Below are 230,686 nucleotides of genomic sequence, written 5' to 3'. Positions count from 1 at the left end.
CCACACGAATCAGTTCATCTCGATCTGCCTCACCGAATTTAGACGCTAACAATACGAACGCTGGTCGAATCCGTTTTCCACCAGCCTTCAACAATTGTTTTCCGGCCGCATCGATCGTTGGTTCCTCAGAGGCGATATGACTGATCAGAAAACGATCGACTAAATTAACTTCCTTCGTGACATCACGGTATATGGAATGCAGTGACATCTCACCACTTCTTCCCAAGGTGCATTGCAGCAGCCCCACCCGCGAATGCCTTGACTTCCACTTGCATGAAGCCTGCCTGTTCGAAGAGTTGTTTCAGTTCGACGCGGTCGAGGAACACTTCCGTCGATTCTTGTAGCCAGTTGTATTGATCGTATGATTTCGCAAGCAATCGCCCGACCTGAGGCATGATTTTCCCGAAGTACAATGAATATGCTTCGCGGAAAAGTGGCGCAGTCGGTTGACTCGTCTCGAGACAGACGACCGTTCCACCTGGTTTTAAGACACGATGCATCTCTTTGATGACTTGTAGATAATCAGGTACGTTGCGTAGACCAAAACCGATCGTCACATAATCGAACGAGTTATCACCGAACGGTAGATCCATCGCATTTCCGTGAATCAATTCGATGTTTTTCATATCGAGCGCTTCTACCTTCTCGACGCCGACTCTCAGCATGTTTTCTGAAAAATCAAGTCCTTTGATGACCCCTGTCGGACCGGCTGCTTTCGCCAGTTGAATCGTCCAGTCCGCTGTCCCACAGCAAAGATCGAGACATTTAGCGCCTGGGAAGACTTGCATCCGGCGCATCGTCTCGCGTCTCCATAGTTTATGCAGTCGGAAGCTGATGACTGAATTCATTTGATCATAGTTCGTTGATATCGATTGAAACACTTCATATACTTTTTTTTCTTTATCTTTTGCCTGCACACCGCTCACCCTTTCCAAGATCTTATGCTACCGCCATCTGCTCGAGATGCGATAACAGTAATTTCTGTGCGACCAGATCCAATTGTTCTGCCTGTTGTTGAATGATCTGTCGCCCCTGTCGTGTCAGCCATTCTCGTTTCGTGATTGCCGCGAGTCCTTGCATTAATCCGAACTCTGCTGTTAACCATAAGAGAACCCGTTCTTCCGTCGATGCATAATTCATTTCGTGAAGAGCACACTTTGCCTCGTTGACCCGTTGAATTGTCCGTCCGAGTGAAACGAGAACCTCTTTTGGTAACCCAGCTAGCTGTTCGAAAAAGTAGCTCGAGAATAAATCCCCCGCTAATACAAGCAACTGTCGCTCCTTCGAACCGCGTAGCGTTTCATTGACACGCTCATGCAGACGTAGCGCTACTTGTGCGAAATGTATCGCTTTGACGAGTGCTTCCGTATCCAGCGTGTCATGTTGAGCGACATCAATCAACCAACTGATCTGTTCACGATCGATGGAAGGGAAATCCACATGTCGAGCCAATCGTGTCGTTTGTTTAGTGGTGAGTGCAGTGATGATTTCATCCACGCGCAGCTCATGTTGTTCCATGCTTTTACCCCCCGATCTCCAGTGCCATCTCGTTGATGGACGTTCTTCTTTTTTAATATACCATAATCGGCGGGCTTTCACGCTTCTGAATGTCCACAAAAAAGCCGCCCGAGAAAATCTCGGGCGACTATGTAGCCGGATTACTTCACAGCATCTTTCAATGCTTTACCTGGTTTGAAGGCAGGTACTTTGCTTGCTGGAATCTCGATATCTTCTTTTGTACGTGGGTTGCGACCTTTACGGGCTGCACGCTCACGGACTTCGAAGTTACCAAATCCAATCAATTGGACTTTCTCTCCAGACTGAAGTGTCTCAGTGATCGATTCGAATGTTGATTCAACAACTTTCGTCACGTCTTTTTTTGTAAGACCTGATTTTTCGACGACTGCTTGAATGAGTTCAGTTTTGTTCATTACTTTCACCCCCTCCCAATCACTTCTTCGAGGGTAATCATACCCCATAAACGTTGCTATTACAACATTTTCGTGTAAATAACGTTCAATTTTCAGATTCTTCGCTCGATTCCTCTGAAAACACAGGTTCGCCTTTTTCGTTTATCGTGTAGCTTTGAGAATAGGCAGGAACAAAAGGTTGATCTTCATAGAGCAAATACCGAATATCCTGACCGACTTTCGGCTTTTTCTTCGCAGTTTGAACAGCTTTCTTCAACTCAGGTAAATAGTTGATGAAGAGGCGTCCTTGACCATCGACATAGATCGACAACTTTTCATCTGAATACGGACTTGGGACGGTCGGTTCTTTTTTGATGAATAGTTTTTTATAGTCAAGCGTAAACTGGTTTTTTCCGAACGATCCTTTAAACGGATACTTTTCGTTCTTCTTCCGATACGCATCGATCCGGACTTGGAGCTTCTGTAACTCTTCTGCAACAAGTAAGTCCATCAACTTAACAGTCGGTTTCGTATCGACATCAACTAACAAGTAGATGAATGTTCCGCCACCTTCAAAACTGTTTGATGGTGGATCACTCATATAACGCGGAATGAGCCGCCCTAATTCGATTTGATAACGCTCCATGAGCGGAGTATCTGCTTCCATCGTCTTGATTGGCAAAACACCCGTGTCTTTTTGATACGCATCGACAGCATCCTGTACGGTACGTAACTGTTGCGGATACGGTACGCGGTTCGACGGTTTCTGACTGTCTGGAAACAGACAACCCGATAACAACGTCACCGGAATGAGCATGAGGATGACGAACCACTTCTTCATGCGCTTGGTCCCGCCATGACGATGAACACCATGATGATCGACGCAACGATGAAACATACGAATGCCAAAGTCGATACGAGAACCTGCCATATCCCTTTCAACTTCGTCCGACTGACTGTGACCAGCAAGACACTGATCGCAAAGAGTCCAATGCCAGCGAACGAGATCCACATTTTTATTAATCCTGGACTCAAGGTTTCCACCCCACTCCGTTAATCTTTCGTCGTGAAGAGATGCTCGATCTCATTTTTCTGTGGTCGTTGCATCAACTTTTTGACTTCTTCTTCCGGTGTATGACCGTCAAAGAGAACATGGTAGAGGGCAGAAGTGATTGGGAGTTCACACTGTTTCGTCTCCGCCAAATCATATGCCGCTTGGGTTGCACGAACACCTTCGACGACCATTCCCATGTTTTCTAGCACCGTCTCTAACTTTTCACCGCGACCGATGGCATTCCCCGCACGCCAATTTCGACTATGAACCGATGTACAAGTAACAATCAAGTCACCCATTCCCGTCAATCCAGTGAACGTCATTGGGTTAGCTCCAAGCATCGTACCGAGACGGGCGATTTCAACCATTCCACGCGTAATCAATGCTGCTTTGGCATTGTCCCCGTAACCGAGACCATCCGTCATACCTGCGGCAAGCGCAATGATATTTTTGAGCGCCCCACCAAGTTCAGCTCCAATGATATCCGCATTTAGATAGACGCGGAAGTTTTCATTCGTAAACAGCTCCTGTACACGACCAGCCTCTTCTAAATCATCCGATGCAATGGTCACTGTCGTTGGTTTACGTAACGCGACCTCTTCGGCATGCGAAGGACCCGTCAAGACACAAACCGCCTTGCGTTTCGCAGGATCGACCTCTTCTTCGATTAATTCTGACAACCGAAGATGGGTCTTTGGCTCGATTCCTTTTGATGCATGAATCAGAACGACTGGTTCCGTCAACAAGTCATTCAATTGTCGGGAAACCGAACGAATCGCAGAGGACGGTGTGACAATCAAGATATGTGTTGCACCTTCAACCGCCACTTTAAGATCCGTCGTCGCCTTCAATGATTGTGGTAACATAACCCCCGGCAAAAATTGCGCATTTTCATGATGTTCATTGATGCGGTCGACGTTTGTTTGTTCACGACCGTAAAGCATGACTTCCTGATCATTATCGGCTAGAACGAGCGAGAGCGCTGTTCCCCAGCTTCCCGCTCCGATGACAGCGATTTTGGTCATACTGACTCACCTCATTATTGTTTTTGACGAGCTAAAATCCGGATTGGTGTACCTGTAAAATCAAATGCTTCCCGAATCCGATTCTCAAGATATCGTTTATAAGAGAAGTGCAGCAATTCTGGATCATTGACGAACAAGACGAACGTTGGCGGACGTGACGCGACTTGAGTCGCATAGTTGATCCGAAGACGAACCCCTTTATCCGTCGGCGCCGGGTTCATCGCAACAGCGTCAACGATGACATCGTTCAAGACGCTTGTCTGAATCCGTTGCGCATGACTGTGCGCTGCTTGTTGAATGACTGGTAACAACGTCTGCAAACGACGTTTTGTTTTCGCTGAGACGAAGACGATTGGTGCGTAGTCAAGGAAACGGAATTCTTCCCGAATCTCTTCTTGCATCTTTTTCATCGTCTTATCATCTTTTTCGACAGCATCCCATTTATTGACGACAATGATGACCGCGCGACCTGCTTCGTGCGCATATCCCGCCACTTTTTTATCTTGCTCGATGATGCCTTCTTCGCCATCAAGCACGACACAGACGACGTCTGCCCGTTCGATTGCTTTTTGAGCACGCATGACGCTGAAACGTTCTGTTGATTCATAGACTTTCCCGCGTTTTCGCATCCCTGCCGTATCGATGATGACGTATTCTTGCTCATCTCGCGTAAACGGTGTATCGATTGCATCGCGTGTCGTACCGGCGATGTTTGAAACGATGACGCGTTCTTCACCGAGAATCGAGTTCGTCATACTTGATTTCCCGACGTTCGGACGACCAATCAAGGCAAACTTGATCGTGCTTTCGTCATATTCTAATTCTTCTTTATCTGGTGCGAGTTCAAGGACACGGTCGAGTAAGTCACCTAGACCAAGACCATGCGTACCAGAAATCGGGAACAAGTCTCCGAATCCAAGGGAGTAAAATTCATACATTAAATCACGCATTTCAAAGTTATCGACTTTGTTGACAGCTACGACGACTGGTTTGTTCGAACGGAACAACATGTTCGCGACTTCCTCATCCGCTGCTGTGATTCCTTCGCGTCCGTTCACCATGAAAATGATGACATCCGCTTCATCAATGGCGAGTTCCGCCTGATGACGCATCATTTGAAGTAGGGGCTCATCCCCGACTTCGATTCCACCTGTATCAATCAAATGAAAATGACGATTCAGCCATTCTCCAGTTCCGTAAATACGGTCGCGGGTAACGCCTGGCTTGTCTTCTACGATTGAAACCCGATCTCCAATCACCCGGTTAAAAATCGTCGACTTTCCGATATTTGGGCGACCTACGATCGCCACGACTGGAATTGCCATCCCAACACCTTCTTTCTCTTCTCTCGCTTCATAGCCGTTCTATTGTATCAAATCAAACTGTCATATACCATAACAAACCGCATATAAAAAGCGGACACGCTTGTGTCCGCTTTGTGTCATTGCTTATTCTTTCTGATCAGAATCGTCCTCAGTCAAGTCAGCGACCGAGAATCCTTCTGATTGATTCGTATAATCCGAGTAATCGTCAGCGGATGATTCTTCCTCTTCAAGAACACGTGTTGATAGCGAAATCTTATGCTCGTCAAGACGCACTTCTAGTACTTTCGCCTCGATTTCCTGTCCTTCTTCGAGTACTTCCGAAGGTGAACCGATATGACGGTTCGCGATTTGCGAAATGTGCAAAAGTCCTTCTACTTGCGGCGCAAGTTCGATGAAGGCCCCGAACTGGACGAGACGACGCACACGTCCTTTGACGATATCGCCAGCTTCGATCTTCCCTTCCATCTGTTGCCATGGACCAGGTTGTGTTTCCTTGATCGATAACTTGACTTTTTCCGTATCACGGTCGACACCAAGTACTTTGACTTCGACTTTTTGACCTTCCGTGACGATATCCGAAGGACGTTCGACACGGTGGTGTGCCATCTCCGAGATATGAACGAGACCGTCGACGCCACCGATATCAACGAAAGCACCAAAGTCCGTTAAACGTTGGACTGTACCTTCGAGGATTTGACCTACTTCTAAATTTTCGAGTGTCTCTTTTTTCTTCGCGTTCAATTCGCCTTCAACGACAGCTTTGTGCGAGAGAATGACACGGTTCTTCTCTTGATCGAGTTCAACGACCTTGACTTCGATCGAACGACCGATGTAATCCGAGAAATCCTCGACATAATGCCGTTCGACGAGTGACGCCGGAATGAATCCGCGGACACCGATATCAACGACGAGTCCACCTTTGACGATGTCCTTGACGACAACTTCAAAGATCTCACCTGATTTATACTTTTCTTCTACTTGCTCCCACGCTTTGAGCGCGTCGATTTCTCGTTTCGAGACGACGACCTCTTCATCCGTGATTTTCTTGACCTTCACTTGTAGTTCATCTCCGACGTTCAGCACGCCACGAATATCATCGAGATGAAGACTCGATACTTCGCTGATCGGTAAGATGGCTTCTGTTTTATATCCGATATCAATGAGTGCTTGCTTGTCTTCAATTTTCACGACCATTCCGGTAACTACCTGGTCCCGATGAATTTCAAAATCAGGCATATCTTTCATTTCTTCGACCATTCCAAAACAACCTCCTCACGATGAGTACAAGAAACGCCTGACACATGTCAATGCGTTTATCCTGCTTCTAACTTCTTACAATTCTGACTATTTGTCAAGGTATTAAGCGTGATTGAAGTAGACGGATTTGATTTCGTCCATGATTCGGTCAGAAATCGCTTTCGCTGCCCCCCGCTGGTCACGTAAATCCGAAATATCAACCGGTTTTCCGACCGCGACGTGCATCCGTTTGAACGGACGATAAGATCCGATGATGGCAATCGGTAAAATCTGAGCATTCGATCGTAACGCAAAGAACCCAACTCCTGGTTGTGCTGCTGTAAATTCACCTGGTGCGGAACGTGTTCCTTCTGGGAAAATACCGACCGTCTCATCTGAATTCAATAGTTCAATCGTCCGTTTTAAAGCTTGACGATCTCCTTGACCGCGACCGACAGGATATGTTCCTGCTGCAATCATTAATTGTTTCAAGGCAGGAACTTTGAACAGTTCTTCTTTTGCCATGTAACGAACCGCACGTTTTGGCGGAATCGCGCTGACGAGGAAAACCGGGTCCCAGTTCGAGCTGTGATTGGCACAGACGAGTAAGGAACCGTCTTTCGGAATATTTTCTTGCCCTGTCACTTTCAATCGGAAGACAGTTTTCGCAATGACCCAGACGACAAACCGCGCAATCCGGTAAACGGTATCTTGACGTTTCATTTTAGGACACCCTCTGCTAGTTCCATCAAGCGGACAACGACTTCATCGATCGTCATCTCTGTCGTATCGAGATATAGCGCATCGTCAGCTTGACGCAATGGCGAGACTTCACGCTCACTGTCGCGCTTATCGCGTAGTGCGATCTCTTCTTGAAGAACCGTGATGTCACTGTCCATCCCACGCGCGATGTTTTCGCGGTGTCTTCGAGCAGCACGTTCTTCCACAGTTGCCGTCAAAAAGACTTTTAATTCTGCATCCGGCAATACGACTGTGCCGATATCACGCCCATCCATGACGATCCCACCGCGTTCAGCTAATTTCCGCTGTGCTGTGACGAGTGCAGCCCGGACTTCTTTTTGACGAGCGACGAACGAGACATTATTCGTGATTTCGATGGAACGAATCGCATCCGTCACTTCGCGATCACCAATAAAGACACGTTGCCCGTTTTCACCTGGTGTTAAACGAATATCAAGCGATTTCATTAATTCTCCGAGCACTTCACCATCGTTGAGGTCAAGCGATTGTTCAAGTGCTGCCAGCGTCACAGCTCGGTACATGGCTCCTGTATCGATGTATACATAGTCAAGGCGCGCTGCCAATTGTTTTGCGATCGTACTTTTCCCAGCACCCGCTGGTCCATCTAAAGCAATTTGAATCTTTTTCATCATCCATCCTGTCCTTCCATCTTCCCTATGATTAATAGGGATTCATTCTTCCGAACGTTATCATAGCAAAAAAATGCGGTCAGGTGAATGGATTCATGCCCCTTCTTGAACTTTTCATTTGCATTTGATAACAGTGACGCAATACAAGCTCACGACTTCGGTCGGGAATCATCGTAAATTGGAAAGCTAATTCGTATCGTTCTTCGCGCCGATCAATTCGGACGAGTTCAGCGACGACGTCTAGTGTACTTGATACACCCTCACCAGTAGGCAAAATGAATGTCATTTCCACCTCTTCCTCTTTTTGAACCGGTAATTGATCCGACAAGATCATCATCCCTCCAGCCGATAGATCGAGCGTCACAGTCGTAAACGGCTCGAAATGTGTTTTATGAGGGTGTACAGCGACATCGAGTATTTGCGGTACTCGGACGAACTGACGTCGTTGGATGCGTTCGATTTGATCATCCTTCGGTCGTTTCAAAGCATATCGTTGACCGCGAAGTGGATCATTTTGTCGTTCAACGACGACCGTATCAAATCCAAATAATTTGCCCTTCTCCTTAAAGAAATAAAAGGACACTTCTTCTTGCTCTGACAAGATGAATGTCTTCAGTGTCGCGACCTCACTCGGTGCTTCAATCCAAATCAATCGATTCGTCACGGCCGTCACCTTTGAGCGACCTTGTCGATCCTCACTATTCGAAAGCATTACCAAATCCCCAATTTCCATCATACTACTTCGCTCCTACTCTCTATTCGATGCCATCTGAATGTTGTTTTTTCGTTTGAATCGCCGATTTAAACGATTGGCACCTCGTACTTGAAATAATCCAATCGTCCATAGGATGACCATGAAGACGATTGGCAAAAAAGATATACCACCATTTTCCAATATTAACAAATTAAATAAGATATGCGCAAATACCGGAAGCGCAATCGAGAGGGACAACCAGCGATAAGGATGAGGCGAGAATTTCGCCATGCCCATGAAGAATCCCATGATGACCGCAAACAAAGCATGACCAGATACTGGTAAGAGTGCACGGAACAGCATATGTTCGACTGTTCCATTCACCATCAGATATAAAATATTCTCAAGCGTTGCGAACCCAAGTGAACAGGCTACCGCGTAGATGATCCCGTCGTAATAATCATTAAACCGTTGATGGATATAGACCGTATAAAAGACGACAAACCATTTGGCGAATTCTTCCGTGATAGCTGTTCGAATCAACTGTACCTCTTCACGCCCACCAAACTCTGTCTGGACGATATAGTCGATGAACATCAAGGGAAAGACAAGTAAAATACCGAAAATGAAACTTCGAAGAATATAGCCGACTGGCTCCGATTCATGTTCGTGACGTAGATAAAAATAAGTTAGGAGTGCGATGCCTGGGGCAACTCCGGAGAAAACGATTTGAACCACGCTTCCTCTCCCCCTTTCTTCCTCATTTATAAGAATAAAGGTTTCTTGGAAAAAAGAAAACGTCCTCGTTGTTTCAGGAGGGAAAAAGGTTACAATATGGGAGAACGAATTGAATCCGCTATAGAAAGTAGGTGAAGGTCTTCTGTCTGTAGACAAGGACCCTTTAGCATGAAATCATTATTACTCATTCATACGGGTGGAACGATTGCCATGGCACAGGATCATTCTGGTCATGTCTTACCAAATGATATCAATCCACTCGACGCTTCACTCCCGCGAGCAACAGATATCGCCAACATCACGACGCGTCACTTTGCCAATTTGCCTTCTCCTCATATGACACCTGACATCATGTTGCGTCTAGCCCATTTCATCGAGAGTGAGCTAACAAAGGAACATTACGATGGCGTCGTCATCACCCACGGAACGGACACACTGGAAGAGACGGCTTATTTTTTGCATTTGACGCTTGGTGCACCCGTTCCAATTGTTTTGACAGGAGCCATGCGTTCTTCTAATGAGGTCGGATCCGATGGTGAGTTTAATCTGATTACGGCACTTCGTGTCGCTGTCAGTGAAGCTGCGCGCGGAAAAGGTGTCCTCGTCGTCTTCAATGGGGAAATTCATTCGGCATTCAACGTCACAAAAACGCATACGTCATCCGTCGATACGTTCAAATCCGTTCATTTCGGAAATCTTGGGATGGTAACGAAGGATCATGTCTACTTATTCAATACACCGCTTTTAAAACAAACACATATGGTGACTTCGCTCTCAAAACGGGTCGCCGTTCTCAAAGTCTCTGCCGGTATGGAACCCGACTTATTACTTGCTGTGAAACAGCTCGGTTATGATGGACTCGTCCTTGAAGTCCTTGGTCAAGGAAACGTACCACCGAGTATCGTGGATGCCATCGCTGAATTGATTACCGTCATGCCGATCGTCATCGTCAGTCGCTGTTTCAACGGAATCGTTCAAGACGTCTACGGATATACGGGTGGAGGACAACAATTAAAAGAACTCGGCGTCATTTTCTCGAATGGACTGAATTCACAAAAAGCGCGGCTTAAACTGATGGTCGAACTCGAAATCAATGCCTCACAACTAGAACTCGAAGAATCATTTCGCGTTGAATAAATGAAAAAAACCTCTTGATTCGGAAATTTATTTTCCAAATCAAGAGGTTTTGTTTAGGCTTGTATCGATGCACCACGTAACCGTTCAACGAGATGGTTTGCAATGTTCGCACCGTGAAAACGTCCATTTTCAATGAATATTTTATTGGCGTCATATCCTGCTGCCACGACACCTGCGATATAGATGCCCGGGACATTCGATTCCATCGTCTCTTCGTCATGACTCGGAATACCGGTCTCGCGATCAATCGTGATGCCTGTGTCAGCGAACAAACCGACGTCTGGCGTGTATCCGGTCATCGCAAATACAAAATCAGCACGGACGGTTCGTTTGTCTCCATCTATTTGATAAACGACCTCTTGTTCCGTGATTTCTTCGATCGTCGCCTCAAAAATCATCTTGACCTTTTCCGAACGAACGAGAGATTCGAAGTTCGGCAACACCCATGGTTTGATGGATGGACTATACTCCGGTCCACGGTAAAGGACGGTCACACGTGCTCCCGCTTTTTCAAGTTCAATCGCTGCATCAACGCTCGAATTTTTCCCACCGATGACGACGACATCTTGATCAAAATACGGATGTCCTTCCGTAAAGTAGTGCGAGACATGAGGTAATTCCTCTCCAGGAACATCCATTCGGTTCGGTAAACCATAATAACCTGTCGCAAGCACGACGGAACGAGCTTCTCGGCTTCTTTTTTCCCCGGAACGCTCCGAGTGGATGATAAAATGATCCGCTTGACGTTCAATCCGCTCGACCGTCTCAAACGGACGAATCGTCAATTGTTTTCGTTTGACGACTTCTCGATAATAGACGAGCGCGTCGAGACGTCGTGGCTTTAATTCTTTATTGATGAACGGTATACCACCAATTTCTAACTTCTCACTACTTGAAAAGAACGTTTGATGCGTCGGATAACGATAAATCGCTTCGACGATATTTCCCTTTTCGAGCACTTCGACGTCTAGTCCCCGATCTTGCATTTCGATCGCTGCCGATAACCCACATGGGCCTGCACCGATTACGATACAATCTAACATTCGAATATCTCCTCTTCCGGTTGCTTTTTTTATATCTTAGCAAATCTCTACCATAGACGAAAGAAATTGCAATGCAAAACGCCCGCTCTTCGCAAAGAAGAAGCGGACGTTCATTATCATATTAGACCCAACCACGGAAACGAGATGCTTCCGCCATCTTCCGGACACCGACCATATAAGCGGCAAGTCGCATGTCGACATTACGCGTCTGCGCTGTCTGATAGACTTGGTTGAACGAGTTCACGAGTACTTTTTCAAGTTTCTCGTGTACTTCCTCTTCCGTCCAGTAATACCCTTGGTTGTTTTGGACCCATTCGAAGTAAGAAACCGTTACGCCACCACTCGAAGCAAGAACATCCGGAACGATCAGGATGTCACGTTCAGCGAGAATTTTCGTCGCCTCGTTCGTCGTCGGACCGTTAGCCGCTTCAACGACGATCGCTGCTTTGATATCGTGCGCATTGTCTTCTGTGATTTGATTCTCGATTGCTGCCGGAACAAGAATATCACATTCAAGTTCAAGCAATTCTTTATTCGAGATCGTATTTTTGAACAATGTCGTCACGGTACCGAACGAGTCACGACGGTCGAGTAGGTATGGAATATCGAGACCGTTTGGATCATGGAGTGCCCCGTACGCATCGCTGATCGCGATGACTTTTGCACCTAAATCATACATGAATTTCGATAAGAAACTTCCGGCGTTGCCGAATCCTTGAACGACGACACGTGCGCCTTCGAGCGAGATACCCTTTTTAGCAGCCGCTTCCCGAATCATGATTGCGACACCTTTCGCCGTCGCTGTCTCACGACCGTGTGAACCACCGAGGACGAGCGGTTTCCCTGTAATGAAACCAGGTGAGTTGAATTCATCGATTCGACTGTATTCGTCCATCATCCATGCCATGATTTGCGAGTTCGTGAAGACGTCAGGTGCTGGAATATCCTTCGTCGGTCCAACGATTTGACTAATGGCACGGACATATCCACGGCTGAGACGTTCGATTTCACGGAAGCTCATCTCACGTGGATCACAGATGATTCCGCCTTTACCGCCGCCGTATGGTAAGTCAACGATACCAGCTTTCAGACTCATCCAGACGGATAATGCTTTGACTTCGACTTCCGTCACGTTTGGGTGGAAACGAATTCCACCTTTCGTCGGTCCAACGGCATCGTTATGTTGCGCACGATATCCTGTGAAGATTTTCGTCGAACCATCATCCATCCGTACCGGAATCCGGACTGTCAACATCCGGAGTGGTTCTTTAAGTAATTCGTACATCTCGTCTGGATAACCAAGTTTCCCTAGTGCCTCCTTGACGATTTCTTGTGTTGCTTCCAGTACGTTCTTGCGGTGATTCGCATGTTGTTGGTCAGTGATCATTCCAACGTTCCTCCCCATAAGTGGCATCCCCTATGCCGTTTCCTTGTTCGGATAAAGTATACTCTTTTCTCGAACGTAATGAAAGGGGTTACGCCTATATTTGTAAGCGCTTTCTCACTTCTTTTCCTAGGATATCATTGATTTGGTTGTTTTGTTTGACGATGTCGTTCGATCGCCAGTTCCATGAAATATTCGACCAATTCCGGATATTCAATTCCCACTGCTCGTGCACCGTCCGGGAATAAACTGGTCGAAGTCATACCAGGAAGTGTATTCGTCTCCAAGATGACTGGATTTCCGGATTCCGGCACAAGGAAATCAGATCGCGAGTATCCTGCACAGCCAAGTACTTGATGCGCTTTAACAGCCCATTCTTGAAGTTTTTCTGTCGTTGCTTCATCCAGTTCAGCAGGACAAATATGCTCCGAACCTCCGATGGCATATTTGGATTCATAGTCATAAAAAGCGTTCTTCGGAATGATCTCGATGACCGGCAGTGCTTTTTCTGCACCTTTATGTCCGACGACTGGAACTGTCACTTCACGCCCTTTAATAAACTGTTCGACAAGAACTGCATCGTCTGCTTCAAAGGCTTTCGCGATTCCTTCACGTAACATCGTCTCGTCTTGAGCAATCGTCAATCCGTTTGATGAGCCTTCTTGTGCTGGTTTGACGACACAAGGAAATTGACCATTCCACTCTGCGATTTTTGCTTCGATATCATCTCCACGCTCTAACAGCACATCACGAGCGATCGTAATGCCTGCTTTATCAAAGTGAACTTTCGAACGTGCCTTATCCATCGCTAGCGCTGACGCTAACACACCTGAACCTGTATATGGAATGTCTGCCAGTTCAAGCAATGCTTGTACGCGTCCATCTTCACCAATTTTCCCGTGAAGAGCGATGACAGCCACATCTACATCCAGCTGGAAGAGTTCATGCGCTTGATCAGGGTGGAAATCAACAGCCGTGACCTCATGCCCTTTACTGTTTAATGCTTCCATGATCGACTTTCCACTGTTTAATGAAACCTCCCGTTCTCCTGAAGTCCCACCGTATAATACTGCCACTTTCATCCTACTTCACTCCTTCTTCTTACGTTCAATGATTATCATACCATCCTTCTGACGATGAAAAAATACAAAATGGTGCCACTTCCAGCAGAAGACAAAAAGGTGCGGCATCCCCCCTATGAGGGAATGGCGCACCTGATGTTTTACATATTAAACTGTTCAGCTATCGTTGCGACGGCATGTTCCGCCTGAATCGTTTTCCCATACTCCGCCATGACGAGTGGACTTTTCGGGCTCGGTTCACCGTATTCAGATAAAATCGTCGTCACCGTTCGCTCGAGCGCCTCGTTCATTCGTTCTTGGAAATAGAGATAATAGCTTCCCTCGAAGAAGTAGAGGCTACCCCCTGTCTCTGTACGAGGCATATGCCGCAATAATCCATGACTCGCTTGAATGACGTCTTCTAGCGAGTGTAGAGCATATAAGACGTGATGGACGATATCGACTGTCATGCGGATTTCGACTTGATCGAACTCCTCGTTCATCTCTTCTGGCAAATCTCCTTCACGACGTACATCAACGAGCATCCCGTCATTCGGGAAGAATGTGACGAAAAATTCGAGTGTTCCTGCTGCCTGAAAACCATAATTCGATTCGGCTTCTTCTAATAAGTTGCGCAATAAAGCTTGTCCCTTCCCGACAGCCAACGTTTCTGGTCGGACGTCGTGAAGCGATAACTCTTGCTTTGTGATGAAGACACGAAGGTGTCCTTGTTTCATTTGTTCAAACCTCATAATAGACTCCTCCAGTCAAAACCGGAAACACAGATGTCTCCGTTCGTTATGAACCATACTATACACCAGTTGTCGGAGTGAGTCGACTTAACCAACTTTTCCAAGATTGATCGTCTGCACCAAGTAAATGTGGACCATATCGTTCCGGGAGCTGATCGACCGCATAACCACCAAGACCAATCTCAAGATCCGGAAAATCAGACATCAAACGTGCTAACGCTTCATCAAGTAACGGTAAATGATCCGATAACGTGCAGGAAAGAATAACGGCTTTCGGTTGCAGCTGATGCGTAACCGTCACCAAGTCCTGAACCGGTATACCGGAACCGAGGAAAATGACATCAAATCCAGATTGTCGTAAATAAAGTGTAAAGAAAAGTAGTCCGAGTTCGTGTTCTTCTTCCGGCGCACAAACACAGACGATTCGTGGTAAGAACGGATTGATCGGCATCTGTAACGACAATGTCGAAAGACGAGCTCTCAGAAATGCCGTCGCAAAATGCTCATGCGCAATCGTAATCTCACCCGACTCCCACTTCACTCCAATCTCATGCAAAAGTGGACCGACGATGTCCTGAATGACTTTATCGAAGCTAAACATCGAAAATGCTTTATTCATAATATCATGCGCGTGACGTTCTTCGAAGTTCGTCAATGCCCGGAATAATTGATCTCGCAGTTCGACTCCGTAATCGTGCGGTACTTCAGCCCGATTGACCGGCATTTCATACAACTGGATTGCTTTAGAGACAGACAATCCCTCTTTTTGTTTATCGACGATCCAGCGTAATTTCGCGACGTCGTTATCACTATAAATGCGATGTCCGGATTCACTTCGATCCGGATCGAGCACCTGATATCTCCGCTCCCAAGCACGAATGGTCGTCGGGTTGAGTCCCACTAACGCAGCGACTGCTTTGATATTATATTTCCCACGATCCATGCATCGTGCCTCCTTCCCCTTCCTTTCTAGTATACGCTGAAAGGAAAAAAATCTCCGTTCACAATGTGCCCTTACATCATGAAACCAATGGAGACGAAGGCGATGATGATCGTGATCATGAGCACCGTCAGCGTGATGGCTAACGGATTTTTTCGAAATGGTTGTTTTAATCGCTCGTTTCGAACGTGTTCGATACGCGAAGAACGCGGTGGCAGTGACTGCCCCTCTTCGTTCTGATCCAACCGTCGCTGATCTTGTTTACTCAATGTTCATCACCTTTTCTTGAAAAATATAAGGATATTGTCTAGTTTACACCGAATCTGGTGATGAAAAAAAGACTTGTTCTAAACGCAATTTCCAATCTACCGGTTGATGCGTCCTTCTCTGCACTGGATTTTCCCACTCAATCGTTCCACATATATCACAACAACGTGGTTGTACGATTACCTGCTCATCAAAATGATGCAACAACATCGAACGGCGACATTCGTTCCGGTGAACGTAGTCCATCATCTGGTTGATCTCTTGTCGTTTTAATTGTTTACGTTCCGTTTGCCACTGGATGATGCGTTCCTTCGACCACCCATTTTCGAGTTGTGATTTGAGTAACCGGTATGCCGGGTCTTCCGGGTTAAAACGAAAACGACTTTCCATCTTGGCATAGGATTCGCCTTGATTCATCCCTTGTTGCAATTGATCGATCCACAAGACGGGTGCATATTGCGTGTCGATCAAGTACGTCTGTAATTGTTCATCTTGAGCAGCGTAGAGTAAGATTGCGGTCGCCTCTTTACCGTCACGTCCGGCACGTCCGACTTCCTGCATATAGGCTTCGATCGTCGCAGGCATCGTATAATGAATGACCGTACGCACGTTGCCTTTATCGACACCCATTCCGAACGCACTCGTACACACGAGACAATCAATCTCATCATGAAGAAACTGTTGTTGGACAAGCTGGCGATCTTCTATCGTCAACCCAGCATGATAATAGGTCGCGCCGTCAATGATTCCAGCAATTCGTTCCGCTTCTTTACGGGTTGTCGTATAGATGACGCATGGGCGAACGATGCGTTCCATCCACCGATCAACTGCCGCATCTTTTTCTTCTCGATCAACGCGATCGACAACATATTGGATTTCTGGTCGGTTGACAGAACGACGGATGATTTGTGGTTCGCGCATACGCAGTTGTGTTCGAATATCTTGCTCAACAGCACGCGTCGCTGTTGCCGTTAAGGCGAGACATGGTGGAAGGCCTAGTTCTTGTCGAATGTGACCAAGTCTTGCGTACTCCGGTCGAAATTCGTGTCCCCATTGGGAGATACAATGCGCCTCATCAACGACGAAGAGAGCAATATTGACCTGTTTTAGCCGAGCCCGAATCTGTGGTAGCGCGAGTTGTTCCGGCGATAAGTAAAGATATCGTAGATGTTCGAGTACAGATAAGATCTGCTCCTTCTCTTCTCGTGTCTCGACTGATGTTAATTTAGCGACAGATCGCTCTCCTCTGCGCTTGATTTGCATGACCTGATCTTCAATCAACGAGAGTAACGGAGACAAAATCAACGTCAGTCCTTCATTTTGTACATAAGACGGAAATTGATAACAGACAGATTTTCCTCCGCCTGTCGGCAAAATCGCTAATGTATCTGTTCCGTCTAGGATGGAATCGATGATTTGGCGTTGTCCAGGTCGAAATGCTTCGTATCCAAAATGACGATGCAATAACGCTTCCATTAAATTCCCTCCCATTTACTACGTGCTAATACCAATCGAATTTGAAAATAAGATATATCGGATTGCATCTCGTTCTTGATTCGCTTCAGCGCGTAAGTTCCGAGTCGCTGTGCAATCTGTTGTACCTCTTCTTGCTGAGATGGCGTGACAAAATGATTCAGCGGAAAAGAAGGAGCATACATCGCGATCTCAACAAGATGATCTTCCATCGTACTATTTTTTAGCCGCCTTCGAATCGCAACCTCTTCAACGGTTAATCCCTGTTGCAACAACTCCCATGTCGTTTGAGCAGACTGCGTCATTTTTGATGTGTGTAGATCCATTCCTATTTGCTTGAGGAGTGGTGAGTTTTCCAAGTCATCGATGCACTTTCGCCAAGCGATCGTAAATTCGTATTGGACAGTCTCCACATCCGTTTTCATCATTTGGGCTAATTGCGGATAAGACCATCCTGCTTGCACGCCAGACAAGCGATAACTAATCAATGTCGCATCGCGTTCTGACAAGTGCTCAAGGAGAAATATCAACTCTTGGTGCATATCATGTAACCATTCTGCTCGATTCGAGATGGTCGGAAGAACACTTTTTACCCATTCACGGATGATGGTTTCCTGTTGCACAGGAATAAACGGCTGTTTCGCTTCCAAACAAACCATCGTTTGAACCAAAAGGCTGAGTCGTTTCCACATCATCTCAGCATAACCACGAAGTTCACCACCTAGTTGATCAATGATCGCACGATCCGTTTGCTCTACTAGTCGCGCGCCTTCGTACGTCAGTCGCAGTGTCTCTTGCCGCTCAATCCAATTCTTCTGCGCAAGTTCAGCCAAGATTGTTTCGAATCGCTGTTTACTGACTAATACAGTACCGAATACCGACTCTAAATCATAAAAATGAGCATCTTGCAGAGAAGTCGCTGATTTCTTTCCTTGAAAAACATGATAAAGACTGCGGTCAGATCGTTCATTTCGAAGGCGCTGGATCGATTCCAGAAAAATACGCTCGAGTAAAGAAACTTCCATATGTCACGCTCCCTCCTGTTGTATGTCGTTTCCAAATCAAAGATGATATGCTATTCCTGTTTCATCGTTACGTTTTAGAGAGGCCGTTTGCGGGCATGTGATGATATATACATTTTCTGCTGTCACTTGTGCTTCGTCATTGAAATGCAACGATGAGTCCGATACAATGACATATAGATGAGAACAGCGTGTTTCAATAATGTTTTCGTATAGAGAGGAGACCGTTCAATGGCTAAATTTACGATTGTCGACAAAGATACTTGCATCGCTTGTGGTGCTTGTGGAGCAGCGGCACCAGATATCTATGATTATGATGATGAGGGTTTGGCGTATGTCATTCTTGATGATAACAATGGTACTGCCGAAATTCCAGAAGCATTATTCGACGATATGATTGATGCATTCGAAGGTTGCCCGACGGATTCAATCAAAGTAGCAGATGAATCGTTCGAAGGCGATGCGTTAAAATTCGAATAAGTGAATAAAAAAAGATGTTTCCTCGCGAAGCATCTTTTTTATTGGACTTTTTCTCATTCAATCTATCGATCATCTAAAAAAAACGGATGTCACCAATTGGCAACATCCGGTCTATGATTAGTAAAAATTTAGCGTTTACCTTTGATATACGGTACACCGACAGCTTTTGGTGCATCCGCACGACCAACGACACCAGCAAGTGCTAAGATCGTCAATAAATACGGCGCAATCAACAGATACACTTGTGGAATTTGATCGAGTAACGGCAATTGCTGACCGATGATCGAAATCGCTTGAGCGAACCCGAAGAAGAGGGCTGCCCCCATGGCACCGAGTGGGTTCCATTTTCCGAAGATCATCGCCGCAATCGCGAGGAAGCCTTGACCGAGAATCGTCGTCACACTGAAGTTCAATGAAATCGACGTCGCGTAGACAGCACCAGCAAGACCGCCGAAACCACCAGAGATCATAACGCCGATGAAACGCATCTTCGTGACGTTGATTCCCATTGTGTCCGCTGCCATCGGGTGTTCCCCGACAGAACGTAAACGAAGACCAAATGGTGTCTTGAAGATGATGTACCATGCGACGAACGCGAGAACGATCGCGATATACGATGTGTAGTAGACGTTCGCGAAGAACATCTTCAAGACTGGAATATCAGACAAGAATGGTACATTTTCTTTCGAAATCCGGTTTGGAATCGAATCTGTCTGTCCTTTACTGTAAAGTGCACGGACAAGGAAGATCGCAAGACCAACCGCAAGCAAGTTGATCGCTACTCCAAGAACCGTTTGGTCTGCTCGGAATAGGATTGCTGGAATCGCAAGGAACAGTGAGAAGACCGCTCCGACGACGATCGCGATGAGCATCGCAAGCCAAGGACTCGCAGCACCTAAGCCCATTTTCGATAAAGTCAATGCCGTGACGACACCTGTGAAGGCACCCATGACCATTAATCCTTCTAACGCGATGTTGACGACGCCAGAACGCTCACTGAAAATGCCGCCAAGTGCTGCAATGATTAACGGAGCCGAATAGGCGAGTGCGATTGGCACGATGATATAAAGTACTTCAAGAAAGCCCATTATTGACCGGCTCCTTTCGCTTTTTTAGATTCTTTCTTAACCGTGAACTTCTCGATGACGAGACGAATCGCGTAACCCGAAGCCACGAAGATGATGATGAATGCGATGATGATTTTGATCAGTTCCGGTGGAATACCAATCTGTTGCATCGACAGACCACCGATATTGAGTCCTGCAAACAGTAACGCTGCGAGAACGACACCGATCGGGTTATTCGCACCTAACAAGGCAACCGCGATTCCGTCGAATCCAACACCTGTGAAGGACGCGTTCAATGTCATGTTTTGGAACGTCCCAAGACCTTCCATCGCTCCAGCGAGACCTGCGAACACACCCGAGATGACGAACGATAAGATGATGTTTCGGTTAACGCCCATCCCTGCATACTCTGCAGCATTTTTATTGAATCCAACTGCTCGGAGTTCATAACCAAGCGTTGTTTTCCACAAAATAAACCAGAAGACGAGGGCAGCGATGACTGCGATGAAAATCCCGTTATGCAATCGTGAAAAATCCGTCATCTCTTGTAAGAACGGTGAAGCAAGGGATGCTGATTCCTTGACTGACTCCGTCCGCTCGTTCGTAATACCGATGACATGACGTAAAATATCATTCGTCACATACAATGCGATATAGTTCATCATGATTGACGTGATGACTTCATGCACATGAAACTTCGCTTTTAAGATACCAGGAATCGATGCCCAAAGTGCACCTGCTAAACCTGCTCCAATTAGAGCAAGCGGTAAATGAATCGCCATCGGTAGATCAAACTCAATCCCGATCCAAACTGCGACCATCCACCCGACGAGAACTTGCCCTTCGACCCCGATGTTAAAGAGTCCAGTTCGGAAAGCAAACGCGACAGCAAGACCGGCAAAGATCAACGGAGCTGCTGCTCGCAATGTTTCACCGATGCTGTATGGTTCGCCAAAAATACCATAGAATAACTGATCAAAACCGGCAATCGGATCGTACCCGCCGATGACCATGACGATCGCCCCGACGACCATTCCAAGGATGATGGAAAGAATCGGAATGAGGATGCCGTAAAAACGCTCTAACTTCATGAATGACCTACCTCCTCTTTCTTACCGCCGGCCATCAAGAAGCCAAGCTCGATCTCATTCGTTTCTTTTGGATCCAAGAAGGCAACTGTTTTTCCTTCATAAAGAACGGCAATCCGATCTGATACTTGAAGAATTTCTTCGAGTTCGAATGAAATCAACAAGACAGCGCGACCTTTTTCGCGTTCAAGAACCAACTGTTCATGAATGAACTCGATTGCTCCGACATCAAGACCACGTGTCGGCTGTGCTGCAATCAATAGGTCTGGTGAACGATCGACTTCACGCGCAATGATCGCTTTTTGCTGGTTACCACCTGACAAGGCACGAGCAAACGTCTCTGGACTTGGAGTTCGGACGTCGAACTTCTCGATGAGCGTTTTTGCTTTTTCCATGACTTGTTTATAGTTCATGATGCCTGCTTTTGAATACGGTTGTTTGTAATACGTTTGTAAGACCATGTTATGTCCGATTGAATAATCGAGGACAAGTCCATGTTTATGACGGTCTTGCGGAATGTGACCGACACCTGATTCCGTCACTTTACGTGGCTTCAAGTTTTTGATCGATTTATTGTTGAGGAAGATTTCTCCACTATCCGCTTTACGGAGACCAGTGATGGCTTCAATCAATTCCGTTTGCCCGTTCCCGTCGATTCCGGCAATTCCGACGATCTCTCCGGCACGAATGTCGAGATTTAATCCATCGACGGCTTTGATGCCGCGACTGTCCTTGACGACTAGATCCTTGATGTCGAGAACGAGTTCTTGTGGAGTTGCCTTGGAATACTCCGCATTAAAGTTGACTTCACGACCTACCATCATTTCAGCAAGACGTGACTGTGTCATCGTCTCATCGATATCGACTGTACCGATATATTTACCACGGCGAATCGTCGTACAGCGATCAGCTACTTCCATGATTTCTTTTAGTTTATGCGTGATGAGGATGATTGACTTTCCTTCAGCGATCAAGCGATTCATGATCTGAATCAGTTCCTTGATCTCTTGCGGTGTCAAGACAGCAGATGGTTCATCAAAGATCAAAATGTCTGCACCACGGTACAACGTCTTCAAGATTTCAACACGTTGCTGCATTCCGACTGAGATATCCTCGATTTTTGCATCAGGATCAACAGCAAGACCATACTGTTCAGAAATCTGGCGTACCTTCTCACGTGCAGTTTCACGGTCAATCTTAATTCCGGCACGTGGCTCTGCACCTAAAATGATGTTTTCAGTAACAGTGAAATTTTGAACGAGCATGAAGTGTTGGTGCACCATCCCGATTCCAAGATCGTTCGCGACGTTCGGACTCGTAATATTGACTTTTTCACCACGTACACGAATTTCTCCAGCCTCAGGCTGATACAAACCAAATAAGACGTTCATCAGCGTCGATTTTCCGGCACCGTTTTCACCAAGTAAAGCGTGAATCTCACCTTTCCGAAGCTGGAGCGTGATATTATCATTTGCGACGAAACTGCCAAACTCTTTTCTAATGTTCAGCATCTCAATGACGTATTCCAAGAAAATCCACTCCCATGTTTAGTTTAAAAGGGGGAGCCGCAATGCTAGCGACCCCCGCTTTCATTATTATTTCAGTGACGCTTCGTATTCTTTGTACTCGTCGTCTGTCGCTGGGACTTTAACGTCGCCATCGATGATTTGTTTTTTGTACTCTTCGACTTTATCGAGCGCTTCTTTCGAAACGTTGTCTTTCGAAGGTGCGATATCAACACCGCCGTCTTTTAGACCGAACTCAACGACTTTACCTGCTGGGAAGTTGCCGTCTTTCGTATCTTTTGCGACCTGTTCAACAGCTGTATCAACACGTTTGACCATTGACGTCAATGTGACGTTCTCTGGCATACCTTCCTCGACTTGGTCACGGTCTACACCGATGACCCAAACATCTTCACCGTTTTTCTTACGGTTTTTCGCTTCTGTGAATACCCCTTGTCCTGTACCACCAGCTGCGTGATAGATGACGTCGACTTTTTTACCATACATACCTGAAGCGATTGCTTGTCCTTTTTCAGCAGCGTTGAAGTCTTCTGCATATTGAACTTCGATGTCAGCGTCTGGGTTAACTGCTTTAACACCTGCTTTGAATCCACTTTCGAACTTCTTGATCAAGTCAGAGTTAACGCCGCCGACGAATCCGACTTTATCTGATTTCGTCGTCAAACCAGCAACAACACCAACGAGGAACGATCCTTCGTTTTCTTTGAAGACGATTGACGCGACGTTAGGCTTGTCAACGACCATATCGACGAGTGCAAAGTTGCTCTTTTTGAACTGATCCGCTACTTTACCGATATCTTCACCCATCAAGAATCCGATACCGAGGATCAAGTCATATTTAGCACGAGCTAATTGCTGAAGGTTTGGTTGATAATCCGATTGTTTTGCAGATTGAAGATATTTGTAGCCAGTACCTTCTTTTAAGTCGTTTTCTTTTCCGAACTTTTGGATACCTTCCCAAGCAGATTGGTTGAATGATTTATCATCAACACCGCCTGTATCAGTAACCATACCTACTTTAAAGCCTTCTGATTTGCTACCGCTACCTGAATCTTTCGAATCGTCGTTGCCACCACATGCTGCAAGGACCGAACTCATTGCTAAACCTGTTGCTGCTAATGCGAGAAGTGACTTCTTTTTCATCTGGAAAAATCCCCTTTCGAATATGGTCATACAAAGTTCAAGACTACGTCTAGCACCCGAGGCTGGCGATGAGGAGCGTTACGTAGGTTTTGACGGAAAGCGCTTTCAGTATTCATCCTAAAACAATGGCTCACACACGTTTACGGATGACGTGGAAATCAAACTTATCTGCTCGGAAATAGTTCGCTGAAAAAAGAACGGAACGGTCGAGCTCATCATAATGCGTTTGACGCAATGCGAGCAAAGGTTGGTCCGTATGTAATTGTTCAGCGATTTTCGGATCAATGCGTGGCTCGATGTGCGTCACAGCATGTGTGACACGTCGTCCGAGTTCTTTTTCTAGAGCATCAAACAATGATGTCGAAGAGGTGAACTGCTCTTCATTTTTAATATAATGGCTAGGAATCTTATCGACGCAATAGACGACAGGAACATCTCCTGCGAGTCGGATTCGTTCGATTCGATAAACCAATTCATCCGGACCAAGTTGAAAACGTTCTCGGTCGCGCTCAGTCGGTTGGACCATCTCGGATGATAACACTTCTGATGTCGGAACCATACCTGCGCGCGCAATCATTTCTGTTACGCTGTACAATTCTTCGATTCCAGAAGTAAACGGTGGTCTTGCATTGATAAACGTACCGACACCGTGTTTACGGATGACGATGTTCTCATCTTCAAGAATTCGTAATGCCTCTCGAAGAGTAGCTCGACTGACGCCAAGTTGCTTTGAAAGTTCAAACTCTGAAGGGAGCTTCTCGCCTTCCTTATAAACGCCGTCATCGATGTCAGACTTGATCTTTTCAATCACACGTAAATAAAGCAAACGATGATCTAATTTAATCGACATGACGCATCTCCATCCTCTATCTAGTTGTTACCAGTGCTCAGACTTCTGACGTATGAGAACTCCAGCCAAGATAAGTATATGACGCCCAACACAATCCTGCAATCATTTTGTAACAGGTTAGAAGTCTGACTTCTGGCGCTTTTGTAACCCTTTTCATAACGCAATCAATAATGGAAGAAAATAGGGCATTCTACCTAAGAATGCCCCTTCTTTTTTCAACGCTTATTGCTCAGGTACTTCGATTTTCCCAGAAACGACATCTGCTTTTGCTTTCTCAAGCGCAGTCAACGTCTTCTTCGAAATCTTTTCAGATGGTACGATATCAACGCCGTCTTCTTTCAGACCATAACGAATCGTTTTGCCACCCTCGAGTTTACCGTCCTTCGCTGCGTTTGCTGTATCTTCGACTGCACGGTCGACACGTTTGATAACAGAAGTCATCGTAACATCTTCCGGCATACCCTCTTCTTTTTGGTCTCGGTCGACACCGATGACTGAGACATTTTCACCGTTTTTCTTACGGTTCTTCGCCTCTGTGAAGACACCATTTCCTGTACCACCTGCTGCTGGGAAGATGATATCTGCTCCTTTACCATACATTCCAGCTGCGATCGCTTGACCTTTTTCTGGAGCTGCGAAGTCTTCCGCATATTGGACATCGATTTTAATCTTCGGATTGACGGATTTAGCTCCGGCTTCGAAACCAGCGCGGAAACGCTCGATGACGTCCATCTTCATCCCACCAACGAAACCGATATGATCTTTTTTCGTCTCCATTGCAGCAACGATCCCTGCAAGATATGCTCCTTCATTTTCCTTGAATGTGATCGACGTGACGTTCTTTCCTTCAACGACGTTATCGATGATTGCGAATTGTGTGTCTTTGAATTGATCAGCAACTGTTTTGATATCCTCATTGAACGTGTTCCCGATTCCGAAAACTAAATCTTCTCCCCCACGAGCAAGACGCGATAGATTCGGTTGATAATCTTGTTGCGATTTAGATTGTAGATAAGAGAACCCTTCATTCTTTTGAAGTTTGTTGTCTTTACCGTACGCTTGCAGACCTTCCCAAGCGGATTGGTTGAACGATTTATCATCGATACCACCCTTATCGGCTACCATCGCAACAGAGAATTGATCTTTTTGATCGGCTTTCTCACCTGAACCACCACAAGCAACAAGACCAACCGTCGCTACTGACATCATCGATACGATTACCTGTTTCTTCTTCATTTCATCCATCTCCTCTGCAATTATGAGAGCGCTTTCATTATCTATTTGTGAAAAAGCCGCTCCCAGCCCTCGTGTTGAAGGTCGGTCACTCATATGACTGAGTATGCCAAAAACACTACTGAAAATCAACAGACGTCTGACAACTATTTTCATGAAAGCGATTTTATTTTTGATGCATTTATGAATTTTTCCAGTCATTTCTATTTATACAAAATCATCATGTCTTTTTTTCATATGTCTTTTCTTTTTTTGAGATACCGGGTCTTCTCTATACATTTTTCTAGAAAAGAAAAGGAAGCCCCGGAATATTCCACGACTTCCTTTCTACTCGATTAACGTCCCATGACGCGACGTGGTTTAGATCCTTCAGATGGACCAATTAGACCGTTTTCTTCTAACGCATCAATAAGACGGGCAGCTCGGTTGTAACCGATGCGGTACTTTCGTTGAATCATCGACGTTGATGCTGTCTCTTGTGTCAGAATGAACTGGACGACCTCATCGTAAAGTGGATCGTCGACCTCTGTTTCGCCCTCTGGTACATCTTTTGGAATCATCGCTTCAACATACTGTGCCTTTTGCTGACTGATGACATGATTGACGACCTTCTCGACTTCTTCGTCCGATAAAAAGGCTCCTTGTACGCGGACCGGTTTGTTCATGCCGTTACCAAGTAACAACATATCTCCTCGTCCGAGCAATTTATCAGCGCCTCCCGTATCAAGAATCGTCCGCGAGTCAGTCGCACTCGATACACTGAATGCGATCCGCGACGGGATATTCGCCTTGATGACACCGGTGATGATGTCAACACTCGGACGCTGCGTCGCAATGACCATATGAATTCCTGCTGCTCGCGCCATTTGTGCAAGTCGCATGATCGCATCTTCGACTTCGTTTGACGCGACCATCATCAAGTCAGCTAACTCATCGACGATGACGACGATGTACGGTAATCGTTGATGCACTTTCTCCTCTGCGTTCATCTTATCAATCAGTGCATTGTAGCCTTCGATGTTGCGCGCTCCGTTTTGACTGAAGATCTCATAACGGCGTTCCATTTCCGAGACGACCTGTTTTAATGCCTGTGCCGCTTTTTTAGGATCGGTGACGACGGGCGCTAAGAGGTGCGGAATGCCGTTGTAGACATTCAATTCGACCATTTTCGGGTCAATCATCATCAAGCGGACTTCATCCGGTCGTGCCCGCATCAATATCGAGACAATCATCCCATTAATACAGACCGATTTACCGGAACCCGTCGAACCGGCAACTAAGACGTGTGGCATCTTATTCAACTTCGCTGTCACCGTCTCACCAGAAATGCTTCGTCCGAGTGCGACGAGCAAACGATCGCTATCAGATTGGACGCTCTCCGCTCCTAGTACTTCTCGAAGTGATACCATGGCGACTTCACGGTTCGGCACCTCGATTCCAACAGCCGCTTTACCCGGAATCGGTGCTTCGATCCGGATATCTTTTGCGGCTAACGCTAGCGCTAAGTCATCGGCGAGTCCCGTGATTCGACTAAGCTTGATTCCTTGTTTTGGTTCAATCTCGTACTTCGTGACACTAGGTCCGAGATGAATCTTTAAAACTTTTGCTCCGATCCCGAACGACTTTAAGGTCGCAATCAATTTCGTCGCATTGTCCTTCAATCGTTTGTTCTCACCGGACAAGTCTTTTGATGTTGGTTCTGCTAACAAATCAAGCGACGGCAATTGATAACCGTCGGGTGTCTCTGTCATCGTCAACGGTCCTTGTGTCTCCGCTGCTTGCGGTTCAACGTGATCCGTGAAACCGATGATCGGAACGTCTAGAATGTTGACGGAAGGATCTTCTGCTTCTTGTTCCGTTTCGATCGGTTCCTCGACAGTTGCTGGTCGCAACGTCTTCGGTTTTTTCTCACGAACCGGTTTCGCTTTCAACTCTTTTTCGACACGAGGACGTGATGTCCGTTCACGATTGCGAAATTCTTCGATACGTTCTCGAAGCCCAAGCCACAGCTCACCATAAAATGAGGGGCGTAGGATATGAACGGCTGTTCCGATAAAGAACAGACCAATCAAGAAGGCACCCGCGCTCGAAATATAATATGCTGCGTTTTGATAGAGCCATCCGTTTAAGATACCGCGAGGTGCACCGAGTATTAAATCGATCCAGACGACTGCGCCGATCAATAGCATCGACCATGCCCATTTCTGAGCACGTGACGCATTCGATAGTAATAAGAGCAGTACGGCACCAATTCCTCCGTATAATAAGGAACCGAACTGACCGATTAAGTGCTCTCCTCCATCAGCTAGCGTCAGTCCGACTTTACCAAACTCTCCGAAAGCGAGAACAAAGGCAAGCAGTGAGACGATCGCGATGATGGTCGCGTATGTACGATACGCAATCGGCTGACGTTGTTTCTTCGCTGCCGGTCGTTTCCGTGGCGGCGTTTTTTTTCGTACGGGTTTTCGTTTCGTCGTCGCCATACGTCATCCCTCCTGATAAAAAAGCGGCTCAGTGGACCAGGTATTGGTCAATCTGAGCCGCTCGTTTGTTAAATCTCCATGATGATCGGAAGAATCATCGGGCGGCGTTTCGTCTGTTCATAGAGATAAGCACTCAGTTTATCTCGAATCAACGACTTCATCTCCGTCCAATCCAATTCTCCATTTAATTTACCTTGTAGTTGTTTCGCAACGATTCGGTTCGCTTCGTTAATCATATCTTCTGATTCACGCATGTAGACGAATCCGCGAGAGATGATTTCCGGTCCTGAGACGATCGTCTTGTTTTTCCGACTGATCGTAATGACACAAAGGACGACACCGTCTTGCGATAACAAGCGACGATCACGAAGAACGATGTTTCCAACATCACCCACACCGATTCCGTCGATCAAGACGTTCCCAGCGTTCACTTTGCGTGACATCCGTGCTTTACGCTTCTCGAACTCAACGACATCTCCATTCTCGATGATGAAGATGTTGTTCGCATTGACGCCAACCGTCTGTGCGAGACGACTGTGTGCCTTTTGCATCCGGAATTCTCCGTGAATCGGTAGGAAGAATTTCGGTTTGATCAAGTTGAGCATCAGCTTCAGATCTTCCGCATGACCGTGACCGGACACGTGTACTTTCCGTTGGTTGTAAATGACATTCGCACCAGCACGGAACAAGAGATCGATCGTTTTCGAAACCGATTTTTCGTTACCCGGAATCGGCGAAGCCGCAACGACAACCGTATCGTTCAAGCGAATATTGACTTGCTTATGTGCATTACGCGCCATTCGTGTCAAGGCTGCCATCGGCTCACCTTGCGATCCTGTCGTCAAGATGACGACTTGGTTATCGTCGAGGCGGTTGATGTCAGATAGATCAATCAATGTTTTCTGTTTGAAGCGTAAGTAATTCAAACGCTGTGCCACTTCGACGTTATTGACCATGCTACGACCAACGACCGCTACTTTTCGATTGTTCGCTTCTGCTGCTGCAAATACTTGTTGTAGACGATGGATGTTTGAAGCGAATGAAGCAACGATGACACGACCTGGTGCCTCATAGATGACGTCGTTCAGTTCAGAACCGACGATTGATTCTGATCCAGACATCCCTGGTCGCTCTGCATTCGTTGAGTCAGACAGTAAACAAAGTACTCCCCGTTGACCAATTGCTGCAATTTTCCCGAAGTCTGCCTGTTTTCCATCGACCGGTGTGTAATCGAACTTGAAATCCCCCGTATGGACGATGGCACCTTGAGACGTTTGAATACAAACCCCGACTGCATCCGGAATCGAATGGTTGACCCGGAAGAACGTAATGAAATGACCTGCAACGGTTAATTTCGTCTTGGCATCAATTGGACGAAGATCTGCCTTTTTCAATAAACCGGCTTCTTTTAACTTGTGTTCAATCAAACCGAGCGTCAAACGTGTTCCGTAAACCGGTACCTTCAAGTCACGCAAGACGTAACTGAGTGCCCCGATATGGTCCTCGTGACCATGGGTAATGAAAATCCCCTGAATCCGCTCTTTGTTTTCTTTTAAATAACTGATGTCTGGAATTACTTTATCAATTCCAAGCATCTCGTCTCCTGGGAACATTAACCCGGCATCGATGACGAAGATGTCCTCGTCGAGTTCGACGACGTACATGTTCTTCCCGATCTCACCGGCGCCACCAAGAGCAAAGACGCTTACTTTTTCCGTCTTCTTCTTTGACACGACATGACCTCCTATAATTCATATTCACTTTTCGTGAGCCGTCCACTTATCACTATCACTATTCTAGCCGAATTTTCACAATCTGCCAACAATCGGACTAGGAAATCTAAAAAAAACGTCATTCCTGCCACATTACTCCAGGAATGACGTTGATCACGTATTCAACAAGTCTTCGACTTCTTCCGTTCGTTTTGCTTTTTCCGAACGGCTTGGACGTTCACCAGCCTTCAGTTCGTCGAGCGAATACCCGAACGTCATCTCAAAATGAGGATAGTCGACGAATCGTTTCCAATCCCCTCCCCATTCGAAACCGAGTGCTTTTCCGATATCAGCGACTTCACGCCAATCACTTTTTCCAGACCGATTCCCATCATACTCAAGATCATACGAAATCTGTCCATTTACGAGCTGAACGAAATCGACAGCGAGTCCATAATTGTGCATCGATTCACCACCACGAGCATTCGTGACGACTTCACCTGCCTTAGAACGTCCTTGTTCATATAGCGCATTCTGTTGCTGAATCGAGCGGTATCCTTGCGTAATCTTGATATCGATATTGTAGCAAGAATGCGCCACACGGATCAGGTCCTTTGCCCCTGCCTCGACAGCTGGGTGGAGACGCTTCAGGTTTGGCTCACTTGCATTGATTAAGCGATTTTCTCCCGCTACGTCTCGTGGACAACTATCAATCCCGAGCTCCGGTTGATCCATTAAAATCGTCGGCATCCGGTTCATGGATGCCGCAAGAAACAATCCAATCGCAAACATCGTCAATAAAAATACGATCCAACCGAAGATTGTTCCCCGTTTCATCAGCGGCGAAGCTTCTTCCGAAGTTTTTGTAGAATCGGTAAACCAGTCTCAAGCAACAGATAGAGCGGACGATTGAGTACATAATCAAACTCACCGATTTTTTCAATCATCCGGCTACCCCACCCAGATTTAAAGGCATAGAGTCCCGCGTAATGATCATCCGGATCGGTCGAACCACTGACTCCACCGAAGTCATATGAGAGCGCACCATGTTCTTTCGCATATTGCATCATCGTCCATTGCATCAAGTGGTTCGGCATGAATTCCCGGTACTCGTTTGATGAAGCGCCATATAAGTAATACGAGCGGCGACCAGCAAGCGTCAAAAGACCACCAGACAGGATGACACCGTTTGGATGTTTGGCAGCAATCGTCATCAGTTCCGTTTTCGACTTCTCTGCTTTTTCGATTTGTGCTGTCGTCTGCTCCAAGCGATTGTTTAAGCTTTTCAACTTCTTCTCGACCGTCTCTTTCTCAAGCTGACGATGAATCTTCGAGAGTTCCTTATCGGCTTGAAGTAATAAGGCTTCCGTATTCTCAAGAGCACGTACGACATCGAGTTTCGTCAAAAACAAGACCGCATCACCCTTTGGATGGAGATGATCATACAGATTCTCGAAATAATCCAGACCGCGGATCGAGAACCCATCCCGTTCGCCCGTCTCGACCATTAGCTTCGCAAATGTCTTAAGCCCTTCACGATCCGCTTGTTCGCATACGATCCCTTTGCGTTCAGCAAGGCGGACGTTATAGCGGAACTTCGAATGGAAACCGTCAAAGATCTCTTTTTCTGTTCCTTCAAGACTCGTCTCCATCGTAAAGCGTGGTTGCGCGTAGTCAAAACCGCCACCAAATCCGTTATGTTTGAAGCCAAGTCCTTGCATCTCCTGCAACAGACCAGGATATTCTTCCCGCTCGACGTTTGGATCAAATTTAATCGCAATTGCCTTCTGTTGTTTTGCGACACGAATCGCTTCGTCACGAAGGGCGCGAAGTGCGTCCGTATCTGTATAATCGACGACGAAACCGCGCGGTGCATAACAAAGCGTGAACGGTAGCTTCGGTACTTTCTTGAACAAAAGAAGACCAACTCCGGCAATCTCACCGGAAGCCGTTCCGACCGCGATACGTTCATGTGTCCATCCTGTCGCGCTTTTGACTTCTCCCCATGCTGGAAGCTGGAGTAAGTCGCCTTTGGGATGTGTTTTTACGAATGTTTCAAATTGATCTATGGTTACAACGATTGGTTGATAAGTCACTTCTGTTCCTCCATTTGCCGTATCATCTCTTTGACGATGATTTCCTCATCGAGCGGGAATTTCTCATCCCCAATGATTTGATATTTTTCATGGCCCTTACCGGCTAAGATGACGATATTATCTGGTCGTGCGAGACGTGCTGCGTAACGTACGGCCTCTTCCCGATCACCGATTTCAACGAACTGATCGTGTGTCATCCCTTTGGCGATGCCGGATGTGATTGAATCATACGCTTCATATCGTGGATCATCCGTCGTGATGACGACGGTTCCTGCGTACGTCGAAGCGAGTTCACCCATCTTCGGTCGTTTCGTAACATCGCGGTTTCCACCTGTCCCGATTAGGAAGACGATCTTTTCCTTCGGTACGTCAACGAGTGCTTTCAGACACTGTTCGATACCGTCAGGCGTATGCGCATAGTCGACATAGACGTTATATCCTTCAATCGGCAAGCGTTGCATCCGACCTTTTGCCGGACGGATTGCTGAAATCGCGCCTGCGATCGTCGCTAGCTCATATCCGCAAGATAAGAGGATCCCTGTCGCAAGCAACAGATTGTAGACGTTGAAGCGACCGATGAAATTCGCCGTGACATCGACTTGTTTTTCCTTGTACAGCATCGTGAACGTCGTTTGTTGAAGCGACTGTTCAATCGCCGTTGCTCGGAGGTCAGCTGCGTTGTCAATGCCGTATGTCATGACACGAGCACCTGTCATCATCTCATACAGCTCACTCGTCGGATCATCCGCATTCAAGATCGCAACTTTCTCTGTCGACAGCCGTTGACCGAGTTGTGCGAACAACAATCCTTTGGCACGCGCATAGTTTTCAAATGTTTTGTGGAAATCAAGGTGATCATGCGTCAGATTTGTGAATCCCGCAACGTCGTAATCGACACCCGTTACCCGACCAAGCTCTAATCCATGTGAAGAAACTTCCATGATGACATCTTGGACATCTTCTTCATGCATCTGATGCAGAAATGCTTGTAACTCGGAGCTTTGTGGTGTTGTATTGCGACTTGGCACGACGCGGTCACCAATCTTGACTTCAACCGTACCGATGATACCCGTCTTCCGACCAAGGTGCGCTAATATATCACGGACGATCGTCGTCGTCGTCGTTTTCCCATTCGTTCCCGTAATACCAATCATCCGCATCTTTTCAGAAGGATAATCATAGAATTTGCCAGCCAACTCGGCAATGGCACGTGATGTACTACGAACAAGAATGACAGGAATCGACACGTCGACCGGTTGTTCCGCGACGATTGCGACCGCTCCTTGTGCTTCCGCCTGTTTAGCATAGTCGTGTCCATCAACAGTATATCCTTTGATGGCGACGAACAATGTTCCCGGTTTAACATCCCGTGAATCGGTCGTGATGGACGTAACGTCCACCTCTACCATTCGTTCGATTTTTTGCGTCTGTATGACTTGAATCAATTCAGCTAAATTCAACGGTATTCCTTCTTTCTCGACATCGTCATTTCATATGTTTCATCTATTCCGTTCTGCTATCATGCTTCCTCTTCTTCGTCTGCCGGAAGAATATAGGCCTTTGCCGGTTCCTCCGAAAAGATGTGCTCAATCAGCTCTTCGATGTCCGATGGACGAATCCGTTCGACATCCGCTAACACTTCTTCAAGTGATGGATGGCGATGCAGATGCAACTCATTTCGGGCGTTTCGATTCATATGGCTCGATGTGCCTTCGTTCCCGAGAATCAAAGAACCTTTCAGCTGTTCAATCCCATCTTCGAGTTCCTTCGTCGACAATCCATCTCGCTTTAAGCGATCGATTTCAGCAGCGAGGACCTGTTCGACCTCTTCAACCGATTCCGGTGACGTGCCGACATAGATCGTGAACGTTCCATGATCGTCAAACGTCGTGTAATAGGAGAAGACTGAATAAGCAAGACCGCGTTCCTCTCGAATCGATTGGAACAAGCGACTCGACATCGTCGCACCGAATGCATTATTGAGTAAGGCGAGGGCAGGCAAACGTGGGTCAGCAGAAGGAATCGCACGGAAATTATAACAAATATGAGCCTGCTCCGTATCCTTTTCCTTACGAATCACACCATTTTGTAACCTTGGCTCTATCGTCTCGCGTGTCTTCGATCGTGATTCGAGGATCGACATCCGCTCTTGAATCTGCGCAATCAACGCGTCTGAGACGTTTCCAGCAACGGAAATGACGATTTGATCCGGAGCATACGCTTCTTCGAGATATCGCCCGATCATCGCACGATCAATCCGAAGCACACTCTCTTCCGTTCCAAGAATCGGTCGAGCCATGACATCCTCTCCGTAAGCTGCAACAGCTAATAACTCATGGACGAGATCATCCGGTGTGTCATCGTACATTTTAATCTCTTCAATGACGACCTTTTTCTCTTTTTCCAGTTCATCCGCGTCAAACGTCGATTCGAGGAACATGTCAGCCAATACGTGAAAGGCTTCGCCTGCATGTTCATCTAATGTCTTGACGTAATAACACGTTTGATCCTTACTCGTGAACGCATTAATATTTCCACCAAGTCGGTCAAAGTAAACCGCAATCTCTTTTGCCGTATGGCGTTTTGTTCCTTTAAACATCATATGCTCGATGAGATGACTGATCCCATGCTCCTCGATCTGTTCCGTCCGGCTTCCTGCTTGAATGAAGATTCCGGTCGCGACGCTGCGTGCTTCCGGCATTCGTTCAACGATCAGTCGAACTCCGTTTTCTAATTGTATCCGTTCGATCATAGTAATTCCTCCAAATATAGGAAACAAGGTGGCTCTCGTTGCATTCTCTGCACCGTCGAGCCACCTTGGATTCATTAGTTACGACGTGGTGGACGTTGTCCGTCACGTGGTGGGCGTGAACCCTGATCCCGGCGTGGCGGGCGGTTCTCACGCTCTGTCTTTTTCTTTTCTTCGTATGCGGCACGATCTTCTTCGCTTAAGCCTTCGACGAGCAGGACTTTGTGCGAAGCGTTGACGCGTCCCTTGTCATCGATTTCTGTGACACGGACTTTTAGCTTATCTCCAAGTTTGACGACATCTTCCGTTTGACCGACACGGTTAAGTGCGAGTTCCGAAATGTGGACGAGTGCGTCTTTTCCTTTGAACAATTCGACGAATGCACCGAATTTCTCAACACGACGGACTGTTCCGTCGAACTCTTCGCCGACGACGACTTCACGGACGATATCTTCGACCAATTGACGGGCACGATCAATGCCAGCTTGATCCGTCGAAGCGATGAAGACGGTTCCGTCTTGATCGATGTCGATCTTAACGCCTGTCTCATCGATGATACCGTTGATGACTTTACCACCAGGTCCGATGACATCACGGATTTTATCTGGATTGATTTTAAGTGTGACGATTTTTGGTGCGTATTGTGACAATTCGACACGTGGTTCAGCGATGACCGTTTGCATGTGCTCAAGAATGTGCAAACGACCAAGACGTGCTTGTTCGAGTGCTTCTTCTAGGATTTGACGCGTGATTCCGCCAATTTTCATATCCATTTGTAGAGCTGTTACACCTTCGTGAGTTCCAGCGACTTTAAAGTCCATATCGCCGAGATGATCTTCCATCCCTTGGATATCTGTCAAGATCGAGTAATTTTCACCTTCCATGATCAAGCCCATCGCGATACCAGCGACAGGTGCTTTGAGTGGAACACCCGCATCCATCATGGCAAGGATCGAACCACAGATTGAAGCCTGTGATGAAGAACCGTTCGATTCAAGCACTTCTGACACGAGACGGATCGTGTACGGGAAATCAACTTCATTCGGAAGAACTGGTAAGAGTGCGCGTTCTCCGAGTGCCCCGTGACCAATTTCACGACGACCTGGTGCGCGCATCGGACGTGCTTCCCCGACTGAGAATGGCGGGAAGTTGTAGTGGTGCATGAAGCGTTTCTCTTCCTTCAGACCAAGACCATCGATGATTTGAGCGTCCCCTGCAACACCGAGTGTCGCGACAGACAAGACTTGTGTCTGACCGCGTGTGAACAAACCTGAACCGTGTGCACGTGGCAAGAGACCGACTTCTGAATCGAGTGGACGGATCTCAGCAAGACCACGACCATCTGGACGGACTTTGTCTTCTGTGATGAGACGACGGACTTCGTCTTTGACGAACTTGTTGAGCACGCCTGATACTTCTGCCAGTTGTTCTGCTGTGACTGACTCGTCAGCAGCATACAATTCGATGTATTTTGCGATGACTTCGTTGATGGCAACGTCACGCGCTTGTTTTTCTTCGACTTGAACCGCTTGTGTGACTTCTGCCAATGCTTCTGCTTTCAGGCGATTGACGATTGTCTCATCGAAGCTTGATACCGTATATTCGAACTTCTCTTTACCGACTTGTGCGACGATTTCTTCTTGGAACGCGATCATTTCCTTGATGACATCGTGTCCAAGTAAGATCGCTTCAAGCATTGCTTGTTCCGATACTTCCTTCGCACCTGCTTCAACCATGTTGACGGCATGTTTCGTTCCGGCAACTTGAAGGTCGATGTCGCTAACTTCCATTTGCGCTGAAGTCGGGTTCACGACAAATTCTCCGTCGACGCGACCGATCGTCACGCCTGCGATTGGACCATCGAACGGAATATCCGAGATCGAAAGCGCAATCGAAGCCCCGATCATCGCAGCGACTTCTGGTGAATTGTCAGCATCTGACGAAAGAACCGTCGTCGCCACTTGTACGTCGTGACGGAAACCATCCGGGAATAATGGACGGATTGGACGGTCGATTAGACGCGAAGTCAAGATCGCACTCTCTCCAGGACGTCCTTCACGTTTAAGGAATCCACCTGGGATTTTCCCTGCCGCATATAATTTTTCTTCATAGTTCACTGTTAATGGGAAGAAATCTAAGTCCTTCGGTTGTTTTGATGCAACGACCGTAGCAAGAACGGCTGTATCGCCGTAACGAATCAATGCTGCTCCGTTCGCTTGTTTTGCTAATTGACCGATTTCAATCGTTAATGGACGTCCACCGAGTTCGGTCGAAAACGTCTGTTTTGTTTGTGACATGCACAAATCTCCTCTCACTGCTATCCGTTTTTTCATTCAAATCTAATTATGTAGGTTCTTGCGCAAAAAGTCCATGAATCGGCAAAAAAAAGAAACAGGAGACGATGCTCCTGCTTCCCTACCTCGTTCTCGTCGGGATTAGCGACGGAGACCAAGACGCTCGATCAACGAACGGTAACGTGCAACATCCTTGTTACGAAGGTATGTGAGCAAGTTACGGCGACGACCGACCATTTTCAAGAGACCACGACGTGAGTGGTGATCCTTTTTGTGTGTACGTAAGTGATCGTTCAAAGTTGTGATCTGTTCAGTTAAAACAGCAACTTGTACTTCCGGCGAACCAGTATCGCCTTGTTTCGTAGCATATGCTTCGATGATTTCGTTTTTACGTTCTTTTGTGAGTGCCATTGTCACTCCACCTCCATCTTATAAATGACCGTATTCCCGAGCATCGGATGGTGAGACCAGATGCCAAGTGAATCGGCTGTACGTGATCGTACTGACCTATCATAACGAACCCTGTCCGTACTGTCAAACGCTTAATCGTGTATTTGCCTCTTCACGGTCCCGTGCCAATTGTTCTTTCAATTGATCGATACCATTGAAGGCTTTTTCATCGCGTAAGTAAGCGATCCATTCAAGCGTCAATTCTTGACCATAAAGATCCTCATCAAAGTCAAGAAGATGTGTCTCAATACTGACGTCTCCCGTCTCATAAAACGTCGGGCGTCTGCCGACGTTCGTCATCGCTTTGAATCGACGACCGTCCGCTAAGCGAACGAATGTCGCATACACACCAAGTTTCGGTATGACGTAGGCGAATTCTGGGCGCATGTTGGCTGTCGGGAAGCCAATTTGTCGACCGCGTGCGTCACCGTGAATGATTGTACCTTTGATTTGGTAGGGTTCACCAAGCAAACGTGCAGCCGGTTCGACTTCTCCTGCAGCAAGTAAACGACGAATCCGGGTTGAGCTGATTTTTTCTGCTTCTTCTTGGAACTCTGCTACAACGGTGTGTGTGAACGTGCCCCGACTATGAAAATCAAGCGTCGTCATTTTGCCAGCTCCGAAGCGACCGTAGGAATAATCAAATCCAGCGACGACATGCTCTGCTCCAGACGCAATCAGATATTCATCGACGAAAGCTTGCGGTGACAATTCCGAGAAAGGAATCGTGAACTCAATTACATAAACACGATCGACACCAAGGCGTTCGATTTTCTCTAATTTACGTTCAAGCGGCGTGATGTAGCGAACCGGTTCATCCCCTTTACCAAGTACTTGTTTCGGATGTGGATCAAAGGTCATGACAGCCAAAGGCAGGCGACGAGCCTCCGCTTCTTTCCGTGCTGCTGCGATGACTTGCTGATGTCCGAGATGTACACCGTCAAAAAAGCCAAGTGCGATGACAGCAGGGGCTTTTTGAGGCTGTTCCGGATATGTCAAATGTATGATGTCCATGATGCTCTCTCCGATCTTAATCGATTTGTAGCATGACCTCGACGCGTGCTACCTGTTCTTCTGGAAGACGTCGATATAGTGCTAAAGGTACGTCCTCTTCATTATAGACAGTAAACAGCTCGAATTCGACTGGAATGCTTGTCAGCTTTGCTCCGTTCAAGACACGCTGCGCTGTTGCTGCATCGACCGTCAATCGTGGCCATTTTTGGATGACGTGTTCGATCGGTAGGACGTGTTGCATCCGTTCTTCGACTGTCTCGTATGATTCGAGCGTCTCGAGTGTGACGGTGTCCGTCTCAGCAATCGCACCAGAACCTGTCCGACGTAAGTCGCTCATGTGTGCGGCATAACCGAGGCGTTCTCCGATTTCGACTGCTAGCGTCCGGATATACGTCCCTTTTCCACAGGCGATATCGAGGCGGAAGCGACAAAGACCATCTTCGAACACAAGGTCCGATGTCCGTTCCAATCGATCGATACGGACAATCCGTGTCGGTCGCTCGACTTCAATGCCTTTTCGTGCATATTCGTATAGTTTCTTCCCGTTCACTTTGACTGCTGAATAATACGGTGGCGTCTGCTCGATCTCCCCTGTCAATGCGCTCAGAATATCAGCGATTGCCTCTTCAGTAATACTTCCGGGCTCGACCGGTGTTTCACGAACCGTCTCCCCGTGTGCATCTTCCGTCGTCGTTGCGAAGCCGATCGTCACTTCCGCCGCGTAACGTTTTCCTTCATCCGTGATAAACCGGGCAAGCTTCGTCGCTCGACCGAGACAGATCGGTAAGACACCTGTTACTTCCGGGTCAAGTGTCCCTGTATGTCCGACTTTTTTCGTCTGAAACAAGCGACGTAGACGAAAGACACAGTCATGACTGGTCATTCCGGCTGGTTTATCTAGTGGTAATACTCCGATGGGTTCCACGTGATGTCCTCCTTGAAAAAAAGGCAACCACACGCGTGGTTGCCTTAGGTGTTAATCTTTGTTCAAATTCCGAAGCAACTCATCAATGCGTGATCCGTATTCGACAGAAGAATCGACCTCGAACAACAGTTCAGGTGTTTTCCGTAGACGAATCCGCGATCCGATTTCCTTACGCATGAAGCCTTTTGATTTTTCAAGACCGATGCGCGCATCCTCACGTGCTTTTTCGTCACCGAGGACCGAATAGAAGATCGTAGCTTGTTGCAAGTCTCCTGTCACTTCGACACCTGTGACGGTAATCGGCTTGACGCGTGGATCCTTGACATCTTTGATGAGCAGTTGCGTAATTTCCTTACGCACCTGTTCGGCGACACGATTCGAGCGTAAACTCATGTTTGTTCCCTCCAGTTCGGAAGAATGGATTCCGTTCTGTTACTTCCGTTTGACTTCTTCCATAATGAACGCTTCGATGACATCATCAACTTTCACATCATCATAACGTTCGATCTTAATACCACACTCGTAACCAGCAGCGACTTCTTTGACATCATCTTTGAAGCGGCGAAGTGTATCGAGTTTTCCTTCGTAGATGACGATACTATCACGAACGACACGGACACCTGCATCACGCGTTAACTTACCTTCCGTGACATATCCACCTGCGATCGTACCGACTTTCGATACTTTAATGACATCGCGGACTTCAGCTTGACCGATGATTTTCTCGACGAACTCAGGATCAAGGAGACCTTTCATCGCTTGCTCGATTTCTTCAATCGCATTGTAGATGATCCGGTGAAGACGAATTTCGACTTTCTCCTGATCTGCCATTGATTTCGCGTTACCATCCGGACGAACGTTGAATCCGATGATGATCGCATTTGCTGCTGAGGCGAGGATAACGTCACCTTCTGTGATCGCACCAACACCTGAGTGTACGATGTTAATTTTAACACCTTCGACATCAATTTTCTTCAATGAACCGGCTAAGGCTTCAACTGAACCTTGAACGTCACCTTTGATGATGATGTTGAGGTCCTTAACTTCGCCTTCTTTGATGCGGTCGAAGAGATCTTCTAAGCTAACTTTCGCTGAATCGCGACGTTGTGCTTCGATTTCACGTTGGTAACGTGCTTCACCGATTTGACGTGCTTTTTTCTCATCTTCGAATGCGAAGAATTGATCGCCCGCTTTCGGAACATCGTTTAAACCTGTGATTTCGATTGGCGTCGATGGTCCGACTTCTTTGACACGACGACCGATATCGTTGACCATTGCCCGGATACGACCGAACGTGTGACCGACGACGATCGGGTCACCGACACGAAGTGTTCCGTGTTGAACGAGAAGTGTAGCGACTGGACCGCGTCCTTTATCGAGTTTCGCCTCGATGACTGTTCCGCGACCGTTCATATCTGGTGTTGATTTGTATTCTTGAACTTCTGAAACGAGAAGGATCATCTCGAGCAATTCGTCGATGCCGTCTCCTTTAAGAGCTGAAACCGGTACGAAGATCGTATCCCCGCCCCAGTCTTCTGCAACGAGTTCAAACTCTGTCAATTCTTGTTTGACACGGTCAGGGTTTGCACCCTCTTTATCCATCTTGTTGACCGCGACGATGATTGGAACGCCAGCTGCTTTCGCGTGGCTGATCGCTTCTTCCGTCTGCGGCATGACACCGTCATCGGCTGCAACGACGATGATCGCGATATCCGTGACATCTGCTCCACGTGCACGCATCGTCGTGAACGCCGCGTGACCTGGTGTATCGAGGAACGTGATCTTCTTGCCGTCGATCTCAACTTGGTAAGCACCGATGTGCTGCGTGATCCCGCCGGCTTCGCCTGCAGTGACCTTCGTATTACGGATCGAGTCGAGCAATGTCGTTTTACCGTGGTCGACGTGTCCCATGATCGTAACGACCGGTGGACGCTCAGACAATTCGTACTTGTCAAGGTTCAATTCATATTGATCAAAGTCCGTCTCATCGACTTGGACTGTCTTTTCGACTTCAAAACCAAACTCTGTCGCGAGCAGTTCGACTGTCTCGTCATCAAGATCTTGGTTGATTGTCGCCATGACACCGAGACCCATCAATTTCATGATCAATTCATTTGGTTTTTTCGCCATTTTTTCAGCGAGTTCACCGACTGTCAAGTTATCAGAGTATTGAACGACGTTTGCCATCGCCTCTTCTTGCGCCCGGCGAGCTGCTTTCCGTTGACTCGACTTCGAGTTCGGATCCGCTACTTCGAGTTTACGCGGTTCTGCTTTCTTTTGGTTCGGACGACGTTTGCCGCCACGGTTGTTACGGTTGCCGAATTCTGGGCGTCCGCCTTTGCTGTTACGTGATTGGTTACCTGCTGGTTTGTTTGTACTTCCTGGTCGGTTCGGTTTATTATCTGATTTCACTTGTTTTGGAGCCTCCGTCTTTTGAGCCCGATATTTTTCGGGATTAAATACTTGATCGAGTTGCTGTACTGTCTGTTCATCTAATACTGCCATATGATTCTTGACTGGTTTCTCCAGCTTTTCGAGCTGGGTGATGACCTGCTTACTTGTTACGTTTTGTTCCTTGGCGAATTCGTATACACGTTTACCCAAAGGATCCACCTCCAATTAGTCGTTCGAGAGGAGTTCAGTTAGCTTTTTCGCAAATCCGGCTTCATTGACTGACACGACAACACGCGCATCCTTTCCTAATGCTTGACCGAGAATCGTCCGGTCGGCGACTTCTAGGTAAGGAACCTGATAACTCGTACATTTATCTGTGACTTTCTTACGCGTGGCAGCCCCCGCATCTGCTGCTAAGAGAACAAGCTTCGCTTGTCCTCCTCGTACTTCTTTCAGTACGAGTTCTTCTCCCGTCGTCACTTTTCTAGCTCGATTCGCGAGACCGAGAAGGGATTCCCATTTACTCATTTGTACCTCCCGCGATTTCAAGCAATTCATCGTATAAGGCATCTGTCGTCTTGACCTTCAAATGATGATCAAGCGTCCGTTTTTTCTTCGCCGTCGCAATGACTGCCGCATCTTTCGATAAATAGGCACCCCGCCCATTCATCTTACCATTTAAATCGATGACGACCTCTTGTTCAGGTGTTCGGACGACACGAATTAATTCTTTTTTCGGCTTCATTTCTTGTGTGATGACACACTTGCGTAATGGTACCTTTTTTTGCACGAATTATTCCTCGCCTTCGACTTGGACCGCTTCTACTGCCGGCTCTTCCGTCGCGAAGACATCTTCGAGATCCATCGCTTCCGCTTCAGACTCGCTCTTGATGTCGATTTTCCATCCTGTCAACTTCGCTGCGAGACGGGCGTTTTGACCACGTTTCCCGATTGCAAGTGACAATTGGAAATCCGGAACGACGACAATCGTCGCTTTCGCTGGTTCGTTGACGTAGACCGCAACGACTTGAGCTGGGCTGAGTGCATTCGCAACATATTCTTTCGGATCATCCGAGTAACGGACGATATCGATTTTTTCCCCGTTCAAATCATTGACGATGCGTTGAACACGTGCCCCTTTTTGCCCGACACATGCACCGACTGGATCGATGTCGTCCGCTGCGACCGCGATTTTCGAACGGTCGCCCGCTTCACGCGCCACAGACTTAACTTCGACTTCGCCACTTGAAATCTCTGGTACTTCGATTTCGAAGAGACGTTTTAAGAGACCTGGATGTGTCCGTGATACGAGAATCGATGCCCCTGATCCTTTGACCATCGGATCAACCTTCGTGACGTACACCTTGATGCGATCACGAATCCCGAAACGCTCGTTCGGCATTTGCTCGTGTGTCGTCAAGACAGCTTCGATACCTTCTAGGTTGACGTACAAGTTGCGTGCATCTTGACGCTCAACGATACCTGTCATGATCTCATCTTCACGATCCGCGAAGTGATTGTAGATGCGTTCACGTTCTGCTTCACGCATTTTTTGTGTGACGATCTGCTTCGCCGTTTGTGCCGCAACACGACCGAAGTCGCCTGGCGTCACTTCGACTTTATGGAAATCGCCGAGTTCATATGTCGGATCGATCTCGTGCGCTTCTTCAAGCGAAAGTTGCTCTTCTGGTTGTGTCAATCGTTCGACGACTTCCTTGAGCGCGAAGACACGGATGTCTCCTGTCTGCTGGTCGAATTCGACCTTTACAGCCTCCGATTCTTTTCCGAAGTTGCGTCGGTACGCTGAAATCAATGCCTGTTCGAGCGCATCGATGATGATGTTCTTGTCAATTTCCTTCTCTTTCGCGATTTGATTGATCGCCTCGAGTAACTGTGGTCCCATCGTTCTCTTCCTTTCCGTCAGAACATTACCGCAAGTCGCGCAAGTGAAATCTTGTCGACCGGTATCTCAATTTTCAATTTTCTTGTTTTGACACGCACTTCGATTTCAAGCATCTCAGGTGTGTACGCGAGCAACGTTCCTTCAAATTCAACCGCATTCTTTACTGGATCGTGCGTTTTGATATACACATGTTTCCCAATCGCCTTTTCGAAGTCCTCGTCTTTCTTCAGTGGACGTTCCGCTCCTGGACTAGCGACGTCGAGGTAATACGGCTCGTCGATCGGATCATTGTCATTCAATGCTTCCGATAACTGTTCATTGATTTTGACGCAGTCTTCAAGATCCACGCCACCCTCTTTGTCGATGGAGACACGTAGGAACCAATCCGCCCCTTCTTTGACGAATTCAACGTCGACTAGCTCCATCCCCTCTCGTTCGACGATTGGTTTTGCGAGCGCTTCGACCTTTTCCGTTACGTTCGTCATCTTCATCCTCCTTCAAAAAACAAACAAGAAAGGAGCAGGTCCCCCTACTCCTTCCAAGTCGTAGTATAAAAAACATTTCCTCACTCAATATAGCATAGGAAAGCGCTCAAAGCAAGTGTTCCTAAGGGCTTACAAGTCGAACAAGGATAGCTGATTCTCGTCCGGTAACCCTTCGAGACAGCCTAGGTTATCGAGCGTCTCGATGATCGTTTTCGATAACTTGGCACGTTTTTGGAGGTCTTCCTTCGAGAGGAATTCGCCACCTTTACGTGCTTCGACGATCTGCTTCGCTGCATTCGTCCCGAGACCTGTCACGGCATTAAACGGTGGTAACAACGTATCCCCGTCAATGAGGAATTCCGTTGCACTTGAGCGGTAGAGATCGACCTTTTGGAACGTAAAGCCCCGTTCGATCATCTCAAGCGCGATTTCAAGAACCGTGTACAATCCCTTGTCCTTCGCAGTTGCCTCGAATCCTTTATCCTTGATGTCTTGCAAGACTTTCCGGACGGCTGCAGAGCCTTTATTCATCGCACCGATATCAAAGTCACCCGCACGTACCGTAAAGTACGAAGCGTAGTAATACATTGGATGATGGACTTTATAGTAGGCGATCCGAACAGCCATTAAGACATAGGCAGCAGCATGGGCTTTCGGGAACATGTACTTGATTTTCTTACAAGAATCGATATACCAGAGCGGCACATCGTTCTCGATCATCGCCTCTTCCATGTCAATCGAGAGTCCTTTCCCTTTTCGGACCGACTCCATGATTTTAAAAGCAAGTGACGGTTCAAGACCGGCATAGATCAAGTAGACCATGATGTCATCTCGACAACCGATGACGTCTTTTAATTCACATGTTCCGTTGTAGATCAATTCGCTGGCGTTTCCGAGCCAGACATCCGTTCCGTGCGAGAGTCCTGAAATCTGGACGAGCTCCGAGAACGTCGTCGGTTTCGTCTCTTCTAACATTTGGCGGACGAACTTTGTTCCAAACTCGGGAATACCGAGCGTTCCCGTTTTTGAATCGATTTGCTCCGGCGTCACGCCGATCGATTCCGTCGAACTGAAAATTTTCATGACTTCCGGGTCATCGACCGGAATCGTCTTCGGATCTCGTCCTGATAAATCCTGTAGCATCCGAATCATGGTCGGGTCATCGTGACCGAGGATATCGAGTTTGAGTAAGTTATCGTGAATCGAGTGGAAGTCAAAGTGTGTCGTCTTCCATTCAGAACCCATATCATCTGCCGGATATTGAATCGGACTAATATCATAAATATCCATATAGTCCGGTACGACGATGATCCCACCTGGGTGTTGCCCAGTCGTTCGTTTGACGCCGGTGACACCACTGACGAGACGATCGACTTCCGCATTCCGATACGTCAGCTCATTCTCCGACTGATACCCTTTGACATAGCCATACGCCGTCTTCTCGGCAATCGTTCCGATTGTTCCGGCACGGTAGACGTAATCGTCACCGAACAAGACTTTCGTATAGGCGTGTGCTTGCGGTTGGTATTCTCCACTAAAGTTCAAATCGATATCTGGTACTTTATCCCCTTTAAATCCAAGGAACGTTTCAAACGGAATATCATGACCGTCTTTAAATAACGGGATATCACATTTCGAACAGGATTTATCCGGTAAATCGAATCCCGAACCGACAGAACCGTCATCGAAGAACTCCGATTCCTTACAATTCGGACAGACATAGTGTGGCGGCAAGGGATTGACTTCGGTGATTTCGGTCATCGTCGCAACGAGACTTGATCCGACCGACCCCCGTGAACCGACCAAATAGCCGTCGTCGAGTGATTTTTTAACGAGTTTATGGGAAATCAAATAGATGACGGCGAATCCGTGACCGATGATTGACTTCAACTCTTTTTCGAGTCGTGCTTCGACGATTTCCGGTAACGTATCGCCGTAAATCCGGTGCGCCATATCGTACGACAAGTTCCGAACTTCTTCATCCGCCCCTTCGATCTTTGGTGTATAGAGATCTTTTGGAATGATGTCGATGTTCTCGAACTGTTTCGCGACGGCTTGACTGTTCGTGATGACGAGACGTTCCGATACATCTGGCCCGAGGAACTTGAAGTCATCCATCATTTCCTTCGTCGTCCGGAAGTGTGCCGGTGGCAGTTGTTTTCGCATGTTCAGCATGTTCGCTCCACCTTGCGTCCGGATCAAAATCTCCCGGTACGTGGCGTCATGTTGATCGAGGTAATGCACGTTCCCTGTCGCAACTGGTAAGATATCATGTTCTTCCGCGACACGGATGATTTTTTTGATCAGTTCGCGCAGTTCGAGTTCATTCTGAACGATTTCCCGCTCGATCAAATGACCATACATCGCGGGTGGCTGAATCTCGATGAAATCATAGAACTGCATCACTTTCGCTAAATCTTCGTCTGACTTGTTCAAAGCGGCATCAAACACTTCGCCATTATCGCAAGCTGATCCGATGATCAAACCATCCCGGTGCGCGACGAGTTGCGAGCGCGGTGTGCGGACGACACGGTGCACGTGTTTCGTATGAGCAATCGAAATCAATTGGTACAAATTCTTCAAGCCCGTCCGGTTCTTCGCATAGACCGTCGCGTGGTATGGTCGTGCCCGCGAGATATCTTTCCCCATCTCCCGGTTGAGTGAGGCGTGTGTCTTCATGTCGAACATCTCATCTGCCATTTGAAGCAACTTGACCATCAAATATCCCGTCGCTTCCGCGTCATAGATGGCGCGGTGATGTTGCGTCAATTCGATATCAAATCGTTTCGCGAGTGTGTTCAATCGGTGATTTTTTAGCGTCGGCATCAAGACACGGGCTAGCTCAAGTGTATCAATGACCGGCAAGACCGATTCATCGTGTCCACCAGACCGGAGTGTCGCATTCAAGAATCCGATATCAAACGAAGCATTATGGGCAACGAGAATCGAGTCGCCGACCCAGTCCATGAACTCCTTGACGACTTGTTCCGGGTCTGGTTTTCCGCGGACCATATCATCGGTGATCCCTGTCAAATCAATCGTCGTCGCCGACAACAGGTGCTTCGGATCCGCGAATGCTTCGAACTTATCGATGATATCACCGTCGTGGATCTTGACGGCTGCGAGTTCAATGATTTTGTTGTACATCGCCGATAAACCAGTCGTCTCGACGTCAAAGACGACGAATGTCGCGTCATCTAAGTTACGTTCCACCGGATGATAGGCGACTTGCACCCCGTCATCGACGACGTTCGCTTCGATTCCGTACAATACTTTGATATCGTTTTTCTTTCCGGCATAGTAGGCATCCGGGAAACTTTGGGCACCAGCGTGATCCGTGATCGCAACAGCAGGATGACCCCATTTTGCTGCGCGTTCGACGTATTTCGTCACGTTCATGACAGCGTCCATCTGACTCATTTGCGAGTGCGCATGTAACTCGACACGCTTCTCGCCTGCCCAAGGGTCAGCCGGTGCTTCCATCTTCACTTCTGAAAGTTGGGCAATCATCATACAGAGATCGCGTAGGAATGTATCGAACTCAACGCGACCTGCCGCCTGAATCCACATCCCTTTTTTGATGGCTGAGAGAATCTTGACGTCTGTTTCGTCACGCGCAAACATCTTGACGACGAGGGAGTCCGTATAGTCCGTCATCTTGAACGTAAAGATCGTCTTTCCGCTTCGCAGTTCACGACTTTCAGCTGAGAAAACGAGACCACGAATCGCGATCCGTCGTTCCTCGTCTTGGATCGTCTTGATTGGGACAATCTCATCTTGAATCGGTTTCCCAATCCGGATCTCAACCGGTCCTTCATCGTCATCTCGCGATTGTTCCCGTTTGAATTGCAACTCGAGCATTCGTTTTGCTTCTTCCATGTCTTCCTGTTTCACCTGATTGCGCAACGCTTCTTGTTTCGATTCGTTGATTTGAACAATCGGTTCACAGTTGAATTTCGGGAATCCATAAGCACTATAGAGTAACTGTAACTCACCACATAAGCTGCTTTTTAAGAAGCCTGCTTCCGGTTCACTTCGGACCGGAATGAATAATTTCTGTTCTTTGAACTCTGGTAAGACACGCCCGAGTTGTGTCCGCATCGCGGATGAGACATCCGCGAGATCTTGTACGACATATGGCCAGTAATCATGATACATGCGTTCGTCTGGTCGACTATCCGCATGTAGAATGATTTTGACTTCGGCGAATTGCTGATACCGGCTTGTCAATCGACTCGTAAAGAGTTGATAAACGTTTTGGGGTAAAACATGTGGCAAGCGGATCTCAAATGTCCAGGTTGCTTTTGCTTTATTAACGCGAAGCTTCTCAAGGACTGCTTCGTTAAAGTATTCTTCAATGATACCGTTCGGTAATTCCAAGTCACTCAGCAACAGTGACATGCGTTGTTGTGTATCCACTCGCAATTGTGCTGTCTGATCGCTTCACACCGTGACAGCAACTCCTCCTCCTCTTGCGGATTGCCCAAGGGGCGAATGGGTGTGAGACAAGAAAACAGTCACTTTATGAAAAGTGACCGTCTCCATACTTTATTCTAAACCTTCATAGAGTGAACGAACAGCCTCAACGACTTGTTCTTGTCCAATTTCTTCTGCATCGCCACCACGACGGGCTTTTAATTCGACGATTCCTTCTGCCGCTTTTTTCCCGACGTTCAAACGAACCGGTAGACCGATCAAATCAGCATCGGCGAACTTGACGCCTGCTCGTTCTTTCCGGTCGTCAAGTAAGACGCTGAATCCTGCAGCTGTCAACTCACGATATAGCGTCTCTCCGAGTTCAAGCTGTTCCGCATTTTTACCATTGACGACGATCAAATGGACATCGTATGGTGCGATCGCTTTTGGCCAAATGATTCCTCGCTCATCATAATGCTGTTCGACGACTGCCGACAATGTCCGCGAGACACCGATGCCGTAACAACCCATGATGAGTGGTTGCGCTTTACCGCCTTCATCGAGGAACGTCGCTCCCATTCCTTCAGAGTAACGTGTGCCGAGTTTGAAGACTTGACCGACTTCGATACCACGTGCGAATTTGACGTTGCCGTTGCCGTCTGGTGACGCGTCACCTTCTTCAACGAAACGTAAATCCGTATAGTCGGCTTCGAAATCACGGCTTGGGTCGACATGGATATAATGCGTTTCCGCTTTGTTCGCACCACAAACAGCGTTCGTCAAGGCACGGATTGCGTAATCGGCGACGATCTTCATGTCTGCTCCGATCGGTCCGAGTGTTCCAGGCGTTGAGTGAAGCGCTGCTTCAATCTCTTCGTCGCTCGCCATCGTGATGTCGAGAGCACCCAGGTAGTTTTTCAACTTGATGTCGTTGACTTCGTGATCGCCCCGGACAAGTGCCATGACAAGCCCTTGTTCCGTTTTGAAGATGACAGTCTTAATCGATTCGTTAGCTGGTAAGTTCAGATGTGCGCTGACCGCTTCGATCGTCTTCGCATCTGCCGTATGCACTTCTTCAAGCGCTTCTGGTGCTTTGTCTTGCTTCGGATAGGCATCGATTGACTCTGCCATCTCTAAGTTCGCTGCATAATCCGACTGGTCTGAATAGACGATTGTATCTTCACCAATTGCTGCTAACGCATGGAACTCATGTGTTCCACTACCACCAATCGCACCTGAGTCCGCGACGACTGGACGGAACTCAAGACCAACACGTGTGAAAATCCGCGAATACGTATCAAACATGTTTTGATACTCTTCGTCTAAGCTCTCTTGTGACGAATGGAACGAGTAGGCATCTTTCATGATGAACTCACGACCGCGTAATAAACCAAAACGTGGACGACGTTCGTCACGGTACTTCATTTGAATCTGGAAGAGATTGACCGGTAACTTTTTATACGAGTTCAATTCATCACGAACGATCGAAGTGATCAGTTCCTCGTGCGTCGCTCCGAGCGCGAACCGGCGATCATGACGATCCGTTAAACGCATCAATTCAGGTCCATAAATATCCCAGCGCCCTGTTTCTTCCCATAGTTCAGCTGGTTGAATCGCTGGCATCAGCAATTCTTGCGCACCCGCTGCTTCTAATTCCTCGCGGATGATTGTCTCGATGTTTGCGAGAACTCGTTTTGCGAGTGGGAGATACGAATAGATCCCAGCGGCATTTTGACGCATGAATCCTGCACGAAGCAAGAGTTGGTGACTGATGGCTTCTGCATCAGATGGTACTTCACGCAACGTTGGCATGAATAGTTTTGATTGTTTCATAATGAGTCACGAACTCCTTTGACTGAGTGATTAATTAAAAGAATTTTTGAATGTCGTTCCAAGTGACGACGAGCATGAGTAGCATTAAAAGCGCAAAACCGACGAAGTGAACCAATCCTTCTTTTTGAGGGTCGACCGGTTTACCGCGTAAGGCTTCAAGGAAGAGGAACAGCAGTCGCCCTCCGTCAAGTGCCGGAAGTGGCAATAAGTTGAAGACTGCTAAGTTAACGGACAACAATGCTGTCCATGTCAATAGCATCGAGAACCCGCTATCTGCGACCTGATCGGTCATCTTGACGATCCCGACTGGTCCTGATAACTGATCGACGCCAACGACACCTGTCACGAGATCTCCAACCGCTCCAACGATGAGGGTCGACATCCGCCATGTTTCTGAAACGCCGGTTTGTAGTGCTGTTCCGAATGATTTTTCTGTCTCATTCGTAACACCGATGATGCCGACCTTCTGTTCTCCTTGCTGTTGCACTTTTGGCGTGATTTCAGTTGTCGTCTCTTTCCCATCACGCTCATATTTTACTTCTGTCGCTTTTCCAGCACGGTCTTGGAATCCAGCACGTAAATCAGTCCATTTGGCTGTATCCTGTCCGTTGACCGAGACAATCCGGTCACCTTCAACAAGTCCTGCTTGATCGGCAGGTGAACCTTTTTGTACTGTTCCGATGACGCTTTCTCCCGTTGGAGAGCCATTATATAAGGCAAGACCGAATAAAATGACAAACGCGAGGACAAAGTTCATGAACGGTCCTGCAGCGATCGCAAGGACGCGTTTCCATACGGATTTCGAACCGAATGTGCGGTCATACGGCGCAATTTGTGTCCGTGTCTGACCTTCGACGAGAAATGCTGTCGGTGAAACCGGATAGCGAACCGATGTCTCGTCTTGTAATCCAACGAGTTCGAGTTGACGCAACAAGTCAATCCGCTCGACAGTAACGACTTGATCGACTTGTGGCTGATCCGCATCGAAATAAATCGTCTCGATGACGCCGTCCTTTAACTGTAATCCAACAGTTTGACCTGATTTGATCTCAACGAGTTCCGGCTCTTCACCCGCCATCTTGACGTAACCGCCAATCGGCAACAGACGAACCGTATACAACGTCTCATTCTTAAACACTGAAAAGATCTTCGGTCCAAATCCAATCGCGAATTCCCGACAGAGAATACCTGCCCGCTTCGCCATTACGAGATGACCCCATTCATGGACGGCGACGAGTACACCGAACATCAGCACGATTGAAATAAAGGTCGTCATTACTTATCCCATCCTTAGTTAGCGAATGTAAGAGACGATACGAACTCACGTGCCCATCGATCAGCTTCAAGGATTTGATCCAAGGAAGGCTCGGCGATAAGCTCATGAGCTTGAAGCGCCGCCTCGACGCTCGCTTCGATTTCTAAAAAGCGAATGTCCCCTTTTAAGAAACGGTCCACCGCTTGTTCGTTCGCAGCATTGAGTACTGATGGCATCGATCCACCGGCTTGACCCGCTTCAAAAGCAAGTCGTAACAAGGGATAACGATCAAATGATGCATCAGCAAAGTGTAAGCGTCCGATTTCCTTTAAGTTTAACCGTTCTCCCCCTTGGATTTCAAGGCGGGACGGATATGTAAGAGCGTACTGAATCGGTTCTCGCATGTCAGGCATACCAAGCTGAGCCATGACAGCTCCATCGTTGAATTCGACCATCGAGTGAATGATGGATTCACGATGAATGACGACATCGATGTCCGCATAGTCGACATCAAATAACCAGTGCGCTTCAATGACTTCGAATCCTTTGTTCATCATCGTTGCGGAATCAATCGTGATTTTTGCTCCCATCGACCAGTTCGGATGCGCGAGTGCTTGTTCGACCGTCACGTCTGCCAGTTCTTCACGTGATTGATCACGGAAGCTTCCGCCTGACGCCGTCAAGATGATTTGACGCACATCTTCTCGCCGCTCACCGTTCAAGCATTGGAAAATCGCCGCATGCTCACTATCGACGGGTAAAATCGTCACGTTTTTTTCACGCGCGAGCTTCATGACGAGATGACCTGCCGTAACGAGTGTCTCCTTATTCGCAAGACCAATCGTCTTACCTGCCTCAATCGCGGCAAGCGTTGGACGTAAGCCAACAGCTCCTACGACCGCTGTAATGACCGTATCAACATCAGGATGCGTCACGATATCAAGCAATCCTTCTTCACCGATGACGATTGTTGGCTGATAAGTCAACTGTTGCTCGAGTTCTTGACGTGTTGTCTCATCTTGGACTCCGACAAGCATCGGTTGCAAACGATTCAACCACGGTACGGCGACCGTCGTGTTGCGTCCAAATGCAAAACTCGTCAATTCAAAAAGGTCTGGATTAGCCGCAATGACATCGAGCGTCTGCGTACCAATCGATCCTGTTCCACCGATGATACTGATTTTCTTCATAATGAAGCGCCTCCTCAAGCAAAGATATCGAGTACGACGAGGACCGTAAAGACGATCATCATGCTGTCGAATCGATCTAGAATACCACCATGACCCGGTAGTAACGTTCCAGAATCCTTCACACCATAATAGCGTTTGTAAGCGGACTGGACCAAGTCACCAAGTTGCCCAACGACGGCAACGATGATGGCAAGGACAATGACTTTTCCAAAACCGACTGTCGGTTCGATACTTTCAAACACGACACCGAGTAAGATGGCAAGTAACACGCCACCGACTGCCCCTTCAATCGTCTTATTCGGACTGATTGACGGCCACAGTTTATTCTTACCAAATCGTTTCCCGACGAAGTACGCCCCTGAATCCGTAAACCAGATCAAGAGAATGATCAACAGCGACCACGTTAATCCGTGTTCGAGTAAGCGGATGTAGGCGAACGATGCAAAACCGACACCGACATAGATGGCAGTCAGCAGTAAAAAGGCGACATCATCGAACGTAAAGACATTTTTCGAAAACACGTTCCAAAAGAGACCGATCAATAAAATGATCATTGCCCAAGCGATTGGTGAAAGTCCGATTGGGAGTGTCCGATCGACTGCCTCTTCATAGATACCGACGAATGGTAATAATGTGCCGATCCCGAATAAAATCCGTGGAATGCGCGAGCCGCTCCATTGTCGCATCCGGACGAGCTCGGTATAACCGAGAATCGTTAGTATTGCCATAAACGCTAAAAAGGGAAGTCCACCGATGTACAAAAGCGCCAAAAAGATGGCGCCCGCCCATATCCCTGTGATAATCCGAGTTTTCATAAGCTAGTCCTCATTTAATCAGACGCCGCCAAATCGGCGTGTCCGTTGATTGTAATCTTCAATTGCTGCCAAGAAAGCATCCCGACGAAACTCTGGCCACAAGACATCTGTAAAATAAAACTCTGCGTACGCCGCTTGCCAAAGTAAGAAGTTCGATAACCGTTGTTCGCCACTCGTTCGAATCACGAAATCGACATCGGTTACGGATCCTGTCATTAGCTCGCGCTCGATCGTCTCCGGTGTAATCGCATCCGGTGACAATGTTCCTGCCTGAACCTGTGCGCCTAGTTTTTGCATGACCTGCACGAGCTCATCGCGTCCTCCATAATTCAGAGCGAAAATCAGACGAAGTCCTGTATTGTGTTGCGTATCCAGTTTCGCTTGTTCCACTGCCTCACGTGTGAAATGAGGGAGGCGTGACACTTCTCCTGCTACCTCGACTTTGACATTTTGTGCGTCTAACTCTTTTAAATCCGACTCTAGAAATTGTGCCGGCAGTTTCATGAGAAAACTCACTTCTTCTTCCGGACGCGTCCAATTCTCCGTCGAGAAGGCGTATAATGTCAGACTCTTTACGCCGAGTTCATTTGCAACCCGAACAACCTCACGAATCGATTTCATGCCTTCGCGATGTCCCATGATACGTGGAAGTCCACGTTTTTGTGCCCATCTACCGTTACCATCCATGATGATGGCGACGTGTTCAGGCACCCGATCATAGGTTTCGGTTTCTTTCGTCTGATTCAACCATTGAAACATCCGCACTTCCTCCTCTCTCAATTATGAAGAAAGGGACTCTTCGTGTGACAAAGAGTCCCCCCCATGACGATCCGTCGCGTCATACTTCCATGATTTCTTGTTCTTTTTCCGTTGCTGTCTGATCAAGTTGTTTAACGAACTTGTCTGTCAACGTCTGAACATCTTCTGTGTATCCACGCAAATCATCTTCTGTCAATGCACCATCTTTTTCTTGTTTCTTTAACTGCTCGTTCGTATCACGACGAATGTTACGGAGGGCAACCTTACCTTCTTCCGTATACTTCTTGACGAGTTTGACGAGTTCCTTCCGGCGCTCTTCCGTTAGTGGTGGAATCGCAAGACGGATGACTGTACCATCAGATGATGGTGCAAGACCAAGATCAGCACGTTGAATTGCTTTTTCAATCTCGCTGACCATTGATTTATCCCATGGAGTGATCAAGATCAGACGTGCTTCTGGTGTGTTGACGTTCGCTACTTGATTAAGCGGTGTCGGTGAACCGTAGTATTCGACTTGAACGGGATCTAAAATCGCAACGTTCGCACGACCTGCGCGGAGTGTCGCAAGTTCTTTCTTAAGTGAAAGATGTGCTTTTTCCATCCGTTCTTCGGCTTGTTTTAAGATTTCTTTTGACATGTTATTTCCCCCTTACGATTGTCCCGATTTCGTCACCGATGACGACACGTTTGATGTTACCTTCTTCCATCAACGAGAAGACGATGAGCGGGATGTCATTGTCCATACAAAGTGATGTTGCTGTAGAATCCATAACTTGAAGTCCATCCTTTAAGACATCCAAGTAAGAGAGCGTTTCGAATTTCTTCGCTTCTGGATCAACATTCGGGTCAGCTGAGTACACACCATCGACGTTGTTTTTCGCCATCAAGATGACCTCTGCTTCAATTTCAGCTGCACGAAGAGCAGCTGTCGTATCTGTCGAGAAGTACGGGTTCCCTGTACCTGCTGCAAAGATGACGACGCGTCCTTTTTCGAGGTGACGCATCGCACGGCGGCGAATGTACGGTTCTGCTACTTGGCGCATCTCGATTGATGTTTGAACACGTGTTTCAACACCTACATCTTCTAAGCTGTCTTGAAGCGCAAGCGAGTTCATGACTGTCGCTAACATCCCCATATAATCGGCGTTGGCCCGGTCCATCCCAAGTTCTGCACCTGTTTTGCCACGCCAAATGTTTCCAGCTCCGACGACGACCGCTACTTCAACGTTCAATTCAACTAATTCGCGAATCTGTTCCGAGATAGATTTGACGATGACAGGATTGATCCCAAACCCTTGATCTCCTGCGAGCGCTTCTCCGCTCAATTTTAACACAATCCGGTTATATTTCGGTTGCATGACTATGTCCCCCTTGCTAAATTCCGTAAAAAAGGAACACGAACCACTTCCACACGAAAGTGGATTGAAGCATACGTGTTCCTTCTCTTGTCATCAGGATGATCCCGATTCTTATTTTTTAAGTTGGTTCATAACTTCTTCAGCGAAGTTCTCTTCGCGTTTTTCCATACCTTCTCCAACTTCGAAGCGTACGAATGACACGACTTTACCGCCTTTAGATTCTACATATTTACCAACTTTGAAGTCTGGGTCCTTGACGAACGTTTGATCGACGAGGCAGATTTCCTCGAAGAACTTGTTCATACGACCAACGATCATTTTTTCAACGATGTTAGCTGGTTTTCCTTCGTTCAACGCTTGCTCAGTGAGGACTTTTTCTTCACGTGCTTTTTCTTCTTCTGTGACAGAAGTACGGTCAACGTAAAGTGGACGTGCTGCTGCGATGTGCATTGCAACATCTTTTGCAACTGTTTCATCTGTCGTACCTTCGATAACGACGACTGAACCGATGCGTCCACCCATGTGGAGGTAAGAACCGAAGACTGCATCATCTGCTTTTGTGAAGAGCGCTACGCGACGGAGTGAGATTTTCTCTCCGATTGTTGAAGCTTCTTCTGAGATGTATGTGTCGATTGTTTTACCCGCTTCGTATTCAGAAGCAAGAGCAGCTTCTGCTGTCTCAGAACCGTTACGGAGAACAGCGTCTGCGATGTTTTGAACGAGTGTTTGGAAACGTTCGTTTTTCGCAACGAAGTCTGTTTCTGAGTTGATTTCGACGAGTGCCGCTTTGTTGCCGTCAACTGCAACTGCAGTCAATCCTTCAGCTGCAATACGATCGCCTTTTGCTGCTGCTTTAGCGATCCCTTTTTCACGCAAGAAATCTACTGCTGCGTTCATGTCACCGTCAGTTTCAACGAGTGCTTTTTTGCAGTCGAGCATACCTGCACCTGTTTTTTCACGAAGTTCTTTAACCATTGCTGCTGTAATAGCCATTCGATATTCCTCCTTATAACATCCTTAGTTTCAAAAAAAAGGTGATAAAAGGTCGATTCCCTTTATCACCTGGCATCACGAATTACTCAGCGTCTGCTACTACTTCTTCAGTAGTTTCAGGTGCTACGTTATCTTCGCCTTGTTTAACTTCGAGGATTGCGTCAGCCATTTTACCAGTGAGCAATTTGACTGCACGGATCGCATCGTCGTTCGCTGGGATGACGTAGTCGATTTCGTCTGGATCACAGTTAGTATCAACAATCGCAACGATTGGGATGTTGAGTTTGTGTGCTTCTGCAATCGCGATACGCTCTTTGCGTGGGTCAACGATGAAGAGTGCATCCGGAACGCCTGGCATATCTTTGATACCGCCGAGGAATTTCTCAAGACGAGTCATTTCTTTTTTAAGAATGATGACTTCTTTTTTAGGAAGAACTTCGAATGTACCGTTCTCTTCCATTTTTTCGAGTTGTTTCAAACGGTTGATACGTTTTTTGATTGTAGAGAAGTTCGTGAGAGTTCCACCCAACCAACGTTCGTTGATGAAGTATTGACCTGCACGGATCGCTTCTTCTTTCACAGTGTCTTGAGCTTGTTTTTTCGTACCAACGAAAAGAACGTTTCCGCCTTCAGACGCTACTTCACGGATGAAGTTGTATGCTTCGTCTACTTTTTTGACCGTTTTTTGAAGGTCGATGATGTAGATTCCGTTCCGTTCTGTGAAGATGTATTTTGCCATTTTTGGGTTCCAACGGCGTGTTTGGTGACCGAAGTGTACACCAGCTTCTAACAATTGTTTCATCGAGATTACTGCCATGATGAATTCCTCCTTTTGGGTTTTGGATGTCCTCCGCGATGATCGTCTGTCCAGCTAACCTATTAAAGGCACCGCAGCTGGCGATACATGCGTGCGTAATTAACACCGTAGACTAATATAGCATAAAGATTACCGAGGGGCAACCTTCGTTTGATGAGAAAGTTTAGCAATCAAAGCAACCTCGCCCGTCCCGCGATTCAAAGACCGCGCAAGCGTCTCAAGATCCGCTCCTTCTCGGAGCGCCTGCTTGACATCCGTTAACGGTGGTTCTTTTGAAATGGATTGTTCGATTTCGACGGTTTCCGATTTTTCGTATGTAGCCGCCTTCACCATCTGTGGAGACGCGTCCGGTACTTGTCCAACCTGTTCGTTCGCTTTAATTACGGATGTCTCCGTCATGGCGTTGACGTTCTCCATGAAATGAAGCAACACTTGTTCCGTCTCATTCTTTTCATGTTCCAACCGGATAATCCGGTCTTTAAGCGCTGCCTGCTGGCGAAACAACACCAGCAGCGCATAACAGACTAGAGCAGCTAATAAAATATAAACGACAGTCATAATTCTTCCTTTCACATGGCGACACGATCTGCTAAGTAGGCACTTCCGAGCGCATTCTTCAACTTCCGAAGCGATTTTGAATGGATTTGTGAAATACGGGAAGTCGAGAGCCCGAGGACTTCTCCAATTTCAGTAAGAGTCAATTCTTCATAATAGAACAACGAGACGACAAGTTGTTCTTTTTCGGATAACCCTTCGACTTCCTCTGCCAGTTTAGCGATCAACTCACGCATTAATAACATATCTTCCGGTGTAGCAGTATCTGGATCTAAATAGGAGACGGTCATCGCCTTCCCCTCATCCTGTAGCGTGACTGCTTCATCGATCGATAATACATTCGCAAAATAGCTTTCTGCTAAAGCACCCTTGACCTCGTCCGGTGTCATGTCGACGATGGAAGAGACTTCGTCTAACGTCGGCGTCCGTTGCAAAGATTGTTCAAGGATCTCAACGGCTGCCTCGACCCGTTTTGCTTTTTCCCGTAAGGAACGTGGTAACCAATCGATTTTACGAAGCCCATCTAAAATAGCTCCTCGAATCCGAAAGGCGGCATACGTGTCGAATTTATTATTATGATTTTGATCGAATTTTTGAAGCGCATCGTACAATCCCATCATCCCTAAACTTTTCAACTCGTCTCGATCGACACTTTTAGGCAACGTCGCACTCAAACGCTGAACATGGTATTGAACAAGTGGTTCATAATTGTGAAGTAACAGGTCTGCCACCGCAATATCGCGTGTGGTCAGCCATCGATCCCAAAGTTGTTGTAATTCCTCACGCATGACCATTCCTCCTCTAGATTTCCAGCGTCCCGACATTCACCGTCCGGATGACGAGACGCCCTGATTGTGAGTGGAACTCGATCGTTCGTCCATTCGTGCCGCCAACATCTTCGGCAACGAGTGGAATTTTTACTTGTTGAAGCATCGCTTTGACCGCAGCGATGTTTCGCTCACCAATCCGCATTGATTCATGTTCATACTTAAATTGAAACATCTGAGCCCCACCCGCAATCTTCGCGCGTAATCGGATGGCTCCACTTGCTCGTAATTCGCGGGCTACCTCTAGAATTGCCGTATCCGCGAACTTTCCGACTTCAAGCTCCCGATTCCGACTGATCGCTGAATCAGGCAACATGACATGCGCCATACTCGATAACCCTCGTTCCTGGTCATAGATGACGACGCCTACACACGATCCAAGACCCGCCGTCCGTAAAATGACGGGGCGTTTACTGATGGCGTACTCCGCAATCCCAATCCGTACGATTTCATCCATTCAAGTCCACACCCAATCGTTCGAAGACCGTCTGAAAGGCGTTAGCTTCAGGCAACAAAAGTAAATGTCCAGTCAAATCGTTTCCTGCACTAGACAAATGCGTGTCGATATAGACAGCCATATTGCCTGGGGTCGTTGATTCAAGTAAGGCTACTTCAAGTAACGCACCAACCATATCAAACGCTGATGCAGGAACACTGACATGTAACGATAAATCAAGCCAATCGGAGATAGCCCGAGCATATGCTCCTATTAAAATATTCCCAATTTCTTCCCAAGCAGAAACCCCCATTTCGTGGGAATCGGAAAAAAAGTGGAATTCCGTCTGCATCAATTGGCTCACAAGCTTCTCTGCATCACGAAGTGGCATCAAAAAAAGTAACGTTGCTTGAATATCGCCAGAAAAACGTAACAATGCACCAGCGGTATACGTTTCCGCCCCTCCACTTCGCTCGATGATCGTCGTGAAATCCTCAAGTTCAGCGGAAGGTACTTCGATCTCAATCGGTTGTCCAAGTAAGGTCGAAAGTGCTGTCGCTGCGTGACCAGCTCCAATGTTGCCGACTTCCCGTAAAATGTCCCGTTCGTTCGGATTAAGCATGAACGATGTCCTCAAATAAGCGATTCGGTTCAATCAACGAAAACAATTGCTGATCGCCTTTTGCGACTGCAGTCAAATACGAGGCATCCTCCTGCTTTTGTTCACTGAGCGGTTCAATCCGAACATCCGTTGATTCGACGACTTCGTTTGCCCGGTCGACGATGAATCCAGCGTCCCCATGCTCCAAAGTGGCGATGATGATGCGTGTTTCTTCCGTTTCTTCCATTAATTCGAATCCAAGACGGGCACGCAGGTCAATCACGGGGGTGACGACACCTCGCAAATTGATGACTCCTTTGACATAGGATGCAGCGTTCGGAATCCGTGTGATCGGGATGAGCCGTTCGATTGAACGAACAGACTGTACATCAATACCGTATGCATTATCTTCTAATTGAAAAACAACCCATTTTTGTTCCATCTTCGTTCCCCTCACTTCCGTAATAGTGCATTGCTGTCAATGATCAATGCGACTTGTCCGTCTCCAAGAATCGTCGCGCCAGAAATGGCACGGATGCCTTCTAGATAACTACCGAGTGGCTTCATGACGATTTCCTGTTGACCGATCAATTCGGATACGATCAATCCTGCTAATTTTTCGCCACTCCGGACGACGACGACCGAATAGGCTTCTGCCTCATGTTGTGGCAATCCGTAAACTTCATTCAGCGAAATAAGTGGAACCAATTGTCCACGGAAATCAAATACTTTTTCCCGGTGCGCTTGCAGGATCGCCGATTTACGTAAAGATGTCGTCTCGATGATGGCAGTCAGTGGAATTGCATACGTTTCTTGTCCGAGCTCAACGAGCATGGCTGAGATGATCGAGAGCGTCAATGGTAAACTGATACGGAAAATCGTTCCTTCTCCGCGGCGTGTCTCAACGAACACTTCTCCACCCAATGATTCGATCTTCGATTTGACGACGTCGAGACCAACACCACGACCAGACAAGTCCGTGACTTCTTCTGCCGTCGAGAAACCAGGTGCGAATAACAGCATCGAAGCCTCTTCGATCGTTAATTGCATCGCTTCTTCTTCTGTGATCAATCCTTTTTCAATCGCAATCCGTGTGACACGTTCGTGATTGATACCTGCTCCATCATCTTCAATCTCAATGAAGACTCGGTTTCCTGAATGGTAGGCACGAAGCGAAAGATTTCCTTCGACCGGCTTATTCGCTAAAATCCGTTCCGCCTTGTTTTCAATTCCATGATCGATCGCATTACGGATTAAGTGGACAAGTGGATCACCAATCTCATCGATGACTGTGCGATCAAGTTCCGTCTCAGCACCCGTAATGTGTAGTTTGATATGTTTTCCGACATCCTTCGAAACGGAACGCACCATTCGTGGGAATCGATTGAATACTTGTTCGATCGGCATCATTCGTAACGTTAAAACGAGTGATTGCAATTCGTTCGTGCCCCGTTTGATCCGTTCGACCGTATCTGTCAATTCCGGCGAGCTGACTTCTGCTGCAATACGCTCCAAACGTCCGCGGTCGATGATGAACTCTTCGAACAGATTCATCAAACGATCAATCCGCTCGAGATTGACACGAATCGTTTTCGAAGCGACAGGCACAGATAGATCTGTCTGTTCTGGTGATTCCGGTGAAGCTGTTGGTGCAGGTGCTGATGTCGCAACCGGCACTTCCTGTGGAAGGGTGGATGTCGCCACCTCTGCTTCTGGTGTTGCTTCGAACACGTCCATCGTTACTATTGCGACTTCAGAAACCGAGGCAACCGCCTCTTGAATGACCGATTGCTCTTGTTGCGTCACGAATAAAACAGAGAATGACGTCTCAAAATGTTCTTGCTCCAGTTCATCAGATGTCGGATTCGACAAAATGACATCTCCGAGCTGTTGTAAACGATCAAAGACCATGTAAACACGTGCCGCTTTTAAGATGACGTCTGCTGAAAGTTCGACTTGGACGATATAGGCTTGATAACCGGACGCAATCGATTGTTTGACGACCGCTTCCGAATAGACATCACATTCGAATGTTGATGGTGCAGTTGATGGCGTAACCGAAATGATCTCTTCTTGTTCGGGACGAATGAACTGCTGTAATCGTCTCACTGTTTCCGTAACGTCAAGTTTCCCTTTTCCACCGCGACTGATGTCTTCTACCATCGTTTCCAGTTGCTCAGCAGCAACGAATAGGACATCGATCAACTCAGCTGTAGCGGGTTGTTTCTTTGATCTGACTAAATCAAGGGCGCTTTCCATCTCATGCGTCAAATCAGCGATCGCATCATATCCCATCGTTCCTGCCATCCCTTTTAGCGTATGGGCAGACCGGAAAATTTGATCGATGACCGCTTCATCGTCTAATCGTTCTTCAAAAACCAATAAGCTTGTGTTAATAGCTTGTAAATGCTCCATCGACTCATCGAGGAACAACCCCACATATTCATTTAAGTCCATGACTGATACCCTCCTTTAATCTTAACGGACATGATCTTTTCGTTTTTTCAGACGATGTAACAATCGATCTAAAAACTTCCGTTCCTTGACTTGTACACCTGTTAGAGACGTCGTGATATGATCGAGTCTCCAACTGACGTCACTCGTTCGATCCATCAAGTAAAATGGCATCTGTGCCTTGACTGCTTTGACGACTGCCGGATCTTCCGGCAAAAAACCGGTAAAGCGCAGTGGTTTTTGTAAAAATTGTTGGCTGACGAGCGCCAGTCGATCAAACGTTTCAAGTGCTTCTCCACCATTCGTCGCCCGATTGACGACTACGGAAATCGGAAGATCCGTCGCATGATGGTGTGCCAGTTTGACGAACGCATAACCGTCCATGATTGAAGTCGGCTCTGGCGTGACGATCAACCAGGCTTCGTCTGCACTACTGATAAAATCAAACGTCTGATGGTTGGCGCCGGCTCCTAAATCGAGCAACACAAAATCATACTCATAGAAAAATTGGAATTCCCGCAGTAGGAACACGACATCCTCCTTCGTCAGATTCGTCAGTTCCGCAAATCCACTCCCGCCATGAATGAAATGAAGGGATGGAGACTGTTCAACGATTGCGTGCTGGAGTGATTCTCGTCGTTTGACGCATTCCATCAAGGATGACTTCGATGATTTACCGAATAGAATACCAATGTTCGCCATCCCGATATCAAGATCAATCAAGAGTACTCGTTTTTCTTGTAACGATAATGCCACGCCAAGATTCACCGCGACATTCGTTTTTCCGACGCCACCTTTTCCACTCACGATGGCAATCGTCTTCGTTTCCTTGACGGTCACTTTTGATCGTAAGACACGTGCTTGATCTTCTCGCATCATCTCATCCCTCTCTCGACGATCATTCGGGATAACTCATCCGCCGTAGCGAACGTGATGTCTTCTGGCACTTCTTGACCCGTTGTCACGCAATAGATTGGTAACTCCGTCTCTGTCATAAGCCCAAACATCGACCACAGTTCACTTGTTTCATCTGCTTTTGAAAAAACGATCCCTGATAAGGGAATCTTGCTGAAACGATCGTGGATTTGTAATAAATCTCGGTATTTTGATGTCAAACTAAGAACTAAAAACACATCCGTATCCTCAAAGTCATGACGACTTCGCAATTGCTCTACATACGCCTCATCAAGGAAATTCCGTCCCGCTGTATCGACAAGTACGATATCGCATGAGGTTAGCGCCTGCTTCGCTCGTTCGAAATCTTCCAAATCATACGCGACATGAATCGGAATACCTAATATGTCAGCATATGTTTTTAGTTGCTCAATCGCCGAAATTCGGTATGTATCGGTTGTGATGAGACCGACTCGTTGATTTTTAATGAGCGTATGATGTGCAGCGAGTTTAGCGATGGTCGTCGTCTTTCCGACACCAGTCGGTCCTGTCAGCATGACATAACGTGCAGTCGATGTTGTTATACGTAATGCCGTTTTTACTTCTTCAGTTAAAAGATCCGTTAATTCCGTTTGCTGCGTTTGATAGTACGCAGTCAGTAATCGCTCATGCAATCGTTCAGACACCTGCTGTAACGCTGGTTCTGCCAACAGCGGCGCATAATGTCGCAATTCTTTCGGCAATGGTCGTTCGCCGACCGTAACGATCGTCGGACGCATTGGGATCGGTTGGATGGTTTCCACAATGTCCTTCCGACTCGTTGCTTGCTTCGAAACGATCGGTTCGTTCGACACATGTTCATCCACCGATGCAACCAGTTCCACTTTTTTCTTCGCAAATAAGCCAAAGAATCCGCCCACTTTAATATGGCGAGTATTTAATATGATGGCATCGTTACCGAGTTCGCGTTTGATGCGTTCCATGGCTTCGCTAACGGAATCCGCCGTGACTTTTTTGACTATCATCGCTTAAATCACCCCAATACTCTTAACTTCAATCGTCGGCATTAATTCGTTATAAGACAATATCGGAATATCTGGAAAATACCGTTCTGTCAATTGACGGACGAACATCCGGATACTTGGAGAAGTCAGGATGATCGGATGCGCCCCGTACCGTTCGAATTCCGTTGCTCGCTCCTGTAACGTCTCGATGAAACGTGTCGCCTTTTCGGGATCAAGCGCTAAATAATTTCCGAACTCCGTCTTTTGGATGGCCGACTGGATATCCAGTTCCATCTCACTTGAGACCGTCACGACATGTAAGACATCTCCTTGCATGACTTGTTCCGTAATTTGACGCGATAAGGATTGACGGACATATTCAGCAAGCAGTTCGCTGTCTTTCGTCACAGCTGCATAGTCCGCGAGCGTTTCAAAAATCAATGGTAGATTTCGAATCGAGACTTTTTCTTTTAATAATTGAACGAATACTTTTTGAAGTTCCCCGATTGATAACAGTTGTGGTGTTACTTCCTCGACCAAAATCGGATGGGATTCCTTCAAATGATCAACCAACTGTTTCGTCTCTTCTCGACCGAGTAACTCAGCTGCATGTTTCTTCAAGAGCTCCGTTAAATGTGTCGCAACGACGGATGGTGGATCAACGACCGTATAGCCTGACATCTCTGCTCGGCTCCGTGTCTGTTCATCAATCCAGAGTGCCGGCATACCGAATGCTGGTTCAACCGTCTCGATGCCTCGAATTTCTGGATCATCAACCCCTGGGCTCATCGCTAAATAATGATCAAGCAATAGCTCACCACTTGCCATCTCACTTCCGCGAATCTTGATTCGATACTGGTTCGGTGATAACTGCAGGTGATCACGAATCCGAACAGTCGGTAGAACGAATCCAAGTTCGAGTGCTAGCTGCCGACGAATCATGACGACACGATCGAGTAAATCGCCACCTTGCGCTTCATCAGCGAGTGGAATCAAACCGTAACCGAATTCAAATTCAATCGTATCGACATTCAGTAAGGAAATGACCGATTCACTCGAACGCAAGTTTTCGCTCGGCGCTTCCTCAACCGCGACCTCTTCTTGCATCGTCTTCGTCGTCTGCTTCATTCGCCAAGCGAAGAAGCCAAATAACGCTGCAATCGGCATCGTGACGTAATCGGGAATCGCTGTGAATAGTCCGAGTAAGAAGATTGCTCCAGCTGCGATTCCGACAAGTAATGGTGTGCGTGTTAATTGACCGATGACATCTTCACCAAGATTTCCGTCGGATGTCGAGCGCGTGACGATGATTCCGGTCGCAACCGAAATCAACAGTGCTGGAATCTGACTGACGAGACCGTCCCCAACTGTTAACAACGTATACAATTTGACTGACTCCGCCATCGGTAAGCCTTGCTGAACGACACCGATGATCATTCCAAAGATCAAGTTAATGATGACAATGATGATACCAGCGATCGCATCTCCTTTAACGAACTTCGAGGCCCCGTCCATCGCCCCATAAAAGTCTGCTTCCGATTGAATTTTTTGGCGGCGGGTCCGGGCTTGCACTTCGTCAATCATGCCGGAGTTCAAGTCGGCATCGATTGCCATCTGTTTTCCGGGCATCGCATCAAGCGTAAAACGTGCCGACACTTCCGAAACTCGTTCCGAACCTTTCGTGATGACGAGGAACTGGATCAAGACGAGAATCAAGAAGACAACGAATCCGACGAGCGCATTTCCGCCGACGACGAAGTCACCGAATGCTTCAATGACTTCGCCACCATTTCCGTTTGATAGGATCGCCCGTGTCGTCGAGACGTTAAGTGCCAGACGAAACAAGGTGACGATCAATAACAACGTCGGAAATACAGAAAACTCAAGTGCCTCTTTGGCATTCATCGCAACGAGTAATACCATCAAAGCAATTAAGATATTGATGATGATTAAAAAATCGAGCATGATAGCGGGCAGTGGAATGACGAGCATGAAGACGATCATGATGACGCCTAGCAGAACCGTTAAATCTCGTGTTGATATACTCATGATGCTTCATCCTTTCATTTTGCTTGTTTCAGTTGATAGACAAAGGCGAGTGTTTCAGCGAGCGCCTGATAGAACGTTTCATCCACTGCCATACCAATCTCTGTTTGAGCAAACAACGCCCGCGCCAGCGGACGATTTTCAACAATCGGGACATCAGCTGCTGTCGCCTTCTCCCGAATCCGGAACGCGACAGCATCTACGCCTTTTGCAACGACGATCGGTGCCATATGTTTTCCGTCATCGTATTGAATCGCTACCGCATAATGGGTCGGGTTCGTGATGACGACGTCGGCATTCGGTATTTCTTGCATCATCCGCCGCATCGCCATCTCCCGTTGTTGTTGTTTAATCTTTCCTTTGATTTGAGGGTCACCTTCCGTGTTCTTATGCTCATCCTTTAAATCCTGTTTACTCATTCGAATCGACTTTTCAAAATCAAATTTTTGATATGCGAAGTCCAGAATGGCTAACGCGATCAAGGCGATACTGACCGACAAACCGAGCAAAAATGTTAAATGACCAATGATAGCTAACGCATCGCCGATTGGTTCCGAGGTCAGCCTCGAAATCTCGACTTTGTTGTTCCACAGAACCGTGCCACTCGTGACACCGATGACGAGCAGTTTAAAAACGGATTTCAAAAACTCGACGAGTGCTTTAACGCTAACGATCCGTTTGACGCCTTGAAGCGGATTGATCCGGTCCAGCTTCGGCTGGATCGCCTCACCACTTAAGAGCACACCAATCTGAACGAAGTTTCCAAGGATCCCGATGACGACCGCTGTTAAAAAGAAGGGGGCGACTAAAATCCCCATTTGTATCAGCATTTCGACTAAAATCTGTTCAATTCGTCCCTCTTCGACGGCTTGCAGAACTTGACTTGCACTGAGACCATCTTGTAGGACGAGTACGAATCGCCGTCCTAGAAATGGACCGAAAAAATAGAGAACAAGAAACATCGCGAATAACATAAAACTGCTCGTTAAATCTGCTGATTTTGCGACCTGTCCCTTTTTACGCGAGTCATCCCGCTTTCGAGGTGTCGCTTTTTCCGTCTTCTCACCAGCGAAGTACTGAAGATCAAGGCGTAATCGATATGAATGCATGTCCTTAACCTCCTAGTAATCGAATGGCGTCTGCAAGTACATCTTGCAACAATGGAACGAATCGACCGATTCCTGTGATCGTCGCTCCTGCTAATAAAAACAGAATCGCGTATCCCATTAACAGTTTGACGGAAAAACCAATCGCAAAAATGTTGAACTGGGGTGCCGTTTTCGCTAAGAAACCAAGTGCGAGATCCACTAAAAAGAGTGAAACAACAAGTGGCATCGCCATTTGTAAGGCAGTCAACATCGCAAGTCCGACGACACGGATGACCAAACTCATTCCTGCGTCGCCTGATACCGCAATCAGACTGCCTGGCGGAAAGATCTGAAAGCTCGTATAGATGCCGTCCAGTAAAATGAGATGCATATCAGAAGCGAGCAGGACGAGTAACGTCAGCATGTAATAAAATCGTCCGACGATTGGTGACTGTCCGCCAAACATCGGATCATAAGCGGAAGCCATCGCAAGACCCATCTGTAAATCAATGATCGAACCCGCAATTTGTGGGGCGTATAATAAAAAACTGGCAAGTAAGCCAAGAGCTAGACCCACTAAGACTTCCGTTCCCATCCGAAAGAAAAAATCGAAGTCTTCTACACGAACGTCCGTCTCCACGGCGTAACTCGCAAAGTAAGCAAGTCCCGCAGCAAGCGCTAATTTATGTTGCGCTGGTAATTGTCTTGATGAAAACAAAGGCGCCGCAACGAGAAAACCGACGATCCGTCCAAAGACGAGCAGAAAAACACTCAGGAAAGAAAGTAGTGTCATTTTCGGGAAACCTCAGCGATTTGTTTGAATAGATCAATCGTAAAGCTCTGTAACTCCTGCATGATCCAAGGTCCAAAGAAGACGAGTGCTAAAAACACGGCAACGATCTTTGGAACAAACGATAACGTCTGTTCCTGAATCTGCGTCGTCGCCTGCAAAATACTGACGAGCAGACCGACGACGAGCGAGACGAGTAACAAGGGGGCCGATACTTTGAGTAATGTCCAGACAGCGGAGCTTGCCAACTGAATAATCATTTCTTGAGTCATCTTTTCTCCCCCTAACGCATACTGACGAGCAGTGATTCAACGATCAGGTGCCAGCCGTCAACTAGAATAAATAACAATAACTTAAACGGTAACGCAATCATGACCGGCGGTAACATCATCATCCCCATCGACATCAAAACACTCGAGACGACCATGTCGATGACAAGGAAAGGTATGAAAATCATGAAACCGATTTGAAAGGCCGTCTTCAGTTCACTAATCGCATATGCTGGAACGAGTGCGACGAGTGGAATATCTTCAATCTTTTCCGGTTTTTCATAATTACCGTATTTTAAGAATAGTTCTAAATCATTCGTTCGCGTGTGCTTCGACATGAAGCGTTTCATCGTATCTCCTGCTTTATCAAACGCTTCATCTTGACTAATTTTATCAGCCATATATGGTTTTAAAGCCGTTGTGTTTAATTCAGATAAAACGGGCGACATGACGAAAAGCGTAATGAACAGCGCCAGTCCGACGAGTAGCTGGTTCGGCGGCGTCTGTTGTGTTCCGAGAGCCGAACGGACGAACGACAACACGACGACGACACGCGTGAAACAAGTCATTAAAATTAGTAACGAGGGCGCCAGTGATAACAACGTCAGTAATACGAGCAGTTTAATCGATGTTGCTGTTCCTGACGGAGTATCGAGTGAGATCAGGTTTTCAATCGTATTCATGAGCGCCCTCGATTCTTCTGCAGTTGCTCGAGTTGTTGTTTGAACGTCTCAAGAAATGGTGAAGGTGCTGATTTCGAAGATGCCTCTTCAAGATCCGTCGGTTCGTATCCCTCTAAATCGTCCAGCGTGTCTAAGAGTTGCACGTTCTCACCAACACCGACGACATAAATCTTATCCTGCACTTTCACTAACTGAACCGATCGATCCTTACCAAGTGGTACACCGCCTAGATGGGTCAATCGTCCGGAATGTCTGACGCCTCGCGTCCGCTCGTGAATAAAACGTGTCACGAGGATGAATCCGCCGATCAAGACGACGAGAACGACGACTCCTTTAAAGATGGTCAATGCCATGGAAGGACTCTCATCGACTTGCTGAGTCGTCGGTGCATCGTTCTTGGTTGGATTTAATTTTTCTTCGACCGTTTCAGCCTGTACAGGAAGTGTCAGCAGAAACAGAAGACAAATCAGCAAAGTCACTTTTTTCATGACGAGACAGTTTTCGAGACCGCTTCAAGCACACGATCCGCTTGGAACGGTTTGACGATGAAATCTTTTGCACCTGCTTGAATCGCGTCGATGACCATCGACTGTTGCCCCATCGCTGAACACATGATGACTTTAGCGGCAGGATTGAATGCTTTGATTTCTTTAAGCGCAGAGATTCCGTCCATCTCAGGCATCGTAATGTCTAGCGTGACGAGGTCCGGTGTCAATTCCTTATACTTCGTGACCGCTTCGCGTCCGTTTTCTGCTTCACCGACGACATCATAGCCGTTCTTCGATAGGATTTCCTTGATCATCATCCGCATGAAAGCGGCGTCGTCTACGATTAATACTTTTGCACTCATATTAGTTCCTCCTTAGAACATCCGAAGACGTTCTTTTGTATTTACGATTTCCGTAATGCGTACACCGAAGTTCTCTTCGATGACGACCACTTCACCCGTTGCGATCAATGTATTGTTGACAAGAACGTCAACTGGTTCCCCTGCCAGTTTATCTAGCTCGATGACAGAACCTTGTGTTAATTCCAATATGTCACGAACGGAGCGGCGTGTCCGTCCTAACTCAACCGTGACGTTCAACGGAACATCATATAACATTCCGATATTTCCTGGCGTGCCCTCTACTTCCATCTCACCTAACTGACTAAATTGAACCGGACTGACACCGACTGGCGTTGCTTTCGGTTCAGGTGGTGGGACGACCGTTCGTTGTTCCATCGCTGGTGCCGGTGTCGGTTGCGCTTGTGGTTGTGGTTGTTCTGGTTGCGCTTGTGCCGTTGCTTGTGGTGCAGGTTCTGCTTGTTGGGTCGTACTCGCGCTAAAGAGTTTTTGAATCAATTGTTTCGAGAAATCCAGTGGTGCTAATTGAACGATTTTTGAATCGATCATCGTGCCAATCTTCAAATCAAACTCGATGATGACCATGTTCTCCCAAAGAGAAAAGCTATCGACGATGCTCTTATCTTGTGAAAAATCAAAAATTTCAACAGCAGGTGGTGAGATATCGATTCGCATGGAGAACACTGTCGACATCGATGTCGCAGCAGCTCCCATCATCTGATTCATCGCTTCCTGTACAGCAGATAGAGCAATCGGATCCATCTCAAGCGATTCATCAATGACACCATCGCCTCCCATCATCAGGTTCGCGATGACAGAAGCATCTCGCTGTGTCAGGATCAGGACATTTTCTCCTTTAAATCCTTCTGTATAACCGACACGCAACGCGACGTGCGGAATCGGATAACGACTTCGTAATTCTTCCATCGAAATCATCCGAACATGTGGTGTCGTGATTTCTACTTTTTGATTCAACAATGCCGATAAGGCCGTTGCTGAATTCCCAAGTGAGATGTTTCCGACTTCCCCTAGCGCATCGATTTCCATATCATCTAATATTTCCTCTGCGTCCGAATCTTGCGGTTCATCGTTTGATGGCGTTCCGCGTAACAACGCATCGATTTCATCTTGCGAAAGCATATCGCTCATGTTATTCCTCCTCAATTCGTTGTAAGACTTGCAAAGCGAGGTGTTTCCCGTTTAGTCCCGGTCGGGCTTTGAACATCTTCCGGTCATCGACGAATACATCGACGGCATCCGAGGCTCGCGTCTTCAGGGATAAACAATCGCCTACTTCGAGGTGTAACAATTCACCAAACGATAGCTCTGTTTGGCCGAGCACTGCTTTTAAATCGACGACGGAACTCATCAACTGCGTTTGCATGTGTTCAGACTCTTGATTATCTGCTGTCGTTCGCTTTTCTTGTTGCATCCAATAATGACTTGATAATTTCGGAAGAACGGATTCAAGGGTCACGAACGGCAAACAGACATTTAACGTACCGCTCACTTCTCCAACCGTTACGTAAATCGAAACGAGGATGACCGTCTCATTCGGAGAAACGAGCTGTAGAAACTGCGGATTGATTTCTAAATCGTCGTACTCCGCCTCGACTTCCGTCACCGACTCCCAAGCGGCGCCATATTGGACGAAGGCACGTTTAAACAATTGTGTCAGAATACGCGTCTCGATTTCCGTCAAATTTTCAATCTTGTTCATCCCTTCACCCGGTCCTCCAAGTAATCGATCGAGCATCGCATAAGCAATGTTCGGATTGACTTCGAACAAGACTTTTCCATCAAGCGGATGAAGGTTCACTAGATTGATCAAAGTCATGTTCGGAATGGAATGAATGAATTCATCGTACGGGAGTTGCTCGACTGTATTGACCGTGAACTGGACGTACGTCCGAAGTTGTGCAGAAAAATGCGTCGTCAACACTCGGGCGAACTGTTCATGGATACGCGTCAAATTCCGTAATTGATCTTTTGAGAAGCGGAGCGCTCGTTTAAAGTCATAGACTTTGACACGGCGATGCTCCTCTTGGCTTCGGATTTCCTCGACTTCCATATCTCCGCTTGAAATGGCTGATAGCAAGGCATCGATTTCATGTTGGGATAATACTTCGCTCATGCTGCCACCTCACTGGATGATTTTTTTCGTCGTATAGACACGCTGGACATCACCTTCTTGGATGAGCTTCTTGAACTGCATCCGTAACCGTTCTTCGAGCTTTTCCATATCCGCTTTTGAATCTAAGTCCGACTTTTTCATCGCAGATAAATCACCTAAGATGATGTTATTGATTTGAAACTTTCGTAATTCTAAATCATCACGCGTTGCTTGATCGTCTGTAACGATCGTAAATTGGACATTCAAAAAACGTTCATCAGCGATATTCGTCGTCAAGTCGTCTGTCTGAAGACTTCGTGCATCAAGTTCTTCACCCGTCGGCTGTTCGACTTTTGCTTCTGTCGTATCATTAGCTAAAAAGTAATTCATGATCATATAACCTGCCCCAACCATCAGTGCTGCGACAATGATCATGATTAAAGGGATTTTTAGTTTACTCTTCTTCTTTTCCTCGGCCATCTTCGAGCCTCCTTACACTGTTCAAGCCCGCTAATCCGATTTGTTGATAAAAAGCGATTGCGATTGCCTTGACCTCTTCTATTGATTCCTTCACGACATAAATCTGTCCGCCAACGAGTTGAATCGTCGTATCCGGAGTGGAACGGACTGATTCAATCAGAATAGCGTTTAGTACGAGTGGTGCATTACGTAATGTCGTTAGCGTAATCATCGTTTCAGGTTGACCAATTCCTCAAGAACTTGGTCAGAAGTCGTAATGATTCGCGTATTCGCTTGGAAACCACGTTGGGCAATGATCATCTCCGTGAATTCTTCTGATAAATCGACGTTTGACATTTCGAGCGTTCCAGATGTCAATTGACCCATTCCGTTTAAGCTCGGTGTTCCAAGTACTGGCTCACCTGAGTTTTGCGACGCTGCGAACACGTTGACACCTGATTTTTCTAAACCACCTGGGTTAGCAAAGTTCGCGATCGTGATATAACCGACGTTTTGTAATGCTCCTGTCGTATCGACGTAAGTGACGAGACCGTCTTTACCGATTGATAAGTTACGTGCATCCGTTGGTACTTTTAGTTTTTGGAATCCTGCACCACCTGCTTCCGGAAGGGGTACCGGTGGTGTCTCGCCATCTGCAATTGCTTGAGAGTCACTACCAATTAAATAGTTTCCGTCGCCGGTAACTAAGTTTCCATCAAGATCCGTATAGAAGTTACCAGAACGCGTATAACGAATCCCTTCCGCTGTGACGACTTGGAAGAATCCTTCCCCAGAGATCCCGACATCGAGAACGCGACCCGTATTTTGAAGCGCACCTTGGTTATACACATTATCGACTGTTGACATCGATGCTCCAAGACCGACCTGTTTTGGGTTCGTCCCACCGACATTGCCGCCTGCACCGGATGATGAACCGACCGATTGGCTGACGAGATCCTTAAACGTCACCCGTCCTTTTTTATAACCGAACGTGTTGACGTTCGCGATGTTATTCCCGACGACATCCAGTTTCGTCTGGAAGTTCTTAAGCCCACTGATTCCTGAATACATTGAACGTAACATTATTTTTCCTCCTTTGATTGAATCTGCGTCAACTCGTATACACTGATCTGTTTTCCGTTCGATAGTTCGGCCATGATATCCAGCCCATCCCGTTTTACACTAACGACACTGGCTGTCTCTTCGACGGTCGTCGTCTGTTCCGCTCCAGAAGCATCGGTCGTCTTTGACTCTGCTTCATAACTGACGTTCTTACCAATCAGATTGCTGTAGGATAATAACGCCGTCGCATGTTGGTTCAAGACCATCGTGTCCATCGTCTTCCCGATTGCTTGCATCTGTTCAAGTGAAGAAAACTGCGCCATCTGAGCAATGAAATCCTTATCTTCCATCGGTGCCGTCGGGTCCTGATTCGACAGCTGGGCAATCAGAATTTTCATGAACATATCTTTATCCATTGCTTTATTCGTCGGTACTTGTGACTTTTCAGGAAGCTGGTATGAAGTACCCTCTGTTTTGATTGCATCAGTCATCGTCTTCCTCCTCTTCTTCCTCTACTGGAGCGGGTGTTTCTTGATAAGGAGACTCATGCTCCTGCTGATCACGTGTGAAGGACTGTTGAAACTCCCGTGCACTAGATGCGATCATCCCCGTCTCGATCTTCACGACCGGCGTCTGCTGGTGTAAGGCTGTCTGCAATTTTCCGAGTTGTTGCTCAATCGATTGTTTCGCTTGCTCAGTACTTGCAAACAGTTTGACGGTCAATGCCCCCTCCTTACGATCGAGTTGAACGACGACCTCTCCAAGCTGCTCTGGATAAAGACGAATCGACAATCGCGTTGACCCGTCAGCACCTTTTAAGAACGGTGCTTGCTGAAGTGCGGCTTCGATTCGTTGTTGAATCTGTTCTGGTACGGGTAGCGGTACTGGACGAATCGTTTGCAACGGAGTACCTTTGTAAATCGGCATGCTCACTGGAGTCGGCGCGACTTTTCCTTCTGGATCAACGGGCATGGTAGCTTTTCGCATGAGTGAAGCGAATGCCAACGGAAGCGGTGTCTTTCCTTTTGCCTGCTCAGCTACAGCTACAGTGTCCGACTTGAGCGTTTCGACAATAGGACCAGTTTGCGGGAGCGTCTGTTTCACAGGCAACGCGGAAATGTCTCCTTCAATCGTAGGAAGTAATGGTTGTTTTAAGTTGTTCGTATGATGATCTTTCATTTTGATCGTATCGTTCGTTACTGTCTGCAAGACGACTTGCTGAAGCAATGGTGGCAATTGATCGAACTGATTTTTCGCCTGCTCGACATTTCCCTCAAGCAATTGTTTGACGAACGCTAGTAGTTGTTCCATTTTCTTTGGTTCTTGTTTTAACGTCTCTACTTCCGGTTGTTTCAGTAAAGAGAGAAGCTCGTCCGGTTGATCTACGAGTTCTTGTATCCAATCCGGTAATAGTGGTGTCTCCACTTTTGTCTCGAGTGCTGTCAAATCAGCTGAGACCGGTGACGATGACGTTGTTGGTAACTTCGTCAGATAATCCAGTAACGAAGCAAATTGACCACCAACCGTGGTCATCTCTCCTTTTTTCCCTGTTCCAGTATTCAAGTTCGGGGAGGATGATTGTATTACTTCCGTCATGTTCATCTGGCTTCCCTCCTTACTTCGTCGCGAGTAGCTGTGTTAAGGCCGCCGCTTTTTTAGCATCCATCTTGGCAATGATCGCCGCCTGTTGTTCCGCATCGATGTCCTCGATGATCGGTACGACTTCTGTCGGACTAAGTTCGTTTAAGATGAGCGCAGCATCCTTTGGTGCCATTTCAGCATAGACATCTGTCACAGATGCTGCTTTTTTCTTCGTCGTCTTCGTTTGATCCGTCGTCGCGGGCGTGGGTGTTTGTTTTAAACGATCCCGTTCTACAATCAAACGTTCGACTTCCTGTTCTTTCGCTTTTAAAGTATCCGATTGTTCCTTGCTTTGATTGCGTAGTTTCTTGATTTCTTGATTCGCTACTTTCAGACGACGTTCGAGTTCTGCTGACGGATTTGCTTGATTCGTAGTCGTTTTTTCCGTTGCGAACGGTAAGGATAGCAGTGGACGTCCATTCGCATAATTTAATACGAAATAAGCTGTCAGCAAGATTAAAATCAAAGGGATGATCAATAAAGGTAAGATCCATCCTTTTGACGTTTTATTTTCACTCATATCATCCGTCCTCTTCCAAACTGTAACAATGCCAGTTCATCTAATTGATTTTGTTCCGTCAATGCTTCGATTCGTTTTGTTTCAACCGTATGATTCTCCTGCAGACGACTAAACTTCTTCTCCTCAATCAATGCTCGTTCGAGTGCTTCCTGTGCGCGTTCATAGCGATTTTTCGATTGTGTCACGTACAGTTGTTGCCGTTCGATTTCTTGCTTCACGACATCTCGAGCCCGCTCTCGATATTGCGAAGACGTTAATTCGACGATGCCAATCTCATCTTGCGCTTTCAGAAAGGATTCATAACGGACGAGCAGATGGTATAGTTTTTCGACTTCGATCTCATATTGTTTTTTATGAAGGCTCAATTCTTTTGCGACGCGATCTTTCTCTGCTTCAGCCAAAGGAATGATTCGTTCATAAATCGTCTTCATCTTTCGTCCTCCTTACTGAATCGTTGCCATGAGTTGCTGACAAGCTTTCTCGAAGTCACTGTCTTCATGGATTTGTTGTTTTAAAAAACGGATCAGCTCCGGATATTTATCAACGGCACGATCAATTTCTGGGTTCGTCCCTTTTTTGTAGGCGCCGATATTGATTAAGTCTTCCGAATCAAGATACGTCGATAACAGCTGTCGAAATGCGACGGCAGATGTCTTTTGTTCAGCAGTCGTGATTTGATTCATGACACGACTGATGGATCGTAAGACATGAATCGCCGGAAACTGTCCTTTGTTCGCAAGATTACGATCAAGAACGAAATGACCATCTAAGATCCCTCGTACAGCGTCAGCAATCGGTTCATTCATATCGTCTCCATCGACGAGCACAGTATAAAAAGCCGTAATCGAGCCATCTTGCGTTTTTCCGCTACGTTCGAGTAACTGAGGAAGAAGAGCAAAAACGCTTGGTGTATACCCTTTTGACGCAGGCGGTTCACCTGTCGCAAGACCAATTTCTCGTTGTGCCATCGCAAAACGTGTGACAGAGTCCATCATCAAGACCACATTCTTACCTTGATCCCGAAAATGTTCAGCGATGGCTGTTGCCGTATAGGCGCCCTTTAGACGAACAAGTGGCGGTTGATCACTTGTCGCTACGACCAAGATGGAGCGTTTCATTCCTTCTTCACCGAGTTCTGCCTCCACGAATTCCTTGACTTCGCGTCCGCGTTCACCAATCAAGGCAATGACGTTGATGTCTGCTGTCGATCGTTTTGCAATCATACCGAGTAGTGTCGACTTCCCAACTCCTGATCCTGCAAATAAACCAACGCGTTGCCCTTGACCGACTGTTAGTAGCCCATCGATGGCACGGATGCCCGTCGAGAGAACATCACTGATACGAGGTCGCTCCAACGGACTAGGTGGTTTACGAACGATTGATGTCGTACGTAAATTTTCTAATGACTCCCCATCCAGTGGTCTCCCTAGACCATCGAGCACCTTACCGATCAGTTCATCCCCTACAGGGACGTGGAGTGGTTTTCCTGTCGCAAGAACAATCGAGCCTGGAGCAATCGATGTCGTTTCACCATACGGCATAAGTAGGACGTGACCTTCTCTAAAACCGACGACTTCCGCTTCAATCGTCTGCCGTTGTTGAATTTGGATCAAACAACGCTCGCCGATTGCGACAGCCGTTGGTCCACGTGATTCAATCATCAATCCAATCACTTGTACGACCTTTCCGGAATGCTGAACGAGTTCTTCCGGACGAATTTCTCGAACTGCGGCTTGAATCGCATTTACGTTAAACATGATGTAAAACCTCTTTGATTTTGGTTTGTAGGGCTTCAAAGCCACTTGTCAAACCACCTGTGATTGCTCCATTCTCCGAGTCGATTCGATAATCGCGTGCTTTAAGCGCTGGATCAAATCGTAATTGAATCGTCGCATTAGCACCTAGAACACCTTGGAGCTGCTCTTCAAGCAGAACGACCCGTTCAAAATCCGCTGGTGAAGCGTAGATAATGATCTTTTCACGATCTCGGAACTGAATGATCAACTGATGTAATAATTGGTATAATGCCTCTTCTTCTTCATCATGTAACTGCTCTAGAAACTGATGCGTCACTTGGAGTCCAAGCACACACAATTCATGTTCCAATCGCATCAATCGCTCTTGATTTTGCTCTTCAATTCGTGCAGTAAACGTATTTGTCGTTGCGATTTGCTCTTCGAACGTTGCTTGTCCTTCCGCACGTCCTGTTTCAAATCCAGCCTGATGTCCTTCTTCATATCCTCGCTGACGTGCTTCCTCTAATGCCTGAAGACGTTCTTGTTCAAACTCACGCTGACGCTGTTCAAACTCTAGAACCATCACCTGGCGAAGACGTTCTAGTTCAGCTTGACCTTCTGCCATCCGCTCTTCATAGAACGTATCTGGAACGATTGTCGGTTCTTCCTGAGCATTTCGGACTTGAACGAGTGTTCGTTCCTGTCGTTCAATCACAGCTTGTCGTTTGATGACGTTAGACAACAATATCATCTCCTCCACCACGAGCCACGACGATCTCACCCATGTCTTCTAAGCGGCGGATGATTCCGACGATTCGACTTTGTGCTTCTTCGACGTCTCGGAGACGAACAGGACCCATGAATTCCATATCCTCTTTGAACGATTCGACCATCCGTTGTGACATGTTGCGGTAGACCATATCCTTGACGTCGTCTGACGATACTTTGAGTGCCAACAGTAGATCTTCGTTCGATACTTCGCGAATGATGCGCTGAATCGCCCGTGCATCGAGCGTGACGATATCTTCGAAGACGAACATTCGTTTTTTGATCTCTTCTGCGAGTTCCGGATCCTGAATCTCGAGCGTATCGAGAATCGTTCGTTCCGTTGTCCGGTCGACCCCGTTCAATACTTGAACGACCGCCTCGATACCGCCAGACTGCGCAAAATCTTGCATACCTGCTTGTGACAGATTCCGTTCGAGAATTTGCTCTACTTCGCTAATGATCTCCGGGTTCATTCTGTCCATCGTCGCAATCCGTCGTGCTACATCGGATTGTGCTTCTGCCGGTAGCTCCGAGAGAATTTGTCCTGATTTAGCAGGATCAAGATGGGCAAGAACAAGCGCGATTGTTTGCGGATGTTCATTTTGAATGAAGTTCAATAGCTGTTTTGGGTCTGCCTTTCGTGCAAACTCAAACGGTCGGACTTGTAACGTCGATGTCAGGCGATAGATGAGTTCCATCGCCTTTTCTTCACCAAGCGCCTTCTCTAGAACCGATTTAGCAAACCCAATTCCACCTTGAGTGATGTAGTTTTGCGCCATCGCTAGTTCATGAAACTCATCGAGAACGACTAACTTATCTTCTGGATCGACTCGTTTCATACTTGAGATTTGAAGGGTCAACCATTCCATCTCTTCTTCCGATAAATGTTTATATACACTGGCAGCGACTTCAGGACCTAACGAAATCATGAGAATCGCAGCCTTTTCCCGACTGTTCATTTCTAGCTTCTTCATCTCATCAATCCTCCGCTAACCAAGTACGTAATAATTTCGCAAACTCATCCGGATTGGATTCAGCGAGTTTTTCAAGCTGTTTGCGTTTGACTGCACCATCGCTCGTATCTTCTGTTGATAATTCCGGAATTTCCGTCTCAATCGGTGTCCATTCCTCAAGTTCTTCGATTTCATTCGCTCTCCGTCGACGCATGAGGAGGATGACTGCTCCAATGACGAGGATTGCCGCTCCACCAAGGGCGAACCAAACCCACATCGGTGTTGCCGTCGTCGTTTTCGTCGCTGCCGTCGTTTCCGCGAATGGTCGAGACATGACAACGACCTTATTGGCAAGTTCTGCATCCGTCAGCGTTGCTTTCGCATCTGTCTTCGTTAATGATGTCCGGATGATCGAGTACATCATCGTCTGTAAGTCAGTTTGTAGTTGTGGATCGATCTGATTCTGACCTTTTGGTGGCTCGACGATGATTTGAATTCCTAAATCACGAATCTCGTAAGGAGCTCCTGTGATTTGTTTTGTGATTCGATTGACTTCATAGTTGATGATATCGTGTGTTTTCTCACTCGTATCACCCGTCGTTCCAGTACCCGCCGGGAAATTCGTCGTCTCATTTTGCCCCGTACCTGCTGTACCAGCATTTGCAGAGCCTGTGTACGCTTCTGCTACTTTTTCAGCAGACGTGACGATCCCTTCGATTTTATCGGGATCTACTGGCTCAACAAGCTTTTGTTCTTCCTGACGTTTCGTGACATCGACATCTGCCGTAACTGAAACGAGTGCTTTTTGTGGACCGAGAACGACAGATAGCATCTGCTGAATCTGCTTGCGTAAATCGTTTTCCGTCGTTTTCTTCAGCGCCATCGGATCGGTTCCACCCGCCGTTTGCGTAGCAGATCCTGGCTCGTAATACGTAAAATACTGATCCATGATCGTAATGTTTTCTTCTTTAAGGTTTGGAATACTCTTTGCAATCAAATGATACAACCCTTGAACCGTCTGATTGTTAAGATTACTACCCGCGCTAGAAGTCAAGACGACAGAAACCGTTGAAGATTCCTTTTCATCAGATAGAAAAACACTCTTCTCCGGGAGAGTGATCATGACTTTTGCTGACTCGATCCCATTAACTTGTGTGATCAAGTTTTCAAGTTCCGTCTGCATCGTATCGCGTTCGAGAATGTTCATCTCTTTATCCGTCGTTCCGAATCCAGCGTTTTCACTGAAGAAGGAATAGTCGATTTGACCGGATTTTGGTATACCAGCCGTCGCTAATTCGACTTTTAAGTTTTCAACGTTTGCTTCTGGAACAAGTATCGTCACACCATTTGCTTCAGTGACGACTTCCGATGCGATTCCATCTTCATTTAGCTTTTCCGTCACTTGCCCTGCCTCTTGAGGGGATAGCTTCGAATAAAGAGGCGTCATCGTTGGTTTAGATAACCAGATGATCGCAACTATCAACGCCGCTAAAACGACGACGATGATTCCTAAAATCGTCGATTTTTTCGCAAGTGACCATTCTTTCCATGTCGTATTCATAGCTCCTAATCGAGCTTTTAAACGTTCGTTCATTCAACATCTCCCACGCTTTCCTTAACAGTCACAGTTGCATACGCATCATTTCTTGGTATGCTTCGATGCCTTTGTTACGGACTTCAAGGGCGAGTTGCATAGAAAGCGATGCCTCTTCTGTTTTAATCATGATGTTATGTAAATCCGTCGTCTTCCCTGTCGCGAGATCGACACGAGCTTGAGATGAGGCGTGTTGCGTTGCATTCAGTCCGTTCATCGCTTCGCTGAGCACCTCACTAAAATCACTTGGTGTCGTCTTAGCGACTGTCTGCGTGGGTAGTACCATCTGCATGTTTTGAATAGGTTGAATTGCCATCCCGTCATCTCCTCTACTTATTTACCAATCTCCATCGCTTTGACGAGCATCGCTTTTGTCGCGTTCAAAGCCGTTACGTTCGCTTCGTAAGAGCGTGTCGCGCCCATCATGTCGACCATTTCTTTCAATAGATCGACATTAGGCATCTTGACGTACCCGAGTTCATCCGCATCTGGATGCGTCGGATTATATTCTAATTTGAATGGTTCAGGATCCTTCTTCAATTCACTGACCGTGACACCATTGGCGGTCTCTTTCAACACAGCGAGTTTTCTCGCATACGGTTGCCACTGTCCATTGACGAGCTCACCACGTGTCGTTTGAGCATTGGCGATGTTTGCCGAGACTGTATCGAGCCGCAAACGCTGGGCAGTAAGCCCAGACGCAGACGTATGAAATCCGTTGAACATACTCATCGATTACTTTCCTCCTCGGATAACAGACTGAATGCCAGAGAATTTGCGATTCAACTGTTCGACCAACGCCTCGTACTCAATTTGATTGCGTGATAATTCAGACATCTCAAGATCGATATCGACACCATTTCCATCGTTACGCATCGTATTTGGTCGATCGACGATGCTACCAGAAGTTCCGATTGTTGCATGTCGCTTTAAACTCATTTTCATCTCTGAATCGAGCACATCTCCAAACGTGACACGCTTTGCCTTATACCCAGGCGTATCGACATTCGAGATGTTCTTAGCGATGACTTCCTGTGCCATAACCGTTCGATTGACAGCCTGTGTCATTACGTTATAGTCAGACCCTAACCAATTCATCTTCTTTCCTCCACTCATGGAAACTATATTTAAATTCACGACAAAAAGTAAGTCGTTAGTAACATATCTGAAATAATTGAAACAAATAGGTCAATGTTTGAAAAGAAGTTTTTTGAAAAATAGGGTAATGAGATGTTATTAATCTGTTTTTTATTCCCTTTTCTTATAAAAATGATAAATAATACCTAGTCAAACAAAAAAAGACTTAGTGCTTAGCTAGGTCTTCAGTCTGAAGACAAAGCGTAATTTTTCTCTTAACGAGAAGGATTGCGCTTTTTTTGTTCATCTCGAATCGTTTTCCTGGGACAAGCATCGCGTCGCTTCACTTCGTTGCAGGGGCGCTCCTGCTTGTTTTTCCCTAGGAAGCGATTTCGAGTGAACAACACGCTTCTTCCTTCTTTCTTCTGGGTATAAAAAAAGTAAAAACGAAGAAGGAGGAGGACTTCCAATGATGGGTAAGAGAGATCACCATCATCGATCAGAACATGTCACCATCACATTGGAACAACTGGTCCCGCAGGACCATCTTGTGCGCAAAATTGATGCGGTCATCGATGTCGACTTCATCTACCGTGCCGTCGAGAAATTGTATAGCGAAAACACCGGTAGACCAAGCATCGACCCCGTTCTGTTAATTAAAATGGCACTTCTCCAATATGTATTCAGTATTCCTTCCATGCGACGTACTATCAAAGAGATTGAGACTAATGTGGCGTACCGTTGGTTTTTAGGTCTTGGGCTGGATGAAAAGGTACCCCATTTCTCTACGTTTGGGAAGAACTACGTCCGTCGCTTTCAGGGTACGGACGTCTTCGAAAGTATTTTTTATCGCGTGCTCACCCAGGGGGTCGAAGCTGGATTTGTGGACCCTTTGGTCCTGTTCATCGACTCCACCCATATCAAGGCGAACGCAAACAAACGGAAGTACAAGAAGAAGCTCGTTCGACGCGCTGCCCAACAGTACAAAGACGAACTCGATCAAGAAGTCAACGAGGATCGGATCCTCCATGGAAAAAAGCCCTTCACCCCCAAGACGAAGAGTGTTGAAGAACGTCAGATAAAGGAGAGTACGACAGATCCGGAGAGCGGCTATTACGTGAAGGGGGAACGTGAGAAGCAATTCGCTTATTCGTGTCATACCGCCTGTGATCGACATGGTTTTGTCCTAGGGATGATCGTGACACCCGGCAATGTCCACGATAGTGTCGTCTTCCCTTCTCTTCTTCAAACTGTCACGGAACACTTCGGGAAACCATTCGCCGTCGTTGCCGATGCTGCCTATAAGACGATTCCGATTGCTCGCCGTCTTCGCGAACAAGATATTCTAGCAGTCTTCCCTTATACACGCCCCGGAGGGGTAAAAGGGATGTTAAAGAAGAAGGACTTCTTTTATGACGAATACTATGACTGTTATCTTTGTGAGAACAACCAAGTCCTCCGTTACCGGACGACGACACGGGAGGGATACCGGGAGTATGTCTCTGATCCTCGTATTTGCGAGGCATGTCTACTCCTTTCACAGTGTACGAAGAGTCGTGACCATAGAAAAGTCATCCTCCGTCATCTCTGGCAAGAAGCGATGGACGAAGTCGAGCATCTCAGACATACAGATGTGAATCGAGCGTTGTATCGAAAACGTCAGGAAACAATCGAACGTGTCTTCGCAGACGCGAAAGAGAAGCATGGCATGCGTTGGACCCGCTACCGCGGAGTGAAAAAAACGACGCTTCAAGCGATGCTTACTTTCATTGCCCTGAACCTCAAAAAGCTTGCAAATTGGTCTTGGGATTCCTATGGGAATCCACGTGTCTTTAACATTTTGGTGATCAATACATACAACAAACCCTCATTTCGATCACGAAATGAGGGTTTGTCTACAATCTGAAGACCTAGTGCTTAACTAGGTCTTCTCTCTATAAGCAGCAATTCCCTTTTTAGTTCGATTTAATTCGTTCTAATTCATATAGGAAATTATCGTTTAAGATTTTGATGTATGTTCCCTTCATCCCGAGCGAACGTGACTCGATGACTCCTGCACTTTCGAGCTTACGAAGCGCATTGACGATGACGGAACGAGTAATACCGACACGATCCGCAATCTTTGAAGCGACGAGTAACCCTTCATTTCCTTCAAGCTCTTCGAAGATATGCTCAATCGCTTCGAGTTCCGAATAAGACAGTGAATTGATCGCCATCTGAACGACAGCTTTCTTCCGTGCTTTATCTTCCGCCTCATGAGCCTTTTCACGAAGGATCTCCATCCCGACGACTGTCGCACCATACTCTGCCAGCACGAGGTCTTCTTCGTTGAAGTCTTCAACCATACGACCGAGGACAAGCGTACCAAGGCGTTCTCCACCACCGATGATTGGTACGATCGTCGTTTTCGACGTTTCGAACGTGTCACGGTTATCGACCGGGAATGCCGTATGTTCGCTATCGATGGCAATGTTTGCCGTCGTTTCCGTGACGTTAAATAATTTTTTCGTGTAATCTTCCGGGAATTGACGTTCTTCTAAGAAACCACGGACCCGGTCATTTTCGATTTGTTGCTTGATTGCGATACCCAGTAACTTACCGCGCCGACTTACGATGAATGTGTTTGATTCCATGACTTCACTGAGACGGTCAGCCATGACCTTGAAATCAACATGTGTGCTCGCTTCCTGTTGTAACATCGTATTCAGCTTCCGCGTTTTCGCCAATAAATTCATTTTTTCTTCCTCCACTTTATAAGATGAACTGACTTAAGTCACGATCATCTGCTACTTTTCCAACTCGATCCGTCACGTATTGTGGCGTGATCGTCACATCCGTTTCCGGCATATCTGCTGCTTCGAAAGATAATTCCTCGAGCACGCGCTCCATGATCGTATACAAGCGCCGCGCTCCGATATTATCCGTCTCATCGTTCACTTGTGCAGCAATCCGTGCAATTTCACGAATGGCTTCTTCTGTAAAGGTGACATGAACGTGCTCTGCCCCTAGTAATGCTTTATATTGTTTGAGTAATGCTTGATTCGGTTCAGTTAAAATTTTAACAAAGTCATCTTCCGTCAAACTGTCGAGTTCGACACGGATCGGGAAACGACCTTGGAGTTCAGGAATCAGATCAGATGGTTTCGCCATATGGAATGCACCGGCAGCGATAAACAAGATATGATCCGTCTTGACTGGTCCATATTTCGTGACGATCGTCGATCCCTCAACGATCGGCAAAATATCTCGTTGAACACCTTCTCGTGAAACACCTGCTGAATCATGTCCCTTTGTCGCAATCTTATCAATCTCATCAACGAAAATGATACCCATTTGTTCTGCACGGCGGACCGCTTCGTCATGAACTTCATTTAAGTCAAGCAATCGTTCCGCTTCTTCTGCGGTCAAAATCGGACGTGCTTCCTTAACAGTAAGCTGGCGCTTCTTCGTTTTCTTCGGCATGACTTGTCCAAGCATATCCTGAAGATTTGCGAGCCCCTCCATGCCTTGTTGTCCGGAAAATAAATCAACTTGACGTTCTTCAACATCGACCTCGATCATTCGATCTTCGAGTTGACCTGTCAGCAATTGCTGACGGAGTAGCGAACGATCAGCTGTTGCTTCCGATGTATCTGGCTCTTGTTGCTTTTGGTTCCCACCGAACAACATCTCAAACGGATTCGTTCCACCACCGAGACCAGATGACGCTTTTTTGCCAGACAACGCATCAACGATTCGTTCGTTCGCCACTGCCTCCGCCCGATCTTTAAGCGCTTCTTTTTTCTCATCTTTGACAAGACGTAGAGACGCTTCCACAAGATCTCGTACCATCGATTCTACGTCGCGACCGACATATCCTACTTCCGTGAACTTCGTCGCTTCGATTTTGACGAACGGCGCTCGGACGAGTTTCGCGAGACGTCGCGCAATCTCTGTTTTTCCGACACCGGTAGGTCCGATCATCAGGATATTTTTTGGCGTGACTTCATCCCGCATCGATGCATCGAGTAATTGTCGACGGTATCGATTACGTAAAGCGATCGCCACCGCACGTTTAGCATCAGCTTGTCCGATGACATGTTCATTCAACTTCTCGACGATTTGTCTTGGCGTCAATTCATGCATGGTCATTGCCTCCGATCGTTTCTAAGATGATTTGATCGTTCGTAAAGACACAGAGTTCTCCAGCCGTCTCAAGCGCCGCACGAGCGATTTCTTCTGCCGTGAGATGACTTGTGTGTCGAGCTAACGCGCGACCTGCAGCAAGCGCATAATTACCACCTGAACCGATCGCGAGAATGCCGTCATCCGGTTCGATGACTTCTCCGTTTCCGGATACAAGTAACAGATGTGTTCCATCCATGACGAGTAAGAGTGCTTCTAGTTGACGCAACATCTTATCGCCCCGCCATTCCTTCGCCAGTTCAACAGCTGCCCGTTGTAAGTTCCCGTTATACATTTCAAGCTTCGCTTCGAATTTTTCAAAGAGTGTAAACGCGTCCGCGACACTTCCAGCAAATCCGGCAATGACTTTGCCACCATAGAGGCGCCGTACTTTTTTCGCACTTTTCTTCATGATGACCTGGTTTCCGAAAGTCACCTGTCCGTCTCCACTCATCGCGGATTGTCCGTTATGTTGAATCGCAAAAATCGTCGTTGCATGAAACATCAATGTTTCCTCCCTTAGGCACGAGGATGTGCTTGTTGATAAACATGTCGTAATCGTTCCGTTGTTACGTGTGTATACTGACCGGTCGTCGAAAGAGATGCATGTCCAAGTAGCTCCTGGACCGCTCGCAAATCGGCTCCTCTTTCTAGCAGATCCGTCGCGAAACTATGACGAAGCGCATGGGGTGTCACATGTTTCCCAACGAGTTGTTCCCCTTTTTTCATGATTTTCCGAATCGCATCCGTCGTCAATCGACGTCCTGAATGAGACAAGAACAATGCTTGCTCATGACCTGCAACTGGATCTCGTGATGGTAAGTACAGTTCTAATGCATCTTTCGCAAAGGTTCCAATTGGCGCAATGCGCTCTTTCCCACCTTTTCCATACACATGGACGTAGGAATGATCAGTTGCGAGATCACGAAGATCCAGTTGAACGACCTCGCTGACTCGCATACCCGTCGCATATAAAAGTTCCACTAACGCGACATTCCGGTTACCAAGCGTATCACTCGATCGAAACGCATCGAGGAAACGTTCATATTCCGTTGGGACAAGGAATGTCGGAAGTCCTTGTTGTCGTTTTGGTGCTTTTAATCCATCGAATGGATTAGGTTCATCGGTGTCACGTGTCAAAAAACGACCAAATTGTTTGAGGCAGGAAACTTTTTGCGCAATCGTTGCTCGCGCCAGCTCCTGATCGTAAAGAGCATACAAATAACGCCGTGCACTTGCCAATTCAATCGATCGTAACTGATGATCGCGGCAAAAAGCGGCGTATTGTCGAAGTGTTTGATCATAAGAGCGACCTGTATTCGGAGATAATTGACGTTCAATATGAACATACCGCATGAAATCTTCTAGCAGTCGCTCAAAAGCAGTGTCTATCCCCATGAATGCGCCCCCTTCTGACCATTTCATTCTCGAATCGCCCTTAGCATAGCACAGACCAAGTAGTCTGACAATAGACCAAAAACCGAAAAATTAACGAAATTATCACGCTTTTATGACAAATTAAGAAATGGGGAGAAAGAGCGCTAAATCACGCCTTTCTCCCCATCAAAAATCACATATCCGTGAAATCTTTGATCGCTTCAAGTGCTCGCTCTGCGTAGAGCGCATACTTCTCAGGTTTTTTCATCCGAACCGGATGACCGACGAGTGCTGGTACCAATCCGAAGTTGGCATTCATTGGCTGGAAGTTCTTCCCTTCCGTCGTCGTGATATAGTGCGACATCGCACCCATCATCGTTTCCTGCGGGAACGTAACCGGTTCCGCCTCATTGACGAGACGTGCCGCATTGATTCCTGCCGTCAAACCGGACGCTGCTGACTCGACGTACCCTTCGACACCTGTCATTTGACCAGCAAAGAACAAGTCGTCACGTGTACGTGTCTGATACGTTGGTTTCAACAAATTCGGTGAGTTGACGAACGTGTTACGGTGCATGACACCATAACGGACGATTTCTGCATTCTCAAGACCAGGAATCAAGCGAATGATCCGCTTTTGTTCGCCCCATTTCAAATGTGTCTGGAAGCCGACAAGGTTGAACAATGTTCCAGCTGAGTTATCCTGACGCAATTGAACGACAGCATATGGTCGTTTGCCTGTCTTCGGATCTTCAAGTCCAACTGGCTTCATCGGTCCAAACAAGAGTGTTTTCGGTCCGCGTGAAGCGAGAACTTCAAATGGCATACAGCCCTCGAAGTAAATCTCTTTTTCAAATTCCTTCAATGGAACGACTTCCGCATTGATCAGCTCATCATAGAAGAGCTGGAATTCTTCTTCCGTCATTGGACAATTCAAGTAGGCAGCTTCGCCTTTATCATATCGTGATTTCAGGTAAACCTTCTCACGATCGATCGTGTCTCCATCGAGAATCGGTGCCGCTGCATCGAAGAAGTATAGGTAATCTTCACCTGTGAATTGTTTAAGTGATTCCGATAATGCCGCACTCGTCAACGGACCCGTCGCGACGATCGTCGGACCATCTGGAATCGCTTCGATTTCTTCATGATGGACGGTAACGTTCGGGTGGTTTTTCAACGTTTCCGTCACATATCCTGCGAAGTCGTGCCGATCGACAGCAAGTGCTCCACCTGCTGGAACGCTCGCTAAGTCTGCTGCTTTCATGATCAAGGAATCGAGCTGACGCATCTCTTCCTTTAAGACACCAACTGCGTTCGTCAGCTGATTTGCTCGAAGTGAGTTCGAACAGACGAGTTCAGCGAATTGGTCTGTATGGTGCGCGGGTGTCTGTTTGACAGGCCGCATTTCATATAAATCTACTTGTACGCCGCGTTTTGCAAGTTGCCATGCTGCTTCAGAACCTGCAAGTCCCGCGCCGATTACCGTTACACGTTTCAACGGTCATTCCTCCTCTTGCTCCTGATCGATGCGTGTTTCATGATGTCCACAAGATGTACATTCTACTTTCACACCGTTCTTGATTTTCTTTTGTACCATCATACTACTACATACCGGACATGGTTCTTCGACCGGTTTATCCCATGAGACGAACTCACACTCCGGATAGTTCGAACAACCGTAGAACAAACGTCCTTTTTTACTTCGTCGTTCGACGATATCACCTGTTCCACATGTCGGACACTTCACACCAATCTCGACTTGGATTGGTTTCGTGTTACGACACTCTGGGAAATTCGAGCACGCCATGAACTTACCATAACGTCCCATCTTTATGACCATCGGATGACCACAGACTTCACAATCTTCTCCAGCTGGTTCATCTTTGATTTCAATCTTCTCGATCTCTGCTTCCGCTCGTGTCAGACGTTTCGCAAAGGATTTATAGATTGGATCGACGACTTCTGTCCACTGCATGTCGCCTTTTTCGATCGCATCGAGTAAAGCTTCCATGTCAGCCGTGAACTGGACGGTGATGAACTCCTGGAAATAGTCGCTGATCATATCGATGACGAGTTCACCAAGTTCCGTTGGTAAAAACTTTTTCTCCTCGAGTGTCACATAACCCCTTTTTTGGATCGTATCAAGTGTCGGCGCATACGTCGACGGACGACCAATTCCGAGTTCTTCCATCGCCCGGACAAGACGTGCTTCCGTATAACGTGGTGGTGGTTGAGTAAAGTGTTGCTTCGGTTCAATCGCTGATCGTTTCAACTCTTCCCCTTCATCAAGTGGAGGAAGTAATCCTTCCTTGACGTCGGTGACGGCCTCATCATCGGTATCTTCGATGTAAACCTTCATGAAGCCTGGGAATTTAACAGTTGATCCGTTCGCACGGAACATGACATCGTTCGAGACAAGGTCAATTTTGACGGTATCGAGAATTGCTGGCGCCATCTGACTTGCGACGAATCGTTCCCAGATCAGCTTATATAAACGGAATTGGTCACGCGATAGATACGATTTAACGAGTTGTGGTTCACGCATTGTCGAAGTCGGACGAACCGCTTCGTGCGCATCCTGTGAGTTCGCTGATTTCTTTTCTTTACGTTTCTCGCTTGCGATGTATTCTTTTCCGTACGCCTGCTCAATGAACCCGTGTGCTTCGAGGTTCGCCGAATCTGACGTCCGTGTCGAATCGGTACGCATATACGTAATCAAACCGACTGTACCTTCTTTTCCAATTTCGATTCCTTCGTATAGCTGTTGTGCAATCATCATCGTCTTCTTCGCTCGGAAGTTCAGCTTACGTGCTGCTTCCTGTTGCAAAGAACTCGTCGTAAATGGTAACGCTGGATTCCGTTTCCGCTCTTTTTTCGTGACGGAATCAACTGTGAAGTCTTCTGAGAGTTGATTCAAGATTTGATCGACTTCTTCTTGCGAATGAAGTTCACGCTTCTTGCCATCGACTCCGTAGAAGTTCGCTTCGAGCTTTTCACCGTTTGCATCGAGTTCGAGTTTGATCGTCCAGTATTCTTCAGGCATGAACGCGTTGATTTCTTGTTCCCGATCGATGATCATCTTGACGGCAACGGACTGTACGCGTCCCGCAGATAATCCTTTTTTAATCTTCTTCCATAATAACGGACTCATACTGTAACCAACAAGGCGGTCCAAGATACGACGGGCTTGCTGTGCATCGACAAGATCATAATTGAGCTTGCGTGGTCGCTTGAACGAATCCTTGATGGCATCCTTCGTGATTTCGTTGAAGACGACGCGGCATTCCGTTGATTCATCAACGCCTAGTGCTTTAGCTAAATGCCATGCGATCGCTTCCCCTTCACGGTCGGGGTCAGCTGCGAGATAGATTTTTTGTACTTTTTTCGCAGCCGTCTTGAGTTCTTTTAAGACCGGACCTTTACCACGGATCGTGATATATTTCGGTTCATAGTCATGTTCGACGTCGACTCCCATTTGGCTTTTCGGCAAGTCAATGACGTGCCCCATCGACGCTTTCACGGTATAGTTGGATCCGAGATAACGTTTGATGGTTTTTGCCTTAGCGGGTGACTCGACGATTACTAGATATTTTGCCATTGCAATCGCTCCCTATTAGAGGCGTACTCGTATTTTAATCTCACTTATCATAGTAGTCTCGATTCCCATTTGTCAACGTTCAGCCGAATACTTTTTGAAACTTCTTCCGGATTAAGGAGTGGAATCGCTCCTTCTGCGATCAATTGATTCGTTCCGTTAAAGAACGATTCCGTGGGACAACCCGGCAAACAATAGACATCTTTTCCTTGATCAAGCGCGTGACTGGCAGTATTCATCGTACCGCTTCGTTTCGCCGCTTCTACGATGATCAACGAGGGGGACAATCCGGCGATGATGCGATTCCGTTCTAGAAATTGAAATTTTTGAATAGGAGTTCCGGATGGATATTCGGAGAGAAGAAGACCGTTTGAGAGGATCCGTTCAAAAAGAGTAGCATGGGAAGTGGGATATAGACGATCAAGTCCGCCAGCAAGAACCGCAATCGTTGTCTGCTGATGTTTTAAGGATAGACGATGAACGAGGGCATCGATGCCATAGGCACCTCCGGAAACGGTGGCGAGATCTGGGTGAAAGAAAGGTTGCAGGAAACGCATGCGGGAAAGGTGTTGCGGTGAAGGGGTTCGACTACCGATGATACTGACGCGTGGAAGAGTTAGGCGGGACGGGTCACCGCGGTAAAAGAGGGCATAGACAGGTTGAGGGATCGTCAGTAACACAGTCGGAAACAGCGGATCTCCTTTGACTAGAATCGACTCTTCGATCCAATCAAGCTGTAGTGCTTGTTCATACCGTTTTCGAAGACGCGTCGAAACGGGTAATTCATGACTTGGAACGATTCCGAATTGCTCAATCAATTGGACAATCGTGTAGGGTACCTGACACATGGCGAAGCGGACATACAGTTCACGTTTCATGAGATCAGCGCTCCTTATTTAAGCTTCTTATTTATATAGAAGAAAGCCGTCCTGATTTGATCAGGACAGCTTCTTTTTTTGATTTATTTGACTGTGCTGTTCGTCACGCACTCGTCATAGATCCCTGCTTCTTTGATGACACGGATTAACGTCTCACCAATGACAGCTGGTGTTTCTGCCACTTCGATTCCGTTTGCACGGAGTGTCTTGATTTTTTCAGCAGCTGTTCCTTTACCGCCAGAGATGATCGCACCTGCGTGACCCATCCGTTTGCCGGCAGGAGCTGTTTGACCACCAATGAAACCAATGACTGGTTTCGTCATGTTCGCTTTGACCCACTCAGCCGCTTCTTCTTCAGCTGTTCCACCGATTTCCCCTAACATGATGACAGCTTTTGTTTCTGGATCTTCATTGAACGCTTTGAGCGTATCGATGAAGTCCGTTCCATTGACCGGGTCGCCCCCGATACCAACAGCTGTCGATTGACCGATGCCTGCTGTCGTCAATTGATGGACAGCTTCATATGTCAAAGTCCCAGAACGTGAGACGATACCGACATGACCTGGTGTATGGATATATCCTGGCATGATACCAAGCTTCGCGACACCTGGAGTGATGACGCCAGGGCAGTTCGGTCCGATAAGACGAACTGGTTTGCCTTCGAGGTAACGTTTTACTTTGACCATATCAAGAACTGGAATACCTTCCGTGATACAGATGATCAACACGATGTTCGCATCTGCTGCTTCCATGATTGCATCCGCTGCGAATGCTGGTGGAACGTAGATGATTGATGCGTTCGCACCCGTTTTTTCGACCGCTTGTGCGACCGTATCAAAAACAGGAACACCACCGAGTACTTCCGTACCGCCTTTTCCTGGTGTGACACCGCCTACGAGGTTTGTGCCGTAGTCGATCATCTGTTCACCGTGGAACATCCCTTGGTTACCAGTAATCCCTTGAATAATGACTTTCGTCGATTCGTTCACCCAAATACTCATCTTTAGCTCCCCCTTACTTCACGAGCGCAGCGATTTTTTCTGCGCCGTCTGCCATTGATGTAGCTGCTGTAATCGCTAGACCTGAATCTTTGAGAATTTGTTTCCCTGCATCAACGTTCGTCCCTTCAAGACGAACGACGAGTGGCAATTCGAGACCGACTTCTTTTGTCGCCGCAACGATACCTTCTGCGATGACGTCACATTTCATGATTCCACCAAAGATGTTGACGAAAATCCCTTTGACGTTCTCATCTGATAAGATCAGTTTGAATGCTTCTGTAACTTTCTCTTTTGTCGCACCACCACCGACATCGAGGAAGTTTGCAGGATCACCACTGAAGTGTTTGATGATATCCATCGTTGCCATAGCAAGACCCGCACCATTGACGAGGCAACCGATGTTTCCATCGAGCGCGATGTAGTTCAAATCACTTTTCGACGCTTCGACTTCACGTGGATCTTCTTCTGTTTCATCACGTAACGCTACGATATCCGCATGACGATACAACGCGTTTGAATCGAAGTTCAACTTCGCATCTAATGCAAGGACTTCGCCATCCTTCGTCGTAACGAGTGGGTTGATTTCTGCGATCGAACAATCCTTGTCGACGAAGAAGTTGTAGAGTTTCGTGACCATGCCGACGAACTTGTTGACGAGCTTCACTGGAACACCCATTGCGAACGCAAGTTTACGCGCTTGGAATCCTTGAAGACCAACCGCAGGATCAACGACTTCTTTGATGATTTTTTCTGGTGTCGCTTCCGCCACCTCTTCGATGTCCATACCACCTTCGCTTGATCCCATGATGACAACACGTCCTGTCACACGATCAAGTACGATTCCAAGATAGTATTCTTTGTCAATCGCACAACCTTCTTCGACGAGAAGACGTTGAACGACTTTTCCTTCTGGACCTGTTTGGTGCGTGACGAGCGTTTTGCCGAGTAACTCCGTCGCATATTCCTTCACTTCTTCTTGCGATTTCGCAAGCTTGACGCCACCTGCTTTACCGCGTCCCCCCGCGTGAATTTGAGCTTTGACGACTTTAATCGGGCCTGACAATTGTTCTGATGCATCGACCGCCTCTTCGACGGTGAAGGCTGCGATTCCGTTTGGTACGGGTACACCGTACGAACGAAGTAATTCTTTTGCCTGATACTCATGTACATTCATGAAAAAATCCCCCTTAACCCCTTTAGTTTCGGCTCTTTCATTGTAGTTAAAATTGGAAGCGCTGTCTATCGTTATCGACCGAAAGCTTTATTTTTTCAGAATTTCATCTTGATCGAGACGATATAAAAAGGCGAATAACTCAGCGATGACACCATACAGTTCTTCTGGAATCTGTTCCGATACTTGGACAGCGTCTAGTAACGTCATCAACGTTTCGTCCTGTCGAATCGGAATATCATGTTTTAATGCCTCTTCTAAAATCCGTTCCGCGATATGTTCCGATCCCTTAGCGACGACTTTTGGGGCATGCATCTGTTCTTCGTATGATAGAGCTATTACTTTTTTCATATATGAAGATCCACCCTTCCATTACGCGTTGAGATATCATGCGGTACGCGCTCTTTCGTCTGTTCGACCCAATCGAATCGCGTCAATACATAGCCTTGTTCCTCTAGACGAGTCTGGATTTGAGGTGTGTAGGCTTGCATGAACGTATTGACGTGCGCATTCGGATGAAAAACGGAAATCGAAATATTCCGGTCTGCGATCAAGACGTCAACAGCGACCTCACCGAGCGCCGGTAATTGAAGATATAACACGACGCGGGCATGATTTGGATCAAACGTCCGTTCGAACGGTGCTTCCATCATGAGATCGACATCTTCGAAAGGTCCAAATTGAGGTAATTGAAATAAATAGACTCCTTTTCCTGCTTCGTTTGTTGCTTGAACGAGTTGTTGCGCTAAAATCTGATCACTCGTCTTTCGATCAAGCGTTCGACCTGTCTCGTCGCCCTTTGCCAGTTGAACGAGTTCGGTAAGAGCGTGCTTTAGCTGCTTTGCTTCTCCTTCTGTTACCGGTTGACCGATTTGCTTTAGGAGTTCACGTGTTTCCGCAGTCGGTACCGTCTGACGTTGTAAAAAGGAATCGAGTAACTGTGGTAGAGCCGACTTTTGCGGAACAGACTCGGTCGAGATGATTTTTAAGACCGGTTGTCCCTCTGCTGAAACGACTTGAAAGCGATACATGTTCCCTTCTTTTAGTTCAGCCGTTGTCCCAGCCGTCAAGACGCGTTGACCGACTTGGAGTTCCATCAATCCGTCCGGCAACAGTTTCAATACTTTACCGACGATGTTTGCTCCTTCCCGTAACGGCAGGTTCGCATGATCGATGATTTTAAATGGAAGTAAGGCACGATGTTCGATTTGCATGCTCGACCCCTCCTAGAGACGTTCTTTGACAGGACGGAATGTTTTCCGGTGAATCGGTGTGACGCCCAGTGTATCGAGCGCTTGTAAATGTATCGGTGTTCCGTAACCTGCGTGTGTTTCAAATCCGTATCCCGGATACTCGATCGCGTATTGTTCCATCATCGCATCTCGTGTCTCTTTCGCAACGACACTTGCAGCAGCAATTGAGACACTTCGCGCATCTCCTTTGATGAGAGAGAGTTGTGGTATATCGTCGTCGAGTGTCATCGCATCGACGAGTAAGGCATCCGGTTGCAATTGACGTAGAGCATTTTGCATCGCCTGTTTCGATGCTTGATAGATATTGATTTCGTCGATTTCAGCCGGTTCGATGATGCCGATCGCAATCTCTGCGACGTCTTGCAAATGCTTAAGTGCCGCTTGTCGCTGTCCTTTACTCATCTGTTTTGAATCCGTTAGTCCCGGATGATAGAAACCGTCTGGTAAGATGACAGCTGCTGCGACGACAGGACCAGCTAGTGGACCTCGTCCGACTTCGTCCACTCCTGCAATTCGAACGTACCCTTGTTGACGATATTCGTCTTCAAATGCGAGTCGTTCCTTGAAATCGATCCGTTGCTGCTCTTCAAGCGCAAATCGTCGCTCTGTCTGATGAAACAGTGTATGCACCCCTTTTCGCGCATCTGTCGCCAGTTCCTGCTTCAGTTGAATAAATTCTTCTAGTGTTGCTTTTTGCAATCGTTCTTTTAATTCGGCTATTTTCATACATCCTGCTCCTTTGAAAAAAACTTGGACATCAAAGGATGTCCAAGTCCGTTATGCATGCGTTTCCCACTCTTCGACTGTTTCAAGCGTCACCCGACCGAGCTTTTCCGTTCGCAGTTCATGCAGAAGCATTTCGCTCGTCCGTTCGAAATCGACATAACCGCCTGAGACGAAACCACGTTTTTTACCGATTGCTTCGAGTACATCAACCGCTTCTCCCGATACTTCGTCGAGTCGATAACGCTCACGTAACTGCTCCGGATACCGTGTCTTTAGCTCACGAAGGGCAAATAGCGCGATATCGTCGATGTTTAAGATATCATCTTTGATCGCTCCTGTTGCTGCTAGACGATAGCCGACGACTTGATCGTCGAACTTCGGCCAGAGAATTCCTGGTGTATCAAGTAATTCCATCTCACCTGTTTTCATCTTGATCCACTGCTGGCGTTTCGTCACACCTGGACGGTCACCGGTGATGGCGATATTTCGGCCGGCAAGTCGATTGATGAGCGTCGATTTCCCGACGTTTGGAATACCAATGATCAAGGCACGAATCGCACTCGGATTCCGACCTTTCTCCCGCATCCGTGCATGTTTTTCTTTCATTAGTCGTAAAGCGCCTTCATGGATTTGATTCAATCCTTTATTGTGCTTCGCGTCGACCGCGACGACATCGACACCATCTGCTCGTAATGCCTGCATCCATTGTTCCGTCACTCGTTTGTCTGCCATATCCGCTTTGTTGAGGACAATCAATCGCGGCTTACCTGCCGTGATCTGTTCGACCATCGGATTACGGCTCGACATCGGAAGACGTGCGTCGACGAGTTCGATCACCACATCGATCAACTTTAATTTTTCTGTGACTTCCCGACGTGCTTTGGCCATGTGACCGGGGAACCATTGAATCGTCATATCCTTCACCTCGTTCATATATTCCTGGACTTCTTGCTGATCATACGATACATGAAAAAACATCCACTCCCTAGTATACGCAACTTAAGACGAGAAAAGAAGATGAGCTGCTTACTTTTAACGGCAAGCGTCTCATCTTCTTTCGTTTTAATCGACAGAACGTACATCATTGAATGGATAGAAGACGAAGTTCGTCGTTCCGACGATTTGTTCTTCATCCACGAAACCGATATCACGACTATCTTTTGAATTTTGACGGTTGTCTCCCATGACGAATACTTTCCCTTTCGGAACAGTCGTTTCACCTGTTCGCTCTTCAAGCGTGAAGTCTTCCGTCAATGGAACACCACTCATCTGGGCTTTGTATTCTTTCAAATACGGTTCAGCTACTTTCTTATCGTTGACATACAACGTATCGTCTTTGTAATACATCGTATCTCCTGGAACAGCGATGACCCGTTTGATGTAATCTCGAGTTTCCGTTGCATGGAAGACGACGATATCGCCTCTTTCTGGTTCATTAAAATAGTACGGGACCTTATTAACGATCATTCGATCCGCATTGTGTAAGGTTGGCATCATCGATTCCCCATCAACGATGACGGGTACGAACAGGAACGTTCGAATGATGAACGCGATGACGAGCGCTACGACGAGCGCCTTTACCCAACTGAATAACTCCTTCACGAATTCCACTCCCTTGATTAACGCAATTTCTTCCTAAGGACTAGTATACGCATAAACGGCAAAAAAAAGAAGCTTGTCCGGAGACAAGCCACTTTTTCACATGATTAACGACGAATTTCTTTAATACGCGCCGCTTTACCACGAAGGTTACGGAGGTAGTAAAGTTTCGCACGACGGACTTTACCGTAGCGAACGACTTCGATTTGTGCAACACGTGGTGAGTGGAGCGGGAATGCACGCTCAACGCCAACTCCGTAAGAAATTTTACGGACTGTGAATGTTTCACTGATGCCGCCACCGTGACGTTTGATGACTACGCCTTCGAAGAGCTGAATACGCTCACGCGTACCCTCGACGACTTTAACGTGTACACGGACTGTATCCCCAGGACGGAACGCAGGGACGTCTGACTTGATTTGTTCTTGTGTAAGTTCACGGAACAATTGTTGTGTGTTCATGAATGATTTCTCCTTTTTTCACCAATGTTCTTATCTTCATTTGCTTCAAGCATCCGACAGCGGAACATCGTTAATGGGTGGCTTTTGCCACATGTTTTAACTTATCATAGATTCAGTCGTTTGACAATCCTGAAATCGAGTCTAAATAATGCTGATCTTCTTCTGTTAACGGTGCATCAACGAGGAGATCGGGACGACGCTCATATGTCCGTTTTAGCGACTGTTCCCGTCGCCATTTTTCAATCCGGGCATGGTTGCCTGATAACAAGACATCGGGTACGCGGTGCCCTTTATATTCTGCCGGACGTGTATAATGCGGATATTCAAGTAGCCCCGTCGAGAAGGAATCATCTTCGTGACTCGCAGATGCACCGAGGACGTCCGGTAAAAGGCGGACGACAGCATCGATCATCGTCATCGCAGCAAGTTCTCCTCCCGTCAAGACAAAGTCTCCGAGCGAGACCTCATCCGTCACCAACTGATCATGAATTCGCTGATCAAACCCCTCATAGTGACCACATAAGAAGACTAGTTCTTCTTCGTTTGCCCACTCTTCTGCCATCCGTTGCGAAAAACGTTTACCGGTCGGTGTCATGACGATGATCCGTCGTTTTCGTTCCGGCAGGCTCGCCATCGCATCGAAGACGGGTTGAGGTGTCAACAGCATGCCAGCTCCTCCACCATATGGATAATCATCGACCTTACCATGCCGATTCGTTGAAAAGTCCCGGAAATTGATTGTTTCGAGCATGACGCGTTCATCGTCTTGCGCTCGTTTGACGATCGAATGATCGAGCGCTGAAAACATTTCTGGAAACAGCGTCAATACACGGATGTTCATTCTTCGATCAGTCCCGGAAGCGGCGTGATTTGGATGCGTTTCTGTTCGACGTCAACGGAAGCAACGACTTGTTCAATATACGGAATCAAGACATCCTTTTTCCCGTCACGTTTGATCGTCCAGACATCGTTCGCCCCTGTCTCGAGAATATCGGAGACGACACCAATTTTCGTCTCACCGTCGTAGACCGTACAACCGATGATTTCATGATAGTAAAATTCATGCTCGTCTAAGTCCTGCAAGTCTTCTGCGTGGACATAGAGTTTCAATCCTTTATACTTCTCAACGTCATTGATATGATGCATCCCTTTGAACGTCACCATGCTGAATTGTTTATGCTTCCGGTAGCCACTGATCGTCACTGGTGTATACGTGCCTTCAGAGCCGAGAAAGACTTCCTTCCCGACCTTAAAGCGTTCCTCCGGGAAATCCGTGCTCGCGAGTAACTTCAATTCCCCTTTTAGACCGTGCGTATTAGCGATTTTCGCAATTTCCAACCATTCCATTCGTTTCACTTCCTTTCTTAAATTAAAAAAAGGAGGTAAGCTTTCGCTCACCTCCTAATGTCTTACTTCGCGAGTTTCGCGTTGTGGAATTTCTCCATGATACCAGCTTGTGAGAAGAGGTTACGAACTGTGTCCGAAGGTTTAGCACCTTCAGAGAGCCATTTAAGAGCTAGCTCTTCGTTGATTTTAACTTCTGCTTCTGGTTTAGCAACTGGATTGTAGTATCCGATTTGCTCGATGAAACGACCATCACGTGGTGCACGTGAGTCTGCTACTACCACACGGTAGAAAGGTGATTTTTTTGCGCCCATGCGCTTAAGACGAATTTTAACTGCCATTCGTAAGTCCCTCCAAATAATAAATAATTTTTTCGTTTAGTCAAATTGACAACTTCATTAGTATACAACGTTACAGCAAAAGAGAAAAGACTTTTAAAAGAATGGAAGGCCAAAGCCTTTCTTTTTCCCTTTGCCCATCTGTCCGGAAAATTGTTTCATCATTTTCCGCATGTCTTCGAACTGTTTAATGAGGCGGTTGACTTCTTGGATACTGCGTCCGCTACCACGGGCAATCCGCTTCCGACGGCTCGCATTCAAGATTTCAGGTTCAGTCCGCTCTCGTTTCGTCATCGATTGGATGATCGCTTCGACATACACGAGTTGCTTCTCATCGATTTGGGCGTTTTTCAACCCCTTCATCTTCCCTTTACCTGCCCCAGGGATCATTCCCAACAGTTCGTCGAGTGGACCCATCTGTTTCACTTGCTGCAACTGCTCGATGAAATCATCGAATGTAAACGATGCATCGCGCATTTTGCTTTCTAACTCTTTGGCACGCGTAGCGTCCATTTGTGACTCTGCTTTTTCAATCAGTGTCAGCATGTCTCCCATGCCTAGAATCCGAGACGCCATCCGCTCGGGATAGAATGGTTCGATGGCATCGAGCTTCTCTCCAAGACCGACGAACTTAATCGGTGCTCCGGTGACTGCCTTGATGGAGAGTGCTGCACCACCTCGCGTATCTCCGTCGAGCTTCGTCAGAACGACTCCCGTTACGCCAAGCTTCTCGTTGAAGCTCTCTGCGACGTTGACGGCATCCTGACCCGTCATCGAATCGACGACTAGGAAGATTTCATGCGGTTTGGCGATCTCCTTCACATCAACGAGTTCCTGCATCAGTTCCTCATCGACGTGTAAGCGACCTGCCGTATCGATCAACACGATATCGTGATGATGCTCTTTTGCATAATCGAGTGCACCGGTAACGATTTCTTGTGGACTAACCTGATCTCCCATCGAGAAGACCGGTAACTCCAATTGTTTTCCGAGTGTCTCTAATTGTTTGATTGCTGCCGGACGATAAATATCCGCCGCAACAAGCAAAGGACTACGATTATGTTTTTTACGTAAATGATTGGCAAGTTTACCCGTTGTCGTTGTTTTACCTGCCCCTTGCAGACCCGTCATCATGATGACGGTCGGAGGACGGTTCGCAAGCGTCAATGGTGACACTTCTGCACCCATCAGATTCGTCAATTCATCGTGGACGATTTTGACGACTTGTTGTCCTGGCGTCAAAGACGTCATGACATCCTGTCCGACGGCACGTTCCTTTACATCATTTACGAATTGTTTGACGACCTTGAAGTTGACGTCGGCTTCGAGTAGCGCTAAGCGAACTTCGCGCATCATCTCTTTGACGTCTGCTTCAGAAATCTTACCTTTACCTCGCATTTTAGCGAGACTGGCTTGAAGCCGTTCCGATAATCCTTCGAATGCCATTAAGAATGCCTCCTACTCTAATTGCTCCAATGTCTCAATGATCACTAGGGCTTCACCCGGAAGGTCGCATTGCTTCAGCTGATCGAGTAACTGCTTTCGCCGTTCGTGTTTCTTGAACAGCGATAGTCGTTCTTCATACTGCTCGAGCATGGCTTCCGTGCGTTTTATGTTGTCGTAGACTGCTTGTCGGCTGACTTCAAACTCATCGGCGATCTCACCTAAGGAAAAGTCATCTAAGTAATAGAGTGACATGTAATTCCGTTGTTTTGGCGTCAAAAGCTCCTGATAAAAGTCAATCAGATAATTCATCCGGTTCGTTTTATCAAGTGTCATCCGAGCACCTCCGCAATGTTAAGTGAAATTCCTTTACAGATAGTATAGTACAGCCCTCACAGTGTGTTGTCAAGTTTTTTTCTTTACATGAAACGTCGCTTATTCCGCGCTTTCTTCCGTGTCGACGTTTTCTTTTTCTTCAAAGACATCGCCAAACAGGCCATATACGAATTGTTCTGCGTCAAACGGTTGTAAATCATCGATTTTTTCACCGAGACCCACGAACTTCACCGGTAGATTCAGCTCGTTCTTAATCGCAAGAACAATCCCGCCTTTTGCCGTTCCATCAAGCTTCGTTAAAACGATTCCGCTAACGTTCGTCGCTTGTTTGAAGGCTTTTGCCTGCACCATCGCGTTTTGCCCTGTTGTTGCGTCAAGTGCTAGTAACACTTCATGGGGTGCACCTGGAATTTCACGTTCGATGACACGCTTGACCTTTTCAAGTTCGTTCATCAGGTTGACCTTGTTTTGAAGACGTCCTGCCGTATCACAAATCAGGACATCAACCTTACGTGCTTTTGCTGCTTGGACGGCGTCATAAACGACAGCAGCCGGGTCGGACCCTTCGCCTTGGCGGATGACCGGTACACCGGAGCGTTCGCCCCAGACTTGCAATTGATCGATCGCACCCGCCCGGAACGTATCCCCCGCTGCTAACATCACGCTCTTGCCTTCTTGTTTTAATCGGTTCGCAAGTTTCCCGATTGTCGTCGTCTTCCCAACGCCATTGACACCAACGAACAGGATGACATTCAGCTCATGATCGAGATCGAGAGCTGTCTCTTCTTCTTCGACTAACATCTTCGCAACGACTTCAACGAGGACGTCTCGGACTTGTTTTGGATCCTTGACGTTACGTCGTTTGACTTCTGTCTTTAATTCCTCGACCAAATCCATCGTCGTCGTCACACCGACGTCGGCTTGGATCAACACTTCTTCTAACTCTTCGAAGAAGTCTTCATCAACTTCTCGGAAGCGGTAGACGAGATCATTGACGGCACTCGCTAATCCGTCACGTGTCTTCGTCAAGCCTTCCGTGAATTTAGTCGTGACTTCTTGTGTCGAAGTCGTCAAGCGGTCTTTCAGTTTTTTAAAGAAACTCATTGTTTAATCTCCTTTGGTTCTTCACTTAATGTACGCCGTGCCTCTTCTAGTTTAACGGATAACACTTCAGATATCCCGTTTTGCTGCATCGTGACGCCATATAAGACGTCTGCTGCCTCCATCGTCCCTTTACGATGAGTGATGATGACGAACTGTGTCTCGCGTGCTAGCTGATGGACGAACTCGCCGAATCGCGCGACGTTCGCTTCATCGAGCGCTGCCTCGACCTCATCGAGGACACAGAATGGAACGGGACGTGTCTTAAGAATCGCAAATAATAAGGCGATGGCTGTCAAAGCACGCTCTCCACCAGACAAGAGCGACAAATTTTGCAGCTTCTTACCAGGCGGTTTCGCGACAATATCAATTCCACTCGTCAACAGATCAGTCGGGTCAACGAGGACTAGATCGGCTTCACCGCCCCCGAATAGCTCTCGGAATGTTTCCCGGAAGTGTTCACGGACAGCATCATACGTTTGACGGAACAACCGAATGACTTCTCGGTCCATCTCTTCGATGACGCCATAGAGATCCGTTTTAGCAGCGACGAGATCATCCCGTTGCGCTGACAGGAACGTAAACCGTTCATCGACCTCCGCGAATTCCTCAATCGCACCGATATTGACGATGCCGATTTCTTCGAGTTGGCGTTTGAGCAGATGAATTTCCTCTTTCGCCTCATCATACGATAGATCGAGTGGTGCAATCAGTTCGAGCAGTAATCCCATCTCTTCCAGCATTTCTTGTCTTGTCTCAAGACGTGTACTTGTTTTCCCTTGAGAAAGTCGAAGTTGCTCGAGTGTCTGTTTCGTCGTTTGTTGATCGTCCTTTGTCTTCGCTTCGCGGATCCGGATCAAGCGCAAGGATTCTGCTTGTACTTGAATCCGTTGTCCGATCGCGACGAGTTCGGTCTCGACCCGTTGTTGTTCCTGTTCCTGTTCACGCTGTTCCGCATGCAAGGCATCGATTTTCGCTTCGTCGAATCCTTCAAGGACATGACGCAAGTCACGGCGTTTATGACTACGCTCAAGCTTCGCGTGACTGACCTGTTCCGTCAGGCGTTCGATATCTTGCGTGAGTTGCGCTTGTTTCATTTGAATCGTCCGCTCTTCGAGAACTGCTTCTGCTTGTTCCTTCTTCAGTTCGTCCATCGTAACGGCGCCACGGGCTTGCGCATCCTTGAGACGATCTAAGGCTTGTCTGAGCTCTGTTTGACGCTCCGTCCATTTTGCGATTTCGACTTCCGACGTCTCGATGATCCGACGTGCTTCTTGTTCTTGTTCGAGTACACGTGCCATCTGTCGATCTTCAACCGATAATTCAGACGTCATGACAGCAAGATGACGGTTCGCATCTGCTAACGTATCGCGCGATTGTTCGAGTTGTCCTTGTAATGTTTGAATCGTTTCTGTCCGCGTCCGAGCAGTAGCATCAAGCGTCTGAATCGCCGCTCTCAGATCTTCCAAGCGGCGCATCTGCTCCCGAATGACCGCTTGCCCGCGTGTCAGTCCCTCTTTTAACTCGTCGAGCTCACGCGATTGACTGAACAATGGGGTACCCTTCTTCCGACTTCCGCCAGTCATCGTACCGCCAACGTTGACGACGTCTCCTTCGAGCGTGACGAGACGATAGCGATGTCCTGTCGAACGGGCAATTTGGTTCGCCTGTTCAAGTGACTCGACGACGAGTGTCGTACCGAGCAGGTTCATCTTTAATTTCGTCAACGACTCATCCGTCGTCACGAGATCACTTGCGATCCCGACGAATCCAGACATCCCTCCGACTTGTTCTCGCACTGAACGGTTAACTTCACGTGCTTGGAGTGAGGCGAGCGGCATGAACGTCGCTCGACCGGCATTTAATCGTCGGAGTTCCTGAATCAGACGACGTCCAGTCGCATCGGTATCAACAACGATGTTTTGCATCGCCCCACCGAGCGCTGTCTCGATTGCCGCTTCAAACCGCGCCGGAACCGAAATCAACTCTGCGACCGCCCCGTGAATACCTGGGTGATGATCTCGTTGTTTTAAAATCGTCTTAACGGCACCGAAATAACCGCTATAGTCGGCTTTGACAGATTCAAGGAATTCAATCCGGTCTTCCGTCTTATGACGACGTCGCTCTAAATCCGCAACGGACTGTTCGACTTGGCGTAACGCATGTTGTTGTTCATTTCGTGCAACAAGTGCCGTTGTTTCTTCTTCTGTTGCTTGGTCCAACTTCGTCCGGATCGAAGCAACATCCGCTTCTAGTCGAGCGACATCTTCCTCGAGTTGACGACGTGTCGATTGTTTCGTACCGCTATCCGCCGTAAAAGAACGTTGTTGTTCTTCTGCCTGCATGAGATCTTGCTTCGCCCGATTATAAGCATTATTCGTCGCAGCTAATCGACTCGCCACTTCAAAAGCTTCCGAACGTAATGTTTCAGCTTCCTTATCAAAATCACGATCGGTTTGTGTCAGCGCTTGATCGGCTCGTTCTCGCTCAGCCGTGATCCGTTTTGCTTCCTGATCGACTTCTGCTTGGCGTTCCTGTAAAGCGGTCAGTTCGAGTTCCAGTTCCTTGACGCGTTCTTCGACGACGGCAACCTCTTGTTCGAGTCGCTCTTTCGTCTCGGTCCCGTGTTTTTCACGCTCTTTCGCTAGGTTAAGGGCACCTTGGATTTCAACCAGTCGCGTCGAGACATGTCGAAGTTGCTCCTGCAACGCGTTTTCTTGTTGCCGTTCTTCTTCAAGCGCCGATTCTTGATTCTCTCGGGACACGACGGTCTCTTCGTAAGTCGTCTTTTGAGACGCAAGGCGTTCTTCACATTGTGCGATGTCACGCGCCAATGTTTCGAGCTCCGTCTGATACGTCGTGATTTCATGCGCTAAGATACCACGCTCGAGGACATCATGCCGTTCTCGAGCGACGAGATACTCTTTCGCGAGCGCTGCTTGTTCACGTAACGGCTCGATTCGTCCGCCGAGTTCATATAAAATATCATCGACACGCGATAAATTCGCTTCCGTATCACTTAATTTCCGCTCTGCTTGCTTCTTGCGATGACGATACTTCAAGACGCCTGCTGCTTCCTCAATGACAGCACGACGTTCTTCCGGTTTACCGGAGATGACTTGTTCAACTCGCCCTTGTCCGATGATCGCAAAGGCGTCACGTGACAAGCCTGTGTCCATGAACAGATCAAGGACATCCTTCAGACGACATGGTTTTTTATTTAAAAAATAATCGCTGTCTCCATTGCGGCTGACACGACGCGTGACGCTGATTTCCTGATACGGTAACGCCACCGTTCCCGACTCGTTGTCTAAGACGAGCGTCACTTCAGCAAATTGTTTCCGGTGTTCAGACAGACTGCCGGCAAAAATGACGTCTTCCATCTTCGCCCCGCGCAGGGACTTCGCAGATTGTTCTCCGAGCACCCAACGGACAGCGTCCGATATATTTGATTTCCCACTTCCGTTCGGTCCGACGACTGCCGTGACACCCGGAAGAAATTCTAGTTCAGTTCGACTGGCAAATGATTTGAAGCCATTGATTTCAATTCGTTTTAAGTACATCTTGATCACCCGTATGTTTAAATTTCTTTTGAATTTCTTTCAGTTTACCATAGCCGAAACGCTAGCAACATGATAGGTTTTAAGGTAGTATCATGCGAAACAAGAAGAAGAGGAGCGAATAACACGATGACGATTGAACAAATGATTGAAGCAATCTTAGATAAATTGAACATCATCAACAAAGGGGTCATTAAAGCAGACCAGTTTGACGGCTCAAAAAATGAGGACTTAAAAGAGATTTATGAGTTCGTCATGATGCGCGACTCGTTATCACTTGCAGAGGTCGACGCAATCGTCGACGAGCTAAAATCCCTCAAGACCGTCTAATCAAGCGAACTTCACACGATAAAGGCCGATCATCTCTCAAGCGCGTGAGAGATGGTCGGCCTTTTGTTGCTTAAAACTGTTTCTTTAATTCAAGTAAGGCTTGTTTTGCCGCCTGTTGTTCTGCCTCTTTTTTCGATCGCCCTGTCCCAATCCCTTCGAGCTCATCCGCGACTTGGACACGCGAGATGAATTCCCGACTATGCGCTGGACCGCGCTCCTCAATGATTTCATACTCGATGACACCTAAACCGACACGTTGAATCGCTTCCTGTAATTGACTCTTGAAATCCGTCTGCTCTTCAAAGAAGCCTGTCGCCACTTTCGGAAAAACCGCTTCGGCGAGGAATCGTTCGGCTGCTTCGATGCCTTGGTCAAGATACAAGGCGCCAATGAAGGATTCGAAGACATCCGCAAGTAAGGCTGGACGATTCCGACCACCGGTCAGTTCTTCCCCCTTACCTAACAGAATCATATCGGAAAACTGATAGTGATTCGCAAATTGGACGAGTGACGGTTCACAGACGATCGCCGCTCGCAATTTCGTTAATTCCCCCTCGGAACGTTCCGGGTAGTGTTCGAATAGATAGCGTGACACGGTCAACTCTAAGACAGCGTCCCCTAAAAATTCTAGGCGTTCATTATCCCCTTCTGACTCGCGTTGTTCATTGACGAACGAAGAGTGCGTAAAGGCTTGTTTTAATAGCTCGACATTAGAAAACGTGATATTCAGACGCTCTTGTAACGCTTCGAATTTCTGCTCGATTTGAGCGAGCGTCCGAGCATCCTTGCGTCGTTTTACATAGGGTCCTTTTCGGACACGACGTCCTTTTTGATTCGTCATAGTTCCTCCTAAACAGCTAAAGCCCACCGCAAAATGCGGTGGGTCAGCTTCAATGATCAGACTTGTGTTTCGATGTAGTTGACGACATCGCCGACAGTCTTCAAGTTTTCTGCTTGCTCATCTTCGATCGTGATTTCGAACTTGTCTTCTAAGTCCATGACGAGTTCCATGACTTCGAGAGAGTCAGCACCGAGGTCGTCTTTGAACGATTTATCAAGTGTGATTTCACTTTGTTCTTTACCTAATTTTTCTGCGATTGCTTCTTGTACGTCTACTAAGATTTGTTCTTTTGTCATTTTAAAATCCCTCCATGAGTTGAGTATATAAGATGATTGCCGATTTGGCAAAGTACTACCGTTAGTTGTGTTACATCGTCATGCCGCCATCGACGGCAAGAGTTTGTCCTGTGATATATCGCGCTTCATCTGAAGCGATGAAACTGACGAGTGAAGCGATATCGTCCGTTTGACCGAAGCGTTTCAACGGAATTTGCCCGAGTGACAGGTTCCGCTGTTCTTCCGTCAATTCATCCGTCATGTCAGTCTCGATAAAGCCTGGACAGATAGCATTGACTGTGACGCCTTTACTAGCGAGTTCACGTGCGACGGATTTCGTCAGCCCGATCAGACCCGCTTTCGCAGCGACATAGTTCGCTTGCCCTGGATTTCCGGAAATACCGACGACTGATGCGATGTTGATGATACGACCGCTTGTTTTTAACAATGGACGTGTCGCAGCTTGCGTGACAAGAAACGCTCCCTTGAGGTTCGTATCGATGACAGCATCGAAATCCGCTTCCTTCATGCGCATTAGCAAACCATCGCGCGTGATGCCGGCATTATTGACGACACAATCCAGTTGACCGAACGTGTCGATTGTCTGTTTGATCATCTGTTTGACAGCATCTGCTTCAGCGACATTCGCTTGAATCGCGAGTGCCTCTCCGCCTGCTTCCTTGATTTCACGGACAACGGCTTCCGCCTTATCCGTGCTTCCTGCATAGTTGACGACGACACGGAAACCATCTGTTGCCAATCGCTTTGCGATGGCAGCTCCGATGCCGCGTGACGCGCCAGTGACGAGTGCTACTTTACTCAACGAATTCCCTCCGCTTCCAGTTGCTCAAGTGTCGTGATGCTGATGATCTTCGCATCTTTTTTGATTCGTTTCACGAGACCGCTCAATGGAGATGATGGACCAAACTCGATGAATGTATCCGCACCCTCTTCAATCAGACGCTCGACGCATGATTCGAACCGGACCGGTGAATAGAGCTGTTGAACGAGCAAACGAATCAATTCGTCTGGTTGATCGTGGAACGTACTGTCGACGTTCGAGATGAATTTCGTCTTCGCTGCTTCAAACGGTGACGAGACGAGAATGTCTTCGAATCGTGGTGCGAATGGTGTCATGAGTGACGAATGGAACGCACCTGATACATCAAGCGGTAAGACACGTTTTGCTCCGAGCTCTTTTAACTTCGCTGTAGCGGATTCGACCGCTGCAATTTGTCCGGAGATGACGAATTGCCCAGGACAGTTGTAGTTCGCTATCTGGACAATCTCTCCCGTTGCCGCAATCGATTCGACCGCGTGATGGGCTGCCTCGACATCATTCATGCCGATGACTGCCGCCATCGTTCCACCCGTGACTTGATTCATGAGTTTTCCGCGTTCGCGGACGAGATAGACGGCTTCAGACGGTGTGATGACAGAAGCTGCGACGAGCGCGCTATATTCTCCAACACTGTGTCCGAGTACGAAATCAGGTGTGTGTCCTTGTGCTGCGTACTGCTGTGCGAGTAATGCACTATGTGCGACGATGGCTGGTTGAGCGATGTCCGTCGCTTTCAATTCATCCTTCGTTCCTGTCGTCATCAGCGTCGTCAGATCCAGACCAATTCGCGTTCCGAGGTCAGCGAGTGCTTGGCGTGTCTCGTCTTGCGTGATAAGCGTCTGTCCCATTCCAGGCGTCTGTGACCCTTGTCCTGGAAACATCCAAACTGTTTTCCCCATCTCGTCTCACTCCTTCTTAACGTGCTTCTGTTGCCTTCGCTTGAACGATTTTGGCAACGACTTCTTGTTCGACCATCTTTTCCGCTTGAACGAGCGCTCGGCTAAATGCGTAGGCATTACTTGAACCATGCGCCTTGATGACCGGAGCCGCAATGCCGAATAGTCCAGCACCGCCATATTCTTCATAAGCGAGCAACTGCTTCATTTTTTTTAACTTCGGTTTCAGTACGAGAGCGGCGAGCTTTGATGTCCACGAGCTCATGAACTGTTCTTTCATGACACCCATGATCATACTGGCAGCCCCTTCTGTACTCTTAAGTAACGTATTGCCGGCAAAACCTTCCGTGACGATGACATCGACGTCACCGCTCATCGCTTCTCTCGCCTCGACGTTCCCAACGAAATGAATCGGTGCTGTCTCAAGTAGCGGATACGTTTCCTTCGTCAGTGCATTCCCTTTACCGGCTTCTGATCCGATATTCAGGAGTCCGACTTTCGGACGTGTGATGCCGCGAACTTGTTCTGCGTAGACAGACCCCATGATGGCATAATCGAGCAAATGCTCTGCCTTCGCATCCGGATTGGCGCCAACATCTAAGATGACGACACCTTTCCCATTACGTGTCGGGAAAGTCGGGGCCAGTGCAGGACGGTCAACTCCTTCGATTCGACCGATGACGAACAATCCGGCAGTCATGAGCGCTCCCGTGTTTCCTGCTGAAATCAAGGCATCTGCTTCTCCTGATTTCACCAGGTTTGCAGCCACAACGAGTGAGCTATCTTTCTTGCGGCGAATCGCACGTACCGGTTCATCTTCTCCGGTGATGACGGATGCCGCGTGGACGATCGTCACGCGCGGATCCTCGATTGTGTATGAGCGTAATTTCAACTCATCTCCGACTAGTCGGATATCGATGTCTTCGTTTGGACGTTCTGCCAAATAGGCAACGACCCCTTCTACGATGGCACGGGGTGCGTGGTCGCCCCCCATAGCGTCAACTGCTAAAATCATTTCGATTCCTCCTTACTACTTCGATACACCGTGAACTCACCGATGAAGACACATTCTTCACCGACATAACTCTCCACCGTGATGTCAGAACGCCCATCTTGACGATGGGAACTGACGAACGCCTTCGCAACGACGCGTTCTCCGACGTGAACGGAGCGTGTGAACTGGACGTTCGCACGTGTCGTCAACGCGAGTTCATCATCGATGAGTGCAATCGCAAGCGAGTTTGCCTGCGCGAACAAAATATGTCCGCGGGCGATTGCATTCCGACTAAATGCATGTTCCGGCAAAATCTCAAGGATCGAGATGGCAGATGTATCGAGTTTCAGGTCAATCATATCACCAATGACTTCATTTTCAGTCAACGTACGCACATCATCCAGCCGTTCGGTCGCGACGTGTTTAATTCGCTCCCGTAATTCCGGAATCTTTAATTCCATCCGGTCGAGACGAATCGTCTGGATACTGACACGGAATCGTGTCGCCAGCGCTTCATCCGTGATGAACGGATTTTGCTCGATCGTCTGTAATAATTCTTGTTGTCTCTCTTTTTTAGGTACCCGCATGTATGTTCCTCCCACAAGAAGGATGACCACTATTATTACCTGGTACTAACAGTAGTATATATCCCTTGTTGTTCACTTTCAAGTATTATTCGATTCTTTCTCCTTCAAGTAGCCCTTGTCGTTCGATATAGTCACGTAAGACATCATATTCCGGCGCTTGCCAAAAGGCGTCCGATCGCAGTAAGCGGACTGCATCTTGTCGCGCGGTTTCCATGACTTGTATATCGAGCGCAGGATCAGTCAAGACGAATCGCGGTAAACCACTTTGTTCGGTACCAAAGAAATTTCCGGCTCCGCGCAGTTTCAAATCCTTTTCCGCTAGCTTGAAGCCATCGTTCGTCTCCGTCATCGTCTTGATCCGTTCTTTTCCCGTATCGGAAGAGGGATCGGCGATTAGAATACAATAAGACTGGGCGTCACCTCGACCGACGCGTCCTCTTAATTGGTGTAATTGCGCAAGACCGAAGCGTTCTGCATCATGAATGACGATGATCGACGCGTTCGGAACGTTCACGCCGACCTCGACGACAGTCGTTGAAACAAGGATTTGAACGGTATTCTCCTTGAACGCCTGCATGACTTCGTCTTTTTCGGAAGAAGTCAAGCGCCCATGCATCAAACCGACATGATAGGGCTTGAACCGCTCAGTCAATATCGCATGTAATTCAATCGCATTTTGAACTTCGAGTGATTCGGATTCCTCGATCAATGGCGTGATGACGTAGGCTTGTCTTCCTTGCGACAATTCTTTCTCGACGAACCCGAAAACGCGTTCCATCTGTTGTGGTTTCGCCCAGTAGGTCTCGATTTCCTTTCGTCCCGCCGGCATCTCATCGATGATCGAAACATCCATATCTCCAAAGACCGATATCGCAAGCGTACGCGGAATCGGTGTCGCTGTCATATATAATACATCTGCCTGTTCGGCTTTCGCGCGCAATCGTTTCCGTTGTTCGACACCGAAGCGATGTTGTTCATCGGTGATGACGAGGTGTAATGCCTTGAACTGGACGGTATCTTGAATCAGCGCATGTGTTCCGACCAAGACGTCAATCTCTCCAGTTACAAGAGCTTCTAGTAAATGCACCCGTGCTTTCCCTTTAACCGAACTTGTCAGTAGACCGACCCGAATCCCAAGTGGTTCAAGCAATGGGGCGAGCGACGCTGCATGCTGTTCCGCTAAAATTTCGGTCGGCACCATTAAGGCGCCTTGTCTTCCGGCACGAACCGTCGCGAACAAGGCGATGGCAGCGATGACGGTCTTCCCGCTTCCAACGTCCCCTTGCAACAACCGATTCATTCGTTCGCCGCGACTTATGTCGTCTAGGATTTCTTTTGTCACGCGCTGTTGCGCTCCTGTCAGTGGAAACGGTAGACTCTTGATGAAATTCGCTATATCCGCTTCGTGCAGAGGCAAGGCAATCCCTTGACCTTTTCTTCGTCCAAGACGTAATGCCTGTAACTTCAGCTGAAAATAAAGACACTCCTCATAGACATAGCTCCGACGAGCTGCCGTTAACTCTTTTCGATTCGTCGGGAAATGAAGTGCCTTTAGCATCGTCATCCGATCTTGTAACCGGTATGTCTTCCGGATGCTATCCGGTATCCGTTCAGCCAATGCCTCAGTCTCCTTAAACGCCAAGTCGACGACGCGTCGAAACGTCTTCATCCGCATGTCGCCACGTAACGAATAGACCGGTGTCAATTCACCTTCGATTGCTCCGAATTGTAGTTCCGTCGCAGAGATCGTCATTCGGTGCAAATCCCATTTGCCACTGACCGTCACTTCTGCCCCGAGTTGTAGTTGGTCTTTGTAGAATGCTCGGTTGAACATCGTCACCGTCACACTATATCGTTCTTCAACGAGCAGACGGAACGTTAAACGATTCTTTCCTTTACCGTAATAGCGCACAAGTGGTTCAGACTGGACTTGACCCGTGAACTTGACTTTATCCTCATGAATCGCTTCCGTTAGACTTCCCGTCACGAAGTCGTCATAACGAAACGGGACGTGCTCGAGCACGTCCGCAACGGTGAGAATATTCATCTCTTCTAGTTTTTTCGCCAAATCCCGTCCGACACCTTTTAGCGTCTTGACGTCACGTGATGGATTCATTCGATAACTCTCCGAAGATTTTCGCTTCGAGCCAGCGACCCGTCGGTGTATTCGCGAGTCCGCCTTTTGCTGTCTCGCGAAGCGCAGATGGCATCATCTGACCAATCTCATGCATGGCTGAGATGACTTCATCACACGGAATCCGTGACGTGATTCCAGCGAGTGCCATATCGGCAGCGACGACGGCATTCGCCCCACCCATTGCATTTCGTTTGACGCACGGTACTTCGACGAGTCCTGCAACAGGATCACAGACGAGTCCGAGCATGTTCTTCAGCGCGATCGCAAAAGCATGCGCTGACTGATCCGGCGTCCCGCCTGCCATCTCAACGATCGCAGCTGCTGCCATCGCTGTTGCTGAACCAACTTCTGCCTGACAGCCACCAGCTGCTCCGGAAATCGACGCATTATTCGCGACGACGAAGCCGAACGCACCGGATGTGAACAAGAAGCGTAACATCTGCTCACGCGTTGGGTTTAAGCGATCTTTGACCGCAAATAACGTACCTGGCACGACGCCGGCACTCCCTGCCGTTGGTGTCGCACAAATTTTTCCCATCGCAGCATTGACTTCATTCGTTCCGATTGCCTTACTAACGGCGTCCAGTAATAAATCACCGGATAATCCTTTACCTGAAGCACGGTACCGTTGAAGCAAGACAGCATCCCCACCGGTTAGTCCTGTCACCGACTGGACACCATCACCATCAAGTGAACGAGCGACTGCTTCTTCCATGACTTGTAGGTTTCGCTCCATCATCGCGTAAACTTCATCCCGCTCTAAGTGACGAACCGTCATCTCTTGCTCGATCATGACTTCCGAAATCGGAATGTTTCGTTCCGTCGCGATGGCGACGAGTTCTTTTACGGATTTAAACATGTTTTCACTCTCCCATCATGACGGCACGCTCGACTTGAGGTAACCGATCGATTTCTTCCAACACTTCTGCCGTTATCCGGTCATCAATCTCAATTGCCATGAGTGCTTGTTTTCCTTTTTCGTGCCGTGACACTTCCATATGCCCAATGTTGATTTCGTAATCAGCCAAAATGCTCGTCACGGCTGCAATCGCACCAAAGCGGTCATGGTGTAAGACGACGAGTGCCGGTCCCCCACCGGACAAGCGAAGCGGTACACCATTTAGTTCCGTGATCTCAATTGTTCCCCCACCGATTGAAATACCAACCAATTCAAACTCTTCTAATCCATTCGACAAGTGGACACGTGCCGTATTCGGATGATCCGTCAACGCCTCACTCGTCTCGAAATGAATCTTAATCCCTTTCGACTTCGCGATATCGATCGATTGTGGAATCCGGTCGTCGAACGTGTCGTATCCGAGAACCCCGCCAATAATCGCCACATCCGTTCCATGTCCGCGATACGTATCAGCAAATGACCCATAAAACGTGATGTGGATGACAGTAGGTGTTTCCCCGAATAATTTACCCGCCATCAATCCAATCCGTGCAGCTCCCGCTGTATGCGAGCTTGATGGACCAACCATGACTGGTCCGATGATGTCAAAGACGCTACGATATTTCATCTCTTTTCCCCTCTCTATGAAACAAACGAAATCCCACCTCTATTATCGCAGATGGTGGGATTCGTGAAAAGGCTAGTCGCCCTTTTTCAGTATGATGGTTTTATTCGACGCTTAAAATGTACGAATAAAGTGGTTGTTTACCGTCGTGGACTTCCACTTCAGCATCCGGATTAACCGATTCGATGTACGCGACGAGTGCGTCAACTTCTTCTGTTGAGACGCCTTCACCGTAAAGAACCGTGATGATCTCATCATCTTCCGTGACGAGTGTATCGACGAGTTTCTTGACAGCACCAAGACTTGATCCGTCTGTAGCGACGATTTGTTTTTCAGCAATCGCCATATGGTCGTCCTTCTTGATTTCAACACCATCGATGTTCGTATCACGTACAGCATATGTGACTTGACCCGACTTAACAGCTGCAATCGCATCCGCCATATGCGCTTCGTTCTCTTCGACAGTCGCTTCCGGGTTATAAACGATTGTTGCTGCTAAACCTTGTGGGACTGTTTTTGATTTCACGACCGTCACACCACAATTCGCGACAGATGCTGCTTGTTCAGCCGCCATGATGATGTTCGAGTTGTTCGGGTAGACATAAACGTGTTCCGCGTGTGCATCCTCGATCGCCTTAACGATATCTTCCGTTGATGGGTTCATCGTTTGTCCGCCTTCGATGACGACACTGACACCGAGTGATTTAAAGAGTTCACTGATTCCTTCACCCATTGCGACTGTCACGAGGGCTGCTTTCGCTTTTGCCTTCGGTGCAGCAACTGGAGTGACTTGGTTCGCGCCTTCTTCTTCAAGGATCGTCGAGTGTTGTTGACGCATGTTTTCAATCTTAACAGCGACGAGTTCACCGAAACGTTGTCCTTTTGTGATGACTTCTCCTGGTGTTTCGACGTGGACGTGAACTTTAAGGAGTTCTTCATCCGCGACGACAAGCAACGAATCACCGAATTCCGCTAATTCGTTACGGAAGTCTTCTTCGCTGAACGGTGCATTCGCAAGTTTGTCATCCTGGAAACGAACCATGATTTCCGTGCAGTAACCGTAATGGATTTCCTCCGTCGACATGAAGCTTTGAGCCGTTTTATGATGCTCTGCTTCGACGAGTGCTTCCATGACAGGCGCATGCGGCTTGTCGAGTTCTTTTCCTTCGAGCGTTGCGAGGAATCCTTCATAGATACAGACGAGACCTTGACCACCAGAGTCAACGACGCCTACTTCTTTTAATACCGGAAGAAGTTCTGGTGTACCGTCGAGCGATACTTTCGACGCTTCGACGAGTTGACGCATCAACTCTAAGAAATCCGTCGTCGTCTCAGATTGTGCGATAGCAGCGACAGCTGTTTCACGGGCAACCGTCAAGATTGTTCCTTCGACCGGTTTCATGACTGCTTTGTATGCTGTATCGACACCTTTTTGCAACGCATCTGCGAATTCCTTCGTATCAATCGTTGTCTTACCTTCGATTGATTTCGAGAATCCACGGAACAATTGGCTTAAGATGACGCCAGAGTTTCCGCGTGCTCCCATCAATAATCCACGTGCGAAGACGTTCGCGACTTCCGATACAGAATCCGAAGTTGATTTACCTGCTTCTTTTGCACCTGAAGTCATCGTCAAATTCATGTTCGTTCCCGTATCACCATCTGGCACAGGGAAGACGTTCAATGAATCGACGAAATCTGCGTTTTGATAGAGATTCGCCGCGCCATTTTGAATCATCTTGACTAACTGCGCTCCTGTTAAACGATCTACACTCACTAAAGTTTCCTCCTCTATTCCCGCCTTAGACATTCGTCAAGCGGACTCCTTGGACAAAGATGTTCACAGATGTCACGTCAAGACCTAGTGCCTGACTGAGCGTGTATTTCACGCGACTCTGTACGTTATTCGCCACCTCTGAGATTTTCGTTCCATAACTTACGATGATATGCATATCGATATGGACCTGCTCTGAAGCCTGTCGAACGATGACACCGCGTGCAAAGTTCTCGCGTTTTAAGAGTTCTGCAAGACCATCCTTGATTTGAGACTGGGATGCCATACCAACGACACCAAAACATTCCATTGCTGCGCCGCCCGCAAGTTGCGCGACGACATCATTATCTACATCAATCTTTCCATAGGTCGTTTTCATCTCGATCGCCACCTGAGTAGCCCCCTTTGAATATTGTATTCTTCTCATAATTCTACTATAAGGACCTACTATTGAAAAGTCGCCGTACTGACTATACAATGAATAAGTGAAAAATAGTAGCGGTCAAATGAACTTTTACCATCATCCTCATCCATTATTTTAAATTTCGAGGTTGTCTGTCAAGTTTTTTTCTTGTCAGCTACTTTTTTTATGTTGCAACCGCCCTGACACCATGCTAAGATAGCAAAGTGTCTATTAGGACGAACGCAAAACAACATAAAAGGAGGCGGAACGCATGGCACGTAAATGCTACGTTACTGGGAAATCGCCAAAGTCGGGTAACAACCGTTCACACGCATTGAACAAAACAAAACGTACTTGGGGAGTCAACGTACAAAAAGTACGTATCCTCGTCGACGGTAAGCCGAAAAAGGTTTGGGTTTCAGCTCGAGCTCTTAAATCAGGTAAAGTCGAACGCGTATAAGGCGCAACCACCGGATGGGAATCTTCCCTTCCGGTTTTTTTATACCCTCATTTATTTTTCTCATAAACTAATTGTCGCTTTTATTGAAAACGCTTACAATAGGAACGTACTTTATTTTGTCAGAATTGGGGGAAGTCATCATGCAACTCAAGCGAGAGATGACGAGTCGACACCTGTTCATGATCTCACTCGGGGGAATCATCGGGACAGGCTTATTTTTAGGGTCAGGGTTAACGATTTCACAAGCAGGACCTCTCGGGGCGGTCCTCAGTTACATCGTGGGTGGGACCATCATGTATCTGACGATGTTATGTCTAGGGGAATTAGCGGTCTATATGCCGGTCTCGGGGTCCTTCCAGACCTATACGACCCGCTTCATCGGACCAGGAATTGGCTTTGCCGTCGGTTGGATTTATTGGCTCGGCTGGGCCGTGACGGTCGCACTCGAAATCACGGCAGCTGGCAGTTTGATGGACCGCTGGTTTCCGAATGTACCCGTCGTTGTCTGGTGTACCGTCTTTACGGTCTTACTGTTCGGTCTGAATGCCGTCTCAGCCAAAGCATTCGGTGAAGCCGAATTCTGGTTCTCGAGTTTGAAGGTCCTCGCGATCCTTTTCTTCATCATTCTAGGTGGCGCTGCTTGGTTCGGCTGGTTACCGATGGAAGCAGATCGTCCAACCTCGTTATTCGCGAACTTTACGGCAAGCGGTTGGTTTCCAAACGGGATTCTTGGCGTCTTGACGACGATGATTGCTGTCAACTTCGCCTTCCAAGGAACGGAATTGATCGGTGTTGCGGCTGGGGAGTCCGACACGCCAGAAAAATCGATTCCAAAAGCCATCCGGAATACAGTCTGGCGTACGTTCATCTTCTTCGTCTTATCGATTACGATCGTTGGTGCATTAATCCCGTATGAGACGGCTGGAGGAATCAGCAGCCCGTTCATCATGGTCTTTGATGCGATCGGTATCCCGTACGCTGCTGATTTGATGAACATCGTCGTCTTGACAGCGTTATTATCCGTCGGAAACTCCGGATTATATGCGGCGACCCGGATGTTATGGGCGATGGCGCAAGAAGGGATGATTTCAAAGAAATTATCTTACGTCAATGCACGTGGTGTGCCGATGCGCGCTTTACTCTTTACGATGATGTTTGCGATGTTATCGCTCCTGACCGCGTTTTTCGCAGAGGATACCGTCTTTATTTGGCTCTTGTCCTTAGCCGGACTTGGCGCTCAAGTCGGCTGGATTTCCATCTCTGCTTCTCAGCTCGCATTTCGTCGTCAGTTTTTACGAAACGGACACGATTTATCCGAATTAAAATTCAAGACACCACTCTATCCAGTGTTACCGTTGATATCGTTGACGCTAAACGTCGTTGTCCTCGTCAGTCTAGCGTTTCAAGCGGATCAACGAATCGCGCTATACATCGGTGTTCCTTTCTTCCTTGTCATGTGGGGAAGTTATCATCTCTTCGTCAAAGGAAAACATCTATCCGCTCAAAGTGACATCCGTGTCGCCCCTTCTCAACTCGAAGAATAATTTCATATGAAAGAGGCCGCGGAATCATCCACGACCTCTTTCCTATGATTGTTCTATTCCTTAAGCGTCCGCATCATCAATAGTTCTCCTTGATGGAGCTCTACCTTCGCTTCTGACGCACGCCATTCATTACTGACCGTCAAGGAACCTCCGACGGGTACTGGATGGGCATCCAGTGGATATTTGACTCCGGATAAGCTTAAGGTCGACGGCACAAGTGGAATGAAAGAAAGATAATGATAGCTCCTTGCTTCGACTGCATACGTTCCCGCTGCCAAGTATCGCACCTCTTCTCGTTTCGTGACAAGTCGCGCCTCTGGATATTGCTTCAACAAATAGACATTTTGAACAGTCATGTCAAGCCTTCCACCTGTCGCCCCGATAATGATGATCTCTTCATGCTGTTCCCTCTCAGACACTGTACGAAGGGCAAGTTCAAGATCCGTCTCATCTTTCTCAGCCGGATGAACGATTGCCCCTTCAGGTACATAACCAAGTGAATCGAAATCACCGATTGTCATATCACAGGTCAGCCCAAACGATTCGACCGTCTGAACACCACCGTCGACACCGACGATGAAATCACCCGGCTGACAAAACGTCCGTAAATCCGGCACTTCTTCTTGCGGACCGGCACAGACGAGAATCGCCCGCATCTCAGACACCTCGTGCCGAATAACGTAGTAAGCGTGGCGCAGTCGTGAATAGAATTCCTGCTACGATTCCACATAAGATGTAAGAAGGAACCATATACGTTGCGTTATAGACAAAAGAGTATTCCACGACTGGACCTTTTGCATACTTGGCAAAGAAGACGATTCCGCTGATGACATGACAAATATAGCGGAGCCCTGCTCCTAATAACGTCGCAAGGAGAACGAACGCCATTAAGCTTTTCTTTTGTCCATTGCGCGCGGCTTGTCTGACTTGACGTGCGAACAGACCACTTAATCCGACGACACCATACGCAATCGTATAGTCAAGCATCGGTTGAACGATCGTCAAGACTTGTGGAGCGAACATCAATTGAATCGTACCGACAAGCGCTCCCGTGACGACACCCCCGATGACACCGTGGCGAAATGCCATGACGAAGATCGGTAGCATCGCTAAGCTAATGGAGCCTCCTTGTGGCATTTTGAATGGAATCAGTAAATCAAAGACGACTCCGAGACTGGCGAAGATGGCAATTTCCATCATCATTTGTAACCGTTTCATGCTATTTTTCCTCCTTCATTGTACGAGAGGACGCAAAAAGGCAGTACGACGAACGCCGTACTGCCTGCGTGCGCCACATCCCTACGTCCGTTTGAACGGAACAGGTTCGAAGGGTTAAAGTCTAAAAGACTCCTCTCAGCCGCTTTTCAAGCGACACCCCTTGCGGTCATCATATTTCGTTTTCTCGTCTTTATTATACGGCAGCCCCTTGACGAATGCTAGTGATCGCCTTTGCATAATCTGGTGCATTGTAGATTGCTGATCCTGCGACAAGAACGTTCGCACCGTTATCAATACAAAGTTTTGCCGTTTCCGGATTGACGCCACCATCAATCTCGATTTCGAATGTCAGACCACGATCTGCCTTCATTTGCGCAAGTGAAGCGAGTTTCGGCATGACACTCTCGATGAATGCCTGTCCACCAAAGCCCGGATTGACCGTCATCAATAAGACCATGTCGACGTCCTCAAGAACGTGTTCAATCGTTGATAACGGCGTATGCGGATTTAAGACGACCCCTGCCTTTGCGCCCGCTGCTTTGATTTGTTGCAAGACGCGATGGACATGATTCGTTGCTTCGACGTGGAATGTCACGATGTCTGCCCCTGCCTTGACGAAATCTTCGACGAAACGTTCGGGTTGATCAATCATCAAATGGACGTCAAGGACCATATCCGTCTTTTGACGTAAACTGCTAAGCACAGGTAATCCAAATGAGATGTTCGGTACGAACTGACCATCCATGACATCAAAATGGATATAGTCCGCTCCTGCCGCTTCGACTGCTTTAACATCACGCTCGAGATTCGCAAAATCTGCTGATAAGATAGATGGTGCAATTTTAATCATCTTCAATACCTCCGGGCTCGATTCTTGATTTCGTCTATAAACATACCATAGTTCTCATAACGAGAGGACATGATTTCTCGTGCTTCGACAGCTTCTTTGACGGCACAACCGGGTTCATTCAAATGCAAACAACCTCGGTATTTGCAATCATCTTGTACAGCTACGAATTCTGGGAAACTCCATCGTACATCCTCGATTTCCATTTCATACGGAAAATCAAGGTTCGAGAACCCTGGCGTATCGGCGATCAATCCTTCCGCAAGCGGCATCAACGTGACGTGTCGTGTCGTATGGCGGCCACGTCCCAGTGATTTCGAGATCGCACTCGTTTCTAAATCAAGAGAGGGCTCCAGTGCATTGAGCAATGAACTTTTCCCAACACCGGATTGTCCCGCGAGAACGCTCGTTTTTCCAGCAAGTAACGGACGGACTTGCTCAACACCCGTCAATGTCTCACTTGATGTCTCGATGACTGTATATCCAATTTTTCGATAAGCGGCAATGGCGTCTCGGACAGCCGGTCCTTTGACATCGTCCAGCAAATCCATCTTCGTCAACAGGATGACAGGTTGAATTTCCTTCGCTTCGATCAAGACGAGAAATCGGTCGAGCAAGTGCGCTGAAAAATCAGGTTCTGCCGCCGAAACGACCAGCAATGCCTGATCGATATTCGCGACTGGAGGGCGTACTAAAAAGTTGTCCCGCTCCTTCACTTCGAGAATATACCCGGTCTCACTTTCGATATGAAGAACGACCTCGTCTCCGACGACTGGACTGATACCGCGTTTTCGGAAATTCCCTCTTGCTCTTGAACGAACCTCTCCTTCTGGTGTCATGACATCATAAAAGCCGCCCTGCAGACGTATGATCGTTCCTTCTCGATTCTCTTCGATGCGTTGTTCCGTCATCCTATGCACTCCTTTTTCATCACATTCATTGTGCGTCTTTTGCTTGGTTGTACGTGATGGTTTTTGAACGATACACCGTATCGTCTTTATAAATCGTAATTTTTCCTTCTTCTCCCGGATCGATCGTCACCGGTACGTCGAATGTCTCATCTTGATCAATCGATTCCTCGATGACGGTCCGCTTCCCTTTCGCGTCTTCCGTCTCAATCCGGATGACTTGTTTCGGCGGTTCCTCGTCCTCATTCTCGCTGACCGCATCATAGACGACCTTTTCAGGGAACGTTGCCGTCACCGTTTTTTCTTCCTCACCTTTAGAGATGAAGACGGTCACAGAGTCGTTTGGTTCGACTTGTGCTCCTGCTTGTGGGAATTGACGAATGACTTGATCGAGCTTGACGTCACTTGAAAATTCTTGTTCAAACGTGCCGTCGAGACCCATTTCATCGAGATACGCTTTCGCTTCATCACTCGATAAGTTCGTCAAGTCTTTCAATTCAAAGGACGACGTTCCTTCCGAGACAGTGATCGTAATCGTCTGTTCTTTTGCAATCACTTCCGTTCCAGCAGAGATCGATTGCCGGATCACATTACCTCGCTCGATTTCATCCGACTTTTCACGTTCGACCTCGACTTTTGCGAATCCAGCCTCTTTTAATGTGGCAATCGCCTCTTTTTCAGCGTCATCTGTCACATCTGGTACTTCGACCGGCGCACTACCTGTAGAGACGACCAAGTTGACTGTTGAGCCTTTCTTGACTTGTGCGTTTTCACGCGGTGTCTGACTGATGACATCGCCTTCCTCGACTGTATCGCTATTTCGTTCTGTCGTCTCAACAACGAATCCTAGTTTCTCAAGCTTCGTTTCCGCTTCGTCTCCATCCGTCTTGACGACAGATGGTACGGTGACCGTTGGATCTGGCCACATCGCAAACGTCGTAGCCGCTCCACCGAGTAAAACGAGCAATAAGAGAACGATCCACCAGCGTTTTTTCTTTTTCTTTTCCGGTGTTTTCGGTTGAACAGTCGTGACGGCGGGTGATTCTGGTTCCGCTTTTGATTCTTCTGGCACTTGGACGGGTGACAAGACCATCGTCTTTTCCATCTCATCCTCTTCTGCACCTCGAATGCCTTCACTTGCCCGTTCGTCAGACAACGCCGTCACCATATCTGCCTTAAAGGCTGCGACGGACTGTTGGCGGTCATGCGGTGCTTTCGCGAGCGCCTGCATGATACAGTTCTCAAGCGCTTGTGGCACTTTCGGATTCAAGACGGATGGGCGACGCGGTGTATCTTGCAGATGCTTCAGCGCAATCGCGACCGGTGAATCCCCTTCGAACGGTACTTGTCCTGTCACAAGTTCGTATAAGACAGCACCAAGTGAATAGATATCCGACTTCTCATCCGCAAATTTACCTTTTGCTTGTTCCGGTGAAAAGTAATGCACGGACCCAAGAACGGACATCGTATGCGTCAGCGTCGCATTCGACATCGCCACAGCAATTCCGAAATCCGTTACTTTGACGGTACCATCTTCTCGAATCAACATGTTTTGCGGTTTAATATCGCGATGGATAATCCGGTGTGCATGGGCGTGATCGATTGCATCACAAATTTGAGCGATGATATCAACTGCCTGCGGCACAGGTAATGCTTGATTTTCACAAAATGTTTTTAATGTCATACCATCGATATACTCCATGACGATGTAATAGATGGCATCTTCTTCGCCTACATCATAGACGGCAACGATGTTTGGATGATTCAAGCTGGTAGCAGCATGTGCTTCACGTTCGAATCGACGAATGAATTGTTCGTCATGCGAAAATTCAGTTCGTAAAATCTTAATGGCAACATGACGCTTTAAAATCTCATCATAGGCTTGATAGACATTCGCCATCCCGCCACTTCCAACTAGCCGTTCTATGCGGTAGCGGTCATTTAATCGATCTCCGTATCGCATATTCAGACCCTCTTTCTTTCTTTGAACCGGATGGCGGCAATCGTAATGTTATCTGCGCCTCCTCGAGCATTCGCTTCTTTCACCAATCGTCCGACGATCTCATCAAGCGGCTCATCCTGTAAGATGATCTGTTCGATGACATCATCTGGCACTTCATCGGTCAACCCGTCACTACAGACGAGGACGAGGTCATAGTCTGGAGCATCTCTGACTTGAATGTCGACTTCGACCGTTTCGTTCGAGCCGACCGACCGTGTGATGACATTCTTACGTGGATGATTTTCGACTTCCTCATCCGAAAGTTCTCCCATTTGTCGTAACATATTGACGTATGAATGATCATCCGTCAATTGTTTTAACACCGTACCTTCAAGGGCATAGACCCTACTATCTCCAACATGACCGATGACGAGCAAATCCTCGACCCAGCAGACACAGGCAATGGTCGTTCCGACGATCGCAAGTTGCTCTTCTTTTGAAAACTGAAGAATCCGGGCATTCGCCTCGGCTACACGTTGTTCTATCCATTCAGACAATTCCATCGGACGATTTGGCATGAGTAAAAAGGATGCTTCAAATACCTCGCGAACGATCGCACTTGCGATATCGCCAGCAGCATGACCTCCCATACCATCCGCAACGACGGCAAGACCACGTTCGGCGTTCCCGACGAGTAATACCGTATCCTCATTTTTAGTCCTGACTTTCCCAGTAGTCGAAAGGTGAGCTAACTCCATGACAGTCCTCCGTTCGTGTCAATCTTCTCGTTTTTTAAACGCGGCAATATAGAAGCCGTCCGTTCCAACTGTCGTCGGTAACAACTTGAGTTCTGCTCGATCCCCGATCAGATGTCGCACGGATTCTGGCATGCGTGCCGCGAAGGATGTGTCAAAATCGAACCCTTGATCGAGAATGAACGCTGTCTGCTCCTCGTTTTCTGTCGGATCAATCGTACAAGTCGAATAGACGAAGGTTCCACCCTTTTTAACGAGTGGTAAGACAGCTGTCAGAATATCTCGTTGGATTTTCGGCAGTTGCTCGAGCTGTTCCGGACGTTTCGTCCATTTGATATCTGGTTTTCTCCGAATGACACCGAGTCCTGAACAAGGTGCGTCAACAAGAATTCGATCAAAAGATTCTACTTCAAAGCGTTCCCCTGCTTTACGTGCATCTAACGCTTCTGCTTGAACAGTCGTAAGACCTAATCGTGTCGCTTGCTGTTCAATCAGTTTAATCTTATGTGGATGAAGATCAAGTGCCTGTAGTGTACCCGTCGTCAAACCTTCAGCAATGTGCATCGCTTTCCCACCAGGTGCAGCACAGCTGTCGAGTACATGATCAGATGCTTCTGCACCAAGTGCACGAGCGACAAGCATCGAGCTCTCATCCTGCAAAGATAGGTATCCGCGATTGATCAAATCGGTTTTTTGAACGCTTCCTCGTTCGATTTCGAGACCGTCTGGCGCTACCGTAGATGGTTTTGCCGTCACACCTTGGTCGAGTAGAAGCTCGATCGCTTCCTCTCGCGTCGTCTTCGTCCGATTGATACGAACCGTGACCGGTGCAGGCGTGTTATTCAATTGACAGATCTGAAGCGTTTCTTCCGGACCAAACAGTTCAAGCCAGCGTTCGACGAGCCACTGCGGGTGACTCGTTTCGATACTGATCCGTTTTGCAACAGGCTCAATCTCAGCGAAATGAGGCATTCCCGCCCGTAATACATTCCGGAGCACTCCGTTGACGACTTTCGAGACATGGACTTTTCCACGTTTTTTAGCAATCTCAACAGCTTCATGGATGACGGCATGATCCGGTACACGATCAAGATAAAACAACTGATACACACTCATCCGTAACAACGGACGCATGAACGGATCAAGTTTTTTCTGTTTTGCTAAATATGGCTCCAAAATGTAATCAAGCGTCAACTCACGACTGAGCGTTCCGTAGACGAGTTCCGTGAACAAACCGACATCTGACGCTGAGATGGCACGCTTTTCAAGCATCTGGTGAACGGTGATTGTCGAGAAGGCACCACCTTGACCGATTTTCATCAGTGTCGTTACTGCTGCGTCGCGTACATTCATGCGTTCTCACCTACTTGTTGTCCGAGTTCAAGCGATTGACCGATCCCGCGCATGAACGTGGCACCATCCATTCGTTTTTTACCGGACGGTTGTAAGTCGATCAGCTTCAACGCTGTTTCAGAACCCGTTGCGATGACGGGACCATCTGCTTCTAAAGCGATGATTTCACCCGGTCGTCCCGTTCCTTTAACTTTCGTTGCGAAAAAGACTTTTAAACGATCATTTCCAAGCATCGTATACGTACTTGGGAAAGGATTCATTCCTCGGATTTGATCATAGAGTGTCTCACCCGGTAACGTAAAATCAAGCCGTTCCCGTTCCCGTGAGATATTCGGCGCAAACGTCGCTTCTGCCTCGACTTGCGCTTCCGGTGTCAATTTACCTGCTAACAGACGCGGCAACGTTTCAAGCAACAGCCGCGCTCCTGCGTCCGCTAATTTTTCGAACATCGTTCCGACTGTATCGTTCTCTTCGATCGGAACGATGATTTTTGACAACATATCACCGGCGTCAAGTCGATCGACCATATACATGATCGTCACGCCTGTCTCTTTTTCACCATCGATGATTGCTTGATGAATCGGTGCACCGCCACGATATTTCGGTAGGAGTGACGCATGGACGTTGATCGCCCCAAAACGTGGTGCTTCCAAAATCGCCGTCGGTACGATCTGACCGTAAGCTGCCGTGATGATGAGATCCGGTTTTAAGTCGAGAACCTCTTGGTAATCCTCTCGAATCCGTTTCGGTTGCAACACGGGAATACCGTGTTCCATCGCAACGAGTTTAACAGGTGTCGGTTTGACTTCCCGTTTTCGTCCGACCGGCTTATCTGGTTGCGAGACGACACCGACGACGTCATACCCGGCATCGATCACTTCACGTAGCGTTCCTGCCGCAAACTCAGGTGTCCCCATGAAGACGACGCGCGGCTTTTCTTGCTCGACGAGTTTATCCGTGAACAGGACACCGTCTAAATGATCCATCTCGTGCTGGATCGCACGTGCAAAAAAGCCGTTTGCTTTGATTTTGACCGTCCGTCCAAGACGATCTTGCGACTTGACGACGATGCGGTCGAACCGTTCGACCGGTCCGAAAACACCTGGCATGCTGAGACATCCTTCGTCATCAATCTGTGAACCATCGGCTTCGATGATTTCCGGATTGATCAGCTCAATCGGTCCTGTCTCATCATCCGTATGGACGACCGCTACACGGATCGGTTGATTGATTTGCGGTGCCGCTAAGCCGACACCATCATATTCATACATCGTATCGAACATCCGGTCGATCATCTTACCAAGTTTTTTATCGAACTTCGTGACAGGTTCACACACCTGTCGTAATACGTCATTAGGTACTTCTACTACTTTATACATACAGACACCTCACATGAATACAAATGGATTCAAGTCGATCGCGACTTGTGTTTTTGACTTTTGACGACGGGCTAAGATATCACGGAGATGTGTCCGGACATCTTCCTGCCCTTTATGTTTAATTAAGATCTGTTGTCGGTACATATTCTTCAGTCGGGCAAGTGGCGCATCGAACGGTCCATTGACGACTAAGTCCTCGGATTCGAAAGCCCGCAGCTCGGAAGCAATCTGTTGCGCTTCTGCTTGTGCTTCGAGTGGATGTGTCGCTGAGACCGTGATTAAACCAAGGAACCAGAATGGAGGGTGTCCCCCGAGTTTGCGCAACTGCATCTCGCGCTTATAGAACGTTTCGAAATCATGCTGTTTTGCCGTCTGAATGACGTAGTGCTCCGGATTATAGGTCTGGATGATCGACTGCCCGGCGAGTTGCCCCCGCCCGGCACGACCCGACACTTGCGTGATCAACTGGAACGTTCGCTCACTTGCCCGAAAATCCGGAATACCGAGCGTCGCATCGGCAGCGAGCACCCCTACGAGCGTGACATTTGGAAAGTCGAGACCTTTGGCGATCATCTGTGTCCCGAGAAGAATGTTCCCTTCCTTACGCTCGAAGGCATCGAGTAACTTCTCATGTGCACCTTTACGAGACGTCGTATCCTGATCCATCCGGATAATGCGCGCTTCCGGAATCAAATGCGCCAACTCTTCCTCGATCTTTTGCGTCCCCGTTCCGAACTGACGAATCTTCGTAGATTCACAGGACGGACAAGTTTTCGGCATCGCTGCCTCGAATCCACAATAGTGGCACTTCAAGCGATCTTCGTGCTGATGATACGTTAAATTAACGGCACAATGTGGACATTGCAACGTCTCACCGCAATCCCGACATAAGACGAATGTCGTGTACCCACGACGGTTCAAAAGCAAGACCGTCTGTTCGCCGCGCTCGATTCGTTCTTTGATGCCTTCGATGAGTGCAAGACTGAACGGAGTACGATTGCCTCGTTCAAGCTCTTTACGCATATCAACGATGTCGACAGGCGGTAATTCCCCACCGAATCGTTCGCGAAGCGGTAAGTACCGATAAACCCCTTTTTGTGCCCGTGCATACGTCTCAAGTAATGGTGTTGCACTTCCGAGCACGACAGGACAACGGTGATAGGCCGCCCGCCACTTCGCGACATCGCGCGTATGATAGCGCGGATTCTCTTCTTGTTTATAAGTTGTTTCATGTTCTTCATCGAGAATGATGATTCCGATATTCGTCAGCGGCGCAAACACAGCGGACCGTGCACCGACGACGACATCGACCTCGCCTTGTGCGATTTTGCGCCACTCATCATACTTTTCTCCGAGCGATAGACCGCTATGCAAGACAGCGACCCGTTCTCCGAAACGACGTTTGAACCGTTTGACCATCATCGGCGTCAGACTGATTTCAGGGACGAGCAAGATCGCTTGTCTACCGCGTTCGAGTTGTGCATGAATCGATTCAAGATAGACTTCCGTCTTACCACTTCCTGTTACGCCATGTAACAAAAATGTTCCCGTCTCAGCTTCAGCCGTAATCGCCGAGACAGCTTCCTGTTGTTTTTCCGTCAAAGAGGACGGCACAAAGATGTCTTGGACGAGATGTTCGTAAGGATTTCGCCGTACATCAATCGTCTCGACTTCAATGATGCTTTTTTTCTCGAGGGCGTTCAACGTCGCGCTCGTTGCGCCCGTCGCCTGCTTGATTTCACTCCAAAGCGCATTCGGAAATTCTTGGATATACGCATACAGTGCCGCTTGTTGGCTTGCTTGTTTCGTAAAAGTTGCCTGTTCCTCTAGGAGACGAATCCGTTTATCCGTCTTAGACGTCTTTTTCTCGCGAATGACCGGTTGAAGCGTCACGTCAGCGTGTTTCGCCGCTGTTAAGATGATTTGTTGGACTTCTGTTGGTAATTGACTCATTTTCTTACCATGATATGCCCGAAGTGGGCCCGTCTCGACTATGACCAGTTTATCATAACTCACCTTTAAGGCAGCCGGCAGCATCGCAAGCAATGCCGTCGCCTGAAAACACAATGTCGTTTCCGATAGATAAGCCGACAGCTCGAGCAATTCCTGCGTATAAGTCGGAGTCTCATCTAAGACACGAACGATTGATTTGACATTCGTCAGATCAGAGGTAGCTTTCGTTCCGACGACAATTCCAAGCAACGCCCGTGGACCAAATGGTACCTCGACGCGCATCCCGGGAACGATCAGCTCCTGCCAAAGTTCCGGCACGGCATAATCAAACGGACGATCGACGGTTGCTGCTGCGACATCGACGATGACTTCGGCTATCATGCCAATGCCTCCGCAAATTGGCGCATGAGCGATTTAGCGAGCGTCGATTTCAATTGTTGATCGTATCGCGTGACGGAATCATTCTTCCCGAAGACGACAACCTCGTTTTCGTCGCTGACAAATCCGATGTCAGAACGAGAGACATCATTCGCGACGATGAAATCCGCCTTCTTTCGGATGAGTTTCTGTTTCGCGAACGTCTCGACATCCGTCGTCTCCGCTGCAAATCCGACTAATAGCTGGTGTCGTTTCTGCTCACCGAGCGTCTTCAGAATATCCGTCGTCTCCTCGAGTTCAATCCGCAATGGTCCGTGAATTTTCTTTTGCTTCTGATCGTACTGGACAGACGGTCGATAGTCAGCTACGGCAGCGGACATGATGACGATGTCTTGCGTCTCATAGTCACGTAACATGGCTGCAAGCATCTCTTGTCCTGATTCAACAGCAATCGTCGATATGCCGGTCGGTAATCCGATCCGAAGGGGTCCATGGACGAGCGTGACATCTGCTCCTGCGTCTCTCGCTGCTTCCGCAAGTGCAATTCCTGTCTTTCCTGAAGAGTCATTCGTCAAGTAACGGACCGGATCAATCCGTTCAACTGTCGGACCTGCACTGATCAAGACTTTTCGCCCGGCTAAATACTTATCTTCAAAGAACGTTGAGAGTGTTGCGACTAAGTCTTCCGGTTCAGGTAAACGACCTTTCCCGACCCAACCACATGCGAGATTTCCGACTCCCGGTGCAATCACCTGGACACCATCCTGCTTGAGTTGTTCGATATTGCGGACTGTCGCCGGATGTTCGAGCATGTTGACATTCATCGCCGGTGCGACGATGACGGGACACGTTGCCGCGAGGATCGTTGTCGTAATGAAGTCATCTGCGATCCCGTGTGCGAGTTTTGCGATCAAGTTCGCTGTCGCTGGTGCGACGACGATTAAGTCCGCTTCGTCCGCTAAATCGATATGGGCGATCTTTGACGGATCATGCTCGATGAAGACATCATCATAGACCGCTTTTCGCGTCAGTGCTTCAAACGTCGTCTTACCGACGAATTGTTGTGCATTACGCGTCATTGCAACTTGGACGTGTGCCCCTGCTTGAACGAGTTTTGAAGCGAGTGCTGCTGATTTATAGGAAGCGATTCCACCGCCGACACACAGTAGAATGTTTCGGTTGGTTAACATGTAGGTGTCCTCCTTATTGAAAAAAACAGCCACGATGACAAGTGGCTGCTTCAAAATTAGTCTTGCGGTTGGTTCGTGACGGATACTTCTTCGAAATAAAGCTCTTCTAAAGCTTTCCCGACCGGTTTATGCGATTTTGGGTTCGTGACTTTCACGCGTTTCCCGTCTTGGATTTGACGTGCACGCTTTGCGGCAACTGTAACGATCGTATATTTCGACGGTACTTTCTTTTGAAGCTTATCAACTGATGGATATAACATATCACTTAACCTCCATGGCTTTTTTATATAGGGACGCGACACGTTCCCGACTGCAATGTTCCGCTGTGACGATCGCTTGAATTCGATCACAGGCTTTATGAATTTCGTCGTTCGTCACGACATAGTCATACGCATCCATCATCTCGATCTCTTCCTTAGCGACGAGAAGACGTTGCTTGATGACTTCCTCCGATTCCGTTCCACGCCCTACGAGGCGGTTCCGCAATTCTTGGAGGCTTGGAGGTGCAAGGAATAAGAAGACAGCTTCCGGAAAATGTTCTTTGACCTGCATGGCCCCTTGAACTTCGATTTCGAGAATGACGTCTTTTCCTTCATCTAGGATCTGGTTCACCCACTCGACAGGTGTTCCATAATAATTCCCTACGAATTCAGCATATTCCAAGAGTTGATTGTTCGCAATCATCTCTTCGAATTCTTCACGCGATTTAAAGAAATAGTGAACACCATCTACTTCTCCTTCGCGCGGTTGGCGCGTCGTACAGGATACCGAGTAATGCAGATCATTATCCTGATCTTCGCGCAAGGCACGACAGACCGTTCCCTTTCCGACACCACTTGGACCAGATAATACGAGTAATAAGCCACGCTCTTTGAAAATCACTTCAAAACCCCTCCATCTCACAAACTTCACATTGTTTCATATTAGCAGTAGAGACGGGAAGTTCGCAAGTCATCTTTTTTAGCTCGACTGCTTTATCATACCATAACGATGCCATTTCTGTTACCTTTAGAAAGTGAGAACGAAATCAAGAAAGAAGGTAATCGTATGGCTTTTGACGGATTGATGACGACACGTGTCGTCGAAGAACTCCAACCACTCGTCGGAGGACGGATCAACAAGGTATACCAACCTTACACATTGGATTTAGTATTCCAGGTCCGGGCCGAGCGAAAAAACGTACTGTTGCTCGCCTCTGCGAATGCCATGTATGCACGGATGCACATTACATCGGAAACAGTCAGCAACCCGAGTGAACCTCCGCTCTTTTGCATGATGCTACGCAAACATGTCGAAGGTGGATTCATCGAATCAATCGAACAACTCGAACGTGACCGAATCATCGTCTTACGCGTCCGGTCACGGAACGAACTCGGTGATGAGGAAGCGAAAAAAATCTATGTCGAGTTGATGGGACGTCACTCGAACATTATTTTGACCGATGGACAAGATAAGATTCTCGATGCGATCAAACACTTGCCACTCAGTCAAAATACCTTCCGGACGATCATGCCGGGCATGACCTATCAACTTCCACCAGCACAAGATAAAGTTGATCCGCTTACGGGAGATATCGAAAAGGCGCTTCACCGGATTGACTGGAACGCTGGGAAACTCGATCGCCAGTTACTTGGTCTGTTCAGTGGTCTATCCCCGCAAATCGCAAAAGAGATCGTGACACGGGCAGGTCTTGCCAACCGGACAAATCTTGCATCTGCTTTTCAAGATGTCCTGAAGGAACTCGATGGTCCTTATGTGTTGCAACGAATGGAAGGCGGAAAGGAACGCTTCGCCCCCGTCCGCTTAACGGAAGGATCCATCATCGATGAGAAGACGTTCGAGACGAGTGGTCAAGTCCTCGATGCGTTCTTCCATCAAAAGGCGAATCGTGATCGTGTCAAACAACAAGCAGCTGATCTTGAACGGTTCATCAAGAGTGAATATGATAAAAATATTCTAAAACGCTCGAAACTCGAAAAAGATTTAGAAGCGACGCTACGGATGGATGAGTGGAAACATAAAGGGGAATTACTGACGACCTATCTGTATCAGCTCGAACGTGGGATGAAGGAAGCGACAGTCGTCGATTACTATGACCCAGACGGCGCTGAGATCACGATTTCGCTCGACCCTCGCTTTTCACCGAATGAGAACGCGCAACGTTACTACAAACGGTATAACAAATTAAAAACCGCCAAAGTCGAAGTCGCGCGTCAGCTCGAGAAGAACCAAGCTGAGATTGCATATTTTGAAGGTTTGCTTGCACAGCTCGACGTCGCTTCCCCGGAAGACATTCGGGAAATGCGCGAGGAACTCGTCGAAGAAGGTTATCTGCGCGAACGACAAAAGAAGAAAAAGAAACCACAGCTCCCACAACTCGAAGCATACCGTTCTTCGACTGGTCTTCCATTCTTCGTCGGAAAGAACAATAAACAAAATGATTACGCGACGTTCAAGTTCGGTCGACGGTCCGATACGTGGCTACACACGAAGGATATCCCGGGATCGCACGTCATCATTCAAAGTGATGCACCGGACGAGACGACGTTGAAGGAAGCAGCGATCGTCGCGGCTTATTTCTCGAAAGCACGTGAGTCGAGCCAAGTCCCGGTCGACTTCACGGAACTACGTTATGTCAAAAAACCGAGTGGTGCAAAACCCGGATTCGTCATCTATACGGATCAAACGACGCTTTACGTCACACCTGATCCAGATGTCGTCCAATCCTTACGTCAATGACTCTACACAAAAAAGCGCTGTTTTTCCTAAATATTACTTAGGAGAAACAGCGCTTTTTCATCGTTACTTCATTTTTTCTAACTGTTCCCGGTAATCGAGCAAATGCCCATGGATGATATCCTTCGCCTCGCTTAATTCTTGATCGAATGAGAACATCGCCTGTTTTCGTTCGTGGGAGAAGATGACATCGTAATGATGGCTGAGCAAGAAATCAATTTCCTGACCGAGCGTCTTTTCCTGTTCTTCTGTCATCGGGATATCCCGATGACTGGCAATGCTTTCAAGCAAGACGAGCAACTTGTCTTCAAGATCGACAAGCTCCTTCAGTCGAATGAACGCTTCACTTTGACCGCTCGCCACTAGTGGATATTTTTGATCCTCTTGGAGCATCAACATCATTTCCTCATGCTTGAGAATTTGTTTACGGACAGTAAGCAAGCGTCCATCATCTTGCACAAGGCTGCGCCAATCTTCCATCAACTGTTGCGTCGTTTTTTTGACGAGTAACAGTAAGCGGTCTTCATAATGTGGTGGGAAGACGATGTAATTGACAAGGACGGCAGATAATACCCCAACGACAGTCAGCAACGACCGTGATAAGGCATAGTGGACGTAGTCGGCGGTCGGGCTCTCGAACATCAACACAATTGCAAAAGCAGCGAACGTCGACATATCCGTTCGTCCAATCATCGAATTGAGGACGAGCGAGACGACGACGGCGAGTCCGATCGTCAGTGGATTGGCGCCAAGTGTCGCAACGATGGCGAGTCCACACATCAGTCCAAGTACCGTTCCGAAAATCCGATTGAAGACGATTTTGAACGACCGATGAATCGTCGGTTGCATCGCAACGATTGCCGCGACGGCTCCCATGCCTGAATAAATACCGAAGATATACCAAGAGATGCTGAGGGCAAGAGCTACCGCGATGCCGGTCTTGATCGTCCGAAGCCCAATCCGAAACTTTAATTTCACTCGAGCGTCACCTGCCCGACTTCACTATTGACTGTCACTTCCGGTTTTTCTTGTTTCGACAGTTCATAAATCGTCTCATCCTTATTCTTTTGTTTTGTATATCGGTCAGAGGCTTTAACATCGCCTCCCGTGTCAATCGTAATCGTACCGGCTGCTTTGTTTGGTTTTAGCTTTGTCGCGCCGTCAATCGTTGTGACGTCGAGACTCAACTTCGCCATGTAGTCTGATAGAGAGACACTCTCGCCTGTCACCTGCGCATGGACGGCATCCATTTCCTTGACGGTAATCGCACGTGTTGCATTCAGTGTAATCTCATCACCTTTTACTTTATCGAGACTCATCGCTTCTCCGTCCATCTCGATCGTTTTTGCGTAGATGCCCATTCCTTTCAGTGTACCGGCATCGGCATCGACACGGTTCATATAACTTGGTAATCCCACTTGAATCGTGTAGTCTGCTGTTTTTTCGCTCGGACGATTGCCAAGTCGAGACAGCCAACCATCTCGTCCTGTCACCGTCACCGTATTCGTCGATGTACTGATTTTCAGTCGTTTTCCACTCGACGCACTATCGACGAGTTTGATTTGGACGTTTCCGTCTGTGCTTCGAACAAATTGTACCGTTGCGTGCGGTGCCTCGATGGCAAGAGATTTATAACGATTCGTCGTTTTGAATGTTTCGCCGCGCGATAACAATTCCGTTGAGACGAGCAATGTGATCGAATAGATGACAACAAGTCCGAGAATGACACCACCATATAAATAAAGCGGTCGCTTCACTGGTCCTTTTTCTCCAATCCGGTTCAACCGTGCATCCATCTTTTGTTTTTGTTTATTTTTTAAGCGTGTGAACGACGATTGTTTTCGTTTCCGCACACTCCTACTGTTATGCTCTTCCATGTCAGCCCCTCCATCTCATGTCTACCATTATTCCGAATATCTGAATCGGCTGTCAACAGCCCCCTTCTTATCATAGAAGAAGTTCACCGTTTCGCCATCGGGCGGAAGAAGGAAGCGTCATCGGATGAACCACTGACATTCAAGAAGAATAATCGACAAAAAGGAGAGGAACATTGACGTTTCCTCTCCTGTGTTTAAGAACGGATTATAATTCGAGTGACTCGCCGATTGCGAGTGGATGACCAGATTGACCTTGCGCTTCAATCTTTTCACAGAATGCGTTCGCATCTTGTTTGATTAAATCAAATGTATCGTAGTGGATTGGTACGACGGCTTTCGCTTGCAACATATCTGCAGCGATCAACGCATCATCCGGACCCATCGTGAAGTTATCACCAATCGGTAAGAAGGCTAAATCGATTTCATGATGGGCGCCATAAAGGGCTAAATCCCCGAACAGTGCCGTATCGCCTGCATGATAGATTTCTTTGCCTTCGATCGTCAGCAAGAATCCAGCCGGCATCCCCATATACATAATCGTCTGTTTTTCCTCATCGATGATGCTCGACGAGTGGAATGCCTGTGTCATCTTCACTTTACCAAACGGGAATTCAAACTGTCCGCCGAGATTCATCGGATGAACGTTAAGCCCTTTGAAACTCAGATACGTCGCCAGTTCATGAGTAGCAATGATTGTAGCTCCCGTGGCTTTCGCGATTCGCTCTGCATCAAGCATATGATCGGCATGGGCATGGGTTAACAAAATAAAATCTGCCTTGACGTCATCTGGATTCGTCGTCGCTTTTTCATTACCGCTAAAGAATGGATCGATGACGAGATGGTGACCATTCGTTTCAATCGTTACTGTTGACTGTCCATGATAAATTAGCTTCATCTAGTTCACTGCCTCTCGATTAGGATTCGGATAATTGATTCCCTTCCCCCCATGCGCATAAACCTTTCATGGCTGGTTGCAGTGTAAATGCCGCTTCTGTCAATTTGTATTCGACGTGTAAGACGGCTTCATCATACTCAATCCGCTCAATCATTCCGAGACGTTCGAGTTCTTTTAACTGATCAGTCAAGACTTTCCGAGAAATCCCGGGAATGGCACGTTGTAACTCTAAAAAACGTTTCGGACCGTTCTCTAACGTGCAATATAATTGTGGACGCCATTTTCCGCCGATGATGGCGAGCGCCCGATTGACCGGAAATTGTTCTGTCGACATGTTGTTCTCTCCTCCAGAGTAGTTACTTCAAAGTGCGTACTATGCAATCGAGTGTAGCGTAAGTTAGAGTATGCGTAAATCATTTTGCAAAAGGAGTGTTAAGCATGACGTATCCACGTAATTTTTCGCACATCGGTCTTTCTGTACCGAATCTCGACGAAGCCGTCCGTTTTTATCAAGAGGTGATGGGCTGGTATATCATTATGGAACCATCTGATGTCCTCGAAGATGATTCTGCCATCGGTGTCATGTGTACGGATGTCTTTGGTGCAGGATGGAACAAATTCCGGATTGCTCACATGGCGACAGGTGACCGTATCGGAATCGAGTTGTTCGAGTTCCCGAACAATGAACAACCCGAGAACAATTTCGAATTCTGGAAAACAGGGATCTTCCATTATGCGATCCAAGACCCAGACGTCGAAGGACTCGTCGAAAAAATCGTCGCCCACGGCGGCAAACAGCGGATGCCGATCCGCGAATACTACCCTGGAGACAAGCCGTATCGGATGGTCTACTGTGAGGATCCATTCGGTAACCTCGTCGAAATCTACTCTCACTCCTATGAACTCACGTATTCGGAAGGAGCGTATTAAACATGAAAGCATGGTTAAATCACTCAGGTACAGCCATTGATCAATGGACATTCGAAGAGGTCGAAACGCCAACGCCAGGAGAAGGACAAGCTTTGATTCGCGTCAAGACCGTCGCGTTGAATCCCGTCGATTATAAGGCGACCAACAATCCAGCTTGGACGTTCCCGCATATTCCGGGCGTTGACCTAGCCGGTGTCGTCGAACAAATCGGACCAGGCGCAGAAGTAAAAGTCGGGGATCGTGTAGCGATTCATACGAACCTGCAACGCGATGGTGCTTTTGCTGAATATGCGCTCGTCGATACACGTGCCCTCGCGCTGATTCCGGAAGACGTCTCATTCGCTGAAGCCGCTGCGATTCTTTGCGCAGGTATGACAGCTTATGAAGCTATCGTCCAAAAGATGAACACGACAGGAAAAGAGACGATCCTCATTCATGCTGGTGCAGGTGGTGTTGGTGGCATCGGCATTCAACTCGCGAAACGCCTTGGTCTTTCGGTCGCAACGACTGCTTCGACGGAAAACCACGAGTGGGTCAAGCGACTCGGTGCCGATCTTGCCATTGACTACAAAAAAGAAAATGTCACGGATGTCATTCGAGACTGGACGAACGGTCGCGGTGCTGACTTGATTTTCAATACAGTCGGTCGTGACGAAGCAACAGCAGATCTCGGACGTCTTGCTTTCTCGGGGCAGCTCGCCTTCATCGCTGGTGGTCCCGATCAGTCCGTCGTCAAGCCGTTCACGCTCTCCCCTTCGATCCATGAAGTGGCACTCGCGGCTGCTTATGCCAGCGAAGATGACCGTGCGATCCGAAACCTCGGTCATATGGCAAGCGAGTTATTAAAACTCGTCGCAGCGAAAGAACTCGATCCACTCGTTACAGAAGAGATTCCAGCAGCTGACATCGTCAAAGGATTGCAACGTTTATCTGAACGCCACGTCCGTGGTAAAATCATCGCTACATTCAATTGATTTCTCAGTTTGACATGAAACAGCCGATCGTCCTATTTGATAAAAGGATGATCGGCTGTTTTTGTACATATCAATGTCTAGCCATGTCCAATATACAAGCGGCTCGATATTCACCGGTAGCGCTCTTGTTTCTTGATATGTAAGGATCGTCCGACCAACTCGAAACCGACATGCTGATAGATTTTATTCGCTGTCTGGTTCGACCAATCGGTATAGAGCGTCACGACCGGATAAGACTGTAGTAGATGTTCAGATAGTTTGGCGACGAGATAAGAGGCATACCCATTTCCACGCAGTTCTTTTGGTGTATAGACGTAAGAAATCGTAATCCCAGTTTGCGTCGGCCGCGTCGCCGCCGCCATCGCGACAAGCATATCTCCACGAAACAATCCGAACAAGCTTCCTTGGTGGATGTGGCGCGTCATCGACTGATGGAGTTGTGCAAGCTGTCGCTCGGAAGGACGCGGTTCGACTTCATATAAAAATCCGGACGCAAACGCTAAGGCTTGTTGTCTTTCATCGTCCGAAATCGGTCGGAAGACGACGTTTTCCGGAACATCTGGCATCTTGACCTTCGTCAGTGCATACATCCCCTGTTCCATATATACTTCATACATGGAATGTGGAAGTAAAAGCGGTGCTAAGATGACCTGTTCTCCGACGAATCCTGGACTGTCCAGAATTCGCGCAAGCTTTCGGATCCCTTCTTGCGAGAACACATCCCCTGCGACGATGGCTTGCTCGGGTATCGTTTGCAATATGACGAGACGATGATCGCCTTCTTGTGCCGTTGCCATCAAGAGCGGTTCATCCCCACGTTCTAATATGCCAAGAATCAACTGATGGGTATCCGGACGTTCAAGCAAAAACGGGAGGACGACCTTTTTGAACTGTTCATAATCACGATAATGCGTCACCATAGTCGACGACCTCCTTTATTTTTCTAGTGTACCAAATCTCACACGAGAAATCGTAGGTCGTCCGACGGAATCTATCGATTTTAAACGTTCGCTGTAAAACGTTCACTCCAAGCAACTGGATCTTTCGACCAATCCGCCAACTGTTTTTGCTCTTCTATAGTAATATCGCCTTGTTGTTGCGCCGTTTCGAGTAACGCTTCAAACGTCAGTAATGCATCCGCTTCAATTTTTGCGTCGCGGAGATTGTTTGATAAGCGCTCCATCCCGTATGAGAAGATCGCTTGAATGCGAACGACATCTGCCCCTTTCGCTTGCAAGGCTTCCGCTGCCTCGATCGCAGACATCCCTGTCGATAATAAATCTTCGATGACGACGACACGTTGTCCAGGCTGAATGACACCTTCGATTTGATTCCCTTTACCGTGTTTCTTGTTGCCACTACGTACGTAGACCATCGGTAATCCTAATCGTTCCGCGACGAATGCTGCGTGTGGAATACCTGCCGTCGCGGTTCCCGCAATCACATCGACTGCAAGTCGCTTCACTTTCTCTGCGAGTGCATCCGCAATCAACGAACGAACTTCCGGGTACGAGAGCGTCAAACGATTATCACAATAGATTGGTGAACGAAGTCCACTCGCCCATGTGTATGGATCGTTTGGCGATAAGGTGACGGCTTCAATACGGAGTAACGCACTAGCGATTGGATTTACCATGAGAATTGCCCCTTCCATTGTTCAAGTAACATCTGATAGACCTGTTCTGGATGTTCAGCACGTGTAATCGGACGACCGATCACTAAATCCGACGCTCCATTTTGACGAGCGTCAAGAACGGTCGCGACACGCTTTTGATCATCCGCTTGACTGTTCGTCGGACGAATGCCGGGTGTGACGAACCGAAAATCTGCTCGGCAGGCTGTAACTAATTCCGGAAGATCGAGTGCTGAACATACGATACCGTCTAGTCCCGCTGCTTCTGCGAGTTGCGCATACTTACGAACGACTGTTGGCATCGCTCCTTCAATCTTTAAATCGCGTAACATCGCTTCATCCGTCGATGTCAACTGAGTCACGCCAATTAGTTGTGTCTCGGCGTTCGTCTCACGCAGTCCTTCTCGGGCTGCGATCATCATCTCTCTCCCACCGGCAACATGGACGTTCGTCAGTTCGACGCCTAGCTGTCCGATGATACGCATCGTCCGGCGCGCCGTTTCTGGAATGTCGTGGACTTTGACATCGAGGAATACCGCGTGTCCACGCTCGACGAGTTTACGGACGAACGTTCCACCTGCTGCATAAAACAATTCCATCCCGACTTTCACGGCCGGTCGTGTCGTTTCGAACCGTTCGAGAAACGAAAAGACTTCTGCTTCGGTCGGAAAATCAAGCGCGATGTAAAGTTGATTCATATGCTTTCCCCCTGATGTCTAAAATATGATCGATACCCAGTTCGTCCATGCGTTCCGGTAACTGCTGAATCAATTCTTGACAGATATATGGATTGACGAAGTTTGCGGTACCGACGGCAACAGCCGAAGCCCCAGCGTAAATCATTTCCAAGACGTCATCGACCTCCATCACGCCACCCATGCCGATGATTGGGATCGAAACGACTTGCGCGACATCATGAATCATCCGAATCGCGACCGGTTTGATTGATGGACCGGATAATCCACCAATCCGATTGGCAAGGATTGGTTGCCCCGTCCGGACATCGATTCGCATCCCGACGAGTGTATTGATCATCGTCAGTCCGTCTGCGCCTGCTGCTTCGACGGCACGTGCCATCTCGACGATCGAGGTGACGTTCGGTGATAGTTTGACGTAGACCGGTTTAGTCGAGACTCGTTTGACACGTCGGGTCAACTCAGCGGCAAGCGACGGGTCCGTTCCGAATTGAATCCCACCCGATTTGACATTCGGACAGGAAATATTTAATTCCAGTGCATGAATGCCTGGATGCCGACTCATTTTTTCTGCGACGAGCTCATATTCTTCTGGTGTCGAACCCGCGACATTGGCAATAATTGCCGTATCGAACATCTCGAGGAAAGGCAATTTATTCGTTAGGATGCCATCGACACCCGGGTTTTGGAGACCGATCGCATTCAACATCCCCATGCCACTCTCTGCGACACGCGGCGTCGGGTTTCCGTAGCGTTCTTCCCCCGTCGCTGCTTTAATCATGATCGCCCCAAGCTCTGATAAATCATACAACTTCGCATATTCCTCACCGAATCCAAAACATCCGGATGCTGGCATGATCGGATTTTTTAAAGAAAGTCCCGGTAATTCGACACGCAATCGTTCCATCATAATACGACCTCCTCTGCCCGAAAGACCGGACCATCGGAACACGTCTTGACGTACCCGCCCGTCGGTGTTTTACAGACACAGGCAAAACATGCTCCAATGCCGCATCCCATCCGATTTTCAATCGACAGATACTTATGCACGATCGGTTGTTGCTGTAGTGACTTTAACATCGGTTCCGGTCCGCAGGCGAGTAGGACATCGTAGCTTTCCGGACGTAAGGCTGCCGTAACGAACCCTTTCGTACCATGCGTCCCATCGACGGTCGTGACCGTCGTCTTTCCGAGCGCTTGGAATTCCGCTTCGTAAAAAACGCTTGTTGCCGTATCGAATCCTAGAATCGCTTCACATGTCACACCCCGGGCGACGAGTTGGCGCATCGTCTCATATAGCGGTGGCACACCGATTCCTCCACCGACGAGGATGACCCTTTGCTCTCGATCGATTGCATTGATCGGAAACCCGTTTCCGAGCGGACCGAGGGCATCGATCGTATCATCCGGACGCAAGGAAGACAGTTCTGCTGTTCCTTGTCCGATTTCTTTAAAGAGAAACGTGATCAAGTCACGATCGACCCGGGCAATCGAGATCGGTCGGCGTAAGAGTGGACCGACGCGCAGATGCATGAATCGCCCTGGCGCGATGTCCTGAGTTTGCTCGAGGCGACAGACGAGTTCTGTCGCACCTTGAGCTACCGTTCGTCGAGAGACGACCGTCAAGAGTTGCTTCATTGGATCACCACTTTCTTTTCGTGTGTGAAGGCTTGAATCGCACTGGCTTCGAACGAGCGACTTTCGATGACGCGTAGGATTGCTTCCGCCGTATCGAGTGATGTCAGACAGACGACTTGATTCTCGGCTGCTGCCCGGCGAATGATGAAGCCGTCTTTTGTGACTTGTGAGTCCCGACTCATCGTATTGATGACGTATTCGATTTCCCCTTTTTCAATCACGTCGAGCATCGATTCGGAAGACGAGTCGATTTTGCCGACCGTCTGGACCGGTAATCCTTGCGCCGTCAAGTAGGCTGCCGTTCCTTCCGTTGCAAGTAACGTGAATCCCAGTGAGGCAAAGCGTCGTGCGAGATCCGTCATTTCTGCTTTATCTGGATCTGCGACCGTCAAGAGGACACGACCGTGCTCTGGAATCGCCATCCCTGATGCGAGCAACCCTTTATAGAGCGCTTTTTCAAGCGTCCGATCCGTTCCGATGACTTCACCAGTCGATTTCATTTCCGGTCCGAGCGTCGGATCAACTTCTTTAAGCTTCGCAAATGAGAAGACCGGCACTTTAACCGAGACGAGTGGTTCTTCCGGTAGGACACCACTTGTTAACCCATAAGAAGCAAGTGTCTCACCGAGAATGATATCCGTTGCGAGACGCGCGACCGGAAGTCCCGTCACTTTCGAGATGAATGGCACCGTCCGGCTGGCACGCGGATTAACTTCAAGGACATAGAGGGCGCCATCCGCGTAGACGAACTGGATGTTGAGTAAGCCTTTGATGCCGAATGCTTTCGCGATCCGTGTCGTGTAGTCGACGATCCGGTCCTTGATGTTTTGGGAGACACGTTGTGGCGGATAGACACCAATCGAGTCACCCGAGTGAACACCAGCACGTTCGATATGCTCCATGATGCCTGGAATGACGACATCCGTTCCGTCACAGATCGCGTCGACTTCGAGTTCGATTCCTGTCAGGTAGCGGTCGACGAGGACCGGTCGTTCCGGTGAGGCGATGACCGCGTGTTTCATGTAATGTTCGAGTTCTTCTTGAGCATAGACGATTTCCATTGCCCGACCGCCGAGGACATACGATGGACGAACGAGGACTGGGTAACCGAGTGACGCCGCTGCCGTGACCGCTTCTTCGACCGTGACGGCCGTTTGACCTGGAGGCTGTGGAATGTCGAGCGCCGTCAACGCTGCTTCGAACTGCTTCCGGTCCTCAGCTCGGTCAAGATCCTCAAGCGATGTCCCGAGAATCTTTACACCTTCTGCTGCTAATGACTCGGCTAAGTTGATCGCTGTCTGTCCACCGAACTGGACGATAACACCGAGTGGACGTTCATTTCGGATGACTTCCAGTACATCCTCCGTCGTCAATGGTTCAAAGTAAAGACGATCGGAAATCGAGAAGTCGGTCGACACGGTTTCCGGATTGTTGTTGACGATGATTGCTTCGTATCCGGCTTGTCGAATCGCTTGAATCGAATGGACTGTCGCATAATCGAACTCGACTCCTTGACCAATCCGGATCGGACCTGATCCTAAGACGAGAATCGAAGAACGGTTCGTCGCGATCGCTTCATTTTCACGTTCGTATGTTCCGTAGTAGTACGGCGTATCGGACGCGAACTCTGCCGCACACGTATCGACCATCTTATAGACCGGATGAATCGCTTGTGCTTCACGCATCCGGCGAATTTCCGTTTCCGTTTGTCCTGTGATTCGGGCGAGCATCGGGTCACTGAATCCATACCGCTTCACATGCAGGAGCAGTTCAGGTGTCAAACCAGCTGTGACCGATTGCTCAAGCTGCCAAATATGGTGCAACTTTTCAAGGAACAGGCGATCAATCGCCGTCCAGTCATGAATCTGTTCGACGCTATAACCGCGGACGAAGCCCGCGTACAAGGCGAAGAGTCGATCGTCCGTCGCTTGGCGAATCGCTTGTTGTAACGCATCATCTGCCATTTCGATGAAGCGTGGCATATACAGATCCGCTGTACCAATCTCGAGTGAACGAACGGCTTTCAGTAATGCCTCTTCCATCGTCCGTCCCATTGCCATGACCTCACCAGTTGCTTTCATCTGTGTGCCGAGTGTCCGGTCCGCCGTTTCGAATTTATCGAACGGCCAGCGCGGAATCTTGGCGACGACATAATCGAGTGCCGGTTCAAACGAAGCAAAACTTGTCTCGGTGATCGGGTTCTTTAATTCGGATAAGGCATACCCGACGGCAATCTTCGCAGCCAGTTTTGCGATCGGGTAACCCGTCGCTTTTGACGCGAGTGCCGACGAACGAGAGACACGTGGATTGACCTCGATGACATAGTAGTCGAAGCTCGTCGGATCCAGTGCGAACTGGATGTTACATCCACCCTCGATTCCGAGTGCACGAATGATATCGAGCGAGACGTTACGCAACAATTGATAATCGCGATCCGATAACGTTTGCGTCGGAGCGAAGACGATCGAGTCTCCGGTATGAACGCCGACGGGATCGAAGTTTTCCATTGCACAGACGATGATGGCTTGGTTCGTTGCATCGCGCATGACTTCGAACTCGACTTCCTTCATCCCGGCAATTGATTTTTCTAGAAGTACTTGTGTGGCCGGACTTGCCTTGAGTCCCCCTTCGACGATTCGCGTGAACTCTTCTGGTGTGTTGGCGATTCCGCCGCCCGTTCCTCCAAGCGTATACGCCGGACGGATAATGATTGGTAAACCGATCTGTTGCCGGAATTGCTGTGCCTCTTCGAGCGTATGCACGATTTCACTGTCCGGTACACCATGCCCACGTTTAAACATCAGTTGACGGAACAAATCACGATCTTCTGCCTCTTCGATTGCTGACAATTTCGTACCAAGTAACTCGACACCATACTCAGCAAGGACACCGAGACGATCCAGCTCAACAGCCAAGTTCAGACCCGTTTGACCCCCGAGTGTCGCAAGCAAGGCATCAGGACGTTCCTTGCGGATGATCCGCGAGACGAACTCTGCTTGGAGGGGTTCGATGTAGACACGATCAGCGACTGTTGGATCCGTCATGATCGTTGCTGGGTTCGAGTTGACGAGGATGACTTCATATCCTTCTTCCTTCAAGGCTTGACACGCTTGTGTTCCCGCGTAGTCGAATTCAGCTGCTTGTCCGATCACGATTGGACCGGATCCGATAACGAGAATTTTCTGGATATCTTGACGTTTAGGCATGAGAGACCTCCTGTTGTTTCGTGATTTCTTCTAAAAACTGTTGGAATAGACCGTTCGCATCCATTGGACCAGGTGATGCTTCCGGATGGTATTGGACTGAGAAGACCGCTGCTGTCGTATGACGGATTCCTTCGACCGTTCCATCGTTGATCGCAAGATGCGTCACTTCAAGCACGGTATCGCGTAATGACTGTTCGTCGACGGCATACCCGTGGTTTTGCGACGTGATATCGACGCGACCTGTCCGGATATCTTGGACTGGATGATTCGCCCCTCGGTGACCGAATGGGAGCTTGAACGTATCCGCCCCGTGCGCTAGTGCAATCAACTGATGACCGAGACAGATGCCGAAGATGACGACTTTTCCCGTCAATTCTTGAATCATCGGAATCGCCGTTGGGACATCCTTTGGATTCCCTGGTCCGTTCGATAGCATTACACCGTCCGGACGATAGCGTAAGACTTCCGTTGCACTGACGTCGTAGGGCACGACGACGACTTCACAGCCGCGTTTGACGAGTTCGCGGACGATTCCGAGCTTCGCACCGAAATCGACGAGAACGATGCGCGGTCCAGCACCCGGAATGATGTACGCTCGTTCCGTTGAGGCCCGCTTGACTTGATCCGTCTCGATAGGTGCGTTTTGAAGGTGAACCAGTTCTGTTGCTAAATCGAACTCACCGTCAACGAGTCGTCCACGCATGACACCTTTCGAACGGATGTGCCGTGTCAATTGACGCGTATCGATTCCACTTAATCCTGGAATATCAAGATCTTGAAGTGCCGCATCGAGTGACATCTCACTCCGGAAGTTCGACGGTGTCTGACAATGTTCACGTACGATCAATGCTTTAGCGAGTGGACGCGTCGTTTCATAATCTTCTCGGTTAATCCCGTAGTTTCCGATCAACGGATTCGTCAACACGATCATCTGATCGCAGTAAGATGGATCCGATAACATTTCTTGATACCCTGTCATTCCGGTCTGAAAGACGACTTCTCCTGTTGTTGTCGTATCCGAGCCAAACGCTGTTCCTTCAAACGTCATCCCATCCTCTAGTATCAGTGTCCGTTTACGCATGTGCTGTGTCCTCCTTGAATACGATTTCTCCATTGACGAGCGTCATGACCGGGAATCCTTTTAACCGTTCTCCTGCGAACGGTGTGTTCTTACCTTTTGAGCGGAATCGTTCCGGTGATATGGTCCGCTCTGTTTCTAAATCAAGCAGAACCAAATCTGCTTCCGCCCCCACTTCGAGTTTGCCGTAAGGAAGTTCGAAGATCGCTGCTGCCTTGTCTGTCAAATTCCGAATCAGTGTTTCAAGTGTCATCTCACCTTCAACGACGAGTTTTGTATAGAGCAATGGGAAGGCCGTCTCAAACCCTGTGATGCCGAACGGGGCGCGTTCGATACCGAGTGCCTTCTCTTCTGCCGCATGAGGAGCATGATCGGTCGCGATGCAATCAATCGTTCCGTCCGCTAGCCCCTCGAGCAATGCTTGGCGATCCGCTTCACTCCGCAGGGGAGGATTCATTTTAAAGTTCGGATCCTGATTCGGTATGTCTTCATCGATCAACACGAGATGGTGTGGTGTGACTTCTGCCGTCACCCGGATCCCGGCTCGTTTCGCATCACGGATGACACGGACCGATTCTTTCGTCGAAACGTGACAAACATGGTAATGGCAGCCAGTCTCTTCGGCGATCAGGACATCCCGGGCGATGTGGATACTCTCAGCAAGCGATGGAATACCTTGTAGTCCTTCCCGTCGACTATAGTTCCCTTCGTGCACACACCCTGCTTTTAATGAATCATCTTCGCAGTGGGCAACGATCGTTTTCCCGAGCCGTGCCGCTTGTTGCATCGCTGTCCGCATGACTGCTGCCGTCTGGACACCGACACCGTCATCCGTGAACGCAACAGCATCTGTTAGTTGGTCGAACGCGACGAGTTCTTGTCCGAGTTGATTTTTTGAAATCGCCGCGTAAGGCAAAACCCGAACGGACGCCGTTTCTTCAATCTTTTGGAACAAGGCATCGAGTGTTTGGCGATCGTCCGGTACAGGACGCGTGTTCGGCATCGGGCAAATCGTCGTGAATCCTCCCGCTGCAGCTGCTGCCGTTCCCGTTGCTATCGTTTCCTTATGTTCGCCGCCTGGTTCCCGCAGGTGGACATGGATATCGACGAATCCTGGTGAGATGAATAATCCGGATGCATCAATGACCGTTTCTCCAGCTTGTGGTGTTGCTGCTAAATCCGTAATTTTCCCGGCATCGATTCGAATATCCCCCGTCCGAACTTGTCCCGCCTCGAACCATCTCGCATTCTCAATTCGTGTTGTCATCTTCATCGTCTCCTTTGATTGATTTCGTTGAAAAGCACCATTCCAGAATCGCCATGCGGGCAAAGACACCGTTTTTCATCTGTTCAAAGATCCGTGATCGCGGATGTTCGACCAGTTCGTCGGCAATCTCGACTCCCCGATTGACCGGTGCCGGATGAAGCACGATCGCGGAATGCTTCATGCGGTTCATCCGCTCATGCGTTAATCCATACGTCGCGTGATAGACTGCTGGATCAAATCGCGTCGTCCCGTCATGCCGTTCGTGCTGGACACGCAGTAACATCAAGATGTCGCACTGTTCGACGGCTTCATCCATCGGAAGATACGGTATTCCCATCGCAGGGTCGTACCACTCAATAGGTCCTGATCCATAGACGATGGCACCGAGTCGCTTTAAGATGTCCGCGTTCGATCGGGCGACGCGACTATGTTGTAAGTCCCCACAGATGACGACGACTTTTCCTTCGACCGTTCCGTACGTCTCGACCATCGTCATCAGATCGAGTAAGGACTGGGACGGATGTTGACCGCTCCCGTCTCCCGCATTGATGATCGGAATATCGAGCGTTGCTAGTAGTTCTTCGTAATAGCCGGTCGCCCCGTGACGAATGACCAACCCATCTGCGCCGATTGCTTCAAGCGTCTTGCACGTATCGCGTAACGTCTCCCCTTTTTGTACGGAGGAAGTCGCGGTTTCGAACGGTAGTAGATGCATGTTCAGGCGATGCTCTGCCATCTCAAAGGAAGAGCGTGTCCGGGTCGAGTTTTCAAAGAACAGATTGACGAGTGTCTTATCGGAAAAATCTGGTGCTGGCTCGCCCCGTTTAAAAGCGAGACTGCGTTCAATCAAAGAATTGATCTCTGTCGTGGATAAGCTTTCTAAATTGACGAAATGCCGGTTTTTTAGGATCGTCTTCATATCATTCACTCCTTTTCAGGTCATGAAAAGGCGCACCTTCTAAGTGAAGGTGCGCCGAAAGAAGGCAGAGTGATTCCCTGCATCTTTTCATGGCCCTCACTTTATCGTTCTCTCGGAACGTCTTAAAAGTTGTTAGCTACGGATTGAGTTGTAGAGGTTTCCGTTGTTTCTTCGACCTGCTCTGTCGTTTTCGGAAGGACTAGATTCAGGATGATCCCAAGAATCGTCGCCAGTGCCATCCCTTCGAGAGAGAAGTTGCCGATTTTGAGCGCTGCGCCTCCGATACCCGTGACGAGAATGACGGCTGTAATCGTCAAGTTTCGTTTATCGGCAAGATCAATCTTACTTTCCGTCAGCGTCCGGAGACCGTTTGACGCGATGACTCCGAATAAGAGGATACTGATCCCGCCCATGACTGGTGTCGGAATCGTCTTGATGAACCCTTCGACATATCCGAGGAAACCGAAACTGATCGCAAGAACCGCCGCACCACCTAGGACAAAGACACTATAGACGCGAGTGATTGACATGACACCGTTGTTTTCACCGTAGGTCGTAACTGGTGGTCCACCGAGCATCGAAGCGACTGTCTTCGCAATCCCGTCGCCAAGTACGGTCCGGTGCATCCCTGGATCAAGGAGCGTCTCGCGCCCGATGATGCGTGATGTCACTTTTTGTTCGCCGATGTGTTCCGTCAGTGTGACGAGCGTCACGGGAACGATCAGTAGCAAGGCTGCTGTATTCCACGATGGTGTGTAACTCAGGAACGGAATCGTGAAGTCCGGCACGTGGAAGAACGTGGCTTGTTGCAGTGGTGTGAAGTCAATGATTCCGACCGATGCCGCAACGAGATAACCAACTGTGATCCCGAACAGGATCGGAATCGTGCTCCACATTCCTTTTAAGTACGTCATCGCAAGGAGTGTGACACCGAGTGTGACCATCGCGACGAGGAAGTACAGTCCGTTGTACTTACCGTCCGCTCCGTTCATCGCCATGTTGACAGCGGTCGGGGCGAGCGATAAACCGATGACCATGATGACCGGTCCGATGACAACCGGCGGGAGTAAGCGAAGCAACCAAGCAGCTCCCGTGTAGCGGATGAGGAGTGAGACAAGTCCGTAAACGAGTCCAGCGACCATTCCGCCGATTAAGGCATCCTCGACACCCCACCGTTCACTGACGGCAATGATCGGGGCAATGTAGGCAAAACTCGAACCAAGATATGTGGGTACTTTGAAGCGGGTAACGGCGAGGAAAATCAGTGTGCCGACTCCGCTTGCGACGAGCGCGACCGATGTGTTGAGTCCCGTTAAGAGCGGGACGAGCACGGTCGCACCAAACATCGCGAAGACGTGTTGCAGGCTGAGCATCAGCCAGTTTAGAGGGTGAGTAGGTACTTCTTGTACATCAAGTACTGCGGCATGTTTTGCCATATGGATGACTCCCTTTCTGGTCTCTCTGGACCACCTTAAAGGTTTTGAATTTTAGCGTTTAATGAATACTTGATCGGCTTCATCGACTTCAGAAAGCGCGACGACGACTTGTTCCTCACGGGATGTCGGGACGTTCTTACCGATGAAATCTGGTCGAATCGGTAACTCCCGATGTCCGCGGTCGACGAGGACAGCGAGTTGAATCATACTTGGTCTTCCGTGGTCGACGAGCGCGTCCATCGCGGCGCGAACGGTGCGTCCTGTGTAGAGGACATCGTCAACGAGGACGACGATTTTCCCGGTGATGTCTTCCGGTAAATCAGAACCTTTGATTTCTGGTTCTAAACTTCGTTTCGACAAGTCATCCCGGTACATCGAGATGTCGACGACACCGAGTAAGACCGGTTTTCCTTCGATTTGTTCGATTCGCTTCGCAAGGCGACGAGCGAGTGTCTCGCCACGCGTCTTGATTCCGACGATCATCAAATCATGAATCCCTTTGTTTCGTTCGATGATTTCATGGGCGATCCGTGTCAGTGCACGTCCAATCGCGGCTTCATCTAAGATGACGGCTGGTTTCATAGTTTCTCCTTTCATACAAAAGACCTTCTGCGGGAATCCGCAGAAGGTCATCGAAGACAGAATCATGGCATACGTATTGTATGCATGCCTACACACAATCGTGGTAGGTTCTCCCTTTCGCAGCCTCTCCGGACTCGATTAAAGGTGATATTAGTTTGGTAGGATCGTCGCTCGGACGACCGAAGTGTCAGTAGAGGATGTCTCGCATCGCTCTCTAGGTGATACTCTACCGTTTTATTAGAAAAACGTCAAGACTCTAATTCAAGTTTTTTCAATTGACCGATTTCAAATGTCATCTCTTCTGGGAGTGGTGCTTCAAACCGCATCCACTCGCCTGTGCGTGGATGTTCGAAACCGAGAACCGCAGCATGCAAGGCTTGACCGTTCATTTTCATCGTCTTGCGTGGACCATATTTCGGGTCACCTGCAAGCGGGAAACCGATATAACGCATATGGACACGGATTTGGTGTGTCCGTCCTGTTTCAAGTTTACATTCAACGACCGTAAAGCCTTCGTACCGATCAAGCACACGGAAATGGGTTACGGCAGACTTTGAATTCTTATCCGTTACCGTCATCCGTTGACGGTCGTTCTTATCGCGTCCGATTGGCGCTTCGATTGTTCCGAGTTCGTGCGGGATTTCACCGTGTACGAGCGCGATGTAAAGACGTTCTGTCGTCTTCTCTTTTAATTGATGCGCGAGCGATTCATGCGCTAAGTCGTTCTTAGCGACCATCAAGAGACCTGACGTATCCTTATCGATCCGGTGAACGATTCCTGGACGTTTGACGCCATTGATGCCTGAGAGATCTTGACAGTGGTGTAATAAGGCGTTGACGAGCGTTCCTGAGACATGACCTGCCGCCGGGTGAACGACCATCCCTTTTGGTTTGTTGACGACGATGACGTCCGAGTCCTCATAGACGACATCAAGTGGGATGTCTTCCGGTAAGATCTCGAGCTCCACCGCTTCCGGGATATGAACGACAATCGATTCCGTTCCCGATAATTTATAGTTCGGTTTGACAACACGACCATCGACTTCGACACGTCCCGCTTTCAACCATTCCTGTACTTGCGAACGCGACCAATCGTTTTGTTCTGCGAGCCATTTATCAATGCGCCCTGTCGCTCCATCCGCTTGCACGGACCATGTTTCTACTTCATTCATTTATCCATCGTTCCTTTCTTAGTCAACCGTTCTTCGAACATGACGCTGATCAGCATCGCGATGACACCAAACGTCAAACAGACGTCTGCGACATTAAAGATCGGAAAATTATAGCCGAACGGGAAGAAGTGGAAGAAATCAACGACTTCTCCTCGTGCCATTCGATCAATGAAATTTCCGATCGCACCACTGAGCAATAACGCGATGCTCCAAGCAAATACCTTATTTTTCGTGCCTTCCTTGTAGAGGAAGTAAATCAATCCAATGACGACGACGACCGTAACGATGAAGAAAAAGCCGAATTTACCTTCGAGCATTCCCCACGCAGCGCCTCGATTCCGATACGAGTTGAGATAAAAGAAATCCGGAATGACCGTGATCGCTTGACCGATCGTCATGTTTTGAACGACGATCCATTTCGTTAACTGGTCGATTCCAACGAGTAAAGCAGCAATCCCTAAGTAAAGCCACATCCTATTGTCCTCCGCATCCAAAAATAATGAGGGACGTCCTGCGAAGTCGCAGTCGCCCCTCCCTTTGTATCATTATAAAGAATTGACGACTTCAGTACAACGTGGGCAAAGCGTCGGATGAGCCGGATCTTGTCCGAGTTCCGTCGAATAGGTCCAACAACGTTCACATTTTTCACCGTCAGCTTTTTGAACCGTGATGCCGGTCGTCTCATACGTCTTATCCGCTGTTTCCACGAATTCGAGTTGTGAGACTTGGAGTAACTGCTCAAGATGATCGATTGTTCCGAGCAAGGCTTTTGTTTCTTCTTTCGGCGCAAGTAAGAGTTTCGCTTCAAGTGTCTTACCGACGAGTTTCTCAACACGTGCTTCCTCGAGTGCTTTTAAGACATCATCGCGGAACGTCAGGAACGCGTTCCATTTCTCGATGAGGGCAAGTCCTTCTTCTGAGACTTCGACCGTTTCCGGAAGGTCCGTCAAGAAGATACTCTTCGTCTCAACAGCTGGTACGAACTCCCATGCTTCGTCTGCTGTGTGTGGCAGGACAGGTGCCATCAATTGCAACAAGGCGACGACTGTATCATACATGACCGTCTGAACCGCACGACGCGACGTCGCGTCTGCTTTTTCGATATACAGGATATCTTTCGTGTAATCGAGGTAGAACGACGACAAATCAAGGACGCAGAAGTTGTGGAGCAATTGATAGACCGACATGAAGTCGTACGCATCATATGCCGCTTTTACTTTTCCAACAAGTTGGTCCAATTTCGTCCGCATGAAACGGTCTGACTCTGGTAAGTCTTCAAATGCGACACGATGCGCCGCAGGATCGAATTGATCCAAGTTTCCGAGAAGGAAACGAACCGTGTTGCGGATTTTCCGGTATGACTCTGAGACTTGTTTGAAGTTATCCATCGACGCCCGGACATCGGCTTGATAATCAACAGATGCGACCCATAAGCGAAGAATCTCTGCTCCGAATTGTTGCATGACTTGGATCGGTGCGATCGTGTTACCGATCGATTTAGACATCTTACGACCTTGACCATCCAAGACGAATCCGTGACTGACGACCGCTTTATATGGTGCTTTCCCTGTCGTTGCGACAGCTGTCGATAACGAAGAGTTAAACCAACCGCGGTATTGGTCAGATCCTTCAAGATAGAGATCCGCCGGACGCGTCAATTCAGGACGTGTCGCAAGGACACCGGCATGTGATGAACCAGAATCGAACCAGACATCCATGATGTCCGTTTCTTTTTTGAAGATACCGTTCGGGCTTGCTGGATGTGTGAATCCTTCAGGAAGCAAGTCGACTGCTTCGCGCTCATACCAGACGTTTGATCCGTGAGCTGCGAACAGGTTCGCGATATGATCAATCGTTTCCGGTGTGACGATTTCCGTACCGTCTTCAGCGTAGAAGATTGGAAGTGGTACACCCCAAGCGCGTTGACGTGAGATGACCCAGTCGCCGCGGTCTTTAAACATGTTGTGAAGACGTGTTTCGCCCCACTCTGGTACCCACTGGACGCCTTTGATCTCATCAAGGATTTCTGCACGGAAGTCTTTGATTGAAGCGAACCACTGTGGCGTTGCCCGGAAGATGACCGGTTTTTTCGTCCGCCAGTCGTGTGGATACGAGTGTTTGATGAACGATAGTTTTAAGAGAGCGCCTGCTTCTTCGAGGGCGAGACCGATTTCTTTGTTCGCATCCTCATAGAACATACCTTCAAATCCAGGAGCTTCTGCTGTCATGACTCCTTTATCGTCAACTGGGCAAAGGACGTCAAGACCGTACGCTTGACCGATGCGGAAGTCATCTTCCCCGTGACCTGGAGCTGTATGAACGACACCTGTCGCTTCTGCTGTAACGTGATCGCCAAGCATGACGAGTGATTCACGATCGTAAAGCGGATGTTTTGCCTTGATGTACTCGAAGTCCGCACCATTGAAGACACGTCCGACTGTTGCATCTTCCCATCCGAGTGCTTCGATGACTTCAGGAACGAGTGTTTCCGCTACGATATAGCCTTTTCCTTGATATTCGATCCGCGCATACGTCAGTTCCGCACTGACAGAGATTCCAAGGTTCGCTGGAATCGTCCATGGTGTCGTCGTCCAGATGACGAAATGATCCGTCGGCTCTAAGATGTTTTTTCCGTCCATGACTTGGAACGCGACATAGATGGCAGCTGATCGTTTATCTTGATATTCGATTTCTGCTTCAGCTAGTGCCGATTCAGAAGACGGTGACCAATAGACTGGCTTCTTCCCTTTATAGATATAGCCTTTGTTCGCCATATCTCCGAATAAACGAATTTGCGCTGCTTCAAATTCTGGTTGCAGGGTGATATATGGGTTGTCATAGTCACCGAGAACGCCGAGGCGTTTGAATTGCTCGCGTTGGTGATCGACTTGTTCGAGCGCATATTTCGCACATAATTCACGGAATTCCGCGACCGTCATCGATTTACGATCAACGCCGGCTTTTTGAAGTGCTGTTTCGATTGGTAATCCGTGTGTGTCCCAACCTGGTACGTAAGGCGACTGGAAGCCATTCATCGATTTATAACGAACGATAATGTCCTTTAAAACTTTATTCAATCCGTGACCCATGTGGATGTCACCATTCGCATACGGAGGACCATCGTGAAGGATGAACGTTGGCTTCCCAGCATTTTTTTCTTGGACCGCAGCGTAGAGGTTCATCTCTTCCCAACGTGCTTGCATATCTGGTTCACGTTTCGGCAAGTTGCCTCGCATTAAAAACTCCGTTTTCATCATCAATAAGGTTTCTTTGTAATCCATCTGACCATCTCTCACCTTTCGCTTTAAAAGTACAAAAAAAGCCAAGCTCATCCCTGAGATAGGGACGAGCTTGGCTGAACTCGCGGTACCACCCTACTAATCCTGCTCGTCAATTCGACGAAACAAGACCGCTTAAGTACTCGATAACGGGAGTGAGCCGGCATGACTTACTGTTCAGCGAACGTTCAGTCATGCACTCCAAGGGGATACCCCATCTTTTTCGTTGTTCGGGCTTCCACCATTCCCCGATTCGCTGTCAACCGTCCAAGATGCGACGTGTCCTTGTCATTGATTTTTATTTATACGACATCGTCGTCATTATACGCAACTGCTGGAACATCGTCAAGCGCTCCACGAGAAGAGAAATCAAACGCATCCCAGTCATGGCTCGTCAATAATTCCATCTGTGCATCGATCAATACTTTGAATCGATTACGATAGAGTTCGATTTTTTTGCGCATTTGCTCTACTTCGAAGTCTGTCCGTTGTGCCCGGCGTTGCGCCGCATCTTGCAACTGCTCTGCTTCACGTTCTGCTTGCTTTAGGATCAAGCTCGCTTCTTTTGAAGCATTGGCTTTGACTTCTTCAGCCGCTTCCTGTGCGACAATGATCGATTTGTTCAATGTTTCTTCCATCGAACTAAAGTAATCGACGCGTGCTTGCATGTTTTGAATGACTTCCTGTTGTTGACGATTCTCACGCAACAACAATTCAAAATCCTTGATGACTTGATCTAGGAATTCGTTCACTTCATCTTCGTCATAGCCGCGAAACTTTCGTGTGAACTCCTTATTATGAATATCGAGTGGCGTTAATGGCATGATGAATTCCTCCTCCGCATTTATCTTATCCTTTTAAAATACCGTATTGTAGCTTGATCCGGTCACGTTTCGTTGATCCGAGGATTGCAATCAACTTGACACGTCCCGTTCCACGCAAGGAAAGCAAATCGCCTTCTTCTAGCATGAAACTCGAATCATCCACTACTTTATAATTGACCTTACTTTCACCTTGTTTAATGAGCGTCTGTGCTTTTTGACGTGAGAAGCCGAGAATTTCACTCACGACCGTATCGAACCGGAGTGAACTGACGAACCCAAGTGTCTCTTCCCACTCTTGATCCTTCACTTTCAAACGGTCTTCCGCCTCAACACGTGAAAGACGAATCTTCGTCTTCCCTGCTCGTTCGACGTTTGCTTCGATATAGGTCGCGACTTCGTCCGCGACGGCAAATTGTACTTGATCCTGGATGATGACGTCGCCGAATTTGGCTCGTTTCAATCCGACGTTCAATAATGTACCGGTGACTTGACGATGAGAAAGTTCAACGAATTTAGTAGGATAATGAATGCGATAGATGGAGATGTCAAAGTCATCCGCGTTGTATTCATAATAATCTGGTGCGAGGATTGCCCGTTTACGTTCAGCGCCTTCGAAACCGCCCTCAAAAAAGAGGGCGCATTTCGAACCGACGAGTTCTTGTGTGATTTGTTGTTCACGTGGATCTAGGAAATCCGTTAATTTGAACGTATAGGTCGCTTCCACATGATCGATCCAGTTCAAGACTGAATCGACGAATTCCCGCTCGCTTCCACGATAATGATCGTATACGCTCATACTAAAAAGATTGCTCGAATGCCCGATTGAGCCAAGTTCAAGACGAGGAAGGCTACAATCGGCGAGATATCCAGCATGCCCCCGATAGGCGGGATGATACGACGGAAGGGCGCTAGGAATGGCTCGACTAACATTGCGAGCACTTGTCCGAATTTCGAATCACGGGCATTCGGGAACCACGATAGCAGGATATAAACGATCATGACGTAACTGTAATACTGTAATAACGTACTCAATGTACGACCAATTGCGTACATCACTTGAGAATCCATACTTACCACCCCTTATGATTAATATCATCTTCTCCAAGAAGATTCGAGATGCTACCAGCCAACTCGACATTGTTCGGGACACAGAGGAGGGTATTCTGACTGATCGTCGTAATCGTTCCATCGAGAGCGAAGACGACACCAGATAAGAAATTGATCATCTGTCGTGATTGATCTTTTGACATACGCTGCATATTGACGATGACAGCACGGTTCTGACGAAGATGTTCCCCGATTTCCTGGGCTTCGTTGAAGACACGTGGTTCACTCAAAATAACTTGCGATTTCGTTTTTTTCGTCGCATGAAGCGGCACGATATTCGATTGTCTCACGCTGTCCTCCTTTTGAGTAACACTTGGGGTAGATTCCTCGTAATACTCTTCGTACTCTTGCTGTGAAGCACCTCTACCTTTATTTATTGTAGCATCATTTTCATATTCAAGTTCATCTAAATCGTCGCTGTTGCCGAGAAATAGATTTTGCATTTTTGATTTAAAACCCATATCCATTCTCCCTTCTTCTCGTTTAGGTGTGAACGAGCGTCGTCCCGATTCGGACGAACGTCGCCCCTTCTTCGATGGCGATTTCAAAATCAGACGACATTCCCATAGATAACTCCATACATGGAGCATACGACAATTTTTTCGCCTTGACCTCTTCTTGCAATGTTTTTAATGAACGAAATACCTCACGGATACGCGTCGCATCTTCCGTTAACGGTGCCATCGTCATCAGTCCGATGACACGAATCGCTGGATACTGACCGATTTCATGTAAGAACGACGGTACATCCTCAGGTGCAATGCCTTGCTTCGATTCTTCTCCAGAAACGTTGACTTGAATGAAACAATCAATGATTCGGTCCGTTCGTTTATTGATCTCTTCCGCCAAATGAAGACGGTCGAGGGAATGCAACACGTCAATGGCATCGATGATTTGACGAACTTTACGTGTCTGTAACGTACCGATGAAGTGCCACGTACATGCCGTTCGTCCGAGTTCCGCCTGTTTTTCAAGTAGTCCATCCGGACGGTTTTCTCCGAGATGTGTCACGCCTGCCGCTAATAATTCAGAAGCAACTTGACTTGAGACTGATTTCGTCACGCCAATCAACTGTACCTGCTTTTCAGAAGAACTCTTTTCGCTTGCTTGTTCCATTCGTTTCGTAACCTCTTGTACATTATCAAGAATTGACATCCAATGACTCCTTTACGATCAAACTTGCAAAGCGACCACCGTGGTCGCCGTGGCGATAAGAGAAGTAATCTTCCGCCTGACAGTGTGTACATAGACCTGTGTCCAGGACATCACCGACTCCACAACGCTCAGCTAGCGCAGCGTTCGTTTTTTGTAGCGATAACATCGCTTTTCCATCTTCCTTGCGTATGTAAGGAGTCTCATCGAGTTCAAGCGCATCGATTGCATCGATGACGGGTTGATCGACTTCGTAACAACAATCACGGATCGAGGGACCAATGACCATTTGAATCGATGAACGACTCGCACCCGCACGTTCCATTTGCTTGACTGTTTCCTCGACGATATTGCCGACAGTTCCGCGCCAACCGGCGTGCGTATTCGCGATGATTCCTGTCGTCGGATCACAGAAGACAAGCGGAACACAGTCAGCGAAGAGCATCATCAATAAAACATTCGAATCAGTCGTCACCAATCCATCTGTACCCGGAATCGCTGTTTCGTAATCCAAAGCACCGCGCCCAGAGTCAAGTGTCGTCACCTGTTCGACGTGATTTCCGTGAACTTGCTGTGCCCAAATCGAGTTCTCGAGGGATAGATCAAGCTGACGTGCGATGACTTGTCGGTTCTGGATGACACCGTCGCGATCATCGTTGACATGTAATCCTAAATTTCCGTTTTCATGAGGGGCAGCGAACTTCGTCGTAAAGGCGGCACGTACGGTACCTGTCGGTGTATCCCATTTGATCCATTGTCCAAACATGTTCATGCCTCCTTTGATTTTAAAAAAAGAGGCGCCGCTTTCGCGACACCTCATCGTTTAGCAGTCGTGTCACTGGAACATCGATCAACGATTATTCCGGCGAAGGAAAGATGGGATGTCCATCGTTTCTTCGACATCTGGCGCTTTAGCCGGTTCAGGATTCGAGCTGACAGGTTTCTCTTCGACTTGTGGTTTTGACTCCTCTGTTGGTGGTGGAGTCGCTTGTTTTTTCTTTAGAAGATTCTTCATCATCTCTTGTGCCGATGGAATTTCGAAATCGAGTGGTTCGTTTTCGAACTCTGTCGCGATGACTGTAACGATGATTTCATCTTCGAGGTTATCGTTGATGACAGAACCGAAGATCAAGTTGACTTCCTCATCGGCTGCACTCTGAACGATTTGTGCGGCTTCCGTCACTTCGTACAAGCTAAGGTTCGCACTACCCGTGATGTTCATCAGAACACCTTTTGCGCCTTCGATTGATGTCTCAAGCAACGGACTCGAAATCGCTTTTTTCGCTGCTTCCGTCGCACGGTGTTCGCCTGTTGCGACACCTACACCCATCAATGCAGAACCTTTTTCGGTCATGATCGTCTTCACATCGGCGAAGTCGAGGTTGATGAGACCAGGTACGGCGATCAAGTCGGTAATACCTTGTACGCCTTGACGCAAGACGTTATCCGCTTCTTTGAACGCTTCAAGCATTGGTGTGTTCCGATCGACGATTTCAAGCAACTTGTCGTTCGGGATGACGATTAACGTATCGACTTTTTCTTTGAAGTTCTGGACACCTGAAACAGCATGTTGCATCCGTTTGCGTCCTTCAAACATGAATGGTTTTGTAACGACACCGACTGTCAATGCGCCGATCTCTTTTGAAATCTCCGCGATGACAGGAGCAGCTCCCGTACCCGTTCCGCCACCCATTCCCGCTGTGACGAAGACCATGTCAGCGCCAGAAAGGATTTCCGTTAATTGCTCACGGCTCTCTTCCGCCGCTTTTTTACCGATTTCCGGATTGGCACCCGCACCGAGACCGCGTGTCAATTTAGCACCGAGTTGTAGTTTTACGTCAGCTTGTGACATGTTCAATGCCTGCGCATCCGTGTTTACTGCGATGAATTCTACGCCTTGGACACCGTGTTCAATCATTCGGTTGACGGCGTTCGAACCGCCACCACCTACACCGATGACCTTGATTTTTGCTACTTGGTCCATCATTTCATCAAAATGCAACATAAAAAGGGCCCCCTAATATTTTTTACTCATTGGATTTTTTGTAGGCATTAACCAAAGAATTTCTCAAAGAAACTGCTGAATGACTTTTTCTCTTTTGGAGGCTGTTCACGTGTCGACCGTTCTTCTCGAACAGGTGCCGCTTGTTCGTTCATGAGCAGTGCATCCTGTTCACGTCCGTGTGCTACGACTTCCTTCTCTTCCGCCCGATCGAAACCTGATTTCGATACGGCGCTTCGTGAAAGTACATAACGTAACATACCAGCTGCGACCGCATACTTCGGATGACGAATACCAAGACTAGCAGGTTGATAGACATTGACGCTCTGCTTGAAGATTCGTTTCCCGAGCTGGTCGATTCCCGGCAGTGAAGAACTTCCACCACACAAGATTAAACCGCTGTTCATATGAGCGTATCCGGCTTGCGTCATTCGTTTTTGAATCATCTCGAAGATTTCCTCAAGTCGTGCTTCTAACACGAAACCGATTTCTGATTGTGGCTCGAAACGATGTTCCCCGTTGATCGTGACGTAAGAAACTTTCTCTTCCGGATCACCGAGTGCTTCAAGTGCAACACCGTACTCTTCTTTTGCGAGCTTCGCATCTTGATATTTACAATTCATCTTATACGTCAAATCACGTGTCAGATGATCGCCACCGTATGGCAACGTCGTCGAGTAGACGAGATCATTCTTTTCATAGATGGAAAGTGTCGTCGTCTCATGTCCGATGTCGATGATTCCAACACCGAGTTCGAGTTCATCAATCGATGCTGCGATTCTAGATACCGCTAAACTCTCCAGCACATATCCAGCAAGCTCTAAACCAGCCCGTTCAATGGAACGTTTAATGCTATGTAGGATCGTCTTTGCTCCGATGATGAGCTTTCCTGTTACTTCGAGACGATAACCAATCATTCCTCTCGGATCAGTGATTTCTGTCTGCTGATCGACCGTAAACGTCTTCGGCAGGACATCCACGACACTGAGTTCGTTTGGAATTCGCATGACCATCGCAGAATGTAATACATCCTTCACGTCATCATCCGTGATTTCATTGTCCTCACCTTTGATGGACGTCATGCCTTGGCAATCCTTCACTTGAATGTGTTCGCCAGAAATAGCGACATATACTTCACCAATTGGTTCACCAAGTGTCCGTTCCACTTCTGTGACCGCTTGTTTAATGGCATGTACCGTTTGATCGATGTCAACGATGACACCTCGTTTAACACCCGCGGATGGTGCAGAACCTTCAGCAAGAACGTTCAGCGTTCCACCAAGTAGTTCACCGACGATGAGTTTCACCTCCGATGTCCCTATGTCGAGTGCGGCAATCGTACCTTTCGTTTCCATGGGAGTGACACCTCCACTTTCATAATACTAATCCTTTTTATTCCTAATTATATTCTAAGAATAGGACAGGCTTCTTCTCGTTTAAGTCTACACTATATAAATACTTACGAAAAGAAGTTATTGCCCGTCTTAGCGTTCGAATAGATTACGATTTGATGACGATTCGAACAACGGTCGACGAATGAAAACACACGTTTGTTTTTTTGTTCGTTAGCTCATTACGAATCTTCTATTTTTTCCCTTTATATGGTTTGAAATAGATACCGCCATCAATTGTAATTGTTCCCGTCTTTCCTTTCGGTAAGGCAGAAATGACCTTCACGTATTCATTTAAGGAATTTGAAAAGGCAGACGTACTGAGTAATACCGTATTCCCATCCGTCATGAATAACTTCAGACCACCTTTGTCCGTCTTATCGTTTGCGACGATTTCGGAAATCCGGCTGCGTACTTTCGGCTCGATTTTTACGAGTTCCTTCGTCAATCGATTTAATGACTGATCCGTGAATCCTGTCAAGATCGGAGCATCGAACAATTCCTCCTTCGACTTTCCAGGAATGATCGTCCCGTCCGCCAGCACGATCCGGTCTCCCGGTTTATCCTTCGCGTAAGCGATCTCTTTCTCTTCCGTCACCGTCACGCGATATTGATGCAAAAACTGTTTTTGCATCGTCGCTTCTTGAATACCTGGAACCTTCTCGATTCGCTCAAGAACGTCTTCCTCCGATACATTAAAGGCATGAGTTTCCTTCACCTTAATCCCGGATGCTTGCAAGATATCAGCAGATTTCACATTAACGTTACCATCGATATCAAATTGAGCAACCCGAGAATAACTCGATTGTAGATAAAAGACGACACCGACCAATAGACCAATCAGAATCAGGACATAAATGAGTCTTCGGTTGGCTTTTTTGCGACGTTGTTCACGGATATAAGGTATCTTATCTTCGAGACTACGGACGTTCTCGTCCTCTTGTGGTCGTCCGACCGTTCTCCGTTCCCTCACGTCTCATTCCCCCTCTATACGTAACAGTTCATTTCCCTATCGGTCTTTTCCTGCAATAGTTTAGTTTTTTTGTGCCGTCAATCGTAACAATTCATCAACTAAGTCCTGTGAAGCATTCGGCATACCGAGCGCAAGCGCCGCTTCAGACATCATTTGTTGTTGTGCTAATGCTTTTTCACATGCCTCAAACAACCGATCACCCGTCAGTTCCTGTTCACGAATCAATAGACTCGCACCTGTCTCGACGAGCGATGAGGCATTGACCTCTTGATGATTTTCCGTCACGTAAGGACTCGGGATGAGAACACTTGGTAAACCGAGTGTCGTCAGCTCTGCAAGCGTACTTGCTCCTGAACGCGAAATGACGAGTTGACTTGCTTTTAAGATGTTTGGTAAATCATATACGAATGGGCGAAGTTGAATGCGTTCTGGTACGGAACCAACGCGTGACACAATCGTATCGTAATGAATTTGACCCGTAACGAAGAGGAGCGACCATCCTGCTTGTTCGACCTTTGGCATCATATCGACGACTGCTTCGTTGATCGCAGGTGCGCCACGACTACCACCGTAGATGACGATGAGAGGACGTCCTTCCTCAAAACCGAAACGTTGTCGTTCTTCAAGCGGATTGATGTTGAGCTCTGCCACTTCAGAAGCACGCGGATTTCCAATCAAAACCGTCTTCGTCTCATTCTTACCGAAGTGATGTCCAGACCCTTTAAAAGAGAGTGCCACACGATCTACATACCGCGCTAAGAATTTATTCGTGATACCAGGTAGACTGTTTTGTTCATGAACGAGTGTCTTAAAACCCATTTTTGCAGCCGTATACAATACCGGTCCACAAACGAACCCACCTGTACCGACGACGATATCCGGTTGGAACTGACGCAATAGTCGACGAACACGCCGGACGCTCTTGACGAACCGGATACCGGTCTTGAGGTTTTCGAACGACAAGGAACGACGGATACCAGAAATCTCAATCGATTCAAATGGAATTCCCGCGCGACGGACGATATCTGCCTCGAGACCATTTTCTGTTCCGATATAGAGGACCTCACACGGCATGCGTTGTTCGAGCTCCCGAATCATGGCGAGTGCCGGATAGATGTGACCACCTGTACCGCCTCCAGAGACGACGATTTTCATACTGTTGTTCCCCCTACTTCATGTACGGCACGAACGAAATGATCGCCGCGCTCTTCATATGTCTTATACTGATCCCAACTTGCGGATGCTGGTGACAGAAGAATGATGTCGCCGGGTTGTGACACTTCAAACGCGACTTTCACCGCTTCATCCATCGCCTCAACAACGGTCGACGTATAGCCATTTTCTGACGCAAGCGTTCCGAATCGATGACCCGTCTCACCCAGTCCGATGACATGTTTGACGTGCTTCATTGAATCGAGTAACGGTTTCAAATCCGCTCCACGCTCGAGTCCGCCACATAACCAGATGATAGGTGCCGTAAATCCGGACAACGCCGCTTCTGTTGCAACATTATTCGTCGCTTTTGAGTCGTTGTAAACTTTTCGACCAGCAATTTCACCGACGAACTGTGTCCGGTGCTCTACACCACCAAACGTCCGTAGAACGTGTTGAACGTCAGATAATGCTAAGTTAAACGGTTCGACGAGTGTTAAGGCTGCGAGAACGTTCTCGACATTATGCCCACCACCGAGAGCCAGTTCATCAACAGGTAAGATACTCGTCCCATTGATTGTCAACGTATCGTTCATGACTTCTGCGTACGCCGATTGACGACGAGAGAACAAGAGTGGCGTTACTTCAGCAGTCTTTCCGAGTGCATTGACGGACGTATCATCGGCATTCAAGACAAGACGATCCGTTTCTTTCATGTTCTTAAAGATCCGGGCTTTCGCTTCGCCATACGATTCAAAATCACCATGATAATCCAGATGCGCCGGTGATAAATTCAAAAACGCTGCCGTGTATGGTCGGAACTGCTCGATCCCCATCAATTGAAAACTTGATAATTCAATGACGATGATATCGTCCTGTTTCGCCTGACATGCGATTTCAATTGCCGGGAATCCAATGTTTCCTGCCAAATGTACACGCCGCGTACCGGTTTTCAACAATTCATGGACAAGCGTCGTCGTCGTCGTTTTCCCGTTCGATCCTGTGATGGCAATCCACGTCGCATCGGTTGCTTGATATGCCAGCTCTACCTCTGTCCAAACCGGAATATCGCGTCGCAAGGCTTCTTGTAGCAGATCGATGTGATACGGAATCCCTGGATTCTTGACGATCAAATCAATGTCGTCGAGTAGTGTGAGCGGGTGCTCACCGTAGACCGTCTTAACGTCGAGCGAAGCAAGCGTCGCTTGATCACTCTCGGACGGCGTTTTCCCGTCATTGACCGTTACCTCTGCACCAACACTCGCTAAATACCGAGCTGCTGCGATTCCACTTTTCGCCGTTCCGAGAACGAGCACTTTTTGATCATTCCATTGTCGTTGTTCCATTGTTGAATCGCTCACTTTCTCTCTTCTTTTTTATTACACGAATAGATAGGCGATGAATGCCATCAAACAGCTGATTCCTGCGAATGTACCGACGATCCGCCATTCGCTCCAACCGACCATTTCGAAGTGGTGATGAATCGGGCTCATTTTGAAAATCCGTTTTCCTGTCGTCTTAAAGGAAATGACTTGTAGAATGACGGATAATGTCTCGACAACGAACACGATACCGATTAAGACGAGTAGTAATTCCAGTTTTAAGACAATCGATAGACCTGCTAGTGCAGCACCGAGTGCAAGTGAACCTGTATCTCCCATGAAGATCTTCGCTGGGTGCGCATTGAATAACAGGAATCCGATCAATGCACCGACTGCTGAGAAAGCAAAACAAGCAGCGCCTATTTCATCTGCGATAAACCAACTGTATAATCCGAAGAACAAGAATGTTGGAATCGCTGTGAATGATACGAGACCGTCCAATCCATCCGTCAAGTTGACTGCATTTGAGAAGCCAACTAACCAGAACAAGGCAACAAACGGATAGACGATACCGAAATCAAGCTCAAAATCGGTAAATGGAATCGATAGATACGTCGCCTCACTCGTAAATCCACCACTCAACCAGACGAATAACAATCCGACGACGATTTGTCCAATTAATTTTTGTTTCGAATTCAGACCAAGATTACGTTTCTTGACGACTTTGATGTAATCATCAATGAAGCCGATGACACCATAAGCAAGTGTTAAAAACAGTAACGATAATTGTGTCGTCGATAGATCTCCCATGACGACTGCACCGAGAACGCTGACGATCATCGCGACAAGAATGACGATTCCACCCATCGTCGGTGTTCCGGATTTGACCTGATGCCATTGCGGTCCTTCTTCCCGAATTTCCTGACCGAACTTCAATTGGTGTAGAAATGGAATCGCCTTTGGCATGACGAGTAGTACAACAAGAAATGCAAGAATAAGACTGATGAATAATGTGATCATAGCAGACACCCTTTTTTCAAAAATTAGTTTTCGTTCAGATAGGTTAATATCCGTTCAAGCGCCATCCCACGTGACGCTTTCAATAAAACGATTGTTCGTTCTCCGAGCAATGGACGCAATCGTTTTGCAGCATCCTCGACGGTTGTCGCGAATTGGATTTGAACAGACGGGTCGCTGATTCCTTCAGCAATCCACGCGCCTTTCTCCCCTACTAGGATAGCATGCGAGACAGGTAACACAATCCGCTTTCCGACCGAGGCATGTAATAAGCGTTCTTGGTCCCCTAATTCATACATATCGCCGAGGACGAGAACGCGTGTCGTGTACCCTTCCAGCGCAGTGACCGTCTCAATCGCTGCATTCATTGATGTCGGACTCGCGTTATACGCATCATTGATGACCGCAGTCTCTTCAAAGAGTAATCGTTCCATCCGCATCGGTGTCAATTCAACCGCATCGAACCCTTCTTGAATCCGGGCGTCCGTCACGCCAAGTGCACGTGCTGTCGCAATTGCGTATGCTGCATTTCGGACTTGGTGTTTCCCTAGCACTGGTAGGTGAAAAGCGGTGCCATCGTAAGTAAAGGCCGTTCCAAAGAACGTTGCTTCCTTCGTTTCGATCCGGTACGTATTTCCGATTTGATAGCCGATCTTCTCCGCTTCGACTTCTGCGAGAAGTGGTTCGTCACCATCAACGAATAAATGACCACCTGGTTTGAGTCCGGATTGAATCTCAAGCTTCGCTTTGGCGATGCCACTGCGTCCACCGACTTGCTCCGCATGCGATTCGCCGATGTTCGTGACGAGTGCGATATCTGGCTCAGCTAGATTCGATAGGAATTCAATATCGCCAAACCCGTTCATTCCCATCTCAAGCACAGCAACTTCCGTATCAGCTGGCATCATGAGAATCGTTAATGGCATTCCGATATCCGAATTGAAGTTTCCTTGTGTCTTATGTGTCTTAAACGTCGTCTTGAGTACGCTCTCGACCATGTCCTTCGTCGATGTCTTCCCATTTGATCCAGTGATGGCGACGATTTTCGGCGCAATCTGCAGTAAGTATCGTTTTGCGATTTGTTGCAGGGCAACCAATGGTTCATCGACTTCCAAGAAAACGATATCGATGTCTGGTCGATCAATGCCTTTCTTCCATAAGGTGACGATCGCTCCTTGGTTTTTTGCACCTTCAAGGAATCGATGACCATCGACGCGTGCTCCCTGAATCGGAACATAGAGACCGTCTTCCAGTTGTGCGCGTGAATCCGTTGCAAAATGACGAACGATACGATCATCTTTGACATCGAGATGCAACCATTCAGCGAGTTGCGTAATTGTTAACATGATATATACCTCCATTCGATGACAGCAAAAGAGGACGAATGCAAAAGTCAACGAATGACTCCTGTTCGTCCTCGTCTTCCTGTAGAAATCAGGAAACTTGCTCTACCGTTACTCTTTAGGTTCAGCTAGTTCGACCGTCAACTTTCCATTTTCCTTCACTAGTGTACCAGTTCGAGCCGATTGTTTGGTTACAAAACCTTTACCGATGACGTCGAGCTTCAAATCATATAAGCTGACAAGCTTTTTGACATCCCGTTGCGACCAACCGGTCAAATCCGGCATCTTGAACGTATTTGATGTTTTCAGCAAGACACGTTCTCCGCTGACAAATTCCTGTCCACGGGATGGAATCTGTGAAACGACTTCAGCACCATCGCCTAGGATGATCGCAACTGCCTCTTGTTCTTTTGCTAATTCAGTCGCTTGTCGAGCACTCTTCTTGATATAACTTGGCGTGATCTTCGCTTTGACATCCACCGAATCCTTTTGCGTTTCCGGTTGGATACTACGATACTGTAGTGCCGTATTCATGACACTTTTGAACACAGGGCTCATGATGAGCGGACCAGAAACAGATGATTCGTTTTTCGATGGACGATCGACCGCGATGTACATGATCAATTCCGGATCATCTTTGGGGGCCATACCGATGAACGAGTGAATGAATTGTCCTTGAATATACTTTCCATTCTCAGAAATCTGAGCCGTTCCGGTCTTCCCAATGACCCGGTAATCTTTCAACTTATACATTTGACCTGTACCAAGCTTACTATTGACGACACCGTCGAGTGCTTCGCGTGTTGCTTTTGCCGCTTCAGCGGAGATCGGTTTACCGACGACCTCTGTTTTCGCTCGGTATGGTGCCTTATCCGTATGATCCGCTTTTTGGATGATATGCGGTTTGACCATCTCGCCGTCTCCAGCGATCGCTGTCGCTCCTTGAAGCAATTGCATCGGCGTGACCGCAGTCGATTGCCCCCATGAGGTGATGAGCGCATTCAACGGTTTAGACAAGTCAGATTGACTATTTACTTCTCCCGAGATGTCTATACCCGTTCGTTGGTCAAAATGAAACTTCTTAAAGTAATCTTTATACCGTTCAATCCCAAGTTTTTCTGCTGTTAACTTCGAGAACATGACGTTTGAGGAGTGATAGACCCCTTCAATCATCGGGATGGTTCCCCAACCGACATCATTATAATCCTTGATGACCGTTCCTTTGTAGTTATAACTACCCGATTTATACATCTCATTCGGACGGAACACTCCCGCATCAATCGCCGCTGCGAGCGTAAAGATTTTCATCGTCGAACCTGGCTCGAATCGTGACGAGACGGCAAAATTCGTGAAATCTTTCATATCACGTAAATTCGGGTTGAACGATGGGCGATCCGCCATGGCGAGGATTTCACCAGTCTTCGCATCCATGACGATACCTGTCGCATTTTTCGGTTTGTACGTGTTGTACATTTTTTGCATCTCTTTTTCAAGTGACTGTTGGATTCGATGATCGATCGTTAAATAGAGATTCGATCCATCCTTTGGTTCGTTCGAGACACGTGACGCGCCTTGAATCAACGGATTACCGCTACGATCCTTTTCAAAGACACGAGCTCCGTAAGATTCACTTAAAGCATTATCATACTGCTTCTCGATTCCCATCTGACCTTGTAAAGCGACCCGACCATTTTCCTCGGTGATCTTTTGAACGAACCCAAGTGTATCAGACAAGAAGATACCGTTCGGATAGTATCGTTTCGGCTCTTCAATCATCCGGATGCCAGGAAGCTTCAGATTGTCGATTTTCTCTTTTTGATCAAGCGTCAAATCATTTCCTTTTTTTCCGAACTCAATTTGAGAACGGTCTTTGTTTTCAATCAGATAGGTCTCCAGTTCCTTTGTCGTCATCCCAAGAATCGGCGCAAGACCCTCAGCCGTCTTTTTAAAATCGACGATCGTCTCATCTGGATCTTTGACACCACCCAGTCGATAAACGCCAATCAGATGATAGGATGGAATGTTGATCGCAATCGGGGAACCGAGACGGTCGAAAATCTCGCCACGTTCTGCTCCAAGCGTTTCTTGAGACTCCCATCGTTTCTTTTCCGCGTATGCAATCATATCTTCACCGTGGAACTGTTTTGTCGTTGCTAAATACAAAAATCGACCAATGAACACAAAAAAGAGAGTAGCAAATATCACCATGATAAAGGCTACTCTCCAACGGGATTTTTTCAGTGGATTCATTTAGGAATCACCTTGATGTTCCCTTTACGCATATCAAGACCCTGTTCTTTTGCAATCTTATAAATCCGTTCCGGAGAGCTTAAGTTCGTGACCTCTAGTTGTAAACGTTCGTTTTCTTTTTGGAGTGATTGTGTGACTTGGTTCTCTTTCGCTAAATCACGGCTCACATTATACGCTTCGTTATGCGTACTGATCGTCAAACTCCCAAATAACACAAGACCACCAATCATCGCGCTGTATAAGAATTTTTCAAAGGGGTACAAGCGATACTTCGGACGGACGGCGACGCGACGCGCGATATCTTCCGTCTTTCGTGGTTCCTGAACAGGTTGTTGACGAACGGGTTGAACCGTTTGGACCGATTTACGAAGTGGTTCTGCCATTGGAATGCTCCTCTCAAGTTTCTTTCATTTTTTCAGCAACTCGTAATTTTGCCGATCGGGCGCGACGGTTATCATCGAGCTCTTCAACACCAGCCGTAATCGGCTTGCGTGTGACGAGTCGGAGTTCCGGCTCCATTTCGACGGGAATCATCGGTAACCCCGGTGGAAGCTCGGGTAGTGATGATTTTTCTTTGATTGCTTGTTTACACATGCGATCTTCAAGTGAATGGAACGTAATGACACATAGACGTCCACCGACCCGTAATAAATCAATGGCTTGGTGTACTGCACGGTCAAAGACATTCAGTTCATCATTGACGGCGATCCGGATTGCTTGGAATGTCCGTTTCGCAGGGTGACCACCTTTACGTCGTGCTGGTGCCGGAATCGCATCCTTGATCAATTCGACGAGTTCGAACGTCGTCTCGATCGGTCGCTCTTCCCGCGCTTTTTCGATTTTGCGCGCAATCTGTTTCGAGAACTTCTCTTCCCCGTATGTAAAGAAGATACGTACGAGATCATTGTACGGCCACTCATTGACGACTTCGTAGGCAGAAAGTGGAGAAGATTGATCCATGCGCATGTCGAGACGTGCGTCGTGATTGTAACTAAATCCCCGTTCCCCTTCGTCTAATTGTGGTGAAGAGACACCGAGATCGAATAAGATGCCGTCCACTTTCTCGACGCCATGTGCTGCCAACTGCTCTTTTAAATAAGCAAAATTACTCTTTATTAAAGTAAAGCGACCTTCATACGCCGCGAGACGTTCTGCTGCATGAGCGAGGGCGACATCATCTTGATCAAATGCATACAGATGACCTGTCGTCAGTTGCTTGACGATCTCTTCGCTGTGTCCTGCTCCACCTAATGTACAATCGACGTAAATGCCGTCGGGTTTAATCGCGAGTCCTTCGATCGACTCCCATTTCAATACTGTTTCATGCTCAAACATGTCCTGCCTCACCTTTCACTGTCCTTGAAGGACGTTACTCTTTTTCAATGTATCACATTCTCTCGTGAAAACGTTACGAAAATGAGACAGTTTCCTTGATTTATTTAACTTTTGTGTAATTTTCGCTAAAAAACCGAAAAAACCTGCTAGTTTCAGCAGGTTTAGAGGAAAATCTTCAGTTGATCACTCGCATTCGCTTCATAGGCTGTCCTTAAGTCCCGCACAAAATCAGGACCATGATGATTCAACCACGGGAGGACAGAATGCATCCGTTCTTGTGGCGCTCCATCAGGAAGAAGATGGTAAGCCGTCTCTTTATATTGCCGTGTTTGTCGATCAAACTGACGTCGATCTTCTGCTAGCAAACTAGCAATTGCTTGTTCGAGCTGTTTCTTGACCTTCTCACTCTTACTCGACGTCCGCAGTAAATGCTGTTCGAGCGAGAGAAACTCGGAGACGAAACTGTCTTTTAGCATCGCTGCCGTCTGCATACGTCCTGTCATCTTCTCTTCTGAATAGAGCGGAATCGGAACGCCTGAACGGACGATTTCTTCGAGCGATACCTCGAGTTTAGCAAGACGCTTTTCATCGCTATGACGCACGATTACCCCGCCCATGCGGGGAATCAATAGCGGCATCGTCCAATTCAGGTGATGAAAGAGCGGTCGTAAGCGTGTCCAGTATGCTAACTCCCCCGGACCCCCGATATAGGCAAGCGTCGGGAACAGGTAATCCTGCATCAATGGACGTGTGACGACACTGTTTGAGAAACGTTCCGGACTGGCGTACAGCAACGCGAGCAATTCAAGCTCTGTATACTGCTTTCCTTGTTTCGTCTCAAACCCATCTGCTGTCGGATAAAGCAACTGACGACCATGATCATCGACGAAAAGATGCGCCGCTTCCTCGTTCAAGAACGTATCCGGTAACTCTTGCGTCTGTGAAATACCATCCGTCAATGCTCGTCTAAATTCCGCATTGTCTTGAATCAACCGTTCAAAGAACGGAATCTCGAGTTCACGGACAGAATGTGTATCCGCATCAAAGAAGACGACATCATAATCGATCAATTCACCGATCAATTGCGAGAAAAACATCCCATAGGATGTACACGCTTCAACGATTTGCTTCAGACGCGCAATTAATCGTTTCGTATGAACCGTTTCTGGCATTGCTCGGAATGTCTCTTCGATGATTTCAAGAAGTGTTGCTTGATCAAAAGAGAGTCGACTGACCGAGCGGGCAATCGATTCTGTAGGTGCAACAGCGATTTTACGCGTTTGATAATCCGCTGTCGGAACGTAAACATGGTTAATCTCATCAAAATCGTGATCTTCGGTCGCGAGCCAAAAAATCGGAACGACAGGTCGCCCAAGTGTCATCTCCGCCTGCTGCGCGACCTTAAGACAGGTCAACAATTTATAGATCGCATATAATGGTCCGCCAAAGATCCCCGTTTGTTGCCCTGTAATGACAACTTGGGCTTCACCCGTACGAAGCTTCGCGACGCGCTCCCGCAAACGCTCCGTCATGTTCGGATTTTGACGTTCAAGTTCGTCTGTCAGTGCCGCAAGATGCGGATAATGACGATCTTCAAGCAAGCGGCTCCTTGACGTTAAACCACTCTCACCAAGATGGTCGACATATGTTAAGAATTCTTCTCGTGAAGCACGATGCATCAACGAGTTATCATCGTATAAGGCTTCAAATGGTTGTACCTTCAAACAAAATCCCTTCTTTCTTACCTAACTGGTCAGCTGATGAACAGTTGACGAATACCGAGTACGAACAATATGAAATGGACGGGTAATGCCAACAAGATGATGATCCGCCAACTGTGGCGAATCATTTGTCTCAAATCAACATCAAGTTGACGAATTCGTTGCCAGAGCGCATTCAACGCAAATACCAACAACACGACGATGACGATCCACCCTAAGTAATTTGTTCCGGTCAAGGCAATCAATGCAACATGAATCGCATACAGAACGATGAACGTTCCAAAGTCGAGTGCAACTCGAACGGCCTTCCCATGTTTCCGAAATAGAAGTAGAAAGACGAGATACAACGCAATCAGGCTGAATAAAGGAAAAATGATGAAGACTGTCACTGCGGACCCTCCCTCTGTTTGATCTGTTCATAATAAAAAGATAAACGTGGCGTCGCAGTCGTCGCCTGACGTAATGCGTATCCAAGTATCGGTTCTACTTCCGTTCGTCGTCCATACTCAAGATCTCGTAACATGGAAGAACGATTTTTGCTCGTATTCTTCATGATCCGCTCGATCTCGGAATAAGTAATGTCATGGTGCGGGAAAATCGTCCGCATTTCGTCAAATAATTGACGGGCTTCTTCTCGATAAGGCATCTCTAACAAGGATCCATTTTCAACACCGTAATAAGCCGTCACTGGATTGATGACGACGTTGATGAACAGCTTCGTCAATAAAACGGCTTCCATATCTGACTCGAATTCAAAGCACAGTTGCTTGGACGACAAGTTCGCTACCTCTTGATTGCCGTAGCGGATGCGACCTTTTCCAGTATGCTGGACTTCAAACGGTGCAGTACGCATGGCACCATGTTCGACGACACCAAATAAGACATGCGGCAATTGCTCTTTCCATTTCAAATGATCCATTCCATTTTGCAGGAACATGACGGGACACGTCAGCCGTTTGAGGAATGGAATCACACTTTTTATATCATACGACTTTGTCGCGACAAACACCAAGTCTTCTGACTCGAGCCGATCAATCTTCCGGATCCGTACGAGACGACTCGCCTGTCCATCACGAATGATCGGTCGTTCCTCATCTTGTTCCTGTCGCACATAAAGCGTAACTGCATGCTCTTCCGATAAATAAGAGGCAAGCAACAACCCGATGGCACCCGCGCCAATGATTCCAACATTCATCTATTCATGTCCCCTTTCATGAAAAAAGCGACCTTAAAACCGATTTCTCGATTCGAAGGTCGCTTTTATACCGATCAATCAGCTTATTTGCTGACGATTTCTTTACCTTTGTACGAGCCACATGCTTTACAAACGCGGTGTGAAAGTTTCATTTCACCACAGTTTGGGCACTCGACCATACCTGGTACACGGAGTTTGAAATGAGTACGGCGAAGACGTTTGCGTGTTTTCGACGTTCTGCGGAATGGTACTGCCATCGTTGTCCACCTCCTTGAAAAAATACACTCGCCTTTACTTCAGAAATCAGGAATCCTGATCTTTTTTAAAGAACTGAGCGAGACCCGCGAGTCGCGGATCGATTTTTGGTTCGGTTTCCTCTGGATCTTCTTCAGAAAGAATCGTCCAGCCTTCCCCCTCAACCAACTGATTCTCTTCATCATCCCCATGCACTTGCACTGGCACATGAAGTAAAATCAATTCTTGCACGAGCGGTCGAAGATCGACCGTATTCCCGATCGGTACGTTGATGTCATCTGCTTCGTTCGAAACAGCATCGACCTCGAGCAGGAATGGCTCGATGGATTCAATCTCGAATGGATAAGCGACGTCACTTAGCGTCCGGGCATCCGGAAGCGTCATTTCGCCAGTGATCCGAAGATTGAATATTAATTGATTCGATGTAAACGATGCATTTGCACGAACGTGCACAGGTTGCACCGCCCGGATATCCGGATGGAGGGCGACTAGCTCATTGAGCTCGATCGTCTCGTTAACCTGAAGTTGACCCAGATTGCGCAATTTATTCAATTGCATCAGGGACCATTTCATCCGAATCACCTCAATTGCAACAATATGAATTATAGAGAGGACATCTTGTTTTGTCAATGTTTTTTCTTTACACTGAAATCGCTAGAGAACGAACACTTTTGGACGTCTTTATCCATATTACCGCACTTAATTCGGTTTGCAAAGGAGAAAGTTTTCATGAGGATGACAGCTATCATTTCAGAGTACAATCCGTTTCATAACGGACACTATTATCAAGCGACGACAGCACGACGGGAAACGGATGCCGACGTCATCGTCGCCATCATGAGCGGAACGTTCATGCAGCGTGGTGAACCCGCCTTTACAGACAAATGGACACGTGCTCAGGCAGCGGTCGCGAGCGGTGCCATCGATCTCGTTCTTGAACTCCCCTTCTATTTTGCTGTCCAGCGTGCTGATCGTTTTGCACTCGGTGGTGTGACGATTGCCGAGACGATCGGCTGTCAATCGCTTTCGTTCGGAAGCGAGTGTGGAGACATCGAACCTTTTCTGCATGCGGCAGCGGAACAGATCGAAGAGACACTTGCTTACAAGCAAGCGTTACACGATGGATTAGCATCTGGTCTCTCTTCTGCTCACGCCGCTAGTCTAGCATTCAAGAGCGTCTCAGGAACGCTTGATTTGACACAACCGAACAATACGCTTGGCTATTATTACGCTCGCGCCGCAAATACCCTATCGCTTCACACGACGAAACGGATTGGAAGTGGCTACCACGACTTATCAACCGGAGACATCATGAGCGCCACCGCGATACGCGCCCATCATCAGACACACGGTCAGCTGCTCGCACTTCCTGAACAAACCGAAGACGTCTTAGCAAACGCCTCTTTCGCCAACTTTTCGCACTATTATCCGTGGATTCGACAACGTCTACTGACAACCCCAGTACCCGAGTTGATACGAATCGCTGGGATCGACGTTTCGTTAGCGCCACGACTCATCGAAGGGGCGAAACAAGCAACGACGTTCGATACCTTTCTGAATTACGTCAAAACACGCCGTTATACGCGGACGAGCCTGCAACGTGCCTTGATCTATCTGTTGACCTCAACGACAGCAGAGGAGGTCGCACGGATTGATTACGACCATATTGATTTCGTCCGCCCCCTCGCCTTTTCAGAACGAGGACGACAGGCACTCAAAACCATCAAAACGCGGACTACCGTCTTCAGTACCTTCACGAGTCATCCTTGGCTAACGAAAGAAAGCCAAGTGACAGCTGCATACGCATTGCCCTTGGCTCGCTACGACGCGTTGCTCGAACACCGTCGTTTCCCTTATTTTGCTGGAAGTTCTTCTAAATAATCAATCGCATTTTCGACTGTCTTGATCGGAACGAGCTTCATGTTCGTTCCGAGTTTTTTGATGGATGGTTTTGCTTCTTTGTAGTTCTCTCCTGCTGGTACGAACATGATTTCTGCTTCTGCCTCGTCTGCAGCGACCACCTTTTGCCACGCTCCACCAATCGGTCCTACCTTGCCGCCTTCTTCAATCGTTCCTGTGCCGGCGATTTTATGGCCTTTCGCCAAATCTCCCGGCGTCAATTGGTCATAGATTTCAAGGGTGAACATCATCCCAGCAGAAGGTCCTCCGACGTCTTCGACCTGAAACGCAATATCAGGATCCGTCGTCACGTTTGAGATCGGAAGCGGTTCGTAAATGCCGAGCCCGACGCGCTTAACCTCTTTGGATAACTGATCCACTCGAATCGTCGTCTTCTTGTCTTCCGATTTACGCGTGAACTGAATCGGAACAGCTGTTTTTGCTTTTTTTGCTTGAATTGTCTTCATGAAACCTTCGAATGACGTAATCGGTTTTCCGTCAACACTTGTAATGCGATCCCCTGCCTTCAGTTTCCCCTCGGCTGGACCACCGGGAATGACGCCAGAGACGTACACCCCTTCAAAATCGACATCGACCTTTTGATCCGCCAATTCATATGCTTCGATCGTTGCGTTATGTTGCGCTTCTTCCATATACAGCTTCTGACGTGTTTCATACTGTGCGTCCGACTCACCGTCGTACAAATAATCACTTACACTTGATGTTTCGGAGAACGGTAGAAATAAGCTTTCAATGAGAAAGTAAGGCGTGGCCCGACGTTGTGCGATCGTCAGCATCATCAAATCTCCCGGTTCCTTGTCGCCTCCAGATACTTCGATCAAATCTTCTGTCGACGTCGCATCACCTGGATAAGAGATGAAATAAGGAAGTGGTACGAAAAATACGATCAAGGCAGCAACGATAGCTGCTAAGGCGGGTTTCCAAGCTTTCATCCCAGTTCTCCTTTCGTATATTTCTGACGTAGCGCCTCTTCGACGGAAGGCGGTACGAGATCGGCAACGGAAGCACCATATTTGGCAGCCTCCTTAACGATCGAAGAACTCAAGAAGGAATACTGATTATTCGTCATCATGAACAGTGTCTCGATTTGATCGTTCATCTTCTTGTTGATGGAAGCGACTTGCATTTCGTATTCAAAATCCGAAACTGCTCGTAGACCGCGGACAATCGCGGTTGCACCGACTTCCGCCGCATAATCGACAAGTAGACCATTAAAGGAATCCACCTTGATTTGAGGTAGGTGCGACGTCACATCGGCAATCAACTCCATCCGTTCCTGGACAGAAAAGAGTGGTTGCTTCGAAGAATTATTCAGTACGGCAACGATGATCTCATCAAAAATCGGAACGGCACGCTCGATGATGTCTAAATGTCCGTTCGTGATCGGATCAAAGCTACCTGGGCAAATGGCGATTCGTTTCATTCGTGGTCTTCCTCCGCTTCCATGAATTCGTACAATGTGATCGAGATGACAGCAGAATAACGAAGTCGACGCACGACTTCTAGCCGTCCGATCCGGTCCGGTAATTCAACAGCAGAGTCATGTTCACAGACGATGACACCGTTGTCCGTCAGCATATCATGTTGCTCTATGTATGTGACATGTTCCGTCAATCGCTCTTTTGCATAAGGAGGGTCTAAATAAATCAATTTAAACGGCTCTTCAGATGCTAGTTCCGCTAAAGCGACAGCAACGTCTTTTTTCAAAACACGTGCTTGATTTGTATAATGCGTCGTTCGTAAGTTATCTTGGATTGTTTGAATAGCTTTATGGTGTTGGTCGACGAACACTGCCTCATCGCATCCTCTTGACAGAGATTCAATCCCAAGACCACCGCTCCCCGCAAACAGATCCAGTGCCCGTCCTCCATTGAAATAAGGACCGATGACGTTGAATAAAGATTCTTTTACCTTATCCGTAGTCGGTCGTGTCTGATCCCCTGGTACTGCTTTTAATCGTGTACCTTTCCGTTCCCCTGAAATGACTCGCATTTCCTTCATTCCTTTCAACAAAGAAGCGACGAGGATGTCCTCATCGCTCCATGGATTATGCTTCTTCTGGCATTTTACCTTTTTTGTTCGCGAACGTCTCCGTGATGAACGGTCGTTCTGAACGTTTGATCGATTCGACGAACGGGAGAGTCGAAATGACTTCCATCACCTGTTCATGTTGATCTAAATCGACATATAGATGAACGTATCGTTCACGTTTAGACGTAAAGTAGACGTTCCCGTAACGGCGTAATTGACGGGATGCTTTCATCGCATTGACATAGACGATGAGTCCCACTCGTTCCTTGATCACGCCAGCCTACCCCCTTCATCTTCGTTATCCGCTACAGCTACAGCTGCCACCGGTCGAACAACCTCCAGCGCATCCTTGATCGAAGAAAGGATTTCCCGTCGGTACTTTGATTTGCGGTGATACTTCCCCAGCGAGCTTCAGACTGATTTGTCCGAGTAACGTCTCGAGTTGTTTTTCCGCCTTTTTAAACTGCGCGACTTCTTCTTGTAAATCAAGTCGCCGTTTGACTTCATGGACCTTTTTCGTGATCGTCTGATAGTCAGGATGGTACCGTCCGAATCGCTGTACGAGTTCGTAGTCCTCCTTGACTTGATGAAAATCGCGAATGACAGCCTGTGCCTCTACTGACTCTTGCTGTGCTTGTTTCGCACATCTATATGCTTGCCCCGTTTCACTTTGAGCGAGAGATCGAATGAGGTCTTCCGCTGCGTTGATGAGGTCAATCGTCTTATCGGTATATATCACAACGAATCTCCTCCTTAACTTTACCATCTTATCATAACATTTCTCTCCCTCCTAGCCTGTTGAATTGTGTATAATTTGTTCAGAAGGAAGGAATGAACTTTATGCAACTGCTCTCTTTTAATATGTTCCGGACGATTGGAATCAAGACGGAACATGCCAAGTCAGATTATCACTTTGATTCCTTAAAAAAAATCGAACAGGCGGATGTCGTCCTGTTCCCGGAATACTGGCAAATCCACTCGATCATCTACGGAATGAAAAAACCGATTTTCCCGTCGGCTGCTACGTTCCACTTAGGTCATGACAAGATTGAGATGACACGGATTTTTCAAACCGTCATTCCGGATAACATCCCTCGGACCGGCATCTACGGAAAAAATGAATTCACTGTCGAACGTGTCTTACGAGAATTTTCGTTTCCGTTCGTTGCTAAGACAGTCCGTAGCTCAATGGGACAAGGTGTCCATCTCATCAAAAATGAAATGGACTGGAAGAAATACACGGATACACACGAGACGTTCTACATTCAGGAGTACATTCCGAATGAGAAAGACTTACGTGTCGTCGTCGTCGGCGATCAAGTCCTTGCTGCGTACTGGCGCGTCGGTGGTGCTCAGTTCTTAAATAACGTCGCTCAAGGTGGTGTCCTTGATTTTGATGATGTGCCACAAGGAGCAATCGACTTCGTGCTCGCTCTCGCGAAACAGCTCGATATCGATCACGCTGGTTTTGATCTTATCATCCGTGACGGACAGTGGTACGTTCTTGAGTTCAATGTTTTCTTCGGTGGAGAAGGACTCAATCATCTTGGTATCCACGCACCGGATACGATTCTTGAATATGTCGAACGAAAATATGGAAGTTCATGAATTCTTCAAAATGACTTCACATCTTTTACGTCATCGTTTCATTCATTATGGTATGATAGTTTGGAAAGACTAGTATCTACTAGCAAACTGGGGTATAGGGGGATTCAAACATGAAGTTTGAACAATATGGTATCGAAGGCAAGGAACTGAAGTTCGGTCTTCTCGAAACAATCATGGAACATCACCGCTTCGTTCGTGAAGGACAGTGGGATTATGAACGCGCGATGTACGACATGAAGTACGAAAAACAATCAACAGGTGAAGTATTCTACCTGCGTGTTCCTGTCTATGCGATCCAAGGCGAGATTGAAGACCGCCATGCTGTCGTTCGTATGATGACACCACTTCTCGGTAAACATTACTATCCACACGGTGTCGAGTATGATGAGATGTTCCCTCCAGAAATCGTCAAAGACTGCGAACGTCGTTTAGCAGCATTGCTCGAAACACTCGAAAAATAAGATTCACACGTAGAGGTTCCAATTAGGAGCCTCTATTTTTTTGTTTTTCATTCTAAACAAAAAAAGCTAACGACCTCGCATCATCTACGAAGTCATTAGCTGTTCTGCCCATCTGATTGTTATTCCTTAAAGTACACGAAACAGCTATTAACGCGCGACGAATTGTACATAAGATACGACATCGTCTCCGAGCTGAATCCCAAGTTGCTCGCGTACATGAAGATAAAGTGCGTGAAGCGACGTTGCCGGTGCACTGACCTTTACGCTAAATGCAATCTCTTCCCGGTCCATCCGTTTGATCCGGGAGTGATGGATTCCATAATCTTCGATCGCACAAGCAAGTAATTCCTCGATGGCTTGAATAGAGACGGTAATATCTCCTTGCATGTACTCTTCATACGTCATCTACCTTCACTCCTTTGCTAATTGTGTGACCGAAGACATGACCTCTTCTAAGTCGACCGGTTCATCCGGTGTCTTCGCCATAGACGAAATCGCCCGTACTTTGTTCTCACGGTCCAAAATGAACATTTGTGTCCCGTGTGTCACTAAGCCACTCTCGGCCTTTGAGTAATAGAAGTTCAACTGACGAGTCAGACGATCGATGACGACTGGATCTCCCGTCAATACTTTCCAGCCCTTAGCATCTGCTTCAAAGTTCGAAGCATACTTCTTCAAGACTGTTGGTGTATCGACTTTTGGATCAACTGTCACTGCGACGAGTTCGACGTCACTTCCATACAATTCTTCACTCCGAAGCTTCTTCTCAAGCTTACGGTAATCATTTAATGTCAACGGACAGATATCAGGACAGTTCGAGTAGAAGAACGTCAATACTTTGACTTTTCCATCTTCCGAATTGAATGATTTTCCGTCTACAGCATTCGTTAATTCAAATGGCGTCGGTTCAGCGATGACAGGTAACTTTTCTTTCATGAAGAAATAATAATACCCCCCGGCTGCCGCAACTAAGATAAGGACGACGGCAGCGACCGTCAAGTAACTATTCTTTTTCAAGTTGGCTCCCCCTTAATGACTCCAGATCGCCCGGAATACGTTCGTCGTCTCACCTGGATCGTAGACGACATATAATAAGCAATACACGATCACACCGGTAATGGCTGTCAAAAACCAAACGATTGAGGCAACCGGTCCGATTTTACGGTGACGTGCAAAGTTCTTCTTATACGCGTGATAGAGTGCCATCAAACCGAGCACCCCACCAGATGTCGCAAGAAGGATGTGGAAGATCAAGAATCCTGTGTAATAGGCTTTGACGGATTCTGGACCGCCAAAGGCTGTGTTACCAAGCAGAATCGTCCGCAAGGCATACATGATGAAGAATAATAAAGCGAGTGCAGCTGCAATCGTCATCACGGTTTGGTGAGCTTTCATGTTACGACGCGTTTGGGCGATCAAAAACCAGCCAATCGCTACGAAAATCGCACTGATGACAATCAGCGACACACAAATCAACGGCAAATAACTCATGTTCCAACTTCCTCCAATTTAATCCGCTTTTGGTGTGAAGGACATGCCTTCATCCACGGCAGTACTTTTTGAACGGCGCACCCATGTAAAGAAGGTTAATCCGAAAAATAAACCATACACGAGTTCTTGACCGAGCTTCATGAGGACACCACCAAAGCGTTGGTCCTCCAATAAGTCATCTGTCGTTCCGAGCAATCGTTCCAGGTTCAAGCCGCTCAAATCATTGTTCGGCATACAGTAAGCGAGTACTTTCGCGAACGTCGCCGGATCCTGATACGCTTGATACTGAAAACTTTGACTGAAGATCATGAAGGCACAGGCTGGTGTCAACAACACACCATTCGCTACGATGTACACCATCTTCTTTAGGTCAGAAAGGCTGTCCGCCTCATTGACCGGTGCAATGATCGGATACCACATCGTCATACTCAAGAAAATCAATGTTCCGTGGAACAGACGGTGAACGGTATAGTTCGTTAAGACATAATCAAAAATAAATGGCATGTGATAGAACGTAAACAAGGCATTAAAGACGACAAGTGCAATCAGCGGCTTGATGAAGAAGCGAAGAATCCTCCCAAGATACGGTGTATCAAACAAGCGCTTATAAAGCCACTCTGGTATCGCAATCAACAAGAGCGGCGGTGCGACCATATAGACGAATACCATCTGCAGCATGTGTGCTGAGAACGTGATGTGTGCTAGCAGGTCTAACGGACTTCCAAAACCGATGTAAAAAACGATCAATGCCGCGAGCATCGAAAACTTTTGCCCAAGCGTTGTTTCCGGCTCATCCGGACGACGCAACTTTTCTGTCACGACAGCATATAGGATATACAATCCAACGAGTATCAACGCATAATAAGGACTCCATAAGACAGTCCATTCGAATTGCGAAAGTGCTCCCCTTAAATTGCCTAACATATTTTTTCACCCCGTTCCTTTCTCTTACAAACTAAGATTACCGTTCCCCTATTTCATTGTAAAGGTTTCTCATAAAACGATTCCAAAATAAAAGACCATCCTGCTAAACGTTAGCAGAATGGTCACATTTCTTACCAGATCAACAGACGAAGTGTCGCAACGATCGTCAAGGCGACGAAAATGCCAAGACCCATCATGACTTTGATCCATGTGTTGCCTTTGTTGTTCATATGCATGAACATGTAAAGCTGAAGATAAACCTGAACGATTGCCATGATGATCAAGAAACCACCGGCTGCCCAGTGCGGCATGAGATCAGCCATGACAGCACCGAAAGCGATGAGCGTCAAGAAAATCATGAGTGCGAAACTGATAAGTTGCAGTTGTGTCTCACGACCACGTTCTGCTTTCATCTCAAGCTCGATTTGATTGCGCGTAAGTTGCGGTTCGTGTTTTTCCATCTTATTTCACCATCCCCATGAGGTAGACGACTGAGAAGATAAAGACCCAGACGACGTCAATGAAGTGCCAGTAAAGACTTGAAACATAGTACTTCGGCGCATTCACGACCGTGATGCCACGGTTCCAGTTCCGGATGAGCAATGTCGAGATCCAAAGAAGACCGAACAAGACGTGCGCACCGTGGAAACCGACGAGTGTATAGAAGGCAGAACCAAATGCACTCGACGTGAACGTATGACCGATGTGGTAGTAGTGATTGAACTCATAAATCTCACCCGCTAAGAATGCTAGTCCAAGAACAAGTGTGATAATCAACCACATTTTCATCTTCTTGACATCATTACGTTTCATCGCCATCATCGCAAGAACACTTGTTAATGAACTTGTGAGAAGAAGCATCGTCATGATGAAGACGAGACCCATTTCAAAGATATCATAACTGCGTAATCCTTCTTTTGCACCGGAGTTATGAAGTCCGATGTATGTTCCGAAGAGAGAGGCGAACAAAGTCGTCTCTCCTCCAAGGAAGAACCAGAAGGCTACATATTTATTCTTACCCTCAAGTGTTGCTTTTTCAACATGATCCGGAATACCCGTGATCGGGTTATTCGGTACTGAATGATGACCCATCTTACTTCGCCTCCTTTTCTGCTTCAAGGCGTAGATCTTCTTCGACGACTGATTTCGGGATGTAGTATCCTTCATCGTCAATCCAAGAACGGAAGAACATCGCGATCAATGTCATCGCAAGACCAATCAAGGCAACGACGAGACCAACAGTTCCATAGTCTAGGCGAAGAATGAATCCGAGACCTGCAAGGAATAGACCGACTGACATGACGAATGGCAAGATCGTGTTATTCGGCATATGGATATCGCCGACTTCTTCCGATACAGAAACTGTTTTGTTCCCTGCCATTTTTTCGAGCCAATACGTATCCAAACCTTTGACGAGTGGAATTTGAGCGAAGTTATACTCTGGAGTAGGAACTGGAAGTGTCCACTCAAGTGTACGTCCATCTCCCCAAACGTCGCGTTTTACATATTCTTTTGACATCAATGCTGCTGCAATCGAGATGACGAGAACGATTGTCGATACACCCATGAATGCTGCACCGATTGATGAAAGTAAGTTCATTGTTTCCCAGCCTTGGTTTGGCAAGTACGTGAAGACACGACGTGGCATACCTGTAAGACCGAGGATGTGTTGTGGGAAGAACGTCAAGTGGAAGCCGATGAAGAACAACCAGAATTGAATTTTTCCCCAGAACTCGTTGAGCTGTTTCCCGAACATAAGTGGGAACCAGTAGTACAGACCTGCGAAGAGACCGAAGACTACCCCACCAACGATAACGTAGTGGAAGTGAGCGACTACGAAGTAACTGTCATGGTACTGATAATCGGCAGGTGCTACTGAAAGCATGACCCCTGTCATACCACCAACAAGGAATGATGGAATGAACGCGACCGAATAAAGCATCGCGACTGGGAACGTCAACTTACCGCCCCACAGCGTAAAGAGCCAGTTGAAGATCTTGACCCCTGTCGGTACAGCAATCGCCATTGTTGCTACGGCGAAGATCGCGTTTGCAACCGGACCGAGACCAACTGTGAACATGTGGTGGACCCATACCATGAATCCGAGGAAACCGATCAACATTGTCGCAAAGACCATCGTCGTGTAACCGAAGAGACGCTTACGAGCAAATGTAGGAATGATTTCAGAGAAAATACCGAATGCCGGTAAGATCAAGATATAAACTTCTGGGTGACCGAAGATCCAGAAGAGGTGTTCCCAGATGACAATATTCCCGCCCGCTGCCGGGTCAAAGAAGTGCGCTCCGAAGAGTCGCTCGAACGTCAAGAGGAACAATCCAACCGTAAGTGGTGGGAATGCGAAAACGATCAAGGCAGAAGCAACGAATGCTGTCCATGTGAAGAGCGGCATCCGCATCAGTTTCATACCTGGTGCACGCATGTTCAAAATCGTAACGAGGAAGTTAATCCCCCCCATAAGTGTACCGAAACCAGAAATCTGAAGACCTAAAGCGTAGAAATCTACACCAAGAGATTCAGGAACTGTAGAAAGTGGTGCGTACGCTGTCCATCCTGCGTTCGGTGCAGCGCCGAAGAACCAAGAGAGGTTCAGTAAGACTCCACCGAAGAAGAACAACCAAAATCCAAGTGCGTTCAAGAATGGGAACGCAACGTCACGTGCCCCGATTTGAAGCGGTACTGCAGCGTTCATGTATCCGATCAACATCGGCATCGCTGCCAAGAAGATCATCGTCGTACCGTGCATCGTGATCAATTGGTTAAAGAGTTCACCGCTGACGAAATCGTTCATCGGTTTAATCAATTGAAAACGAATCATTAGGGCTTCTACGCCACCGACCAGAAGGAAGAACAATCCAGACATGATGTAGAGAATCCCGATTTTCTTATGGTCGACTGTCGTTAGCCAGTCCATGATGCCGCTTTTTTTCTGCGGCATACCCATAGTATGTGTCCCCACTATGATTCCCCCTTAAAAAATTATTGGAGCTTTTTGTCCAATAGATAATCTGCCAATTCGCTCAATTCTTCATCGCTGATCTGATCTTCAGAGAATCCAGGCATTTTCGTACCTTGTTTCTCTTTTTGAGGATCGCGAATCCATTTTTCGAGGTTCTCTTTATCATGATCGAGGTAACCCGCGATACGTTGACGGTCACCGAAGTTCGTCAAGCTAGGTGCGACTTTTCCGCCACCATGACAGCTGAGACAGTTCTGAGCATAGACTTTCTCGCCAGTCGTCCAGTTCTTTTCATTCTTTTTGTCGAGCTGTTTCGTTTCTGCTTCTTTTGCAGATTTCATGTCTTTCAACCACTGATCGTAGTCATCCTGTTCCATCGCAACGACTTTAAAGTCCATCAATGCGTGGGAAGGACCACACAACTCAGCACATTTACCGTAGTACGTGCCTGCTTCTTTTGCTTGTAACCACATTTCGTTTTCAAGACCTGGGTTCGTATCTGTTTTACCAGAAAGAGCTGGTACCCAGAATGAGTGAATGACGTCTTTAGACGTCAAGTTAACAGCAACACGTTTACCGACTGGGATGACAAGTTCTTGTCCTGTCGAAACACCTTTGTCTGGGTATTCGAACTCCCACCAGTAGAGATTTGCTGTAACGTTGATTTGTTCGTTTTTCTTCGCTTCTTTTGCATCTGCGAGTTCAACCGTTGTTTTGATCGTCGGAATTGCAAGAACGATCAAGAGAAGAATCGGAATGACTGTCCAGATGATTTCAAGCGTATGGTTCCCTTCGACTTGCTTCGGAACCGTGTTATCACCTGATTTACGACGGAATTTCATAAGTACGTAAATATAAATGACGGCTACGATCGCAAGGACGAACAACATGACCCACAAGCTAAGCTTGATGATCTCAAGTTGCATCTCAGCGCCTTCTCCGCGAGGCTGTAGCGCAGACAATTCCGGAATTCCACAACCTGATAACATGAGTGCCATCAAGCCGATTGGAAGAAGCCGGAAGAGCATTTTTACTGATTTTTTCACAACCATCCCCACTTTCTTTGTCCCCAATTTTGTCTTTCGTAATGGTGTACGTGAATTATGTCAAATCGTTTTAGAGAGAAACGAGTACGACCGTCACGATCCAAGCCGTGAAATAAAAGAGTGAGAAGAAGAACATCTTCGACGCCCATTTGATTTCGGCTTGTTCATCTTGGATCTTCAGACCTTTCAGTCCCATATAGAGCCAATATCCACCGAGCAATGCCATGACGATCATGTAGATGATGCCATAGTGTGCTAAGAGGAGTGATGATGGAATGAGTACTGCAATCCACCATACAATTTGTCGTTTCGTGATCGCGAATCCGTTTACGACAGGTAACATCGGGATACCTGCTGCCCGATACTCCTCTGTCCGTCGCATCGCGAGTGCAAGGAAATGTGGTGGTTGCCACACGAACATGATAAGGAATAAAATCCACGCATCAATGTGAAGCGTCGGAGTGACTGCCGCAAATCCAATGATTGGTGGCACAGCTCCTGATATACCACCTACGACTGTATTGATCGTATGCGTCCGCTTTAACCACATCGTATAAATCACGACGTAAACGAATGATCCGATCAATCCGAACACTGCCGCCACATGGTTGACGATCAACAACAATACCGTACCGGTCGCAAGAATACCGAGTCCTAGTGCGAGTATCCGTTGTCCATCCATCTTCCCAGTAACGCTTGGTCTTCCCATCGTCCGTTCCATCTTGTAATCGATGTCCCGGTCAATGTAGTTATTGAGGTAGCAACTTCCGGCAATGACCAATCCACTCCCGAGAAGCGTCCACAGTAACATCCACTTGGTTTGCCATAAATACAACAGGACATCATCCGTTATGTACGATGCCGCTACGACATACCCTGCGAAGACCGTAATCAGATTGGCACGGACAATCCCCATTTTTGCTAGGGTAATATAGTCCTTGAATGTGGGCTGATCTGCTTGCTCAATCGCCATATCCAGTGCCTCTCCAGTAACTTTCGCCATGCTGTTCCCTCCTTTTCACCGTCTGCTTCCGTTTAGCACCTAAGCTTCACGTAATTTCTTCACAGAAATAACACAGACATGCCACGAAACGCCCTTTTCTCTATAAAAGATACCACATATTCAGGACCGTGACGTATGAAAATACTTTCGACATAATGAACAAAATGTGAAATCTATGTGATTTTCATCACAGTTCACCATATTTACCTAATACTAGAATAGCGTTGTTCTAAAAGATTGCAACCCTTTCAGTACTTTTTGTGCGATACTAGTCCTATGGAAATCCATGTATTTCGTATTTTTTTAGAAAGGTGGTGTCCAAATCTTGAATCGAAAGCTTTCGATGTTTTCAGCCTTCGTCACGTTTACGATGATGATCGTCTTGCTGATGGGTGGGACAGTCACAAAAACGGATTCTGGCGATGGTTGTGGAACGGATTGGCCACTCTGTCATGGGGAACTCATTCCGACGAACCCAAGTGTTGAAACGATGATTGAATATAGCCACCGTGCTGTAACTGGAGTCGTTGGACTCTTAATCATCGCCTTATGTCTCTGGACGCTCGTTGCCTTCAAGGATCGACTCGATACGAAGATCTTCGCGTTTCTCGCCTTCATCTTCATGTTGATTCAATCAATCGTCGGCGCTGGTGCTGTCGTTTGGCAACAATCGGACCTCGTCATGGCGTTACATTTCGGTATCTCCTTGATTTCCTTTGCTTCGCTGTTGATTTTGACGTTGTTGATCATGGAGCGTCCGGGTCAGGAATTCAGGGAATCGGTCCCAGCATTCTTGCGGAAACTCTTATACGCTCTACTCATCTATACGCTAATCGTCGTATATACCGGTGCTTACGTACGCCACGTCGGCGCTACATATGCTTGCGTTGGTTGGCCTGTCTGTTCTCAACCGTCAATGACGTTCGAAGCGTGGGTGCAGATGATTCACCGGATCATGGCAGGACTATTGTTCCTGTTCACCTTATTCGTCCATGTCGTTGCGATTCGCTTAAAACACCGGACGACAACGATTGGTATGGCGTTCGCGACGTTCTTCATCTCGTGCCAAGTCGCCACTGGGGCTTGGATCGTTCTTGGTGGACATGCAACGTATGTCCCGTTACTCCATGCTTTCTTGATCACATGTTACTTCGGTGTCTTATCTTACTTGACGTACCATGCATTCCGAACGCGCAAGGCAAACAGTCGTCTTCAATAAGATCGTAAAAAAGGATGTTCCTCGCTTGAGGGACATCCTTTTTTCATTATTTGAATCGAGCAATCGCACGCTTTCGTGCTTCGTCGTGTGCGACGATTGGTTCTGGATAGCCATAATCCTTGCGTTGCTCAGCAGTCGGTTCATGAATATACTGCTTTGATAAATCCTTGATTTCCGTAACATACTTTCGAATGAACTCGCCATCCTTATCGAACTTCTTCGATTGAGTCGTCGGATTGAAGACGCGGAAGTACGGAACGGCATCCGTTCCGACTGATGCTGCCCATTGCCAACCCCCGATGTTTGATGCCGCTTCATAATCAACGAGTTTCTGTTGGAAATACTGTTCGCCTTTCTCCCAATCGACTAACAGGTCTTTTGTCAGGAAAGAAGCGACGATCATCCGTAGACGATTATGCATCCACCCCGTTTGATTCAATTGTCGCATCGCCGCATCAACGATCGGATAGCCCGTCTTGCCCTCACACCACGCTTTGAATCCCTCTTCATCTTTCTCCCATTCGATTTCCCGATATTGCGTATTGACGGCTTGTCGTTTTGATTCCGGGAAATGCATTAAAATCATGTAATAGAATTCACGCCAGATGAGTTCCGTGATGAAGGTCTGTTTTCCTTTTGATTCTTTTGCCTCCTGAACAGCCGCATAGACGGTCCGAATACCGATTTCTCCAGTCCGTAAATAGCGGGAGAGTAAGCTTGTACCGTCAACAGCAGGAAGATCACGGTTCTCTTCGTAACCTTCAAGCGATTGTTCGATGAATTTCTTCAAGCGTTGTTTCGCCTGCTTTTCACCAGGATGGAAGACGGCTTCCGACTCTGCCTTTTTAAAATATGCGTCGATGAAACTATTATCGTGCTGACGCTTTTGATAATGATCCCGTAGCGTTTGCCACTTGACTTCATATGGTGCAGGAATGTCTTTTTTCATGAATGCATTCTTATATGGCGTGAATACTTTATAGAACTTTCCATCTTGCTTTTTAATGTCATGCGGGTGAAGAAGATGTCGGTCTAGTAGTCGCTCCGTCTGACGATCTTTACGCTTTTTAATGATTTTTTCATCTCGCGTCTTAAATGGTTCGACATATTCCGCATTAAATAACAAGATGTCCGCATCATCGGTTGCATCTAAGAACGCCTGTTCATCGCCTTCGATGAAACGGATTGGCATCTCTTTCTCTTTGCAGGCATCAGAAAATGTTTCGAGCGCTTGGAAGAAATATTGTTGCCGTGCTTCATATTCTCCGATGTAATCCGGATTGAGCCAAAAGACGAATTCGACCGTCGCCTTCGGATTTTCTTTTAGTAATTCAACAGCACGTGCCAACATGTGATTATCTTGTAATCGAAAATCACTTCGTACCCAACAAATAATGTTCAATCGTATCCTCTCCCACTACGTATTGAATGAAAAACAGGCAGCCCGCCGAGCGTGCGCCTGTTTTTCGTTGAGACCCTTATACGAATTCAATCAGTAAGTCTTGACTCGCGATTGCTTCGCCTTCCTTGACGTGGACGGCTTTGATTTCACCGTCTTCCGGTGCTTGGATCGTCGTTTCCATCTTCATCGCTTCCGTGACGAGGAGTTGCTCTCCTTTACGGACACGTGTACCCGTCTCGACGAGTACCTTCAGCACGCTACCCGGCATGGATGCACCGATTTGTTTCGCGTTGCTTCGATCTGCTTTCGGACGACTTGATGAACTTTCCTTGATACTGATGTCTTTGACTTCGACTTCACGAGGCACACCGTTCATCTCGTAATAGATCGTCCGCATACCATGGTCGTCTGGCTGACCGATTTGAATCAACTTGAGGTAGAGTGTCTTGCCTCGTTCGATTTCAACCTCGATCGTCTCACCTAAACGCATTCCATGGAAGAATGTATTCGTATCAAGAACAGAAATGTCACCATATCGCGCGACGTACGAACTGTAATCCATGAAGACTTTTGGATAGAGCGCGTAAGCGAGTGCATCAAACTCCGTGACTGGACGTTCAAGTTTTTCGAACAACTCATGTTTGATCGCATCGAAGTTGAGTGGTTCCATCATCTTACCTGGGCGTTCTGTCAGCGGAGCAGCTCCCTTGAGAATAGCCTGTTGAACGTCTTGCGGGAAACCATCTGGTGGTGTTCCGAGCTCCCCTTTCATCAGTTCGACGACTGAATCCGGGAAATCAAGTCCACTTGCGCGGTGCAAGACATCTTCTTCTGTCAGATGATGTTGAACCATGAAGAGTGCCATGTCTCCGACGACTTTCGACGATGGTGTGACCTTGACGATATCGCCAAACAGCATATTGACACGCGCATACATCTCTTTGACTTCAGACCAACGATCCGCAAGTCCAACTGCTTTTGCTTGTTGCTGTAAGTTCGAGTATTGTCCACCTGGCATCTCGTGATCATAGACCGTTGGATTCGGTGCGATCATATCAAGTTCGAATGCTTGGTACAGATGACGCACATCCTGCCAATAATCCGAGACCTGTTCAAACTTCTGTGCTGAGACGAGCGGTTGACGTGGATGACCACTTAAGGCATGAATCAAGCTTCCACCCGCTGGCTGACTCGTCAGTCCTGACATGCTTGATGCTGCAACGTCGACGACGTCGACACCTGCATCAATCGCACGCGCATACGTATAAATCCCGTTCCCGCTCGCATCGTGTGTGTGGAGATGGATCGGTAACGATACCGCATCTTTAAGTGCTGATACGAGCGCATAGGCTGCTTCCGGTTTCAAGAGACCCGCCATATCCTTGATCGCAATGATATGAGCGCCGCTTTCTTCCAGTTGTTTCGCCAGATTGACGTAATACGGCAGGTGGTATTTTGGTCGATTCGCATCGAATAAATCCCCTGTATAACAGACAGCTGCTTCCGCGATTTTACCTGTCGGCAAGACCGCATCGATTGCGAGTTGAATCGACTCCGGGTTGTTCAAGCTATCGAAGATTCGGAAGACGTCGACTCCTGCCTGCGCCGCTTCCTTGACGAACGTGTGAATAACGTTGTCCGGATAGTTTTTGTAACCAACGCCGTTCGCACCACGAAGCAACATTTGAATGAGGACGTTCGGCATCTTTTCACGCAATTTCATCAGACGAACCCATGGATCCTCCGATAAGAATCGGTAGGCGACATCAAACGTTGCGCCTCCCCATGCTTCGACAGAGAACAATTCAGGTAGCAGTTTCGCTTCCGCCTCTGCAATCGCGACGAGATCCTTCGTCCGCATCCGCGTCGCAAGGAGCGACTGATGGGCGTCACGGAATGTCGTATCTGTCAACAAAACGTTTTCCTGAGCTGCCAACCATTTTGCGACGGCTTCTGGACCTTCCGCGTCGAGGATCGCTTTGGCACCTGGTGTATAGTCTATCGGGAGATTTTTTGGAATCCGGACGTCACGCGCAAGCGGCTTGTCCAATTTTCCGATTCCCGGGAATCCATTGACGGAAACCTCTCCGATGTACGTCAATAGTTTCGTTCCCCGGTCTTGGCGTTTCGGGAAGATGAATAATTCTTGTGTATCATCAATGAACGATGTGTTGTAATCCCCGCTGACGAACGCATGGTGTTTCAAGACGTTGCTTAAGAATGGAATATTCGTCTTGATCCCACGGATTCGGAATTCACTTAAGTTTCGACGCATCTTCGCGACAGCTTGATCGTACGTCAAACCGTGCGTCGAGATTTTAACGAGCAGCGAGTCATAATATGGTGAAATTTCTGCTCCGACATAAGCGTTCCCGCCATCAAGACGTACACCAAAACCACCTGGTGAACGATAGGCTTTAATTTTCCCTGTATCTGGCAAGAAGCCATTCTCTGGGTCTTCTGACGTAATTCGGCTTTGGATCGCAAACCCAAGCATCTTAATGTCTTCTTGTTGCGGAATACCAACGAGGTCGCTATGTAACGATTCGCCTTCAGCAACACGAATTTGTGTCTGGACGATATCAACGCCTGTGATCATCTCCGTAATCGTGTGCTCGACTTGGACACGTGGATTGACCTCGATGAAATAAAACGATTCATCTTGTGTCACGAGAAATTCGACCGTACCCGCATTTTCGTATCCGACATGTTTCATCAACGTGACGGCTGCGTCACAAATCTTTTGTCGCCCTTCGTCTGATAGCGTGACACATGGTGCCACTTCGACGACTTTTTGATGACGACGCTGTACGGAACAATCACGTTCAAACAAATGAATGATGTTCCCATGGGCATCACCGATGATTTGAACTTCAATATGTTTTGGTCGTTCGATTAATTTTTCGACGTAAATCTCATCCGAACCGAACGCTTTCAAGGCTTCAGATTTCGCACGTTCAATCATGTCTGGAAGCTCTTCTTCTGTCCGGACGACACGCATACCGCGTCCACCACCGCCAAGCGATGCCTTGACCATGAGTGGATAGCCTGCTTCTTTTGCGAACGCATACGCTTCATCAATGGATGAGATCGGACCATCCGTTCCTGGAATGACAGGAAGACCAGCTTCAATCGCCGTCGTCCGTGCCCGTACTTTATCCCCGAATTTATACAGGTGCTCTTCTTGCGGTCCGATGAAGATGATGCCTTCTTCACGGCAACGTTTGGCTAGCTCAATATTCTCAGAGAGGAATCCATAACCAGGATGGATCGCATCACATTCGGCTTTTTTCGCTGTTGCAATGATATCTTCAATGTCGAGATAGGCTTCGATCGGTTTTTTTCCTTCTCCGATCCGGTACGCTTCATCGGCTTTATAGCGATGAAGAGAACCCATGTCCTCTCGCGAATAAATGGCAACGGTACGAATACCGAGTTCTGTCGCTGCACGGAAAACGCGAATTGCGATTTCCCCGCGGTTTGCTACGAGAATCTTCTGGATTTTAGTCAACTGATGCTCCCCCTTTAGTTAATGAGCTCGTGGCACTCATTGAACGTGCAGTCTGCACTTCTTTATGATACGCCATCCGATATTTGTTTTGCATGGAAATGTTCGCCATCACACCAAGCATCGTACTCATGACAAGTAACGATGATCCACCGTAACTGATGAATGGCAAGGTAACGCCTGTACCTGGAAACAGACCAGACATCGCCGCGATATTGATACACGTCTGGATGAAGATGATACCCGAAATACCGAGCGCGAGCATACTCGAGTACAGTGAGACACACCGATTAGCGATGATTGCCCCTTGAATCATCAAGAAGAACAATAGACCAAGCACGACGAGAACACCCACGAATCCAAGCTCCTCTGAGATGATCGACATGATGTAGTCGGTTTCAGGCTCTGGCAGATAACCATACTTTTGAAAACTATTTCCAAGACCTACTCCGAATAATCCCCCGTGGGCAATTGATATGACGGAGTTGATAAGCTGATATCCCTTACCTTCTGCATCAAGGAAGGGATTCAAACTTGCTTGAATCCGTTGCATCTGATTATCCGAAAAATTATTCCATGCGTACAAGAAGATGATTGGTACGGTGACGACACATAACATGATGTAACCACTCGGTAATCCAACTGCGAATAAAATCATCGCTGTGATGAGTAACAGAATGAACAATCCACCGTCATCCGGTTGCATGCGAATGATGATCGCGTAAGGTGCAAGTAATACAACCATCGGAATCAAGATCCAGTCCGAGAAACTAAGTAAAATTCGTCTTCCTGGAGACGTCGCTGGAATTTGACGATGGATAAAGTGATGGACGATCCCAATCACGCCATCCATTTTCCCTTTGTGCTTTTGATCAAAATAACTCGCAAGTCCGACGACGAGCACAAATTTACAAAGCTCGATTGGTTGAATCAAGAAGATACCGAAGTTCAACCATGCGCGAGCCCCGTTTAGTGGTGCCGAAAACAGCGTCGCCATCAACATCAACCATGTAATCGCGTACAAGAGTAAACGAATCACTGGTCCACGGAACACCTCATGGTTTATTTGCGAAACGAAAAGGAACAATACGATAGCCATCGCATCAAACATCAACTGCTTCTCAAAGAAGGACGTATTCGCATAATCTCCACCGTTCCACACGCTCGCACTATAAACCATGACCGTACTGATCGCCATGAGGATGAGCATCGTAAAGAAGAGACCATAGTCAAAAAATGCTCGTTTTTCTTTAAACTTCGCTAACATATGTACACGTCCTTTTTTCATTTTCTAAAAAAAAATACCCAAACGCCGCATTTCACGTTTGAGTAGAAAATCAGCACGTCTCCGCATCATGTAAATCAGATAATTGCTGTTCAAGTGATTCGAGTAATTGTTTCCCCTCACCCGCATCAATCAGTTCAAGACGTACCGCAAAATCAATCTGACGGGATAATCCGAACATTTGTGTATCCAATACTTCCTCGTAAAGAGGACATTGTGGCATCGTTAAATTCGCAAGCTGGACCTCGATCAACCGGCGGATTTTTTGTGCATCCGCTTCTAGTAGCTCAAGAGCGCGCTGGCGATGAACTGTCTCGATTTCAGTTGACAATCCAATCCCTCCTCATCAAATGACGCGTTCCTGTTATAGCTAAACTTTACCTTACTTTCGCCAACAATTCAACGTTTCGGTATAATGGATTTGTTGGACTTACACATTTAGGGGGTAGAACAAATGATTTTTCCGATTAACGGTAAAGTACGGCATCAGTTAACGATTGATCCGACAGTCTGGATCTTTGATGAACGAAAGGTGGCAATCGAGAAAATCGGGCAACCAGCCGACACAAGTGAACAAGAAGCTTACTACGCGAAAATGGGGGCTGCGTGGGATAAAGGTATCATGGAAGGCAGTCGTACGGATCACAATCGTCCGATGACACGTGCTGAAAAAGAAGCCGCGCTTCAAGGGTCATTCGCGATGGCGCTTGCGCCGTTCATCCGGAATGCTGAACTCTTACCGGATGCGATCGCTATTCGTTTTGAAGGCGAAGAAACGGTTGAACTTCCACTTGAGCAACTCGACGAAGTGTATTTGCAGTTCTCACAAGACGGCAAAGTACTAGCAAATGGACCCGTTCATTTGTTGCACGGACAACGGATCGTCAAATCCGTTCATACGGTTACCGTCATATAAGGAAAACGTGGTGCGCCTGATTAGACGCACCACGTTTTTTCATAGTAAATCGGCTGCGAGGCGCGCCAAGTTCGAGCGCTCCCCTTTGACGAGTTTGACGTGTCCCGTCATCTTCTCATTTTTGAGTCGTTCTACAGCGTAGGATAAACCATTGGAATACTCATCTAGATACGGATGATCAATCTGTTGCGGATCCCCGACTAACACGATTTTCGAGTTTTCACCGACACGTGTCAAAATCGTCTTCACTTCATGTTTCGTCAAATTCTGCGCTTCATCGATGATGATGAATTGCCCCGGCATACTACGTCCCCGGATATACGTTAATGCTTCCAGTTGAATCGTCTTCATTCCAGCGAGAATGTTACCAAGTTCGTCTCCTGATCCCGTATTGAAAAGGTGTTCGAGGTTATCGTAGATGGGTTGCATCCACGGACGAAGCTTCTCTTCCATTTCACCCGGCAAGTAGCCGATATCGTTTCCCATCGGTACGACAGGACGAGCAACGACCAATTTTTTATATTTATGCTCATCTTCTACTTGCAAGAGACCCGCGGCGAGTGCGAGTAACGTTTTCCCGGTACCTGCCTTACCAACGAGTGTTACAAGTGGTACATCGTCACGTAATAACAATTCAAATGCCATTCGTTGTTGGACGTTTCGTGGAATGACGCCCCAGACTTGATCGACATCGATCGAAAGTGCCCGGATAATCGGCAGGTTCTGATCAACGACGGCGATGGCTGAGGCTTTCGACATATTACTTTTTAAGATGACGAACTCATTCGGTTGCACTTTTTCTGGCAAGATATCAACCGAAAGCCGTTTATCTTGATAAAAGGCATCAATATATTCCTGATCGACGGTTACTTCGATGAATCCTGTATAAAGACCGGTCAGATCAGCGATATGATCCGTCATATAATCTTCAGCGACTAATCCATACGCATCCGCTTTGACGCGGACTAAGATATCTTTTGAGACGAGAATGACATCTCGTGGTGTCGCTTCAGTTTGTTGTTCACGGTGAATCGACCACGCCAGTTCAATAATCTTATTATCGTTTGATTCATGCGTAAACGGCGAACCTTCATGAATAGAGTCTCCAATATCGACGCGAAGAATACCGCCGTTTCCGAGTGGCACTCCCGCATGAAGCTGCCCCGTTTCTCGTAATTGGTCTAAGATGCGAGCTGTTTCTCGTGCATTACGTCCAACTTCATCCATGTTGCGTTTTTTTCCATCTAGTTCTTCTAGTACGATCGCTGGTATGACGACGTCGTGCTCCTGGAATTGGAAAAGAGAAAGTGGATCGTGAAGCATGACATTAGTATCAAGTACGTATATTTTTTTCATTCCATCGTTCGCCCCTTTAGAGTCGAGTTTGTGATGAATGTTACGCTTTTAGGATGCGATGAACGAGTTGATCTAACCGTTCGGCTGCCTGTTCATCGTATGTTTTTTCGATAGTCGGTCGTTGTGTGACAGCTGCTCCGTAAAACAAGATGTCACGCACCTCCTCAACGCGTCCCTCATAAAAAGCGAGTGGCAACGGAAGGTCTTCTTGCGGCGTAATCGCCTTGACGTCCGTACACGTTAAGCTGTACGTCGACTGATCAGCAAAAAAGATCAACGTGAAGACCGGATGCTCTCGTAATGTTTTAACGAGATGAGAATCTGCTTCGATTGCAAAACGAACCGTTTGCGAATCCGTCGCATGTACCCAACTGATTGCATGTGTGATGGGCCAATGTTTGGATTGATCATGCGTAATCAAAAAAACGAGTGGTAATTGCGATAATGCTTCTAGTTGACCTGAGTTGAGCTGTTGTTCAACTTTATTTGCCATGACATCACCCCCTCTACGACTTAGTGATGATATTTCGAGATATACTTCTCGTTTCCCTTTTTTACATCTGAATAATCTTCTAATATGATATACTAAGAAAAAAAGGGAGGACCTGACATGCGAGTGAAATGTACGATTTGCGATAAGCGTGAAACGATTGATGATTGGTCCTTCACGGCGAAACGATTACGCAATAAACCTGTTCGTGTCCATATCTGTGATGAGTGTCGATCACGCGTAGAAGAACGGACACTTGAACGCCACGCTTCTGGACAATTCCATTTATACCCGACTTGGGAAACAAAACGAAAACACTGGTAAACAAAAGGTCTGCGGGGAAATTCCCTGACAGACCTTTTATTGTTCATCGATTGATTCGAACGAGTCGATCATCATCTGCCGATGGATTCCCTCTTCCGTCCGTATTATTTGTAATATAGTAAATCGACGTCTCGTCAATCCAGACATCTCGAATCCGACCTTGGTTTTCGACAACCGTCTTGACTTGCTTCGTCTCTAAATCAATCGTTTGTAATCGCTGTCCGACAAGTGTTGCAAAATACAGTGTATTCTCTGCTGTTGCCACTCCACTTGGTGCAACAGATTGTTCTCCTACTTCATACCACGGCGTCACCAGTCCTTCAGCTTGTTCTTTCCCTTCAATCGTCGGCCATCCATAGTTCTTTTGTTCGATTCGGTTGATTTCATCGTGCCCACTTTGTCCATGTTCGCTTGCATACAGTTGATCATCGACGAAAACAAGTCCTTGTGGATTCCGGTGACCGAGACTGTAGACGTATCCTTTTTGATTCCCCTCGAACGGTTTCCCTTCAGATGTGATGCGTAAAATCTTTCCTGCCAACGAATCAATGTCTTGCGCCAGTTCGGGATTCGCTGCGTCTCCTGATGTGACGTAGAGTGCGCCCTCAGGTCCCCACTCCAGCCGTCCCCCGTTATGAATCGTCGCTCCGGGAATATCATCGAGTAAGACACGTTCTTCCGTCCACTGGTCGCCCTCTTCTTTTATCGCGATGACGCGATTCGTCGCTTGTCCTTGTTTGGCGTACGTATGGTAGACGTATGCTGTCTTATTGTCCTTAAAATCAGGATCGAGTACCATCCCAAGCAATCCACCTTCTCCTTCAGCGAGGACATCCTCTTTCAGCTGAAGGCGCATCCGTTCATAATCATCTTGTTCTCCTTTGACAATCGTTCCTTCACGTTCCGTGATGTAAAATACCTCTCCTTCTCGGACGATATTCCACGGAGCGTTTAGCTCTTTAAATACGACGCCTTCTTGCGCTTGAGATGATTGCGTCGCTTCTTGATCACCTGAATCCTGTTGATTGTTTTCTTGTGTCGTCTGATTCGTTTCCTCTGTTGACGATTCTTCTGACGTTTGCGTACAGCCCATCAGAATACCCGTTAACAGTAGGGGTATGACATACCTTATTTTCACTGTTTTCTCCCCCTTTTAGTATCATTGTTCCCGCTCCGCTTTAAATCATGCATCTGAATTGGCTCAAAAAAAAGAACGAACCTCCGAAGAGATTCGTTCTTTTGATTCATGACACGCTTCCGTCAAGAAGCTGTCCGTTCACGTTCACGCTTGACCATCCACATCCGGAAGCGATAAATACCAAGTACGAAGACCATCGCAAGAAGTACTTCAGGAATCGGCCATGTCCAGAAGACAAGCGTCAATGCTGCCGAGAAGACGGCGAGCAAGAGATAGACGATCAGTGATTTCCACCATGCCAGTTCCTTAGCAAATCCTAACTTAAAGACGACAAGCGTCAAAATGACAACGGTAATCATTAAAGGATAAAATCCCGCTTCGATGTTATTCGGATCACTTCCGATACCGAGAAGTTTCGCGATGAACGGAATATCGTATTTCGAGAAATCAGAAGCAACGGCAGCTTGTGCATTCATTGCCAGTCCCCCTATTCGTTCAAGACTCAATCTTTACCTAGACGACGACGTTTTTCTTGCTTTTCACGTTCGTTCTTGTTCAAGACTTGTTTACGGAGACGAACCGATTGTGGTGTGATTTCACAGTACTCATCTTCGTTCAAGAATGTCAACGACTCTTCAAGTGAGAAGACACGTGGACGTTTAAGAACGTTCGTTGAATCTTTTGCAGATGCACGCATGTTCGTTAATTGTTTTGCTTTAACGACGTTGACAGCGAGATCGACATCACGGTTACATTCGCCGATGATCATACCTTCGTATACTTCGATACCAGGCTCGATGAAGATCGTTCCGCGGTCTTCAAGAGCTGAGATCGCGTAAGCAGTTGCTTTACCTGTTTCGATTGAGACCATAACTCCACTGCGACGTCCACCGATATCCGCTTGGATGAACGGACGGTATTCTTCGAATGTGTGGTTCATGATTCCGTATCCGCGTGTAGCAGAAAGGAATTCGTTACGGTAACCGATCAAACCACGTGAAGGAACGATGAATTCCATTTTCGTTTGACCGTTGTCCATTGTTTGCATGTTCGTCAATTCACCTTTACGGAGACCGATCGATTCCATGACAGAACCTGTGTACTCTTCTGGTGTATCGATGACGACGCGTTCGAATGGCTCGACTTTGACGCCTTCTTCTTCTTTGATGATAACTTGCGGTTTTGATACTTGGATTTCGTATCCTTCACGGCGCATGTTTTCGATCAAGATCCCGAGGTGAAGTTCCCCACGACCAGAAACGATCCAGCGGTCCGGTGAGTCCGTGTTTTCGATGCGAAGTGAAACGTCTGTTTCGAGTTCTTTTTCAAGACGCTCTTCGATTTTACGTGAAGTAACGAGATCCCCTTCACGACCAGCGAATGGCGAGTTGTTGACGATGAATGTCATTTGAAGCGTTGGCTCATCGATACGTAATAATGGGAGTGGATCAACGTGTGAAGTCGGGCAAACCGTCTCACCGACGTTGATATCTTCCATACCAGCGATCGCGATCAAATCTCCAGCTTTTGCTGTTTCGATTTCGACACGTTTTAGACCGAAGTAACCGAACAACTTCGTAACACGGAAGTTCTTCGTTGAGCCGTCAAGTTTCGAAAGCGAAACGCTATCGCCAACTTTGATTTCTCCACGGAAGACACGACCGACACCGATCCGTCCGAGGTAGTTATCATAGTCAAGCATCGTCACTTGGAACTGAAGCGGCTCCATTGTGTTATCTACAGGTGCTGGTGTGTGCTCAAGAATCAAATCAAGAACGTTCGTGATTGTATCTTCTTGTTTTTCTAATTCAGGTTCAAATGAACTTGAGCCGTTGACTGCCGATGCATAAACGACTGGGAATTCGAGTTGATCTTCGTCAGCTCCGAGGTCGATCAAGAGATCAACGACTTCGTCGACGACTTCAAGAGGACGGACCATCGGTTTGTCGATTTTGTTGACGACGACGATTGGTTGAAGTCCTTGCTCGAGTGCTTTTTTCAAAACGAAACGTGTTTGTGGCATACAGCCTTCACGTGCATCGACGACGAGGATGACGCCATCAACCATACGCATGATCCGCTCAACTTCTCCACCGAAATCGGCGTGTCCTGGCGTATCAACGATGTTGATGCGTGTGTTCTTGTAGTCAATTGCAGTGTTTTTCGCAAGAATCGTGATTCCACGTTCCCGCTCGATGTCATTTGAGTCCATTGCGCGTTCTTCGACTTGTTCGTTCGTACGGAACGTACCAGACTGTTTTAAAAGCTCATCGACTAATGTTGTTTTACCATGGTCAACGTGAGCGATGATCGCAACGTTGCGTAAATCATTTCGTACTAATGTTGTCATAGGTGTGTACCTCTTTCTATTCATTTAAATAAATCTTATCATACTTTCGGTCAACTTTAAGAGTATAGCACAGGTAGAGTCCTAATTGGCAATGACTAAGATTCGACATCACTCCGAAAGCCTTTTCATTATCCTTCATTCACGCTACACTGTTAACGTACTCACGGGTAGAGGGGGAAAAAACATGCGTCTGCTATTTTTATTACTCGCTATGCTTGCCGTAGGATCCATGGCAGCAATCGGCATCTTCATCGCGGAACAAAACGTTCCGATGACGATTGCTTCTGTCATCTTGATGATTGTTGCGATGGGTGCTGGGTTCGTCTTAAAGGCACGTTTACGAAAACAAGCATGACCGAAAAGGTTCCTTTCGTTTAAAACGAAAGAAACCTTTTTTCAATCTTCTTGTGTTTGTACGAATGTCAAAACATCTTTAACGAACGTCTGGCTCCCTGCTAGCACACTCGTTTGTTCGAGAAATGACATCGATTCACCTGTGATCGTTCCGACACGCCCACCGACCTCTTCAATCAATAACTGACCGGCTGCGTAATCCCAAGGCATATTACGCATCGTGATATACCCATCAACACGTCCTGCAGCTGTCCATGCAAGTTCAAGTGATGCTGCACCGATCGCTCGCACTCCGACGGCATGTCGCACGAGTGGTGCAAGACGATCCGTATTGATCCGACGATTTGGTGTCACCCAGGTCGCATTCATACAGATGATTGCTTCTTTAACACTCCGCTCCTCGATTTGTGGTAATCGTATGCCGTTTTGATAAGCACCATGCCCTTTGATGACATGGAACAACTCGTCAGCCATGACGTCGTAAACGAAACCATAACGTAACTCACCATCTATCATGATCGCGATCGAGATGGCAAACATTCGTTTTTGACGAATGAAGTTCATCGTTCCATCAATCGGATCAACGAACCAGATCGTGCCTTCGAGTGTATCAGGTCGAGCGATTCGTCCCTCTTCCCCATAAATATGATGATTCGGATAGCGATCTAAAATACCTTGAATCAATAAATCCTCGACGGCTTGATCAATCTCCGTCACTAAATCGCTTTTTCCGGTTTTTTGTTCGACGTGATACGAACCATCAATTTTTTCGCGAATGTACTTTCCCGCTCGTTTGATCAAATCTATCGCATCCAACTCAATCTGCATTTGAGTTCACTCCTTCATCGTTGTTTCCAGCTTCTTCTATAGTAACAAAAAAAGAAAACCAGCGAACAGTTCGCTGGTTGAAGAGTTGATATTTTATTATAAGGTAGAGATCGGAACGTTGAAATCAAGCTTCAAGACGTACCATCTCTTGACGATATTTTTCGAGGCGCTCTTTACTTGCGCCAACAGCTTCTGCGTCACTTGCCACCATCGCATCGTGTAATGTAGCAAGCTCATAATCGATTTCGAGACGCAATACAGGAATGCGTTTTTCTGCATCTTTTCTCTTGTATGCTTCTATCACTTGTTTCACAGTAACCACACTCCTTCGCGGGATAAACAGAGGTTTAATTTGTCAGACAATTGCGACTTATTAGTGGATTGAATCTATAATAGTACGATTCAACTTAGATGTAAAGCATCTAATTTTAAAAAATACAGTTTCACATATTTGTAAGGTCAACGTCTTGTATGTATTATATAGCCGCTTCCTTTCCACTTTAAACAAATGTTGATCATTTCCCGCACATTTCCAGTCGGATTAAAAGATAAGACTCCGACGCGTTCGCACAGGAGTCTTATCTTCGTGGTCTAATTATTTCTTCATGCGAACAATTGATTCTTCTTGACGTTTCGCCTGCTGCATCGTCCGATAACTCGAGCAACCTGTCTCTTCCGCATAAAACTGATCCCATTGCTTCTCCTCGGATTTCGAGGTGACGATCTGTTTGAATTCACGATATGCTTCGAGCAACCGCTGTCGTTCAACGCCTGATTCATACGCTTGTTCGACTAAATTAAAGAAGTCGATGACTTTCACGATTTCCTCAGTCGACCAATCGGAATTGAGCGGATAATTCAATGCCATCATTCCCACTTCCTTTCTGCACTTTTCTATTTTACACGGAAAAGAAGCATAAAACAGTTGCAACCGTCCGAAAACTTGTTATAGTTAGCTTGTTTGATTGTATTTTTATTCGGTTTTAAGGGGGGAAATCTGGTGCAAACAAAAAGCTTAACACAGCTCGATACACCTTTATTCGATGCGCTACTCGCGCATGCGAAACGTCAACCAATTCAATTTCATATTCCCGGTCATAAAAATGGTCAAGGAATGGATCCAGCCTTTCGATCGTTCATCGGTCAGAATGCGCTCGATATCGATTTAATCAATATCGCTCCCCTTGATGATCTTCATCATCCAAAGGCAATCATTAAGGAAGCTCATCAATTGGCCGCTCAAGCCTTCCACGCCGACGAAACGTTCTTTTCCGTACAAGGAACTTCAACGGCAATCATGGCAATGATCATGAGTGTCGTCGGACCTGATGATAAAATTCTCGTTCCTCGGAACGTGCATAAATCGGTGATGTCAGCTATCGTTCTTTCTGGTGCGCATCCGATTTTCATTCACCCTGAATTTGATGAGACATTCGGAATCGCGCACGGTATCACACCAAGCGCGGTAGAACGTGCCCTTGCACTTCATCCCGATACAAAAGCAGTTCTCGTCATCAACCCGACCTATTTCGGCGTTGCTGGCGACTTAGAGAGTATCGTCAAGCTTTCCCATAGTAAAGGTATTCCGGTACTCGTCGACGAAGCACACGGCGTTCATATCGCATTCCACGAAGATATGCCATTGTCTGCGATGCAAGCAGGAGCTGATCTTGCCGCAACCAGCGTGCATAAGCTCGGTGGGTCACTCACTGGAAGCTCTGTCCTGAACGTTCGTCGCGGACTTGTTTCTCCAGATAAAGTTCAAGCGGTGCTCTCGATGTTGACGACGACATCGACATCCTACCTATTGCTCGCATCTCTTGACTGTGCACGACGTCACCTTGCGATCAATGGTGAAGCGATGAATCGTCGGGCACTTGAACTTGCGACACGGATGCGTTTTGGATTAGCGAAGCTTCCTTATCTCGCTGTTTTCGGTGAATCCGATCTTCATTCGAGTGCGACGTTTGCCTTTGATCCAACGAAAGTGCTCGTTTCCGTTAAAGGACTTGGTATTTCCGGTCACCTTGTTGAAGAGTTTTTACGTGAAGAACATCGGATTGAAGTTGAACTTTCAGATTTGAACAACATCCTCGTCATCATTACGTCTGGTGACTCGGAAGAGACGATTGATGCCTTTCTACATGCGATGTCATTACTGGTTGCACGTTATCAAAATAATGGAGCTGAAACGACTGATCATTCGATTGTTCTTCCAGACATCCCAGCACTCGCTCTCAGTCCTCGTGATGCATTCTATGAAGAGACAGAGACGATTCCGTTGATTGATGCGGTCGGGCGGATTTCAGCTGAATTCATGATGGTATATCCACCTGGTATCCCAATCTTCATTCCAGGTGAAATGATTACGGCAGACAATCTTGCCTATATCAAAGAAAACATCGAAGCTGGTCTTCCGGTTCAAGGCCTTGAGGACCATTCACTCGAGACAATCAAAGTCATTCAACAATCGAATGCGATTCGGTAAAAACAAGACAAAGCAGTAATCCTTATTCAATGGGGATTACTGCTTTTTTAGTCATTTCATTCTGCGTACTCATCGTTTGGTGAACAAGGAATGAATGCTGCGAGTGCTTCACCAATTACTTCGACATCCTCTCGTTCAATCGCAAATGTACGAACTAAGACATCTCCATTCAACACATCCTGTTGATCGAGTAACGCTGACTGACCACCGGTTAAACTGACGACGAGTACTTTCCCGAAGAATTGTCCCGTACAGACGACAGCAAAATCATAGCGGGCGAGTGCAGTCGTCCAGCCGACAAAACGAACCTTATCCATCTCTGATACGTAATACAGCTCCTCCAAGGTAGTCACGGATTCCATGTGCGTCCACCCTCTCCAATTTTTACTTTTCCTTTTCCTTTTTTGAATCAAGCCCAAACAAAAAACACCTCATTCACGGTCGGCTCCCCGCGAATGAGGTGTTTCAATATTATTTAATGATGTGGATCGGGCTGCCGATTGCAACTTCAGCAGTTTCCATTGCGATTTCACCAAGTGATGGGTGCGCGTGGATTGTGAGTGCGATATCTTCAGCTGTCATACCAGACTCGATTGCGAGTCCCATTTCAGCGATCATATCAGAAGCACCTGTACCAGCGATTTGCGCGCCGATCAAGAGACCATCTGATTTACGAGTGATCATTTTCAAGAAGCCGTCTGGCTCGTTGAGTGCAAGTGCACGACCATTCGCAGCGTAAGGGAATTTAGACGCGATGTAGTCGAGTCCTTCTTCTTTTGCTTGTGCTTCCGTGTAACCGACTGTAGCGAGTTCTGGGTCTGTGAAGACGACCGCTGGAATTGCACTGTAGTCGAGGTATGCAGGGTGTCCTGCAGCTGCTTCAGCAGCGATTTTAGCTTCGAATGAAGCTTTGTGTGCAAGTGGTGGTCCGGGAACGATATCACCGATTGCGTAGATGTTTTCGTTTGAAGTACGGCACTGATCGTCGATTTCGACAAGACCACGGTCGCTGACTTTAACTTCTGCCATTTCAAGACCAAGATCACTAGTGTTCGGACGGCGACCAACAGTAACGAGGACGTAGTCCGCTTCAACTGTTTGTGCTTCACCGTTGACTTCGAATGTTACTTTAACGCCATCTTCCGACTCTTCCACACTTTGAGCAAGTGCTTCGTTGTGGATTGTGATGTTACCTTTTTGTTTGAGCTTTTTCTTAACGACTTGCGTCATAGCAGGCTCGAAACCAGAAAGGATGTCTTTTGTTCCTTCAAGAATGACGACTTCTGTATCGAAGTTCGCATACGCTGTACCAAGCTCCATCCCGATGTATCCGCCACCGATGACGATGAGTTTTTTCGGGATTTCAGGAAGGTTCAATGCGCCTGTTGAAGAAAGAACGCGTTTTGACCATTTGAAAGCTGGAAGTTCGATTGGAGTCGAACCTGTCGCGATGATACATTTCTTGAATTTGTAAGGAGTCGAAGAATCTTCGTTGATGATACGAACTGTATCTTCTGATTGGAAGTAAGCTTCCCCAACGACAGTCTCAACTTTGTTCCCTTTAAGAAGACCACTAACGCCGCCAGTCAATTTGTTGACGACAGATTGTTTCCAAGTTTGAACTTTCGAGAAATCGACAGTTGCATTCTCAGAAGTGATCCCCATATCGCTTGAACCTTTAGCATGCTGGAAGTTGTGTCCTGCAGTGATCAAGGCTTTTGACGGGATACATCCAACGTTTAAGCAGACACCGCCAACGTTTTCACGTTCAACGATTGTTACTTTCATACCGAGTTGCGCGCCGCGGATTGCAGCAACGTAACCACCAGGGCCAGCCCCGATTACGAGTAAATCTGTTTCTTGTGCGAATTCACCTACTACCATTGCTTATCCCTCCATGATGAGAAGTTGTGGGTCGTTCAATAGACGTTTAACTAAGTTAAGCGCGTTTTGTGCAGTTGCACCATCGATGAGACGGTGGTCGAAACTGAATGAAAGTGCAAGAACTGGTGCAGCAACGATTTCGCCGTTTTTAACGACCGCTTTTTCAGCGATACGACCGATACCGAGGATTGCAACTTCTGGGTGGTTGATGACTGGCGTGAACCACTGACCGCCAGCAGAGCCGATGTTAGTGATCGTGATTGATCCACCTTTCATCTCGTCGCCAGAAAGTTTTCCTTCGCGTGCTTTACCAGCAAGGTCGTTGATGTCGTCAGCGAGTGAGAAGATCGATTTACGATCTGCATCTTTAACGACTGGTACGACAAGACCGTTGTCTGTATCTGCAGCGATACCGATGTTGAAGTAGTTTTTGTAGACGATTTCTTCGTTTACATCGTCGATTGATGCGTTGATTGCTGGGTATTTCTTAGCAGCAGCCGTCAATGCTTTTACGACGAACGGAAGGTAAGTCAATTTCGTACCTTGAGCAGCCGCAACTTCTTTGAAGTTTTTACGGAGTGCTACGAGGTTCGTAACATCAACTTCGTCCATGAGTGTTACGTGTGGAGCTGTATGTTTCGAGTTAACCATTGCTTTCGAAATCGCTTTACGGATTCCTTTGATTTTCTCGCGTGTTTCAAGTTCAGGTTGAGCAGCAACGTAAGGCTTAACTTCTGTTTTTGGTGCAGAAGCAGCTGCAGCTGGTGCTTTTTCTTCTGTTGCTGGTGCTTCAGAAGTTTGTCCACCGTTTGCGAATGCATCGATGTCTTCTTTAACAACACGACCGTTGTCGCCAGAACCTTGGACTTCACGGATGTCGACACCTTTTTCACGTGCATATTTACGGACAGATGGCATCGCGATGACGCGTTCTGATTTATGGATTTGAACCTCGTTTGGTTTGTCTTCCACTTTTTGATCCGTATCTTGAACGTCTTTCGCGTTGTCTTCAGCTTTTGGTTGCTCTGCTTCTTCAGAAGGAGCAGAACCTTCGCCTTCGACTTCGAATGTGATGAGGACGTCGCCAACGACAGCTACGACACCTTCGTCAACTTTTACTTCTTTAACAGTACCATCAACTGGTGATGGGATTTCAACGACTGCTTTATCGTTTTGTACTTCAAGAAGAACGTCGTCTTCCTTGACAGTGTCGCCCGCTTTTACGAACCACTTTACGATTTCACCTTCATGAATACCCTCACCGATATCCGGCAATTTGAATTCAAATAAACCCATTTGAATATGCCTCCTTTTAGTTCACTCTTCTAGTCGATTGTTATCTGTAAAAACGGAAGCAAGGAGAGAATGGAACCCTCTCCTTATTTTCCGAAATGCTCTTAGAAATTGTAGACAGTTTTGACTTTCTCAACGATATCTTTGTGGTCTGGGATCCAGACGTCTTCACCTTGTGCGAATGGGAAGATTGTATCTGGTGCAGCAACACGAAGGATCGGTGCTTCAAGGTCAAGGATTGCACGTTCTTGGATTTCAGTAGCAACCATTGCAGCAATACCCGCTTGTTTTTGTGCTTCTTGAACGACGACGACACGGTTTGTTTTCTTGACAGAAGCAAGAATCGTATCGATATCAATCGGGCTGATCGTCATCAAGTCGATGATTTCGACGCTGATGTTTTCTTTTTCGAGCTCTTCAGCTGCTTTAAGTGAAGCGTGTACCATCGCACCGTAAGTGACGATTGTTACATCTGTACCTTCACGTTTTACATCAGCTTTTCCGAGTTCGATCGTGTAATCGCCCTCTGGCACTTCACCGCGGAATGAACGGTAGAGTTTCATGTGCTCGAGGAATACGACTGGGTCATTGTCGCGGATTGACGCGATCAAGAGACCTTTTGCATCGTATGGTGTTGAAGGAATGACAACTTTAAGTCCTGGTGACTGAGCCATGAGTCCTTCGAGGTTATCTGCGTGAAGTTCCGGTGTTTTAACACCGCCACCGAATGGTGAACGGATTGTTACAGGTGCACTGTACGTACCACCTGAACGGTAACGGAGACGCGCAAGTTGTGCTGCGACTGAATCAAATACTTCGAATACGAATCCGAAGAATTGGATTTCCATGATTGGACGGAATCCTGTCAGACTGAATCCGACAGCAAGACCACCAATACCTGATTCCGCAAGTGGTGTATCGAAGACGCGGTCTTCACCGAGCTCATCTTGAAGACCTTCTGTCGCACGGAATACCCCACCGTTTTTACCGACGTCTTCACCGAACAAGAGAACTTGTTCGTCGCGTTTCATCTCGACGCGCATTGCGTCAGTGATCGCTTGGATCATCGTCATTTGTGCCATGGGTTATTTCGACTCCTTTGCTGTATACTCATCAAGCTGCTCTTGCAGGTTTTGTGGAAGCTTTTCAGCCATCACGTTGATGAAATCTGTAACTTTTTGTTTTGGTTCTTTGTCAGCTTGTGCAAGTGCTTCCTTAACGTCAGCTTTTGCTTGCTCGATGACTTCGTTCTCTTTATCTTCGTTCCAAAGACCTTTTGCTTCCATGAAAGCACGGAAACGGACGAGTGGATCTTGTGCTTGGTACTCATCATCCATGTCTTTTGTACGGTAACGTGTTGGATCATCACCAGCGAGTGTGTGTGGTCCGTAACGGTAAGTCAATGTTTCGATCAATGTCGGAACACCGTTAAGTGCTTCAACACGAGCTTGTTTCGTAGCTGCGTATACAGCGAGAACGTCCATACCGTCGACTTGGATACCATTGATCCCAGCAGCGACAGCTTTTTGAGCGATTGTTTTCGCCATAGATTGTTTTTCGACAGGTGTCGAGATTGCGAAACGGTTGTTTTGAACGACGAAGATTGCAGGTGCTTTGAAAGCTCCAGCGAAGTTCATTCCTTCATAGAAGTCCCCTTGTGAAGAACCACCATCACCTGTGTAAGTGATTGCGACTTGTTCTTTACCGCTTTTCTTAAGACCGAGAGCAACACCAGCCGCTTGAACGATCTGCGCACCGATGATGATTTGTGGCATTAAGACGTTAACACCTTCAGGAATCTTACCACCTGTGATGTGACCGCGTGAGAACAAGAATGCTTTGTAAAGTGGGAAGCCATGGAAGACCATTTGTGGAATATCACGGTATCCAGGAAGAATCCAGTCATCTTTATCCAAAGCGAATTGTGTACCGATCATTGACGCTTCTTGTCCAGCTACTGGTGCGTAGAACCCAAGACGTCCTTGACGGTTAAGTGAGATTGCACGTTGGTCCCAGATACGTGTGTATACGAGACGGCGCATTAATTCCGTAAGCTCTTCATCCGAGAGGTCTGGCATAGCGTCTTTATTGACGACTTCACCTTTCTCGTCAAGAATGCGGAACGTTTCAAAGTTTTCTTCCACGTTTTTAAACATGTTTACGTTCATCTTTTCACCTCATCCTTTCACTGCGTTCAGCGAAATATTCCTCTGACTGATTTGCCCACATGACAATAGTGTCCAAAAAACGAAGTCCCGTGTGACTATCCTTTGAACATGTGTCTGTGTACCTATTCAGTTGAGTAAACTGTATTATCATGAATCGACACGTTATAGCGTCTTGTTCATTACGTTACAAGTATAAATCTGTAACACCTTAAAATCAAAGGAAATGTTTTATTTTTTTCGCGTTTCACATTGTGAATTCAATCACAAAACTAGAATATTCCATCTTCTGTATCATTCGATATTTTCCTACTGTGTTAGTTGTCATCATTCCCCACTTTCCTATGCTATACTTTTTGTAGACGAAAGGAGTGTTGTTCATGATCACCATGAATGAAATCGTACGCGAAGACGTTCCTGCTCTTCACGAACGGTCAGTAGAAGTGACCTTCCCTCTCAGCGATGAGGATAAGGAAACGATGCGACTCATGCGCGAGTTCCTCGCCAACAGTCAAGATGATGAAATTGCGAAGAAATACGACTTACGAAGCGGTATTGGACTTGCAGCACCACAAATTGGTGTCAACAAGCGCATGTTCGCGATCCGCTTACCGGATGGTGACGATTTATTGGAATTTGGTATCTATAATCCAAAAATCATCAGTCATTCCGTCGAGCAGACGTATTTAACTGGCGGCGAAGGATGTTTGTCCGTCGACCGTGAAGTCGAAGGACATGTACCGCGCTATATGCGTATTACCCTAACTGGCATCGATCATAACGGAAATCCTATAAAATTACGTTTAAAAGGGATGAAAGCAATCGTCTGCCAACATGAATACGACCATCTAGATGGCGTCATGTTTTACGATCGGATTGATAAAAAAGAACCGTTCAAGGAATACGGTCCTGCTACGTAATACAAAAATCCTCGTTTCCGTTTCGGAGACGAGGATTTTTTTGAATCAGACTTCCATGATGATCGGCATGACCATTGGATGACGTTGTGTTTTTTCTGTTAAATACGGTGTGAGCGTATCGTTGATGACTTGTTTGATGTCCGTCCATTTCGTATTGCGGTTCGCAAGCGATTGATCAAGCGAACGCTTGAGTAGACGTTCAGCATCTTTAATCAAATTACCCGACTCACGCATGTAGACGAAACCACGCGAGATGATGTCCGGTCCAGAGACGAGACGATTCGTCTTCGAGTCAAGCGTCACGACGACGACGACGAGTCCCTCTTCTGAGAGAATACGGCGATCGCGTAAGACAATGTTTCCGATGTCTCCGATTCCTTTTCCATCGACATAAACCGCATTCGCTTGAATCTTCCCAGTGATAGCGGCTGCATTCGCATCTAATGCCAGTACTTCACCGTTATCCATGACGAAACAGTTCTCTTCCGGTACGCCAGCATCCATCGCAAGCGACATATGCTTCTTCAGCATCCGGTATTCCCCGTGAATCGGCATGAAGTATTTCGGATTCAATAGACGTAACATGAGCAACTGCTCTTGTTGACTACCGTGACCTGATGTATGGATATCATTCAGTTTACCGTACATGACATCTGCGCCAGCTTTATACAGCTGATTGATCGTCTTTCCGACAGAAACGACGTTTCCTGGGATTGGTGACGACGAGAAGATGACGAGATCATCCGGAATGATCGAGATTTGACGATGTGTTCCGTTTGCGATACGGCTAAGTGCAGCCATCGGTTCTCCTTGTGAACCGGTACAAAGGATCGTCAACTCATTTGATTTATAACGTTTCATCTCGTTCGGCTCGATGATCGTACCCTTCGGCGCTTTGATGAAATCAAGTTCTTGACCAATCATCATGACCTTGTCCATGCTACGTCCGAAGACGACGATTTTCCGTCCTGCTTCTACAGAAGCATTGACGACTTGTTGCAGACGATAGATGTTCGACGCAAACGTCGCGAAGATGATCCGTCCTTCCGCTTTACGGAAGATGTCTGAGATCGTTTCCCCAACGACACGTTCACTCATCGTAAACCCTTCCACTTCTGCGTTCGTTGAGTCCGATAGAAGACACAATACGCCTTCTTTACCGAGTTCAGCCATTTTCGCTAAATCAGCCGGCTCTCCGACTGGCGTGAAATCGAACTTGAAGTCCCCTGTATGCACGATGTTCCCTTGTGGTGTTTTGACGACGACACCGAACGAATTCGGAATCGAGTGTGTCGTACGGAAGAACGAGATGCTTGTCTTCCGGAACTTGATGACCGAATCTTCATCGATCTCATGCAGTTCCGCGTTGCGAAGCAAACCATGCTCTTCTAACTTCACCTTGATGAGACCCATCGCAATCTTCCCTGCGTAAATCGGTAAGTTCACTTGTTTAAGCAAGAAAGGCAGACCACCAATGTGATCTTCATGACCGTGTGTGATGAAGACGCCTTTGACCTTATCCTTGTTCTTGATCAAGTACGTGTAATCTGGAATGACATAGTCGATTCCAAGTAATTCATCTTCTGGGAACATGACACCCGCGTCAATGACGATGATCTCATCTTGGAATTGAACGACATACGTGTTCTTCCCGATTTCCCCGAGTCCACCGAGTGCGAAAACGGCGGCCTGATGGTTTTTGACGAACTTCATTCGAACGTCGCAACCTTGAAATCAGGATGTTGTTGTTCGTATGTCAAAAATTCTCCGCTGACTTCGCGGATGAACTCGATGTTGATATCTTTGAGGTGGTCAATCGTTGATCGCACGTCACGAATGCTTTCCCCTTCTACATACATTGTTTCTGTCCGTTCACGAACAGGTGCTTCCGAACGAAGCGGTTGGTAAAATACTTTAAAAATCATGCCTAGCAACTCCTTATCAGTACATTGTTTTTTGTCCTTAGTACAGTATACACGATACATGGACTATTTTTCATCCTTATTCGGCATGTTCCCTTCCGGCAACACGCTTTTGGTTATGCTATACTTTCACATGAACAGGTCATTTCGACCAATTAAAAAGAGAAGGTGAAACCATGGCAAATCAGAAAGTCGTCTTTTTCGATATCGACGGAACCTTATTGCATGATGGTCATTTTGTTCCGGAATCAACAAAACAGGCAATTCGTAAGCTTCAAGAAAATGGTGTCTATGTAGCCCTTGCAACTGGACGCGGACCTGCGATGTTGTCTGGAATCCGTGAACTACTCAACATCGATACGATTATCGGCTATAACGGGCAAATCGTCGTTCATCAAAATGAAATCATCTACAAACGTCCACAACCTAAGACGGATTTAACGCATTTAACGCAACAAGCGAAAGAAAACGGGCATACACTCGTTTATCTTGGCGAAACAAAAGGCTTCACGACGAAATCAAATGACACGCATGTCGTAGATTCGCTCGGCGAACTCGACATGCCATTACCGATTCACGATGAAGAAGCTTTCTTATCGCATGATGTTTTCCAAACGCTCGTCTACTGTACGGCCGAAGAAGAAGCGGATTATGTTAAACGGTATGACGCATTCGATTTCATTCGTTGGCACCCACACGCAATGGATGTCATCAATGTCGGTTCCTCGAAAGCAGAAGGGATCAAACAATTCCTGAAATTGACGAATATTCGCCGCGAAGATACCTTTGCATTCGGTGATGCTTTAAACGATTTAGAGATGCTCCGCTACGTCGGAACCGGTATTGCAATGGGCAACGGGCTTCCAGAAACGAAAGCTGCCGCTGACTATGTCACGAAACCCATCCTTGAGGACGGTATCGCACACGGATTAAAAGAATTCCAACTCATTTAATTAAGTAAATGTAAAGCTGAGGCGTGCCTCAGCTTTTTTTAGTTCTTCACTTTATGAATCGCACGCTCTAGACGGTCGAGATCCTCATTTTCACCAATGACGACGAGATAGTCCCCTTTTTCAATCATTTCATCAGCTTGTAGAGAAATCAGAACGTTTTCTCCACGTTTAATGGCGACGACGTTCGCTCCGTATTTGCTTCGTAGATCAAGGTCGATCAATGTTTGTTTTGCCATCCGGTCACTGACTTTAATTTCAACGATCGAAAATTCTTGAGATAAGTCGAGATAGTCAAGAATATTTGAACTCATTAAACCATTTGCAATCCGGACGCCCATATCCCGTTCGGGGTGAACGATGAAGTCTGCTCCGATTTTTCGTAATACCTTTTCGTGGTAATCGTTCGTCGCTTTAACGGTGATCGATTGTACCCCGAGCTCTTTTAAGATCAATGTCGTCAAGATAGATGCTTGAATATTTTCCCCGATGGCAACGATGACATGATCGAAGTTTCGGATTCCTAGACTTTTTAAGACATTCTCATCCGTCGTGTCCGCGATGACGGAATGCGTCGCAATTCCCATGAATTCATTGACGCGCTCCTCGTCGGAGTCAATCGCTAAGACATCGTACCCATTTTTCGATAATTCACGGACAATCGAGCCACCAAAGCGCCCTAGTCCAATTACTGCAAACTCTCCATTCATTTTCACAACTCTCCTTCACAATCGCTCTTCCTTAGTAGTGTACCTGATTCAATTTAAAAATACTATAAACGCCCCTGCGATTCGCAGAGGCGTTTATTCATACATTATTTTGAGGATTTCCCACGTACATAATCGTTATCGAACAAGAAGAGTCGTAAAATCAAGTACAACGCCGGAATCAAGAGTAAGAGTCCGAAGATGAAGACAACGACGAGTGCGGAAGCCATTGTTTCGTTAACGACCGCTTTGTTGATATCGATATATGGATACAAGATATATGGTAAGTGCGTATAACCGTAACCAAACCATGCCACTCCATACTGTAACATGACCGCGACGAAGGCAATTCCGTAATTCTTCTTCATGTAGACGAGTGTCACCGCAACGAGGAAGAAGATGAAACTAGCAGCGAACCACCACCAGTTCCCGTTTAAGATGTTCTCATAGTGCCATGCCGCTTGATTTTTCAATCCAAAGAAGACGAGTGCACAGACAAGAATCGTCGGACCACTCCAGAAGAGTGCCCATTTACGAATTAGCGGAGTAGCCCCTTCATCCTTCGCTTTATCTGCATAGAACAAGAGGAACATCGCACTGATATAGAGGACGGATACGATAGCGAGTGCTACGACCGACCAAGAGTAAAAGTTCGTAAATAATTTTGTTCCTAAAAACTCAACCGTTTCATTCGTTTTACGAATGAAACCACCTTGACTGATCGTCAATGTCGTTGACATCGCCGCCGGAATCAATAGACCAGTTGCTCCATATAAGAATGTATAGAATATGCTGTCGTTTGATCCATAATTGGCAAATGCATAGAAGCTACCACGAATCGCAATCAATACGAGAACGATCGAGGCTGGCACGAGTAGTGCCGTACCGAAATAGTAAGCGGTATCCGGGAAGAACCCGACTAGTCCGACGAAGAAGAATACGAAGAAGACATTCGTTACCTCCCACACTGGTGAGAGATAACGAAGAATCAATCGATTCGTTAAATGATCCCGCTTCGTATATTTTGAATAAAAGGCGTAAAATCCAGCACCGAAGTCAATTGAGGCAACGATGAGATATCCGTACAGGAAAGTCCAGAGGACCGTAATTCCTAGTGTTTGAACGTCCAAATCGTTCCCTCCTTACTTGTTATCATCCACGAACATAGCTTCCCCACGTGCGTGGTGGTTTTCAGCAAGTTCTTGAAGTTCTTTTCCAACCGGGTTTTTCTTGAACATTCGTAATAATACGACTGTACAAATCGTACCGAGCATCAAGTACAAGGCACTGAATAGAATCAACATCGGACCGACGGCAGTTGATGTCGTCGCCGCATCTGCTGTCCGCATGATGCCGTAAAGTGTCCAAGGTTGGCGACCAATTTCAGCATACATCCAACCTGCTTCAATGGAAATCATCGCCAGAGGTCCACCGATGAAGACACCTCTTAAAATCCATTTGTTATAAGGATTTAATTTTTTCAAACGGAATGCCAAGATGAACAAGGCAGAGATGGCAGCCAAATACATACCAATCGAAACCATGATATCGAAGAAATAGTGAACGATCAGCGGTGCTTGATCTTCTTTTGCGAACTCATTTAGACCAATGACTTCTGTATCTGGAGCTCCACCCGCAAGGATCGAGAGTGCATATGGGATTTTGACGGCTCCCTTGATTTCATAACTGCCGTCTTCTTGCTGATCAAGTATCCCACCAAAGATCAATTCTGCTTCACTTGTCGTTTCAAAATGCCATTCAGCAGCTGCAAGTTTTTCTGGCTGATATTTCGCCAAGTATTTCCCTGAGAAGTCCCCGACAAGTGCCGTCGAGAAGGCAAAAATCAATCCAGCCATAACCGTTAAGCGAAGTGCTTTTTTGTGATACGCTGTTTCCGCTGCTGAGAGTGTTTTTTTGCGGAGTAAGTGGAACGCCGCGATTGCCGCCAAGATGAAGGCGACTGTCAAATAAGCCGATACGATGACGTGTGTTGCTTTTGTAGGTGTTGCTGTATTGAACATTGCTTTTAATGGTTCAATTTGCGTTAGCGTTCCGTTGACGATCTTAAATCCTTCTGGTGAGTTCATGAAGGAGTTGACCGTCGTAATGAAGAATGCTGATGCTGTCGCACCGATGACGACTGGAATCCCGATCAACCAGTGTAACCATGGGTTTTTGAATCTATCCCATGTATACAGGTAAATACCGAGGAAAATCGCTTCAAAGAAGAATGCGAATGTTTCCATGAACAGTGGTAATGCGATCGTTTGACCAGCCACTTGCATGAGTGACGGCCAAAGTAGTGATAATTGCAATCCGATGGCCGTCCCTGTCACGACACCGACTGCGACGGTAACGACGTATCCACGCGTCCACCGTCTTGCTAATAAAATATAATCCGGATCTTTGCGTTTCAGACCGATGAATTCAGCTGCGAGTACCATGAGCGGTACCCCGACACCAATCGTCGCGAATATAATGTGAAACGCTAATGTGAGCCCTGTCAACAATCGACTGAGCAATACGGGATCATTGAACATGTATATAGCCCCCTCTTCCTAAAACATACTTCTCTATATGGTCTATAACCGTATCATAGAGAACATAACCCTTTATGTCTGTTTATAATGTTTGATGTAACAAATTGTTCACATGTGCACGTGATTTTTTTCACAAAATGTTCGAAAACTCCTATTCTTACATATATAAAAAGCTTTCCCATTCTTGATTTCGAAAGGGAAAGCTTAATGTCCTTCATTATTTCATAAAACTTTTTAAACATATTCTCGGAAATAATGATCGAGTAAATCAATCACAAATGGAATCGCGGATTCATCCGGATTCAAGGTTGGTTGATGAAGTCCAGATGTCGGATTGTCGACTCCAAGCCAAAACATCATCCCTGGAATTTCCTTCAACATGAATCCGAAGTCTTCTCCTGTCATTGCTGCATCACATTCAATGTAGTTCGCATTCATCTTGACGAATGATGAAAATTTATCAACGATGTGTCGGTCATTGACGACCTCGTAATAACGATTTCCGAATTGCAGATCAATCTTGACGCCAAAGGAAGCTTCGATTCCTCGAATGATGTCACGAACGCGTCGTTCCAGTTTTTCCATGTCTTCCCCATTGAGCGCGCGCATCGTACCGTCAAGAACTGCTCTACCGGCGATGACGTTTTCTCGAATCCCGGCATCGACCTTTCCGATCGTGATGACGCTACAGTTCATCGGATTGATGGATCGGCTGACGATTGTTTGCAATTGCATGATCAAGGCTGCTTGCGCGACGACCGTATCAATCGTCAAATGAGGAAAGGCCGCGTGACCACTTTGACCATAGATCGTGATATGGACTTCTCGAGCACTCGCGAACAAGACGCCGGGACGGCTTGCAATCGTACCGACTGGATACTCCGGTGCGACGTGAAGACCATACATCTCACTTGGACGATATTTTTCAAACAACGGACTTTTAATCATCGGTTCTGCCCCGCCCGGACCTTCTTCCGCTGGTTGGAACAAAAAGACGACATCATCCATGACCGGCAATTCAATGATTCGTTTCATTAATCCTAACGCAATCGACGTGTGCATATCGTGACCACAGGCATGCATGAAGCCTGGATGTTCCGAGCAAAACGGAAGACCTGTCGCTTCTTCAATCGGTAACCCATCAATGTCTGCACGGTACCCAATCGTCCGATTTCCAGTCAATCCTTTCACTCGAACGAAAACTCCCGTTTCAAACGTGTCATACGTGACACGATCTGGTGGATAGGCACGAATTTGTTCCAATATAAAAGCTTGCGTCTTAAATTCCTTGAACCCTGGTTCTGGTATTTTATGAAGCGCGCGCCGCATCTCAATGGCGTATTCCATCTGACTGACTTCCTCCTTCTTCTTTTACGATATCCCAAAATGCTTGAACTTGTTTTAGTTCAAGCATCGATTCCGTAGACAAAATCCATGTATCTCGCTTTAATATTTTTCCAGACGATGTTTTTAACGGAAGCTGCATGACTTCATTTGATTGCTGAATCGTCGACTCGGGTAAAATCGCAAATCCAATTCCATGTAGAGCCATCTGCTTGCATGTCTCGATTTGATCGACGACCAGCGTCCGGGATGGCGGACTTGCAAACCGATCTTGCCACCATTCTAAAATTTCTTGATAATACGTTGAATCACTCTTGAACTGGATGAATGGTCGATCCGTCACGCGTAACTGTTCGATGGACGTCAACTCACTATCGACTAAATAGAGTGGATCCGAGAAAAGACGTTCTTTGACACCTTTCCAGTCCGGGTTTCCACGAATGATCCCGATATGAAAATGTTCCTCTAACATATGACGCATCATCTCACTCGACCAACCCGTAACAAGTTGGACACGGACATGCGGATAACGCTCAACGAATCGTTTTAAGACACGCGGGAGCCAGTATTGCCCCATGATGGAAGCGACAGCAATCCGAAGCGTCCCATAAACGGCACCTTCTTCTGCTGTCAATTCACTTTTTAACTCGAGTTCCTTCCGATTCATCTCTTTTGCGAGACCGATTACTTTTTCTCCTTGTGGTGTGATGCTTAATCCACGCGATGAACGAATGAATAATTTTGTTCCCCAGCGTCTTTCAATCGCAACGAGACGTTGACTAAGTGCAGGTTGCGAGACGAATAATCGTTCAGCAGCGCGCCTCATATTCAATTCTTCCGATAAGGTGATCAACATTTCCATTTCCGACACTTGCAATGTGAGATTCGACTCCTCATGATATAAGATGGCATTAGTTTAACACGTTAGAAAGGACGATACATATGACACGCTATCATTTTATGTTCATCATCTCAACGATTGCAACGCTTGGCAGTCTCTATTTCAGTGAAATTCGCGGATTCATTCCCTGCCCGCTCTGTTGGTGGCAACGACTATTCATGTATACGACAGCCTTTTATTTGCTCATCTCGCTATTCCAGTCGAAAACGATTGATCCGCTCTTCGTCCGCCTGTATGTGCTTGCCGGCTTTGGTGTCGCTTTGTACCACGTCATCCTTGAGCGCTTACCCGATGGCGAAGCGTTATGTACGAGTGGCTGTCTCATTAAATGGGTCAACTATTTTGGTTTCTTGACGATTCCGATGATGAGTCTCATTGCCTTTACATTACTCTTAGTTCTAGCGTTCTATCCAGCACGTTCGAATAATGAAGCATAAGACAACACGATACAAATAAGGAGAAGCTATTTGAGCTTCTCCTTATTTGTATCGTACATCACGTCCAGCGATTGAAGACGCTGACGGCGCTTGAAAAAGCAAGCTCTGAGAGTTGTCCCGTACCTTCACACCAGTCCCCGACGAAAGCGACACCTGCATGATCCGGAATGTGAGTCGCAAGTGGTGTTTGCCCCATTTTCCATTTTATTTCTTGTACGACTGCTCGTTTGATCGTTCGTTCTGCGACGATACGTTGTCTCCAATCTGCAAAATGAACGTCAAGCATCTGTTCGATTCCCGTTCGGACATGTCCAATATAATCGGGATCATCAAGTCGATCGTGTTCAAGATAGGCGATTGCTTGAAGGACTTGACCATCCTTCGGTGCAAGACTTGTATCATAATGCGATAAATCCGTGATGAACGCTCGATGCGAACGGTCGTAGATGTATGAATACGGTGTTTGAATATACGGGTGAAGTCCAAGATCATACACGAATACTTCTACTGGTTCATGACTCGCATACGGTGTAACAAATCGTTGAATGACAGTTGGGGTCGCCATTTTTAAAATTTCACGCGGTGGTACGGCAAAGATAATCCGTTCGACGTTCCATTCTTGTTTCTTTCGATCACGGACTAAGAATCCTGTCATAGTCGATTCGACTGCTGTTATTTTTGTTTTTTTCAAGATCTCTCCACGATTCTCTAGGATGATCCGTTCCAACTCCTGTACTAACCCTTGCCACCCACCTTCGATGTATGAGACAGGCTTTCGCGTCCGAAAAAGTTTTTGATAATACTCGAAATAGACGTCTGACGGGATTTTTTCCGGTTCTGCCGTAAAAAAGTTCGTTGATGCCAAATCAAGCATCAACTGTGCCACTTGTTCATCGACTCGTTCTGTTTTTAACCATTGTCCGATCGATTGTAGCGGATCCCCTCGTTCGACTCGTAAAATCGTTTTAATGATCTCCCATGTGAAACGTACTTTGTTCGTTCCTTCGATGACTTCTGTTTTTAGTAATCCCCAGGCATTCGCAGGAACTGCCGTCAAATGACCTGAAAACTCATATTTCGCACGACTCGCTGAGAAATCTAACCACGTCACTTCGATACCGAGCTGTTTCGTTAATTTGCGAAGAATCGATTGATCGCGTCCATAAATCGCATGGGCACCGTAATTAAACGTAAACCCTTTTACGGTTTGAGAGGTGGCACGTCCTCCAAGTAATCCAGCATCCCAAAGTGTGACCGGTGTTCCTTGTTTTGCGAATAATGCCGCTGCCGTCAAGCCGGATAATCCTCCACCTATGATACCAATCGTCATACTCCCGCCTCCTCAATCGTCATTTCTTTTCTTTTCCCATAACGATTGAAGAAGAATCGAAGAACATGAAAAAAGACGCAATTTCAATCATGAAATCACGCCTCCTTATTCTTGATTATGCTCTCCACCATTCATCGAGTGGTGAGACCGGCATATGATGCTTATGCCCAACACGTTTATACTGCGTCTCTAACTTTTCTTGACTTGCTTCTGAAATCGTCTTACCTTCCAAGTAATCATCAATTTCTTCGTATGTCATTCCGAGTGCCACTTCGTCTGGTAGTGCCGGACGGTTTTCTTCAAGATCTGCTGTCGGAACTTTTTCAATCAAGACTTCTGGTGCGTTCAAGTAACGTAAGAGTTGTTTCCCTTGCCGTTTATTCAGTCCCGTCAATGGCGTCAGATCACATGCACCATCACCATGTTTCGTGTAGAATCCTGTCACGAATTCAGCTGCATGATCCGTTCCAACGACTAAGCAGCCATAATGAGCGGCTAAATCATACTGGCTTTTCATTCGCTCCCGCGCTTTCGTATTTCCTTTACTAAAGTCGGAGAGTTCTGCACCTGTCGCTTCTTTGAACGCCTGCATCGATGCTTCGACTGCTGGTTTAATGTTCACACGAAGCGAATGATCCGGTTGAATGAACGTCAAGGCTGTCTGTGCGTCTGCTTCATCTTGTTGTTCCCCGTAAGGCAAGCGGACCGCATAAAATGCGACATCTTTCCCCTCTTCTTTTCGCAACTCTTCAACTGCCAGTTGGCATAGACGACCTGCGAGCGAAGAATCTTGTCCCCCTGAAATGCCCAATACGAATCCTTTTGCTCCAGTATGCTTGAGATACGCCTTCAAGAAGCCTACCCGCTCGTTTACTTCTTGTGCTGGATCAATGACAGGCTTTACTCCTGTTACTTGGATGATTTCTTGTTGCATGAATCACTTCACTCCTTCACATTGTGTTGATCGTCATTTTGAATCAATCATTTGTCGATCGGTCGTTTGTTTTGCACTTGCTCCCTTGAATTGACGGATTGTCGATACGCGAACTTCCGTGCTATCACCTAAAGAGGAGATCGGTAATTCAACCGTATACTGTTTCGTTTCACGTTTCGTGAACGTATCCTTTTCAATCGCTTGCGTGAAAACTTGTTCTTTCTCAAAATCATACGTTACGTGTTGTTTCGCATCAATCAATTGAGCCTGAAAACGTTGTGAGGAAGGATACGTCACGTTCACACTGTGATCATTTGGATTCGTTAAAGAAATGTCTAATTGCATCATGTCGTCCTGCTTTGTCGTTTTGACTGCGATCTGAATCGGTTCGTTCGTGTTTGTTGTTGCCTGTTGTTTCTTTTCTTGGCAACCTGCTAAACAAACAGGAAGCAGTAGCAAAATGAAAACGAGACGTTTCATCCCATCCCTCCTTTTATCTTTATTAATTTTATCACAAAAAAGCGAGAGAGGATTCTCCTCTCTCGCACGTTTATCCGCTTATGCCACAGGTAAAGTCGATGGATTCATCTTGAATGAAAACAATTGCTCTAATCCTGTCGCAAACAGTTCGTCACAAATATCCTCTGCCGCGTTTGCTGGTGCGACTAATGTAATCGTCCGACTGTCGATTGTTTCGATCGTTACATATACCCCTGTTTTGGTCCGTTCCTTGTATCCTACTGCTAAATCTGTTTCAGCGAAAAGTAACATATCTCCGATTCTCCCCTTTTCTCATTCATAATGCCCAGCCAAAAGATGACCTACATGATTCGAATTCGTTATTGTAGGTTTACTGTACCAAAGGGCAGGAAAGAGAAGAAAATTGTCATTCGACATTTCATTTCAAAACAATATTTCAATTCCATCAGGGATATTTTGGAATGCTTTATTTAGTTGTTAGATGCAAGCGTTTTAATAAGCATTTCCAACACATTTCATTTCGATTTCAAAAAGATGACAACATAATTTTGATTATTTTACCAGCATTTTTAGACAACAGGGAAAATATACCTAGACAATTAGTGACTCATTTTGTCGAATGATTCTCTCAAGCAATTATTTTTTAAGTTCTCATGAACTTTCATCTATCATTCGATTCATTTGCTGCCAAACCGTTCCTAGTGCTTCTTCCCCACTCTCGATTCGTGTCAATGCGAGTTCGGCTTGTAGAGCTACTTCATATTCCCGGTCTCGGATTGCTTCACGCAGTCTTGGAATCGACTGTTCCGTTCCGACATCAAACAAGAAGCGAGCAGCTCGCCAGCGTACTAATTTATTTTTATCCGCTAATGCTTCCATCATCATTGGTTCAGCTTCTGGCATCGCCCAATCAGAAATCGTATCGCCTGCTGTCCGACGAACAATCCCTGACGGATCATGCAGTGCACTCGTCAAATACTCTAACAGTTCTTCACGGTGATCTTCGAACATCCCAAGCTTTACGATCGCTTGACGTCGAATTTGCATCTTCTCATCCTGTAGCAGGCGAGCATAAGCTGGAACCCATTCCATCTCAACAGGTAGTTCATCGAGCGCCGCGAATCGTTCTTTCCAATCGGTTGATTGAATCGCTTGACCGCTAAATGTAATATCTTCTCCTGCTGCGAGCGACTTAAGACGTTCGATACGTTCGACTGGATATGCAATCTCAATCTCATTCGCTACTTCACGCAAACTTTCGTCAAGGTCACCGTATCGAGGTGCTTGTTCCACCCAGCGTCGATCGCTAATGACATTCTGAACGAATGGTTGGACGAATAGCGCTGCTTCTCGGAAACGTTCCGACAGCCCTTCTCGTTTTTCTTCTAATCCTTTTACACCTTTGATTTGCATTGGTACGCCTAAAATGAACTGCACGAACAGATGGACAGGTTCATACTCAGCATCTGTCTCGTGCTGTTCAACATCATTTAACGTTTCACCGAACGCACGTCGTATATCGATGACAAGCGAACGCCAATCATATTTCGGATAACGCTCGATCGATAAAAAGTCACTGACCTGATAAACGAACTTAACGCCAGGTATTTCAAGTAATCGCTGAATGTGTTCCGGTGCGCCAAAGGCATGCTCGAATGTCTGTCCTTTTTCCGAAAAGACCTCATCAACGATGACTTTCATGTTATTTGGACTTGGTGTTGGTTCAATCGCTACGATTTTCATGTGTATCCCCTCCACTTCTATCATTTCAGATATCTAATCTGAAATGCAAAGCAAATGCCCTACAGACGTGACCGTAGGGCAAAAACTTACTTGAATGCTTCTTCAATGATTGCAACGAAGGCATCCGGTGTCTCAAGCATCCCCATGTGTCCACTGTCTGTTGACCGATGTATGAGATGATCATTCTTTGGTGCAAATGCGCTTTCCTCTGAAATCAGTTGATCTTTCGTGCCGTGAATGATGACACCTTTTACGTTTGCTTTCGTTAAGACCTTCGTCATATCTCGCCGATCTCGCATTGCAGAAAGCGCACGGATGGCTCCTTCGACCGTCATCATGTACCCGATTTCAAGTGCTTCAGCGACAGCGAACTCATCTGCCCCTTTAGCGAATAAGGACGGAACAAGACCATTGACGAATTCTCTGACACCGACTTCTTCAACGCGCGTGATATTTTGATTTCGTTTTTGTTTCGCTTGTTCATCATCTGCTTTAGCTGTCGAGTACACGAGACCGTATCCACTGATTTGATCCGCATACCCTTCTACGATTGCAGCTGTAATGTATCCACCAAAGGAATGCCCGATGATGATCGGCTTTTCGATACCACGTCGATCAAGTTCATGCATGACCCATTCGGCAAAGCCTTCAATCGTATCCGGACCAACATCAAGTCCCTCATGTCCTGGTAAACTTAGTGGTAATACATCAAAGGAATGTCGTAAATTTGCCTCTACCCGATTAAAATAATCTGTTCCTCCTGTAAATCCATGCAGGAGTACAAGTGTTTGTTTTTCCATTGACTACCTCATCCCTTCCATTCAGATGCGAGCATACGGTACATCGTCAAATCCATGAAACGGCCATGACTGTATGCATAATCTTCTAGTAATCCTTCTGCTTTGAATCCTAATTTTTGAACCAATGCATTAGAAGCGAGATTTTCAGGTGCGACGAGGGCGCTGATTCGATGGAGAGCAAATTCTTCAAAGCCATATGTCAGAACAGCTCTTGCCGCTTCCGAAGCGACACCACGTTGCCAATAGTCTTGACTAACTTCAAAACCAATCTCAGCCCGATGGTATTGGGATAGCCAGTTATGAAATCCGATCGTACCGATCAATTGATTCGTTTGCGCATCAGCAATTGCCCAGCGAATCGCTTTACCTTGCGTGAACTGTTCTTTAAAGTAACTGATGACATTTTTAGCTTCATAGACCGTCACGAGCGGATCTGATCCGTAATAGTACATCACTTTATCGTCCGATAGGATTTTAAACAATTCGCGTGCGTCACGGTTTTCGAGCTCCCGTAATATGAAGCGCTCGGTCCGCAATTCCGGGAATGGCTTTCGCAAGCCCCACATGCTCCATCACCTCTCTTTATGCTTCTCTATGTAGTATGCCCGTTTTCAGAAGTAAATATCCTTTCAGGCAATTCGAAGTTTTGCTACTATTAAATTATGAAGGAGTTAGTTATGGAAAGGAAGCGAAGTGGTATGTCGAGTGCGTTACTTTACTTATACGAGGACGAGGAAAATCAACGATTGACGATGTCAGGAGTACATTTCTCTGATTTCGCCGCAGCCGTCGATTTGAAACGTCCTTTACTTATTTCAGGAAGTGATTTCAAACAGACGAAACAATCGTTTCGCACGATGCTTCATTACATCGAAGGGCATGAGATCGAACAGTTTTCACAATCAACAGATGTCCAGCGTCATCCTTTGACTGCTATTGATATTCGCTCCTCCCATTCGCTCGATGTATTAACGGATGTCGAAATCGCGGAGTTATTATTTTTAATGCATATGAAACGAGGTACACCGCTCCCTTTCCTTGAATCGATTGAGAATGAACTAGTTTATTTTAGCGAACACGATGGTCTTCATGCTTCGGTTTACTTAAAGGATTGGTCACGGTTAGAACAACTTATCTCCGACCTCGTACAACGGAAATTTCGTCAGCACGCACGATCCGTCGCCTCGATCGCCTTAACAGCTGAAATCATGATTCATATCCGTCATCTCCTCAAAGAAGGCGTATTGATTGATTTCGAAAGTGCAAAACGGTCTGTTTTCTCAAGAAATATTACGATTCCTGTCTATGTAGCAGGACGGTATGAAGACATGAGCGTACTACATGAAGATTTTGAAGCGGAGAAAGAATCGATTCTTCGACGAGGAACGCTTGTTTGCCGCAAGAAGAAATGGAGTTTTGAGTTAGATTGACCTTTAGCATCTTTTTCTTTTAGAAAAGGATGCTTTTGTTCTATTTGAATTTCACATGACGATTCCCTCTTAACAGGTATTCCTATCCATATGACAATATTGTTAAAAAATTTTTCGAATTTTCACACAAAATAAGACTAGCATCTTGTGAAGACTTCGCTATAATGAGGATAACCTTTTCAAGATAGAAGTTAGACCCGGTTTTTTATAGGGATAGTACTGGAATCAACAGAAGGAGGAATTCAATATGGATCAGTTAAAAGTGAACGGAATTAGCTCATTCACGAAATTTGCGACAAATGGGAACATCCTGAAATTAAAGGATGCGACACTCGGTGAAGTGAAATTGTCGCTGAATGAAGCGAGTTCAATGACCATCGCCCCTGTCGATGAAGAAAATGGACTTTTCATCATTAAAGGGCAACAGCAGGAATCGCTTGTTGAACTGACGTTACCACGTCAATCCTGTGAGGTCGTTCACGCTTGGCTCCTCCATAAATTGAAACGCCACAAAAAAACGCGCTCGATTGCAACGAGCTGATATGTAACGTGAAACGTCTTGAGTGGAGACCGTCATCTCTGCTCGAGGCGTTATTTATTTTCAAAAATTCGGTGGTGAATTTTCAGAAAATATTGTTTTATTAAATTCTTCATGTTATCCTTAGAAAAATTCAAACAGGAGGTTTTAAACATGACACACGCAACGCTCATCCAAGAACGACTGATTGTGATTAAGAGCAGGGACTGAAGATTCATTTCTCGTTTGAGAAAATGAAGATCCAGGCCCTTTTCGTCATTTCGACAAGGCGTCTGAGCAAACGACGCCTATCCACAAACTGAGTGGATGAGGCTTTTTTTATGAAATTAGGATGAATGGAGGACAACACATGTTTAAGACAAAAGATACATTTGCTTTAGGATTTATGATTTTTGCTTTATTTTTCGGTGCGGGTAACCTCATCTTCCCACCGGAACTCGGTGCGCTTGCAGGTTCACAGTTCCTTCCTGCCATCCTTGGTTTTATCGTAACGGGTGTCGGTCTTCCTTTGCTCGGCTTACTTGCAGTTGCCTCTATCGGAGGTGGCATCAAAACACTTGCTGCACCACTCCCTCGTTTTGTAGGTGCTGCTTTGACGTTTGCACTCTATGTTGCGATTGGTCCCTTTTTCGGGATTCCGCGAACATCGGTTGTCACGTATGAGCTCGGAGTCGTTCCGTTTCTCGGTGCTCCTTCACAAATGACGTTGGTCATCTCATCAAGTCTCTTTTTCCTTGCTACACTCTATCTTGTACTACGACCAGGAAAATTACTTGAGATCATCGGACGTTTCATCACACCTTTGTTATTAATCGCTCTTGCTGCATTAAGCATCAGTAGTATCATTTCACCACTCTCGAGCGTCGCTTCACCAAACGAAGCGTATGAGACGACTGGACAGGCATTCATTCAAGGATTCCTTCAAGGATACTTAACGCTTGATGCACTCGGTGCCTTAGTATTTGGGGTCGTCGTACTGCATACACTAAAAAACCGAGGCGTTCATGAACGAAAAGCACAATTTAAAGTCGTCACTCGTGCCGGAATCATCGCTGCCACTGCTTTGACTCTCGTCTATGTCGGACTTGGAATGATCGGACGTAACACATTTGCCGCCATCGGAAAAGTTGATGGTCCAGCACTTCTTCAACATTATGCAAATACTGCATTCGGCTCAATCGGTTTAGCTGTACTTGGTCTTGCGATCTTGCTTGCATGTTTGACGACATCAGTTGGTCTCGTCACCGCATTTGCAGAATACATGATGACGATTTCCAACCGTGTATCTTTAAAAGCGGCAAGTATCTTCACGACTGCTCTTGGTCTTACGGTATCCATCGTCGGATTGCAGACATTGTTATCCATCGCTGTTCCGGTATTGATGTTCCTTTATCCAATCGTCATCGTCTTGATCGCATTGACATTCATGCGTCATCTGTTCCGTCGTAAATCGGTCGTTTATCAATCAACTCTTGGAGTAACGATTTTCTTCTCATTCTGTAGTGCGTTGAATCAACTTTCGCTTTTCCCGGGAAATCTTAAAACGTTCTATCAATCCTTACCTTTAGTGGATCAAAGTTTAGAATGGTTATTCCCGACACTCATCGCCTTTGGTATCAGTTCATGGTTTGGACACGTTTCCAGTGCTTCTATCACACAAAAACGCGCTAGCTAGTGATTCCGCTTTCATCGCTATGGTATGATAGACAAAATAGTTATATTAATGGAGGCGTCATATACATGGATAAGATTGCTTGGATTACCGACAGCATGGCTTTTTTTGAGCCAGGAGAGGCTGAAAAAATCGGAGTCCATGTGATACCGACTTTACTCATCTTAAACGGAGAGTCTTACCGGGAGTACGTCGATATCTCGATTGAACAACTTGATCAAAAAATGCGAGAAGATTCCCACGTTTCACCGACGACTTCTCAACCATCATTCGGTGACTTCGTAACCTTGTATGAACAATTGCTTGAAGATGGCTATGATTATGGGTATGCGATTCATATCACGAGTGGACTGAGCGGCACATATTCGAGTTCCGTCGCTGCAGCTGAAGCCGTCGGTTTCCCCTTGTACGCGATTGATTCGTATACAGGTGCTGCGAATCAGCAAGAACTTGTCCGGATTGCACAACGACTCGTTGCTGCTGGTAAAGGTCCAGATGAAGTCATGTCTACGCTTGAGACATTCAAGCACAAATCGCATTTTTATCTGATTATCGGAAATATGGAGACGATGCGACGGAGCGGACGTGTCTCAGGAAGTCAATTTTTATTAGCAAACATGCTCAATATTAAACCAATCGCTCAATTTAATGAGGAAGGACGGCTTGTTCCATTTAAAAAAGTTCGTTCCATCAAAAAAGCTTTTAAAGAAATGGTTAGTGAAATTTCATCAAAAGTCAGCGCTCATGGTGTTTATGATCGGACGCTTTATGTCAGTCATACGCTCGCTCATGCCGCTGCAGAAGAATTACGGCGTTTGATTTCTACAGAACATCCGGAGCTTCAAGTACGCATTACCCAATTTGGTCCTTCCATCTTGGCACATGCTGGCGCTGAGACGGTCGGTGTGTACTGGTTCGATGAGATTCCTTTACCGACAACTTGATATCTTGCACGAAACGATAAAAACCGGACGGTCTAGACTGACCTAGCAATATGAGACACATATAAAACACCTTGATTAGGCTGCCTGTACACCGTATTTTTTCGGTGTCAGGTAGCCTAATTTTTCTTGGATTCGTTCTTCGTTATAGTAATTTAAGTAATTAGTAACGCGTTCAGAGACCTCATGGTCTCTTAGTGAATTAAATT

The 230,686-nt window shown here is 47.2% G+C and carries 238 protein-coding genes, 1 pseudogene, 1 riboswitch and 1 other annotated feature (1 of these 241 cut by a window edge); of the genes and pseudogenes, 24 read left to right on the top strand and 215 right to left on the bottom strand.

The window, feature by feature from the left end; genetic code table 11:
* From KNQ15_RS01190 to prsW, 13 genes are all read right to left on the bottom strand, one after another.
* Nucleotides 1-208: the start of a polyprenyl synthetase family protein gene (locus tag KNQ15_RS01190; protein ID WP_023468640.1), read on the bottom strand. Its footprint begins 755 nt before the window's first position; the window shows 208 of its 963 coding nt (coding positions 1-208); the start codon lies at nt 206-208; its stop codon lies beyond the left edge, outside the window.
* A 1-nt stretch (nt 209) separates the two neighbouring features.
* Nucleotides 210-917: a demethylmenaquinone methyltransferase gene (locus KNQ15_RS01185; protein ID WP_029342010.1), complete on the bottom strand. Its 708-nt coding sequence runs from the start codon at nt 915-917 to the stop codon at nt 210-212.
* A gap of 22 nt (nt 918-939) precedes the next feature.
* Complete coding sequence (locus KNQ15_RS01180) at nt 940-1,518, bottom strand: heptaprenyl diphosphate synthase component 1 (protein WP_029342011.1); 579 nt, start codon at nt 1,516-1,518, stop codon at nt 940-942.
* Between the two features lie 140 nt (nt 1,519-1,658).
* On the bottom strand, nt 1,659-1,931 hold the full coding sequence (locus tag KNQ15_RS01175) for an HU family DNA-binding protein (RefSeq protein ID WP_012370671.1): 273 nt from the start codon (nt 1,929-1,931) through the stop codon (nt 1,659-1,661).
* 85 nt (nt 1,932-2,016) lie between these two features.
* Entirely contained in the window at nt 2,017-2,751 is a 735-nt protein-coding gene (locus KNQ15_RS01170) for a hypothetical protein (protein WP_029342012.1), read from the bottom strand.
* Complete coding sequence (locus tag KNQ15_RS01165; RefSeq protein ID WP_034786022.1) at nt 2,748-2,924, bottom strand: DUF2768 domain-containing protein; 177 nt, start codon at nt 2,922-2,924, stop codon at nt 2,748-2,750. Before KNQ15_RS01165 ends, KNQ15_RS01170 begins: the two co-directional genes overlap by 4 nt.
* 39 nt (nt 2,925-2,963) lie before the next feature.
* On the bottom strand, nt 2,964-3,989 hold the full coding sequence (locus tag KNQ15_RS01160; protein WP_029342013.1) for an NAD(P)H-dependent glycerol-3-phosphate dehydrogenase: 1,026 nt from the start codon (nt 3,987-3,989) through the stop codon (nt 2,964-2,966).
* A 14-nt stretch (nt 3,990-4,003) separates the two neighbouring features.
* Entirely contained in the window at nt 4,004-5,314 is a 1,311-nt protein-coding gene (der, locus tag KNQ15_RS01155; protein ID WP_029342014.1) for a ribosome biogenesis GTPase Der, read from the bottom strand.
* A gap of 123 nt (nt 5,315-5,437) precedes the next feature.
* Nucleotides 5,438-6,571, bottom strand: a complete 1,134-nt coding sequence (rpsA, locus tag KNQ15_RS01150) for a 30S ribosomal protein S1 (RefSeq protein ID WP_023468647.1) — start codon at nt 6,569-6,571, stop codon at nt 5,438-5,440.
* Nucleotides 6,572-6,673: 102 nt separating this feature from the next.
* Nucleotides 6,674-7,273, bottom strand: a complete 600-nt coding sequence (locus KNQ15_RS01145; protein ID WP_214727262.1) for a lysophospholipid acyltransferase family protein — start codon at nt 7,271-7,273, stop codon at nt 6,674-6,676.
* On the bottom strand, nt 7,270-7,944 hold the full coding sequence (cmk, locus tag KNQ15_RS01140; protein ID WP_029342016.1) for a (d)CMP kinase: 675 nt from the start codon (nt 7,942-7,944) through the stop codon (nt 7,270-7,272). Before cmk ends, KNQ15_RS01145 begins: the two co-directional genes overlap by 4 nt.
* A gap of 76 nt (nt 7,945-8,020) precedes the next feature.
* Nucleotides 8,021-8,677: a flagellar brake protein gene (locus KNQ15_RS01135; RefSeq protein WP_029342017.1), complete on the bottom strand. Its 657-nt coding sequence runs from the start codon at nt 8,675-8,677 to the stop codon at nt 8,021-8,023.
* 12 nt (nt 8,678-8,689) lie between these two features.
* On the bottom strand, nt 8,690-9,373 hold the full coding sequence (prsW, locus tag KNQ15_RS01130; protein ID WP_214727260.1) for a glutamic-type intramembrane protease PrsW: 684 nt from the start codon (nt 9,371-9,373) through the stop codon (nt 8,690-8,692).
* 168 nt (nt 9,374-9,541) lie between these two features.
* On the opposite strand from prsW, the gene KNQ15_RS01125 reads away from it, so the two are divergent.
* Nucleotides 9,542-10,510 carry an asparaginase gene (locus tag KNQ15_RS01125; RefSeq protein ID WP_029342019.1) on the top strand — a complete coding sequence of 323 codons (969 nt, stop codon included), beginning with the start codon at nt 9,542-9,544 and terminating at the stop codon, nt 10,508-10,510.
* Nucleotides 10,511-10,563: 53 nt separating this feature from the next.
* Here KNQ15_RS01125 and KNQ15_RS01120 read toward each other — a convergent pair whose 3' ends face one another.
* From KNQ15_RS01120 to KNQ15_RS01085, 8 genes are all read right to left on the bottom strand, one after another.
* A complete protein-coding gene (locus KNQ15_RS01120) occupies nt 10,564-11,553 on the bottom strand; it encodes a YpdA family putative bacillithiol disulfide reductase (protein WP_029342020.1) in 990 nt (329 codons plus the stop codon).
* Between the two features lie 121 nt (nt 11,554-11,674).
* Nucleotides 11,675-12,940, bottom strand: coding sequence for a Glu/Leu/Phe/Val family dehydrogenase (locus KNQ15_RS01115; protein ID WP_023468654.1), 1,266 nt, complete (start codon nt 12,938-12,940; stop codon nt 11,675-11,677).
* Nucleotides 12,941-13,074: 134 nt separating this feature from the next.
* Complete coding sequence (locus KNQ15_RS01110; protein ID WP_029342021.1) at nt 13,075-14,019, bottom strand: D-alanine--D-alanine ligase; 945 nt, start codon at nt 14,017-14,019, stop codon at nt 13,075-13,077.
* A gap of 140 nt (nt 14,020-14,159) precedes the next feature.
* Complete coding sequence (locus KNQ15_RS01105) at nt 14,160-14,750, bottom strand: adaptor protein MecA (RefSeq protein ID WP_029342022.1); 591 nt, start codon at nt 14,748-14,750, stop codon at nt 14,160-14,162.
* Between the two features lie 58 nt (nt 14,751-14,808).
* Nucleotides 14,809-15,693 carry a MerR family transcriptional regulator gene (locus KNQ15_RS01100; protein WP_029342023.1) on the bottom strand — a complete coding sequence of 295 codons (885 nt, stop codon included), beginning with the start codon at nt 15,691-15,693 and terminating at the stop codon, nt 14,809-14,811.
* A 71-nt stretch (nt 15,694-15,764) separates the two neighbouring features.
* Complete coding sequence (locus KNQ15_RS01095) at nt 15,765-15,959, bottom strand: hypothetical protein (protein WP_029342024.1); 195 nt, start codon at nt 15,957-15,959, stop codon at nt 15,765-15,767.
* A 43-nt stretch (nt 15,960-16,002) separates the two neighbouring features.
* Entirely contained in the window at nt 16,003-17,433 is a 1,431-nt protein-coding gene (locus tag KNQ15_RS01090) for a RecQ family ATP-dependent DNA helicase (RefSeq protein ID WP_029342025.1), read from the bottom strand.
* Nucleotides 17,433-18,455, bottom strand: a complete 1,023-nt coding sequence (locus tag KNQ15_RS01085) for a YpbB family protein (protein ID WP_029342026.1) — start codon at nt 18,453-18,455, stop codon at nt 17,433-17,435. The genes KNQ15_RS01090 and KNQ15_RS01085 overlap by 1 nt, the downstream gene beginning before the upstream one ends.
* Nucleotides 18,456-18,683: 228 nt before the next feature.
* On the opposite strand from KNQ15_RS01085, the gene KNQ15_RS01080 reads away from it, so the two are divergent.
* Nucleotides 18,684-18,932: a ferredoxin gene (locus KNQ15_RS01080; protein ID WP_029342027.1), complete on the top strand. Its 249-nt coding sequence runs from the start codon at nt 18,684-18,686 to the stop codon at nt 18,930-18,932.
* A 128-nt stretch (nt 18,933-19,060) separates the two neighbouring features.
* On the opposite strand, the gene KNQ15_RS01075 is transcribed toward KNQ15_RS01080, so the two are convergent.
* The 63 genes from KNQ15_RS01075 to flgB all read right to left on the bottom strand — a co-directional run bounded on the left by KNQ15_RS01075 (nt 19,061) and on the right by flgB (nt 82,218).
* The gene (locus KNQ15_RS01075) at nt 19,061-20,020 is read right to left on the bottom strand and encodes an ABC transporter permease (RefSeq protein WP_023468662.1); all 960 of its coding nucleotides are present in this window, start codon (nt 20,018-20,020) and stop codon (nt 19,061-19,063) included.
* Entirely contained in the window at nt 20,020-21,090 is a 1,071-nt protein-coding gene (locus KNQ15_RS01070) for an ABC transporter permease (protein WP_029342028.1), read from the bottom strand. The genes KNQ15_RS01075 and KNQ15_RS01070 overlap by 1 nt, the downstream gene beginning before the upstream one ends.
* Nucleotides 21,087-22,616 carry an ABC transporter ATP-binding protein gene (locus KNQ15_RS01065; protein WP_058704879.1) on the bottom strand — a complete coding sequence of 510 codons (1,530 nt, stop codon included), beginning with the start codon at nt 22,614-22,616 and terminating at the stop codon, nt 21,087-21,089. Before KNQ15_RS01065 ends, KNQ15_RS01070 begins: the two co-directional genes overlap by 4 nt.
* Before the next feature lie 66 nt (nt 22,617-22,682).
* Nucleotides 22,683-23,756, bottom strand: coding sequence for a BMP family lipoprotein (locus KNQ15_RS01060; protein ID WP_214727235.1), 1,074 nt, complete (start codon nt 23,754-23,756; stop codon nt 22,683-22,685).
* 130 nt (nt 23,757-23,886) lie between these two features.
* Nucleotides 23,887-24,606 carry a GntR family transcriptional regulator gene (locus KNQ15_RS01055; RefSeq protein WP_058704877.1) on the bottom strand — a complete coding sequence of 240 codons (720 nt, stop codon included), beginning with the start codon at nt 24,604-24,606 and terminating at the stop codon, nt 23,887-23,889.
* Nucleotides 24,607-24,828: 222 nt separating this feature from the next.
* The gene (locus KNQ15_RS01050; protein ID WP_214727233.1) at nt 24,829-25,842 is read right to left on the bottom strand and encodes a BMP family lipoprotein; all 1,014 of its coding nucleotides are present in this window, start codon (nt 25,840-25,842) and stop codon (nt 24,829-24,831) included.
* A gap of 332 nt (nt 25,843-26,174) precedes the next feature.
* Nucleotides 26,175-28,322 carry an FtsK/SpoIIIE family DNA translocase gene (locus KNQ15_RS01045; RefSeq protein ID WP_214727231.1) on the bottom strand — a complete coding sequence of 716 codons (2,148 nt, stop codon included), beginning with the start codon at nt 28,320-28,322 and terminating at the stop codon, nt 26,175-26,177.
* Between the two features lie 68 nt (nt 28,323-28,390).
* On the bottom strand, nt 28,391-30,055 hold the full coding sequence (locus KNQ15_RS01040) for a ribonuclease J (protein ID WP_023468670.1): 1,665 nt from the start codon (nt 30,053-30,055) through the stop codon (nt 28,391-28,393).
* 153 nt (nt 30,056-30,208) lie between these two features.
* The gene (locus KNQ15_RS01035; protein ID WP_251137553.1) at nt 30,209-30,871 is read right to left on the bottom strand and encodes a M15 family metallopeptidase; all 663 of its coding nucleotides are present in this window, start codon (nt 30,869-30,871) and stop codon (nt 30,209-30,211) included.
* Nucleotides 30,871-32,130, bottom strand: a complete 1,260-nt coding sequence (locus tag KNQ15_RS01030; protein WP_214727229.1) for a lipid II:glycine glycyltransferase FemX — start codon at nt 32,128-32,130, stop codon at nt 30,871-30,873. The genes KNQ15_RS01035 and KNQ15_RS01030 overlap by 1 nt, the downstream gene beginning before the upstream one ends.
* Nucleotides 32,127-33,590 (bottom strand): UDP-N-acetylmuramoyl-L-alanyl-D-glutamate--2,6-diaminopimelate ligase, encoded by a 1,464-nt coding sequence (locus tag KNQ15_RS01025; protein WP_029342036.1) that lies wholly within the window; start codon nt 33,588-33,590, stop codon nt 32,127-32,129. Before KNQ15_RS01025 ends, KNQ15_RS01030 begins: the two co-directional genes overlap by 4 nt.
* A gap of 59 nt (nt 33,591-33,649) precedes the next feature.
* On the bottom strand, nt 33,650-34,882 hold the full coding sequence (locus KNQ15_RS01020) for a M16 family metallopeptidase (RefSeq protein ID WP_214727227.1): 1,233 nt from the start codon (nt 34,880-34,882) through the stop codon (nt 33,650-33,652).
* 74 nt (nt 34,883-34,956) lie between these two features.
* Complete coding sequence (gene pnp / locus KNQ15_RS01015) at nt 34,957-37,176, bottom strand: polyribonucleotide nucleotidyltransferase (protein WP_214727219.1); 2,220 nt, start codon at nt 37,174-37,176, stop codon at nt 34,957-34,959.
* Nucleotides 37,177-37,314: 138 nt separating this feature from the next.
* Nucleotides 37,315-37,584: a 30S ribosomal protein S15 gene (rpsO, locus tag KNQ15_RS01010; protein ID WP_023468676.1), complete on the bottom strand. Its 270-nt coding sequence runs from the start codon at nt 37,582-37,584 to the stop codon at nt 37,315-37,317.
* Nucleotides 37,585-37,707: 123 nt separating this feature from the next.
* Entirely contained in the window at nt 37,708-38,637 is a 930-nt protein-coding gene (locus KNQ15_RS01005; RefSeq protein ID WP_029342039.1) for a bifunctional riboflavin kinase/FAD synthetase, read from the bottom strand.
* A gap of 16 nt (nt 38,638-38,653) precedes the next feature.
* Nucleotides 38,654-39,562, bottom strand: a complete 909-nt coding sequence (gene truB, locus KNQ15_RS01000; RefSeq protein ID WP_047393849.1) for a tRNA pseudouridine(55) synthase TruB — start codon at nt 39,560-39,562, stop codon at nt 38,654-38,656.
* A gap of 51 nt (nt 39,563-39,613) precedes the next feature.
* Nucleotides 39,614-39,955, bottom strand: a complete 342-nt coding sequence (gene rbfA / locus KNQ15_RS00995) for a 30S ribosome-binding factor RbfA (RefSeq protein ID WP_023468679.1) — start codon at nt 39,953-39,955, stop codon at nt 39,614-39,616.
* A gap of 39 nt (nt 39,956-39,994) precedes the next feature.
* Complete coding sequence (infB, locus tag KNQ15_RS00990) at nt 39,995-42,166, bottom strand: translation initiation factor IF-2 (protein ID WP_047393846.1); 2,172 nt, start codon at nt 42,164-42,166, stop codon at nt 39,995-39,997.
* A 15-nt stretch (nt 42,167-42,181) separates the two neighbouring features.
* Nucleotides 42,182-42,484 carry a YlxQ family RNA-binding protein gene (locus KNQ15_RS00985; protein ID WP_023468681.1) on the bottom strand — a complete coding sequence of 101 codons (303 nt, stop codon included), beginning with the start codon at nt 42,482-42,484 and terminating at the stop codon, nt 42,182-42,184.
* Nucleotides 42,477-42,746, bottom strand: coding sequence for an RNase P modulator RnpM (gene rnpM / locus KNQ15_RS00980; protein WP_023468682.1), 270 nt, complete (start codon nt 42,744-42,746; stop codon nt 42,477-42,479). The genes KNQ15_RS00985 and rnpM overlap by 8 nt, the downstream gene beginning before the upstream one ends.
* Before the next feature lie 3 nt (nt 42,747-42,749).
* Entirely contained in the window at nt 42,750-43,859 is a 1,110-nt protein-coding gene (gene nusA / locus KNQ15_RS00975) for a transcription termination factor NusA (protein ID WP_023468683.1), read from the bottom strand.
* 17 nt (nt 43,860-43,876) lie between these two features.
* Nucleotides 43,877-44,344 (bottom strand): ribosome maturation factor RimP, encoded by a 468-nt coding sequence (gene rimP / locus KNQ15_RS00970; protein ID WP_023468684.1) that lies wholly within the window; start codon nt 44,342-44,344, stop codon nt 43,877-43,879.
* Nucleotides 44,345-44,473: 129 nt separating this feature from the next.
* Complete coding sequence (locus KNQ15_RS00965) at nt 44,474-48,763, bottom strand: PolC-type DNA polymerase III (protein ID WP_483299349.1); 4,290 nt, start codon at nt 48,761-48,763, stop codon at nt 44,474-44,476.
* A gap of 129 nt (nt 48,764-48,892) precedes the next feature.
* Complete coding sequence (locus KNQ15_RS00960) at nt 48,893-50,593, bottom strand: proline--tRNA ligase (RefSeq protein WP_047393839.1); 1,701 nt, start codon at nt 50,591-50,593, stop codon at nt 48,893-48,895.
* 34 nt (nt 50,594-50,627) lie between these two features.
* The gene (gene rseP, locus KNQ15_RS00955) at nt 50,628-51,869 is read right to left on the bottom strand and encodes an RIP metalloprotease RseP (protein WP_214727217.1); all 1,242 of its coding nucleotides are present in this window, start codon (nt 51,867-51,869) and stop codon (nt 50,628-50,630) included.
* 14 nt (nt 51,870-51,883) lie between these two features.
* Complete coding sequence (locus KNQ15_RS00950; RefSeq protein ID WP_214727209.1) at nt 51,884-53,038, bottom strand: 1-deoxy-D-xylulose-5-phosphate reductoisomerase; 1,155 nt, start codon at nt 53,036-53,038, stop codon at nt 51,884-51,886.
* A gap of 14 nt (nt 53,039-53,052) precedes the next feature.
* Nucleotides 53,053-53,853, bottom strand: a complete 801-nt coding sequence (locus KNQ15_RS00945) for a phosphatidate cytidylyltransferase (RefSeq protein ID WP_214727207.1) — start codon at nt 53,851-53,853, stop codon at nt 53,053-53,055.
* Between the two features lie 18 nt (nt 53,854-53,871).
* Nucleotides 53,872-54,612, bottom strand: coding sequence for an undecaprenyl pyrophosphate synthase (locus KNQ15_RS00940; protein WP_029342046.1), 741 nt, complete (start codon nt 54,610-54,612; stop codon nt 53,872-53,874).
* Nucleotides 54,613-54,691: 79 nt separating this feature from the next.
* Complete coding sequence (frr, locus tag KNQ15_RS00935) at nt 54,692-55,249, bottom strand: ribosome recycling factor (RefSeq protein WP_023468691.1); 558 nt, start codon at nt 55,247-55,249, stop codon at nt 54,692-54,694.
* A gap of 1 nt (nt 55,250) precedes the next feature.
* Nucleotides 55,251-55,970, bottom strand: a complete 720-nt coding sequence (pyrH, locus tag KNQ15_RS00930) for a UMP kinase (protein ID WP_029342047.1) — start codon at nt 55,968-55,970, stop codon at nt 55,251-55,253.
* Nucleotides 55,971-56,081: 111 nt separating this feature from the next.
* Nucleotides 56,082-56,963, bottom strand: a complete 882-nt coding sequence (tsf, locus tag KNQ15_RS00925) for a translation elongation factor Ts (protein ID WP_023468693.1) — start codon at nt 56,961-56,963, stop codon at nt 56,082-56,084.
* Between the two features lie 82 nt (nt 56,964-57,045).
* Complete coding sequence (gene rpsB / locus KNQ15_RS00920; protein WP_012370721.1) at nt 57,046-57,780, bottom strand: 30S ribosomal protein S2; 735 nt, start codon at nt 57,778-57,780, stop codon at nt 57,046-57,048.
* Nucleotides 57,781-57,909: 129 nt separating this feature from the next.
* Complete coding sequence (locus tag KNQ15_RS00915; protein ID WP_214727205.1) at nt 57,910-58,338, bottom strand: hypothetical protein; 429 nt, start codon at nt 58,336-58,338, stop codon at nt 57,910-57,912.
* Nucleotides 58,339-58,349: 11 nt separating this feature from the next.
* Complete coding sequence (locus tag KNQ15_RS00910) at nt 58,350-59,123, bottom strand: FliA/WhiG family RNA polymerase sigma factor (RefSeq protein WP_214727203.1); 774 nt, start codon at nt 59,121-59,123, stop codon at nt 58,350-58,352.
* Between the two features lie 13 nt (nt 59,124-59,136).
* Nucleotides 59,137-59,619 carry a chemotaxis protein CheD gene (locus KNQ15_RS00905; RefSeq protein WP_029342052.1) on the bottom strand — a complete coding sequence of 161 codons (483 nt, stop codon included), beginning with the start codon at nt 59,617-59,619 and terminating at the stop codon, nt 59,137-59,139.
* Nucleotides 59,612-60,220, bottom strand: coding sequence for a chemotaxis protein CheC (locus KNQ15_RS00900; protein WP_029342053.1), 609 nt, complete (start codon nt 60,218-60,220; stop codon nt 59,612-59,614). Before KNQ15_RS00900 ends, KNQ15_RS00905 begins: the two co-directional genes overlap by 8 nt.
* Entirely contained in the window at nt 60,213-60,641 is a 429-nt protein-coding gene (locus tag KNQ15_RS00895) for a chemotaxis protein CheW (RefSeq protein ID WP_029342054.1), read from the bottom strand. The genes KNQ15_RS00900 and KNQ15_RS00895 overlap by 8 nt, the downstream gene beginning before the upstream one ends.
* An 11-nt stretch (nt 60,642-60,652) precedes the next feature.
* A complete protein-coding gene (locus KNQ15_RS00890; RefSeq protein ID WP_214727194.1) occupies nt 60,653-62,656 on the bottom strand; it encodes a chemotaxis protein CheA in 2,004 nt (667 codons plus the stop codon).
* 21 nt (nt 62,657-62,677) lie between these two features.
* A complete protein-coding gene (locus KNQ15_RS00885) occupies nt 62,678-63,532 on the bottom strand; it encodes a MinD/ParA family protein (protein WP_029342056.1) in 855 nt (284 codons plus the stop codon).
* The gene (locus KNQ15_RS00880; RefSeq protein ID WP_214727186.1) at nt 63,529-64,572 is read right to left on the bottom strand and encodes a flagellar biosynthesis protein FlhF; all 1,044 of its coding nucleotides are present in this window, start codon (nt 64,570-64,572) and stop codon (nt 63,529-63,531) included. The genes KNQ15_RS00885 and KNQ15_RS00880 overlap by 4 nt, the downstream gene beginning before the upstream one ends.
* A 3-nt stretch (nt 64,573-64,575) precedes the next feature.
* The gene (gene flhA / locus KNQ15_RS00875; RefSeq protein WP_149427588.1) at nt 64,576-66,600 is read right to left on the bottom strand and encodes a flagellar biosynthesis protein FlhA; all 2,025 of its coding nucleotides are present in this window, start codon (nt 66,598-66,600) and stop codon (nt 64,576-64,578) included.
* A 14-nt stretch (nt 66,601-66,614) separates the two neighbouring features.
* Entirely contained in the window at nt 66,615-67,706 is a 1,092-nt protein-coding gene (gene flhB, locus KNQ15_RS00870; protein ID WP_029342059.1) for a flagellar biosynthesis protein FlhB, read from the bottom strand.
* Between the two features lie 4 nt (nt 67,707-67,710).
* Nucleotides 67,711-68,478 (bottom strand): flagellar biosynthetic protein FliR, encoded by a 768-nt coding sequence (gene fliR / locus KNQ15_RS00865; RefSeq protein ID WP_214727184.1) that lies wholly within the window; start codon nt 68,476-68,478, stop codon nt 67,711-67,713.
* Nucleotides 68,475-68,747 carry a flagellar biosynthesis protein FliQ gene (gene fliQ, locus KNQ15_RS00860; RefSeq protein ID WP_214727181.1) on the bottom strand — a complete coding sequence of 91 codons (273 nt, stop codon included), beginning with the start codon at nt 68,745-68,747 and terminating at the stop codon, nt 68,475-68,477. Before fliQ ends, fliR begins: the two co-directional genes overlap by 4 nt.
* An 11-nt stretch (nt 68,748-68,758) precedes the next feature.
* The gene (fliP, locus tag KNQ15_RS00855; RefSeq protein WP_023468706.1) at nt 68,759-69,427 is read right to left on the bottom strand and encodes a flagellar type III secretion system pore protein FliP; all 669 of its coding nucleotides are present in this window, start codon (nt 69,425-69,427) and stop codon (nt 68,759-68,761) included.
* Entirely contained in the window at nt 69,424-69,915 is a 492-nt protein-coding gene (locus KNQ15_RS00850; RefSeq protein ID WP_133207502.1) for a flagellar biosynthetic protein FliO, read from the bottom strand. The genes fliP and KNQ15_RS00850 overlap by 4 nt, the downstream gene beginning before the upstream one ends.
* Nucleotides 69,912-70,277 (bottom strand): response regulator, encoded by a 366-nt coding sequence (locus tag KNQ15_RS00845; RefSeq protein ID WP_029342063.1) that lies wholly within the window; start codon nt 70,275-70,277, stop codon nt 69,912-69,914. The genes KNQ15_RS00850 and KNQ15_RS00845 overlap by 4 nt, the downstream gene beginning before the upstream one ends.
* Before the next feature lie 12 nt (nt 70,278-70,289).
* Nucleotides 70,290-71,423: a flagellar motor switch phosphatase FliY gene (gene fliY, locus KNQ15_RS00840; protein ID WP_050677473.1), complete on the bottom strand. Its 1,134-nt coding sequence runs from the start codon at nt 71,421-71,423 to the stop codon at nt 70,290-70,292.
* Nucleotide 71,424: 1 nt separating this feature from the next.
* The gene (gene fliM, locus KNQ15_RS00835; protein ID WP_214727179.1) at nt 71,425-72,408 is read right to left on the bottom strand and encodes a flagellar motor switch protein FliM; all 984 of its coding nucleotides are present in this window, start codon (nt 72,406-72,408) and stop codon (nt 71,425-71,427) included.
* 9 nt (nt 72,409-72,417) lie between these two features.
* Complete coding sequence (locus KNQ15_RS00830; RefSeq protein ID WP_029342066.1) at nt 72,418-72,867, bottom strand: flagellar basal body-associated FliL family protein; 450 nt, start codon at nt 72,865-72,867, stop codon at nt 72,418-72,420.
* Nucleotides 72,842-73,078 carry a flagellar FlbD family protein gene (locus KNQ15_RS00825; protein ID WP_029342067.1) on the bottom strand — a complete coding sequence of 79 codons (237 nt, stop codon included), beginning with the start codon at nt 73,076-73,078 and terminating at the stop codon, nt 72,842-72,844. Before KNQ15_RS00825 ends, KNQ15_RS00830 begins: the two co-directional genes overlap by 26 nt.
* A complete protein-coding gene (gene flgG, locus KNQ15_RS00820; protein WP_214727177.1) occupies nt 73,075-73,929 on the bottom strand; it encodes a flagellar basal body rod protein FlgG in 855 nt (284 codons plus the stop codon). Before flgG ends, KNQ15_RS00825 begins: the two co-directional genes overlap by 4 nt.
* A complete protein-coding gene (locus tag KNQ15_RS00815) occupies nt 73,929-74,399 on the bottom strand; it encodes a flagellar hook capping FlgD N-terminal domain-containing protein (protein ID WP_047393808.1) in 471 nt (156 codons plus the stop codon). Before KNQ15_RS00815 ends, flgG begins: the two co-directional genes overlap by 1 nt.
* Nucleotides 74,392-75,510, bottom strand: coding sequence for a flagellar hook-length control protein FliK (locus KNQ15_RS00810; RefSeq protein WP_214727175.1), 1,119 nt, complete (start codon nt 75,508-75,510; stop codon nt 74,392-74,394). Before KNQ15_RS00810 ends, KNQ15_RS00815 begins: the two co-directional genes overlap by 8 nt.
* Before the next feature lie 13 nt (nt 75,511-75,523).
* The gene (locus KNQ15_RS00805; protein WP_214727173.1) at nt 75,524-76,069 is read right to left on the bottom strand and encodes a MotE family protein; all 546 of its coding nucleotides are present in this window, start codon (nt 76,067-76,069) and stop codon (nt 75,524-75,526) included.
* Entirely contained in the window at nt 76,066-76,500 is a 435-nt protein-coding gene (locus tag KNQ15_RS00800) for a flagellar export protein FliJ (RefSeq protein ID WP_029342072.1), read from the bottom strand. The genes KNQ15_RS00805 and KNQ15_RS00800 overlap by 4 nt, the downstream gene beginning before the upstream one ends.
* Nucleotides 76,501-76,512: 12 nt before the next feature.
* Nucleotides 76,513-77,826: a flagellar protein export ATPase FliI gene (gene fliI, locus KNQ15_RS00795; protein ID WP_214727170.1), complete on the bottom strand. Its 1,314-nt coding sequence runs from the start codon at nt 77,824-77,826 to the stop codon at nt 76,513-76,515.
* On the bottom strand, nt 77,819-78,556 hold the full coding sequence (locus KNQ15_RS00790; protein WP_214727161.1) for a FliH/SctL family protein: 738 nt from the start codon (nt 78,554-78,556) through the stop codon (nt 77,819-77,821). The genes fliI and KNQ15_RS00790 overlap by 8 nt, the downstream gene beginning before the upstream one ends.
* Nucleotides 78,540-79,547 carry a flagellar motor switch protein FliG gene (fliG, locus tag KNQ15_RS00785; protein WP_050677479.1) on the bottom strand — a complete coding sequence of 336 codons (1,008 nt, stop codon included), beginning with the start codon at nt 79,545-79,547 and terminating at the stop codon, nt 78,540-78,542. The genes KNQ15_RS00790 and fliG overlap by 17 nt, the downstream gene beginning before the upstream one ends.
* Before the next feature lie 4 nt (nt 79,548-79,551).
* Nucleotides 79,552-81,120, bottom strand: a complete 1,569-nt coding sequence (gene fliF, locus KNQ15_RS00780; protein WP_214727152.1) for a flagellar basal-body MS-ring/collar protein FliF — start codon at nt 81,118-81,120, stop codon at nt 79,552-79,554.
* 28 nt (nt 81,121-81,148) lie between these two features.
* On the bottom strand, nt 81,149-81,436 hold the full coding sequence (gene fliE / locus KNQ15_RS00775; protein WP_029342077.1) for a flagellar hook-basal body complex protein FliE: 288 nt from the start codon (nt 81,434-81,436) through the stop codon (nt 81,149-81,151).
* 17 nt (nt 81,437-81,453) lie between these two features.
* Nucleotides 81,454-81,852, bottom strand: coding sequence for a flagellar basal body rod protein FlgC (gene flgC / locus KNQ15_RS00770; RefSeq protein ID WP_035406970.1), 399 nt, complete (start codon nt 81,850-81,852; stop codon nt 81,454-81,456).
* A gap of 3 nt (nt 81,853-81,855) precedes the next feature.
* Nucleotides 81,856-82,218: a flagellar basal body rod protein FlgB gene (gene flgB / locus KNQ15_RS00765; RefSeq protein ID WP_029342079.1), complete on the bottom strand. Its 363-nt coding sequence runs from the start codon at nt 82,216-82,218 to the stop codon at nt 81,856-81,858.
* A 448-nt stretch (nt 82,219-82,666) separates the two neighbouring features.
* On the opposite strand from flgB, the gene KNQ15_RS00760 reads away from it, so the two are divergent.
* A complete protein-coding gene (locus KNQ15_RS00760) occupies nt 82,667-84,103 on the top strand; it encodes an IS1182 family transposase (RefSeq protein WP_251137552.1) in 1,437 nt (478 codons plus the stop codon).
* Between the two features lie 49 nt (nt 84,104-84,152).
* On the opposite strand, the gene codY is transcribed toward KNQ15_RS00760, so the two are convergent.
* The 22 genes from codY to smc all read right to left on the bottom strand — a co-directional run bounded on the left by codY (nt 84,153) and on the right by smc (nt 106,547).
* Nucleotides 84,153-84,932: a GTP-sensing pleiotropic transcriptional regulator CodY gene (codY, locus tag KNQ15_RS00755; RefSeq protein WP_023468725.1), complete on the bottom strand. Its 780-nt coding sequence runs from the start codon at nt 84,930-84,932 to the stop codon at nt 84,153-84,155.
* Nucleotides 84,933-84,948: 16 nt separating this feature from the next.
* Nucleotides 84,949-86,322: an ATP-dependent protease ATPase subunit HslU gene (gene hslU / locus KNQ15_RS00750; protein WP_035406964.1), complete on the bottom strand. Its 1,374-nt coding sequence runs from the start codon at nt 86,320-86,322 to the stop codon at nt 84,949-84,951.
* Nucleotides 86,315-86,866, bottom strand: a complete 552-nt coding sequence (hslV, locus tag KNQ15_RS00745) for an ATP-dependent protease subunit HslV (RefSeq protein ID WP_214727150.1) — start codon at nt 86,864-86,866, stop codon at nt 86,315-86,317. The genes hslU and hslV overlap by 8 nt, the downstream gene beginning before the upstream one ends.
* Before the next feature lie 14 nt (nt 86,867-86,880).
* Complete coding sequence (locus KNQ15_RS00740) at nt 86,881-87,786, bottom strand: tyrosine recombinase XerC (protein WP_231496840.1); 906 nt, start codon at nt 87,784-87,786, stop codon at nt 86,881-86,883.
* Between the two features lie 145 nt (nt 87,787-87,931).
* On the bottom strand, nt 87,932-89,236 hold the full coding sequence (trmFO, locus tag KNQ15_RS00735) for an FADH(2)-oxidizing methylenetetrahydrofolate--tRNA-(uracil(54)-C(5))-methyltransferase TrmFO (RefSeq protein ID WP_023468729.1): 1,305 nt from the start codon (nt 89,234-89,236) through the stop codon (nt 87,932-87,934).
* A 3-nt stretch (nt 89,237-89,239) separates the two neighbouring features.
* Nucleotides 89,240-91,336, bottom strand: coding sequence for a type I DNA topoisomerase (topA, locus tag KNQ15_RS00730; RefSeq protein ID WP_214727148.1), 2,097 nt, complete (start codon nt 91,334-91,336; stop codon nt 89,240-89,242).
* Between the two features lie 47 nt (nt 91,337-91,383).
* Nucleotides 91,384-92,211 (bottom strand): DNA-processing protein DprA, encoded by an 828-nt coding sequence (gene dprA, locus KNQ15_RS00725; RefSeq protein WP_214727146.1) that lies wholly within the window; start codon nt 92,209-92,211, stop codon nt 91,384-91,386.
* An 83-nt stretch (nt 92,212-92,294) separates the two neighbouring features.
* Entirely contained in the window at nt 92,295-93,212 is a 918-nt protein-coding gene (gene sucD / locus KNQ15_RS00720) for a succinate--CoA ligase subunit alpha (RefSeq protein ID WP_214727144.1), read from the bottom strand.
* 13 nt (nt 93,213-93,225) lie between these two features.
* Nucleotides 93,226-94,386 carry an ADP-forming succinate--CoA ligase subunit beta gene (gene sucC, locus KNQ15_RS00715; RefSeq protein WP_023468732.1) on the bottom strand — a complete coding sequence of 387 codons (1,161 nt, stop codon included), beginning with the start codon at nt 94,384-94,386 and terminating at the stop codon, nt 93,226-93,228.
* 87 nt (nt 94,387-94,473) lie between these two features.
* Complete coding sequence (locus KNQ15_RS00710) at nt 94,474-94,734, bottom strand: EscU/YscU/HrcU family type III secretion system export apparatus switch protein (RefSeq protein ID WP_214727142.1); 261 nt, start codon at nt 94,732-94,734, stop codon at nt 94,474-94,476.
* Complete coding sequence (locus KNQ15_RS00705; RefSeq protein WP_214727140.1) at nt 94,731-95,597, bottom strand: flagellar hook-length control protein FliK; 867 nt, start codon at nt 95,595-95,597, stop codon at nt 94,731-94,733. Before KNQ15_RS00705 ends, KNQ15_RS00710 begins: the two co-directional genes overlap by 4 nt.
* A 12-nt stretch (nt 95,598-95,609) precedes the next feature.
* On the bottom strand, nt 95,610-96,362 hold the full coding sequence (locus tag KNQ15_RS00700; protein WP_214727138.1) for a ribonuclease HII: 753 nt from the start codon (nt 96,360-96,362) through the stop codon (nt 95,610-95,612).
* 51 nt (nt 96,363-96,413) lie between these two features.
* On the bottom strand, nt 96,414-97,277 hold the full coding sequence (ylqF, locus tag KNQ15_RS00695) for a ribosome biogenesis GTPase YlqF (protein WP_035396901.1): 864 nt from the start codon (nt 97,275-97,277) through the stop codon (nt 96,414-96,416).
* A gap of 147 nt (nt 97,278-97,424) precedes the next feature.
* Entirely contained in the window at nt 97,425-97,964 is a 540-nt protein-coding gene (lepB, locus tag KNQ15_RS00690; protein ID WP_034786034.1) for a signal peptidase I, read from the bottom strand.
* Between the two features lie 104 nt (nt 97,965-98,068).
* Nucleotides 98,069-98,422 carry a 50S ribosomal protein L19 gene (gene rplS, locus KNQ15_RS00685; RefSeq protein WP_023468738.1) on the bottom strand — a complete coding sequence of 118 codons (354 nt, stop codon included), beginning with the start codon at nt 98,420-98,422 and terminating at the stop codon, nt 98,069-98,071.
* Nucleotides 98,423-98,534: 112 nt separating this feature from the next.
* Entirely contained in the window at nt 98,535-99,263 is a 729-nt protein-coding gene (trmD, locus tag KNQ15_RS00680; RefSeq protein ID WP_029342089.1) for a tRNA (guanosine(37)-N1)-methyltransferase TrmD, read from the bottom strand.
* Nucleotides 99,260-99,769, bottom strand: coding sequence for a ribosome maturation factor RimM (rimM, locus tag KNQ15_RS00675; RefSeq protein WP_214727125.1), 510 nt, complete (start codon nt 99,767-99,769; stop codon nt 99,260-99,262). The genes trmD and rimM overlap by 4 nt, the downstream gene beginning before the upstream one ends.
* A gap of 62 nt (nt 99,770-99,831) precedes the next feature.
* Complete coding sequence (rpsP, locus tag KNQ15_RS00670) at nt 99,832-100,107, bottom strand: 30S ribosomal protein S16 (protein ID WP_023468741.1); 276 nt, start codon at nt 100,105-100,107, stop codon at nt 99,832-99,834.
* Nucleotides 100,108-100,200: 93 nt separating this feature from the next.
* Nucleotides 100,201-101,550 (bottom strand): signal recognition particle protein, encoded by a 1,350-nt coding sequence (gene ffh, locus KNQ15_RS00665; RefSeq protein WP_023468742.1) that lies wholly within the window; start codon nt 101,548-101,550, stop codon nt 100,201-100,203.
* A 12-nt stretch (nt 101,551-101,562) separates the two neighbouring features.
* Entirely contained in the window at nt 101,563-101,883 is a 321-nt protein-coding gene (locus KNQ15_RS00660; RefSeq protein WP_023468743.1) for a putative DNA-binding protein, read from the bottom strand.
* Between the two features lie 99 nt (nt 101,884-101,982).
* Nucleotides 101,983-102,987: a signal recognition particle-docking protein FtsY gene (gene ftsY / locus KNQ15_RS00655; protein WP_029342091.1), complete on the bottom strand. Its 1,005-nt coding sequence runs from the start codon at nt 102,985-102,987 to the stop codon at nt 101,983-101,985.
* Nucleotides 102,984-106,547 carry a chromosome segregation protein SMC gene (smc, locus tag KNQ15_RS00650; protein ID WP_214727123.1) on the bottom strand — a complete coding sequence of 1,188 codons (3,564 nt, stop codon included), beginning with the start codon at nt 106,545-106,547 and terminating at the stop codon, nt 102,984-102,986. The genes ftsY and smc overlap by 4 nt, the downstream gene beginning before the upstream one ends.
* 126 nt (nt 106,548-106,673) lie before the next feature.
* Between smc and KNQ15_RS00645 the strand changes: the two genes are divergently transcribed.
* Nucleotides 106,674-106,874 (top strand): DUF1128 family protein, encoded by a 201-nt coding sequence (locus tag KNQ15_RS00645; RefSeq protein ID WP_029342093.1) that lies wholly within the window; start codon nt 106,674-106,676, stop codon nt 106,872-106,874.
* Nucleotides 106,875-106,944: 70 nt separating this feature from the next.
* Here the strand turns inward: KNQ15_RS00645 and rnc are convergent, their stop codons facing one another.
* The 11 genes from rnc to KNQ15_RS00590 form a co-directional block, all read right to left on the bottom strand.
* A complete protein-coding gene (rnc, locus tag KNQ15_RS00640; RefSeq protein ID WP_023468747.1) occupies nt 106,945-107,715 on the bottom strand; it encodes a ribonuclease III in 771 nt (256 codons plus the stop codon).
* A gap of 56 nt (nt 107,716-107,771) precedes the next feature.
* Nucleotides 107,772-108,011: an acyl carrier protein gene (gene acpP / locus KNQ15_RS00635; protein WP_029342095.1), complete on the bottom strand. Its 240-nt coding sequence runs from the start codon at nt 108,009-108,011 to the stop codon at nt 107,772-107,774.
* Nucleotides 108,012-108,081: 70 nt separating this feature from the next.
* Nucleotides 108,082-108,813 (bottom strand): 3-oxoacyl-[acyl-carrier-protein] reductase, encoded by a 732-nt coding sequence (gene fabG / locus KNQ15_RS00630; RefSeq protein ID WP_035396763.1) that lies wholly within the window; start codon nt 108,811-108,813, stop codon nt 108,082-108,084.
* On the bottom strand, nt 108,810-109,730 hold the full coding sequence (fabD, locus tag KNQ15_RS00625) for an ACP S-malonyltransferase (RefSeq protein ID WP_214727114.1): 921 nt from the start codon (nt 109,728-109,730) through the stop codon (nt 108,810-108,812). The genes fabG and fabD overlap by 4 nt, the downstream gene beginning before the upstream one ends.
* A 16-nt stretch (nt 109,731-109,746) precedes the next feature.
* On the bottom strand, nt 109,747-110,742 hold the full coding sequence (plsX, locus tag KNQ15_RS00620; RefSeq protein ID WP_029342098.1) for a phosphate acyltransferase PlsX: 996 nt from the start codon (nt 110,740-110,742) through the stop codon (nt 109,747-109,749).
* On the bottom strand, nt 110,739-111,308 hold the full coding sequence (gene fapR / locus KNQ15_RS00615) for a transcription factor FapR (protein ID WP_023468752.1): 570 nt from the start codon (nt 111,306-111,308) through the stop codon (nt 110,739-110,741). The genes plsX and fapR overlap by 4 nt, the downstream gene beginning before the upstream one ends.
* A gap of 85 nt (nt 111,309-111,393) precedes the next feature.
* The gene (gene recG, locus KNQ15_RS00610) at nt 111,394-113,424 is read right to left on the bottom strand and encodes an ATP-dependent DNA helicase RecG (protein WP_214727112.1); all 2,031 of its coding nucleotides are present in this window, start codon (nt 113,422-113,424) and stop codon (nt 111,394-111,396) included.
* Nucleotides 113,408-114,304 carry an L-serine ammonia-lyase, iron-sulfur-dependent, subunit alpha gene (gene sdaAA, locus KNQ15_RS00605; protein WP_023468754.1) on the bottom strand — a complete coding sequence of 299 codons (897 nt, stop codon included), beginning with the start codon at nt 114,302-114,304 and terminating at the stop codon, nt 113,408-113,410. Before sdaAA ends, recG begins: the two co-directional genes overlap by 17 nt.
* Nucleotides 114,305-114,308: 4 nt before the next feature.
* Nucleotides 114,309-114,971, bottom strand: coding sequence for an L-serine ammonia-lyase, iron-sulfur-dependent subunit beta (gene sdaAB / locus KNQ15_RS00600; protein WP_214727104.1), 663 nt, complete (start codon nt 114,969-114,971; stop codon nt 114,309-114,311).
* 100 nt (nt 114,972-115,071) lie between these two features.
* The gene (locus tag KNQ15_RS00595; protein ID WP_029342102.1) at nt 115,072-116,745 is read right to left on the bottom strand and encodes a DAK2 domain-containing protein; all 1,674 of its coding nucleotides are present in this window, start codon (nt 116,743-116,745) and stop codon (nt 115,072-115,074) included.
* A 25-nt stretch (nt 116,746-116,770) separates the two neighbouring features.
* Entirely contained in the window at nt 116,771-117,133 is a 363-nt protein-coding gene (locus tag KNQ15_RS00590; protein ID WP_023468757.1) for an Asp23/Gls24 family envelope stress response protein, read from the bottom strand.
* Nucleotides 117,134-117,416: 283 nt separating this feature from the next.
* Between KNQ15_RS00590 and rpmB the strand changes: the two genes are divergently transcribed.
* Together rpmB and KNQ15_RS00580 are read left to right on the top strand one after the other, a co-directional pair.
* Complete coding sequence (gene rpmB, locus KNQ15_RS00585) at nt 117,417-117,605, top strand: 50S ribosomal protein L28 (RefSeq protein WP_023468758.1); 189 nt, start codon at nt 117,417-117,419, stop codon at nt 117,603-117,605.
* A gap of 140 nt (nt 117,606-117,745) precedes the next feature.
* Nucleotides 117,746-119,149 carry an amino acid permease gene (locus tag KNQ15_RS00580; RefSeq protein ID WP_214727102.1) on the top strand — a complete coding sequence of 468 codons (1,404 nt, stop codon included), beginning with the start codon at nt 117,746-117,748 and terminating at the stop codon, nt 119,147-119,149.
* A gap of 53 nt (nt 119,150-119,202) precedes the next feature.
* On the opposite strand, the gene KNQ15_RS00575 is transcribed toward KNQ15_RS00580, so the two are convergent.
* The 13 genes and pseudogenes from KNQ15_RS00575 to gmk all read right to left on the bottom strand — a co-directional run bounded on the left by KNQ15_RS00575 (nt 119,203) and on the right by gmk (nt 131,951).
* Complete coding sequence (locus tag KNQ15_RS00575; RefSeq protein WP_214727100.1) at nt 119,203-119,805, bottom strand: thiamine diphosphokinase; 603 nt, start codon at nt 119,803-119,805, stop codon at nt 119,203-119,205.
* Nucleotide 119,806: 1 nt separating this feature from the next.
* Entirely contained in the window at nt 119,807-120,367 is a 561-nt protein-coding gene (gene thiT, locus KNQ15_RS00570) for an energy-coupled thiamine transporter ThiT (RefSeq protein WP_214727098.1), read from the bottom strand.
* A 61-nt stretch (nt 120,368-120,428) separates the two neighbouring features.
* A riboswitch (TPP riboswitch) is annotated at nt 120,429-120,538 on the bottom strand.
* 22 nt (nt 120,539-120,560) lie between these two features.
* Entirely contained in the window at nt 120,561-121,217 is a 657-nt protein-coding gene (rpe, locus tag KNQ15_RS00565; protein WP_214727096.1) for a ribulose-phosphate 3-epimerase, read from the bottom strand.
* A gap of 2 nt (nt 121,218-121,219) precedes the next feature.
* A complete protein-coding gene (gene rsgA / locus KNQ15_RS00560) occupies nt 121,220-122,125 on the bottom strand; it encodes a ribosome small subunit-dependent GTPase A (RefSeq protein WP_214727094.1) in 906 nt (301 codons plus the stop codon).
* A gap of 25 nt (nt 122,126-122,150) precedes the next feature.
* A complete protein-coding gene (gene pknB, locus KNQ15_RS00555; protein ID WP_214727082.1) occupies nt 122,151-124,085 on the bottom strand; it encodes a Stk1 family PASTA domain-containing Ser/Thr kinase in 1,935 nt (644 codons plus the stop codon).
* 2 nt (nt 124,086-124,087) lie between these two features.
* The gene (locus KNQ15_RS00550; RefSeq protein WP_214727080.1) at nt 124,088-124,822 is read right to left on the bottom strand and encodes a Stp1/IreP family PP2C-type Ser/Thr phosphatase; all 735 of its coding nucleotides are present in this window, start codon (nt 124,820-124,822) and stop codon (nt 124,088-124,090) included.
* Between the two features lie 18 nt (nt 124,823-124,840).
* A complete protein-coding gene (gene rsmB, locus KNQ15_RS00545) occupies nt 124,841-126,172 on the bottom strand; it encodes a 16S rRNA (cytosine(967)-C(5))-methyltransferase RsmB (RefSeq protein WP_029342110.1) in 1,332 nt (443 codons plus the stop codon).
* Entirely contained in the window at nt 126,169-127,089 is a 921-nt protein-coding gene (gene fmt, locus KNQ15_RS00540) for a methionyl-tRNA formyltransferase (protein WP_353048881.1), read from the bottom strand. The genes rsmB and fmt overlap by 4 nt, the downstream gene beginning before the upstream one ends.
* 24 nt (nt 127,090-127,113) lie before the next feature.
* Nucleotides 127,114-127,551, bottom strand: a pseudogene (gene def / locus KNQ15_RS17000) (peptide deformylase); the annotation flags it as partial.
* Between the two features lie 9 nt (nt 127,552-127,560).
* Entirely contained in the window at nt 127,561-129,885 is a 2,325-nt protein-coding gene (gene priA, locus KNQ15_RS00535) for a primosomal protein N' (protein WP_214727077.1), read from the bottom strand.
* On the bottom strand, nt 129,882-131,072 hold the full coding sequence (coaBC, locus tag KNQ15_RS00530; RefSeq protein ID WP_214727076.1) for a bifunctional phosphopantothenoylcysteine decarboxylase/phosphopantothenate--cysteine ligase CoaBC: 1,191 nt from the start codon (nt 131,070-131,072) through the stop codon (nt 129,882-129,884). Before coaBC ends, priA begins: the two co-directional genes overlap by 4 nt.
* 56 nt (nt 131,073-131,128) lie before the next feature.
* Nucleotides 131,129-131,332, bottom strand: a complete 204-nt coding sequence (rpoZ, locus tag KNQ15_RS00525; RefSeq protein ID WP_029342114.1) for a DNA-directed RNA polymerase subunit omega — start codon at nt 131,330-131,332, stop codon at nt 131,129-131,131.
* 1 nt (nt 131,333) lies between these two features.
* Nucleotides 131,334-131,951: a guanylate kinase gene (gene gmk / locus KNQ15_RS00520; RefSeq protein WP_174316772.1), complete on the bottom strand. Its 618-nt coding sequence runs from the start codon at nt 131,949-131,951 to the stop codon at nt 131,334-131,336.
* Between the two features lie 168 nt (nt 131,952-132,119).
* Here gmk and KNQ15_RS00515 point away from each other — a divergent pair, with 168 nt between their 5' ends.
* Nucleotides 132,120-133,811: an Rqc2 family fibronectin-binding protein gene (locus KNQ15_RS00515; RefSeq protein ID WP_214727069.1), complete on the top strand. Its 1,692-nt coding sequence runs from the start codon at nt 132,120-132,122 to the stop codon at nt 133,809-133,811.
* Between the two features lie 63 nt (nt 133,812-133,874).
* Here the strand turns inward: KNQ15_RS00515 and KNQ15_RS00510 are convergent, their stop codons facing one another.
* The 4 genes from KNQ15_RS00510 to KNQ15_RS00495 form a co-directional block, all read right to left on the bottom strand.
* Complete coding sequence (locus KNQ15_RS00510) at nt 133,875-134,786, bottom strand: FUSC family protein (RefSeq protein WP_214727067.1); 912 nt, start codon at nt 134,784-134,786, stop codon at nt 133,875-133,877.
* Complete coding sequence (locus KNQ15_RS00505; RefSeq protein WP_214727065.1) at nt 134,783-135,685, bottom strand: DUF4097 family beta strand repeat-containing protein; 903 nt, start codon at nt 135,683-135,685, stop codon at nt 134,783-134,785. The genes KNQ15_RS00510 and KNQ15_RS00505 overlap by 4 nt, the downstream gene beginning before the upstream one ends.
* A gap of 205 nt (nt 135,686-135,890) precedes the next feature.
* On the bottom strand, nt 135,891-136,580 hold the full coding sequence (locus KNQ15_RS00500; protein WP_214727063.1) for a metal-dependent hydrolase: 690 nt from the start codon (nt 136,578-136,580) through the stop codon (nt 135,891-135,893).
* Between the two features lie 19 nt (nt 136,581-136,599).
* The gene (locus KNQ15_RS00495) at nt 136,600-136,914 is read right to left on the bottom strand and encodes a winged helix-turn-helix transcriptional regulator (RefSeq protein WP_023468777.1); all 315 of its coding nucleotides are present in this window, start codon (nt 136,912-136,914) and stop codon (nt 136,600-136,602) included.
* 104 nt (nt 136,915-137,018) lie between these two features.
* On the opposite strand from KNQ15_RS00495, the gene KNQ15_RS00490 reads away from it, so the two are divergent.
* Nucleotides 137,019-137,510, top strand: a complete 492-nt coding sequence (locus tag KNQ15_RS00490; RefSeq protein WP_023468778.1) for a lactoylglutathione lyase family protein — start codon at nt 137,019-137,021, stop codon at nt 137,508-137,510.
* A gap of 2 nt (nt 137,511-137,512) precedes the next feature.
* Nucleotides 137,513-138,484: a zinc-binding dehydrogenase gene (locus tag KNQ15_RS00485; RefSeq protein ID WP_214727061.1), complete on the top strand. Its 972-nt coding sequence runs from the start codon at nt 137,513-137,515 to the stop codon at nt 138,482-138,484.
* A gap of 110 nt (nt 138,485-138,594) precedes the next feature.
* On the opposite strand, the gene KNQ15_RS00480 is transcribed toward KNQ15_RS00485, so the two are convergent.
* The 35 genes from KNQ15_RS00480 to KNQ15_RS00310 all read right to left on the bottom strand — a co-directional run bounded on the left by KNQ15_RS00480 (nt 138,595) and on the right by KNQ15_RS00310 (nt 175,000).
* The gene (locus tag KNQ15_RS00480) at nt 138,595-139,404 is read right to left on the bottom strand and encodes a GNAT family N-acetyltransferase (RefSeq protein WP_214727059.1); all 810 of its coding nucleotides are present in this window, start codon (nt 139,402-139,404) and stop codon (nt 138,595-138,597) included.
* An 80-nt stretch (nt 139,405-139,484) separates the two neighbouring features.
* Nucleotides 139,485-140,126: an orotate phosphoribosyltransferase gene (gene pyrE / locus KNQ15_RS00475; RefSeq protein WP_481266371.1), complete on the bottom strand. Its 642-nt coding sequence runs from the start codon at nt 140,124-140,126 to the stop codon at nt 139,485-139,487.
* Entirely contained in the window at nt 140,114-140,815 is a 702-nt protein-coding gene (pyrF, locus tag KNQ15_RS00470; protein WP_214727050.1) for an orotidine-5'-phosphate decarboxylase, read from the bottom strand. Before pyrF ends, pyrE begins: the two co-directional genes overlap by 13 nt.
* Nucleotides 140,790-141,719 (bottom strand): dihydroorotate dehydrogenase, encoded by a 930-nt coding sequence (locus tag KNQ15_RS00465; protein ID WP_214727334.1) that lies wholly within the window; start codon nt 141,717-141,719, stop codon nt 140,790-140,792. The genes pyrF and KNQ15_RS00465 overlap by 26 nt, the downstream gene beginning before the upstream one ends.
* Nucleotides 141,719-142,450, bottom strand: coding sequence for a dihydroorotate dehydrogenase electron transfer subunit (locus tag KNQ15_RS00460; RefSeq protein ID WP_214727048.1), 732 nt, complete (start codon nt 142,448-142,450; stop codon nt 141,719-141,721). The genes KNQ15_RS00465 and KNQ15_RS00460 overlap by 1 nt, the downstream gene beginning before the upstream one ends.
* Complete coding sequence (gene carB, locus KNQ15_RS00455; RefSeq protein ID WP_214727046.1) at nt 142,447-145,656, bottom strand: carbamoyl-phosphate synthase large subunit; 3,210 nt, start codon at nt 145,654-145,656, stop codon at nt 142,447-142,449. The genes KNQ15_RS00460 and carB overlap by 4 nt, the downstream gene beginning before the upstream one ends.
* Complete coding sequence (locus tag KNQ15_RS00450; RefSeq protein WP_214727044.1) at nt 145,649-146,737, bottom strand: carbamoyl phosphate synthase small subunit; 1,089 nt, start codon at nt 146,735-146,737, stop codon at nt 145,649-145,651. Before KNQ15_RS00450 ends, carB begins: the two co-directional genes overlap by 8 nt.
* Complete coding sequence (locus KNQ15_RS00445) at nt 146,730-148,001, bottom strand: dihydroorotase (protein WP_214727036.1); 1,272 nt, start codon at nt 147,999-148,001, stop codon at nt 146,730-146,732. Before KNQ15_RS00445 ends, KNQ15_RS00450 begins: the two co-directional genes overlap by 8 nt.
* Nucleotides 147,985-148,920, bottom strand: coding sequence for an aspartate carbamoyltransferase catalytic subunit (locus KNQ15_RS00440; protein ID WP_214727034.1), 936 nt, complete (start codon nt 148,918-148,920; stop codon nt 147,985-147,987). The genes KNQ15_RS00445 and KNQ15_RS00440 overlap by 17 nt, the downstream gene beginning before the upstream one ends.
* A gap of 122 nt (nt 148,921-149,042) precedes the next feature.
* Complete coding sequence (locus KNQ15_RS00435; protein WP_029342128.1) at nt 149,043-150,356, bottom strand: uracil-xanthine permease family protein; 1,314 nt, start codon at nt 150,354-150,356, stop codon at nt 149,043-149,045.
* 51 nt (nt 150,357-150,407) lie between these two features.
* A complete protein-coding gene (gene pyrR, locus KNQ15_RS00430) occupies nt 150,408-150,938 on the bottom strand; it encodes a bifunctional pyr operon transcriptional regulator/uracil phosphoribosyltransferase PyrR (RefSeq protein WP_029342129.1) in 531 nt (176 codons plus the stop codon).
* A 248-nt stretch (nt 150,939-151,186) separates the two neighbouring features.
* On the bottom strand, nt 151,187-152,110 hold the full coding sequence (locus tag KNQ15_RS00425; RefSeq protein ID WP_047393734.1) for an RluA family pseudouridine synthase: 924 nt from the start codon (nt 152,108-152,110) through the stop codon (nt 151,187-151,189).
* A complete protein-coding gene (gene lspA, locus KNQ15_RS00420; RefSeq protein ID WP_029342131.1) occupies nt 152,107-152,583 on the bottom strand; it encodes a signal peptidase II in 477 nt (158 codons plus the stop codon). The genes KNQ15_RS00425 and lspA overlap by 4 nt, the downstream gene beginning before the upstream one ends.
* A gap of 72 nt (nt 152,584-152,655) precedes the next feature.
* A complete protein-coding gene (ileS, locus tag KNQ15_RS00415; protein WP_214727031.1) occupies nt 152,656-155,391 on the bottom strand; it encodes an isoleucine--tRNA ligase in 2,736 nt (911 codons plus the stop codon).
* A gap of 57 nt (nt 155,392-155,448) precedes the next feature.
* Nucleotides 155,449-155,689, bottom strand: a binding site (T-box leader).
* Nucleotide 155,690: 1 nt separating this feature from the next.
* On the bottom strand, nt 155,691-156,212 hold the full coding sequence (locus KNQ15_RS00410; RefSeq protein WP_023468794.1) for a DivIVA domain-containing protein: 522 nt from the start codon (nt 156,210-156,212) through the stop codon (nt 155,691-155,693).
* A gap of 25 nt (nt 156,213-156,237) precedes the next feature.
* Nucleotides 156,238-157,008, bottom strand: a complete 771-nt coding sequence (locus tag KNQ15_RS00405; RefSeq protein WP_029342133.1) for a YlmH family RNA-binding protein — start codon at nt 157,006-157,008, stop codon at nt 156,238-156,240.
* Nucleotides 157,005-157,280 carry a YggT family protein gene (locus KNQ15_RS00400; RefSeq protein ID WP_023468796.1) on the bottom strand — a complete coding sequence of 92 codons (276 nt, stop codon included), beginning with the start codon at nt 157,278-157,280 and terminating at the stop codon, nt 157,005-157,007. The genes KNQ15_RS00405 and KNQ15_RS00400 overlap by 4 nt, the downstream gene beginning before the upstream one ends.
* Nucleotides 157,281-157,282: 2 nt before the next feature.
* A complete protein-coding gene (locus tag KNQ15_RS00395; protein WP_231496839.1) occupies nt 157,283-157,609 on the bottom strand; it encodes a cell division protein SepF in 327 nt (108 codons plus the stop codon).
* A gap of 193 nt (nt 157,610-157,802) precedes the next feature.
* Nucleotides 157,803-158,474, bottom strand: coding sequence for a YggS family pyridoxal phosphate-dependent enzyme (locus tag KNQ15_RS00390; RefSeq protein ID WP_214727017.1), 672 nt, complete (start codon nt 158,472-158,474; stop codon nt 157,803-157,805).
* The gene (gene pgeF, locus KNQ15_RS00385; protein WP_069940846.1) at nt 158,461-159,237 is read right to left on the bottom strand and encodes a peptidoglycan editing factor PgeF; all 777 of its coding nucleotides are present in this window, start codon (nt 159,235-159,237) and stop codon (nt 158,461-158,463) included. The genes KNQ15_RS00390 and pgeF overlap by 14 nt, the downstream gene beginning before the upstream one ends.
* A gap of 84 nt (nt 159,238-159,321) precedes the next feature.
* Nucleotides 159,322-160,476: a cell division protein FtsZ gene (gene ftsZ / locus KNQ15_RS00380; RefSeq protein ID WP_214727009.1), complete on the bottom strand. Its 1,155-nt coding sequence runs from the start codon at nt 160,474-160,476 to the stop codon at nt 159,322-159,324.
* Between the two features lie 47 nt (nt 160,477-160,523).
* Nucleotides 160,524-161,828: a cell division protein FtsA gene (ftsA, locus tag KNQ15_RS00375; RefSeq protein WP_047393724.1), complete on the bottom strand. Its 1,305-nt coding sequence runs from the start codon at nt 161,826-161,828 to the stop codon at nt 160,524-160,526.
* Nucleotides 161,829-162,057: 229 nt separating this feature from the next.
* Nucleotides 162,058-162,837 (bottom strand): cell division protein FtsQ/DivIB, encoded by a 780-nt coding sequence (locus tag KNQ15_RS00370; protein WP_214727007.1) that lies wholly within the window; start codon nt 162,835-162,837, stop codon nt 162,058-162,060.
* 60 nt (nt 162,838-162,897) lie between these two features.
* Entirely contained in the window at nt 162,898-163,992 is a 1,095-nt protein-coding gene (gene murG, locus KNQ15_RS00365) for an undecaprenyldiphospho-muramoylpentapeptide beta-N-acetylglucosaminyltransferase (protein ID WP_214726999.1), read from the bottom strand.
* The gene (murD, locus tag KNQ15_RS00360; RefSeq protein WP_214726985.1) at nt 163,989-165,335 is read right to left on the bottom strand and encodes a UDP-N-acetylmuramoyl-L-alanine--D-glutamate ligase; all 1,347 of its coding nucleotides are present in this window, start codon (nt 165,333-165,335) and stop codon (nt 163,989-163,991) included. Before murD ends, murG begins: the two co-directional genes overlap by 4 nt.
* A gap of 33 nt (nt 165,336-165,368) precedes the next feature.
* The gene (mraY, locus tag KNQ15_RS00355) at nt 165,369-166,331 is read right to left on the bottom strand and encodes a phospho-N-acetylmuramoyl-pentapeptide-transferase (protein ID WP_214726983.1); all 963 of its coding nucleotides are present in this window, start codon (nt 166,329-166,331) and stop codon (nt 165,369-165,371) included.
* Nucleotides 166,332-166,354: 23 nt separating this feature from the next.
* Nucleotides 166,355-167,674, bottom strand: a complete 1,320-nt coding sequence (locus KNQ15_RS00350) for a UDP-N-acetylmuramoyl-tripeptide--D-alanyl-D-alanine ligase (protein ID WP_251137551.1) — start codon at nt 167,672-167,674, stop codon at nt 166,355-166,357.
* Between the two features lie 108 nt (nt 167,675-167,782).
* Complete coding sequence (locus tag KNQ15_RS00345; RefSeq protein WP_214726981.1) at nt 167,783-169,921, bottom strand: penicillin-binding protein; 2,139 nt, start codon at nt 169,919-169,921, stop codon at nt 167,783-167,785.
* Nucleotides 169,918-170,304, bottom strand: a complete 387-nt coding sequence (ftsL, locus tag KNQ15_RS00340; RefSeq protein WP_029342145.1) for a cell division protein FtsL — start codon at nt 170,302-170,304, stop codon at nt 169,918-169,920. Before ftsL ends, KNQ15_RS00345 begins: the two co-directional genes overlap by 4 nt.
* A 13-nt stretch (nt 170,305-170,317) precedes the next feature.
* Entirely contained in the window at nt 170,318-171,256 is a 939-nt protein-coding gene (gene rsmH, locus KNQ15_RS00335) for a 16S rRNA (cytosine(1402)-N(4))-methyltransferase RsmH (protein WP_029342146.1), read from the bottom strand.
* Between the two features lie 161 nt (nt 171,257-171,417).
* On the bottom strand, nt 171,418-172,980 hold the full coding sequence (gene bshC / locus KNQ15_RS00330) for a bacillithiol biosynthesis cysteine-adding enzyme BshC (protein ID WP_214726973.1): 1,563 nt from the start codon (nt 172,978-172,980) through the stop codon (nt 171,418-171,420).
* Between the two features lie 29 nt (nt 172,981-173,009).
* On the bottom strand, nt 173,010-173,366 hold the full coding sequence (locus KNQ15_RS00325) for a DUF3397 domain-containing protein (protein ID WP_029342148.1): 357 nt from the start codon (nt 173,364-173,366) through the stop codon (nt 173,010-173,012).
* Nucleotides 173,363-174,172, bottom strand: coding sequence for a ketopantoate reductase family protein (locus KNQ15_RS00320; RefSeq protein ID WP_214726965.1), 810 nt, complete (start codon nt 174,170-174,172; stop codon nt 173,363-173,365). Before KNQ15_RS00320 ends, KNQ15_RS00325 begins: the two co-directional genes overlap by 4 nt.
* An 83-nt stretch (nt 174,173-174,255) precedes the next feature.
* Nucleotides 174,256-174,429 (bottom strand): 50S ribosomal protein L32, encoded by a 174-nt coding sequence (gene rpmF, locus KNQ15_RS00315; protein WP_012370841.1) that lies wholly within the window; start codon nt 174,427-174,429, stop codon nt 174,256-174,258.
* A 46-nt stretch (nt 174,430-174,475) separates the two neighbouring features.
* Nucleotides 174,476-175,000 (bottom strand): YceD family protein, encoded by a 525-nt coding sequence (locus KNQ15_RS00310; protein ID WP_029342150.1) that lies wholly within the window; start codon nt 174,998-175,000, stop codon nt 174,476-174,478.
* A gap of 156 nt (nt 175,001-175,156) precedes the next feature.
* Between KNQ15_RS00310 and KNQ15_RS00305 the strand changes: the two genes are divergently transcribed.
* Nucleotides 175,157-176,308, top strand: coding sequence for a tRNA(Met) cytidine acetate ligase (locus tag KNQ15_RS00305; protein WP_214726963.1), 1,152 nt, complete (start codon nt 175,157-175,159; stop codon nt 176,306-176,308).
* Here KNQ15_RS00305 and KNQ15_RS00300 read toward each other — a convergent pair.
* The 5 genes from KNQ15_RS00300 to KNQ15_RS00280 are packed head-to-tail and all read right to left on the bottom strand — an operon-like array spanning nt 176,281 to nt 179,117.
* Nucleotides 176,281-177,279, bottom strand: a complete 999-nt coding sequence (locus tag KNQ15_RS00300; RefSeq protein ID WP_214726961.1) for a SepM family pheromone-processing serine protease — start codon at nt 177,277-177,279, stop codon at nt 176,281-176,283. The two genes, KNQ15_RS00305 and KNQ15_RS00300, sit on opposite strands and share 28 nt — an antisense overlap.
* Nucleotides 177,276-177,770, bottom strand: coding sequence for a pantetheine-phosphate adenylyltransferase (gene coaD, locus KNQ15_RS00295; RefSeq protein ID WP_214726959.1), 495 nt, complete (start codon nt 177,768-177,770; stop codon nt 177,276-177,278). The genes KNQ15_RS00300 and coaD overlap by 4 nt, the downstream gene beginning before the upstream one ends.
* Nucleotides 177,767-178,348: a 16S rRNA (guanine(966)-N(2))-methyltransferase RsmD gene (gene rsmD / locus KNQ15_RS00290; protein WP_214726951.1), complete on the bottom strand. Its 582-nt coding sequence runs from the start codon at nt 178,346-178,348 to the stop codon at nt 177,767-177,769. The genes coaD and rsmD overlap by 4 nt, the downstream gene beginning before the upstream one ends.
* Nucleotides 178,349-178,394: 46 nt before the next feature.
* Complete coding sequence (locus tag KNQ15_RS00285) at nt 178,395-178,652, bottom strand: YlbG family protein (protein WP_023468818.1); 258 nt, start codon at nt 178,650-178,652, stop codon at nt 178,395-178,397.
* A gap of 24 nt (nt 178,653-178,676) precedes the next feature.
* On the bottom strand, nt 178,677-179,117 hold the full coding sequence (locus KNQ15_RS00280; protein ID WP_029342155.1) for a YlbF/YmcA family competence regulator: 441 nt from the start codon (nt 179,115-179,117) through the stop codon (nt 178,677-178,679).
* Between the two features lie 92 nt (nt 179,118-179,209).
* On the opposite strand from KNQ15_RS00280, the gene KNQ15_RS00275 reads away from it, so the two are divergent.
* Together KNQ15_RS00275 and KNQ15_RS00270 are read left to right on the top strand one after the other, a co-directional pair.
* A complete protein-coding gene (locus tag KNQ15_RS00275) occupies nt 179,210-179,986 on the top strand; it encodes an ATP-grasp domain-containing protein (protein ID WP_029342156.1) in 777 nt (258 codons plus the stop codon).
* A 110-nt stretch (nt 179,987-180,096) separates the two neighbouring features.
* Complete coding sequence (locus KNQ15_RS00270) at nt 180,097-180,447, top strand: YugN family protein (RefSeq protein WP_214726949.1); 351 nt, start codon at nt 180,097-180,099, stop codon at nt 180,445-180,447.
* A gap of 147 nt (nt 180,448-180,594) precedes the next feature.
* Here KNQ15_RS00270 and KNQ15_RS00265 read toward each other — a convergent pair whose 3' ends face one another.
* The 9 genes from KNQ15_RS00265 to cyoE all read right to left on the bottom strand — a co-directional run bounded on the left by KNQ15_RS00265 (nt 180,595) and on the right by cyoE (nt 187,888).
* On the bottom strand, nt 180,595-180,852 hold the full coding sequence (locus tag KNQ15_RS00265) for a hypothetical protein (RefSeq protein ID WP_214726942.1): 258 nt from the start codon (nt 180,850-180,852) through the stop codon (nt 180,595-180,597).
* A gap of 6 nt (nt 180,853-180,858) precedes the next feature.
* The gene (locus KNQ15_RS00260) at nt 180,859-181,464 is read right to left on the bottom strand and encodes an SCO family protein (RefSeq protein WP_029342158.1); all 606 of its coding nucleotides are present in this window, start codon (nt 181,462-181,464) and stop codon (nt 180,859-180,861) included.
* Nucleotides 181,465-181,476: 12 nt separating this feature from the next.
* Nucleotides 181,477-181,938, bottom strand: a complete 462-nt coding sequence (locus KNQ15_RS00255; RefSeq protein ID WP_023468824.1) for a DUF420 domain-containing protein — start codon at nt 181,936-181,938, stop codon at nt 181,477-181,479.
* An 18-nt stretch (nt 181,939-181,956) separates the two neighbouring features.
* Entirely contained in the window at nt 181,957-182,862 is a 906-nt protein-coding gene (gene ctaG / locus KNQ15_RS00250) for a cytochrome c oxidase assembly factor CtaG (RefSeq protein WP_023468825.1), read from the bottom strand.
* Between the two features lie 131 nt (nt 182,863-182,993).
* Complete coding sequence (locus tag KNQ15_RS00245) at nt 182,994-183,323, bottom strand: cytochrome C oxidase subunit IV family protein (protein ID WP_029342160.1); 330 nt, start codon at nt 183,321-183,323, stop codon at nt 182,994-182,996.
* A 1-nt stretch (nt 183,324) separates the two neighbouring features.
* A complete protein-coding gene (locus KNQ15_RS00240; RefSeq protein ID WP_029342161.1) occupies nt 183,325-183,954 on the bottom strand; it encodes a cytochrome (ubi)quinol oxidase subunit III in 630 nt (209 codons plus the stop codon).
* 1 nt (nt 183,955) lies between these two features.
* Entirely contained in the window at nt 183,956-185,824 is a 1,869-nt protein-coding gene (ctaD, locus tag KNQ15_RS00235) for a cytochrome c oxidase subunit I (protein WP_029342162.1), read from the bottom strand.
* Between the two features lie 35 nt (nt 185,825-185,859).
* Nucleotides 185,860-186,891: a cytochrome c oxidase subunit II gene (gene coxB, locus KNQ15_RS00230; RefSeq protein ID WP_081834728.1), complete on the bottom strand. Its 1,032-nt coding sequence runs from the start codon at nt 186,889-186,891 to the stop codon at nt 185,860-185,862.
* Nucleotides 186,892-186,955: 64 nt separating this feature from the next.
* Complete coding sequence (gene cyoE / locus KNQ15_RS00225; protein ID WP_023468830.1) at nt 186,956-187,888, bottom strand: heme o synthase; 933 nt, start codon at nt 187,886-187,888, stop codon at nt 186,956-186,958.
* A 325-nt stretch (nt 187,889-188,213) separates the two neighbouring features.
* On the opposite strand from cyoE, the gene KNQ15_RS00220 reads away from it, so the two are divergent.
* Nucleotides 188,214-189,107 carry a COX15/CtaA family protein gene (locus KNQ15_RS00220; protein WP_029342165.1) on the top strand — a complete coding sequence of 298 codons (894 nt, stop codon included), beginning with the start codon at nt 188,214-188,216 and terminating at the stop codon, nt 189,105-189,107.
* A gap of 46 nt (nt 189,108-189,153) precedes the next feature.
* Here KNQ15_RS00220 and KNQ15_RS00215 read toward each other — a convergent pair whose 3' ends face one another.
* The 4 genes from KNQ15_RS00215 to KNQ15_RS00200 form a co-directional block, all read right to left on the bottom strand.
* Nucleotides 189,154-190,509, bottom strand: a complete 1,356-nt coding sequence (locus KNQ15_RS00215) for a cryptochrome/photolyase family protein (protein ID WP_214726940.1) — start codon at nt 190,507-190,509, stop codon at nt 189,154-189,156.
* A 76-nt stretch (nt 190,510-190,585) separates the two neighbouring features.
* Nucleotides 190,586-194,020: a pyruvate carboxylase gene (locus KNQ15_RS00210; RefSeq protein ID WP_214726938.1), complete on the bottom strand. Its 3,435-nt coding sequence runs from the start codon at nt 194,018-194,020 to the stop codon at nt 190,586-190,588.
* The gene (locus KNQ15_RS00205; protein ID WP_214726936.1) at nt 194,013-195,284 is read right to left on the bottom strand and encodes an FtsW/RodA/SpoVE family cell cycle protein; all 1,272 of its coding nucleotides are present in this window, start codon (nt 195,282-195,284) and stop codon (nt 194,013-194,015) included. The genes KNQ15_RS00210 and KNQ15_RS00205 overlap by 8 nt, the downstream gene beginning before the upstream one ends.
* A gap of 70 nt (nt 195,285-195,354) precedes the next feature.
* Nucleotides 195,355-195,633: an Fpa/YlaN family protein gene (locus KNQ15_RS00200; RefSeq protein ID WP_023468835.1), complete on the bottom strand. Its 279-nt coding sequence runs from the start codon at nt 195,631-195,633 to the stop codon at nt 195,355-195,357.
* A 123-nt stretch (nt 195,634-195,756) separates the two neighbouring features.
* Here KNQ15_RS00200 and KNQ15_RS00195 point away from each other — a divergent pair, with 123 nt between their 5' ends.
* Complete coding sequence (locus KNQ15_RS00195) at nt 195,757-196,218, top strand: hypothetical protein (protein ID WP_214726934.1); 462 nt, start codon at nt 195,757-195,759, stop codon at nt 196,216-196,218.
* Nucleotides 196,219-196,257: 39 nt separating this feature from the next.
* Here KNQ15_RS00195 and KNQ15_RS00190 read toward each other — a convergent pair whose 3' ends face one another.
* Complete coding sequence (locus tag KNQ15_RS00190; RefSeq protein ID WP_214726932.1) at nt 196,258-197,574, bottom strand: PhoH family protein; 1,317 nt, start codon at nt 197,572-197,574, stop codon at nt 196,258-196,260.
* A 40-nt stretch (nt 197,575-197,614) separates the two neighbouring features.
* Nucleotides 197,615-198,067 carry a PNPOx family protein gene (locus KNQ15_RS00185; RefSeq protein WP_029342170.1) on the bottom strand — a complete coding sequence of 151 codons (453 nt, stop codon included), beginning with the start codon at nt 198,065-198,067 and terminating at the stop codon, nt 197,615-197,617.
* Between the two features lie 117 nt (nt 198,068-198,184).
* Here KNQ15_RS00185 and KNQ15_RS00180 point away from each other — a divergent pair, with 117 nt between their 5' ends.
* Nucleotides 198,185-198,388, top strand: coding sequence for a YlaI family protein (locus KNQ15_RS00180; protein ID WP_029342171.1), 204 nt, complete (start codon nt 198,185-198,187; stop codon nt 198,386-198,388).
* Nucleotides 198,389-198,431: 43 nt separating this feature from the next.
* On the opposite strand, the gene KNQ15_RS00175 is transcribed toward KNQ15_RS00180, so the two are convergent.
* The 3 genes from KNQ15_RS00175 to typA form a co-directional block, all read right to left on the bottom strand.
* Nucleotides 198,432-199,526 (bottom strand): PQQ-dependent sugar dehydrogenase, encoded by a 1,095-nt coding sequence (locus tag KNQ15_RS00175; protein ID WP_214726930.1) that lies wholly within the window; start codon nt 199,524-199,526, stop codon nt 198,432-198,434.
* A gap of 122 nt (nt 199,527-199,648) precedes the next feature.
* Nucleotides 199,649-200,002 carry a YlaH-like family protein gene (locus tag KNQ15_RS00170; RefSeq protein ID WP_023468841.1) on the bottom strand — a complete coding sequence of 118 codons (354 nt, stop codon included), beginning with the start codon at nt 200,000-200,002 and terminating at the stop codon, nt 199,649-199,651.
* Between the two features lie 26 nt (nt 200,003-200,028).
* On the bottom strand, nt 200,029-201,876 hold the full coding sequence (gene typA, locus KNQ15_RS00165; RefSeq protein ID WP_023468842.1) for a translational GTPase TypA: 1,848 nt from the start codon (nt 201,874-201,876) through the stop codon (nt 200,029-200,031).
* 184 nt (nt 201,877-202,060) lie between these two features.
* On the opposite strand from typA, the gene KNQ15_RS00160 reads away from it, so the two are divergent.
* Nucleotides 202,061-202,231 (top strand): DUF5325 family protein, encoded by a 171-nt coding sequence (locus KNQ15_RS00160; RefSeq protein WP_023468843.1) that lies wholly within the window; start codon nt 202,061-202,063, stop codon nt 202,229-202,231.
* Nucleotides 202,232-202,272: 41 nt separating this feature from the next.
* Here the strand turns inward: KNQ15_RS00160 and KNQ15_RS00155 are convergent, their stop codons facing one another.
* From KNQ15_RS00155 to KNQ15_RS00145, 3 genes are all read right to left on the bottom strand, one after another.
* Nucleotides 202,273-203,058 (bottom strand): inositol monophosphatase family protein, encoded by a 786-nt coding sequence (locus tag KNQ15_RS00155; RefSeq protein WP_029342173.1) that lies wholly within the window; start codon nt 203,056-203,058, stop codon nt 202,273-202,275.
* A 124-nt stretch (nt 203,059-203,182) separates the two neighbouring features.
* Complete coding sequence (locus KNQ15_RS00150) at nt 203,183-203,371, bottom strand: hypothetical protein (protein ID WP_023468845.1); 189 nt, start codon at nt 203,369-203,371, stop codon at nt 203,183-203,185.
* Nucleotides 203,372-203,653: 282 nt separating this feature from the next.
* Nucleotides 203,654-203,926 carry a UPF0223 family protein gene (locus tag KNQ15_RS00145; protein ID WP_029342174.1) on the bottom strand — a complete coding sequence of 91 codons (273 nt, stop codon included), beginning with the start codon at nt 203,924-203,926 and terminating at the stop codon, nt 203,654-203,656.
* Nucleotides 203,927-204,058: 132 nt separating this feature from the next.
* On the opposite strand from KNQ15_RS00145, the gene KNQ15_RS00140 reads away from it, so the two are divergent.
* Complete coding sequence (locus KNQ15_RS00140; protein WP_023468847.1) at nt 204,059-205,546, top strand: aminotransferase class I/II-fold pyridoxal phosphate-dependent enzyme; 1,488 nt, start codon at nt 204,059-204,061, stop codon at nt 205,544-205,546.
* Between the two features lie 56 nt (nt 205,547-205,602).
* Here KNQ15_RS00140 and KNQ15_RS00135 read toward each other — a convergent pair whose 3' ends face one another.
* From KNQ15_RS00135 to pdhA, 5 genes are all read right to left on the bottom strand, one after another.
* On the bottom strand, nt 205,603-205,908 hold the full coding sequence (locus KNQ15_RS00135; RefSeq protein WP_029342175.1) for an SAV0927 family protein: 306 nt from the start codon (nt 205,906-205,908) through the stop codon (nt 205,603-205,605).
* A 109-nt stretch (nt 205,909-206,017) separates the two neighbouring features.
* The gene (gene lpdA, locus KNQ15_RS00130; protein WP_214726927.1) at nt 206,018-207,430 is read right to left on the bottom strand and encodes a dihydrolipoyl dehydrogenase; all 1,413 of its coding nucleotides are present in this window, start codon (nt 207,428-207,430) and stop codon (nt 206,018-206,020) included.
* A 3-nt stretch (nt 207,431-207,433) separates the two neighbouring features.
* Nucleotides 207,434-208,726, bottom strand: a complete 1,293-nt coding sequence (locus tag KNQ15_RS00125) for a dihydrolipoamide acetyltransferase family protein (protein ID WP_029342177.1) — start codon at nt 208,724-208,726, stop codon at nt 207,434-207,436.
* Nucleotides 208,727-208,827: 101 nt separating this feature from the next.
* On the bottom strand, nt 208,828-209,805 hold the full coding sequence (locus KNQ15_RS00120) for an alpha-ketoacid dehydrogenase subunit beta (protein ID WP_023468851.1): 978 nt from the start codon (nt 209,803-209,805) through the stop codon (nt 208,828-208,830).
* A gap of 3 nt (nt 209,806-209,808) precedes the next feature.
* Entirely contained in the window at nt 209,809-210,891 is a 1,083-nt protein-coding gene (gene pdhA, locus KNQ15_RS00115) for a pyruvate dehydrogenase (acetyl-transferring) E1 component subunit alpha (protein WP_023468852.1), read from the bottom strand.
* 377 nt (nt 210,892-211,268) lie between these two features.
* On the opposite strand from pdhA, the gene def (KNQ15_RS00110) reads away from it, so the two are divergent.
* On the top strand, nt 211,269-211,808 hold the full coding sequence (gene def / locus KNQ15_RS00110; protein WP_029342180.1) for a peptide deformylase: 540 nt from the start codon (nt 211,269-211,271) through the stop codon (nt 211,806-211,808).
* A gap of 45 nt (nt 211,809-211,853) precedes the next feature.
* Here the strand turns inward: def (KNQ15_RS00110) and rnjA are convergent, their stop codons facing one another.
* Complete coding sequence (gene rnjA / locus KNQ15_RS00105) at nt 211,854-213,521, bottom strand: ribonuclease J1 (protein ID WP_035396693.1); 1,668 nt, start codon at nt 213,519-213,521, stop codon at nt 211,854-211,856.
* On the bottom strand, nt 213,518-213,733 hold the full coding sequence (locus tag KNQ15_RS00100; RefSeq protein WP_023468855.1) for a DNA-dependent RNA polymerase subunit epsilon: 216 nt from the start codon (nt 213,731-213,733) through the stop codon (nt 213,518-213,520). Before KNQ15_RS00100 ends, rnjA begins: the two co-directional genes overlap by 4 nt.
* 173 nt (nt 213,734-213,906) lie before the next feature.
* On the opposite strand from KNQ15_RS00100, the gene KNQ15_RS00095 reads away from it, so the two are divergent.
* A complete protein-coding gene (locus tag KNQ15_RS00095) occupies nt 213,907-214,683 on the top strand; it encodes a Cof-type HAD-IIB family hydrolase (RefSeq protein WP_064299596.1) in 777 nt (258 codons plus the stop codon).
* Between the two features lie 38 nt (nt 214,684-214,721).
* Here the strand turns inward: KNQ15_RS00095 and KNQ15_RS00090 are convergent, their stop codons facing one another.
* The 5 genes from KNQ15_RS00090 to KNQ15_RS00070 all read right to left on the bottom strand — a co-directional run bounded on the left by KNQ15_RS00090 (nt 214,722) and on the right by KNQ15_RS00070 (nt 220,148).
* Nucleotides 214,722-215,390, bottom strand: a complete 669-nt coding sequence (locus KNQ15_RS00090; RefSeq protein WP_023468857.1) for a potassium channel family protein — start codon at nt 215,388-215,390, stop codon at nt 214,722-214,724.
* A 104-nt stretch (nt 215,391-215,494) separates the two neighbouring features.
* Entirely contained in the window at nt 215,495-216,517 is a 1,023-nt protein-coding gene (locus KNQ15_RS00085) for a cytochrome d ubiquinol oxidase subunit II (protein WP_214726925.1), read from the bottom strand.
* 12 nt (nt 216,518-216,529) lie between these two features.
* Nucleotides 216,530-217,927, bottom strand: coding sequence for a cytochrome ubiquinol oxidase subunit I (locus KNQ15_RS00080; RefSeq protein ID WP_023468859.1), 1,398 nt, complete (start codon nt 217,925-217,927; stop codon nt 216,530-216,532).
* A 234-nt stretch (nt 217,928-218,161) separates the two neighbouring features.
* Nucleotides 218,162-219,274, bottom strand: a complete 1,113-nt coding sequence (locus tag KNQ15_RS00075; RefSeq protein ID WP_023468860.1) for an N-acetyldiaminopimelate deacetylase — start codon at nt 219,272-219,274, stop codon at nt 218,162-218,164.
* A complete protein-coding gene (locus tag KNQ15_RS00070; protein WP_029342184.1) occupies nt 219,258-220,148 on the bottom strand; it encodes a transcriptional regulator CcpC in 891 nt (296 codons plus the stop codon). Before KNQ15_RS00070 ends, KNQ15_RS00075 begins: the two co-directional genes overlap by 17 nt.
* A 65-nt stretch (nt 220,149-220,213) precedes the next feature.
* On the opposite strand from KNQ15_RS00070, the gene KNQ15_RS00065 reads away from it, so the two are divergent.
* The gene (locus KNQ15_RS00065) at nt 220,214-220,609 is read left to right on the top strand and encodes a disulfide bond formation protein B (protein WP_214726923.1); all 396 of its coding nucleotides are present in this window, start codon (nt 220,214-220,216) and stop codon (nt 220,607-220,609) included.
* A 58-nt stretch (nt 220,610-220,667) separates the two neighbouring features.
* Here the strand turns inward: KNQ15_RS00065 and KNQ15_RS00060 are convergent, their stop codons facing one another.
* From KNQ15_RS00060 to KNQ15_RS00030, 7 genes are all read right to left on the bottom strand, one after another.
* Nucleotides 220,668-221,939, bottom strand: coding sequence for an FAD-dependent oxidoreductase (locus tag KNQ15_RS00060; RefSeq protein ID WP_047393698.1), 1,272 nt, complete (start codon nt 221,937-221,939; stop codon nt 220,668-220,670).
* Between the two features lie 115 nt (nt 221,940-222,054).
* A complete protein-coding gene (gene nadE, locus KNQ15_RS00055) occupies nt 222,055-222,873 on the bottom strand; it encodes an ammonia-dependent NAD(+) synthetase (RefSeq protein ID WP_214726916.1) in 819 nt (272 codons plus the stop codon).
* Between the two features lie 33 nt (nt 222,874-222,906).
* The gene (locus KNQ15_RS00050; protein WP_214726909.1) at nt 222,907-223,353 is read right to left on the bottom strand and encodes a BsuPI-related putative proteinase inhibitor; all 447 of its coding nucleotides are present in this window, start codon (nt 223,351-223,353) and stop codon (nt 222,907-222,909) included.
* Between the two features lie 78 nt (nt 223,354-223,431).
* On the bottom strand, nt 223,432-223,644 hold the full coding sequence (locus KNQ15_RS00045; RefSeq protein WP_023468866.1) for a hypothetical protein: 213 nt from the start codon (nt 223,642-223,644) through the stop codon (nt 223,432-223,434).
* A 360-nt stretch (nt 223,645-224,004) separates the two neighbouring features.
* Nucleotides 224,005-225,096 (bottom strand): conserved virulence factor C family protein, encoded by a 1,092-nt coding sequence (locus tag KNQ15_RS00040; protein WP_029342189.1) that lies wholly within the window; start codon nt 225,094-225,096, stop codon nt 224,005-224,007.
* A gap of 86 nt (nt 225,097-225,182) precedes the next feature.
* Complete coding sequence (locus KNQ15_RS00035; protein ID WP_214726907.1) at nt 225,183-225,896, bottom strand: alpha/beta fold hydrolase; 714 nt, start codon at nt 225,894-225,896, stop codon at nt 225,183-225,185.
* Nucleotides 225,897-225,904: 8 nt separating this feature from the next.
* Nucleotides 225,905-226,462 (bottom strand): GNAT family N-acetyltransferase, encoded by a 558-nt coding sequence (locus KNQ15_RS00030; RefSeq protein ID WP_023468869.1) that lies wholly within the window; start codon nt 226,460-226,462, stop codon nt 225,905-225,907.
* 111 nt (nt 226,463-226,573) lie between these two features.
* Here KNQ15_RS00030 and KNQ15_RS00025 point away from each other — a divergent pair, with 111 nt between their 5' ends.
* The 4 genes from KNQ15_RS00025 to KNQ15_RS00010 all read left to right on the top strand — a co-directional run bounded on the left by KNQ15_RS00025 (nt 226,574) and on the right by KNQ15_RS00010 (nt 230,480).
* On the top strand, nt 226,574-227,326 hold the full coding sequence (locus tag KNQ15_RS00025) for a hypothetical protein (RefSeq protein ID WP_236627101.1): 753 nt from the start codon (nt 226,574-226,576) through the stop codon (nt 227,324-227,326).
* A gap of 247 nt (nt 227,327-227,573) precedes the next feature.
* A complete protein-coding gene (locus tag KNQ15_RS00020; protein WP_214726899.1) occupies nt 227,574-227,867 on the top strand; it encodes a hypothetical protein in 294 nt (97 codons plus the stop codon).
* A 346-nt stretch (nt 227,868-228,213) separates the two neighbouring features.
* Nucleotides 228,214-229,539: a branched-chain amino acid transport system II carrier protein gene (gene brnQ / locus KNQ15_RS00015; RefSeq protein ID WP_214726891.1), complete on the top strand. Its 1,326-nt coding sequence runs from the start codon at nt 228,214-228,216 to the stop codon at nt 229,537-229,539.
* A 65-nt stretch (nt 229,540-229,604) separates the two neighbouring features.
* On the top strand, nt 229,605-230,480 hold the full coding sequence (locus KNQ15_RS00010) for a DegV family protein (RefSeq protein ID WP_023468873.1): 876 nt from the start codon (nt 229,605-229,607) through the stop codon (nt 230,478-230,480).
* A gap of 75 nt (nt 230,481-230,555) precedes the next feature.
* Here the strand turns inward: KNQ15_RS00010 and KNQ15_RS16995 are convergent.
* A partial coding sequence (locus KNQ15_RS16995; protein ID WP_214727324.1) for an IS3 family transposase occupies nt 230,556-230,686 on the bottom strand: 131 nt, incomplete at its 5' end.

Source organism: Exiguobacterium sp. s168 (genome assembly GCF_018619035.1).
GTDB lineage: Bacteria > Bacillota > Bacilli > Exiguobacteriales > Exiguobacteriaceae > Exiguobacterium_A > Exiguobacterium_A acetylicum.
The sequence above is the reverse complement of the archived record's forward strand: the minus strand, read 5'-3'. Positions and strand labels throughout refer to the sequence as shown.

Bases quoted from the DNA above. Each gene is read 5' to 3' on its own strand.
- KNQ15_RS01180 (WP_029342011.1), bottom strand. From the start codon at position 1,518: ATGGAACAACATGAGCTGCGCGTGGATGAAATCATCACTGCACTCACC.
- KNQ15_RS01175 (WP_012370671.1), bottom strand. From the start codon at position 1,931: ATGAACAAAACTGAACTCATTCAAGCAGTCGTCGAAAAATCAGGTCTT.
- KNQ15_RS01170 (WP_029342012.1), bottom strand. From the start codon at position 2,751: ATGAAGAAGTGGTTCGTCATCCTCATGCTCATTCCGGTGACGTTGTTA.
- KNQ15_RS01165 (WP_034786022.1), bottom strand. From the start codon at position 2,924: ATGTGGATCTCGTTCGCTGGCATTGGACTCTTTGCGATCAGTGTCTTG.
- KNQ15_RS01160 (WP_029342013.1), bottom strand. From the start codon at position 3,989: ATGACCAAAATCGCTGTCATCGGAGCGGGAAGCTGGGGAACAGCGCTC.
- der (WP_029342014.1), bottom strand. From the start codon at position 5,314: ATGGCAATTCCAGTCGTGGCGATCGTAGGTCGCCCAAATATCGGAAAG.
- rpsA (WP_023468647.1), bottom strand. From the start codon at position 6,571: ATGGTCGAAGAAATGAAAGATATGCCTGATTTTGAAATTCATCGGGAC.
- KNQ15_RS01145 (WP_214727262.1), bottom strand. From the start codon at position 7,273: ATGAAACGTCAAGATACCGTTTACCGGATTGCGCGGTTTGTCGTCTGG.
- cmk (WP_029342016.1), bottom strand. From the start codon at position 7,944: ATGATGAAAAAGATTCAAATTGCTTTAGATGGACCAGCGGGTGCTGGG.
- KNQ15_RS01135 (WP_029342017.1), bottom strand. From the start codon at position 8,677: ATGATGGAAATTGGGGATTTGGTAATGCTTTCGAATAGTGAGGATCGA.
- KNQ15_RS01125 (WP_029342019.1), top strand. From the start codon at position 9,542: ATGAAATCATTATTACTCATTCATACGGGTGGAACGATTGCCATGGCA.
- KNQ15_RS01120 (WP_029342020.1), bottom strand. From the start codon at position 11,553: ATGTTAGATTGTATCGTAATCGGTGCAGGCCCATGTGGGTTATCGGCA.
- KNQ15_RS01115 (WP_023468654.1), bottom strand. From the start codon at position 12,940: ATGATCACTGACCAACAACATGCGAATCACCGCAAGAACGTACTGGAA.
- KNQ15_RS01110 (WP_029342021.1), bottom strand. From the start codon at position 14,019: ATGAAAGTGGCAGTATTATACGGTGGGACTTCAGGAGAACGGGAGGTT.
- KNQ15_RS01105 (WP_029342022.1), bottom strand. From the start codon at position 14,750: ATGAGGTTTGAACAAATGAAACAAGGACACCTTCGTGTCTTCATCACA.
- KNQ15_RS01100 (WP_029342023.1), bottom strand. From the start codon at position 15,693: ATGGATCGTGGGAAATATAATATCAAAGCAGTCGCTGCGTTAGTGGGA.
- KNQ15_RS01090 (WP_029342025.1), bottom strand. From the start codon at position 17,433: ATGGAAGCGTTATTGCATCGTCATTTTGGATACGAAGCATTTCGACCT.
- KNQ15_RS01085 (WP_029342026.1), bottom strand. From the start codon at position 18,455: ATGGAAGTTTCTTTACTCGAGCGTATTTTTCTGGAATCGATCCAGCGC.
- KNQ15_RS01080 (WP_029342027.1), top strand. From the start codon at position 18,684: ATGGCTAAATTTACGATTGTCGACAAAGATACTTGCATCGCTTGTGGT.
- KNQ15_RS01075 (WP_023468662.1), bottom strand. From the start codon at position 20,020: ATGGGCTTTCTTGAAGTACTTTATATCATCGTGCCAATCGCACTCGCC.
- KNQ15_RS01070 (WP_029342028.1), bottom strand. From the start codon at position 21,090: ATGAAGTTAGAGCGTTTTTACGGCATCCTCATTCCGATTCTTTCCATC.
- KNQ15_RS01060 (WP_214727235.1), bottom strand. From the start codon at position 23,756: ATGAAAAAGAAGTCACTTCTCGCATTAGCAGCAACAGGTTTAGCAATG.
- KNQ15_RS01055 (WP_058704877.1), bottom strand. From the start codon at position 24,606: ATGTCGATTAAATTAGATCATCGTTTGCTTTATTTACGTGTGATTGAA.
- KNQ15_RS01050 (WP_214727233.1), bottom strand. From the start codon at position 25,842: ATGAAGAAGAAACAGGTAATCGTATCGATGATGTCAGTAGCGACGGTT.
- KNQ15_RS01045 (WP_214727231.1), bottom strand. From the start codon at position 28,322: ATGGCGACGACGAAACGAAAACCCGTACGAAAAAAAACGCCGCCACGG.
- KNQ15_RS01035 (WP_251137553.1), bottom strand. From the start codon at position 30,871: ATGAAACGGGGAACAATCTTCGGTTGGATCGTATTTTTATTGACGATG.
- KNQ15_RS01020 (WP_214727227.1), bottom strand. From the start codon at position 34,882: ATGATCGAACGGATACAATTAGAAAACGGAGTTCGACTGATCGTTGAA.
- pnp (WP_214727219.1), bottom strand. From the start codon at position 37,176: ATGTCACAAACAAAACAGACGTTTTCGACCGAACTCGGTGGACGTCCA.
- rpsO (WP_023468676.1), bottom strand. From the start codon at position 37,584: ATGGCACTCACAAAAGAACGTAAAAACGAAATCATCGAAGCATATGCT.
- KNQ15_RS01005 (WP_029342039.1), bottom strand. From the start codon at position 38,637: ATGGACATCATACATTTGACATATCCGGAACAGCCTCAAAAAGCCCCT.
- rbfA (WP_023468679.1), bottom strand. From the start codon at position 39,955: ATGAGTTTACGCTCGAATCGTGTCGCCGAACAGGTGCGTAAGGAAATT.
- KNQ15_RS00985 (WP_023468681.1), bottom strand. From the start codon at position 42,484: ATGAGTAAATGGGAATCCCTTCTCGGTCTCGCGAATCGAGCTAGAAAA.
- nusA (WP_023468683.1), bottom strand. From the start codon at position 43,859: ATGGGACCACAGTTACTCGAGGCGATCAATCAAATCGCGAAAGAGAAG.
- rimP (WP_023468684.1), bottom strand. From the start codon at position 44,344: ATGACGAACGTAACGGAAAAGGTCGAAGCGCTCGCAAAACCAATCGTC.
- KNQ15_RS00960 (WP_047393839.1), bottom strand. From the start codon at position 50,593: ATGAAACAATCAAAACTATTCATGCCAACGTTGCGTGAAGTACCATCT.
- rseP (WP_214727217.1), bottom strand. From the start codon at position 51,869: ATGACGACCTTTATTTCAATCGTGCTGATGTTCGGTGTACTCGTCGCC.
- KNQ15_RS00950 (WP_214727209.1), bottom strand. From the start codon at position 53,038: ATGAAGAAAATCAGTATCATCGGTGGAACAGGATCGATTGGTACGCAG.
- KNQ15_RS00945 (WP_214727207.1), bottom strand. From the start codon at position 53,853: ATGAAAACTCGGATTATCACAGGGATATGGGCGGGCGCCATCTTTTTG.
- KNQ15_RS00940 (WP_029342046.1), bottom strand. From the start codon at position 54,612: ATGTTTCAATGGTTGAATCAGACGAAAGAAACCGAAACCTATGATCGG.
- frr (WP_023468691.1), bottom strand. From the start codon at position 55,249: ATGTCAAAAGAAATCTTAAAACAAGCCGAAGAACGGATGGAAAAAGCA.
- pyrH (WP_029342047.1), bottom strand. From the start codon at position 55,970: ATGCAACCGAAATATAACCGGATTGTGTTAAAATTGAGCGGAGAAGCG.
- tsf (WP_023468693.1), bottom strand. From the start codon at position 56,963: ATGGCTATTACAGCAGCAATGGTTAAAGAACTTCGTGAAAAAACAGGT.
- rpsB (WP_012370721.1), bottom strand. From the start codon at position 57,780: ATGGCAGTAATCTCGATGAAACAATTGTTAGAAGCTGGTGTACACTTC.
- KNQ15_RS00915 (WP_214727205.1), bottom strand. From the start codon at position 58,338: ATGACTGTCGTTTATATTTTATTAGCTGCTCTAGTCTGTTATGCGCTG.
- KNQ15_RS00910 (WP_214727203.1), bottom strand. From the start codon at position 59,123: ATGCGTGAGGAATTACAACAACTTTGGGATCGATGGCTGACCACACGC.
- KNQ15_RS00905 (WP_029342052.1), bottom strand. From the start codon at position 59,619: ATGGATGAAATCGTACGGATTGGGATTGCGGAGTACGCCATCAGTAAA.
- KNQ15_RS00900 (WP_029342053.1), bottom strand. From the start codon at position 60,220: ATGCTTAATCCGAACGAACGGGACATTTTACGGGAAGTCGGCAACATT.
- KNQ15_RS00895 (WP_029342054.1), bottom strand. From the start codon at position 60,641: ATGGAACAAAAATGGGTTGTTTTTCAATTAGAAGATAATGCATACGGT.
- KNQ15_RS00890 (WP_214727194.1), bottom strand. From the start codon at position 62,656: ATGGACTTAAATGAATATGTGGGGTTGTTCCTCGATGAGTCGATGGAG.
- KNQ15_RS00885 (WP_029342056.1), bottom strand. From the start codon at position 63,532: ATGATGCGAGAAGATCAAGCACGTGTCTTACGATCAAAAGTGACCGTC.
- KNQ15_RS00880 (WP_214727186.1), bottom strand. From the start codon at position 64,572: ATGATAGTCAAAAAAGTCACGGCGGATTCCGTTAGCGAAGCCATGGAA.
- flhA (WP_149427588.1), bottom strand. From the start codon at position 66,600: ATGAGTATATCAACACGAGATTTAACGGTTCTGCTAGGCGTCATCATG.
- flhB (WP_029342059.1), bottom strand. From the start codon at position 67,706: ATGCATTCATATCGATTACGCCTTGATCTTCAGTACTTCGCTGGTGAG.
- fliR (WP_214727184.1), bottom strand. From the start codon at position 68,478: ATGACACTACTTTCTTTCCTGAGTGTTTTTCTGCTCGTCTTTGGACGG.
- fliQ (WP_214727181.1), bottom strand. From the start codon at position 68,747: ATGACTCAAGAAATGATTATTCAGTTGGCAAGCTCCGCTGTCTGGACA.
- fliP (WP_023468706.1), bottom strand. From the start codon at position 69,427: ATGAATACGATTGAAAACCTGATCTCACTCGATACTCCGTCAGGAACA.
- KNQ15_RS00850 (WP_133207502.1), bottom strand. From the start codon at position 69,915: ATGAAAAAAGTGACTTTGCTGATTTGTCTTCTGTTTCTGCTGACACTT.
- KNQ15_RS00845 (WP_029342063.1), bottom strand. From the start codon at position 70,277: ATGAGTGCAAAAGTATTAATCGTAGACGACGCCGCTTTCATGCGGATG.
- fliY (WP_050677473.1), bottom strand. From the start codon at position 71,423: ATGAGCGATATGCTTTCGCAAGATGAAATCGATGCGTTGTTACGCGGA.
- fliM (WP_214727179.1), bottom strand. From the start codon at position 72,408: ATGAGCGAAGTATTATCCCAACATGAAATCGATGCCTTGCTATCAGCC.
- KNQ15_RS00830 (WP_029342066.1), bottom strand. From the start codon at position 72,867: ATGGCCGAGGAAAAGAAGAAGAGTAAACTAAAAATCCCTTTAATCATG.
- KNQ15_RS00825 (WP_029342067.1), bottom strand. From the start codon at position 73,078: ATGATTACGCTAACGACATTACGTAATGCACCACTCGTACTAAACGCT.
- flgG (WP_214727177.1), bottom strand. From the start codon at position 73,929: ATGTTACGTTCAATGTATTCAGGAATCAGTGGGCTTAAGAACTTCCAG.
- KNQ15_RS00815 (WP_047393808.1), bottom strand. From the start codon at position 74,399: ATGACTGATGCAATCAAAACAGAGGGTACTTCATACCAGCTTCCTGAA.
- KNQ15_RS00810 (WP_214727175.1), bottom strand. From the start codon at position 75,510: ATGAACATGACGGAAGTAATACAATCATCCTCCCCGAACTTGAATACT.
- KNQ15_RS00805 (WP_214727173.1), bottom strand. From the start codon at position 76,069: ATGAGTGAAAATAAAACGTCAAAAGGATGGATCTTACCTTTATTGATC.
- KNQ15_RS00800 (WP_029342072.1), bottom strand. From the start codon at position 76,500: ATGAAGACGATTTATGAACGAATCATTCCTTTGGCTGAAGCAGAGAAA.
- fliI (WP_214727170.1), bottom strand. From the start codon at position 77,826: ATGTTTAACGTAAATGCGATTCAAGCCGCAGTTCGAGAAATTCGTCCG.
- KNQ15_RS00790 (WP_214727161.1), bottom strand. From the start codon at position 78,556: ATGATATTGTTGTCTAACGTCATCAAACGACAAGCTGTGATTGAACGA.
- fliG (WP_050677479.1), bottom strand. From the start codon at position 79,547: ATGAAGAAGCTAGAAATGAACAGTCGGGAAAAGGCTGCGATTCTCATG.
- fliF (WP_214727152.1), bottom strand. From the start codon at position 81,120: ATGAACGAACGTTTAAAAGCTCGATTAGGAGCTATGAATACGACATGG.
- fliE (WP_029342077.1), bottom strand. From the start codon at position 81,436: ATGGCAATTCAACCTATTCAAAACATGCAGATGGTACTACCCACGCAG.
- flgC (WP_035406970.1), bottom strand. From the start codon at position 81,852: ATGAGTATGTTCAACGGATTTCATACGTCTGCGTCTGGGCTTACTGCC.
- flgB (WP_029342079.1), bottom strand. From the start codon at position 82,218: ATGAATTGGTTAGGGTCTGACTATAACGTAATGACACAGGCTGTCAAT.
- KNQ15_RS00760 (WP_251137552.1), top strand. From the start codon at position 82,667: ATGATGGGTAAGAGAGATCACCATCATCGATCAGAACATGTCACCATC.
- codY (WP_023468725.1), bottom strand. From the start codon at position 84,932: ATGAATTTATTGGCGAAAACGCGGAAGCTGAATACGATGTTACAACAG.
- hslU (WP_035406964.1), bottom strand. From the start codon at position 86,322: ATGCATGAATTGACGCCAAGACAAATCGTCGAGAAGTTGAATGAACAT.
- hslV (WP_214727150.1), bottom strand. From the start codon at position 86,866: ATGTTTCATGCAACGACGATTTTTGCGATTCAACATAACGGACAATCC.
- KNQ15_RS00740 (WP_231496840.1), bottom strand. From the start codon at position 87,786: ATGAAATGGTCAGAAGGGGGCGCATTCATGGGGATAGACACTGCTTTT.
- topA (WP_214727148.1), bottom strand. From the start codon at position 91,336: ATGGCAAAATATCTAGTAATCGTCGAGTCACCCGCTAAGGCAAAAACC.
- dprA (WP_214727146.1), bottom strand. From the start codon at position 92,211: ATGAAACGTGAACTGTATGTCCGCTTCGCCATGTGTCAGGTACCCTAC.
- sucD (WP_214727144.1), bottom strand. From the start codon at position 93,212: ATGAGTATTTGGGTGAACGAATCGACGAAAGTCATTATTCAAGGGATT.
- sucC (WP_023468732.1), bottom strand. From the start codon at position 94,386: ATGAATGTACATGAGTATCAGGCAAAAGAATTACTTCGTTCGTACGGT.
- KNQ15_RS00710 (WP_214727142.1), bottom strand. From the start codon at position 94,734: ATGAAAAAAGTAATAGCTCTATCATACGAAGAACAGATGCATGCCCCA.
- KNQ15_RS00705 (WP_214727140.1), bottom strand. From the start codon at position 95,597: ATGCAAATCGAACATCGTGCCTTACTTCCATTTAAAATCATCGATCAT.
- KNQ15_RS00700 (WP_214727138.1), bottom strand. From the start codon at position 96,362: ATGAAAATAGCCGAATTAAAAGAACGATTGCAAAAAGCAACACTAGAA.
- ylqF (WP_035396901.1), bottom strand. From the start codon at position 97,277: ATGACGATTCAATGGTTCCCCGGTCACATGGCCAAAGCACGTCGGGAA.
- rplS (WP_023468738.1), bottom strand. From the start codon at position 98,422: ATGAACACACAACAATTGTTCCGTGAACTTACACAAGAACAAATCAAG.
- trmD (WP_029342089.1), bottom strand. From the start codon at position 99,263: ATGAACATCCGTGTATTGACGCTGTTTCCAGAAATGTTTTCAGCGCTC.
- rimM (WP_214727125.1), bottom strand. From the start codon at position 99,769: ATGGAATGGTTGGAAATTGCGAAAATCGCTAATACGCACGGTCTAAAA.
- rpsP (WP_023468741.1), bottom strand. From the start codon at position 100,107: ATGGCAGTTAAAATTCGTCTTAAGCGCATGGGCGCAAAAAAATCACCT.
- ffh (WP_023468742.1), bottom strand. From the start codon at position 101,550: ATGGCATTCGAAGGATTATCGGAACGGCTTCAAGCCAGTCTCGCTAAA.
- KNQ15_RS00660 (WP_023468743.1), bottom strand. From the start codon at position 101,883: ATGACACTTGATAAAACGAACCGGATGAATTATCTGATTGACTTTTAT.
- ftsY (WP_029342091.1), bottom strand. From the start codon at position 102,987: ATGAGTTTCTTTAAAAAACTGAAAGACCGCTTGACGACTTCGACACAA.
- smc (WP_214727123.1), bottom strand. From the start codon at position 106,547: ATGTACTTAAAACGAATTGAAATCAATGGCTTCAAATCATTTGCCAGT.
- KNQ15_RS00645 (WP_029342093.1), top strand. From the start codon at position 106,674: ATGACGATTGAACAAATGATTGAAGCAATCTTAGATAAATTGAACATC.
- rnc (WP_023468747.1), bottom strand. From the start codon at position 107,715: ATGACGAATCAAAAAGGACGTCGTGTCCGAAAAGGACCCTATGTAAAA.
- acpP (WP_029342095.1), bottom strand. From the start codon at position 108,011: ATGACAAAAGAACAAATCTTAGTAGACGTACAAGAAGCAATCGCAGAA.
- fabD (WP_214727114.1), bottom strand. From the start codon at position 109,730: ATGGGGAAAACAGTTTGGATGTTTCCAGGACAAGGGTCACAGACGCCT.
- plsX (WP_029342098.1), bottom strand. From the start codon at position 110,742: ATGATTTTAGCAGTTGACGCTATGGGGGGCGACCACGCACCCCGTGCC.
- fapR (WP_023468752.1), bottom strand. From the start codon at position 111,308: ATGCGGGTACCTAAAAAAGAGAGACAACAAGAATTATTACAGACGATC.
- recG (WP_214727112.1), bottom strand. From the start codon at position 113,424: ATGAATCCATCACGTGACGTCAAGACGCTAAAAGGTGTCGGACGGGAT.
- sdaAA (WP_023468754.1), bottom strand. From the start codon at position 114,304: ATGTTTAAATCCGTAAAAGAACTCGTCGCCATCGCGACGGAACGAAAC.
- sdaAB (WP_214727104.1), bottom strand. From the start codon at position 114,971: ATGAAATATCGTAGCGTCTTTGACATCATCGGACCAGTCATGGTTGGT.
- rpmB (WP_023468758.1), top strand. From the start codon at position 117,417: ATGGCACGTAAATGCTACGTTACTGGGAAATCGCCAAAGTCGGGTAAC.
- KNQ15_RS00580 (WP_214727102.1), top strand. From the start codon at position 117,746: ATGCAACTCAAGCGAGAGATGACGAGTCGACACCTGTTCATGATCTCA.
- KNQ15_RS00575 (WP_214727100.1), bottom strand. From the start codon at position 119,805: ATGCGGGCGATTCTCGTCTGTGCCGGTCCGCAAGAAGAAGTGCCGGAT.
- thiT (WP_214727098.1), bottom strand. From the start codon at position 120,367: ATGAAACGGTTACAAATGATGATGGAAATTGCCATCTTCGCCAGTCTC.
- rpe (WP_214727096.1), bottom strand. From the start codon at position 121,217: ATGATTAAAATTGCACCATCTATCTTATCAGCAGATTTTGCGAATCTC.
- rsgA (WP_214727094.1), bottom strand. From the start codon at position 122,125: ATGACGGAACAACGCATCGAAGAGAATCGAGAAGGAACGATCATACGT.
- pknB (WP_214727082.1), bottom strand. From the start codon at position 124,085: ATGCGATACGGAGATCGATTAAATGACCGCTACCGCATAGAACGGCTA.
- KNQ15_RS00550 (WP_214727080.1), bottom strand. From the start codon at position 124,822: ATGGAGTTAGCTCACCTTTCGACTACTGGGAAAGTCAGGACTAAAAAT.
- rsmB (WP_029342110.1), bottom strand. From the start codon at position 126,172: ATGAATGTACGCGACGCAGCAGTAACGACACTGATGAAAATCGGTCAA.
- fmt (WP_353048881.1), bottom strand. From the start codon at position 127,089: ATGGGGACACCTGAGTTTGCGGCAGGAACGCTACGTGAAGTGATCGAT.
- priA (WP_214727077.1), bottom strand. From the start codon at position 129,885: ATGATAGCCGAAGTCATCGTCGATGTCGCAGCAGCAACCGTCGATCGT.
- coaBC (WP_214727076.1), bottom strand. From the start codon at position 131,072: ATGTTAACCAACCGAAACATTCTACTGTGTGTCGGCGGTGGAATCGCT.
- rpoZ (WP_029342114.1), bottom strand. From the start codon at position 131,332: ATGTTATATCCATCAGTTGATAAGCTTCAAAAGAAAGTACCGTCGAAA.
- KNQ15_RS00515 (WP_214727069.1), top strand. From the start codon at position 132,120: ATGGCTTTTGACGGATTGATGACGACACGTGTCGTCGAAGAACTCCAA.
- KNQ15_RS00505 (WP_214727065.1), bottom strand. From the start codon at position 135,685: ATGGAAGAGCATAACAGTAGGAGTGTGCGGAAACGAAAACAATCGTCG.
- KNQ15_RS00500 (WP_214727063.1), bottom strand. From the start codon at position 136,580: ATGAAGCTAATTTATCATGGACAGTCAACAGTAACGATTGAAACGAAT.
- KNQ15_RS00495 (WP_023468777.1), bottom strand. From the start codon at position 136,914: ATGTCGACAGAACAATTTCCGGTCAATCGGGCGCTCGCCATCATCGGC.
- KNQ15_RS00490 (WP_023468778.1), top strand. From the start codon at position 137,019: ATGACGTATCCACGTAATTTTTCGCACATCGGTCTTTCTGTACCGAAT.
- KNQ15_RS00485 (WP_214727061.1), top strand. From the start codon at position 137,513: ATGAAAGCATGGTTAAATCACTCAGGTACAGCCATTGATCAATGGACA.
- KNQ15_RS00480 (WP_214727059.1), bottom strand. From the start codon at position 139,404: ATGGTGACGCATTATCGTGATTATGAACAGTTCAAAAAGGTCGTCCTC.
- pyrF (WP_214727050.1), bottom strand. From the start codon at position 140,815: ATGAATCAACTTTACATCGCGCTTGATTTTCCGACCGAAGCAGAAGTC.
- KNQ15_RS00465 (WP_214727334.1), bottom strand. From the start codon at position 141,719: ATGGAACGATTGCGTGTCGAATTACCGGGACTTTCTTTAAAAAATCCG.
- KNQ15_RS00460 (WP_214727048.1), bottom strand. From the start codon at position 142,450: ATGAAGCAACTCTTGACGGTCGTCTCTCGACGAACGGTAGCTCAAGGT.
- carB (WP_214727046.1), bottom strand. From the start codon at position 145,656: ATGCCTAAACGTCAAGATATCCAGAAAATTCTCGTTATCGGATCCGGT.
- KNQ15_RS00450 (WP_214727044.1), bottom strand. From the start codon at position 146,737: ATGCGTAAACGGACACTGATACTAGAGGATGGGATGACGTTTGAAGGA.
- KNQ15_RS00445 (WP_214727036.1), bottom strand. From the start codon at position 148,001: ATGACAACACGAATTGAGAATGCGAGATGGTTCGAGGCGGGACAAGTT.
- KNQ15_RS00440 (WP_214727034.1), bottom strand. From the start codon at position 148,920: ATGAAGACGATCCTAAAAAACCGGCATTTCGTCAATTTAGAAAGCTTA.
- KNQ15_RS00435 (WP_029342128.1), bottom strand. From the start codon at position 150,356: ATGGCAAAACATGCCGCAGTACTTGATGTACAAGAAGTACCTACTCAC.
- pyrR (WP_029342129.1), bottom strand. From the start codon at position 150,938: ATGAAACCAGCCGTCATCTTAGATGAAGCCGCGATTGGACGTGCACTG.
- KNQ15_RS00425 (WP_047393734.1), bottom strand. From the start codon at position 152,110: ATGAATGAAGTAGAAACATGGTCCGTGCAAGCGGATGGAGCGACAGGG.
- lspA (WP_029342131.1), bottom strand. From the start codon at position 152,583: ATGTGGCTTTACTTAGGGATTGCTGCTTTACTCGTTGGAATCGACCAG.
- ileS (WP_214727031.1), bottom strand. From the start codon at position 155,391: ATGGATTACAAAGAAACCTTATTGATGATGAAAACGGAGTTTTTAATG.
- KNQ15_RS00410 (WP_023468794.1), bottom strand. From the start codon at position 156,212: ATGCCATTAACGCCACTCGATATTCATAATAAGGAGTTCACACGAAAG.
- KNQ15_RS00405 (WP_029342133.1), bottom strand. From the start codon at position 157,008: ATGAGCGTATACGATCATTATCGTGGAAGCGAGCGGGAATTCGTCGAT.
- KNQ15_RS00400 (WP_023468796.1), bottom strand. From the start codon at position 157,280: ATGGATTCTCAAGTGATGTACGCAATTGGTCGTACATTGAGTACGTTA.
- KNQ15_RS00390 (WP_214727017.1), bottom strand. From the start codon at position 158,474: ATGTCAATTCTTGATAATGTACAAGAGGTTACGAAACGAATGGAACAA.
- pgeF (WP_069940846.1), bottom strand. From the start codon at position 159,237: ATGTTTGGACAATGGATCAAATGGGATACACCGACAGGTACCGTACGT.
- ftsZ (WP_214727009.1), bottom strand. From the start codon at position 160,476: ATGTTGCATTTTGATGAAATGATGGACCAAGTAGCAAAAATCAAGGTC.
- ftsA (WP_047393724.1), bottom strand. From the start codon at position 161,828: ATGGAAACGAAAGGTACGATTGCCGCACTCGACATAGGGACATCGGAG.
- murG (WP_214726999.1), bottom strand. From the start codon at position 163,992: ATGAAAATCGTCGTCTCTGGAGGCGGTACAGGTGGTCACATCTATCCG.
- murD (WP_214726985.1), bottom strand. From the start codon at position 165,335: ATGGAACAACGACAATGGAATGATCAAAAAGTGCTCGTTCTCGGAACG.
- mraY (WP_214726983.1), bottom strand. From the start codon at position 166,331: ATGATCACATTATTCATCAGTCTTATTCTTGCATTTCTTGTTGTACTA.
- KNQ15_RS00350 (WP_251137551.1), bottom strand. From the start codon at position 167,674: ATGTTAACAATTACGCAACTCGCTGAATGGTTGCATCTCGATGTCAAA.
- KNQ15_RS00345 (WP_214726981.1), bottom strand. From the start codon at position 169,921: ATGAATCCACTGAAAAAATCCCGTTGGAGAGTAGCCTTTATCATGGTG.
- ftsL (WP_029342145.1), bottom strand. From the start codon at position 170,304: ATGGCAGAACCACTTCGTAAATCGGTCCAAACGGTTCAACCCGTTCGT.
- rsmH (WP_029342146.1), bottom strand. From the start codon at position 171,256: ATGTTTGAGCATGAAACAGTATTGAAATGGGAGTCGATCGAAGGACTC.
- KNQ15_RS00320 (WP_214726965.1), bottom strand. From the start codon at position 174,172: ATGAATGTTGGAATCATTGGCGCGGGTGCCATCGGGTTGTTGCTTGCC.
- rpmF (WP_012370841.1), bottom strand. From the start codon at position 174,429: ATGGCAGTACCATTCCGCAGAACGTCGAAAACACGCAAACGTCTTCGC.
- KNQ15_RS00310 (WP_029342150.1), bottom strand. From the start codon at position 175,000: ATGAAATGGTCCCTGATGCAATTGAATAAATTGCGCAATCTGGGTCAA.
- KNQ15_RS00305 (WP_214726963.1), top strand. From the start codon at position 175,157: ATGAGGATGACAGCTATCATTTCAGAGTACAATCCGTTTCATAACGGA.
- KNQ15_RS00300 (WP_214726961.1), bottom strand. From the start codon at position 177,279: ATGAAAGCTTGGAAACCCGCCTTAGCAGCTATCGTTGCTGCCTTGATC.
- coaD (WP_214726959.1), bottom strand. From the start codon at position 177,770: ATGAAACGAATCGCCATTTGCCCAGGTAGCTTTGATCCGATCACGAAC.
- rsmD (WP_214726951.1), bottom strand. From the start codon at position 178,348: ATGAAGGAAATGCGAGTCATTTCAGGGGAACGGAAAGGTACACGATTA.
- KNQ15_RS00275 (WP_029342156.1), top strand. From the start codon at position 179,210: ATGAACTTTATGCAACTGCTCTCTTTTAATATGTTCCGGACGATTGGA.
- KNQ15_RS00270 (WP_214726949.1), top strand. From the start codon at position 180,097: ATGAAGTTTGAACAATATGGTATCGAAGGCAAGGAACTGAAGTTCGGT.
- KNQ15_RS00265 (WP_214726942.1), bottom strand. From the start codon at position 180,852: ATGACGTATGAAGAGTACATGCAAGGAGATATTACCGTCTCTATTCAA.
- KNQ15_RS00255 (WP_023468824.1), bottom strand. From the start codon at position 181,938: ATGAGTTATTTGCCGTTGATTTGTGTGTCGCTGATTGTCATCAGTGCG.
- ctaG (WP_023468825.1), bottom strand. From the start codon at position 182,862: ATGTTAGGCAATTTAAGGGGAGCACTTTCGCAATTCGAATGGACTGTC.
- KNQ15_RS00245 (WP_029342160.1), bottom strand. From the start codon at position 183,323: ATGGAAAAACACGAACCGCAACTTACGCGCAATCAAATCGAGCTTGAG.
- KNQ15_RS00240 (WP_029342161.1), bottom strand. From the start codon at position 183,954: ATGGGTCATCATTCAGTACCGAATAACCCGATCACGGGTATTCCGGAT.
- ctaD (WP_029342162.1), bottom strand. From the start codon at position 185,824: ATGGGTATGCCGCAGAAAAAAAGCGGCATCATGGACTGGCTAACGACA.
- coxB (WP_081834728.1), bottom strand. From the start codon at position 186,891: ATGGTTGTGAAAAAATCAGTAAAAATGCTCTTCCGGCTTCTTCCAATC.
- cyoE (WP_023468830.1), bottom strand. From the start codon at position 187,888: ATGGCGAAAGTTACTGGAGAGGCACTGGATATGGCGATTGAGCAAGCA.
- KNQ15_RS00205 (WP_214726936.1), bottom strand. From the start codon at position 195,284: ATGTTAGCGAAGTTTAAAGAAAAACGAGCATTTTTTGACTATGGTCTC.
- KNQ15_RS00195 (WP_214726934.1), top strand. From the start codon at position 195,757: ATGATTTTTCCGATTAACGGTAAAGTACGGCATCAGTTAACGATTGAT.
- KNQ15_RS00190 (WP_214726932.1), bottom strand. From the start codon at position 197,574: ATGAAAAAAATATACGTACTTGATACTAATGTCATGCTTCACGATCCA.
- KNQ15_RS00185 (WP_029342170.1), bottom strand. From the start codon at position 198,067: ATGGCAAATAAAGTTGAACAACAGCTCAACTCAGGTCAACTAGAAGCA.
- KNQ15_RS00180 (WP_029342171.1), top strand. From the start codon at position 198,185: ATGCGAGTGAAATGTACGATTTGCGATAAGCGTGAAACGATTGATGAT.
- KNQ15_RS00170 (WP_023468841.1), bottom strand. From the start codon at position 200,002: ATGAATGCACAAGCTGCCGTTGCTTCTGATTTCTCGAAATACGATATT.
- typA (WP_023468842.1), bottom strand. From the start codon at position 201,876: ATGACAACATTAGTACGAAATGATTTACGCAACGTTGCGATCATCGCT.
- KNQ15_RS00160 (WP_023468843.1), top strand. From the start codon at position 202,061: ATGCGTCTGCTATTTTTATTACTCGCTATGCTTGCCGTAGGATCCATG.
- KNQ15_RS00155 (WP_029342173.1), bottom strand. From the start codon at position 203,058: ATGCAGATTGAGTTGGATGCGATAGATTTGATCAAACGAGCGGGAAAG.
- KNQ15_RS00145 (WP_029342174.1), bottom strand. From the start codon at position 203,926: ATGGCATTGAATTATCCGCTCAATTCCGATTGGTCGACTGAGGAAATC.
- KNQ15_RS00135 (WP_029342175.1), bottom strand. From the start codon at position 205,908: ATGGAATCCGTGACTACCTTGGAGGAGCTGTATTACGTATCAGAGATG.
- lpdA (WP_214726927.1), bottom strand. From the start codon at position 207,430: ATGGTAGTAGGTGAATTCGCACAAGAAACAGATTTACTCGTAATCGGG.
- KNQ15_RS00125 (WP_029342177.1), bottom strand. From the start codon at position 208,726: ATGGGTTTATTTGAATTCAAATTGCCGGATATCGGTGAGGGTATTCAT.
- KNQ15_RS00120 (WP_023468851.1), bottom strand. From the start codon at position 209,805: ATGGCACAAATGACGATGATCCAAGCGATCACTGACGCAATGCGCGTC.
- pdhA (WP_023468852.1), bottom strand. From the start codon at position 210,891: ATGAACGTAAACATGTTTAAAAACGTGGAAGAAAACTTTGAAACGTTC.
- def (WP_029342180.1), top strand. From the start codon at position 211,269: ATGATCACCATGAATGAAATCGTACGCGAAGACGTTCCTGCTCTTCAC.
- rnjA (WP_035396693.1), bottom strand. From the start codon at position 213,521: ATGAAGTTCGTCAAAAACCATCAGGCCGCCGTTTTCGCACTCGGTGGA.
- KNQ15_RS00100 (WP_023468855.1), bottom strand. From the start codon at position 213,733: ATGATTTTTAAAGTATTTTACCAACCGCTTCGTTCGGAAGCACCTGTT.
- KNQ15_RS00095 (WP_064299596.1), top strand. From the start codon at position 213,907: ATGGCAAATCAGAAAGTCGTCTTTTTCGATATCGACGGAACCTTATTG.
- KNQ15_RS00090 (WP_023468857.1), bottom strand. From the start codon at position 215,390: ATGAATGGAGAGTTTGCAGTAATTGGACTAGGGCGCTTTGGTGGCTCG.
- KNQ15_RS00080 (WP_023468859.1), bottom strand. From the start codon at position 217,927: ATGTTCAATGATCCCGTATTGCTCAGTCGATTGTTGACAGGGCTCACA.
- KNQ15_RS00075 (WP_023468860.1), bottom strand. From the start codon at position 219,274: ATGGAATACGCCATTGAGATGCGGCGCGCGCTTCATAAAATACCAGAA.
- KNQ15_RS00065 (WP_214726923.1), top strand. From the start codon at position 220,214: ATGACACGCTATCATTTTATGTTCATCATCTCAACGATTGCAACGCTT.
- KNQ15_RS00060 (WP_047393698.1), bottom strand. From the start codon at position 221,939: ATGACGATTGGTATCATAGGTGGAGGATTATCCGGCTTGACGGCAGCG.
- nadE (WP_214726916.1), bottom strand. From the start codon at position 222,873: ATGCAACAAGAAATCATCCAAGTAACAGGAGTAAAGCCTGTCATTGAT.
- KNQ15_RS00050 (WP_214726909.1), bottom strand. From the start codon at position 223,353: ATGAAACGTCTCGTTTTCATTTTGCTACTGCTTCCTGTTTGTTTAGCA.
- KNQ15_RS00045 (WP_023468866.1), bottom strand. From the start codon at position 223,644: ATGTTACTTTTCGCTGAAACAGATTTAGCAGTAGGATACAAGGAACGG.
- KNQ15_RS00040 (WP_029342189.1), bottom strand. From the start codon at position 225,096: ATGAAAATCGTAGCGATTGAACCAACACCAAGTCCAAATAACATGAAA.
- KNQ15_RS00035 (WP_214726907.1), bottom strand. From the start codon at position 225,896: ATGGAAAAACAAACACTTGTACTCCTGCATGGATTTACAGGAGGAACA.
- KNQ15_RS00030 (WP_023468869.1), bottom strand. From the start codon at position 226,462: ATGTGGGGCTTGCGAAAGCCATTCCCGGAATTGCGGACCGAGCGCTTC.
- KNQ15_RS00025 (WP_236627101.1), top strand. From the start codon at position 226,574: ATGGAAAGGAAGCGAAGTGGTATGTCGAGTGCGTTACTTTACTTATAC.
- KNQ15_RS00020 (WP_214726899.1), top strand. From the start codon at position 227,574: ATGGATCAGTTAAAAGTGAACGGAATTAGCTCATTCACGAAATTTGCG.
- brnQ (WP_214726891.1), top strand. From the start codon at position 228,214: ATGTTTAAGACAAAAGATACATTTGCTTTAGGATTTATGATTTTTGCT.
- KNQ15_RS00010 (WP_023468873.1), top strand. From the start codon at position 229,605: ATGGATAAGATTGCTTGGATTACCGACAGCATGGCTTTTTTTGAGCCA.